The organism is Citrobacter sp. Cf136 (assembly GCF_030333815.1).
Taxonomy (GTDB): Bacteria; Pseudomonadota; Gammaproteobacteria; order Enterobacterales; family Enterobacteriaceae; genus Citrobacter; species Citrobacter freundii.
The window spans coordinates 572,150-802,835 of the sequence record NZ_JAOWFE010000032.1 but is presented as its reverse complement, the minus strand read 5'-3'; the positions used below and the strand labels follow the sequence as shown (position 1 = coordinate 802,835).

Genomic DNA, 230,686 nt, shown 5'->3' with positions numbered 1-230,686 from the left:
TATGCCCAACATCATGGGGAATTTAAGACAGGAGAATTAATTCTGTTACTAAATAAAGCGCAATTTTGAATTCCTTACATTCCTGGCTATTGCACAACTGAATTTATCGCTCTATTATTAGCTCAACAAACCACCCCAATATAAGTTTGAGATTACTACAATGAGCGAAGCACTTAAAATTCTGAACAACATCCGTACTCTTCGTGCGCAGGCAAGAGAATGCACTCTGGAAACGCTTGAGGAAATGCTGGAAAAATTAGAAGTTGTAGTTAGCGAGCGTCGCGAAGAAGAAAGCGCTGCTGCCGCTGAAGTTGAAGAACGCACTCGTAAACTGCAACAATATCGTGAAATGCTGATCGCTGACGGCATTGATCCGAACGAACTGCTGAATAGCATGGCTGCTGTTAAATCTGGCACCAAAGCTAAACGCGCTGCACGTCCGGCTAAATATAGCTATGTTGACGAAAACGGTGAAACTAAAACCTGGACTGGTCAGGGTCGTACACCGGCAGTAATCAAAAAAGCGATGGAAGAGCAAGGTAAACAACTGGACGATTTCCTGATCAAGGAATAATTCAGAAATACTTTGCTTAAAATCCCGCCATTGGCGGGATTTTTTTTACTGGTACTTCGCTCAGCCCTACCCGGATTAGGTATAAAAAAAACGGCGCTGTTAATACAGCACCGTTCTGACCAGATAATACCAGAAGGTTACTTCTTAATCCCCATCTCGTCTTCCAGCCAGGCTTTAAATTCAGCGCCGAGAGTGTTATGGCGAATACCATATTCGACGAACGCCTGCATATAGCCCAGTTTATTACCACAGTCATGGCTTTTGCCCTTCATGTGATAAGCTTCAACCGTCTCTTTTTCAATCAGCATATCGATTGCATCTGTCAGCTGAATTTCATCACCCGCTCCCGGAGGGGTTTTAGCCAGCAGAGGCCAGATATCGGCACTAAGAACGTAACGACCCACAACGGCCAGATTAGAAGGCGCTACATCAGCCTTTGGTTTTTCAACCACGCCAACCATCGGGACGCTTTCGCCCGGGGATAATTCAACGCCTTTACAATCAACAACACCATAAGCCGTAACATCTTCTACCGGTTCAACCATAATCTGGCTGCTACCTGTTTCATCAAAACGATGAATCATTTCGGCAAGGTTGTCGCGGGATAAATCAGATTCGTATTCGTCAAGAATTACGTCCGGCAGGATTACAGCAACCGGTTCATCGCCAACCACAGGGTGCGCGCACAATACTGCGTGTCCCAGACCTTTTGCCAGCCCCTGACGCACCTGCATAATAGTCACATGCGGTGGGCAAATAGATTGCACTTCTTCCAGAAGCTGACGTTTTACACGTTTTTCCAGCATTGCTTCAAGTTCAAAGCTGGTATCGAAGTGGTTTTCAATAGAATTTTTAGACGAGTGAGTTACAAGTACAATTTCAGTGATGCCCGCAGCAATACATTCGTTTACGACGTACTGAATTAATGGCTTATCAACCAACGGTAGCATCTCTTTCGGGATTGCTTTCGTAGCCGGTAACATCCTGGTTCCTAATCCCGCAACTGGGATAACGGCTTTTTTGACTTTTGAATTAAGGGCAGCCATTTAAAACTCTCCTGGACTGTTCATGTATTGAACGTGTTCATCATTCTGTATCGCATCCGAGTATATCAGTACAGCGACAAACTTCTGGTCTGAAAAGGACGCGCGTCGGTATAATTAAGATAAATACGAATAAATCTGGCGCTGATAGTAGCACTCACAGCACGGGGAGGGTGAACCAATTTCATTTGCACGCCTCTCAATTGTTCATTCCGCAGACAACATCAAGCGCAGGCGCCCTCCCGCCCCCCATATTTGGCATTGCCATGACTCACAATGTTGGCTCAACTGATTAAGATACGTATTACCTAAGGTACCCAGCGGAACGCCATTGCTGATTTGCACTTGGTGGGAACCTGTATTTAATGTCGCATTCAGCCCTGCAGATACCAGAATCAGATTTTTTAATCCGCTGTGGTAATACCCCACCAGCAAGGGAAACTGCCCTGGTAAATTGGCTTGCCGCAACAAATGATTTACCTGTTTCAATAACGTACCTAACTCCGGCAACCGCTGATTTTGTTGTGTCAGTTGCTCCTGCAGTAGACCATTAAATAGCGCCCGCAATAATAATGCAGCCAAAACACCATTATCCCCTGCCCGCGTCACATCAAGGCAATAGAATGCAAGGTCATGATCCGACAGCGGCGCAATATCCAGCACCAGCCCCGGTTGGTCGGCTACTACCAATTGTCGATAGTTAATGCGGCAGTGCGAAATCACTTGCGACACTGGAGGCTGTAATTCTTTTAGCAGCTTCGCGGCGGCGGCAGGATCGTCCACCATCGCATCCCAGTCGCGAAACAGCCGCTCTTCTTCTTCCACGCGTGAATTAAACATGTTGGGATAAAGACATGCAAAGACGGTTTCTCTCAAGCGATTAAGGTCTTTCACCGGCTTCAATAGGACATCATCCACCCCGAGTCGTAGCGCTTTGGCTATGTCGGACATGTTTTCCGTCGCAGAAATCACCAGTATCGGGGTCTGATCGCCACGATTGCGTAGATACTCAACCAGTTTGAGGCCGTTCATTCTTGGCATAGCCAGATCGCAAATCATCAGATCTGGCGTGAAGTGTCCAAGTAGTTCAAGTGCTTCAAGCCCGTCGCCAGCCACCGCCGTTGTCGCTCCCAAAGAGGAAAACCATGAGTCCATGAGTGAGCGAAATACCGGCTCATCCTCAACGATAAGAATCTGTTTTCCGACCAATGGCTGCGTCATATTCTCCCCCCTGACTGGCTTTAATAAATAGTGGCATGCTATTGCCACTCACGCCTGTCAGAATTTGCTTAAGTGTTGATAAAAAATGCGTTAGACGTTGGTTTTCACCAAGGGTAGAAGTTCATCCATTTTCTTCTCGACCGCCAACTGCCCGGCAGCAATTGCTGCACTGGCGCGGTGAAAATCCAGCGTGGATATTTGTGGACAAAACGGCTGAATCAGTATGTCTGGAGGGTCGCCGGCCATGCGGTTACGTTTCAGACGATTTTCCAGAACCTGAATAGACGTCGTCATGATCTCCATCGCCGTCGGTGCCGTGACCGCACGCCTGGCCGTAATGTTGCTCAATCGCTCTTTCAGGCGGGCATGCCATGAAAGCTCGTCAGCATCATTACCCGATTCGGCATCGCTATTGACGTTGAAGGAGAGTAAATCTTGTTGCATGAGATGAGCATCGTGTTGCAGGTCGACCGCGATAACAATATCGGCCCCCAACGCACGAGTCAGGGATACAGGGACGGGATTCACCACCGCGCCATCGACCAGCCAGTAACCATTATGCGCCACGGGAGACATCAGACCAGGAATGCTACAGGAGGCTCGGACAGCCAGATGCAAATCACCTTCGGTAAACCACAGCTCCCGCCCCGTACTCAGATTAGTAGCAACTGTTGCGAAACGGCGTGTGCATTGCTCAATTGCTTCTACCGGCATAACATTACGGTACTGATTGAATACCCGTTCACCGCGCAGTAAACCTCCCCTGCGCCACGAGAGATCCATCAGCCGTAAAACATCCCAATAGCTGAAAGAACATACCCACTTTTCAAGAGCAGGCAACTTATTGCAGGCGTAGGCAGCACCAACCAGCGAACCGATGGAGCACCCTGCCACGATATCAACATCGATGCCCATATGCTTAAGGGCTTTAATAACCCCAATATGCGACCAACCTCGCGCCGCGCCGGAACCTAGCGCCAGCCCAATTTTTATTTTTCTCATTATACGTACAAACTTCCCCTGGCTTGCAGACGTAGCAACATCGCTACCGCTCAGTTAACATAGTGCCACTCTGGCGTTTTTACGCCGTTTTTATATTCCAGGGAGTACTTTGTGTCTCAGCTTTGTCCCTGTGGTAGCGCTGTCGAGTATAGCCTATGTTGCTACCGTTATGTGTCCGGCGCGCAAGTAGCACCTACGCCGTCACACCTCATGCGTTCTCGTTACTGTGCTTTTGTGATGAAAGACGCAGATTATCTTATCAGGACCTGGCATCCAGATTGTCATGCGGCCTCGTTTCGCGACGACATTATCGCAGGATTTAATCATACTGAATGGCTTGGGCTGACCGTTTTTGAACAAGAGACGGCAGACACAGAAGATATCGGCTATGTCAGTTTCGTCGCACGGTTTTCTGAACAAGGTAAAACAGGTGCAATTATCGAGCGCTCTCGTTTTTTAAAAGAAAACGGTCAGTGGTACTATATAGACGGTACACGCCCTCAAATTGGACGAAACGATACCTGCCCTTGTGGCTCCGGTAAAAAATTTAAAAAGTGCTGCGGCTAATCAACGCCCGACAGTATCAATTTTGCAAACATTCTCAACAGGATCACCGCTGCAAATGCATTCATTACAAAGAAAAGTGCTGCGTACTATTTGCCCAGACCAAAAAGGTCTGATCGCACGCATTACGAATATCTGTTACAAGCATGAACTGAACATCGTGCAGAACAATGAGTTTGTGGACCACCGCACCGGACGCTTTTTTATGCGCACCGAACTGGAGGGCATTTTTAACGACGTCACGCTGCTTGCCGATCTGGACAGCGCCTTACCTGAAGGTTCAATTCGTGAATTAACCCCAGCAGGCCGCCGCCGCATCGTCATTTTGGTCACTAAGGAAGCGCATTGCCTGGGCGATCTGTTAATGAAGGCCAATTATGGCGGGCTGGATGTTGAAATCGCCGCGGTGATCGGCAATCACGAGACGTTGCGTCCTCTGGTTGAACGGTTTGATATTCCGTTTGAGCTGGTCAGCCATGAAGGTTTAACACGTGACGAACATGATCAGAACATGGCTGACGCTATCGACGCCCACCAGCCGGACTATGTCGTGTTGGCTAAATACATGCGCGTTCTGACCCCAACATTTGTTTCACGCTTCCCAAATAAAATTATCAATATTCACCATTCATTCCTGCCAGCATTCATTGGTGCTCGCCCGTACCATCAAGCTTATGAACGCGGCGTGAAAATCATCGGCGCGACGGCCCATTACGTAAATGATAACCTTGATGAAGGCCCAATCATTATGCAGGACGTGATCCATGTTGATCACACCTACACTGCCGAAGATATGATGCGCGCGGGTCGCGACGTTGAAAAAAATGTTTTAAGCCGTGCGCTGTATCAGGTTCTGGCTCAGCGCGTCTTTGTTTACGGTAACCGAACGATTATTCTGTAATCGATTGATAAGTTAATTGGTTACCTTTACATCTTTGCGTGTAAAAATCAGGCAACCAGTTCTTTTTTATCAACGGAATGCTTTACAGGGGCGCATCATTTGATATGATGCGCCCCGCTTCCAACGGAAGCAGGCCAGTAATTAGCATTACCCCGTGGTGGGGTTCCCGAGCGGCCAAAGGGAGCAGACTGTAAATCTGCCGTCATCGACTTCGAAGGTTCGAATCCTTCCCCCACCACCATTCATTCTTTTAGACTCACAAAATTAGTATACCCTTGGTGGGGTTCCCGAGCGGCCAAAGGGAGCAGACTGTAAATCTGCCGTCATCGACTTCGAAGGTTCGAATCCTTCCCCCACCACCATCACTTCATAAAGCACCAACACAAAATCAATCTGCAATGCCCTTTATTTGCCTGATGCGCTGTGCTTATCAGACCTACAAACTCGACACATGCCCACAAATTGCCTGATGCACTACGCAGGCCTACGGCGCTCGCTTAAACCTGCGTAGGCTGGATAAGGCGCTTGCGCCGCCATCCGGCAAACAGGCATAAAAAAACCCCGCCGAAGCAGGGTTTATCTTTCACAGAAATACGATTAGTGACGTGCACGAACAATCTGGTATTTGCGTGTCAGATATTCGACCGGGACGCTCCAGATGTGTACCAGACGCGAGAATGGGAACAACAGGAACAGCGTCATACCCAGCACAAGGTGCACACGGAAAATAAATGCGACGCCATCCAGATACTGAGACGCTCCGCCATGGAAGGTCACCACTGTCTGCGCCCAGTTCACCAGCTTCATCATCTCGCTGCCGTCCATATGCTGGGCGGAGAACGGAATGGTCAGCAGACCCAGCGCACACTGGATAACCAACAGAGAGAGGATCAGAATATCCGCTCCGGTGGTGGTGGCCCGCACTCGTGGGCTGAACAAACGACGTTTCAGCAGCAGTACACCGCCAATCAGACACATTACGCCGCTGGCGCCACCTGCGAACATCGCCATCTTTTGTTTCACTTCAAGCGGCAGCCACGCTTCATACATCCAGTGCGGCGTTAACATACCCAAGAAGTGCCCGGCAAAAATCCCCAGGATCCCGATGTGAAACAGGTTTGACGCCAGGTTCATCCCTTTGCGATCCAACATCTGACTGGAGGCCGCACGCCACGTATACTGCCCGTAGTCATAACGCAGCCAACTGCCGATCAGAAAGACAGAACCCGCGATGTACGGATAGATGTCAAAGAAGAACGTATTCAGGAAGTGCATTAGTGCTGTCCTCCGGTGGTGATATTCAGATACTGCGGCGCAACGGCCCCGGCAAAACGACGCTGGTGAGCGGAGATTTCCGACTCGCCACACCCCTGATCGGCGAAGAATTTTACCTGCTCTTCTTCCCAGACCGCATCCAGCGCTTGTGGGGTATCATCACGGGCTTCATCCGCAATTTTTTCAGCCACTTTATCGCTGTCGATAACGGTATTCGCCAGTTTTAACAGCAAATCGAACAGTACTGCATAACGGCTTCCACGCTGCTGCAAACGAGCGCTGAGCAAAGCCAGAATCGGCGCGATATCCTGCAAGCCACCTAGCGCTTCGCTTTTCGGCAGTTGCGCAAGATATTCCAGATACAACGGCAGATGATCGGGAAGTTCGCGGCTGTCGAGCTGCAAACCGTGCTGTTCATACTGTGCCATCAGGTCAACCATCGCCTGACCGCGATCGCGGGATTCACCGTGTACATGTTCAAACAGCAGCAGCGAGGTGGCACGGCCACGATCAAACAGTTCGCTGTAACTTGCCTGCACATCCAGCACGTCTTGCGCGATTAGATCGCGCAGGAAAACGCCCAGAGTCTGGGCATCCTCTTTATCCAGGTTCTCAGATGACGCGAGTGCATCGAAAAGCTCCTGCTGATGCTGCCACAGGGCAGCATCCGGGTACTCGAGCAAACGCGAAACAATGACGAGTTCAATCATTGGTGCGGCTCCGTTTTGCTGGTCACATCGACAGCGTCGATGCGGCGGCTGTTGAACAGATTGAATTTAGTATCAGAACCGTGGCAACCGTCACCGAAGGTAAAGCCACAACCGCTTTTCTCCGGGAACGCGTCACGCGCCAGTTCACGATGGCTGCTCGGTACCACGAAACGATCTTCGTAGTTCGCGATCGCCAGATAACGATACATTTCCTGTGCCTGCGCTTCGCTCAAGCCCACCTCTTCCAGCGCACGGGTATCGACTTTACCGTCAACGGTTTCCGTACGTTTGTAGTGACGCATTGCCAGCATACGTTTCAGCGCCAACAGCACCGGCTGAGTATCGCCTGCGGTCAGCAGGTTCGCCAGGTACTGAACCGGGATACGCAGACTGTCAACGTCCGGCAGAATACCGTTGCTGCCCAGCTCGCCCGCATCGGCGGCAGACTGAATCGGTGACAATGGCGGCACGTACCAAACCATCGGCAATGTGCGGTATTCCGGATGCAGAGGCAGCGCCAACTTCCAGTCCATCGCCATTTTATAAACCGGAGACTGCTGTGCGGCATCGATAACGCTCAGCGGAATACCATCTTTCAGCGCCTGTTCAATAACAGCCGGATCGTTCGGATCGAGGAACACGTCCAGTTGACGCTGGTACAGATCTTTCTCATGCTCGGTGCTTGCCGCGCTTTCAATCGCATCCGCGTCATACAGCAGTACGCCGAGGTAACGGATACGACCGACGCAGGTTTCGGAGCACACGGTCGGCTGACCGGCTTCGATACGTGGATAGCAGAAAATGCACTTCTCTGACTTACCGCTCTTCCAGTTGAAGTAGATTTTTTTATACGGGCAACCGGTGATGCACATACGCCAGCCGCGGCATTTGTCCTGATCGATCAGCACGATGCCATCTTCTTCACGCTTGTAAATGGCACCGCTCGGGCAAGTCGCCACGCACGCCGGATTAAGGCAGTGCTCGCACAGACGCGGCAAATACATCATGAAGGTGTTTTCGAACTGACCGTACATCGCCTTCTGCATGTTCTCGAAATTTTTGTCTTTCGCCAGCTTCTCGAACTCACCGCCGAGGTCATCTTCCCAGTTCGGACCTTTGGTGATTTTATCCATACGCTGACCGGTGATCAGCGAGCGCGGACGGGCAATCGGCTGTGCTTTGCTGTCTGCCGGGGTGTTGTGCAGAGTCTGGTAATCGAAGTCAAACGGTTCGTAGTAGTCATCAATACCTGGCAAATGCGGGTTAGCAAAAATTTTACCCAGCAGCAGCGCTTTGTTACCCATGCGCGGCACCAGTTTACCGTTGATCTTACGGATCCAACCGCCCTTCCATTTTTCCTGGTTTTCCCAATCAGTTGGGAAGCCAGTACCCGGTTTGGTTTCAACGTTGTTAAACCAGGCATACTCCGCACCTTCACGGCTGGTCCAGACGTTTTTACAGGTTACTGAACAGGTGTGGCAACCGATGCACTTATCGAGATTCAGCACCATGCCGACTTGTGAACGAATTTTCATTTTACGCTCTCCTGTACCTGGTCATTGCCTTCGCCATCCAACCAGTCAATGTTCTTCATCTTACGAACCACCACGAACTCATCACGGTTCGAACCTACGGTGCCGTAGTAGTTAAAGCCGTAGGCCAGGTGGGCATAACCACCAATCATGTGCGTCGGTTTCGGTGTGATACGGGTCACCGAGTTATGGATCCCGCCGCGCTGCTCGGTAATCTCCGACCCCGGAATATTCACAATACGTTCCTGGGCGTGGTACATCATGGTCATCCCGGCCGGGACACGTTGACTCACAACCGCACGGGCGGTAAGTGCCCCGTTACTGTTAAAGACTTCGATCCAGTCGTTATCCTCGATACCCAGATCTTTCGCATCCGCTTCGCTCATCCACACGATCGGACCGCCGCGGCCTAACGTCAGCATCAGCAGGTTATCGCTATAGGTGGAGTGGATACCCCACTTCTGGTGTGGCGTCAGGAAGTTGAGCGCTTTTTCAGGGTTACCATTTGATTTCTCGCCCATCACCTCTTTCACCGAACGAGTATCAATTGGTGGGCGGTAAACCAGCAGGCTTTCACCGAAGTCTCGCATCCACTGATGATCCTGATACAGCTGCTGGCGACCAGTCAGCGTACGCCATGGGATCAGCTCGTGAACGTTGGTGTAACCGGCGTTGTAAGAAACATGTTCATCTTCCAGTCCTGACCAGGTCGGGCTGGAGATAATTTTGCGCGGCTGCGCCTGAATATCGCGGAAGCGGATTTTCTCGTCTTCTTTATTCAGCGCCAGATGCGTATGGTCACGGCCGGTAAATTCACTCAGCGCAGCCCAGGCTTTCACCGCCACCTGACCGTTGGTTTCCGGTGCCAGGGTGAGGATCATCTCAGCGGCATCAATCGCCGTATTCAGCATCGGCTGGCCTTTTGCCGGGCCTTCAGCCTTGGTGTAGTTGAGCTTACGCAGCAGGTCCATTTCGCTCTGGGTGTTCCAGGCAATCCCTTTCCCGCCGTTCCCGACTTTATCCATCAGTGGGCCGATGGACGTGAAGCGTTCGTAGGTTGCCGGGTAATCACGCTCAACTGTCATGATGTGCGGCGCGGTAACGCCTGGAATCAGATCGCATTCGCCTTTCTTCCAGTCTTTAACATCCAACGGCTGCGCCAGTTCGGCGGCCGAGTCGTGCTGGATAGGCAGCGTCACTACGTCAGTTTCTTTGCCAAGGTGGCCCACGCAAACTTCAGAGAATTTCTTGGCGATAGCCTTGTAGATTTCCCAGTCGCTCTTCGATTCCCAGGCTGGATCAACGGCGGCAGACAACGGGTGAATAAACGGATGCATATCCGAGGTATTCATATCGTCTTTTTCATACCAGGTGGCGGTCGGCAGCACGATGTCGGAGTACAGACAGGTGCTCGACAGACGGAAGTCCAGGGTAACGACCAGATCCAGCTTGCCGTCCAGTCCGTTATCCTGCCATTCCACTTCTTCTGGCTTCACGCCCCCCTGTTTACCCAGATCCAGTCCCTGAATACCATGTTCAGTACCCAGCAGATACTTCAGCATGTACTCGTGGCCTTTACCGGAAGAGCCGAGCAGGTTAGAACGCCAGATAAACAGGTTACGCGGATGGTTTTTACCGTTCTCTGGTTGTTCGGCCGCAAAGCGAATAGAACCTTCCTTCAGAGATTTAACGGTGTAATCCACCGGTGTCATCCCGACTTTTTCTGCCTCACGCGCAATGTACAGCGGGTTAGTACCTAACTGCGGCGCAGATGGCAACCAGCCCATACGTTCAGCGCGAACGTTAAAGTCAATCAAATGACCACTGTAGCGGGATTTGTCTGCCATCGGGGACAGCAGTTCCTGTGCCGTAACCGTCTCATAGCGCCATTGGCTGGAGTGGTTATAGAAATAGGACGTACTGTTCATGTGACGCGCCGGACGCTGCCAGTCAAGGCCAAACGCCAGCGGCTGCCAACCGGTCTGCGGACGCAGTTTTTCCTGACCCACATAGTGGGCCCAACCGCCGCCGCTCTGGCCGACGCAACCACAGAACACCAACATGTTGATAAGCCCACGATAGTTCATATCGAGGTGATACCAGTGGTTCAGACCCGCGCCAACAATAATCATTGAGCGGCCGTGCGTTTTATCTGCGTTATCGGCAAATTCACGGGCAATACGCACGATCTGAGCGCGCGATACGCCAGTGATTTTCTCTGCCCATGCCGGGGTATACGCTTTGATATCGTCGTAGCTGGAGGCGCAGTTTTCATCGTTCAGACCGCGTTCCAGACCGTAGTTGGCCATGGTCAGATCGTAAACGGTAGTCACCAGCGCAGTAGAGCCATCTGCCAGTTGCAGGCGTTTTACCGGCAGTTTGTGCAGCAGAACATTTTCCAGTTCAACTTTGCTAAAGTGCTCGGTACCTTCGCCGCCAAAATACGGGAAGCCGACTTCAGCGATGTCGTCCTGGCTGCCTAACAGGCTGAGCTGCAGTTCGGTTTCGTTACCGGACGTGCCGTCGCGCTGCTCAAGGTTCCATTTACCTTTTTCACCCCAGCGGAAACCAATTGAACCGTTTGGCGCAACCATTTCGCCGTCGGTATTGATGGCAACGGTTTTCCACTCTGGATTATTTTCCTGACCCAGGGAGTCAACCAGATCGGCGGCACGCAGCATACGACCCGCCGCATAATACCCGTCACGCTCTTCGAGCATCACCAGCATCGGGAAGTCGGTGTAACGACGCACGTAGTCGGTGAAGTATTGGCTCGGGTTATCAAGGTGGAACTCGCGCAGCATGACGTGACCCATTGCCAGCGCCATTGCGGCATCGGTGCCCTGCTTCGGAGCCAGCCACAGATCGCAGAGTTTAGCGATTTCAGCGTAATCCGGGGTGATGGCGACCGTTTTAGTCCCTTTGTAGCGAACTTCCGTGAAGAAGTGCGCATCTGGGGTACGGGTCTGCGGAACGTTTGAACCCCAGGCGATAATGTAACTGGAGTTATACCAGTCGGCAGATTCCGGAACGTCAGTCTGCTCACCCCAGGTCTGCGGAGACGCAGGCGGCAAGTCACAGTACCAATCGTAGAAGCTCAGACAGGTGCCGCCAATCAGCGACAGATATCGTGCACCGGAGGCGTAGGAAACCATCGACATCGCAGGGATCGGTGAGAAGCCCGCCACGCGGTCAGGACCGTAGGTTTTAACGGTGTAAACGTTAGAAGCGGCAATCAGCTCATTCACTTCCTGCCAGGAAGAACGCACGAAACCACCACGACCACGCGCTTGTTTGAAGCTTTTTGCTTTATCGGCGTCTTCGATGATGGAGGCCCATGCGTCTACCGGATCGCTGTGCAGTCTTTTCGCTTCACGCCACATTTTCATCAGGCGTTTGCGCATCAGCGGGTATTTCAGACGGTTAGCGCTGTAGAGATACCAGGAATAGCTTGCACCACGAGGGCAACCACGAGGCTCGTGGTTTGGCAGGTCCGGACGGGTACGCGGATAATCGGTTTGCTGGGTTTCCCAGGTCACCAGACCATTTTTCACATAGATTTTCCAGCTGCATGAGCCAGTGCAGTTTACCCCGTGGGTTGAACGCACGATTTTGTCATGCTGCCAACGCTGGCGGTATCCGTCCTCCCAGTCCCTGTTGGTATTGAGAAGCTGGCCATGCCCATCGGCAAAGGTTTCGCCCTTCTGCTTGAAGTAGCGAAACCGGTCCAGGAATTTACTCATCGGTTTTCTCCTGTAGGAGCCTGACGGCTCTCTGATAAATCGACATTGCTTGATTGAGAGCGAAGGTAACGCTCTGAAAGGGCGTGAGAATTGATAACGATCAAGGCAGGCAGGGATGAAAAATGAGAGCTGGTTTTTACATACCCCCAAAGTGGGATACTGACAATTAACGTAATAAATTGAATTTAAAGGTTTTTTAATAATTCAATTATCATGCAAATGTTAAATTCTTTATAAGTGGGTATTAAGGGGTATCCCCCCTGCTTAGCATGTTGCGTTCGCCGTTCTCACAGACTGTTGTCATGCCACAATACAAAAGTATGTTGTAACTAATTACAGTAAAAAAAAAGCGCGGTCTAACACCGCGCAATGGATAATCAACTTACACTTCATCCTTCAAACTGCTTCGCGTTGGCTGCGCTCGTTCTCCCCAGTCACTTACTTCTGTTAGCTCCTGGGGATTTCTCACTTGCCGCCTTGATGCAGTTAGAATGATTTTGTGTATACCACTTTTTTACTTTTTAGAATGACGTCCGTATACCGCCCAGGTGATAACCACACAAGCGACATAGAAGATCAGAAATACTTTCATCGCACCGACCGGAGAACCGGTTAATGCCAGGGACGTGCCAAATGCTTTCGGGATAAAGAAGCCGCCGATCGCACCAATAGCAGAGATAAAGCCCAACGCTGCCGCCGTATCGGTTGCCGCCTCGCGCATCGCTTTCTCTTCTGAACCACCTTCAGCTTTCACTCTGTCCATCGTCAGTTTGCGAAAGATTACGGAGATCATCTGGAAGGTTGAACCACTCCCCAGTCCGGCCGTCAGGAACAACGCCAGGAACACAGCGAAGAAGGCAATGAAGTTGCCGCCGACACCGTTTGATGGCAGCGTCAGGAACAGTAAGGCACTGAAAATAGCCATCAGAATGAAGTTCACCAGCGTGACGCGGGTCCCGCCCAGACGGTCAGAGATTGCGCCGCCCGCAGAACGCGCCAGCGCACCAATGAACGGGCCAAAGAAGGCGTAATGCAGGATCTGCACCTCAGGGAACTGCGTTTTTGACAGCATCGCGAAACCGGCAGAGAAACCGATAAAGGAACCGAAGGTCGCCAGATACAGCAGGCTCATAATCCACAAATGCCCGCGTTTCAGCACCGGCAATTGCTCTTTCAGCGAGGCTTTGGAGGTTGCTAGTTCGTTCATACCGAACCATGCGGCCAGCGTGAAAATAGCGAGGAACGGCACCCAAATCCATGCGGCGTTTGCCAGATACAGCTGCGTACCATCCGGTTGTTCAACACCGTGGCTACCAAATGCGGCAAAGATTGACAATGAAACCACCAGCGGCGCGACCAACTGCATCACGCTGACGCCCATGTTGCCCAGGCCACCGTTCAGACCCAGCGCGCCGCCCTGTTTCTGTTTTGGAAAGAAAAAGCTGATGTTTGCCATACTGGACGCAAAGTTCGCACCAGCGAAGCCGCACAGCAGGGAGATAATAATAAAGGTACTAAACGGCGTGGAGGTATCCTGCACCGCAAAACCTAACCATACGCAAGGAATGATCAGGATGCCGGTGCTAAATGCCGTCCAGCGACGTCCACCAAACAGGGGGACCATAAAGGAGTACGGAACACGCAGCAGCGCGCCGGACACCGAAGGTAATGCCGTCAGCATGAACAGCTGTTCAGTGGTGAAATCAAATCCGACTTTCGGTAAGTTCACCGCCACGGCGCTAAATAACATCCACACGCAAAACGCCAGCAGCAAGCAAGGGACGGAAATCCACAGGTTACGGCTGGCGATTCGTTGACCACGCTGCTGCCAGAAGGCGGGATCTTCCGGTCGCCATTCGGTAATTACAGCTCCAGATGCCCTTTCCGGGGCAGATGAGTGACTCATAGACACCTCTGATACTTGTTTCGATGCCTGCAACATTAGGGTTTACAGCTGGAGGTAAGTTGATATAAATCAAAGGAAAAGGTGTCATTATTCATGCCTAAAATTTATTATTACCCTTAATGAGTACATAACTTCGGTAAAAAAGATGTGGTTTTTCACGCTTCTGTCGCCCCCTACTCCCCCTCGCCCAGGATCTCTCCCTCCACTGGCAATTAAGGGGTAGCCCGTTTGAGGTATGGGTATACTCCAGTGTATCGCCGAGAATAACGCCACTGCCTGCAGCAGAATCGTCATTCAATAAGGTTTTCTGTTCGACGAAAACCCGAAGGAACAAGTCACCATGTTTAAACGTTGTCTCTCCCCGCTTACGCTGGTCAACCAGGTGGCGCTGATTGTTTTATTGTCCACAGCCATCGGCGTGGCGGGTATGGCTGTCTCCGGCTGGCTGGTTCAGGGCGTTCAGGGTAGCGCCCATGCAATCAACAAAGCGGGATCGCTGCGCATGCAGAGTTATCGCCTGCTGGCAGCCGTACCGCTGGACGCTAGCGATCAACCGCTGCTGGATGAAATGGAGCAAACGGCGTTTAGCCCGGAGTTGACGCGTGCCGCAAAGCGAGATGGACAACAGGCGCAGTTAAAAGCATTACAGGATTACTGGCACACTGAACTTGCGCCGGGACTTGCGCATGCGCAAACGCCTGATGCGGTAGCGCAGGATGTGACGCGCTTTGTGGGCGGACTGGATAAATTGGTCACCGCCTTTGACCATACCACCGAATTACGCATTGAACGCGTCGTCCTGCTGCATCGCCTGATGGCCGTATTTATGGCATTGCTGCTGGTTTTCACCATTATCTGGCTGCGCGTGCGCCTGTTAGAGCCGTGGAAACAGCTGCTGTCGATGGCGCGAGCCGTCAGCCAGCGTGATTTTACCCAACGCGCGCATATCAGCGGTCGTAATGAGATGGCGGCTCTGGGCTCGGCGCTAAATAATATGTCGGAAGAACTGGCCGAAAGTTACGCTGTGCTGGAACAGCGAGTACAGGAGAAAACAGCGGGGCTGGAGCACAAAAATCAGATTCTTTCTTTTCTGTGGCAAGCTAACCGCCGCCTGCACTCTCAGGTGCCGTTGTGCGAACGCCTCTCTCCGGTACTGAATGGTCTGCAAAATTTGACCTTGCTGCATGATATTGAGCTCCGGGTTTACGACCTGGAAGATGAAGACAATCATCAGGAATTTACCTGTCAGTCAAATGCCAGCTGTGATGAGAAAGGTTGCCATCTGTGTCCTCGCGGAACGCTGCCCGCGATTGACGGCGGGATTACATTGAAATGGCGGCTGACCGATGCGCATACCCAGTACGGTATTCTACTCGCCACCTTGCCGAATGGACGCCATCTCAGCCACGATCAGCAGCAGCTGGTTGATACTCTGGTTGAGCAACTGACCGCAACGCTTGCGCTCGACAGGCATCAGGAGCGTCAACAGCAGTTGATTGTGATGGAAGAGCGTGCCACCATTGCGCGCGAACTTCATGATTCTATTGCACAATCGCTCTCTTGTATGAAGATGCAGGTTAGCTGTTTACAGATGCAGGGCGATGCGCTTTCAGATAACTGTCGCGAGTTGCTCAGCCAGATTCGTAACGAGCTAAATGCTTCATGGGCACAACTGCGAGAACTGTTAACCACCTTCCGTTTACAGCTCACGGAACCTGGATTACGACCGGCGCTGGAAGCCAGCTGTCAGGAGTACAGCGCCCGTTTTGGATTTACGGTTAAGCTGGATTATCAGCTACCGCCACGCCTGGTCCCTTCGCATCAGGCGATTCACCTGCTACAAATTGCGCGCGAAGCCCTGAGCAACGCACTTAAACACTCTCAGGCCAATGAAGTGGTCGTGACGGTGGTGCAAAATGGCAAGCAGGTCAAACTGACAGTGCAAGATAACGGCTGCGGCGTACCGGAAAACGCCGAACGCAGTAACCACTACGGCATGATAATAATGCGCGACCGCGCGCAGAGCTTGCGCGGCGATTGCCGCGTACGCCGTCGCGAGACGGGCGGTACTGAAGTTGCTGTCACTTTTATTCCCGAAACAAACTTCACAGAAGTCCAAGGAGATACCCATGAGTAATCTGGAACCGGCAACTATCCTGTTGATCGACGATCATCCGATGCTGAGAACCGGTGTAAAACAGCTTGTCAGCATGGCGCCCGATATTACCGTTGTCGGCGAAGCCAGCAATGGTGAGCAGGGTATCGAGCTGGCTGAATCCCTTGATCCCGATCTGATCCTGCTTGATCTCAACATGCCCGGCATGAACGGTCTGGAAACCCTCGATAAGCTGCGTGAAAAATCACTTTCGGGCCGTATCGTTGTGTTTAGCGTATCCAATCATGAAGAAGATGTGGTTACCGCACTGAAGCGTGGTGCCGACGGTTACCTGCTGAAAGATATGGAGCCGGAAGATTTACTGAAAGCATTGCAGCAGGCTGCCGCTGGTGAAATGGTGCTGAGCGAAGCCTTAACCCCGGTTCTGGCCGCCAGCCTGCGCGCCAATCGCGCAACATCCGACCGTGATGTTACTCAACTGACGCCGCGCGAACGCGATATTCTTAAACTCATCGCCCAGGGTCTGCCTAATAAGATGATCGCCCGCCGCCTCGACATCACCGAAAGCACAGTAAAAGTTCACGTGAAGCATATGCTGAAGAAAATGAAGCTCAAATCACGCGTTGAAGCCGCGGTATGGGTGCACCAGGAACGCATTTTCTGATAACGCGCTCATGCGTCATTGTTAACGAGGATCATTTTCCGAAACGGTAATAAACGGTTCGGTCAGTGATAGCGTGATCTCATTGGAAGAGACACGCTGGCCCTGCTCATCTTCTACCACCACAGACAATCGCCAGCGGTTTGTCGCACCTTCTCTGTTGTCCCACTTCGGCATAATAATCGTCCAACCCTGAGCGCTTCGGCTATTGCTGCCCGCCGTTAAGCTCAACGCCTGAGTATCACCCTGCCATGCCAGACGACGGATCCCATGCAAACTACGCACCTGCACCTTCAACGCCACCGTCTCACCAGGCTTGAGATCCCAGGGTGGCGTGGCCAAAAATACCGACAGTGTTTTACGCTGGCGATACTCCAGCGTCGGCAGATTGTTACGTTGTGGATCGTCATAACGACTGCCGCGCAGCGATCGGCTGTTTGCCACCTCGCTTACCATCAGCTGTTTTTTTAGCGGCACACCAAAACGATAATTTAGCGTTAATCCGAGGTTATTCTGACTGACGCCATTTTCACCCTGCTTATGCTGTGCTGCCACGGTGATCAGCGGCACCGGCGTATAGCTCAATCCCAGATTCACCGCCACAGGATTGTGGTACCCGATTCCGGAATGAAACAGATCCACCTGGTCACCAAAATACTGCTCCACGCTGACGCTGGTATTGAGATGTTGATAGAACGGCATGCGCATTTGCGCGGTCAGGTCGTATCCCCGGGCCATCCGTTGTTCTTGAGTTGCAAAACGATCCTGCCAGGAGGACAACGGTTGATAGTAATTAGCAGATAAACGGAGGTATTCACCCCACGCCTCTGCCCCCACGCCTCCCCGAGGCAGATTCTCATCCAGCAGGTTGTCATAAAAGGTGTTGTAACCCAGTAACCAACCGTCACGAACCCAGCGCTGCCCAATCCCCGCATTACTGACCAGGCCTCCGTCCTGTTGCGTCAGCCCCAACTGGCTCCAGGTGAGATAACGTTGATTGTCCTGCCACGGGATAAACCAACTTCCCCGACTCCCGGTAAAGCTGCCTTCGTTATCCACCTGCAACCCCACGCTGGCGTTTCCCCAGGGAGAGAGCCAGGATTCCAGTTGCTGATTCACCTGTTCGCTGACCCTGTCGCGCACCTGGCCAAACGCAAACTGCTTCGCCTGTTCACCTGTATCAAGCCCGTTATCGGTCATGCTGGCTTCACCAAACGCTTTGACCATTTCGGCAAAGTGCTTTTCGCCTGCCCGCGACTCCGGCGCCATACCAAGATCGGGCAAGCCATCACTATTGTTATCGAAAGGGTTTTCCGCCTGGTGAATAAATGACGATTGCGCGCTGGCAGTACCGCCTGCCAACGGCAAGAGTGCAAATACAGCGAGAGATAAATAAATAATACGGCTCAAATCGTTAGTGGTTTCTTATATCTATTAGCCACAGCGGCATACTTATCTTAAACCATAACGTCTTCAGTATTGATTTTCAGCCCTTCCTTCCTTTTTCGGCATTATCCTGGCATCTAGAAATAGGTGTAACATACGTGTCAGTTTTTAACGCTCACATGCAGCAAAAGGAGTAAAAATGCAAAAGATAGTGATCGTCGCGAACGGTGCAGCCTATGGAAGCGAATCGTTATTTAACAGCCTACGTCTGGCTATCGCCTTGCGCGAGCAGGAAGGGGATCTCGATCTGCGTTTGTTTTTAATGTCGGACGCGGTAACCGCGGGATTGCGTGGTCAAAAACCCGCGGAAGGATACAATATTCAGCAAATGCTGGAGATTCTGACGGCGCAAAATGTGCCGGTAAAACTGTGCAAAACCTGCACCGATGGCCGTGGAATCACCACGCTGCCGTTAATTGACGGAGTAGCCGTCGGCACGCTGGTTGAACTGGCTCAATGGACGCTGGCTGCAGATAAAGTGCTGACCTTCTGATACACCGCTTTCAGGCAAGCACACTGAAAGTGTCGATAATTTCCGGATTTAATCGTAGATGGGCGCGGTTTCGTTGAACGTTAGCACGCCCTTTCAATCCTTTTGAGGGATTTTGTCACTTTTGTTTAATCGTTATGCCATTTTTTGATCAAAATCAGCATCCCGTTGCTCCCCCTTTGGTGTTATGCAATGAGTGAAATGTGAACAACATCACGCAGCACTTTCGACAGAAAGTACGTTGTTTTCAAGAACGGGGTGAAAAATGGCATTAGTGAAGGCAAGTTTAAAGTTATTTGGTGGCGATACGGTGGTTGTGCGCTGTTCCGAGCGCTGTCACATCCATCTGATGAGCGAGAAAAATCACGTCAAAGACACGCAGTCCGACATCTTAAGCGTGCAGGATCGTGATAACGCATGGTTGACCGTGCCCTACACCGGCATCTGGAATGTGCTGATCGACAGCCACAGCCAGTCGCTAGAGCATTCAATAAGTTATATTGCAGCCTAAGCGTTAATTGCCCGAAAAGCGCCTGGCTTTCGGGCATTCAGTTCCCGGCTGGATTCAGGCAAACCCTGGCCGCATAACGCCTTCCGGCAGATTCTCTCCCAACAATCGTTTGACCGTGATCACCAGATCGTTAAGACAGTCATCCTGCATCCCCAACTTGACCAGCTCTTGTTCCAGCGAGAACAAATACTGGGCGTTGGTGCCTAAAGGTCCGCTCGCCGCAGCGATAAGCGGCGCAATCACCTGCGCGCGCGTGTCTGACTCAAACAGCGGGTGGCGAGGATCCATAATAAAGACCAGCGCGTTCACCGTCCGACCATCATCCAGCGCCAACTGGCACCAGGTGGGCAGATAGCATCCGGTGATCATTTCACGCTTCCACAGTAAAGAAAGCTCTTGTTCGAGCGATGCGTTAGGTAAGCGGTAGGCTACACCGGTAGTGCGTCCGCCCTCTTTCAAGGCCAACATGCGTCCTGGCTGACCCGCCGTTCCTCGCCCCGCCGTCAGGCGCAGGCAAAAAGCACGGTGCCAGCCAACTAACGTCCCGGTACAGGACTCATCAAACTCTAAGGCCGGATTCCACATCAACGATCCATAACCGAAGATCCACACCGGTCCATCATCGGGTCGGCAAGCAAGCGTGGCCGCCAGTGAGGCTGCCCGTTGTTCCGCTGACCAGAGTAGTGATTCTTCAATAGCACCAAATGCCGTCTTACAGTCGGCATTCAATAAAAAATCACGCGTTAACACCTTACACCTCCGCCACTGCTGCTTCCCTGCGACAACTTTTTTGACGCCTTCCGGGCTTTTTTACTGCTCATTTTGAAACCAATAGCTGGACAATAGGCAATTCGCCGCTAGCTTGCAAGGCAACAAAGCGTCAACGGCACTTTATATCCTCTCGCGTTGCTAAGCTCTGCACTATCATTTGTATCAGTAGTATCAGCAATTTTTGTTGACGTTAAAATCTAATGCTTTGTTATTTAAATACTCTATAAACAAGATATGCAATTTTATCCGCTTGGATGCAAAAATTGGTCCATGCCGTAAAATTACGTAAAACTAGATCGGAAATACCGAAAGATCTGTTATTTTTTACATTCTTTAATACTTTTATAATTATAAATACCTGCAGAGATGGAGAATTAGTTCAATGACACAAGTACATGAGGCGGTAAAAACCCGCCACAAGGAGACCTCTCTCGTCTTCCCGATTTTGGCGCTGGTAGTCCTGTTCTTCTGGGGGAGCAGTCAGTCACTACCAGTGGTCATCGGTATTAATGCGCTGGCCCTTATTGGTATATTAAGCAGCGCATTCAGCGTTGTCCGTCATGCGGATGTATTAGCACATCGACTTGGCGAACCCTACGGGTCACTGATCCTCAGCCTGTCCGTCGTTATTCTCGAAGTCAGCTTAATCTCCGCATTAATGGCGACCGGTGATGCTGCACCTACGCTCATGCGCGACACGTTGTACTCAATCATTATGATCGTCACCGGCGGTCTGGTCGGTTTTTCGTTACTATTGGGTGGCCGTAAATTTGCTACTCAGTATATGAATCTGTTTGGTATTAAACAGTATTTAATTGCCCTGTTCCCACTGGCCATTATTGTACTGGTGTTCCCAATGGCTTTACCGGGAGCGAATTTCACTACCGCCCAGGCGCTGCTGGTAGCATTAATTTCTGCAGCGATGTACGGCGTATTTTTACTGATTCAAACCAAAACGCACCAAAGCCTGTTCATTTACGAGCATGAAGATGAAGGCGACGATGACGACCCGCATCACGGCAAGCCATCAGCGCACAGCAATATGTGGCACGCCGCCTGGCTTATCATTCATCTGATCGCCGTTATTGCCGTAACCAAGATGAACGCCAGCCCACTGGAGACCTTGCTGACTGAACTGAATGCCCCAGTGGCCTTTACCGGTTTCCTGGTTGCGTTACTCATCCTCTCTCCTGAAGGGCTGGGCGCGCTGAAAGCGGTTCTGAGCAATCAGGTACAGCGGGCGATGAATTTGTTCTTCGGTTCAGTATTAGCCACTATTTCACTGACCGTACCAGTGGTGACGCTGATCGCATGGGCAACCGGGAATGATTTGGTGTTTGCGCTGGGCGCGCCAGAGATGATTGTGATGGTTTCTTCACTGGTACTGTGCCATATCTCTTTCTCCACCGGACGCACCAATGTGCTTAACGGTGCGGCACATCTGGCGCTGTTTATCGCCTATCTGATGACGATATTTGCCTGATGAAAAAAGCCGGACACCGACATAACTTGTCGGGTCCGGCTTCTTATTTCCTTTCGTATACCTGATAAGCGCAAGCTCTATCAGGCACACAAAAGGAATTAGTTCTCAGTATCCAGCTCGTCGAAGCTTTTCACCAGGTCATCAATCGCTTTAATCTGCGTCAGGAACTGTTCCAGTTTTGCCAGCGGCAGCGCGGATGGGCCATCGCATTTCGCATTGGCTGGATCCGGATGCGCTTCAATAAACAGACCCGCCAGACCTACCGCCATACCGGCGCGAGCCAGTTCGGTAACCTGCGCACGACGACCGCCGCTTGCTGCGCCAAACGGATCACGGCATTGCAGCGCATGGGTAACGTCAAAAATCACCGGTGAGTTGCCGGAGACTTTCTTCATCACGCTGAAGCCCAGCATGTCTACAACCAGGTTGTCATAACCAAAGTTCGCGCCACGGTCGCACAGAATAACCTTATCGTTACCACCTTCATGGAATTTATCCACGATATTGCCCATCTGGCCAGGGCTTACGAACTGCGGTTTCTTCACGTTGATAACGGCACCGGTTTTCGCCATCGCTTCCACCAGATCGGTCTGACGCGCGAGGAATGCCGGCAGCTGAATCACATCCACCACGTCAGCAACAGGCTGCGCCTGGCTGGCTTCGTGAACGTCGGTGATCACTTTTACGCCAAAAGTCTGCTTCAGTTCCTGGAAGATTTTCATCCCTTCTTCAAGGCCCGGTCCACGGTAAGAGTGGATGGAAGAACGGTTGGCTTTATCAAAGGAGGCTTTGAACACGTAAGGGATACCCAGCTTTTGAGTAACGGTTACGTAGTGCTCACAAATGCGCATCGCCAGATCGCGGGATTCCAGCACGTTCATTCCGCCAAACAGCACGAACGGCAGGTCATTTGCCACGTTGATGTCGCCAATGCTAACCACTTTTTGTTTCATAGGATCGCCTTAAACGGTAGGTAAAGTGTCATTAATCAATGCAATACAATTTGCTTGTGCGAAATAGTATTAATCTGCGCACGAATCATTTCGCTGATCGGGTCTTCCGGACACTGCTCAACGAAATAACTTAAATCGGTCAGCGCAACATGTTCACACTCGAGCTGCGCGTAGATTAATCCACGATCGCGTATTTCATACGGATCTTCAGGATTAAACTGTAATAGTGCTTCGCTGGCACGCAGCGCCAGCTCCATTTGCCGCTCTTCCATCAGCGATGATTTCAGCGTGTCGAGCAGCTTGCGGATTACTTCTGCATTATCCGCCTCATCCAGGTCTTCGTTAAACAGCTCCGCGACCGGGCTGATATTCCCCTTCAGCCACACTTCCAGCGTGTGCTCATTTAACGTTTCGCCATTGAACGGATTGATTAGCCACATTTCGCCATCGAGCGATTCAATACGCAGGATGAGTTGTGTCGGGAAAATCACCGGCACCAGCGGTAGCTCCAGTCGGTTGGCAATCCACAACAAGATAGCGCCCAGAGATACGGCGCTGCCCTGACGATTTTTCAGTACCTGGTCAAGCCATAATGCATCAGAAAGACGATAGACGCCGTGGGTATCCGTAAACCCCCATTCGCCGTAAAAAAGTGCCAGCAGTTTTTCCAGTTGCTCATCCTGAGACAGGAGCTGGCTAATTTCTTCTTGCGCCAGACTAACCAGACGTTCCAGTTCGTCATACACAGTTTGTGTTGGAAAATCCAGACGGATAGACTCCGACGCCAGGATCATCCCATCACACAATGGCGCTTTATTAAATTCGAAATCAGCTAACGACCTCATGCTTACCCCAGTAACGGTATTTTTGTGGTGGCGAGTTTAATGATGATGTACAGCACCACCAGTGCCAGCGGAAATGCGACTAATCGCGCCTGCTGACTGCGCGCCCGACGATAATCGAGCGCAATAAAACCCAAAACGATGTAAATGATAACCCCAAACAGCTTTTCAGTCAGCCATGTCCCGTGCTCAGTGAATGGCAGGATGTGCGCTTTAACCATTAACGCTATGCCGCTGAGTAATAAAACGGTATCGACAACCGGCGGCACGATGCGCGTCCAGCGCGCGCAGGCAAGGCGCGAGTCGGTGTAACGCCACCAAAAACGCAGCGTTAACAGACCAACAGAAAGCGCAATGCTGATGAGATGGACGTTGAGTAACACGCTGAAGGTACTCATGATGGGATGCGTCCAAGCGTAATTCGCTCGTTGCCGCCATAGTCGCGGCAGGTTTCAACCGCCTGGTAACCGGCATGAGTATAGGCGTCGCGGACTGCCTGTCCCTGCTGCCAGCCGTGCTCCAGCAACAGATATCCGCCGGGCGTTAACATTTGTCGAGACTGGTCAATGATATGCACGATATCCGCCATACCCTGCTCGCCCGCCACCAGTGCCGATAGCGGCTCAAAACGTACATCGCCAAGCGCCAGGTGCGGGTCCTGTTCGTCAATATACGGCGGATTGCTGACAATCATGTCAAACTGCTGCCCCTGCAAAGCACTGAACCAGTCGCTTTGCAGCACGCAAACATTGTCGATGGCCAGATGCTGTTTGTTGCGAGTTGCCAGCGCCACGGCATCGGGCATGCGGTCAACCGCGGTCACCGCACAATCCGGACGCTCAGTTGCCAGCGCCAGCGCGATGGCGCCCGTACCGGTTCCCAAATCGAGAATACGACACGCAGAGGCAGGCAGACGAGCCAGCGCCTGCTCAACAAGACACTCAGTATCCGGGCGTGGAATAAGCGTAGCCGGAGAGACAAACAGCGGCAGCGACCAGAACTCGCGCACGCCGGTCAGATGTGCCACCGGCTCACCCCGCTGACGGCGTTCCAGTAATGTATCGAGCCGTTGACGCTGCGCCTCGGTTAACACCGTTTCGCCGAACGCCAGAATAAAGGTGCGCCCCTTACCGGTGACAAACTCGAGTAAAATCTCGGCGTCACGTCGCGGGCTTTCGCTTTCCTGTAATTGGCTTATCGCTTCACGCAGCCAGTGCTGATAATCCATTAATCCTGCTCGGACAACGCCGCCAGTTGGTCGGCCTGGTATTCCTGGACAATCGGCTCAATCAGCATATCCAGTTTGCCTTCCATCGCTTCATCCAGACGGTAGAGTGTCAGGTTAATGCGGTGATCGGTCACACGACCCTGCGGGAAGTTATAGGTGCGGTTACGATCGCTGCGATCGCCGCTGCCCAACAGGTTACGACGTTCAGAGGCTTCTGCCTGTTGACGTCTTGCCACTTCGGCGGCACGAATTCGCGCCCCCAGCACCGACATCGCTTTGGCTTTGTTTTTATGCTGTGAACGTTCGTCCTGGCATTCCACCACGATACCGGTCGGTAAGTGGGTAATACGGATTGCGGAGTCGGTGGTGTTAACGTGCTGACCGCCCGCGCCTGATGAACGGAAGGTATCAATACGCAGATCGGCCGGGTTGATGTCCGGCAGTTCGGCATCCGGCAGTTCCGGCATGACAGCGACCGTACAGGCAGAAGTATGAATACGCCCCTGCGATTCCGTCGCAGGTACGCGCTGCACGCGATGGCCGCCGGACTCAAACTTCAGTCGCCCGTAAACGCCTTCGCCGCTAATCTTGGCAATGACTTCTTTAAACCCGCCATGTTCGCCTTCGCTGGCGCTCATGATCTCTACCCGCCAGCGACGCGATTCAGCGTAACGGCTGTACATGCGGAACAGATCGCCGGCAAACAGCGCCGCTTCATCACCACCGGTTCCCGCACGCACTTCGAGGAAGGCGTTACGTTCGTCATCGGGGTCTTTAGGTAACAGCAGGACCTGCAGATGCTGTTCCAGCTGCTCGCATTTCTCTTTTGCTTCGCGCAGTTCATCCTGCGCCATTTCACGCATTTCAGGATCGTCGAGCATCATCTGAGCCGTCTCGATATCTTCCTGAACCTGTTGCCAGTCCGTAAAACAGCGAGAGACATCGCTTAATTGCGCATATTCGCGCGACAGCGCACGAAAGCGATCCTGGTCTGCGATAGTACCCGCATCACCGAGCAGCGCCTGAACTTCTTCATGGCGTTCATGCAGGGCTTCCAGTTTGGCAACGATAGAAGGCTTCATAGGCGTAAATGCACCCTGTAAAAAATAAGATTGGTGTGCTGCTACTCCAGCCCGAGGCTGTCGCGCAGAATATTCAGGCGTTCACTATCCCCATCACGGGCGGCCTGTTGAAGTGATTTGGTTGGTGCATGGATCAGGCGGTTGGTCAGTTTCCAGGCCAAATCCTGCATAATGGCTTGCGCATCACCGCCCTGCTGAAGAGCGGCCAACGCTTTAGCGGTCAGTTCATCACGGATCTGTTCTGACTGACTGCGATACTCGCGGATAGTGTCGCTTGCGCCCTGGGCGCGTAGCCAGGCCATAAACTCGCTGGCTTCCTGCTCCACAATCGTTTCGGCTTCCACCGCCGCCGCTTTGCGCTGGGCCAGGTTATGCGAAATGATGCTTTGCAGGTCATCAACGCTGTACAGATAGGCGTTAGACAATTTACCCACTTCCGGCTCGACATCGCGCGGTACGGCGATATCCACCAGTAACATAGGCTGATTGCGACGGTTTTTAAGCGCGCGTTCCACCATTCCTTTACCGATAATCGGCAGCGGACTGGCAGTAGAACTGATAATGATATCGGCATCCTGCAAACGCGCGTCGATATCACTCAGTGAAATCACCTCGGCGCCGACTTCATCTGCCAGCACCTGCGCACGCTCGCGCGTACGGTTGGCGATGATCATCTTCTTCACTTTATGCTCGCGCAAGTGTCGCGCTACCAGTTCGATGGTTTCGCCCGCACCGACTAACAGCACGGTTACCGTTGAGAGCGATTCAAATATCTGCCGCGCCAGAGTACAGGCGGCAAACGCCACCGACACGGCGCTGGCACCGATGTCAGTTTCTGTACGTACACGTTTAGCAACAGAGAATGATTTCTGGAACATGCGCTCCAGCGCACTGGCGTTCTGGTGGCCTTTTTGCGAATCCGCAAATGCTTTTTTCACCTGCCCCAAAATTTGCGGTTCACCGAGCACCAGTGAATCCAGACCACTGGCAACGCGCATCAAATGACTGACGGCGTCGTTGTCCTGGTGCCAGTACAGGCTATTACGTAGGTCTTCTTCATTGAGGTTATGGTATTCGCACAGCCAGCGAATCAGCGCTTCTCGCAGGTTATCCTGCTCTTCCACGCTGAGGTAAATCTCTGTGCGGTTACACGTCGACAGCACTACCCCGCCCTGCACCATTGGCAGCGCTTGCAGGCTGTCCAGCGCCTGATCGAGCGTATCCGGCGAAAACGTTACGCGTTCTCGCAGCGATACAGGTGCCGTTTTATGGTTAATACCAAGCGCTAAAAGGGTCATGTGTGCGGGAATAGTACCAGCGTTGATAAGGTTAGACTGGGTGCATCATACAGGATGCGTGCGGTCAATAAAAGAGACTGACCCCTTTTGGAGTAATAGCTTAGTGCACAAATTTAAGCGATTTAAGATAACTTGAACGTAGACGATGTCAGATGGTGGCGCTAGCATTGAGAGTTATAACTGCAACGTATCTCAAGGATTTGTCATCATTATGACCCTGCCTGATTTTCGCCTGATTCGCCTGCTGCCCCTTGCGGCCCTGGTTCTTAGTGCCTGTACCCTCAACGCGCCGAAAGGTCCCGGCAAAAGCCCCGATTCCCCGCAGTGGCGCCAGCACCAGCAGGAAGTACGCGCCCTGAACCAATATCAGACGCGCGGTGCGTTTGCCTATATTTCCGATCAACAGAAAGTGTATGCCCGCTTTTTCTGGCAGCAAACCGGTCAGGATCGCTATCGTCTCCTGCTGACCAACCCACTGGGCAGCACTGAACTGGAACTCAATGCGCAGCCGGGTAACGTCGAACTGGTCGATAACAAAGGCAAGCACTACACTGCCGACGACGCTGAAGAGATGATCGGCAAACTGACTGGCATGCCTATCCCATTGAATAGCCTGCGCCAGTGGATCCTTGGTCTGCCGGGAGATGCCACCGATTACAAACTCGATGATCAATACCGTCTAAGTGAAGTGAATTACAGCAAAGACGGTAAAAACTGGAAAGTGGTCTATAGCGGCTACGACAGCAAAACCCAGCCAGCGATGCCGGCAAACATGGAGCTGTCGGACGGCTCCCAGCGTATTAAGCTGAAAATGGACAACTGGATTGTGAAATGATGACTCATTGGCCCTCTCCGGCAAAACTGAATCTGTTTTTATACATCACCGGGCAACGTGCGGACGGTTACCACTCGCTGCAAACGCTATTTCAGTTTCTTGATTATGGCGACACGATAGATATTGCGCTGCGTGGCGACGGCGAAATTCGCCTGTTAACCCCGGTGGAAGGCGTTGCGCACGAAGACAACCTGATCGTCCGTGCGGCACGTTTGCTGATGAAGGTAGCATCTGAAAGCAATCGCCTTCCCAAAGGGAGCGGTGCGGACATCAGTATCGACAAACGCCTGCCGATGGGCGGCGGCCTCGGCGGTGGTTCATCAAATGCGGCAACCGTTCTGGTGGCGCTTAACCATCTCTGGCAGTGTGGACTTTCGATTGATGAACTGGCGGCACTCGGTTTAACCCTAGGGGCGGATGTTCCCGTGTTCGTGCGCGGCCATGCGGCCTTTGCCGAAGGTGTTGGAGAAATTCTGACGCCGGTCGAGCCTGAAGAAAAGTGGTATCTGGTTGCTCACCCAGGAGTCAGCATTCCGACACCGGTGATTTTTAACGATCCCGACCTCCCGCGCAACACGCCAAAAAGGTCAATAAAAACGTTACTAAAATGTGAATTCGGCAATGATTGCGAGGTTATCGCAAGAAAACGTTTTCGCGAGGTTGATGCGGCGCTTTCCTGGCTGTTAGAATACGCGCCGTCGCGCCTGACTGGTACAGGGGCTTGTGTCTTTGCTGAATTTGACACTGAGTCTCGTGCTCGCCAGGTGCTTGAGCAAGCCCCGGAATGGCTCAAAGGCTTTGTGGCGAAAGGCGTCAACCTCTCCCCATTGCACAGAGCGTTACTCTAAATCCTTCTGGTTTCAGGAAGATGGCGAAATGACGAACCGCCAGGAGCATACAAAAGTATGTGACTGATGTGAGGAATTAATGCCAGCGAACATGAAACACGAAGGATAACGAGTAAGCCGGGCAAGCTGAGTTGCGGTGACAACGTCACCCTGTTCCAGACGTTGCATCGCGCTCTTTAATACACCGCATGGAGAGGATACTGCCTGGCCCGCACAGTTTTCGGCAGATTCTTTCCACCAATGGACGCATGCCTGAGGTTCTTCTCGTGCCTGATATGAAGCTTTTTGCTGGTAACGCCACCCCGGAACTAGCACAACGTATTGCCAACCGCCTGTACACTTCACTCGGCGACGCCGCTGTAGGTCGCTTTAGCGACGGCGAAGTCAGCGTACAAATTAATGAAAATGTACGCGGTGGTGATATTTTCATCATCCAGTCCACTTGTGCCCCTACTAACGACAACCTGATGGAATTGGTCGTTATGGTTGATGCGCTGCGCCGTGCTTCCGCAGGCCGTATCACCGCCGTTATTCCTTACTTCGGCTATGCACGTCAGGATCGTCGCGTACGTTCCGCTCGTGTACCGATTACCGCTAAAGTCGTCGCTGATTTCCTGTCCAGCGTTGGCGTTGACCGCGTCCTCACCGTTGACCTGCATGCTGAACAGATCCAGGGCTTCTTCGATGTACCGGTTGATAACGTATTTGGTAGCCCGATCCTGTTAGAAGACATGCTGCAGCTGAACCTGGACAACCCGATTGTGGTTTCTCCGGATATCGGTGGCGTCGTGCGTGCCCGCGCTATCGCTAAACTGCTGAACGATACCGATATGGCTATCATCGACAAACGTCGCCCGCGTGCGAACGTTTCTCAGGTGATGCACATTATTGGTGACGTTGCAGGTCGTGACTGCGTACTGGTTGATGACATGATCGATACCGGCGGTACGCTGTGCAAAGCAGCAGAAGCACTGAAAGAACGTGGTGCAAAACGCGTATTTGCTTACGCAACCCACCCGATCTTCTCAGGTAATGCGGCAAACAACCTGCGCAACTCAGTGATTGATGAAGTCGTTGTCTGTGACACCATTCCACTGACTGACGAAATCAAAGCACTGCCAAACGTGCGTACATTGACCCTGTCGGGTATGCTGGCCGAAGCGATTCGTCGTATCAGCAACGAAGAATCCATCTCTGCTATGTTCGAGCATTAATCGAGCCCGGCTCAAAAACCCGCTGCGGCGGGTTTTTTTATCTGTAATATTTATTTGTATGACTTTTGCCTCCTTCACCTGCCATTCAGTTGACAGATGATGCGCCCATGGATGAAACATTATTGTGAACAGATTATTTTCCTCACATGTGATGCCTTTCCGCGCCCTCATCGACGCTTGTTGGAAAGAAAAATATACTGCTTCCCGCTTCACCCGCGACCTGATCGCCGGGATAACGGTTGGGATCATTGCCATTCCACTGGCGATGGCGCTGGCAATAGGCAGTGGCGTTGCACCGCAGTACGGTCTGTATACCTCAGCCGTTGCTGGGATTGTTATCGCCCTTACCGGGGGCTCGCGCTTTAGCGTATCTGGCCCAACCGCCGCCTTCGTGGTGATTCTGTATCCGGTGTCGCAACAGTTTGGGCTGGCAGGCCTGCTGGTTGCCACGCTCATGTCCGGGATATTCCTGATCCTTTTCGGCCTCGCCCGCTTTGGTCGTTTGATCGAATATATTCCGGTGTCCGTGACGTTAGGTTTTACCTCAGGTATCGGTATCACCATCGGTACCATGCAGATTAAAGATTTTCTCGGCCTGCAAATGACCCACGTGCCAGAGCACTATTTGCAGAAGGTGGGCGCGCTATTTATGGCTTTGCCAACCATCAACGTGGGTGATGCCGCGATTGGCGTGGTGACACTGGGGATCCTGATTTTCTGGCCGCGTCTGGGTATCCGATTACCGGGCCACCTTCCCGCACTCCTGGCAGGCTGTGCGGTAATGGGTATCGTGAACCTCACCGGCGGCCATGTCGCCACCATCGGATCTCAGTTCCACTATATTCTGGCTGACGGCTCGCAGGGCAATGGTATCCCACAGTTGCTGCCGCAATTGGTATTACCGTGGAATATGCCAGAGTCAAATTTTACCCTGAGCTGGAGCTCGTTACAGGCGCTGTTACCGGCAGCATTCTCGATGGCAATGCTCGGGGCGATCGAATCTCTGCTGTGCGCCGTCGTACTCGATGGGATGACCGGCACCAAACACAAAGCTAACAGTGAGCTGATTGGTCAGGGACTGGGCAACATCGTCGCACCGTTCTTTGGCGGTATCACCGCCACGGCGGCAATTGCCCGTTCTGCGGCAAACGTCCGCGCGGGTGCAACATCGCCAATCTCAGCGGTTATCCATGCGATTCTGGTGATCCTAGCCCTGTTGGTGCTTGCACCGCTGCTTTCCTGGTTACCGCTTTCCGCCATGGCCGCCCTGCTGCTAATGGTGGCATGGAACATGAGTGAAGCGCATAAAGTGGTGGATTTGCTGCGTCATGCGCCGAAAGACGACATCATCGTTATGCTGATGTGTATGTCGCTGACGGTGCTGTTCGATATGGTTATCGCCATCAGCGTCGGTATCGTTCTTGCATCTCTACTGTTTATGCGTCGTATTGCGCGCATGACGCGTCTGGCGCCGGTCAACGTAGACGTACCGGACGATGTGCTGGTGTTGCGCGTCATTGGCCCGCTATTCTTTGCCGCGGCGGAAGGATTATTTACCGATCTCGAGTCGCGTATTGAAGGTAAACGCATCGTAGTCTTGAAGTGGGACGCGGTCCCGGTACTGGATGCCGGTGGTCTGGACGCTTTCCAGCGCTTTGTGAAAAAGCTGCCTGAAGGCTGCGAGCTGCGGGTATCTAACCTGGAATTTCAGCCGCTGCGCACCATGGCGCGCGCGGGTATTCAGCCGATCCCCGGTCGTCTGGCATTTTTCCCGAATAAAGACGCCGCTTTAGCGGATATTAAATAGCAAAAAGGCTCCCGTGAACGGGAGCCTTTTTATTGCCGGATAAGGTTCGCTTATCCGGCCTACAAAACCCAAACGTTGTGCCGACCCCGTAGGCCCGATAAACGCAGTGCCACCGGGCAATTACGCGCTTAAAATGCTCAATGCCGTTGCCTTCACGCTGGTCAGCAGGACTTTCACATCTTCCAGGCATACCGTCGGGTTCAGCAGCGTCAACTTCAGGCAGGTGATGCCATCCGCTTCTGTCACGCCGACGTTGGCGCTACCTGAAGCCAGCAGCACGTCGCCAATACGCTGGTTCAGCAGCGCAACGAACGCCATATCGTCGCTTTCAGGACGGAAGCGGAACAGCACGCTTGCCAGCTGTGGTTCCATCACCAGTTCAAGATGCGACTGGGTTTTGACAAACTCAGCAACATCACGCGCCAGCGTTACGCCATTATCAATGATTTCGGCATACTGCTTTTTGCCCAGCGCTTCGAGGCCCATCCACAGCTTCAGCGCATCGAAACGACGCGTGGTCTGCAGCGACTTCGATACCAGGTTTGGTACGCCAGCCTCTTCATCGAAATCAGAGTTCAGGTACGCCGCCTGGTAACGCATCAGCTCGTAGTGGCGTGCATCTTTTAACAGGAACGCACCGCAGCTGATGGTCTGGAAGAACTGTTTGTGGAAATCCAGCGTCACGGAATCTGCCAGCTCAAGGCCGTTGAGGAAGTGACGATACTGCTCAGAAAGCAGTAACGCCCCGCCCCATGCAGCATCCACGTGCATCCAGATCTGATGTTCTGCCGCCAGCGTCGCAATATCCGCTAACGGATCGATGGCGCCCGCATCTGTCGTGCCAGCCGTCGCGACAATGGCCATCACCTGCTCGCCGTTGGCTTTCGCCTGGGCCAGCTTGTCTTTCAGGTCAGCCAGATCCATGCGTGAAAACGCATCGGTCTTCACCTGGGTGACGGAGCGGTAACCCAGCCCCATTAACGCCATGTTCTTCTGCACGGAAAAGTGCGCGCTTTCAGAGCAGAACACTTTAATTTTGCTCAGATCACCGGTCAGACCATCTTGCTGAATGGAATGTCCCTTGCGAGCGAAGAAGGCATCGCGCGCCAGCATCAGGCCCATCAGGTTACTCTGGGTGCCGCCGCTGGTAAATACGCCCGCATCGCCTGCCGCGTAACCCACCTGCTCGCGAAGCCATTCGATCAGTTTGATCTCAATGATCGTGGCCGACGGGCTTTGGTCCCATGAGTCCATACTCTGGTTAGTGGCGTTGATCAGCACTTCCGCCGCCTGGCTAATCACCAGACTTGGGCAGTGCAGATGCGCCACGCACTGAGCATGGTGAACCAACAGGCTGTCTTTGAGAAAGTATTCAACCGCACGCTCAATAGCGGCCTGGTTGCCCAGGCCCTGAGACGTAAAATTCAGGTTGATACGTTCACGCAGTTGCTCAACGGTTTTGCCCTGATACATCTCAGGCTGCTTCAACCATTCAACGACCGCTTGCGTACTCTGCTCGATAGCGTCCTGATAGGCGGCGATGCTTTGCGCCGAGCCGGACAGAATCGGGTTTACGTCTGACATTCGATCCAACTCCGTTTAAACCGGCTTCACGCCAGCGCCCAGCAGGGCGTTTTCGAATTTATCGAGGAAAATTTCCAGCTCAGCGTTGGTGATCAGCAGAGACGGCAGCAGACGCAGCACGCAGCCGTTGCGGCCACCACGCTCCAGAATCAGCCCGTTTTCGAAGCATTTCTTCTGCAGCAACGCAGACAGCTCGCCATCAGCCGGGTAGCAACCCATATGATCCTGCGCTTCGTTCGGCTTCACGATTTCCAGGCCGATCATCAGGCCCAGACCACGCACCTGACCGATAACCGGGTAGCGTTTCTGCAGGTCAGTCAGTTTGCCTTTCAGCCACTCGCCCTGGGCGGCAACTTTATCGGCAATCTTGTCGTCTTTGAGGATCTTCAGCGTTGTCAGACCGGTCGCCATCGCCAGTTGGTTGCCGCGGAAGGTGCCAGTGTGGTGGCCCGGAGCCCACGCATCGAATTGCTTTTTAATGCCCAGTACCGCCAGTGGCAGACCGCCGCCAACCGCTTTGGACATCACGATGATATCAGGTTCAATACCGGCGTGTTCGAAGGCGAACAGTTTACCGGTACGTGCAAATCCAGCCTGAACTTCATCGATGATCAGCAGAATGCCGTGTTCCTGAGTCACTTTACGAATGCGTTGCAGCCATTCGACCGGAGCCGGATTCACGCCACCTTCGCCCTGCACCGCTTCGAGGATTACGGCAGCCGGTTTACGCACGCCGCTTTCAACGTCGTTGATCAGGTTTTCGAAGTAGTAGGTTAATGCTTTGACGCCAGCGTCGCCGCCGATACCCAGCGGGCAACGGTACTGATGTGGATATGGCATAAACTGCACTTCCGCCATCATATTGCTGACCGCTTCTTTCGGCGACAGGTTACCGGTCACGGACAGCGCGCCGTGTGTCATCCCGTGGTAGCCACCGGAGAAACTGATGATGCTGGAACGACCAGTAACTTTCTTCGCCAGCTTCAGCGCCGCTTCAACGGCATCTGCGCCGGACGGACCGGTGAACTGCAGGCAATATTCTTTGCCCTGGCCCGGTAATAAAGAAAGTAAATATGATGAGAATTCATCTTTTAACGGCGTGGTAAGGTCAAGCGTATGTAACGGTAAGCCGCTTGTGATGACACTTTGAATGCTCTGCAGCACTTCAGGATGGTTATGACCAAGCGCCAGGGTTCCGGCACCTGCCAGGCAATCAAGATATTGATTATTTTCTACATCAGTAATCCAGACGCCCTGCGCTTTAGCGATTGCTAATGGCAGTTTACGTGGATAGCTGCGGACATTAGATTCAAACTCAGCCTGTCTTGCTAAAAAGGTATCATTGCTCTGTGGTAATGAATTAGCACTTAAAGTATCAATACGGACTTTATCCGTCATCATATCACTCCTACAACCAGGTGTAGATTAACGCCTGATTGAATAAATGGTTATAAGGATTACCTGTAAAAAAGCGCGGCTAATATATGTTGTTTTAGCTTGGGACTCAATCATTTATTTTTAGACGTCTCAAATAAGCATTTTTTCCTTAAATTTCAGCGCATAACCTTCTTCAATCATTACTAAATCCTAAACAAATATAGCTATTAAATTAACAATACTGTAGCCAATTGCAGCGCTTACGATGTTATAAAAACCATGAGATTTTCATGTTTTTATTATTTTTTTACACGTTTTTACCATTAATAATGTAGGCGCTTTCTTGTTACGACATGATTTTTCACTTATTTGCCTATAAATCGAATAAAAAAGTCGATCCCTTAATATAAATCACTTAGTATGGCGCGCTTATTTGCAGGCTTTGTAAATAAAATTAATGCGCAGCACCCGGTAACGCGTACAGGCGACACTCGTTATCGACAACAGGTATACCCTGGGTTGTCAGCAGAAATGTTCGCGGGCGGACATTTCGTAAGGCGAACTTTGTTCCCTTATGCCGAGAATGAAAATTTTCTAGCCATACTTTTATGGCGCCCTGATATGAGATTGTTATGACTCGCATTTATCCACCATCCGTCGTTGCCAAATTTGGCGGCACCAGCGTCGCTGATTTTGATGCGATGAACCGAAGCGCCAGCATTGTCCTTGCTGATCAAGATGTCCGTTTAGTCGTTTTGTCTGCTTCAGCAGGCGTGACAAACTTACTGGTCGAGCTTTCTGAAGGTCTGGAAACGCATCAACAATTAGATAAGCTTGAGACTTTACGCGCCATCCAATACAACATTATTTCCCGCCTGAAGCAGCCTTCCGTTATCAGCACGGAAATCGATAATCTTCTCAACAACATACAGCGTCTTGCACAAACGGCGATGGTTTCACCGTCTGATGCGTTAAGCGATGAATTAGTCAGCCATGGCGAGCTGATGTCGTCACTACTGTTTACTGAAGTCTTACGTGAACGGCAGGCCGAGGCCGGGTGGTTTGACGCCCGCAGCGTGATGCGTACTAACGCGAACTTCGGCTGCGCCGAACCCGAGCTTGGCACACTGCACCACCAGGTGGAGACTCACCTGCGCCCTCGTCTTGAGCAAGCGATTATGGTGACTCAGGGATTTATCGGGCGAGATGCCGCAGGACACACCACAACGCTTGGACGCGGCGGTAGTGATTACACGGCTACGCTTCTCGGTGAGGCACTTCACGCCACACGCGTTGACATCTGGACCGACGTCGCAGGGATCTACACCACCGACCCACGCATTGCACCGCGGGCCAAACGAATCGACCATATCTCATTTTCCGAGGCCAGCGATATGGCCGCCTACGGTGCGAAGGTCCTCCACCCGGCTACGCTACTCCCGGCAATGCGTAAAAGCATTCCGGTCTTTGTTGGCTCAAGTAAGGATACTGCCGCCGGAGGTACGTTGGTGCACAACACCACCGATAATCCACCTCGCTATCGTGCGATCGCCGTGCGTCGTAAACAGACGCTGTTGAGGTTACACAGTCTGGAGAAGCAACCTTCCTGCTCTTTCCTGGCGCATTCCTTCGCCATTTTAGCTCGCCACGCGGTTACGGTGGATTTGGTTACAACCTCAGAGAATAGTATTGCGCTGGTGCTGGACGCCACTCATGCAACCTCAGGTGAAGACCATGTGCTGACCACCGCATTGTTTACCGCATTATCCTCCCACTGTCGTGTAGAAGTGGAAACCGGGCTGGCGTTGGTCACTTTGGTGGGGAATCAACTCACACAGGCTGCGGGAGTTTGCAAAGACGTTTTTGCCTGGCTTGAAGAGCATACGGTACGAATGATTTGCCATGGAGCATCGAACGACAACCTGTGCATCCTGTTACCGGCTGACGATGCAGACAGCGCGGTTAGAGCATTACATTACCGGTTATTCGAATAATTCTTCTCTTATTCTGTCGCATCCAGTTTAAGCAATGATCATGAACAAGCAGAGCCCTGGTTTTATAACCAAGGCTCTTCATTCTGACCCCCGCCCTTTCAACAGAGGGAGGATTTAGTTATGACGGTGATTGGTGTCACCACGACGACAGCGTTTGTCATAATGACGTACCCACCAGTAACGGTCACTGATTTGTTCATGTCCACCCACTCTGGCACCTGCTAACCAGAGAATACCGCCAACAAAAATACTGAGCACCGCACCATGTGCGAAAAACTGCGGCAGATTAAATTGCGGCAACTGGTTTAAAATTGAATAACCCACACCCACAACCATTACCACCAACCCTAAAGCCATGAGCACGTTACCGAGTAGCGAAGCGTTTTTGCGTTTCATGTGTCACCTCCGGAACTTTGGGTTGTTACAGGGAATACCCCTAATCCTTATGTGTAAAGTATAGACAACACTGCCGTTCGCAAGTGCGGGAGCGATCACAATTACAAACACTCACGCAACAAAACTTTACAAATAAGCCACTGAACATACTCATTTTCTAATAGTCCATTTGTGCAATTATTCAGCTTTTGGCGATAAGCACGCAGTTTTTTGTCAAGCGCACCGTCAGACAGTAAACTACACGTCGTTTATCGAAACACTCAGGACAAAACAAGTGGCGATTAAATTGATTGTCGGCCTGGCGAACCCCGGCGCAGAGTATGCGGCAACGCGACACAACGCAGGCGCATGGTATGTCGATCTACTGGCAGAGAGATTACGCGCCCCCCTGCGCGATGAGCCGAAATTCTTCGGTTACACCTCCCGAGTAACGCTTGAAGGTGAAGATGTCCGTCTGCTGGTACCGACCACATTTATGAATCTTAGCGGCAAGGCCGTCGGTGCGATGGCCAGTTTTTATCGTATCAACCCCGATGAAATTTTGGTCGCGCACGATGAATTAGACCTGCCTCCTGGCGTCGCCAAATTTAAGCTTGGCGGAGGTCATGGCGGACATAATGGCCTGAAAGACATCATTAGCAAATTAGGTAATAACCCCAACTTTCATCGTTTACGCGTTGGAATTGGCCATCCGGGCGATAAAAACAAAGTTGTCGGATTTGTTTTAGGCAAACCGCCTGTTTCAGAACAGAAGTTAATTGATGAAGCGATTGACGAAGCGGCACGTTGTACCGAGATTTTGTTCAAAGATGGCCTGACCAAAGCTACGAGCCGGTTACACACCTTTAAAGCGCAATAAGCAGTGATGTGCGGCATTTTTCTCGCGTGCTGTGTATAATAGGCAAAGTTATTTACATTTCTACAATCTGTTTTCCATAACAGGTTGAATATCAAAAGATTAAGGTGATTTAAACATGGGATTCAAATGCGGTATCGTCGGTTTGCCAAACGTAGGCAAATCCACCCTGTTCAACGCGCTCACAAAAGCGGGTATTGAAGCGGCAAACTTCCCGTTCTGTACTATCGAGCCGAACACGGGTGTTGTCCCGATGCCCGATCCGCGTCTGGATCAGCTGGCCGAAATCGTCAAACCACAGCGTATCCTGCCTACAACGATGGAATTCGTCGACATTGCCGGTCTGGTAAAAGGCGCGTCCAAAGGTGAAGGTCTGGGTAACCAGTTTCTGACGAACATCCGTGAAACCGAAGCTATCGGCCACGTGGTGCGTTGCTTTGAAAACGACAACATCATCCACGTTAATAACAAAGTGGATCCCGCTGACGACATCGAGGTTATCAATACCGAGCTGGCGTTGTCCGACCTCGACACCTGTGAGCGCGCTATCCATCGTGTGCAGAAGAAGGCAAAAGGCGGCGACAAAGACGCTAAAGCGGAACTGGCTGCGCTGGAAAAATGCCTGCCACAGCTGGAAAACGCCGGCATGCTGCGCGCGCTGAAAACGCTGACTGACGAAGACAAAGCGGCCATCAAATACCTGAGCTTCCTGACCCTGAAGCCAACCATGTATATCGCTAACGTCAACGAAGACGGTTTTGAGAACAACCCGTACCTCGACAAAGTGCGCGAAATCGCGGCTGCCGAAGGTTCTGTTGTGGTTGCCGTTTGTGCTGCCGTTGAAGCTGATATTGCAGAACTCGATGATGCTGACCGTGAAGAATTCATGGCTGAAATGGGTCTGGAAGAGCCGGGCCTGAACCGCGTTATCCGTGCTGGTTACGAATTGCTGAACCTGCAGACCTACTTCACCGCTGGCGTGAAAGAAGTCCGTGCATGGACCATTCCTGTCGGTGCCACGGCTCCGCAGGCAGCCGGTAAAATCCATACCGACTTCGAGAAAGGCTTTATCCGCGCACAAACCATCGCGTTTGAAGATTTCATCACCTATAAAGGTGAGCAAGGTGCGAAAGAAGCTGGGAAAATGCGTGCCGAAGGTAAGGACTATATCGTCAAAGATGGCGATATCATGAACTTCCTGTTCAACGTCTAAATAGAATTTGTTGTCTCATGAGGTTTCACTGAATCTCATAAGAATCGAAAAAATTTATAAAATCCACGCAATTGCGTGGATTTTTCATTTCATAAAGTCTCAACTTATCTCGTAACAACGCTGTCAAAAATGAGTACATGGATGAGTACAACATTCTTCCATCTTCATTTTAAGTGAGTGCAATAACGGTATAATAAATAAACAAGGCCCCGTTATGCTCACCGATACGCAATGCCACACTGCCAAGCCGAAAGAAAAACTATATCGACTCAATGATTTCAACGGTCTCTACCTCGAAGTGAAACCCAATGGCAAAAAGGCATGGCGCTATCGGTTTAAACTCAACGGTAAATCCAGCATGTTTGCGCTGGGTTAGTACCCGACAGTCAAACTTGCCGAAGCCCGCGAGAAATGCGAGCAAGCGCGTAAGCAAGTCGCAGATGGAGTTAGCCCAACACAGGCTCGTCAGTTAGATAAGATCCGCAAGGTCAATGACGCTTCTAACACCTTTGAGCTGATCGCCAAAGAGTATTCGATCTTGATAACGCCCTATGGACCATTCCGGCAGCGCGAATGAAGGCCCGCAGAGAACACGTTATTCCCCTACCTTTCCAAGCTGTCAAAATGCTCAGAACACTACAGGGATTAACCGGGCATCGGCAGCACCTTTTCCCTGGCAGAGATAATCCGCTAGGACCAATGACATCGCACTCGCTGCGCCAGCTACTTAAAAGCCTCGGATGGAGTGGCATTTATAGTCCCCATGCTACCCGAACTACAGGAAGTACGCGTTTAAACGAAATGGGCTATCGACCTGATGCTATTGAGGGCCAACTTGCGCACGCTGATACCAACAATGTTCGTCGCACATACAATCATGCAACTTATCTTGATGAGCGTAAAGTGATGATGCAGGAATGGCCTGATATGTTGGACAAACGGGTAGCAGGATCCGAGTAGAACTTAGTGCACTTAGTGAACCACGAGATAAACTCATTCCTCAGGGTCCACTTTGTGCCATAAGCGGAAGTTAACTACGGATAAAATTCAGCGCCTCACACCCAGAGCCGCTGCATAACGGCAATAAGCTACACTTGTTCATTATTTCCAAAACCGGAAAGCCTTCTGCTGCTTCAACGGTGTGTGTTTGACATCGCGCTGTTGGGGCATTTTGATCAACAACGAGCATGGCCCGCTAACGATGAAATTGATACTTGTTCGACACGCAGAAACAGAGTGGAATTTGGAAGGAATTATTCAGGGGCACAGCGATAGCTCCTTGACCTGTCGGGGTTTGCGTGAAACATCCGTCCTACTAGCAGCCTTTAGTGCAAGTGAGTATCAAATAGAGCGTGTTTACGCTTCTCCGCTTGGACGTGCCTGGCAAATGGGGCAAAGCCTGGCTGAACACTTTCGCTGTTCACTGACGGCTGAACCGGCCCTTAAAGAGCAGGCCTTTGGTCAGTTTGAAGGTATGCCGTTAGAACTACTCAGACAAAAACATCCGAACGATGCAAATGCATTATTCAGGCTTGATGCAGAGTATTGTCCACCTGGGGGGGAGTCACTGGCGCATGCTTCTCAGCGAGTTATGCGTTTTTTACAAAACCTGGAAGATACTTCATCACATCAACAAACAATATGTATTGTGTCTCACGGGCATGTCAGTCAGGGCACTCTGGCAATTCTTAAAGAAGGGACTGTCAATAGTTTCCCTCGCTATGCTCACCCCAATGCAAGTTATTCTGTTATCGACCTGATTAATGGAAAATGTATCGGCCTAAAGTGGGGGATTGCTACACATTTACGTCACCTGAATTAGTGGTCACCTTGCAATCATTGAACACCCATCCTGCCAGAGCCATCATTATTATTTAAGCACAATGTCAGCTCCTCGCTCACTGCGGACCTTCATCTCAGTTAGCTCGTCCACTGTGTGCCAAGAGCCGACGTTGCCAACATCTATCTGCATCAATCTGTGGGGAGCAGTTCAGAGTTATTATTGCATTTCAAAAGTTTCCCTGTGCTTTAAATAAAATTTGAATTTGATAAAATTTTGATATTATGCTATGAAAAAGAAATATTTACAGGTCTGGAGGTAATTTATATGAAGCCAAAAGAAATACTTTGCCAATGGGTTGACGCATTTAATAATGCAGATGCAGAAATGATTTCAGAATTATATGATGATAATGCAATAAACCATCAGGTAGCCAATGAGCCAGTTATTGGGAAAGAGGCTATAAAGAAAATGTTTGAACAAGATTTTTCAATTCCAGAAATGGTTTGTATCGTTGAAAACATTTTCGAAGATGGACAATGGGCAATTTTAGAGTGGCGTGCCCCATTAGGTTTGAGAGGTTGCGGTTTTTTTCAAATAGTAAATAATAAAATTATATTTCAAAGAGGCTATTGGGATAAGCTATCCTTCTTAAAACCGCACAATTTGCCTGTTGAACAAAATCCATACATACCTTTATGAATAGTTTGCAAAACTCTTAAGGTGTGTATTAAGGGAGGCATAATACCCCCTTAAAAAATCATATAAAGTCAATAGTGCATTAAAACACATCCTATTCTTTTAAAATCAATGTGTTAAATATTTTTAAGATATTATTCTAAATGCTTTTTATAGAAATTAATCACTGAGTTAGTATCCGCACCATTTTTATTAGTTCTATTGTTAATAGCAATTAGCACGGATAGCCAATTAAGCTGGACCGCAACTCCCGCAGGAAGAAAAGCGAAGTCGAATTATGGTTACAGCAACGCATTGCGGATTCACGTGAATGCTATTAAGCCCAGCATCGTCATAAAAGCCGTATCATTCATTAACTGTCCTTATCAAAATTATCTACCCATAGTCCAGACCCAAGACTTAGAGAATGCATGATATTGATAAAAATACATCCAGAAGTCACTACGTACCTTTTAAACATTAATTCTTAAGGCCTTCATGTTTGACAGTCACCTTTAGAATTTTTTCTCTTGCATCCCCTTAATAGTTAATTCAGCATAGCTTTAGTCGTCGACGGCAATTCTGAATTTAAAAATTTCTAATATTTTTATTAAGGAATATGCTATGAATGAAATGAAGCTGAATGAAATTGGTAAATTTGACCTGACAGAAGACACCGTAAAAATCTCTCTGCATCCCTCTTACCGAAACGGTTTGCAGGGTCTAGAAGGGTACAGTCATGTCAACATTTTATGGTGGAGTCATGACTGCAATAACGCCTTATCTCCTCTGAACATGGTTACATCAACGCCCTATTCGCCAGATGATATGGGGGTATTTGCCACACGGTCACCGGAACGTCCAAATCCTATCGCGCTAACAACAACAGAAATCTTACATGTTGATTTAGATAAAGGACTACTCGTGGTCTCATGGATTGACGCTAATGAGGGTAGCTCAGTAGTAGATATCAAACCCTATATACCTTGTTTAGATCGTGTAGAAATACCTAAAACGCCATCTTATCTGGCTAGCTGGCCAATTTCACTGGAGGACTCCGCTGAATTCGACTGGGCTTCAGTTTTCAGTCATTAAGCACATCATTGAAAGCCTGATCCTATAACCGCTGTAATAGTTTTAGTAACAAAGGGCGGATATTTTCCGCCCTTATCTACATGAAATTAATTCACTAAGGAGTCTTATACGTTGCAACTATTTCAGCCCGGACAAAGTGCAATCCTACGCCGGGCGAACAACGTTTCCGTAGACAGCTGGAATTCATATTCAGCAGTCTTCAGCCTCCTCGATTTAAGCAGCTTCATCGTAACGCCGGTGATCTGCCCTGCGTCCAGCCCTCTCTGAATTTCACCAGCGCTCAGCATGAGCTGCTGCTTCAAAATCGACAACAAGCTGACCTGAAATGAACGGGAAATCCTGACACTAACGCGGACCCGCTGGTGGGCAGTGATGCTTACCGGCCAGCGCTCCTGAACGGTAAAATCAGGCCGACCCGATAGTTCAGCGTTGTTCCGCTTCAGCATCGCGATATCACTGGCAAAGTGCTGTACCGTGGCGGCATCGTTTGTCATTAGCCGATGATAAAGCTGGCGGTCGATTTTGCTGACGTGCAGGCGCGAAAACAAGGAGATATTCCAGGTGTAATCACAGTGTGTGCATTTATAGATACTCCACACATCCAGCACTTTCTTTTGCGAATTAACCCGAAATGCACCTGACGGCGTGAAGTCCCGTTTAATGTTGCATGAAGGGCAGCGTTTCACGATGCGCTGGTACCCCACAGGCGTGACGGTCCATGTAACTTTCATAACGTACCTTTTTTAACCCATATAAAACCGGATCCGTACTGAACGGACCATGAGTATTTATGTGTGAAAAATATTTAATCGATATTTTTCAGCGGGTTAAGAAAAGATTTCCAACGTTACAATCCTGTAGATGATCAGCGAGATAAGTCGAGCCTATCAAAGCGGCGCTTATCGGGTAAATGAGCTCAATCAATATTCATGTTGGTTACAGCAGGGACTGTTGATTTGACCCGATAAAGGCTACTCAGTAAGTTTGTATGTTTAGCAGATAATCAAACGGCTGAAGGAACACATGACGACACAGCACGAGTGGTTTTATCAGGCCTGCGCAATGGCGATGTATGCACCTGATGCACATAATGACTACTGCAGCGGCCAAAGCGGTAATCTTAAACACTGGTAAAAGGCGATACAGGGTTTCCTGGATTGCGGGCAAAAATTCGGGCACAAAAGCAGGCAAAACGTTACCTGACGGAATGCCTACCCGGGAATTTCCAGGCTAAATGGTTATCAGCAGATGGCCCTTAACCGGATCAACCTGCATCTCGATTAAACTTTCTTTACAGGGAACTGTATTTCAGTCATCCACTCCGCGGAGTCTTGTTTGTTCCAGATGCCGTCGATGTAGCTTTCCCTTGGTGAATTTGTTAACAGGTAACCATTGTCTTCAACCCATTGCGTAAGATAGATGTACGCATTTCTTAATGAATCATATGGTCCCTTGTGTATTACAGTTACAGCTGTAATGGCAGGGATAACCTGGAAAATAATATCCCCTTCATTTTTACCCAAATCATCAACAGCTTCACAGAACTCGACATCTATGTTTTTCTCTTTGTACTCTTTATCATGATAAAGGGTGAAGCAATATGCCGGGGTCGCCAGAGTTAAATCTGGATTTGCCTTCACAACCTCTTGCCCTATAGGTGGAATTAATTTGATATATGAAGAAAAATCAGGAACAATGAAACGCTTGGAGTAAACAATACATTCCGGAATTTCCCTCAAAACAGCTTGATATTGCATAATTCTTTCCTTTTTTTTATGTTGCAGATAGTGGTTAATTCGGGAGAGCATATCGTCCATGTCTCGAATTTGTTTCTGTAATTCAAGGCGTCGCTGTTCAATTATGTGGCTGGAATGTTCATCCTGAGTCAGCGTAACTATTTCAGTTATTGTAAATCCAAGCTGACGTAAACTCGCAATCTGATGAAATTTCATTAACTGGTCAGAACTATAAAATCGATAACCATTCTCAGGATTAATATAGGCAGGAACAAGCAAACCGATTTCATTATAGTAATGAAGCGTTTTTATCGTCACACGACAGATCTTTGAAAACAGCCCTATTTGATACATACAACCATCTCCCTGAATGAGTATGTGGACCTTACAGTCTTACCTTACAGGAGAGTCAACAACAAACTGACGCATCTTATGTTGAGCCCTCATGACCACCAGTAACCTGTACCATGCCCATTCTCCAGACTCTATGATGCAGAAAGTGAATTACAGGGGGCTATCTGACAGCAATCCCTGCCTGAATGCATAAAGCAAAAGAGTAAACAGTACCTTTTTTGAACAAAAAAGATTGACATCACACCACCGAACTAGTTTACTGATACAAAATGTAAACAGACAGGTATCGAATTATGACATTCTCAATGATGACTTTGCATGGCTGGTGGCGCACTTCCCGTTAACGGGCAGTATCGTCACGTTTGCAATCCGCACACCGATACCCTGCCCGCCATGAGCGGGCTTTTTTTTGCCCAAATTTTGTCATACGCGAAAAGTCCATCGCGTATTAACGCAGCCAGGAAGCGCTGCGTATTCACTGATTTCACTTCACGTGCAGAGTCCAGACCGCAGACACTGCGCAGACATTAAGGAGCAAAAATGAGCACCATACTTAATCCACGCTTCGGCGAATACGGCGGAATGTACGTCCCGCAAATCCTCATGCCCGCTCTTCTTCAACTGGAAGAGGCCTTTGTTAACGCACAGAAAGATCCGGCATTTCAGGCCGAATTTACCGGACTGCTGAAAAACTACGCCGGGCGTCCAACAGCGTTGACTCTGTGCTGCAACCTCACCAGAGGAACCCGCACCACGTTATATCTCAAACGTGAAGATTTACTCCACGGCGGCGCGCACAAAACCAACCAGGTACTGGGCCAGGCGCTGCTGGCAAAGCGCATGGGGAAAACTGAAATCATTGCCGAAACCGGGGCCGGGCAGCACGGCGTCGCCTCGGCGCTCGCCAGCGCACTGCTTGGCCTGAAATGCCGCATTTATATGGGTGCAAAGGATATCGAGCGTCAGTCGCCAAACGTCTTCAGGATGCGCCTGATGGGGGCCGAGGTGATCCCGGTACACAGCGGTTCCGCGACCCTGAAAGATGCCTCCAACGAGGCCCTGCGCGACTGGTCCGGTAGCTATGAAAAGTCGCATTTCATGCTCGGAACAGCCGCGGGTCCACATCCCTTCCCGACCATTGTTCGTGAATTCCAGCGCATGATTGGAGAAGAGACCCGGGTGCAGATTCTGGAAAGAGAAGGCCGTCTGCCGGATGCGGTTATCGCCTGCGTGGGTGGGGGATCGAACGCAATTGGAATGTTTGCCGACTTTATTGATGAACCACGTGTCGGTCTGATCGGCGTGGAGCCTGCTGGTCACGGCATTGAAACCGGCGAGCATGGCGCACCACTAAAGCACGGTCGCACTGGCATCTATTTCGGTATGAAATCTCCGATGATGCAGACCGATGAGGGGCAAATCATTGAGTCCTGTTCCATTTCCGCCGGCCTGGACTTCCCCTCCGTAGGGCCACAGCATGCGTACCTTAACAGCATCGGACGTGCCGACTATGTCTCGGCGACCGATGATGAAGCCCTGGACGCCTTTAAAACCCTCAGCCGCGAAGAAGGTATCATTCCCGCCCTGGAGTCCTCTCATGCACTGGCGCATGCCCTGAGAATGATGCGTGAACATCCCGACAGGGAGCAGCTGCTGGTGGTCAACCTTTCTGGTCGAGGGGATAAGGACATTTTTACCGTACACGATATTCTGCAGGCACGAGGAGAAATCTGATGGAACGCTATAAAAATATGTTTACTGAGCTGAAAGCCCGCAGAGAAGGCGCTTTTGTTCCCTTCGTGATGTTAGGTGATCCCAATCCGTTGCAGTCACTCAGGATTATTGACGTTCTGATTGAATCGGGAGCTGACGCGCTGGAACTCGGGCTCCCTTTCTCCGATCCGCTGGCAGATGGCCCAACCATTCAGAACGCTGCACTGCGGGCTTTCGCTGCGGATGTCACGCCGACTACCTGTTTTGAGATGTTAGCCACTATTCGCCATAAGCATCCCGACATCCCCATTGGTTTACTGGTGTACGCCAATCTGGTTTTTAACCGGGGTATTGATGATTTTTATGCCAGGTGTGAACGTGCAGGCGTCGATTCGGTTCTGGTGGCGGATGTACCGATCGAGGAGTCAACGCCGTTTCGCGAGGCAGCGACAAACCATCACGTCGCGCCAATTTTTATCTGCCCGCCGAACGCCGACGATGAACTCATACATCAGATAGCAACCTATGGATGCGGATATACCTACCTGCTATCCCGCGCCGGGGTAACGGGTACCGAACAGGGAACATCAAAGCCGCTGCAACATTTGGTTGAAACACTGGCGAATCTTCAGGCCCCTCCGGCACTTCAGGGATTTGGTATTTCCACCCCCGCTCAGGTCGCGGATGCTATTCAGGCCGGTGCGATGGGCGCCATTTCAGGTTCTGCCATCGTCAAAATCATTGAGAAACATCGTGAGGATGATGTTGCGATGCTGAATGAACTGAAGGTGTTTGTTATGAGCATGAAGGCGGCAACGAGTCGGTTTTAAGACTAAGAGATTGCCTGTCTGTATCGACAGGCAATCTCATATGAGGACAGATGCCAGGCATTCTTATTTCAGAGCGTGTCTGTGCTGCCTGAACTTATCAAAGTAGTCTGCAAACATCCGGCCACCAGACTGCCTTTAACCTCAAACGATAAATGGCTGTAACACTGGCTCGAAAAAAGGCGCCGTCATTCGTTAAATGATAATCTGCGGATACTATTCCGTTTAATCAAGTTACTTACCCTGTCCGGGGTGTGATTGCATTGATGGCACACCAGAAGGAATTATCTCTCCAGCTCTCATCAATACCTGGCAATTAGCAGAACTGGATAGTTCTGCCTTGTTTATTATTCGAGCACATATTATTCGAATGGCATTATTTAAATAAACGCTAAACAACCATTTATTTAATATGGATATGCTGATTTTATCCGTTAACCTGTTCTGGCTAACAAACGAAAAGCTCTCCAGAGGAAACTGTCAACCCAGAAGGAAAACGGAGAGAAAATACCCCGGCCGTCGCTCTCTATCACGCACTCGGTTTTCAGGTTCGCCGACATCTGTGCAAATACCGGTGAAATCCACAGTCCCGTGTGGAAATGCCCTCAGGGGATATGGCATCCACGACTGTTGATGACTTCCTGCGTGCCGTCTGGTCTGTACCAGATGATAATCTTCCCTGGCTGGCCAGTCCCTTGCCGCTCCTGACTATTCCCTGCGATATCATCAGGGATAACGACCATGCATGGTGTGCTGTCGCTGAGTTCATGGGACAACCTCGGCTCCGCTGTCTGTTTGTGGAACCGGCGTATCGTTACCAGGGACGGGCTAAAACGATGCTGAAGAAAATCAATGCCAGATGGCCTGGCATAGGTACATCAGCCGCGATCCCAGAAACGCTGGCACCATTATTTACTGCGGCGGGTTATCAGGCTGAACTGTTATGCCAGTTTGAGATGGAGCTGACATTTTAAAATATCTTTATGCTACGTCCGGATGACAGGAGAACAATGATGATTTGCAAGTTTGAATGGATCAATGAGCCTGCCATATGGTGCTACGAAAATAATTCCCTGTCGGTAATCACAGATGACCATACTGATTTCTGGCGTCGTACCTGGTACGGGTTTGAGCGTTTTACGGGTCACATCTACGCCACTGACGTAAAAGATGATTTTACTTTTCAGGTCAGGATTCGCGCAGACTTCACCACACTCTATGACCAGGCCGGAATTATGATGCTCTCTGACGAACAACACTGGCTCAAAGCTGGCATCGAATTTAACGATGGAGCATCTGCAATCGGGAGTGTACTCACGCTGGGAAATTCCGACTGGGCTACAGGATTATTTCCTGGAGATCCGAAGGAATTCTGGCTGCGTCTGACCCGTAAGAAAGATGCGTTACGATTGCAGTACTCCTCAGATGGGCAGCACTGGCCATTACTTCGCTTATGTCATTTTCCCACTGGACCTGTAAGAACGGGCGTCATGTGTTGTACACCTCAGCGCCAGGGGTTGGAGGTGGAATTTCTTGATCTCAGACTGACTCCTGCGATGGATAAAGAACTGCACGATCTGAGTTGATTAAAACCATTTAATAATAAAAAACGGAGAACCCGTTTATGAAGACATTTTCGGCAAGCCTTAGCAGGTATGGCAGCGTTCTATTATTTCCGTTGGCGATGATTATTTATGATTTTTCAGCCTACCTGACAATAGATCTTATTCGGCCAGGCATCATTTGCATTATCAACGAGCTACGGGCAGATGTAACTCTGGCGCCAGTATCCGTCAGTATATATGGTCGGAGGTATGGCGCTGCAATGGCTGTTGGGACCCTGTCCGACCGTATTGGTCGTCGCCCCGTGCTGTTAACCGGCGCGCTGGTTTTTGCCCTTGCCTGCGTGAGCATGCTGTTTGTCACCTCGCGCGAACAGTACTTAGTCGCTCGCTTTATACATGGCACAAGCATCTGCTTTATCTCGACCGTAGGTTACGTCTCAATTCAGGAAACGTTTGGCGAAATGGATTCCATCCGGATCATGGCAGCGCTCACCTCGATTGTGCTGCTCGCGCCGGTTATCGGGCCGGTGGCCGGCGCGGCGTTGATGACGTTCATTCACTGGAAATGGCTGTTTGCCATCCTCGGTGCGTTCGGACTGGTAGCATGGTCCTTACTGCTATTCAAAATGCCGGAAACCATTATCTCTCAGGCACGGGGATTTAAGCCGGGTGAAGTATTATGCTATTTCATCGCGGCATTTCGCCATCCGGTGGTGCTGACCGGTTCACTGGCTGTCGCTTTTGGCAACCTGCCAAAAGGCACCGTTTCTGCCACGCTGAATATTATGGCGCTCGGCATAATTGCCCTTAGCATTGAAATAACCCGCTGGGTTTACTTCCATGCCGGCGGCAGGATTGCTTTCCACGGCGCGGCGCTGCTGGCCGGTATAGCCGTCATCATACTGGTTTCCCGACTGCTGAAACTGCGCAGGCAATATCAGGGTCAGCCTGTATCGTCTGCAAGTTATCAGGAGCAATAATGCAAAAGAGAGTCAGGAGGAGATATGTTTTCTTACGTGATGCTGGGAACTAACGATCTCCAGCGTGCCATAAGGTTCTACGATCCGTTGATGGAATTGCTCGGGCATCCAAAGGCGGGCCGGAATGAAGAAGGCGCATCCTGGGGAACGTTCAACAATAACCATACCACCGGATTGTGCGTGGGTACCCCTTTTGACAGGCAGCCTGCTGGAGTTGGGAATGGCACGATGGTGGCGCTGAATACCCGCTCGTTTGAACACATCCAGCAACTGTACGCACTGGCGCTCAATCTTGGCGGTACGGACGAAGGCGCACCAGGGCACAGGCCGCAATACGGGCAAGGATTCCATAGTGCATATGTCCGCGACCCGGACGGGAATAAGCTCGCATTTGTGTATTACGATTTTGGAGGCTAAGGGGGCCGCTTAACCGTGGCGATCACTATCGTGATAGCCCTATGCCGTCAGGCCCTTCGAGTTGACAGGGCCTGACAGCCTCCACATTCGACAAAGGGAGCAAGGAAAGTCCTGTCCCTGCCCCAATCTGCCCGTCATGGCTAAAAACATCGGGGACTAATACGTCGCCGGCTCAACCGGATGACTATCGCCCGGGATATGCGGAGATTTAACAAAAACGCCTTTCCACGGCACCTCACCTCTGTTCACCAGAAAATGCGCGTCACCGGGATCGCAGTGTAGAACATCCCCCGAGCCTAACGTGTGCGCCTCACCGTTCAGGTAAAGCGTCACTTCGCCAGCCAGGGTATAAAAAATTTCACAGGCTTCGATGTGACGATGGTTGGGAAAAGACTGGCCGGGCTGGAGCATGACCACACCCATGTCGCACACCGGACCGCGAATGAGGTATTTCGGGCCACTGTCACCAAAACGGTACTCATGCTGCGCTTCATTTGATTTAATCATCACCCTCTCCCGTTATAAACCAGGCGCTTTCCACAAAGAGGTCGTCAACCCGTGATCGACCAGACCTAGCTGCTCCTGATATACCGCCTGCCATTTCTCGCGCGATTCCTGATAAAGCTCGTGCTTCGCTCTGTCAGGTACATGCTCCCGTTCCCAGCGTACCAACCGTTCGCCGGTCTCAGCCATGGATGACCAGATCCCCGCTCCGACACCAGCTGCAATGGCGCAGCCCAGCGCCGTGGCTTCTTTGACCACCGGCACGTTGACCGTCAGCCCTGATACATCCGCCAGAATCTGGCTCCAGAGTTTGCCCTTCGAGCCTCCCCCGGCGAACACCAGTGAAGTCGGATGGATCCCGGTAAAATCGGCGATTTGCTGCAAATTGCAGGTCGACACAATGGCCGCATTCTCTTCCAGCGCACGAAACAGCGTGGCTTTATTGCATTTTTCCGGATCGATGGACAGGTTGATGAACGAAGGGGCGGCGTGATACCAGCTCTTGAAGCGCATCCGATCGGAGAAAATGGGCATGACGCCCCATGCGCCTGCCGGTACCCGGGAAGCCATCTCTTCCAGAAGCGTGTAGGTGTCTACGCCCAGACGCTCAGCAATCAGCTTTTCTTCAGCACAGAAAGCATCGCGGAACCAGCGCATTGTCAGACCGGTAAAGAAGCTGATGGATTCGGTTTGTACCATTCCCGGAATAACGTGCGGATTCACGCGCACGTTCATTTCAGGATCCACAATCGGCGCAGGTAAATTCACCACCTGCTGCCAGAATGTTCCCCCCAGCACGGCAGTTTGCGCAGGGCGTACAACCCCAAGACCGAGGCATCCCAACTGAACATCTCCGCCCCCCACCACCACCGGGGTACCCGCTCTCAGCCCGCACTGTTCGGCGGCCTGGACGGTCACTTTTCCCAACAGTGTCCCGGTCTCTTTGACCGGGGAGAGAATATCTGACCGTAGTCCGGCCATCTGCAACAATGATGGCTTCCAGTCGCGCGTTTTGAGATCTAACAGGCCCGTTGTTCCAGCATTGGAGGGATCCACCGCCAGCTCACCGCTGAGCATATATGCCATCCAGTCGCTGATCATCGTGACCGTCGAGGCGCGACGATAGATATCCGAACGATGATGCGCCAACCAGAGCAGACGCGGAATCGCGCTCAACGCCAGCGTCTGACCGGTACTACGATAAACCTCGCTTTCGAAGCTATAGTCGTGGATCTCCTTCAGTTCGCTAACTTCCCGTGCCGCTCTGGCATCCACGTTTGCGCAGGCCCAGACGGGCGTTCCCTCTGCGTCATAAACCACAATGCCTTCACGCATCGAACAGGCTGAGACGGCAGCGATCGCTTCCGGCGCAATCCCGGCGATATGCAGTGCCTGACGGATACATTCACAGACCAGTTGCCAGTTTTTTCCCAGATCAAACTCCATCGAGCCGGGAACATCCGGAACCGCAAGGTGCCGCCATTCCGATTGTCCCACCGCGATTTGTTTGCCTTCCAGGTCGAAAATCACGGCGCGGACGCTTCCGGTTCCGGCGTCCAGTGCCATCAGGTAATGCGCTGATTCAGAGAGGGTACAGAGTCGGGCCATCGTTTTTGTCCTCGGCTTATTTTATTTATCAGTTCGTCAATGCTTTCTCCACGGTACAAACGGAAATTCTGTTACTCCCTGCCGCACGCCTGCACGGCAGATACGCATTACTGCCCGCTGACAATGGCGGCGGCAGTTTCCTGGTCTGTGACCAATGCGTTGATATAACCCCCTTTCATTGCCGCAGCGATTGCTTCCGCTTTATTCACGCCCCCGGCGACGCCGATCACCGTCGGGATCGTCTTCAGGGTATTGAGGGTTAATCCAATAAGTTCATCGTGAATCTTCATATCCGGAATTACCTGCCCTTCGCTATCGAAGAAGTAGCCCAGAATGTCGCCCACGGCGCCTTTACGGCCAATCATCAGCTGTTCACCCTGAGTGATATAGCCTGAGCGAATAATGGTGGCCTCCTCTTTCTGGTTGATTGCGCCGATCCCAACAATCGCCGCATCGGCAGCCTGGGCAGCCAGCAGGACATCCTGAACGCTGTTTTCATTTTTTAAGGTCCGGGCAATCTCAGCTGAAGAGGCGCGAAGCGGAGCCGGAATAATACTGACCGGACAGGCCGCGTTGAGTTGCCCAATCCCGGTCATATAAGGTCCTACGCCGCCCGACAGCGTCACCAGGCGAATTTGCTGAGCAGAGATAAACCCGCTGAGCCGTTTTAAGGTATTCATGGTTGCCTCGCCGAAGCCCGCAGCCAGAATCTGCTGCGGCTGGAGTGACTCCATCAGCATATGCGCAGCGCCAATCCCCAGGCGTACGCACGCATCGGCTCCGGGGAACCCTGGAATGACCCGCACATTGTGCAGATCAAAGCGGCGACGTAATTCAGTTTCATATTCCAGACAGCCTTCAAAGCGAGAATTAATCTGGACGCGAATAATCCCGGACTGATGCCCCTTCTCCAGCAGCCGCGACACCTTAAGCCGCGTTAGTCCCAGCCTGTTGCTGATATCGCTTTGCGTCATACCATCGTGGTAATAGAACCACGCAATGCGTGCCACCAGCTCTTCTTCACACATCCCTTGCTCGGAAATCATCGGGTCATTAATAGTCATCATTCAGTCTTCACTTTGAACATATCTAATTTCTGAACACAATTGTTCATTTATCGGTCATTAATAACTGTGATTAAACCCACGTTTTAGTGGCTTCAGCTTGAACAAATTTAAATTACAAGATCATTTTAGCATAAAACGTGATCTATTCGTCGGATTTATGAGCAGTTAGGCCATAAGGTTATGAACAATTAGAATCGCTCAATACATTTGTTCAACCTGATTCTACCCAGGCCGAACGGAGGTAGCACATAAATGAGTCTCGAAAAGATCGCCCCCCTACTCAGCGCACAATCTATTTGCAAGCAGTATTCTGGCGTCAATGTACTGAAAGGTATCGACTTTGTCTTGCGTAAAGGCGAGGTCCATGCGCTGCTGGGAGGGAATGGTGCCGGGAAATCCACGCTGATGAAAATCATCGCTGGCATTACCCCAGCGGATAGCGGAAGCATTGAGATTGAAGGTTCTCGCTGTACAAAACTGACGCCGATTCTGGCGCATCAATTGGGGATCTACCTTGTGCCGCAGGAGCCGCTACTCTTCCCCAGCCTGACGGTAAAAGAGAATATTCTGTTTGGTTTGCCCATACACCAGAGCTCAATGCCCAAAATGAACGCGATGCTGAGCGCTCTCGGCTGTCAGTTTGATATTAACAGTCCCGCGGGTTTACTGGATGTCGCCGACCGACAAATGGTTGAAATCATGCGCGGCCTAATGCGCGATTCGCGAATTTTGATCCTCGATGAACCCACAGCCTCGCTCACTCCTGCGGAAACGGATCGCTTGTTCAGCCGTCTGCGTGAGTTGCTGAGCAGTGGTGTGGGGATCGTCTTTATCTCTCATAAACTGCCAGAAATACGCCAGATTGCGGATTACATTAGCGTGATGCGGGACGGAATCATTGCGCTATCCGGTAAAACCGCAGACCTGAGCACGGACGAGATTATCCAGGCCATCACGCCGGCTTCACGCTCAAATTCGCTCAGTGCGACGCAGAAACTGTGGCTGGAGCTGCCCGGTAACCGTCCGCAGCACGAGACGGGCGCACCGGTATTAAGCCTCGAAAATGTGACCGGAGAAGGATTCATGAACGTCAGTTTCGAGGTTCGTGCCGGGGAAATTTTAGGTCTGGCGGGTCTGGTTGGCGCCGGGCGCACCGAACTTGCCGAAACGCTTTACGGGCTACGACCTCTACGAGGCGGACGCGTCGTACTCGGCGGCAATGATATCTCCACGCTTTCCACACGCGAGCGTCTGCAACAAGGTCTGGTCTATTTGCCGGAAGATCGGCAATCGTCAGGGCTGAATCTGGATGCTTCGCTGGCATGGAATGTTTGCGCATTGACCCATAACCACAGCGGTTTCTGGGCTAATCCGGCAAAAGATAGCGCCACGCTCGAACGCTATCGTCGTGCGCTCAATATCAAACTGAACGATCCCGAACAGCCTGCTCGCACGCTCTCAGGCGGTAATCAACAAAAAATTCTGATCGCCAAATGTCTCGAGGCCTCACCCCAGGTGCTGATTGTGGATGAGCCGACGCGCGGTGTGGACGTTTCTGCCCGTAACGATATCTATCAGTTGCTCCGCAGTATCGCCGCTCAGAACGTTGCCGTCCTGTTCATCTCTTCCGATCTGGAGGAGATCGAGCAAATGGCCGATCGCGTTTACGTCATGCACCAGGGAGAAACGGGCAACGAGGCTCTACAGGGCGACGAGATTAATGTCGACACCATCATGCACGTCGCTTTCGGCGATCGCAGGTCAGGGACAACACCACTCTCCGGGGAGGCGACATGCTGAAATTTATCCAGAATAACCGCGAAGCAACCGCACTGCTGGCCGTGCTGCTGTTGTTTGTTCTACCCGGGATGCTCGACAGCCAGTATCTCAACGTGCAAACGCTAACGATGATTTTCAGCAGCGCCCAAATCCTCATCCTGCTCGCGATTGGCGCGACGCTGGTCATGTTGACTCGTAACATCGACGTGTCGGTTGGCTCAATCACCGGGATGTGCGCCGTGCTTCTGGGGCTGCTGCTGAACGCGGGATATCCCCTATCTGTTGCCTGCGTGGCGACGCTGCTGCTGGGGCTGCTGGCGGGATTTATCAATGGTGTGCTGGTCGCCTGGCTGAAGATCCCGGCAATTGTCGCCACGCTGGGCACGCTGGGCCTGTATCGCGGCGTCATGCTGTTGTGGACAGGCGGAAAATGGATTGAAGGTTTGCCGGCACAACTTAAGCAGCTCTCTGCCCCGGTTTTCCTCGGCATCTCCGCCATCGGCTGGCTGACCCTGCTGCTGATGCTGCTGATGGCCTGGCTGCTGGCAAAAACGGCATTTGGTCGCTGTTTTTATGCCACCGGGGATAATTTGCAGGGTGCGCGGCAACTGGGTGTGCGTACCGAAGCCATCCGTATTCTGGCCTTCTCGCTCAACGGCTGCATGGCGGCGCTGGCCGGGATCGTCTTTGCCTCGCAGATTGGTTTTATCCCGAATCAGACAGGAACCGGGCTGGAAATGAAAGCCATTGCCGCCTGCGTACTGGGTGGAATCAGCCTGCTGGGCGGTTCCGGGACCATCATTGGTGCCGTGCTCGGCGCCTATTTCCTGACGCAAATCGACAGCGTACTGGTCCTGCTGCGCATCCCAGCTTGGTGGAATGACTTTATTGCGGGCCTGGTTCTGCTGGCTGTGCTGGTTTTTGACGGCCGACTGCGTTGTGCGCTGGAGCGGAATATCCGCAGGCAAAAATATGCCCGTTTCACTCCGCCGTCCCCGCCGCGTCCGTCAGCACAAAGCACAGCGGATCCTGTGAATACCGCCAAAAAACGTGAGGTTGCATGATGACTCGTTTACATCGATACGGCTGGGAACTGGCGCTCGCCGCGCTACTGGTCATTGAGATTCTGGGGTTTGGCACCCTGAATCCGCGCCTGCTGGATCTGAACGTACTGCTGTTCAGCACCAGCGACTTTATTTGCATTGGTATTGTCGCTCTGCCCTTAACCATGGTCATCGTCAGCGGCGGAATTGATATCTCCTTTGGATCGACAATGGGGCTTTGCGCCATTGCGCTGGGCGTCATGTTCCAGGGCGGCGTACCGCTACCGCTGGCGATTATCCTGACGCTCGCGCTGGGAGCGGTATGCGGGCTGATCAACGCCGGGCTCATCATCTACACGGGCGTAAACCCTTTAGTCATTACCCTGGGGACGTTGTATCTGTTTGGCGGCAGCGCATTGTTGCTTTCAGGGATGGCCGGGGCGACCGGTTATGAGGGTATCGGCGGTTTCCCGCAAGGCTTCGTCGATTTTGCCAACCTTGATGTGCTGGGCTTACCCGTACCCCTGCTCTTCTTTCTCGTCAGCGTGCTTTTTTTCTGGTTGCTCATGCATCGAACCCACGCCGGACGAAATGTCTTCCTGATTGGGCAAAGCCCGCGCGTGGCGCTGTATAGCGCTATCCCGGTAAACCGGACGTTGTACGCACTGTATGCGATGACCGGCTTTGCCTCAGCGATCGCAGCCGTGCTGCTGGTTTCTTACTTCGGCTCGGCGCGTTCCGATCTGGGTGCCTCTTTCCTGATGCCCGCTATCACGGCGGTTGTTCTGGGCGGCGCCAATATCTACGGCGGGTCCGGGTCCATCCTCGGTACCGCTATCGCCGCGCTGTTAGTGGGCTATCTGCAGCAAGGGTTGCAGATGGCTGGCGTGCCTAACCAGGTATCCAGCGCCCTCTCCGGCGCATTACTTATTGTCGTTGTCGTAGGTCGTTCCATCAGCCTGCATCGTCAGCAAATCAAAGACTGGATGGCACGCCGTCGCGCGGTTCGGCAGGCCTGAAACCCATAGCCTTAAAGGAAAAGTACATGACTATTCAAAGCATTAATAAAATTGCTGTAATCAGTACCCTTAGCCTGGCGGCATTCACCCTCAACGCTTATGCCGCTGAGCGAATCGCATTTATCCCGAAACTGGTTGGCGTGGGATTTTTTACCAGTGGCGGTAACGGCGCCCTGGAAGCCGGCAAAGAACTGGGGGTCGATGTCACATATGACGGCCCAACGGAGCCCAGCGTATCTGGCCAGGTTCAGCTCATCAATAACTTCGTTAACCAGGGATTTAACGCCATTGTAGTTTCCGCCGTTTCACCGGATGGCTTATGCCCGGCGTTAAAACGCGCGATGCAACGCGGCGTGAAGGTATTGACCTGGGATTCGGACACCAAACCGGAATGCCGCTCGTACTACATCAATCAGGGCACTCCAGCCCAGTTAGGCGGCATGTTGGTCGATATGGCCGCAAATCAGGTCAAAAAAGAGAAAGCCAAAGTCGCCTTCTTCTACTCAAGTCCAACGGTGACCGATCAGAACCAGTGGGTGAAAGAAGCCAAAGACAAAATCGCCAAAGATCATCCGCAATGGGAAGTCGTCACCACGCAGTTTGGCTATAACGATGCCACGAAATCGCTGCAAACCGCAGAAGGCATCATTAAAGCGTATAGCGATCTTGACGTCATCATCGCGCCGGATGCCAACGCGCTCCCCGCCGCCGCTCAAGCCGCAGAAAACCTGAAAAACACCAACGTGGCGATTGTCGGATTCAGTACGCCAAACGTGATGCGTCCTTATGTTGAACGCGGCACGGTGAAAGAGTTTGGTCTCTGGGACGTGGTTCAGCAGGGCAAGATCTCCGTGTACGTGGCTGACGCGTTGCTGAAAAAAGGAGATATGAACACCGGCGACAAGCTGGACATTCCGGGCGTCGGCCAGGTTGAGGTCTCACCGAACAGCGTACAGGGCTACAGCTACGAGGCGAAGGGCAATGGCATTGTGCTGCTGCCGGAACGCGTGGTGTTCACCAAAGAGAATATCGATAAATACGATTTCTGATTTTCCTTCCGTAAACGTGGAGTAAAAAATGGCTGATTTAGATGACATCAAAGATGGTAAGGATTTCCATACCGATACGCCGCAACGCAATACCCCATACACGCTTAAGGGGTGCGGCGCACTTGACTGGGGGATGCAGTCCCGACTGTCGCGCATTTTTAATCCTGAGACAGGAAGAACGGTCATGCTCGCGTTTGACCACGGCTATTTTCAGGGGCCGACGACGGGGCTGGAGCGTATCGATATCAATATCGCCCCCCTGTTCCCGCTCGCCGATGTGCTGATGTGTACACGCGGTATCCTGCGTAGTGTCGTCCCCCCCGCCACTAACAAACCGGTGGTCCTGCGCGCCTCTGGCGCAAATTCGATTCTCACCGAGTTAAGCAACGAGGCGGTCGCGCTCTCGATGGATGATGCCGTTCGTCTCAACAGCTGCGCCGTCACGGCACAGGTGTATATCGGCAGCGAATACGAGCATCAGTCGATCAAAAATATCATCCAGTTGATCGATGCCGGCATCAAAGTCGGCATGCCGACAATGGCGGTGACCGGCGTGGGGAAAGATATGGTGCGCGATCAGCGCTACTTCTCACTTGCCACCCGTATCGCCGCAGAGATGGGGGCGCAGATCATCAAAACCTACTACGTCGATAAAGGCTTTGAGCGCATTGCCGCCGGGTGTCCGGTCCCAATTGTGATTGCAGGAGGGAAAAAACTACCTGAACGTGAAGCGCTTGAGATGTGCTGGCAGGCGATCGATCAGGGGGCATCCGGTGTCGATATGGGGCGCAACATCTTCCAGTCCGCTCACCCTGTCGCCATGATGAAGGCCGTTCACGCCGTGGTACATCGCAATGAAACGGCTGACCGCGCGTACGAACTCTATCTGAGCGAGAAAAACTAACAAAGTCATGGGCCTGCCTGGCGGGCCCATGCGTTTTTTAAGGAGAACGGTATGCATGTCACTCTGGTGGAAATTAACGTCCACGAAGATAAAATCGCCGAATTTATCGACGTATTTCGCCTGAATCACCTGGGCTCGGTACAGGAAGAAGGAAACCTACGTTTTGATGTCTTGCAGGATCCGGAGGTTGAGAGCCGCTTCTATATTTATGAAGCCTATAAAGATGAAGCAGCCGTTGCGTTCCATAAAACCACGCCCCACTACCTTACCTGCGTAGAAAAACTGGAATCGCTGATGAGCTGTCCGCGAAAAAAACGCGTCTTCAATGGATTGATGCCATAAGGAACTCAAAAAATGAACCGTCCCTTTGCCGGTTTGAATCGCACTGAGTGCGTATCGTTGATGAAACGCTACCCGTTAAGCATCGGCATTCTTGCCGGTCAGTGGCTCAAACTCGGGGAGTACCAGCAAAATCTTCGAACGCTTGAACAACCCGTTCTTCACCTGGATCTGATGGACGGGCATTTTTGTCCTCAGTTCACCGTCGGCCCCTGGGCTATCGCGCAATTGCCGCAGCAGATGATTAAGGATGTCCATCTTATGGTGGATAATCCCTGGCCTGTCGTGCAGGCTAGCGTAAAGGCAGGAGCACACTGCATCACATTGCAGGTGGAAAATACGCCTCATCTGCACCATATGCTCCATTGGTTGGGTGAACAAGAAGCAGAAGTCTCCGGCGGTACGATGCCGATTTTACGCGGGATTAGTCTGTGTCCGGCAACGCCGCTGGAACACATTCTGCCGGTCATTGAAGACGTTGAAATCGTTCAAATTCTGGCGGTAAACCCTGGCCACGGTAGTAAGCTCAGCAGGTCTGCATTACTGAGACGCATCGCCCAGGTGGTCGCATTACTCAATGCAGCGGGTAAGCGAGACTCCACTTTGCTGGCGGTTGATGGTTCGCTAAACCTGGAGGAGCTTCCGGAGATAATCACCAGCGGCGTTGATCGTGTGGTCTCCGGCAGCGCACTCTTCAGGAACGATGCGTTGGCGGACAATATCTCCCGCTGGCTCACTACGATCCATTCAGCTAAATAATGTTCAACGATAACCATACCCGCAGATTGTGCGCTGACAGGCCCTTTTAAGATCATCACGTCAATAACACGATAATGGCAGCGCACAATCCTTAGCACGAGAAAATAGCGCAATGAAAGGCATAAACCTTTCCCGCGTTTTATTCATCCTCATTATTTCAACATACTGACTGCTCTCCTCCGCCCGTAACTTTCACAAGCGTTGAGCGCTTTTATCCCACCGGGCTCACATTATTTTTTATTTATTCAGCTTTGCGTTATTTCACGTGAGCTCTTTCACAATTACCCGACCATTCTGCGCCTATAAAACGCTCAACGAGTGATTGTTTTACGTTCTACGGAGATAGCTATGTCATTTTCTGTGCAGGAAACGCTGTTCTCGCTTTTGCAGTACAACGCGATTTCAGGACACGAAAACACCGTTGCTGAAATCATGCTGCGTGAATTCAAGCGTCACGCGAAAGAAGTCTGGAGAGATCGATTAGGAAATGTCGCCGCCCGCTACGGCAGTGATAAGCCCGATGCGCTGCGGCTGATGTTTTTTGCGCATATGGATGAGGTCGGTTTTATGGTGCGCAAAATAGAGCCGTCTGGATTTTTGCGCTTTGAGCGCGTAGGCGGCCCTGCGCAGGTGACTATGTCTGGGTCCGTCGTCACCCTCGCCGGGGACAACGGGCCGGTCATGGGATGCATCGGCATTAAGTCATACCACTTTGCCAAAGGCGACGAACGCACGCAGTCACCTTCCGTCGACAAACTGTGGATTGATATCGGTGCCAAAGACAAAGAAGACGCCATACGGATGGGCATTCAGGTTGGGACGCCTATTACTCTGTATAACCCGCCCCAACTCCTGGCAAACGATCTGGTGTGCAGTAAAGCGCTTGACGATCGTCTGGGCTGTACTGCCCTGCTCGGCGTAGCCGATGCTATCCGTAGCGCAGAGCTTGAAATCGCCGTGTATCTGGTGGCGTCGGTACAGGAAGAATTTAATATCCGCGGCATTGTTCCCGTATTACGCCGTGTAAAACCCGATCTGGCGATTGGTATTGATATCACGCCATCGTGTGACACCCCTGACTTACACGATTATTCAGAGGTCAGGGTTAATCAGGGCGTGGGCATCACTTGTCTGAATTACCATGGTCGGGGAACGCTGGCGGGATTAATCACGCCCCCTCGCCTGATAAGGATGCTGGAACAGACGGCGCTTGAACACCATATTCCGGTGCAGCGTGAAGTGGCTCCCGGCGTGATAACAGAAACCGGTTATATCCAGGTTGAGCAGGATGGTATTCCCTGCGCCAGTCTTTCCATTCCTTGTCGCTATACCCATTCTCCAGCGGAGGTTGCCAGCCTGCGTGATTTGACTGACTGCATCCGCTTATTGACCGCTCTGGCAGGTATGCCAGCAGCGCATTTCCCCGTTGAGCCTGATTCAGGCGCTACACAAGAGGCACATCCATTATGAAAAAGATCCTTGTGGCATGCGGTACCGGCATGTCGACCTCGACCATGATTGCACACAAACTGCAAGAATTTCTGACTGAACAAGGCATTGCGGCCACCACCGCCCAGTGCTGTCTGAATGAGATCCCGCTGAACTGTAACGGCATGGACCTTATTGTGACCTCCATGCGAACCAACAGTGATTATGGCGTCCCTACGCTTAACGGCGCCGCCCTGCTCACAGGGATCAATGACGACGCGTTAAAACAACAAATCAAGGCTCTGTTAACCCAATAAAGGAGGCATTATGTTTGATTACATCCTGTCTCTCGGCGGTACCGTTTTTGTCCCCATCATCATGATCGTGATTGGCCTTATCTTCCGCATCCCCTGGCTGCAGGCGATTAAGGCAGGGGTAACGGTCGGGATTGGTTTTGTCGGCATGGGGCTGGTGATCGTCATGGCGATCGACAGCCTCAGTCCCCCTATCAAAGTGATGATTGAACGCTTTGGCCTGACCCTGCATGTCTTTGACGCGCCTCCGGGGTTGGGTATGCGACGGCCATCGGCGCCATGATTATCCCGGTTATTTTTCTGCTCAATGTCGCCATGCTGGTCACCCGTCTGACCAAAACGATGAACGTCGATATATATAATTACTGGCACTACGCCATTACGGGTACGGTGGTCCAGTTGATGACCGGCAGCCTGATTTACGGTGTGCTGGGGGCAATCTGCCATGCAGCGCTCTCGTTAAAGATGGCCGACTGGACGGCAAAACGAGTACAAAGCATCGTCGGGCTGGAAGGTATTTCGATACCGCAAGGCTACGGCTCCAGCTCGGTACCCTTGTTCGTTCTACTGGATGCTATCTATGAAAAAATCCCGTTCATGAAGGGACGCAATATTGATGCTCAGGAGATCCAGAAACGCTACGGGATGGTCGGCGATCCGGTGATTATCGGCGTAGTGCTCGGCCTGATTTTTGGCCTTGCGGCGGGCGAAGGTTTTAAAGGCTGCGCCAGTCTGATGATTACCGTTGCGGCAATCATGGTGCTGTTTCCGCGCATGATCCGCCTGATTGTCGAGGGCTTAATGCCTATCTCCGACGGCGCAAGAAAGTTCTTCCAGAAGTATTTCAAAGGGCGTGAAGTCTACATCGGTCTGGATACCGCAGTGACGCTGGGCCACCCAACCACCATTGCCGTTGGCCTACTACTGATTCCCATTATGTTAATTCTGGCCAGTATTTTACCGGGCAACAAAGTATTACCCCTCGCTGACCTTCCGGTCGCTCCGTTCTTTATCTGTATGGCGACGGTTATCCACCGTGGAGACCTGATCCGCACGCTGATAAGCGGGGTCATCGTGATGATTACCGTCCTGCTGATCGCCACCCAGTTCGCGCCTTATTTCACCGAAATGGCGCTTAAAGGCGGTTTCAGCTTTGCCGGTGAAAGTGCGCAAATCTCGGCATTGTCCGTGGGCAATATGTTCGGCTGGTCGATTTCCGAACTGATGTCGCTTGGCATTATTGGCGTTGTCGTGGCGGTAGGTATTGTCGGCAGTGTCGTCCTGTTCTTACGTAAACGTGAACTATCAGAATAAGGAGTACTTCAATGAGTTGGCTGAAAGAAGTTATTGGAACGGAAAAAGCCGTCATCGCTATGTGCCATATACGCGCATTGCCTGGCGACCCGGGTTTTGATCCGCAAAAGGGGATGAACTGGGTTATTGATAAAGCCGGGGACGATCTGATAGCGCTCCAAAATGGAGGAGTGGATGCCGTCATGTTCTCCAACGAGTTTAGCCTTCCCTATCTCACGAAGGTACGCCCGGAAACGACGGCGGCAATGGCGAGGATCATCGGGCAATTGATGAATGATATCCGCATTCCATTTGGCGTCAATGTGCTGTGGGATCCCGTCGCCTCATTCGACCTGGCGATGGCCACCGGCGCTAAATTTATCCGCGAAATATTCACCGGCGCCTACGCCAGCGATTTTGGCGTCTGGGACACAAACGTCGGTGAAACCATTCGTCATCAGCACCGCATTGGCGCAGGCGGGGTGAAAACGTTATTCAATATCGTCCCTGAAGCTGCCGTCTATCTGGGTAATCGCGATATCTGTTCCATTGCTAAATCAACGGTCTTTAACAACCATCCTGATGCGCTCTGCGTTTCTGGCCTGACCGCCGGGGCACGTACCGACAGCGCGCTATTGAAACGGGTCAAAGAAACGGTGCCTGATACGGTTGTGTTGGCTAACACAGGCGTCTGTCTGGAAAACGTTGAGGAACAGCTCAGCATTGCCGACGGCTGTGTAACAGCCACGACGTTTAAAAAGGACGGTGTTTTTGCCAATTTCGTTGACCAGGCGCGAGTCAGTCAGTTTATGGAGAAAGTACATCATATACGCCAATAAGATGGGGATAAGCAGAGCGCTTATCCCCGGCAGAAAGCAATAGCCCTTCTGCGATCCCTACCGCCTTCGCCAAAAGTATCGGTAGGGATCGCTGTCAGAGTAACCCGAATCGGCAAGGAGTCAACTACGGATGATTAACGATCTAAAATGGGTACAGGCACAACGTGAAGCCGCAGACTGGCAGCAGGCCATCGAGATCGCCACCCGCCCGCTGATCTCTTTTGGCGCTGCGCAGCCAGGCTACGTTAACGGTATCATCGAAAATACCCTTAACTGGGGGCCTTATTATCTCATCGCCCCGGGTATCGCATTACCCCACGCCCGGCCAGAACAAGGGGCAAACTTCAATCAGGTCAGCATAACGACGCTAAGCACGCCCGTTGCTTTTGGTCACGAGGAGTGCGATCCCGTCTGGCTGCTATTTTGCGTGAGCGCCACGGATGCCAACGCGCATATTCTGACGATTCAGCGCATCAGCCAGTTTATTGACTCCCCGCAACGGCTAGCGGCGGTGCGTGACGCAAGGACCGACGAGACATTGTTTGCGCTGGTATCAGGTTAACGGAGGTTCTCATGATTCTGCACCCTTCTCTCGCCTCAGCCAATCCTCTGCGCTATGGACATGAGCTGGCGGCATTAAACGATGTCGATATGGGGTCCGTGCATCTGGATATTGAAGACAGCAGCTTCATTCATAACATTACCTTTGGCATAAAAACGGTGCAGGCCGTCGCACGGCAAACGCACCATCCGCTGTCCTTCCATTTCATGGTTGCCCGGCCGCAACGCTGGTTTGACATGCTGTCGGAAATCAGACCCGCATGGATCTTCGTTCATGCAGAGACGCTGGAATATCCTTCAGAAACGTTAGCTGAAATTCGCCGAACCGGCGCACGAGCGGGGCTCGCGGTAAACCCGGCCACGCCGATTGACCCATACCGGTATCTGGCATTACAGCTGGATGCAGTGATGGTGATGACCAGCGAGCCAGATGGGCAAGATCAACGTTTTATTCCGTTCATGTGCGAAAAGATAAAAAAAGTACGTGAACTTTTCCCTCAAACAGAATGCTGGGCAGACGGCGGAATTACGCTCGCAGCAGCACAGCAGCTGGCGACTGCTGGAGCGCAACATATCGTCATTGGTCGCGCGCTGTTCTCTTCGTCTGACTATCGCACGACCTTAGCTCAATTCGCTGCCCTGTAAGAGGAGATTTCTTCCGATGAGCCAACAGAGACCTGACCGTATCAAACAGATGCTGCACTACCTGTGGCAACATCGTCACCTCTCCACACAGCAGGCCATGGAGCTCTTCGGCTATGCGGAGGCGACCGTCCGCCGTGATTTTCAATATATCGCCAGCCAGTATCCAGGCATGATCCGCGGCCACGGTTGCCTCGACTTCGACGACAGCACCGATGATAAAGAGTACGTTTTCGACGTGAAGCGCACGTTACAATCGGAGGCGAAAAAGGAAATAGCCGCCCTGGCCCGCAGCCTGATCAAAGAAGGCGACTGCTTTTTTCTCGACTCCGGCTCAACATGCCTCGAACTGGCAAAATGCCTGGCCGATGTGCGGGTGAAAGTCATTTGTAACGACATCAAAATCGCCAATGAACTGGGATGTTTTCCGCATGTTGAGAGCTATATCATTGGCGGTCTCATCCGACCAGGCTACTTTTCGGTAGGCGAAAGCCTTGCCCTGGAGATGATTAATGCTTTTTCAGTAGAACGCGCATTTATCTCCTGCGATGCACTCTCGCTGGAAACGGGGATCACCAATGCCACCATGTTCGAGGTCGGCGTGAAAACCCGGATTATTCAACGTTCGCGTGAAGTTATACTGCTGGCCGATCACTCAAAATTTGATGCCGTTGAGCCGCATGCGGTAGCAACATTGTCGTGTATTAAGACGATTATCAGCGACAGCGGATTATCAGAGGCCATTGCGCAGCGTTATCAGCGAGCCGGATGTCAGTTGTTTCTGCCTCACTCAATAAAGCGATCGGCAGGTTAGTTCGACACGGTAAAACTGAGCGCCAGGATGCATCATTCGGCCATTTCAGCCACACGAAATCGATAGTTTTATGGTGTATCGCAACGATGCTGAGTGGATGAAATATCAGGGGTTTAAGGGGCTAACAAAAGAGGACTATGAAGCAGCATTGCTGGGCGTTCTTACACTTGCTCAGGGCATTCAACTAGCCATCGTCAACAAGCGGACGCAGGTTTTGATGGGTGATATCTATTTACGTCAGCAATGCGATGTATTTTGGCTCGGCTATACCATCAGCCCCGCTTATGCTCGCGAGGGATATGCATTTGAAGTCATTACCGCCACCATCGGCTGGATAAAAGAGAACGGTTTTTCACTCATTAAAGCCGGTGTGAATCCGGAAAATAACCTTTCAATAAAATTACTTATCAAGACAGGCTTCAACTTTTCAGGCATCGAAGAGGGTGAGCATATTTATGTTATGGATTTAACAAAAGGTGAATAATCTCCCGAGGAGAAAAGCCGATTAGGCCATTTCTGGCGTACTTCAACATGCATTCGTCTGTGTCATCTGCCTTTTCCAGTAAATGGGTTGGCATTCAATTTCCAAAGTACATCACACTTTTTCGACTGAAACATATCCCTGCTAAAACTACGTGTTATCATTCACCTCGTAAATACCTTTCAACTCAACCCGAGGCTTTGATGCTGGAGAATGTAATCATCCGATAATCAGCTTACCGACCTTTTCAGGCCGGACTGATTATCAATGCGCCGAAATCGAATGCGGACACCGCGGTGTGTTTGCACGTTTTGCACATGATGATTAAACAGGTTCTTCAGTATGAATTTATCCCGTCAGGAACAACGTACCTTACACGTTCTCGCCAAAGGTGGTCGAATCGCGCACGTCCGCGATGCATCAGGCCGTATCACCGCCGTTGAATGCTACACCCGCGAAGGGCTACTACTCACCGACTGCACCCTCGCCACCTTCAAAAAACTCAAAACCAAAAAACTGATCAAATCCGTCAATGGTCAGCCCTATCGTATCAATACTACCGGGCTGAATAACGTTCGAGCGCAGTTTGATAACCGCTAAGGAGAGCATAATGGATATCAGTACCCTTATTTCTTCATCCCGACACATTCAACTGTCGGCGGAGGAGAGCAAAATCCCCTGGGACGAACCGGCCTTCAGCCAGCGCATGCTGGCGAACCATTTGTCGCAGGATCACGACTGGGCCAGCCGCAGGCAGGAGATCATTGAGCGGCAGGTGGAGTGGATCGCCAGCCAGCTATCCCCTGGCGCACATATTCTCGACCTCGGCTGCGGTCCCGGCTTTTATACCCACCGCTTAGCAGATCGCGGATTTCACTGCACCGGCGTGGATTTCTCACCGGCATCCGTGAGCTGGGCCCGTCAACAGGCGCAGAACGCCGGATTGAATATCGACTATGTTCAACAGGATGTCCGCGCATACTGGCCGGATAAATCGTTCGATTTCATCATGATGACATTCGGGGAACTGAATGTGTTTAGCACGGCAGATGCGCGCTCACTTGTCAGCCGCTGCGCGCTGTGGCTGGAGCCGGGTGGCAGGCTGCTCACTGAAGTCCATACTTTCGACGAAGTTAAACGTCAGGGAATGGCCGAAGCGAGCTGGCAACGCTGTCCGGACGGATTGTTTCTTGACGTCCCTCACCTGTTGCTGACGGAGCATGGCTGGGATGAGGAAGCACAGACCAGCTCAACGCAGTTCTGGGCCATAGAGCCAAACGGTCACACCACCCGTTTCGGCAGCCAGATGACGGCCTGGCGCGATGACGAGTACGTCAGCCTGCTCGACAATGCCGGATTTAACCTGCTTCCTCCTCCTGAAAGCCACGACTGGCCAGTCAGCAAGACATTTGAAGGAAAGCTGTTTGCTCTGCTGGCCGAAAAAGCAAAAGCCTCAGAGGAACTTCCTCTTAATACTCAACGCAATAAAAGGAATTCCACATTGGATATCCCACGTATTTTTACCATCAGCGAAAGCGAACACCGCATCCACAACCCGTTCACCGAAGAGAAGTACGCCACGCTGGGTCGCGTGCTGCGCATGAAGCCGGGCACCCGCATTCTGGACCTCGGCAGCGGCTCGGGTGAGATGCTCTGCACCTGGGCCCGGGATCATGGCATTACGGGGACTGGCATCGACATGAGTCAGCTGTTCAGCGAGCAGGCCAGACGACGCGCGGAAGAACTCGGCGTCAGCGACCGGGTTCACTTCATACATAATGACGCCGCTGGATATGTGGCAGAAGAAAAATGCGACGTGGCCGCCTGCGTTGGCGCGACATGGATTGCCGGTGGGTTTGCCGGGACGGTCGAACTGCTGGCGCAGAGCCTGAAACCGGGCGGGATCATGCTCATCGGTGAGCCCTACTGGCGTCAGCTTCCGGCAACGGACGAGATAGCCCAGGCCTGTGGCGTCAGCTCAACGACCGATTTCCTGACGCTGCCGGGGCTTATCGGCGCGTTCGACGATCTCGGCTATGACGTGGTGGAAATGGTACTGGCAGATCAGGAAGGCTGGGACCGGTATGAGGCCGCGAAATGGCTGACTATGCGCCGCTGGCTGGAGGCTAATCCTGACGACGACTTCGCCGCCGAAGTCAGGGCCGAGCTAAATATCTCGCCAAAACGTCACGTGACGTACGCACGGGAATACTTTGGCTGGGGCGTGTTCGCGCTCATAGCCAGGTAACAACAAGCCCCGGTATTTCTGACTGGAGATACCGGGGCTTCGCCTTTGCTTTGATCTGATGCATCACCTGCACAATACAGATTGTGTATGTTTATTAACCAGGATGTCACCATAAGGAGCATCATATGTCACAACATGAAAAGTTCTGTCAGGCTTGCGGAATGCCGATGTCTGCACCCGATGCACACAGTGCCAGCGATCAATATTGCGCGTACTGCTGTGACAGCAACGGCAATCTTAAACCCTGGGAAGAAGCGGTATCAGGCTTAGCCAACTTCCTTGATTCCTGGCAAAAAGTCGGCCCGGAAGAAGCACAGAAGCGTGCAAAACGTTATCTGACGGCAATGCCCGCCTGGGCTCATAAAGCAGACGAGTGAAGAACAAAGCCTGAGTAATTTAGGCAGACTATCTTCACTCCCCTGATTCCATAAAGGAGAGACGATGTTTTCTTACATTATGCCCGGCGACCTGCCACACGCAATCACGTTCTAAGATCCGCTAATGGATATGCTGGAGTAATAGCGTCACATAGTGAAGAACCAATTGGTATTGACCTACTGGAATAATTGACGAAATAAAGATGAAGGGGCATTTGCCCCTTCATCTTTATTTCAGTCGTTTACCTGCATCATCAACAACTTTTTCACCGTCTTCCTTGGTGAAAGCCGCTTTCTGAGCATCTGGAAGGACATCCAGAACCACCTCGGAAGGACGGCACAGTTTAGTACCCAACGGTGTCACCACAATCGGACGGTTAATCAGGATCGGATGCTGAAGCATAAAATCGATTAACTGATCGTCAGTAAACTTATCTTCCGCAAGCCCCAGTTCTTCATAAGTCTCGACGTTTTTGCGCAGCAGAGCCCGGACTGAAATGCCCATATCTGCAATCAGTTTGACCAGCTCATCGCGTGAAGGTGGATTTTCAAGATAAAGAATAACGTTCGGTTCAGTACCGCTGTTGCGGATCATCTCAAGCGTGTTACGCGACGTGCCGCAGGCAGGATTGTGATAAATGGTGATATTGCTCATATCAGTATCTCATTACAAAGTGAAAGAGAGACGTAGCGCCAGCGCTGCCAGCGTTACAAACAGCACGGGCAGAGTCATGACGATCCCGGTGCGGAAATAGTATCCCCAGGTGATGGTCATATTCTTCTGTGAAAGGACATGCAGCCAAAGCAGCGTTGCCAGGCTACCAATAGGTGTAATTTTAGGTCCCAGATCGCAGCCAATCACATTAGCGTAGATCATCGCTTCTTTGATAACGCCTGTTGCGGTGCTGCCATCAATAGAGAGAGCGCCAACCAGCACGGTAGGCATGTTGTTCATGATGGAAGACAGGAAAGCAGTCAAGAAGCCAGTACCCAGCGTCGCGGCCCAGAGTCCTTTATCCGCCAGTACATTCAGTACACCTGAAAGGTATTCGGTTAGCCCGGCGTTGCGCAGACCGTAGATCACCAGGTACATCCCCAGTGAGAAGATGACGATCTGCCAGGGTGCGCCACGCAGCACTTTACTGGTGTTAATGGCATGGCCTCGTTTCGCCACAGTAAACAGTATTACCGCCCCAACTGCAGCAATTGCGCTAACGGGGATCCTGAGTGGCTCGAGAACAAAGAACCCAACCAGCAGAAGAATCAACACTATCCAGCCGGTGCGGAACGTAGCAGGATCTTTTATTGCTTTTGTCGGTGTCTTAAGGAGAGCCAGATCGTAAGTCGGCGGGATATCTTTGTGGAAGAACAGATGCAGCATAACCAGCGTGGCAACAATGGCTGCAATATCAACCGGAACCATCACCGACGCATATTCGGTGAATCCCAGACCAAAGAAGTCCGCCGATACGATATTCACCAGGTTCGACACGATAAGCGGTAGGCTGGCCGTATCGGCAATAAACCCGGCAGCCATGACAAATGCCAGTGTCGTGCCTTTGCTAAACCCTAATGCCAGTAGCATGGCGATGACTATCGGCGTCAGAATAAGTGCCGCACCATCGTTGGCAAACAGTGCCGCCACCGCTGCGCCGAGCAGAACGATATACGTAAAGAGCAAACGTCCACGACCGTTACCCCAGCGGGAAACATGCAGCGCTGCCCATTCGAAAAAACCGGACTCATCAAGCAGCAGACTGATAATAATTACGGCAATAAAGGTCGCCGTCGCGTTCCAGACGATATTCCACACCACCGGAATATCGCCAACATGCACAACGCCAGATATCAGAGCCAGTACCGCACCCAGCGTCGCGCTCCAGCCGATGCCTAACCCCTTCGGCTGCCAGATAACCAGAACGATGGTCAGGACAAAAATAGCGCCTGCCAGTAACATAAAACCTCCTGACAGGGCGACTTTGTCGCCCTGTATATGCCAAAAATTAACTCATCAACTCTCTGAGCTTTTCAATACCGGCGGGCTCTGACGCCAGCACCGGAACAAGCGCTATACGCTCAGCGTGCTGATTCTTAACAGCCTCAATCTGAGGCCGTTCCTGCCGGGCGCGCTGGCAAAGCAACGGAGAACGCGTATCCGCAATGGAAAGGCTGTTATTGATAATCCAGCCCCACGGATGAATCCCCGCTCTTTCAAGGTCAGCCTGCAGGTTTGCCGCTTCCAGTACCGGTGTGGTTTCAGGGAGCGTAACCAGCAGAACTTTGGTTCTATCCGGATCCTGAAGCTGCATCATTGGGGTAGTAAAATGACCTTTATTCCCCATTTTTTTGGCAATCTCTCGGTGGTAAGCCCCGGTCGCATCCAGCAACAAAAGCGTGTGTCCCGTAGGGGCGGTATCCATAACAACAAACCGCTTACTCGCTTCACGAATCACGCGGGAAAAGGCCTGAAACACGGCAATTTCTTCAGTACAGGGAGAGCGTAAATCTTCTTCAAGTAGCCGTTTCCCTGCTTCGTCCAGATCTCTTCCCTTCGTCTCAAGGACATGCTGGCGATAGCGTTCGGTTTCATCATGTGGATTGATTCTACTGACCTGAAGATTTTTGAGGCTACCGTTCAGCGTTGTACTCAGGTGCGCAGCAGGATCAGAGGTCGTGAGATGCACGTCAAACCCTATGTCTGCCAGCCTGACGGCGATAGCCGCAGCCATCGTGGTTTTCCCTACACCGCCTTTACCCATCAGCATAATCAGGCCGTGTTCACTGCGAGCGATATCATTGACCAGGCCAGAAAGTGATAGGTTTTCAGACGTGTACTGGAAGTTCGTTGAAGGATACGGTAATACCTCAGAACGGGTATCCAGCAGTCCCTTCAATGCAGCCACTCCAACCATATTGACTGCCTGGAGCAATAAGGTATCTGTCGATAGCCCAGATAAACCGGCAGGAAGATTTGCCAGAGCTTCCTGCTCCCGTTGCCATATCGCAGCGGCCAGGGCGTCATGTTCAGCTTCTGCTTTGGGCAGCACACCATTAATCACCAGGTACTGGTTTTTCAGGCCAATTGCGGCGAGTTCTTCATGGGTGCGGGCGACTTCCTGCAGCGTAGATTTTTGCAGTCGTGCGACCAGAACCAGGCGGGTACGTTCAGGATTGGATAACGCTTCTACCGCATGAGCATACTGCTCTCGCTGCTTTTCCAGCCCGGCCATTGGGCCAAGACAGGAAGCTCCGTCCGGGTTACTCTCAATGAAGCTACTCCAGGCTCCGGGAAGCTGGAGCAGACGAATCGTGTGGCCCGTCGGCGCGGTATCAAAAATGATGTGATCGAAGCGGGTCAGCAGGGAAGCGTCTGTCAATAAGCCGGTGAACTCATCGAACGCCGCGATCTCAGTGGTACAGGCCCCCGAAAGCTGCTCGCTGATGCTGTTAACAACGTCATCAGGCAGAAGACCTTTGATAGGATCAACGATTCTGGCACGGTATTGCTGGGCGGCTTCCTGCGGGTCAATCTCCAGTGCAGAAAGTCCAGGAACTGCTGTCACAGGGCGAATGGTGTTACCGATAGCCTGATCGAATACCTGGCCGACATTGGAGGCCGGATCGGTACTGACCAGCAAAACCCGCTTACCCTGTTCGGCAAGGCGGACAGCCGTCGCGCAGGAAATGGACGTTTTTCCTACGCCTCCCTTGCCGGTAAAGAACAGGTAAGGTGGGATATTCTGTAAGAATTTCATATGTCCCCCTGACATATTCAGCAACAGGAAGTATTACCACCACAACAGCTGGTGGGAGCTAACCCTACCTTCTCCAGCGGAATACCGAACCAGCGAGCCAGCTCAGCGCGTTTTGGGTATCGCCCAGCCATCACCGTTTCACCGTCTAACAGCAGTAGCGGAAGCCCTTCTGCCCCAGATGCTTCGAGGAATGCTTTCGCTTTCTCATTGTGAACAAAGCTCATGGGCTGCTGCGCCAGGTTAAAACGTTCGATCTGGACCCCACGCCCTTTCAGCCACTGCACATCGGCAGAGAAATCAACCAGAACCTGATCGACATCTGAGCCACATATACCGGTACTGCAGCACATTGCCGGGTCAAACACCGTTAACGTTTTCATTCTGAATACCTCACATTTGAATAATCATATATGTTCAGGCAAATTTTTTAGATGCAAACAGCCTTACCGCTACCAGAGCAGTTTGCCGATGCCAGTTTACGGGCGATGGCCTGTACGTCGTCCTGTTGGCTTAGCCAGGCCTGCTCAATCACCTGAGCGGCCCAGGAAGGAATATGCGGGGATAAGCGGTAGTGAACCCATTTACCCTGCTTGCGATCCAGCAATAGGCCACTTTCCCGAAGCATTGCAAGATGGCGGGAGATTTTGGGCTGTGACTGTTCTAGCGCAGTGCAAAGGTCGCACACGCACAGCTCTCCCATCTCTCTGAGCAGCAGTACGATCCCTAGACGGGTTTCATCGGAGAGGTTTTTGAAGAGTTGTAAGGATGTTAGTGACATCTGGCCTCCTGTCCTATTGAAGTTAGGATACTCCCATAAGGTTCAAAATCAACATTCACATTCGAAAAAACATATGTGTTATTTAGAAGGATTTTTTTGCTAACGATCAATAATTACGGCTAACACACTAAAATCTAGTGAATTCAAGTGTTATACAGTTCCTAGAATACACACTTCATTGTTGGTTTAGCTGGCTTATGCGCTAAGGAATAGAATGTGATAAAAAAGATTAAAATCTCAGGTTACAGAATCTACAAGCAATTGATTTTAGAGCCAAATCCAAAGCTCAACCTGATAGTTGGGGGGAATGAGGTTGGAAAATCAACCCTAATGGAAGCAATAGCCTTAGCGCTAACAGGCAGAATCAACGGAAAAGGAGCTAATGATGAATTAAATCCGTATTGGTTTAATACAGAGCTAGTCGCTGATTTTGTTGAAAGAAGACAAAGAGGTGAAAACATTAGTCTACCTGAGATTAAAATTGAGCTCTTTTTTGATAATACGCCAGAATTACAAAATCTATGTGGAGCTATTAATAGCGACCATCCAACAAATGCATGCCCTGGTGTATTATTCCATGTACTGCCCAATAGTGAATATAATGAGGAGATAGAGCAATGGCTTATAAACCCTAGTAAAATTTTACCTGTGGAATTCTACCGAATAGAATGGCGATCTTTTGCTGATGAGAAGTTACTCAATAGACCTAGGCAATTAACGACTGCCATCATAGATTCCAAAACTGTTAGATCTTCCACATCAATAGATTATCATTTAAGGCAGATAATTAATGATCATCTCGATCCAATAGAAAGGGCAAAAATATCCTTATCATACAGGCAAGTTAAAGCATCTATGGCTGGAGGTGTACTTAGTGATATCAACGAAAGAATAAGTACATTAAATGCCTCATTACATGATAAAACCATCATTTTGGATATGGATCAAAGTAGTCGAACCTCTAGGGAGGGCGTTGTATCCCCCATGTAAATGAGGTCCCTTTTTCTATGTCTGGGCAAGGGCAACAAGCTGCCATCAAAATTTCTTTGTCTATGGGACGTCACGCTGAAAAGACAAAATTTGTGATGATAGAAGAACCAGAGAACCATCTTTCACATACCAGTTTATCAACACTACTTTCTCGAATCGAAAAGTTATCCAGTACTAGTCAGCAATTGTTCATTACAACGCATAGTACTTTCGTTTTAAATAGACTCGGGCTAGATTCATTAATTTTAATTGGCAATGAATCTGTAAGCAGAATCGATGGTCTATCTCCAGCTACTGTAGCTTACTTTCAGAAACTACCTGGTTACGACACACTCAGAATGGTCCTGGCAAAGAAAGTGGTATTGGTCGAAGGCCCATCTGACGAAATAATTTTCGAACGTTTTTTCAAAGACACATACCAATTACGACCTATGGAGGTCGGTATTGATGTTATAAGCATGAGGGGACTTTCACTATCAAAATGTTTGGAGTTATGTGCGGCTCTTGATAGGCCTGTAGCCTCTCTCCGAGATAACGATGGAGTTTCTCCAGAGGATCTTGCTCTTCCAGTCCAAGAGTGGCTGAAAAAAGACCGAAGAGAGCTATTTATTGGGAGTGTAGTTACTGGGACAACTTTAGAGCCACAACTTATCCACCACAATGGTGAAAAATTACTTCGCGAAGTATTAAACATAGAGGATAGAGCTGAACTTCTAACATGGATGAGCAGAGAAAAAACTGAGGGTGCTTTGAGAATTTCGGCTTCAAAAAAAGCACTGACACCACCTAAATACATGAGCGATGCGATAAGGTTTATTTATGAACAATGAGTTAATCTTGGCTGTAGCAGGTTCAAGAAAAACACAAGGAATCATTGATCATTGTGCGAGAATAGATGGTCAAAAAAGAGTATTAGTTTTAACATTTACTCAATTCAACCAAAATGAAATTCGCAATCGGTTATCTCGTTGTGCAGGAAACAACTCATATATTGAAGTGCTTGGGTGGTACACTTTTTTACTTCGACATTTTGCCAAACCGTTCCTCCCCTATAAATTCCCTGGACAAAGGATTTTGGGATTTAACTTTGATGGAAGGCCATACATGATGGCAAGGGGTATCAACAGATTTTTAGATAAAAACTACCATGCATACGCTTGTGAGCTAGCTCGACTAAGTGCAGAACTGATTACTGCAAGCCAAGGGGCATTAATTTTTAGACTTGAGTCTATTTATGATGAAATACTTATTGATGAAGTTCAGGATTTGAGCGGCTACGATTTAGACATATTAGATTCTTTGTTAGCAACAGCTATCAATTTGAAAATGGTTGGAGACATGCGGCAAGCTGTTCTATCAACCAATCCAAGAGGAAGTAAGCATAAAAAATATCAAAATACTAATATGCTTTCTTGGTTTTTGGAAAGAGAAGAGAAAGGAATAATAAAGATAATTGAACGTTTTACTACCTGGAGATGCCATCATTTAATATCTGATTACGCCGATACTATTTTTTCACCTGAATGGGGTTTTCCTAAAACAAAATCTGAAAACCACACTGTTACATATCATGATGGGGTTTTTCTTGTAATGAAGGAGCATGTTGAAGATTACATCAAAGCATTTAAACCACAATGCTTGAGAAACTCAAAAAGCAGCGGTAAGGTCTATAATTTCGATTTTATTAATTTCAAAGCATCTAAAGGTTCAACTTTTGAACGAATCCTAATAATTCCAACCTCAGGAATTGAGGCCTTTATTCAAAAAAATGAGTATCTTGAAAGTACAGCCGCCGCAACATTTTACGTTGCAGTTACAAGAGCTCAGCAAAGCGTTGCAATCGTTATAGGGAAACCAGGTCAATCAACCTTACCGATATGGAAACCATAAAATGGAAGTTTACTCATCATTTTCTAATGTTATAAACTTTAAACGTTCAAATATTTCTACCCAAGGAATATATAAGAGGTATGCTATTTTATTTGATAAAATAATATTCAACAGGTACAGATGTCCAATAGGAACCCATGATTTATTTACAAGTCTACCTGAATATATTTCAACTTTTGCAAGTGATGAAGAAGATCTCAAGCAGAAACTAAATTGATTCCGGTTGAGTCCAGTTGATAACAGGATATAAAATACGGGCCAGAAACCGCAGTATACGGGTTTTAAGTTGATTTCGGTAGACTTGGGGAGAGTTTGAAATGGTGCGATAATAGGAGTAGAACCTACGACCTTCGCCTTACGAAAGCAAGCAAACTCCAAAATGAGTACAAGACTGAGTATTCTTAAGACTAATTTTTAGATAAAACATAAATATCAATAAAATATAATTAAAGTCACTGTTCAACGTCTAAATAAAATTTGTTGTCTCATGAGATCTCAACACATCTCATAAGAATCACAAAAACCTATAAAATCCACGCCATTGCGTGGATTTTTTATTTCATAGCATCTCAGTGGTTCCCGCTGTTGTGCATCTGAAAGTTGGCACCAAACACGATGACCAAAAAGGCTGAGCTACTTTGGCAAAGCAGCAGTTGCCACGTGAACGTACTCATATTGAGGCGCGCGGAAGCCAGGGGCTGTCTACCCGCACGGTATCGCGGTGATCGAGCCCCTGGATAAGATGCAGTGCACTGAGACGGCCAATTTCATAATGCGGCAGCTGTACTGTGGATAGCGGCGGCAAAAACAGCTCGCCGGTGCCTACCATGTTGTCATAGCCTAGTACGGCAACATCCTGCGGAATGCGCAGCCCTCGCCCCAGCAAGACCTGGTAGATAACAAAAGCCACGCGGTCGTTACCGCATACCACCGCATCAAACATCGGACGCGTGCCACTCAGGTAATGCCCGGCAATCTCCGCCGCATCAATATGGTGACTCTCGCCAGCCGGAAGATAGTGGTGGAACATGGCATCAGGGTCGACGCCCGCTTCACGACAGGCGCGCTCCATTCCCGCCCGGCGGCGATCGGTGGCCACAATCCCTTTTGGCAGGTGGATGCACAGCAGCCGACGGTAGCCTGCGGCCAACAGCGCTTTCACGCCAAGGTATTGCCCTTGCTCATCATCAGGAATATAGGTGGGAAAAGGGCCACTGATGCTTTCGCAGTTCGCCAGCACGCAGCGATACTTATGCAGCTTTTCCGGCACGGGAACCTGACGCAGCCCCATCGCGGTGTAGATAATGCCGTCAGGGCGATGCGCCAACAGCAGATCAACCATTTTCTCTGGCTGGTCATTGCTGAACATATTCACCACAAAGCTATTCCAACCGTGCGCCCGCGCGGTCTCTTCGATAGAGAGCGTTATCTCCACGGAAAATGGCGTGGTCATGGTGTCCAGCGCTAACACCCCAATAGTGTTAGCCGTGGTTTTCGCGCCACGAATTTTTTTCGCGGAGAGATCGGAGACATACCCCAGCGCATCTACCGCTTCCATCACCTTTTTATAGGTTTCTGGCCGCAGTCGTTCGGGCTCGTTAATCGCTCGCGATACGGTCATTAACGAGACGTTAGCCCGTTGCGCCACATCCTTTAAAGATGCCATACCCTCTCCTTTGACGGCGTTCATCCTGCCGGGTCTGAAAATGCGATCTTGATAACACTCGCAAAATGTTAACGTTAACTTTTGTGATTAACATCGATATTACCATCAAATTCGCGAGAAAACCGAGAATGTTAACGTTATCTTTTGCTCAATTCACTTACAGGGACCAGCAAATGACGTCACTACTTTCCAAAGCCAACGAAGCCTTAAACCAGCAGAAAGACCTTGTAAACCCGCGCTGGTATCCGCGCTATCACCTCGCCCCTCCGGCGGGTTGGATGAATGACCCTAACGGCCTGTCCTGGTTTGATGGTTACTACCATGCGTTCTATCAGCACTATCCGTGGCAGCCGGTCTGGGGACCAATGCACTGGGGTCATGCGCGCAGCCGCGATATGGTGAACTGGGAACACTTACCCATCGCACTGGCACCAGAAGGGCCGGAAGATAAAGACGGCTGTTTTTCCGGTTCAGCGGTGGTTGACGGCAATAAACTGGCCCTGATCTACACCGGGCACAAATTCGACGGCGAAGCGAAAGAGGAAAACCTGTATCAGGTACAGTGCCTGGCTACCAGCACCGACGGGATTCACTTTGAACGCCAGGGCATGATTCTGAATACCCCGCGAGGCGTACACCATTTTCGCGATCCGAAAGTCTGGCAAGAGGGAGACAGCTGGTACATGGTGGTGGGTGCCCGGGTCGACGACGTCGGTGAAGTACAGCTCTATCGCTCGCAGGATCTGCAGCACTGGCAGTTTGCCAGTACGCTCGCCCAGGCCTATGACGGCATGGGCTACATGTGGGAGTGCCCGGACCTCTTCCCACTGAACGATAAGCTCGTCTTAATGTTCTCGCCGCAGGGCATCGCCGCGGACGGATACGATTACCGTAACCTGTTCCAGAGCGGCTATATGGTCGGCGAATGGCAGGATAACCATCAGTTCCACGTTACCCACCCCTTCCAGGAGATGGATCACGGGCATGATTTTTACGCCCCTCAGTCATTTATCACTCCGGACGGTCGCCGCGTGGTGATCGGCTGGCTGTCGATGTGGGAATCGCCGATGCCAGAACAGGCCGACGGCTGGGCGGGCATGCTTACTCTTCCCCGGGAAGTGACGCTCGATGCAGATCTGCGGCTGCGCATGAACCCGGTCAAAGAGCTGGAGGCATTACGCGGTCAGCTTCATGTCTGGCCGGTCAGTGACCTGAACAATCGCACCCTGATGGTAGAAGAACAGGCGCATGCTCTCGAGGTCGAACTGAGCCTCGATATCGCCCGCAGCCATGCTGAACAGTATGGCATCGCGCTGGGTGACGGGCTACGCGTCTTCGTCGATACCCAGGCACAGCGTCTGGTGCTGGAACGCCGCTATCCGCAACACGGCCTGTCGGGCTGCCGTAGCGTACCGCTGCCCGCCAATGATGTGCTGGACCTACGTCTATTTATCGATAGTTCGTCGGTAGAAGTCTTTGTTAATCACGGCGAGTACACCCTCAGCAGCCGTATTTATCCTGAACCGGACGATCGCCAACTGACCTTATTTAGCCAGAACGGACACGCCATTTTTAATAACGGGCATGCCTGGCCGCTCGCCGCCAATTAACCACCCGTCTCACTGCTTTGGGGAAAAATAATGACAATCTGGACGCTCGGAGATGCCGTGGTGGATTTGCTACCGCGCGACAATATGCAGTTTGAAGCCTGTGCGGGAGGTGCTCCCTTCAATGTGGCCATCGGCGTCGCCCGCCTCGGCCATGACAGCGGCTTTATCGGCCGCGTAGGCAATGACACTTTTGGCCGCTTTCTGCATCAGACGCTGGTAACAGCGCAGGTGGATACAGGAAGTCTGGAGTTTGATGCACAACAGCACACCAGTACCGTACTGGTTTCACTGGCTCCCAACGGTGAGCGGCAGTTTGAGTTTTTAGTTAATCCGTCTGCCGATCAATTTCTCAGCCCGGCGAGTCTGCCCGACTTTGGTGCCGATATTCTGCACTTCTGCTCGCTGGCGCTGGTTGCCCCTGAGTGCCGCGCCACCCTCACCCAGGCAATGGCCGCATTGCGACAGGCCGGCGGTACGCTGAGCTTTGACATCAATCTGCGTCCGCAGATGTGGAGCAACGAGATGCAGATGTTTGACCTTGTCAGCGAGTTTGCCCGGCAGAGCGACATTCTGAAGATGTCGGAAGAAGAGCTGCTGTGGCTAACACAAACTGACTGTCTTAGTAGCGCCTGCGAACGCCTGGCTGATTTTCCCGCACGCCTGAAAATCATCACCCGCGGCGCCGATGGCGCAATCGCTTTCTGGCAAAACCATAGGCTGACTTTAAGCGGCTATCACGTCGACAGCATCGATACCACCGGCGCCGGTGATGCCTTTATGGCCGGGCTGCTGGCGGCACTCGCCGGAGAAGGCTGGCCCACATCGACGTCAACGCTACTTCCGCTTATCGAGCAGGCCAGCGCTTGTGGTGCTCTGGCGACTACCCGGCGTGGCGCGCTAAGCGCGTTTCCCGACAGCCAACACCTGAGCAGCTTTATTCAGTCGCAACCGTCGCTACGGAGAACGATCACCCCGTAATAAAGCGCACTCGTTACGTCGTATCAGAAAGACCTTACAATGACCTGATCTGGATTGGAAAAATCATGAAGATAAATATGCCGTTCAGTAATGATAAATATCGATACTCATCCGGGTATCTGCTCTTTTTCTTTGCCGCCTGGTCGTTGTGGTGGTCTTTTTATGCAATATGGCTAAAAAATAAACTTGGCCTGTCCGGAACGGAGCTGGGAATGCTGTATGCCGTAAACCAGTTTTTCAGCATGCTGTTTATGCTGGGCTACGGTTTTCTGCAGGATAAGCTCGGTACCCGCAAACCCCTTATCTGGATGATGGGGACTGTCATCACGCTCAGCGGTCCGTTCCTGATTTATGTTTATGAACCGCTGCTGGTCTCCAACTTCAAGCTTGGCATGGTGCTAGGCGCCATTTTCTTTGGCCTTGGCTATCTCGCCGGTTGCGGTCTGGTGGAAAGCTTCGTCGAGAAAGTGAGCCGTAAATTCAACTTTGAATTCGGCACTGCTCGTTTCTGGGGATCGCTTGGCTACGCCGCAGGGACTTTTGTTGGCGGTATCTTCTTCAGCATCAACCCACACATTAACTTCTGGTGCGTGTCGGTCATGGGGGTGTTATTCCTGGTGATTAACGTGGTGTTCAAAACCGACGCACCGGCCCCGGCATCCACGGATACACGTTCGCCCGAGCCAGACGCGCTGACCCGAAAGGATTTTCTCACCATCTTTAAAGATTCGCAGTTCTGGTTTTTCGTTATCTTTGTCGTCGGCACCTGGTCGTTCTATAGCATCTACGATCAGCAGATGTTCCCGGTGTTTTACGCCAGCTTATTTGACGATCCCGAACTGGCACCACGCGTATACGGCTACCTCAACTCGGTACAAGTCTTTATGGAGGCCGTCGGTATGGCGCTGGTTCCGTTCCTGATTAACCGCATCGGGCCTAAATCCGCATTGCTGCTGGGTGGAACAATCATGACCTGTCGAATCCTGGGTTCAGCACTGTTCACCGATATATATATTATCTCCTTGATTAAAATGCTCCATGCGCTGGAGGTCCCACTGTTTGTTATTTCAGTGTTTAAATTCAGCGTAGCGAATTTTGATAAGCGCCTGTCGTCAACGATATATCTTATTGGCTTCAATATCGCCAGTTCCATTGGTATCATCGTGCTGTCACTGCCTGTCGGTAAGTTGTTTGATAAAGTGGGCTATCAGGAAATCTTCCTGATTATGGCGAGCATCGTGGTAATAACACTAATATTTGGCTACTTCTCGCTGAGTAAAAAGCATCATCAGCAGAAGGGTATCAATGAACTGGTGACAGAATAGCGAAGTTTTATTAATATCGCGACAGGGCCATTAGCCCTGTCGTACCCTTCAACAGTAAGTACGAACTGTCGATTTACTCAGGCATGTTCCAGCCAGTTGCGGAATATTTGCGCTCGCAGTATTCCCTGAAAATCAATCAGCCCAGAACAACCAAGCTTTTTGATCAGATTCTGCCTGGCCTGGTAAATCGTTTTTAAGTGTAGATTTAACAATGCGGATATCTCAAAAATAGTTCGACCTTCTCCTAACTGCGTTAAAATATATTTATCTCTCGCGGTTAATGAGATATTTGAATCCGATTGATTCTCGTGATTACCACCAGCACGAGTAATATCAATAATAAATTGTTTGATTGAAGCAACTCCGATATCTACTGGTAGTCTGTAAAGCGAAACATCATTAAGATACTGATACAAATGACCATCAATCAGCAATACCAGACGATGCGTTTTCAGATTGTAATTTTGCTTTTTTACCGCCTCAAAGTGATTCGCGGTAAAGAATACAAGTCGCGCCTTGTCATCTTCAAAAACGATATCTGCAAGAATATTCTTTAACCCTTGCCTGATAAAAATATCATCAATCCATAACTCTGCGTTTAGAGTATGTTCCTGAACGATGTTCATCATTATGGCCTCAATGAAAAATCATAATTGATTTAGAGGGGTGCTATGTATAGTCTTAATCCAAAAAATGCTTAGCATAAGGGCTTTCAGCATATAACAAGGGTACTGTACATATTTTGTTAATATGAAGACTTATTAAACATCGTCAGCTGTGTAGCGCAATACTATTTCCAGGGTTTTTCTGATAACATCTGCCTGAACAACGTCAACCGTTGACTCCAGAGAACCAATCAGGCTTAAAATGATGTTTTTATTATTAACATTATCACCTGCAAGAATTACATTTGTTACCGCCTGCCCCAATACCACAGACTCATCTGCTAATAGCTCACCTGCATTATGGAAGTAACTTGATAAAGCTTTATCCGTCATTACGTTGTGGACATTAATTTCATGGAGCATGGTAACCTCGCTTGTATAGTCTGGAAGATTATCTTTAATGTAATTTAGGGTTTTTGCTGGCACTGAATGCACTCTCATCTCTGGTTTTATCCGGTTTTCTGCTTATTTTCTCCGGATTAATGTTTGTAAAATCATTGATAACGCTGTCAATTAATTGCTTGCGTGTGCCATCTATTTCACTGGCCTGCATAAGTCGCAATTGCTTAATCACTGCAGCTAACGAAACGTCTCTATGCATTCGCAGAATTTCCAGCACAGCCAAACCTGTAATTTCATGTTTCAAGCGTTCACTATCAGTTTTCTTCATAACGCCTTCACTACTTACCCCTATCATATAAGGGGTTTATTTTATTCAAAGAGCAGGCCAATTAACGCATTGTAATGTTTTTGTTCTTTCTCCCCTGATGCTTTTTCAAGACGACACAGAAGCTTAGTGCAAAGTGATTTGCGGTTCAGATTACGTCCATCGTTGAGTATCTCAGTGACGATTTCTCCCAATGTTTCCTGTTGAGTTGGCAGATGCGCCTTCGCAAAGTAACGAGAAATCGCGCTTGCAGTATCAGTGCGAACGTTATGCTGCTGCATGTCATGCTCCTGTATCAAAATGCTGGTGAATATTAAGTTTTATAACAGTAGCAAAGTTGTACCAAAAATGTGTACAACAGAATTAATTTGTTTTTACCAAAATGTGCTAATTGATATAAATCAATTACATACAACTGTATCGATTGATGTGAACGTTAGGATCACTGTACAAACCACGCCGTAACATGGCTAAATTTCATCTTAATCAGACCGTTCAATTGTGAAGTTAAAGTTAGAATAATGTATTAAAATCAGGACATAACCTGGGTTGTCTGATACTGTCATATACCTTCCTCTCCCTTATTCCCGGACTGTCCATGCTCACGACCATTATTTACCGCAGCCATCTACGTGATGACGCCCCCCTCAAAGCGCTTGAGGATATGGTGACAGCCGCAAATATCAAAAACAGGCGATCTGATGTTACCGGAATCTTACTCTTTAACGGTCACCACTTTTTCCAACTGCTTGAAGGCCCTGAGGAGCAGGTAAAAGAGATTTATTGTTGTATTTGTAACGATCCACGGCACCACAATATCGTTGAGCTGATGTGTGATTACGCTCCTGCGAGAAGATTCGGAAAAGTGGGAATGGAGTTATTTGATCTACAAAAACATGAACGCAATGACGTTCTGCAAGCTGTGCTGAATAAGGGAACATCAAAATTTCAGCTCACCTATGATGACAGGGCGTTACAGTTTTTCCGCACATTTGTCCTTGCGACGGAAAAATCGAGCTATTTTGAAATACCAGCGCCAGATTGCTGGAGTTTTATTGCCGACAACTCTTGTACTCTCCTGGATGAAAACACACTCCCATCCGATATCGATTTCAGCTTTGCTTTTCAACCAATTATCGATCCTATGTCGCAACGCGTCATTGCCCTGGAAGCACTTATTCGTGGTAGAGACGGTGAAACGCCCGCAACTTATTTTGACAACTTAAATCCTGAGGAACTGTATACCGCGGATCTGCAGAGCAAAAAGACTGCTTTTGCAATGGCAAGCGCGCTGGGACTTAACGACAAAATGCTGTCAGTCAATCTGCTCCCCATGACCCTGGTAAACAAACCCAATGCAGTCAGCTTTCTTATAAACGAAATCGCTGCGCACGGGCTAGTGCCTGAACAAATCATTGTAGAGTTTACCGAAAGTGAAGTTATTTCTCGCTTTGATACGTTCGCGCAGGCCGTGAAGTCACTCAAGGCTGCGGGGATCTGTGTGGCGATAGACCATTTTGGGGCAGGTTTTGCCGGGCTTCAGCTTCTATCTCGTTTTCAACCCGACCGAATTAAGATAAGCCGCGAGCTGATCACGGATGTGCATAAAAGTGGACCGCGGCAGGCTATCATTCAGGCAATTATCAAATGCTGCGCGTCACTGGAAATTATGATTTCCGCAGTCGGCGTTGAAAAACCCGAAGAGTGGATGTGGCTTGAATCCGCGGGCATTGAAATCTTCCAGGGTAACCTTTTTGCACAAGCCTGCCTGAATGGTATTCCATCTGTTGCATGGCCAGAGAAAAATGATTTCTCAGCGTCAAAATAACTAACGCATTGTTATAAATCAACAATCACCACAACCGCCCTCATGCTGAACATAAAAAAACAGCATTTACTCCTTGCATGATAGTAAAGTAAATCTTAATTTTGCTAGAATCTTATATATGTTTTGTACAATTTGATGAATGTTGTACAAAGTAGCAGGAGCCGCATATCGGTGACGGAGAATCAGGAGTGTCCGGGGGAACTATGGCTTATTACAGCATTGGGGATGTCGCAGAACGTTGCGGTATAAATCCTGTCACCCTTCGGGCATGGCAACGACGTTACGGTTTACTCAAACCTCAACGCAGTGAAGGTGGCCACCGACTCTTTGATGAAGAAGATATTCAGCGTATTGAAGAAATAAAACGTTGGATTAGCAATGGCATACCTGTTGGCAAAGTTAAGGCATTGCTGGAAACCAGTACCCGTCAAGCTGACGACGACTGGAATCAATTACAAGAAGAGATGATGAGCATTCTTCGCATGGCGCATCCACCGAAGCTGCGAGCCAAAATTACCGCACTCGGTCGCGTTCATCCCGTAGATGCGCTGATTGATCACGTTTATCTTCCCGTACGTCAACGGCTGATACTTGACCATAATACATCCCGCATAATGAACAGCATGCTTGATGGCGCATTGATTGAATATGTTGCAACACTGCTGTCTGAAACGCGGCGCAAGTCAGGAAAGGATGCTCTGCTGATGGCCTGGGATGTTGAAGACAGAACCCGTCTGTGGCTCGAAGCCTGGCGTTTATCGCAATCTGGTTGGCATATTGCCGTTCTGGCTGAACCCATTGAATCGCCAAGACCTGAACTTTTCCCTGGGCAAACGCTTTTTGTCTGGACCGGTATCGCGCCAACCCGCAGACAAAATGAACTGCTACAACACTGGAATGAGCAAGGTTATAAGGTCATTTTCCACAGCCCGTAGCCATTACGTAATACGTGTAAGATAAATCATACAACTCTCATTTTTTGGGTGGTTATTTTGAGTACCATCCAAGGAATATGTTGCCCCCTATTCTCCTGACTTAACACCCGCTATAGCATAAAAACAAAACAACATACTCACCCGTTGGTATTATTTTTTTGTCGACGACATCACCTTTTTCCTAAGTAAAATTCATTAGATCAACTGGCGTACACCTAATACTTATTCTAGGGTTAAATTATGTCTTCTTGTGCCACATTATTGTTTTTCTAAAGTAATAAATGTGGTTATTTGAAAAAGGTAAAGGATATGGCTCTAGTCTTAGACAAACGCTTAATTCTTTGTTGCTGCGCCTTTTCCATTATCTCTGTGGCAAATGCAGCAACCGTTAACGGAACATTTCAGGTGCTGATGACGATTCAAAAGGCCTGTACCGTGACAGCGGGTTCGGCTTCAAATATCACACTTGGTCCGGTGAATACCACGGCGACAAACACCAGTGCAAGCAACACTATTTCAATTAATTGCTCAAAAACCACGCCCTATTTTATCGGCCTGGCGCCGTCGGCTGCCAATGGAGGGACGACGACGGGCTCGGGCGCTATGTCCTCTGTGGCTAACGCTGCCACCAATACCGATAAAGTGCCCTATCAGCTAAATCGCACGTCAGCAACAGGTCCGGTATGGGGAAATACCGCCACCGACACCGCACCTGGGAATGGCGTAGCAGCGACAGGGACCGGCCTGGTGCAAACTTTTACTGTTTATGCCACCGCACCGAGCGCCAACTTCACTCCTGACGACTATGCCGACACGGTAACGGTTAACGTTAACTACTAACTTCAGGAAGCTATATGAGAGTAAAACTGCCTGTTAAGCAGTGTGCCTGCGCATGCCTGCTAGGGATGGTTGCGAGCGCCAACCTTGCCACTGCCAGTGGGCTGCAAATAGCCCCGGTCACGTTAACGTTGCAAGCGACGCAAAATGCCGATGGTATCTGGTTGAGTAACGCGGGTGAAAATGTGCTCAATGCCCAGGTTCGGGTTTTTCGCTGGAGTCAAAGTGCTTATGACAACAAACTTTCCCCCTCTCAGGGGCTGGTGATAAGCCCGCCGATGTTGGCATTAGCCCCTGGAGAACGTCAGTTGATTCGAGTTATTCGCACAAGCCCTCCCTCGGCACATGCCGAAGACGCTTATCGTTTGTCGATAGATGAGTTACCTCCTGCAAAAGTAGAAAAAAATAAGCTTCAGTTTGTGCTGCATTATTCCGTTCCCGTTTTCATTCAACCAACATCAGCGGCACAAACGCAGGCAAAACTGCAATGGAAATTACAACAACTGGATGGCAAAAAATTTATTGAAGTCAGTAATCAGGGAAATGGGCATGCACAGTTATCTGCTGCAACATTTATAAGCCCTGACGGTACTAAAAAAGTCATTACACCCGGACTATTAGGCTACGTTTTACCAGGCTCAACAATGCGCTGGATAGTCTCCCCGTCGGCCAGTAATAATCATTATGGCGGGAAAATTGAAGTCACAATCAATGGCCAAAAAACAGTACAAGATCTGTAACAGATTCTGGCTTCTGGTGAAATATTGCTTTCTCAATGGAGTATTAATATCGGGAATGGTTTGCGCACAAACGCTGAATAATAACCAGAGTGAGAATGGTGTTATTAATAGCACCTCACAAATTACGGGAGTCGATTTGTATCTCGATGTCACCTTAAATGGGAATCCCGTTGGGCTGGTACATTTTGGCTACGATAATGGAAAGCTTTATGCGGGAGCTGATACCCTGAGTAAAATGGGCTTTCGCTTTGCTCCAGACGCCACTAACGCCGTCTGCCTGAATGATATCCCCCAGCTAACCATTGACTACAACGTTCAGTTGCAAACGCTCTCGCTTACTGCGCCACTTAGTTCACTCGATCTTGCCACCACGCAGCTTAACTCGCCTACCGAAACCGCGCCAACGGCGACAACATCACGCGGAGCGCTGCTCAATTATGATATCTATACCCAGCAGGGGGATGAGAGCGTAATAAATACCTTCAGTGAACTTCGCGCCTTCAATGCTGCCGGCGTGCTCAGCACCACCCAGTTGACGCAGTACTCCACCGAGGAATACGCCGATAACAGCTTTGAGCGCCTTGATACCAGCTGGCGTACCTCATTTCCTGATACGATGTTGGCGTTAACCGTTGGCGATACCCTGACAAGCTCACTCATCTGGTCCCGACCTACGCGTATTGGCGGCATTCAGATAGGCACCGATTTTGGTTTACAGCCCTATATGCCAACCACCCCGCTCCCTGCATATCTGGGATCCGCGACGTTGCCATCAAACGTTGAGCTGTACGTGGACGGTGTCAGGTACTACAACGGAGAAGTCCCCGCAGGTAGTTTTCAGATCAACACCATGCCTAACATCAGCGGCGCGGGAACGGGTCAGGTGATGATGACAGACGCGCTGGGGAGAACGAGCGTACAAAATTTCTCGTTCTACAACGATCAACAACTCCTGCGGGAAGGATTAACCGCCTGGTCGGCAGAATTGGGCACGGTACGCGAAAATTATGGTTATTCCTCTTTTGACTATGCCAGCGCACCGGTATTGAGCGCTACGTGGCGTCGCGGGTTTAGCAATACGCTGACCACCGGGGCTCACGCGGAAACCAGCGATGGACTGATTAACGCAGGCTTCAGTAACGACTGGATCCCGGGAACCCGCAGCGGCACATTTTCGACATCACTTGCCGCAAGTAGCGATTCAGGGCAGAACGGATTTCTGTATAGCTTTGGTTATCGTTGGTCCGGCGAACGGTTTAATTTCAGTACCAGTACCACGGCAACTTCTGGCGATTACCGCGATGTCGCCACCCATTATGGTGAGCCGCCCCCAACGCTTAACAGCAACACGGTCATTGGCTATTCGCTGGAATCTGCCGGAAATGTCAGCCTGAGTTACCTGCAGTTTCGTTATCCACACGAAAATGCGGTGCGCTACGCCAACGCCAGCTGGTTCAAATCCGTTACAGACAACATCTCACTGAATGCCGGATTCAACCAGAACATTGACGATAACCGCGATCGCAGTCTCTATCTGATGGTAACGATTACCACTGATAACAATCTGAGCGCCAGCAGCACGCTACAACGCACCAACGATGAAACCGGCTATCAGCTCAACGCCAGCAAGACGCCGCCTGCCGACGGCGGTTGGGGCTGGAATCTGGCCGCCAGTCAGCAGGCTTCCAGACAAAGTGGCCAGGGAGAAGTAGGATATCTGGGGCGTTATGGTAAAGCGTACGCGGGATTCAGCCGTTTACCAGATAACCATTACGGCTACGCAGGCGCAACCGGATCGCTGGTGACCATGGGAGGCGGCTTGTTTGCAGCAAGGGAAATCAACAATGGTTTTGCCGTCGTCTCAACTGACGGCGTGCCTGATGTTCCAGTCAAACTGCAAAATAACCTGATTGGTCGCAGCGATGACCAGGGACTACTGCTGGTCACACCGCTCAACAGTTATCAAAAAAACCTGATCAGTATTGACCCGATGGATCTCCCCACCAATATGCGGATCGCACGCGTTGAGACGAATGCCACGCCTGCCGATCGTTCCGGCACTTTGGTTAGTTTTGGCATCACCCCCGTACGTGCTGCGCAGGTTATCCTCGTCGACAATCAGGGTAAGCCAATTCCTGAAGGCAGCATGGCTTACGCCATCAACGGAAAAGGACAGTCGTCTGTCGTTGGTTTTGATGGGATGACCTGGTTCGACACCCTGGAACAGCACAACACGCTGCGCGTTGATACGGACACCGGTAGTTGTCGCGTGCAATTTGACTATCCCGTGTCAGCAAAGGGGATTATGCAAATAGGCCCACTGGTTTGTCGCCCACACTAACAGGAGTACGTTCATGAGGTTAAGACATCTGCTACTCATCGCTGCCGTACTTTTTTGTCCGGCTATTAGCCATGCGGTTACCTGTTCAGTGAGCAATGTTCAACCCATAAATTTAGGTTCGGTCAATCCACTGTCTGCAACAGGCGCAACGTCATCAATGACGTTCAGTTACACCTGCACCAAAGAGCTTGGTGACGCGCTGGCAGGGATCAATCTCTGTTTTAATATTGGCGCCTCGGCCGTCAGCGGCCAGGTGACACCGCGAAATATGTCATTAAGCGGAACGCCTGCCAGTACACTGGCATACCAGCTTTACCAGGATAGCGGGCGCACCAAAGTTTGGGGCAGCCAGTATCAGTCGGGAACCACTTTTCCCATGGTACAGCTTAACCTGCTGAATCTGACGCCAGTGACGGGTTCACTCACGGTATCGGCGCAGATCGTCACGCCACAAACCGCAGCCGTCCCCGGAAATTATCAGGATAGCTATACGACGGCAACAGCCCTTGTCACTCTCAATCCCGGATTGCTTTTCCCGCCAACAACCTGTGGCGATACGGTTGCCGCCAGGCTGCCTTTCACCGTATCGGCGACCGTAAGCAAACAGTGCAATATCACCTCTGCAACCGATATTAGCTTTGCGCCAGCCAGGGCGACCGGGCGTAACCTTACGGCTTCAAATACCGTGGGCGTAGCATGTTCCAATAACACGCCTTACACCATCGGGCTTCAGCCCTCCAACGGTAATACGGCAGGCAGCGGCGTGATGGCGGGCACGGGGTCAAATACGGATAAAGTCCCCTACCAGCTTAGTTCGACGCCAGGTCCTTCCGGTACGGTCTGGGGCAATACATCACTCAATACCGTCGCGGGCAACGGTACGGGAACAACAACTACCTACCCGGTTTACGCCACCGTCCCCAGCGCGAACTACACGCCAGACAACTATGCCGATACCGTTACCATCGCCGTAACCTACTGACCTCATCTTAACCGCAATAAAGCAAATACATTTTGTTATCAAATTATTTACTTTTAGAGGTGCGTCATAAATCTAACAAATTACGATTTTTATATATTATGCATATTAAATTACACACCCCGCAAAACAACCCAAATACAAGCAAAGACAAAGAATAATTATTCAATCGCAAGTTAAAGCCCATACTAATCATGGCGATAATTCGTGCTGGTCGGGCAGGCCCTTCTATGAAAAAAATGTTAAATTTAGGTTTATATGGTGAGATTCACTGTATACCACGGCCAAATTAAGAACATATTACTTTTATAACTAAGGTTTATCATGGATAAGTTATCTTACGCTTCAGATAGCAGCACATCTGCCTGGAATACCTACCTGCAACAAATCGAGCGTGTGGCCCCTTACCTGGGCGAACTTTCCCATTGGGTGGATACCCTGCGCCACCCAAAACGCGCGCTGATTGTCGATATCCCGGTGCAGATGGATGACGGCACTATCCGTCATTTTGAAGGGTATCGCGTGCAACATAACCTCTCCCGCGGGCCGGGCAAAGGCGGTGTGCGTTATCATCCTGATGTTGATCTTAATGAAGTGATGGCCCTGTCCGCATGGATGACCATCAAATGCGCGGCGTTGAACCTGCCGTACGGCGGTGCCAAAGGTGGAGTGCGCGTCGATCCGTTCTCGCTGTCTGAAGGCGAACTGGAGCGTTTAACGCGTCGTTATACCAGCGAAATCGGCATTATCATTGGGCCGCAGAAAGACATTCCTGCGCCGGATGTAGGTACTAACGGAAAAGTCATGGCCTGGATGATGGATACCTACTCCATGAACCACGGCACCACCGTGACCAGCGTGGTCACCGGTAAACCTATTCACCTTGGCGGTTCATTAGGTCGTGATAAAGCCACCGGTCGCGGCGTTTTCGTCAGCGGTCTGGAAGTCGCGCGCCGTGCCAACATCGAAGTTGAAGGTGCTCGCGTTGCAGTGCAAGGTTTTGGTAATGTCGGCAGCGAAGCAGCCCGACTGTTCGCGGCAGCTGGTGCACGCGTAGTCGCGATTCAGGATCACACCGCTACGCTGTTTAACTCCACAGGTATCGACATGACCGCGTTATCTGCCTGGCAGTTAGAGCACAAACAGATTGCCGGTTTCCCGGGCGCTGAAACCATCGCCAGCGAGGCCTTCTGGAGCCTGGATATGGATATTCTTATTCCGGCCGCGCTCGAGGGTCAGATCACCCGTCACCGTGCGGAAACCTTGACCTGTAAACTGGTACTTGAAGGCGCTAACGGCCCAACCTATCCGGATGCCGACGATGTGCTGGCAAGCCGTGGTATCGTGGTTGTGCCTGATGTGGTCTGTAACGCCGGCGGCGTAACCGTCAGCTATTTCGAATGGGTTCAGGATATGGCAAGCTTCTTCTGGAGTGAAGAAGAGATCAACAATCGCATGGACAAAATTATGACTGATGCGATGGTGCATGTTTGGGAAAAAGCAGCTGAGAAATCCTGCTCCCTGCGTACCGCAGCCTACATCGTTGCCTGCGAACGCATTCTGCTGGCACGAAAAGATCGCGGAATTTATCCGGGTTAACGCCGAAATCGACCATGCCTACAAACCACCTGTTCTGCAGGTGGTTTGTTTTCCATAAAAAATCGTTCAAAAACTTTCCGCACAAATACCGCCCGACCTCTCACTTTCGCTGTTTTATGCACCATGACGTTCCAATACGGAACATTATTATGCTGCTATGTTTCGTATTGAAACGCTCTTCACAGCAATTTTCTTTTGCATACCCGTGTGCAAAATTACCTTATCGGCAGCGAGCGGTCGCCGTAGCGTTGTACAAACCGATACCCTACATCAGATGCCTGCCCGAATTTGGCAGCCATCCAGGACTGTCTGCGGAGCATAAATAATGAAAAAATTGATCAACCGTGTTGAAGACGTACTGAATGAACAACTCGCCGGACTGGCGAAAGCGTATCCTTCCCTGGCACTGCATCAGGACCCAGTGTATGTCACCCGCGCAGATGCACCGGTGATGGGCAAAGTGGCGCTGCTTTCCGGCGGCGGCAGCGGGCACGAGCCTATGCATTGCGGCTACATTGGTCAGGGCATGCTCTCCGGTGCCTGCCCGGGTGAGATTTTTACCTCCCCCACGCCGGATAAAATGTTCGAATGCGCCATGCAAATTGATGGCGGCGAAGGCGTGCTGCTGATAATCAAAAATTATACCGGCGACATTCTTAATTTCGAAACCGCTACCGAGCTGCTGCACGAAAGCGGCGTCAAAGTCACCACCATGGTGGTGGATGACGATGTGGCGGTGAAAGACAGTTTGTATACCGCCGGACGTCGTGGTGTGGCTAATACCGTATTGATCGAAAAACTGGTCGGCGCGGCCGCCGAACGCGGTGACTCGCTGGAAGCCTGTGCGGCGCTGGGTCGTAAGCTGAATAACCAGGGCCACTCCATTGGCATAGCCATTGGCGCCTGTACCGTTCCTGCAGCCGGACAACCGTCGTTCACGTTACAGGATAACGAGATGGAGTTTGGCGTAGGTATCCACGGGGAACCGGGCATTGACCGCCGCACTTTCACCTCTCTCGATCAGACCGTTGATGAAATGTTCGATACCCTGCTGGAAAACGGTAACTACAGCCGTACGCTCCGCCACTGGGACAACGTCCAGGGCGCGTGGCATGAAGGTAAAGAAAGCAAGCGTGCGTTACAAAGTGGCGATCGGGTTATTGCGCTGGTCAATAATCTCGGTGCGACGCCGTTGTCTGAACTCTTCGGCGTGTATAACCGCCTCGAAAGCCGTTGCCAGGATGCAGGCATCGTCATTGAGCGCAACCTGATCGGTTCTTACTGTACCTCTCTGGATATGACCGGCTTCTCCATCACCCTGTTACAGGTGGATGACGAAACGCTGAACTTATGGGATGCACCGGTTCACACCCCTGCTCTCAACTGGGGTAAATAAGGAGATTCATGATGTCCCTCAACAGAACACAGATTGTTAATTGGCTCTATCGCTGCGGTGAGATATTCACCACTGAAAGTGATTTTCTCACCGGACTTGACCGGGAGATCGGCGATGCCGACCACGGTCTGAACATGCATCGTGGTTTCAGCAAAGTCGTTGAAAAGCTGCCGTCCATCGCGGACAAAGACATCGGCTTTATTTTGAAAAACACCGGTATGGTGCTGCTCTCAAGCGTCGGCGGGGCCAGTGGACCGCTGTTTGGCACGTTTTTTATCCGCGCCGCCCAAGTAACTCAGGCTCATCAAAGCCTGACGCTTGAAGAGCTGTATCAAATGATTCGTGATGGCGCAGAAGGTGTGATTAGCCGCGGTAAGGCTGAACCTGGCGATAAAACCATGTGCGATGTCTGGCTGCCGGTAGTGGAGTCCTTACGCCAGTCATGCGAACAGAAGCTGAGCGTCCAGGCGGCTCTGGAAGCGGCAAGCCAACAAGCGGAAGTCGCAGCGCAAAGCACCATCACCATGCAGGCTCGCAAAGGCCGCGCCAGCTATCTAGGTGAGCGCAGCATTGGGCATCAGGATCCCGGCGCAACGTCGGTCATGTTTATGATGCAAATGCTGGCTCAGGCGTCCAGAGAGTAAGGATAAAGCGATGGTAAACCTGGTTATTGTTTCTCACAGCGCCCAACTGGGCGAAGGCGTCGGCGTGCTGGCCCGGCAGATGTTAATGGGTGATGGTTGCAAAATCGCCATTGCCGCAGGCATTGACGATCCTGAGAATCCGATTGGCACCGATCCGATTAAGGTGATGGAAGCCATCGAGTCCGTGGCCGATACGGACCACGTGCTGGTGATGATGGATATCGGTAGTGCATTACTGAGTGCGGAAACCGCGCTGGAACTGCTCGACCCTAACATTGCCGCCAAAGTGCGTTTGTGCGCAGCACCACTGGTTGAAGGCACACTGGCCGCGACGGTTAGCGCCGCCGCAGGTGCTGATATCGATCGGGTCATCCGTGATGCCATGAACGCCCTCGACGCCAAATGTGAACAACTGGGTTTACCTTCGCCATCCGCAGCGAAACCCGCATCCGCTGAACTGTCTCCCGACGCTGATGCCCGTTCTGTTGCCATTGTGGTGAAAAACCCTAACGGCATCCACGTCCGCCCTGCTTCGCGGCTGGTTTCTGCGTTGTCTGGTTTTAACGCCGACATGTGGCTGGAGAAAAACGGCAAGTGTGTGGTCCCTGATAGCCTGAATCAAATAGCCCTGCTGCAGGTGCGCTGTAATGACACGCTACGCCTGATTGCTAAGGGCGAACAGGCAGAGGATGCGCTGGCCGCATTTAAACAGTTGGCGGCAGAGAATTTTGGTGAATCGCTCGAGCCCGCGCATACTGATAACAAGGCAACTCTGGCTCCCTCAAAAGTCACGGGGACGGCATTTTGTCACACGCCGTTCTCGCCAGAGGTAAACCCGCAGTCCGCCGCATCACTGCAGGCTGAGCAGCAGCGATTACAGACCGCCATCCAAAGTACGCTGAACGATCTGAGCGAACTCACCGCTCTTGCTGAAGAACGATATTCCGCAGATATCGCCGCCATCTTCTCCGGTCACCACACGCTGTTGGACGATCCTGAACTGTTTGAAATGGCCTGCGATGTAATGCGTGAAAAACAATGCAGTGCCGCCTGGGCCTGGCATCAGGTGCTGAGCGATCTCAGCCAGCAGTATTTACAGCTCGATGATCCTTATCTGCAGGCGCGATACATTGATATTGAAGATTTGCTGTCTCGTTCACTGCAACATTTGACGGGAGAGAGTGCACAAATTCCCGCGTTCTTGCGCCCCACTATCCTGGTCGCTGATGTCATTTATCCGTCTACGGTACTGCAACTCGATCCGAAGACCATCAAAGGTATCTGCCTGCGGGACGGCAGCGAAGCCTCTCATCCGGCGATTATCGCTCGTGAAATGGGTCTGTGCTGGATGTGTCAGCAAGGCGCTGCTCTCGATAGCATAAAGATGGGCGATACTCTGACCATTGACTGTGTCACACAGCGGATAACCCGCGCAAACTGATACCGAAGCACACCCTTTCCGACAAAGGGTGTGCTTCTTCCCTATTCGCGTCGGGAAATGTCTGTTTGTTCGCAAAATGGGGTGTCGATCACGCGCAACGGTCGATCCTGAACTAAGGTTTTCTCATGGTAAATGCCGCTACTTCGGCACACCGCTAAGGAGATTAACCGATGATAACGCCTGCAACTCGCCATCCAGGCCTGCTTTCTGTTGCAATAAAACTGACTCTCGCCAGTACCTTTTTTGCCCTTTCCTCTTTTGCCGTCAATGCAGAAGACGCGCCAGCCGCTACACCGCAGCCGCCAGATATCCTGCTTGGACCTCTGTTTAACGATGTACAAACGGCTAAACTGTTTCCAGACCAGAAAACCTTTGCTGACGCAGTTCCTAACAGCGATCCTCTCATGATCCTTGCCGATTACCGGATGCAGAAAAATCAGTCCGGATTCGACTTACGCCATTTTGTGGAGGTGAATTTCACCTTGCCGAAAGAAGGCGAGAAATACGTTCCCCCGGCCGGGCAATCATTACGCGAACATATTGACGGACTGTGGCCGGTCCTCACCCGCTCGACAACTGACGCTGAAAAATGGGACTCGCTACTGCCACTTCCAGAGCCGTATGTGGTGCCTGGCGGGCGTTTTCGCGAAATATATTATTGGGACAGCTATTTCACCATGCTGGGGCTTGCCGAAAGCAATCACTGGGATAAGGTCTCGGATATGGTGGCAAACTTCGCTTACGAGATTGATTCCTGGGGACACATTCCTAACGGCAACCGCACCTACTACCTGAGCCGTTCGCAACCGCCGTTCTTTGCCTTTATGGTTGAACTGCTGGCGCAGCACGACGGGAATGACGCGCTGAAAAAATACCTCCCGCAGATGCTCAAAGAGTACAGTTACTGGATGGAAGGCGTAGAAACACTCCAGCCCGGTCAGCAAAATAAGCGCGTGGTTAAACTGGATGACGGTACCATTTTGAACCGCTACTGGGATGACCGCGATACGCCGAGGCCAGAGTCCTGGGTAGAGGATATCGCCACCGCTAAAAGCAACCCAAATCGCCCTGCCACAGAAATCTACCGCGACCTGCGTTCAGCGGCTGCGTCCGGCTGGGATTTTAGCTCCCGCTGGATGGACAATCCTAATCAGTTGGGCACTCTGCGCACAACCAGCATCGTTCCGGTCGATCTCAATGCGTTGATGTACAAAATGGAAAAAATGATCGCCCTCGCCAGCAAGGCTGCCGGTGATGATGCCAAAGCGGCGCAGTACGATGGCTTCGCTAATGCCCGACAAAAAGGGATCGAAAAGTACCTGTGGAACGACAAAGAAGGCTGGTATGCCGACTACGATCTGAAAAGCCATAAAGTACGCAACCAGCTCACGGCCGCCGCCCTGTTCCCGCTGTATGTCAATGCGGCGGCAAAAGATCGCGCCGGTAAAGTCGCCATAGCCACCCAGGCACATCTGCTGCAACCGGGCGGCCTTGCTACCACGTCGGTGAAAAGCGGCCAGCAGTGGGATGCCCCCAACGGCTGGGCCCCGCTCCAGTGGGTCGCAGCATCCGGGTTACAGAATTACGGTCAGGATAACGTTGCGATGGATGTGACCTGGCGATTCCTTACCAATGTGCAGCACACCTACGATCGAGAGAAAAAGCTGGTTGAAAAATATGACGTGAGTACCACCGGCACCGGCGGTGGTGGCGGGGAATATCCATTGCAGGATGGTTTTGGCTGGACCAACGGCGTCACGCTAAAAATGCTTGACCTGATCTGCGCCAAAGAGAAGCCCTGTGACAGCGTACCCGCATCGCGGCCAACACCGACAAGTACACCACCAGCCGAGCCTAAAAAACAGACTCAACCGACGCCATAACATCATTACCTGAGCCGTTTTACTCCCCGAATCCGCGCTTCGTCGCGGATTTTTCTGTCATATTTTTCGCTATTTAAGCTGCCTCTATCCCCTCTAGCCCTTATGGGGTATCCGGTGTTTTCATCCGTGAGAATTTGATTCTGAACATGTTTTTATTCGCTGTATATGTAAATATATAGCGAATTTGTAACCTTCAGGATACTGATAATGGCACTGACAAGACGGATGTTTGCCCAACTCGTGGCATCTGCACTGCTGCTACGCCATCTTCCCGCATTGGCGCAAACGCCGCTAACCGTTGCCGTTGGAGGCTCGCCAGGGCCGAATATAACCCTACGCGTGGTCAGTGCTGGCGCGCCCGCTGACATGCTACTGCTGGCTGTCGCGCCAGAAAAAGTGGTGGGTTTTTCCTCCTTTGATTTCTCTCGCCAAACCGCCATCCCGTTTCACGATGATATTCGGAGTTTACCGAAACTGGGCAGGCTGGCGGGCCGCGCCAGCACGCTCTCGCTTGAAGCACTCCTGGCGCTTAAACCTGATCTGGTTATTGACTGCGGTAATGCCGATGAAACCTGGCTTTCTCAGGCCAGACAAGTGAGCGCACAAACTCACATTCCCTGGCTGCTGATTAACGGCGAACTGCGCCATACCCCAGAGCAGTTGCACGCAGCCGGTGAAGCATTGGGCGTCGTCTCGCGTACCGCAATGCAGGCCGCGCTGGCCCGTCGATTTATCGATAATGCAATAGCTTTCTCGCATACAGCTGCGGCGAATCTGCGTTTTTATGCCGCGCGCGGTGCCAGAGGACTGGAGACAGGTTTACAAGGTTCTCTGCATACCGAAGCGGCAGAACTGCTGGGGCTACACAATGTGGCGCACATCCCCGGACGACAGGGGCTCACACAGGTTTCAATGGAAAATCTACTCAGTTGGCAGCCCGATATTATTTTGGTGCAGGATACGATGACAGCGCAGCACCTACGAGAAGATCCGATCTGGCAAGGAGTCAACGCAGTTGCTGACCGGCGCATTCTGTTTCTCAGCGGCCTGCCGTTTGGCTGGTTGGATGCACCTCCTGGCATCAACCGCTTACTGGGATTACGCCGCCTGCACGCCTGGCTTGATCCGCAGGTTAACAAGAGCTTTAAAGCCGATATGCAGCGCTACAGCGAACTGTTCTGGCATACCACGCTAAGCGATGCACAGTATCAACGTCTGGTGGCAGTCTGATGAAAACATCTACTCTCGGTTTTCTGATGATTGCTACGGTGGTGCTTTGCGCGAGCGTCGCCGCTGTATCGGGCGCATACCGCCTGGATGCACAACAGGTTGTGAATCTTATTACAGGTACTGATGACGTCCCGATGCAGGACAAAATCGTCTTCTGGCAAATCCGCCTGCCGCGCATTCTGGCCGCATTGCTGCTTGGCGCGGCGCTGGCAAGCGCAGGAACCACCTATCAGGGTATGTTCCGCAACCCGCTAGTCTCGCCGGATATCCTCGGCGTGGCGGCGGGTGCCGGTTTAGGCGCCTGTACGGCAATACTTTTCGGATTACCGATCCTTTTCATTCAGATGTATGCGTTCACCGGCGGTTTATTCGTGGTCGCCGGTGTCTGGTTGATTACCCGGCGAGTTAAGCGTCACGACCCGGTGTTAACGCTGGTGCTGGTCGGGATTGCGCTGGGCACGGTATGCGGCGCGGGAATTTCACTCATCAAAACGCTGGCCGACCCGTATACCCAACTTCCCTCCATCACTTTCTGGCTGCTCGGCGGTTTATCAACGATTACGCTGCACGATCTGTGGTTCTCGGCACCGCTGATCTTGGCAGGACTGGTCCCGCTATTGCTGCTGCGCTGGCGCATGAACCTGCTTACCCTTTCGGATGATGAAGCACGATCGCTTGGCATCAACGTCGCCCGACTACGGCTGGGGCTGATCGTCTGCGCAACGTTAATCACCGCCTGCACCGTCGCCATCGCGGGCATCATCGGCTGGATTGGGCTGGTTGTGCCACATATCGGCCGACTCCTCAGTGGCAATAACCACCAGCAGCTACTGCCGGTTTCCATGGGGGTCGGCGCCATTTTGCTGCTGCTCACCGATACCCTCGCCCGTACGCTGAGCAGCACGGAAATTCCGCTGGGGATCCTGACTGCATTTATTGGCGCACCGTTCTTTTTGCTGCTTTTGCTACGGGGAAATCGCCCATGACGCTATTAATCGTGCGCCGGGCGTCGCTGGGATACCACAGTCAACAGCCCGTGCTACGCAATGTCTCATTTCAGGTTCCGCCCGGCTCCGTCTGTTGTCTGCTTGGTGCCAACGGTAGCGGAAAAACCACCCTGATGCGCACCATTCTCGGCGTTCTTTCGCCGCTTCACGGTGACATTCTTCTTGATGGCATCGCCATAAATCATCTCAACGATCGGCAACGCGCCGCCGCTATCGCCTGGGTTCCTCAGGCGCATGACGGCGCGTTTGCCTTCACTGCGCTGGACATGGTGATGATGGGGCTGGCCCCGCAACTGGCGGCATTTGCGGTTCCCGGGGCTAAAGAACACGACATTGCTCATCAACAACTGGCGATGCTGGGGATCTCTCACCTGGCGCCCCGGCGCTGGAACACTCTGAGCGGCGGAGAGCGGCAACTGGTATTGATTGCCCGCGCGCTGGCGCAACGTCCGCGCCTTTTGTTGCTGGATGAACCCGCTTCCAGCCTGGATTTTGGGCATCAGATCCGTCTGCTCGACACGCTGGTGACGCTGAAAAATTCGGGTATGGCCCTGCTGATGTCGACGCATCATCCGTTGCACGCCCGGGCAATCGCCGACAGCGTGGTACGCGTTGAACCGAACGGTGAAGTGTCGCAGGGGCTTCCTGAACACCAGCTCGCCACCGATCGCCTGGCTGCACTGTATCACGTTACACCGTCACAAATCGCCCATCACCTCTTTGGCTCACACAATTAAGGAATAAGAATGCTCATTGACGACATTGATTTTGCCGATCTTTACCGTAAACAGTTACAACTGGCGAACAGAACCGAGAAAAAGCCGGAGCACTGGGATAAACGTGCGGAAAAAATGGCGGAGAATTGCGCCTCATTAACCGACAGCTATTTGCTACAGCTGTTGGGGAAAATCGACCTGCAAGGAGCGGAGTCGCTGTTTGATATGGGCTGCGGTCCCGGTACGGTCTCGCTGGCGCTGGCTAAAAAGATACCAATAATTTACGGCGTAGATTACAGCCAGGGAATGCTGAGCGTTGCTGCCCGCCGCGCTGTGCAAATGAACGCCCGTCACGTACAGTGGGTGCAGCGGGCCTGGGAAGAACACTGGGATGATTTACCCCAGTGCGATATCGCCGTCGCCTCGCGCTCTACGCTGGTTGCCGATATGCGCCAGGCGATGACCAAACTGAATAATCAGGCCCGGCTGCGGGTTTACACCACCCATCTCGTCAGTTCATCTTTCGTTTCCCCCACCATTCAACGTGCGCTGGGCCGCGAGGTGATTGAGCTTCCCAACTATATCTATGCGCTTAATGTCCTGTATCAGATGGGGATCCACGCGCACGTTGATTTTATCCACGGCCCCAACTGTCAGCAGGACAACAGTACCTGGACGCGCTTTCTGGAAAACGTGCGCTGGAGTATGGGCGAACTAAGCGCCGACGAGGTCGAACGTCTGGAAACCTGGTATCAGCAGCAGGATCCACGCGCGATTGCCCCCGCCAGCCGTGACTGGGCGCTTATCTGGTGGGACAGTGTGCCGCGGGAGGCACTGCGATGATCTACTTTTCGCAGGCGCAATCCGACGCGCTGCTGCTGGAAGATATTCAGGGCGGCGATCTGACTACCCGCGCGTTGGGAATTGGCGCACAGCCCGGCGTTATGGAGTTTTACCATCGCCAGGGTGGGTGCGTTAGCGGCACCGCTGTTGCCAGACAAATGCTGACGTCATTGGGCATAACCGTCAGCGATATTATGGCCGATGGCGAACGAGCGAGCGCGGGACAGAGAATAATTTGTGCGCACGGAAATGCGGCGGCACTACATCAGGGCTGGAAAGCGGTACAAAACGTTCTGGAGTGGAGCTGCGGAGTTTCGGGCTATCTTGAGAGCATGTTGAGCCAACTGCGCCAAGGCTATCCTGATGGGCAGATTGCCTGCACCCGCAAAGCCATTCCCGGCACGCGTTCGTTGGCGACTCAGGCAATACTCGCCGCCGGGGGCATTATTCATCGCGGAGGATGCGCCGAAACGGTGCTGCTGTTCGCTAATCACCGCCGTTTTCTTACCAACCCAAACGACTGGACAAACGCGGTTGCGCGCTTACGCAGCCATGCGCCAGAAAAAAAGATCGTCGTCGAAGCGGATACGCCAGATGAAGCATTAGCCGCGCTACGCGCCGCGCCCGATGTTCTGCAACTCGACAAATTCACCCCTGAGCAGGCGACAGACATTGCCCGTCAGGCACCTTCACTGGCCCCTCATTGCACGCTGGCGCTGACTGGCGGCATTACCCTCGCCTCGCTGGCGAGTTATCTCGACTGTGGCATCAGGCTGTTTATCACTTCCGCACCTTATTACGCTCCACCTGCGGATATCAAAGTTAGCCTGAACCCGGACGCACGTGGCATATAACATTAAAAAATGGACTAACAATAATGAATTTCAACAAAAGTTGTCTTTACACAGCCCTGTCGTTTGCTTTCGCGCACAGTGCTTTTGCTGGGCAAGAAAGCGAAACCATGACCGTCTGGTCAAGCCCGGCCTCTGCGGCAACCACTACGGTTCTCGGCCAGGAAACGATCCAACAGTTGGATAAACAAAACGTGGCGCAGGCGCTAAGCGTCGTCCCCGGCGTGGTGCTGCAAAAGTCGGGCAACCGCAATGAGCAGCAGGTGAAAGTGCGCGGTTTTGACAGCCGTCAGGTTCCCGTCTTTTTTGACGGTGTGCCGGTGTACATCCCCTATGACGGCAACCTCGATTTAGGCCGTTTTCTGACATCCGATATCGCTTCAGTTGAAGTATCCAAAGGCTACTCATCTCTGCTACAAGGGCCTAACCAGATGGGCGGTGCCATTAATATCACCACCAAAAAGCCCACCAAACCTATTGAAGGCAGCATCGGTTATCGCCAGGGCTGGAGTCGTAGCAAAGACAACGCTCACGATATGCACGCTTCATTTGGCGCCAGTAACGATCTGGGTTACATCCAGCTCAGCGGCAGCCAGTTGAAGCAGGATTTCCTTGGCTTACCGCACGGCGTGGACAATCCGGTTGCGGGTAGTCACGGCAAGATTGCCAACTCGTCCGCCGATGATAAACGCGGCATCGTGAAGCTGGGCTTTACCCCTCGCGGCGATGATGAATATGTCCTGACCTATATTAATCAGGACGGTGAAAAAGATAACCCACCATATGCCGGAACCAGCAGTCAGAAATCACGCTACTGGCAATGGCCACAGTACGATAAAGAGAGCTATTACTATCAGGGCACCACCCATCTGGGCGATCGTTTCACTCTGAAAAGCCGTCTGTATCGCGATACCTTTGAAAATACGTTGATGATGTACAACTCGCTTGCCGATCTGAAAAACAAAAAAGGCAACTACAGTCATTATTCAGACTATAGCGATGGAGCTGGCCTGCAGCTCGCTGCGGATATGCGTGAAAACGACCTGCTCTCTTTCGCCGTAAACTGGAAGGATGATGTTCACCGCGAGAAAGCCGCACCGAATGCGGCTTACGACCGTTACGAAGACCGCACCTGGTCTGTTGCCAGTGAATATCAGTGGGCAGCGGCGGATAATGTCGATGTAGTGGCGGGAATAAGCTATGACTGGCGTGACAGTCTGGAAGGCATGAAGCACGAAAAAAATGGTAGCGTCACCCACTATGATGACAACAATCAGTCGGCCTTCAACTGGCAGATGATGACCAAATATCACTTCGAAAATGCAGACACATTAGCGCTGTCCTATTCTGACAGAACGCGTTTCCCTACGTTGAAAGAACGCTACACGACCTCAAAACCGGCCTATAACCAGGTGGCGCTGGTCAATCCGCAGCTTAAACCTGAACGAGCCCGCAGCGTGGATCTGACCTGGAATGGGTCACTTAGTCAGAACTGGGGATTCGAAGCCAGCGTGTATTACAACCGCATCAGCGACGCCATCCTTTCACACAATATTGATGCCGACACCATCCAGAATCAGAACAGTGGCCGGGTGGATTACACCGGTCTGGATGCAGGCGTTAAAGGTAAAGTCTTTGATATGCTGGATGTCGGTCTGAGCTACGGCCTTATTCATGCAGACGTCAAACGTAGCGACATCGGCAAGATTACCGACCTGCCAACGCAAACCCTGACTGCCTGGATGACGCTGAAGCCATGGGATCCGCTCAGTATTACGCTGTCAGAAGAGGCCCGTTCGTCGAGCTATAGCAATAGCGACGGCTCACAGAAAGCCGCTGGTTTCGCCATTACCCATTTACGCGCTGACTACGCCATCGGTCACGGATTCAGCGTTAACGCGTCGGTCAATAACCTGTTCGATACGCAGTACGTTTATAGTGAAGGATTTATTGAAGAAGGCCGTAATTACTGGGCGGGGATTGAGTATCAGTTCTGACTTAGCAATACAGAGAAACGGCCCCCGCGGGGGCCGTTCGATTAATCTCGCCGCACCAGTCGGAAGACACCCAGCACAACAATCGCGCCGACCACGGCCACCAGGAAGCTGTGGAGATTAAACCCGCTGACATCGCCGCCGATACCAAACATCGTTGCCAGCCATCCACCGACCACAGCACCGACAACACCGAGAATACAGGTCAGGATAAATCCACCGCCATCGCGCCCCGGCATAATCAGTTTGGCGATAACCCCCGCAATCAGACCAAAAATAATCCAGGCAATAATTCCCATTTTCAGGCCCTCTTTCCAGTGAACGCACGCGCAAGACATTCTTGCGCCAGCCTTTAAAGTATAGGCAAACCATCGCTATATGCTGTTTTCACGCAGACTTAATTCATTGGCGTTGGTAAAAAATTTCATCCATTTGTATTAAGTTCCGTTGATTGATGCCGATAATCCAACGACAAACCAGGCATCCGGGAGTCATTAGGTGTGAGTAACTACAATGAGCAGTTCCTGAAGCAAAATCCGTTAGCGGTGTTAGGTGTACTTCGGGACTTAAAATCGCAGCAGGTTCCACTGCGTATCTCCTGGTCGGGCGGCCAGTTCATCAGCAAAGTTCTGGCCGTCAGTCCGGACGAGCTGGTCATGGATTTTGGTAGCCAGGAATATGAAAACCAGGCCGTACAGCGGGCCAGTCAGATCTCGATTATCGCCGAAACGCAGGGAGCCAAAGTAGAATTCACCCTGCCACAGTTAAAAAAAGGTGAGTATCAGCAACTGCCAGCGTTTATTTCATCCTTGCCGCCTTCCCTGTGGTTTGTTCAGCGTCGGGAATATTTCCGCATCGGCGCTCCGCTGCATCCTCCCTATCGCTGCACGGCAAAAATGCCGGACAACAGCACGCTGTGCTTTCGCTTATTCGATTTGTCGCTTGGCGGTATGGGCGGGCTGTTAGAAACGGCAAAACCAGAAGGACTGGTAGAAGGTATACGCTTCGCGCAGGTTGAACTGAACATGGAACAATGGGGGGTGTATCACGTTGACGCCCAGCTTATTTCCATTAGCGAACGCAAAGTTATCGACAGTAAAAACGAAACCATTACCACTCCCCGCCTGAGCTTTCGTTTTCTCAACGTCGGCCCGGCGGTGGAGCGGAACTTACAGCGGATTATTTTTTCCCTTGAGCGCGAGGCCCGGGAAAAGTCGAACAAAGTGCGCGATTAACATCACCTGAATTACATTACATCCAGCGCTTGCTGAAGCTTCCAGATATAGCGCGGAGCCTGCGGCGCCGGATGATTGTCCGCAACATGTTCAATAAATTCATCCGGGCTGAGATCGTTGATCTTATTGATGGCTTTCTTCCTGTCGGAAGAGAACGTTCGCAGCAATGCTCCCGCTCCGTTAGCGTACGATACTACCAGCGCATACTGCATCACCTGCGGATCCTCGATCCCTGCCAGCGGCCCGGTCTCCAGAATACTCAGGTATGCGGCCCCCATGGAGATATTGCGTTCGGGGTTTTTCAACTCGCTGGTCGACGGCTCTCCGCTCCATCCCATGCGACGATAAACATCGCGGCCTGAAGTCGAGGCTTTTAACTGCATCAGACCAATCGCATTAGACTTACTGACCGCATTCGGATTACCGCCTGATTCAATGGCAATAATAGCGGTAATCAATTGTGGACTGACACCCCAGGCCGCACCGGCTTTTTCACTGATCGGCATCCATTGCATTGCGCGTTTAACCGGAACTTCAGCATTCCACGGCGGGTTTTTGTAATCATGTTTTGAACTACAGCCCGCAAGTAATACAACCAAAAAAGCAAACCATCTCAATTTCACGTCATCTATCCTTATAGCCGGAACCTGTCGCTGAGGTGACAACGACATACCTAAGCGGCATGATATACATTTGGTTTTAGTTGTAGCAAGGAAATGCCATGTCCCGGTTTCACTTAATTGCCCCGTCGGGCTACTGTATCAATCAGCAGGCTGCGTTACGTGGGCTTGCACGTCTTACTGAGGCCGGTCATCAGGTCGACAATTCAGCGGTCATTGCGCGCCACTGCCAGCGTTTTGCGGGTACTGAGGCAGAAAGGCTTGCTGATGTGAACTCGCTCGTTAATCTGAAAACCCCCGATACCATTGTGATGGCGGTACGTGGCGGCTATGGCGCGAGCCGTTTACTGGAAGATATTGACTGGCAAGGGCTGGCAGCCCGCCAGCAACTAGATCCGCTGCTGCTGTGCGGACACAGCGATTTTACGGCGATCCAGTGTGGTCTGCTGGCTCAAGGGAATGTGATTAGCTTCAGCGGCCCGATGCTGGCGGCCAACTTCGGTGCCGAGGAGATGAACGCATTCACCGAGCACCATTTCTGGCAAGCATTGCGTAATGCCCAATTCACCCTCGAATGGCAGGGTGACGGTCCGCAGTGCGCGACTGAAGGTACACTGTGGGGCGGAAATCTGGCGATGATCATTTCGCTGATGGGTACACCGTGGATGCCGGCCATCAAAAACGGCATTTTGGTGCTGGAAGACATTAACGAGCATCCATTCCGTGTCGAGCGCATGCTGCTGCAGCTGTACCACGCGGGAATACTGGCCCAGCAAAACGCCATTATCCTCGGCAGTTTTAGCGGCAGCGCGCCGAATGATTACGACGCTGGTTACAATCTTGATTCAGTTTGTGATTTTCTGCGCACCAGACTGTCCGTTCCGTTGATCGGCGGCCTCGATTTTGGCCATGAACAACGCACTGTCACCCTGCCGTTGGGAGCCAGAGCGGTGCTGAAAAACGATAAAAACAGCACTCAGCTCACCTTAAGTGGGCATCCGGTACTAAAATCGTAAAAAAAGCGGCTAATAGGGCTAAGTAAAACGCTGTTTCTGTCGTTATTATGGTAGGGTTTATTAATACGAAACAGCGTAATTCAGGAGTAACCGAACGTTGGATGCCGCAGCAATTATTAGCCTTTTTATTTTGGGTTCCGTTCTCGTCACCTGCAGTATCTTACTCAGTTCATTCTCATCACGTCTCGGTATCCCAATTCTGGTGATATTTCTCGCTATCGGTATGTTAGCGGGTGTGGATGGTATTGGCGGCATACCTTTCGATAACTATCCTTTCGCCTACATGGTGAGTAACCTGGCACTGGCGGTTATCCTACTCGACGGCGGCATGCGCACTCAGGCCAGCTCTTTTCGCGTTGCGTTAGGCCCGGCGCTATCGTTGGCGACGGTCGGTGTGCTGATTACTTCCGGACTCACTGGCATGATGGCCGCGTGGCTGTTTCATCTGGATCTTATCGAAGGGCTGCTGATTGGCGCGATTGTTGGTTCAACTGACGCCGCGGCGGTCTTTTCCCTGCTTGGCGGTAAGGGGCTTAACGAACGCGTTGGCTCTACGCTGGAAATTGAATCCGGTAGTAATGACCCGATGGCCGTGTTTTTGACCATCACACTCATCGCCATGATCCAAAATCACGAGACCGGCTTAAGCTGGATGTTCGCGGTGCACATTATCCAGCAGTTTGGCTTAGGAATCGTTATCGGTCTTGGCGGTGGATATATGCTCCAGCAGATGATTAACCGCATTTCTCTGCCTGCCGGACTGTATCCACTATTGGCGTTAAGCGGTGGGATCTTGATTTTTGCCCTGACCACTGCGCTGGAAGGCAGCGGTATTCTGGCGGTTTATCTGTGTGGTTTCCTGCTGGGGAATCGCCCCATCCGCAACCGATTTGGTATTCTGCAAAACTTCGACGGTCTGGCCTGGCTGGCGCAAATCGCCATGTTTCTGGTGCTTGGACTGCTGGTTACGCCGTCCGACCTGCTGCCTATCGCAATCCCTGCGCTGATTTTGTCTGCGTGGATGATATTCATTGCCCGCCCGCTTTCGGTCTTCGCCGGACTGCTGCCGTTTCGTGGCTTTAATCTGCGCGAGCGTATTTTCATCAGTTGGGTGGGTTTGCGCGGCGCGGTGCCGATCATCCTCGCCGTCTTCCCAATGATGGCGGGCCTGGAGAACGCGCGCCTGTTCTTTAACGTCGCCTTCTTCGTGGTACTGATCTCGTTGCTGTTTCAGGGAACGTCACTTTCATGGGCCGCGAAAAAAGCCAAGGTGGTGGTCCCTCCCGTCGGCTGGCCCGTTTCGCGCATTGGTCTCGATATTCACCCAGATAACCCGTGGGAGCAGTTTGTTTATCAGCTCAGCGCAGATAAGTGGTGTGTGGGTGCCGCGCTGCGCGACCTGCATATGCCGGAAGAAACGCGAATAGCCGCCCTGTTTCGTGACAACGTGCTGTTTCACCCCTCCGGCAGCACGCGTCTGCGCGAAGGCGACGTATTGTGTGTTATTGGTCGCGAGCGCGATCTCCCCGCTCTCGGCAAGCTATTCAGCCAGTCGCCACCGGTGTCGTTAGACCAGCGCTTCTTCGGTGATTTTATTCTGGAAGCCAGCGCGAAATATGCCGATGTGGCGCTGATTTATGGCCTGGATGATGGCACAGAGTATCGTGATAAGCAGCAAACGCTGGGTGAAATTGTCCAGCATCTGCTTGGTGCCGCGCCGGTCGTCGGTGACCAGGTGGAATTCGCTGGCATGATCTGGACGGTGGCCGAGAAGGAAGATAATGCAGTGCTGAAGGTCGGTGTTCGCGTTGCTGAAGACGAGGATGAGTAAAGAGGATGTTGTTTGCCGGGTGGCGGCAGCGCCTTACCCGGCCTGTAAAATGCACTGAATCTACAGGCCGGATCAGTGCAGCGCCATCAGGCAGCCCCGTAAATGTTACACCGTCACAACCGGTACGCGCAGCGCCAAAGAACACATTAACTCGTAGCCCACCGTTCCTGCTGAGGTAGCTACATCGTCAATTTTAATCTCTTTGCCCCACAGCTCTACCGGCGTCCCGATCCCTGCCTGCGGGCACGGTGTCAGATCTACCGCCAGCATATCCATTGAGACTGTCCCTACCGTCCCGGTACGTACACCGTCCACCAGCACAGGCGTTCCGCTTGGCGCATGGCGCGGATAACCGTCTGCATAGCCGGTAGCCACTATTCCGATGCGCTGCTCGCCGCTGGCGGTGTAACGGCCACCGTAACCCACCCGATCGCCAGCTTTCAGCGTTTGTATGCCGATTATCTCGCTGCTCAGAGTCATCACTGGCTTCAGGCCGGTGTTGGCGATGTCCCGCCATTGTCCCGAAGGCGACGCGCCATACAAAATAATGCCCGGACGAACCCAGTCATAATGCGCTTCAGGGTGCCACAGCGTGGCGGCCGAATTCGACAGTGACCGTCTGCACTCCAGTCCTTCTGTTGCCAGCGCAATACGCGCCATTGCTTCCTGGATACCTTCCGGGTGCTCTGCATCTGCAAAATGCGACATCAGCGTCATTTCGCCGACGTTGGGCATCGCCCGCAGCTGTTGCCAGACCGTTGGAACTCTTTCCGGTAAAAACCCAAGCCGGTTCATACCGCTGTTCACCTTCAGGTAAACATCGAGCGGTGCTTTGAGGCGGGCATTCTGCAATGCTTTTAGCTGCCAGTTACTGTGTACACAGGTGGTCAGTCGATAATTGTCATATACCGTCAGGTCTTCAGCGTGGAAAAAACCCTCCAGCATGAGTATCGGGCCTTTCCATCCGCGCTCGCGCAGGGTTATCGCCTCTTCAAGATTGAGCATGGCAAAACCATCGGTTGTGCCCAGCGCATTCCAGACGCGTTCAATGCCGTGTCCATATGCATTGGCTTTCACCACCGACCAGACGCGAGCGTCCGGCGCTGCCTGGCGGGTAATGGTCAGATTTTGTTTCAACGCCTGCAGGTCAATGCTGGCCAGTATCGGGCGGGTCATCTCACGTCCTTATCAGTTATGTGCGCCATGTAAATGTCGTGGACGAGAGGGGGTAAACCCCGGACTGTAACGCGCCACGCTCAGATCGTCATAAGGTATGGCTGGCGTACGGCCAGAAAGGATATCGCTCAGCAACTGACCGGAACCGCAGGCCATGGTCCAGCCCAGCGTGCCGTGGCCGGTATTGAGCAGCAGATTCTTAAAGCGGGTGCGCCCCACCACCGGCGTACCGTCCGGCGTCATCGGACGCAGTCCAGTCCAGAAGGTTGCCTGCTCCACATGACCGCCGCGCGGGAAGAGATCGCGTACGACCATTTCCAGCGTTTCACGACGAGGTTGTAGCAGCTCTGTATTAAAACCGACAATCTCCGCCATGCCGCCAACCCGAATACGATTGTCAAAGCGGGTAATAGCGATTTTGTAAGTTTCATCAAGGATAGTAGAAACCGGCGCACCGTCGTCTTGCGCTACCGGAATAGTCAACGAATAGCCTTTGAGCGGATAGACCGGGATATCAACGATCCCTTTCAGCATCGCCGTGGAATACGAACCAAACGCCATCACATAGGCATCGGCTTTGATAATCTCTTCGCCGCACTGGACGCCATAAATCTGCTCACCATCGCTCAGCAGCTTATCGACCGGGGTGTTAAAGCGAAACTTAACGCCCGCCTGCTCCGCCATCTGCGCCAGACGCTGGGTAAACAACTGGCAGTCGCCGGTTTCATCATTCGGTAAACGCAGACCGCCGGTCAGTTTGTGCGCCACTTCTGCCAGTGCCGGTTCGACTTCCGCCAGACGATTTGCTTCCAGGAGCTGATATGGCACGCCAGCGTCTTCGAGCACGGCGATGTCGCGAGTGGCGTTCTCATACTGTTGAGCGGTACGGAACAGTTGCAGGGTTCCGCCCTGACGTCCTTCATACTCAATACCGGTAGAGGCGCGCAGCGCTTTCAGACAATCACGGCTGTATTCCGCCAGTCGCACCATGCGTCCTTTATTTTCCATGTAGTGGCTGGTGTCGCAGTTGCGCAGCATCTGCCACATCCATTTCAACTGGAACTGGGTTCCGTCAAGACGAACGGCCAGCGGAGCGTGGCGCTGAAACATCCATTTGATTGCTTTAAGCGGTACGCCTGGTGCCGCCCATGGTGCCGCATAACCTGGAGATATTTGCCCCGCGTTCGCCGCACTGGTTTCCAGTGCCGGACCGGGCTCACGATCAATGACGGTGACATCGTGTCCAGCCTGACTTAAGTACCAGGCGCTGGTCACGCCAACGACACCACTTCCCAGTATGACAACTCGCATAGCCACTCCGTTAACAGTAAAAGAACAATCATCTAATTACATCTTGATAACTCAGTTGAAAATATTATTCAACATATGGCTTTTTTATGGTGACTTATCTCACATATAGCGGTGATGGCGGGGAACTCTCTGCTTTGGCATCTCCTGCTGTGCGTTATTTTTATCCAGCATAAAATTTTGCGACAATGCCGTTTTTCAACGCCTCGCTAACGAGAAATCGCAAAGAAAAAATTTCTGCCGCAGCACGTTTTTTAACACCATGATCTATGCTTGAAATGAGGTACTCCAGACAGAGAGTGCCGCCAACAATGAGGGTGCGCGAATGGCTACGATTGATTCCATGAACAAGGACAGCACACGGTTAAGCGATGGACCCGACTGGACGTTTGATCTGCTGGATGTCTATCTGGCAGAGATAGACCGCGTGGCGAAACTCTACAGACTGGATACCTACCCGCACCAAATCGAGGTGATCACCTCCGAACAGATGATGGACGCTTACTCCAGCGTCGGGATGCCGATCAACTATCCTCACTGGTCGTTTGGTAAAAAGTTTATTGAAACCGAGCGCTTGTATAAGCATGGTCAGCAGGGACTGGCCTATGAGATTGTTATCAACTCCAATCCGTGTATCGCGTATCTGATGGAGGAGAACACCATCACCATGCAGGCGCTGGTGATGGCGCATGCCTGCTACGGACACAACTCCTTCTTCAAAAACAACTACCTGTTTCGTAGCTGGACGGATGCCAGTTCCATCGTCGATTACCTAATCTTCGCACGAAACTATATAACCCAGTGTGAAGAACGCTACGGGGTGGATGAAGTCGAAAAGCTCCTCGACTCCTGCCATGCGCTGATGAACTACGGCGTTGACCGTTACAAACGCCCGCAAAAAATCTCCCTACAGGAAGAGAAAGCCCGGCAGAAAAGTCGTGAAGAGTATCTGCAAAGTCAGGTCAATATGTTGTGGCGCACGCTGCCGAAGAAAGAGGAAGAGAAAAGCGTGGCGGAAGCCCGGCGTTATCCCTCTGAGCCACAGGAAAACCTGCTGTATTTCATGGAGAAGAACGCCCCGCTGCTGGAGTCCTGGCAACGCGAAGTGCTACGCATTGTACGCAAGGTCAGCCAGTATTTTTATCCGCAGAAACAGACGCAGGTGATGAACGAGGGCTGGGCCACTTTCTGGCATTACACCATCCTGAACCACCTTTATGATGAAGGTAAAGTCACCGAACGGTTTATGCTGGAGTTTCTGCATAGCCATACCAATGTGGTATTTCAGCCACCCTACAACAGCCCGTGGTATAGCGGGATAAACCCTTATGCCCTGGGGTTTGCCATGTTCCAGGATATCAAACGTATTTGTCAGTCGCCGACCGAGGAGGACAAATACTGGTTCCCGGATATAGCGGGTTCCGACTGGCTGGAAACCCTGCATTTCGCGATGCGCGATTTCAAAGATGAGAGTTTTATCAGCCAGTTCCTGTCACCGAAGGTAATGCGCGATTTCCGCCTGTTCACCGTGCTGGACGACGATCGTCACAACTATCTGGAGATTTCTGCGATTCATAACGAGGAAGGATATCGTGAGATCCGCAACAGGTTGTCGTCGCAATACAACCTGAGCAACCTGGAGCCGAATATTCAAATCTGGAATGTCGATCTGCGTGGCGACCGTTCGCTCACCTTGCGCTATATTCCGCATAACCGCGCACCGTTGGATAAAGGACGCAAAGAAGTGCTCAAGCATGTACACCGGCTTTGGGGTTTTGATGTGATGCTGGAGCAGCAGAATGAAGATGGCAGCGTGGAGCTGTTGGAGCGTTGTCCGCCAAGGATGAACGGTCTGTAAATCTTATTGCCGGAGGCGGTGTAAACACCTTATCCGGCCTACGAAGTGCATGCATTCCAGGCCGGATAAGACGCTTTGGCGTCGCCATCCGGCTTTGAGCGATTAACGGCCCTGAATCGCCAAATCGCCCGGCAGATTCTTCTGCATACGATGCCAAATCTCGCCACTGTCGTGACCGTAGCGGCGCACCGTTTCATACACCTGCTCATGAGCACCCTGCTCGCAGAGTTCTGACAGCTTGTGGTAGAAGCTCAGCGCCAGCGCGCGCGCTTCCGGGTTGGCAAAATAATGGCGGCCAATGCGGGTATATAATCCTTTCATACCGTTGAGGATCAAACCGTAAATCGGATTGCCGGAGGCAAAGGCCAGACCGCGGAAAATGTTATAGTCCAGATCGGCAAATGCGTCAGCGTGGTCAGCCACCTGATTTGCCGTCGCCAGAACCTCCTGTGCTTTATCAGGATGCTGGCGAAACGCAGTACGAACAAAGATCGTCGAAATATTGGTACGCACAGACAGCAGATTATCAATCAGCTGCGGAACACTCTCGTGATCGAGGCGCGCCAGCGTTTCAAGAATATTCAGCCCGGAAGTTTCCCAGAAGTTATTTACCTTCGTCGGTTTGCCGTGTTGAATGGTCAACCAGCCATCTCGCGCCAGACGCTGCAATACTTCGCGTAGCGTGGTACGTGTCACCCCAATAAGTTCGGAGAGTTCACGTTCAGCGGGCAAAATAGTGCCAGGTGGGAAGCGGTTATTCCAGATACTTTCAATGATGTACTCTTCCGCGAACCCAGCCGGGCTTTGCGCCTTAATGACCATAGTAAAAATTCCATTACACAGCAAAACATAGTTACACACATCATACCAGATGGGTATCTTAGCTGATAGCTGACGCAATGAAGAAAAAGTGGATCAAGGCTTCATTTTCCAAATAACGCTACAGTACAGCCAACCTTGCCAGTCTTGTGAATAGCTTGCCTGTACTCCCTCCTCCCGCTAAGCTTTGCGGTCAAACATAAAAATATGATTTCATTTTTAAAGGTAGGGAAATCACCATGGAGCTATCATGGGGCCGCGCGATGTGGCGCAATTTTTTAGGTCAATCACCAGACTGGTACAAACTTGCACTGCTTGTCTTCTTAGTCGTTAACCCGATTATTTTTTTCATCAACCCTTTTATCGCCGGCTGGTTGCTGGTGGCCGAGTTCATTTTCACGCTGGCGATGGCGTTAAAATGCTACCCACTGCTGCCTGGCGGGCTGTTGGCTATCGAAGCTGTCATTATTGGTATGACCAGCGCAACGCATGTTCGTGAAGAGGTTGCCGCAAACCTTGAGGTGTTATTGCTGCTGATGTTTATGGTGGCAGGCATCTACTTTATGAAGCAGCTGCTACTGTTTATTTTCACGCGTCTGCTACTCACTATTCGCTCCAAAACGCTGCTGTCGCTGGCATTTTGTGTTGCGGCCGCTTTCCTCTCGGCGTTCCTTGATGCGCTGACCGTCGTGGCCGTGGTAATCAGCGTTGCGGTCGGTTTTTATGGCATCTACCATCGCGTTGCCTCTTCCCGCGCGGAAGACAACAACATGCTCGATGACAGCCATATCGATCAGCACAATAAGGTCGTTCTTGAGCAGTTCCGTGGTTTTCTGCGTAGCCTGATGATGCACGCGGGTGTCGGTACGGCGTTAGGCGGCGTGATGACCATGGTGGGCGAGCCACAAAACCTGATTATCGCCAAAGCGGCTGGCTGGCATTTTGGCGACTTCTTCCTGCGCATGTCGCCGGTTACCGTCCCGGTACTAATTTGCGGCCTGTTAACCTGTGTACTGGTCGAGAAATTGCGCTGGTTTGGCTATGGCGAAACGCTGCCGGAGACCGTCCGTGATGTCCTGCAACAGTTTGACGATCAGAGCCGCCAGCAACGTACCCGCCAGGACAAAATCAAACTGATTGTCCAGGCGATTATTGGCGTCTGGCTGGTAGTTGCGTTGGCCCTGCATCTGGCTGAAGTAGGATTGATCGGTTTGTCAGTCATCATTCTGGCAACCTCCTTGACGGGAGTCACCGACGAACATGCGATAGGTAAAGCCTTTACCGAGTCGCTGCCCTTCACCGCCCTGCTGACCGTGTTCTTCTCTGTTGTTGCGGTGATTATCGATCAACAGCTCTTTTCGCCGATCATTCAGTTTGTATTGCAATCCTCCGAACATGCCCAACTGACGCTGTTCTATCTCTTCAATGGCCTGCTGTCTTCTATTTCTGATAACGTATTTGTCGGCACCATTTACATTAACGAGGCCAAAGCCGCGCTGGAACAGGGGACCATCAGCCTCAATCAGTATGAGCTGTTAGCGGTGGCGATCAATACCGGGACCAACCTGCCTTCAGTGGCAACTCCGAACGGCCAGGCTGCATTCCTGTTCCTGCTGACCTCTGCACTGGCGCCGTTAATTCGCCTCTCGTATGGTCGCATGGTGTGGATGGCTCTGCCTTATACTCTCGTCCTGACGCTCGTCGGTCTGCTTTGCGTCGAGTTCACGCTTGTCCCGGTGACCGAGTGGATGACCCAAACGGGCTGGTTAGCTACACTTTCATAACAATTAACCGGGCAAATCACTGCCCGGTTTGACTTTTTGCATGATAATTATCCGATTACGCAAATTTTCAATTCCCGCTAGTGGCGCATAAAGTGAATTGGTTTAAACTGCGGTCTCTACGCATGTTGCAGGGAAATGATTATGTTGCGATTTTTAAACCAGTGCTCCCGAGGTCGTGGGGCATGGTTATTGTTGGCGTTAACCGCCTTTGCGCTGGAGCTCGTTGCGCTGTGGTTCCAGCACGTCATGCTGCTAAAACCTTGCGTGTTGTGTATTTACGAACGTAGCGCATTATTTGGCGTGATGGGTGCAGGGCTGGTGGGTGCTATTGCACCAAAAACACCGCTGCGCTATGTGGCGATGATAATCTGGATTTACAGTGCCTGGCGCGGACTTCAGTTAGCATATGAGCACACCATGATTCAGCTGCACCCGTCCCCGTTTATGACCTGTGATTTTGCCGCACGCTTCCCAAGCTGGCTGCCACTGGACAAATGGCTGCCGCAGGTGTTTTTAGCGTCCGGTGACTGTGCTGAGCGCCAGTGGTCTTTTTTAACCCTGGAAATGCCGCAGTGGCTGTTGGGGATCTTCGCCGCCTACCTGGTAGTCGCCGTGCTGGTGGTGATAGCACAGCCGTTCAAACCGAAAAAACGTGACCTCTTCGGTCGCTAACAGAGACGCTCCTTCGGGAGCGTTTTTTTTGGCTTAAATTCATTGCCTGCTGGCATCTATAAGATGTATATTAAATACATCTTATAGATGCCACACCAAGGAGATGTCTTATGTCCCATTTACGCATCCCGGCAAACTGGAAAGTTAAACGCTCTACTCCCTTCTTTACCAAAGACAATGTCCCCGCAGCACTTCTTTCTCACCATAACACTGCAGCAGGCGTTTTTGGCCAGCTTTGTGTGATGGAAGGTACGGTAACGTATTACGGTTTTGCCAATGAAGACGCAAAAGAGCCTGAAGTAAAAGTGGTAATTAATGCCGGTCAGTTCGCGACCAGCCCGCCGCAGTACTGGCATCGCGTTGAATTAAGCGACGACGCCCAATTCAACATCAATTTCTGGGTTGAAGATGACAACCATGGAGATGAGATGTATCAGGCGAAAAAGTCTTAAGCCCTTACGCCTGCTAATCGATGGGCGGCTTAGTCCGCCCATGAAGGTTTGTTCAAAATATGGTCCTGCCAGTCACGCACTTCCGATTCTTTCACCGCAATATGACGTACTGAAATACGCTCGCCGTGCATTGCCGCTTTGGACCCCGTCAGCAGTGGATGCCACTCCGGCAGCCCTTTACCTTCCGCTAACAGACGATAAGCACAGGTCATCGGCAGCCATTCAAAGGTAGGCAGATTATCGCGCGTCAGTTTGATACAGTCAGGCTCGTATTCGAATCGGCGTTCGTAATTACGGCATTGACAGGTTTTGATATTGAGCTGCTTACACGCGACGTTGGTAAAATAAATTTCGTCGGTGTCTTCATCCATCAGCTTATGCAGGCAGCATTGACCACACCCATCACATAATGACTCCCACTCGGCATCGGTCATTTCATCCAGGGTTTTACTTTGCCAGAAAGGTATGTCGCTCATCAGGGTATCCGCTATTGCAATAAAGCTGCACCTTATAACCAGTCTGGCACGCTGATGCAAGTTTTGCCGCCCGAAAAGGCGGCAAGAAGAGATTACAGCACGCGTGTCGTCAGCGTTTGACCATGAAAACTGATGACCAGCTCATCACCGCTGTTTAACGGCCCAACACCTGCTGGCGTCCCCGTCAACACAACATCGCCCGCTTTGAGGGTAAAGAAACGACTCATATAGGCAATCAAAGGAACGATTTGATGGATCATATCCGCCGTGGAGCCGTGCTGGCGTGTTTCACCGTTGACCGTTAACCCCAGCATCGTATCCTGCGGATCGCCGTTAAACTCGGCCACCGGAATAAAACCCGACAGCGGACAAGAGTTATCAAAACCCTTCGCTTTTTCCCACGGCTGCCCCGCTTTCTTCATTTTGCCCTGAATATCACGCAAGGTCAGATCCAACGCGACGCCATAGCCCGCGATGGCTTTGCGCACATGTTCTTCCGTCGCCTGACGTAGGGTCGCGCCAATCAGTACCGCCAGCTCAACTTCATGATGAACTGAACCCATATCAGATGGGATCACCAGCGGCTGGCGCAAATCGCACAGCGCAGTTTCCGGTTTGATAAACAACACCGGCTCTTCCGGAGGGGTTCCGCCCATCTCTTTAATATGGTTGGCATAGTTACTCCCCACGCAAACCACCTTACTCACCGGATAATCCAGCAGAGCACCATGCCAGTTATGATGTTGATACATTATTTTCCCCTAACGTAGTTATCGATTTCAGGTACTGCATCGATGGGGCGTGCTGCTGCCGGATGCAGTTTAACGTTTAGCGTCTGGTGTATTTTGTTTCGCCGCAGCCAGATGCTGTTTAAGTAAATCTTCTGGCGGTGGTGGTATTTGTAAATAATAGCCCTGCTCGGTGAGTGCCTGTTTTACTTTTTCCAGATCGGCATTAACGAGCTTTTTACGGCCATCAAGCGGCAACATCATTGCCAGCGTCGGCTGACCAAATCCTTTCATCAGTTCTTCAGGAACTCGCGAGAAATCGTCTTTTTTTTCGACATATAAATAGGTCTGGTCACGTTTACTGCTTCGGTAGATCACACAAAACATATCTTTTACTCTGAATTCACGGAATGGTGGCTTGCCTCAATATAATACTGACTATAACATGCCTTATAGTCTTCGGAATATCACCCCGCGCTGGGGATGATAAATAGCAAATTGAGTAAGGCCAGGATGTCAAACACGCCAATCGAGCTTAAAGGCAGTAGCTTCACCTTATCAGTGGTTCACTTACATGAAGCAGAACCCGAGGTTATTCGTCAGGCGTTGGAAGACAAAATCGCGCAGGCACCTGCTTTTTTAAAACATGCTCCCGTCGTGGTTAACGTGAGTGGTCTTGAAAGCCCGGTAAACTGGTCAGCGTTGCAGAAAGTTGTCGCGTCTACTGGATTGCGCATTATCGGCGTTAGCGGATGCAAAGACGCCAGACTCAAGGCTGAAATCGACGAAATGGGTCTTCCTTTACTGACTGAAGGTAAAGAAAAAGCTATTCGTCCTGCGCCCGTTGAGGCCCCGGCTCACGTCGCTCCGCCGCAAAACGTTACTCCCATCACAAAAACACGATTAATAAATGTGCCGGTTCGTTCCGGTCAGCGCATTTATGCACCACAATGTGATCTGATTGTTACAAGCCACGTCAGTGCAGGCGCAGAGCTTATCGCTGATGGCAATATTCATGTTTATGGAATGATGAGAGGCCGTGCGTTGGCAGGCGCTAGCGGTGATCGGGAAGCGCAAATTTTTTGTACCCATCTGACGGCAGAACTGGTGTCTATCGCAGGTGTTTATTGGCTGAGTGATAAAATCCCAGCAGAATTTTATGGCAAAGCGGCACGTCTGCAATTAGCAGAGAACGCTTTGACAGTTCAACCGTTGAATTGATCCCTTTTTAACAAGGAATTTCTATGGCACGCATTATTGTTGTTACTTCGGGTAAAGGGGGGGTTGGCAAAACCACCTCCAGCGCGGCCATCGCTACAGGTTTGGCCCAGAAGGGAAAGAAAACTGTCGTTATTGATTTTGATATCGGCCTGCGTAACCTTGATCTGATTATGGGTTGTGAACGCCGCGTCGTTTATGACTTCGTCAACGTTATTCAGGGCGATGCGTCGTTAAATCAGGCGTTAATCAAAGATAAGCGTACCGAAAATCTCTTTATTCTTCCGGCCTCACAGACTCGCGATAAAGACGCGCTGACGCGTGAAGGCGTCGCGAAAGTTCTGGACGATCTGAAAACGATGGAATTCGACTTCATTGTCTGCGACTCTCCGGCGGGTATTGAAACCGGTGCGCTGATGGCCCTGTATTTTGCCGATGAAGCGATAATCACCACTAACCCGGAAGTTTCCTCTGTACGTGACTCTGACCGTATTCTGGGTATTCTGGCGTCGAAATCTCGTCGTGCGGAAAACGGTGAAGATCCGATTAAAGAGCATTTGTTGCTGACGCGCTACAACCCTGGCCGCGTAAATAAAGGTGACATGCTGAGCATGGAAGACGTACTGGAAATTCTGCGAATCAAGCTGGTTGGCGTGATTCCTGAAGATCAGTCAGTCCTGCGCGCGTCTAACCAGGGTGAGCCGGTTATTCTCGACATCAATGCTGATGCCGGTAAAGCCTATGCTGATACCGTAGACCGTCTGTTGGGAGAAGAACGTCCTTTCCGCTTCATTGAAGAAGAGAAGAAAGGTTTCCTCAAACGCCTGTTCGGAGGATAAGTTATGGCATTACTGGATTTTTTTCTCTCGCGGAAAAAGAGCACAGCGAACATCGCTAAAGAGCGACTGCAGATTATTGTTGCGGAACGCCGTCGTAGTGACGCCGAGCCACATTATTTACCGCAGTTGAGGAAAGATATTCTCGAGGTTATCTGCAAGTATGTACAAATTGATCCTGAAATGGTGACCGTACAGCTTGAGCAAAAAGACGGCGATATTTCTATCCTCGAACTTAACGTGACATTACCTGAAGCCGAAGAATCTAAATAACGGCTTTGCTCAGAGAGTCATCGTTACAAAAAAGGCAGATTATTCTGCCTTTTTTATTTTCTGTTTCTTGCCAACCTGTTGCATTTTTATTCCAAAGTAAACTTTGGATAGTTTTCGGTAAAATAGCGGCGCAAATACTCGACCGTAATACGGATTTTTGCCGACGTCGCCAGCCGGGAAACATACACCGCCCAAATATTTGCTGGTTGATAATACTCGGGCAATATGTGTATCAAGTTTCCGCTGGCAATGTTGTCGCAAACGTCCCACCATGACCGCAGGGCTATTCCCTGCCCATCAAGGCACCACTGATGTACCACTTCGCCATGATTAGACGACAGAGGCCCCGTAACTTTAATCGAATGCGCGCCCTCTTTATTGCGCATTTGCCAGATACCAAACGGATGGTCGCGCTCTTTGATGACCAGACAAGGAAGAGTGGCAAGATCGTTGAGTTGCTTCGGCGTCCCATGCTGCGTCAAAAATTCCGGCGAGGCGCACAAAATACGGTAGTTAGTCGCCAGCTTGCGGGCAATCAGGTTCGGCGCGATATCATCCCCGATACGAATATCAAGATCGATGCCATCATTCACCATATCCACCAGACGATCTTCAACATCGAACCTCAGTTCTAACTGCGGGTACTCTTTTGCCAGCGCAGACAGCGCCGGAGCCACCACCCGGCGGCCAAAACCAAAGCTACTAATTATACGCAGCATCCCCCGCGGAACCTGCCTGGCATCAGAAAGCTCGTCCATCATTTGATCGACATCCTGTAGTATCCGCTGCGCCCATTCGTAGATCCGCTCCCCCTCTTCCGTGATTGTTACGCGCCGCGTTGTTCGATGCAGCAGCACTACATTCAGCGTTTGCTCCAGCAGGGCAACGCGCTTACTGATAAAAGCCGGTGATACGCCCAGTTCCTCGGCAACGGCGGCAAATCCTGCACGACGGGCAACCAGCATAAAGACGCGTAAATCATTTAGCAGCGGCAGATTATTCATGATCTGTGTTTTATGTTTCACCAGTTAGGGGGATTAACTATTAATCAGTCAATTATAGGATAAGGAGAAAGTCAATTTTGATGGCGCACAAGTGAGAGCTGCTATGAAGAAAACCTGGCGTATCGCCGCTATCCCCGGAGATGGCATTGGTAAAGAAGTCCTGCCTGAGGGCATTCATGTGTTGCAGGCAGCCGCCGAGCGTTGGGGGTTGTCGCTCAGCTTTGAGCTAATGGAATGGGCCAGCTGCGAATACTACGCCCATCACGGCAAGATGATGCCCGATGACTGGCATGAGCAGTTGCAATCCTTCGATGCTATCTATTTTGGCGCGGTTGGCTGGCCGGACACCGTGCCTGACCACATCTCATTATGGGGTTCGCTGCTTAAGTTTCGCCGCGAATTCGACCAGTACGTCAACCTGCGACCGGTGCGCCTGTTTCCGGGAGTTCCTTGCCCACTGGTTGGCAAGCAGCCTGGCGACATTGATTTCTACGTCGTACGCGAAAACACCGAGGGAGAATACTCTGCCCTCGGCGGACGCGTGAGCGAAGGTACTGAACACGAGATGGTGATCCAGGAGTCGGTCTTCACCCGCCGTGGCGTCGACCGAATTTTGCGTTTTGCCTTTGAACTGGCACAAAGTCGACCACGCAAAACGTTGACTTCGGCGACCAAATCCAATGGGCTGGCCATCAGCATGCCCTACTGGGATGAACGCGTCGAAGCGATGGCGTCACACTATCCTGAGATCCGCTGGGATAAACAGCATATTGATATTCTGTGCGCCCGCTTTGTCATGCAGCCTGAGCGATTTGACGTCGTGGTTGCTTCCAACCTGTTTGGTGACATCCTCTCCGATCTCGGTCCAGCCTGTACCGGAACGATTGGCATTGCGCCTTCTGCCAACTTAAATCCGGAACGCACCTTCCCGTCCCTGTTCGAGCCGGTACACGGTTCGGCCCCGGATATCTACGGTCAGAATATCGCCAACCCTATAGCGACTATCTGGGCTGGAGCCATGATGCTCGACTTCCTTGGCAACGGTGATGCCAACTATAAAGCAGCCCACGGCGGTATTCTGGCGGCAATTGAGCAGGTCATTGCCAGCGGCCCGAAAACGCCAGATATGAAAGGCTTCGCCACCACCCAACAGGTAGGTGAAGCCATTCGTCAGGCACTGTGTCGCTAACGCGAATCCGATTAAAAACGGGAGCCCAGCTCCCGTTTTTTTTAGGTTTTCTACTGTGGGTATTCCTGCAGCAGCGCGTTGAGTCGTTCTGCCATCAACTCGCCACGCCAACCGGAAATCAGCTCCGGTAGAGTCTGCTGTGACTTTAATTTCCAGTGCCAGTTGAGTAGCTGGTTGATTTGACGGCGTGAAGCCAGCAGCTCGACGCTAAGATTATGCTCAGTACTCACCTCGGCAACCAGCGTCTTAATGGCTTTGAACGCCTTGCGATAGCCTGGCATATCCATCAAATTCAGCAGCGGCTGCGGCAGCGACTCTTCCGGTAATGCCTGTGCCTTTTCTACCAGGGAGATCAGCGTCTTGCCGTGGAAGCGAATTTCGCTCCCGGAAAGTCCCAGACTATCCAGCTCGCCCAGACTGCCCGGCATATAACGAGCGACCGACCACAGGTGTTCTTCACGCACCACAAAGTTCACCGCCAGATCGCGCTCACGTGCTTTACGCAGTCGCCAGTCGGCAAGCAGTTGCAGGCAGGCCAACTGACGGGTACGCAGCTGCCAGGCGTTGGTGATGTCGCGCCATGCGTCTTCAGGCGCCAGAACCTCCTGGCGACGCTGCTGCATTAAGCGACATTCGTCCAGTGCGGCTGGCAGCCAGCCGCTGGCTTCAGTTTCGACCATCAGTTTTGTGGTGATCGGTAATAGATACCAGACATCAGCCGCCGCGTACTCACACTGACGCTCGGTCAGCGGTCTGGCCAGCCAGTCAGTACGCGACTCGCTTTTGTCGAGCGCCACGCCCGTAAACTCTTCCACCATCGCGGCAAAGCCCCACGACAGCGGACGACCGCAAAAAGCAGCCAGAATTTGTGTATCAATCAACGGCTGCGGCAGTTCGCCAAAAGTGTTGAGAAATACTTCCAGATCTTCGCTACCTGCATGTAGGAATTTGGTGATGGCAGTATCACGCAGAATATCACGCAGCGGCGACCAGTCGGTGATCCCCTGCGGATCAATCAGAGCAACGTGTTTGCCATCAAACAGCTGGATCAGCCCCAACTGCGGATAATAGGTACGCGTGCGAACAAATTCTGTATCCAGGGCTATCGCCGGAAATTCACGGACGGCTTCGCACAGCGTGGCCAACGCGTCGTCCGTGGTGATCATTTGATAATTCAAATCGTGCTCTCTTAGGTTTGCGCCAAAAAAAACGCCGGATTACCCGGCGTTTTCTGCTGGCTGACTTAACGCTCAGCCTTTATTGTCCACTTTGGCGCGCGCTTCGTCACGTAATTCTCGTCGCAAAATTTTACCGACGTTAGATTTCGGCAACTCATCGCGAAACTCCACCAGCTTCGGTACTTTATAGCCCGTCAGGTGACGACGACAGAAAGTGACCAGCGCTTCATCGGTTAACGAGGCGTCTTTCTTCACCACGAAAATTTTCACCGCTTCACCGCTGCTGCCGGACGGAACACCAACCGCAGCCACTTCCTGCACGCCAGGATGTTGCATAACCACGTCTTCAATTTCGTTCGGATAGACGTTAAAGCCGGACACGAGGATCATGTCCTTCTTACGATCGACAATACGCAGGAAACCTTCATCATCCATCACTGCAATATCGCCGGTGTGCAGCCAGCCGTCTTTGACGATTTCGTCAGTGGCGTCTGGTCGCTGCCAGTAGCCCAGCATCACCTGCGGGCCTTTCACGCAGAGCTCCCCCGGTTCTCCCGGCGGCACTTCGTTGTCGTCGTCGTCCACCAGCTTGACCTCGGTGGAAGGCACCGGTAACCCGATACTGCCGCTGTGGTAGTCGATATCGTGAGGATTGACGCTTACCAACGGCGCGCACTCCGTCAGGCCGTAGCCTTCCAGCAGATACTGACCTGTCAGCTTCACCCAACGTTCAGCTACCGCCTGTTGAACCGGCATTCCGCCGCCTGCCGAGAGGTGGAGTGAAGAGAAATCCAGTTGCTGGAACTCTTTGTTATTCAGCAGCGCGTTAAACAACGTATTGACACCGGTCATCGCGGTAAATGGATACTTCGCCAGCTCTTTTACCAGCCCCGGAATATCACGCGGGTTAGTAATCAGCAGGTTTTGACCACCTAGCTCAATAAACAGCAGGCAGTTCATCGTTAGCGCAAAAATGTGATACAGCGGTAGGGCCGTTACCACCAGTTCTTTACCCGGATGCAGCAACGGGCCATAGGTGGCATTAACCTGCTCCAGGTTAGCCAGCATGTTGCGGTGTGTAAGCATCGCGCCTTTCGCCACGCCGGTTGTCCCGCCAGTATATTGCAGGAACGCCAAATCTTCCGACACGACTTCGGGCTTCACATACTGCATGCGATAACCGTTTTGCAGCGCACTGCGAAACGAGATGGCATCCGGCAGGTGATATTTCGGCACCAGACGCTTGATATACTTGACGACGAAGTTAACCAGCGTCCCTTTGGCGGTGGACAGCTGATCGCCCATACGCGTCAGGATCACGTGTTGCACAGACGTTTTGTCGACTACTTTTTCCAGCGTGTGGGCAAAGTTAGATACGATGACAATTGCCGACGCGCCGCTATCGTTGAGCTGATGTTCCAGCTCGCGAGGCGTGTACAGCGGGTTCACGTTCACGACAATCATGCCGGCACGTAAAATCCCAAACAGTGCGACCGGATATTGCAGCAAATTCGGCATCATCAGCGCGACGCGATCGCCCTTTTTCAGCCCGAGCCCCTGTTGCAAATAAGCGGCAAACGCACGGCTACGCTCTTCAAGCTTGCGGAAGGTCATCACCTCCCCCATGTTTACAAACGCGGGCTGATCGGCATACCGTCTTACTGAGTGTTCAAAGAGTTCCACCAGGGATTGATAACGGTCAGGATTGATCTCCGCAGGAACACCAGCGGGATAACGGTTAAGCCAAACCTTTTTCAATACATCACCTCTAAAATGCGTATTCGTCGTCATCACAACCCCAGGCAATAAACAAACTGTTAACATAATATTAACTCAGCGTACCAGTTTGTTTATTACACAACGACAAGGTTGCGAAGCACGTCACTATTTATTTTTCTTATATCCACGTTAATGCAGAAACAGCGGACGGGCCGCTGTTTCTTTTACCAATAAAACAAAGAGTTACTCTGTCACTATGGTCTGAACCTGTGCCGGGCCGGGATTGTACCAGCCCCATCCACCATAGCCACCGTAAGGCCAGCCACGCGCACCGTAGAACCAGGGGTCGATAGGCTGAGGCGGCATGACAATCTGCTGAGTAATATGCCAGCGTTTATAACCGGTTACCTGCATCAGCATGAATTTATACGGCGTATTACCTATTTTTCCGTCCACCGTACCGCTAATCGGGCCGACGACGGTGACCAGTTGCCCGCGAAAGTCCACCGGGTCGAGGAAGCCATTTACATCAGCATATATACGCCCGCGAGAGGCTTCACCCAGCACTGGACGCGCACCGCTATCGAGCGGAACGGTGGCAATTTCCAGACGGGATTTTCCCTGCTGGTTCTGAATGTCCACCACTTTGCCACCAAAACGCGCTTCCTGTCCGACATACAGCTGCGGCGCATTCATCACCCGCACCAGATCCTGCTGCGGCATCGGGCTCGAACCTTTAATCGCATCCGGGATGGTGACGCAGCCGCTAAGCATTAACGCCAAGGCCCCCGCCAACACACCTTTCAATAACTGCTTTTGCACCGCCATATTGCGACTCCCTTTTCTTAGCTTCTGCCCCGGCCTGTTCACAATGCAGTGCACCGACGTCTATGAAAATTAACCGGGGATGTACTACTAAGATTCATTCTTTACCGGGAAGTTTCTTCCACGCCACGGTGTTACGTAAATAAACCGGTTCCGCGTGTTCGACCGCTACGGTCTTACCCGCAGCCAGCATTTGCGCGGCGACAGGCAGCATATCTTCAGCCGCAGGAAGCAGCACGTCACCATCGCTGAGCGTCAGACCGCTGTCTTTACCAAGCTCAGGCCAGGCTGGCCAGCCCGTCCCAACAGTTACCCACTCGCCAGAAAGCTGCAGTAAACGCTCATGTACCTGCTCGGGGGTTAACACCGCTTCGGTTTCTTCACCGTGCCAGTTGCCGTTGTCATCACGCTGGTATTCGGCCCAGTAGACTTCGCCCATTCGCGCATCAATCGCCGCCAGTACACGAGTCGCGCCCGACTTACGCCAGGCGCCCTGCGCCATGGTCGCCAGGGTGGAGACGCCGATCATCGGTAAGTTTGCGCCTAACGCCAGCCCCTGAGCAATGCCAATACCGATACGCACGCCGGTGAAACTGCCGGGACCGCGACCAAACGCCAGGGCGTCGATATCGGTTAACGTGAGATCGCCAGCGGCCAGGATTTCCTGAACCATCGGTAAAATTCGTTGGGTGTGTTCTCGTGGGCAAAGCTCAAAGTGAGCCTTGATAGTACCGTCATTCCACAGGGCAACAGAGCACGCCTCTGTGGCGGTATCGATAGCCAGAATTCGCATGGGTGTTTGTGATCAGATCAATAAATTTGGCGCGCATCTTACCACACTCCGTAACAAATTACTCAGTCGTTGGTATGGCAAGAAAGCGAACCGCGCGAGCGATGTCACGCGTCCGCGGCGCAGGAGGAAGACTCGCCAGGAAGGTGGCGCCGTATGGCCGCATAACCAGACGATTGTCGCAAATCACCAGCACGCCGCGATCGTCGGCATCACGTATCAGACGCCCTACCCCCTGCTTCAGGGTGATTACCGCATCCGGCAACTGGACGTCTTCAAACGGATCGCCGCCGCGCAGTCGACAATCCTCCATTCGGGCTTTTAACAGCGGGTCGTCCGGCGAGGTAAACGGCAGTTTGTCGATTATCACCAGCGACAGCGTATCACCGCGCACGTCCACGCCTTCCCAGAAGCTGCTGGTGGCAACCAGTAGCGCATTACCTGCGCTGACAAACTGCTGTAACAGTTGCCCTTTACTGGTTTCGCCCTGCAGCAGAACGGGAAGCGTCATGGTGGCGCGGAATTGTTCCGCCAGATCGCGCATCATCGCGTGCGAAGTGCACAGCATAAAGCAGCGACCGTTGTTCGCTTCAATAATAGGTCGCAGCATGGATGCTAACTGGCGTGCAGCCCCCGGCTGGTTGGTTTGCGGGAGATTACGCGGCACGCATAGCAGCGCCTGGCGCGTGTAATCAAATGGACTCGGCAATAACATCGACTCGGCATCTTCAATCCCCAACCTCGCGGTGAAATGATGAAGGTCATCGTTTACCGACAACGTCGCGGAAGTAAAAATCCAGCAGCCCGGCTTTTGTTCCATCACTTCTTTGAATTTATCCGCCACAGTGAGCGGCGTCAGCGCGAGAGTGAAATGGCGGGAGGTGCATTCATACCAGTAGCTGAAGCCTGGCTGGTTGATCTCTTTCAGACGCTTCAGGCGCGCACGGTAAAGTGTGGCGCGTTCAAACGCGGCATCCAGCAACGCCGAACGCCCAAGAGACAGCTTCGCCACGTCATAACATAGCTCCAGCGTGTCATCGAGCAGCAAAAACGCGCGCTGTACGCGCTGGTCGGCCAGCAGTTCCCGCAGGTTTCCGCGATAGCCCGGCTCACCAAGTTGCAAGCGGAAGTCCTGAGCGCTTTGTGCAAGGCGATCGGCGCACTTTTGCAACTGCTGAGTGTCTTTCAACTCGGTGCGATAGGCAATGGTGATGTCTTTCGCCAGGTCTAACAGCTGGCGACTGGAGAGCGATTGACCAAAGTACTGGCTGGCGATATCCGGTAGCTGATGCGCTTCATCGAAGATCATTACATCAGCTTCCGGGATCAGTTCGCCAAACCCGCTCTCTTTTACCACCATATCAGCGAGAAACAGATGATGGTTAACCACGACGACATCCGCATCCATCGCTTTTTTACGCGCTTTCACGACAAAACACTCTTTATATAGCGGGCAGTCGCTGCCCAGACAGTTGTCATTAGTGCTGGTGACCAACGGCCAGGCCTGAGAGTCTTCCGCCACGCTGACGCAGGTGCTGATGTCCCCATCAAGGGTTTGATTTGACCAGGAGCGCAGCAGGATAACGTCGCTTAACGTTTGTACCGGCAAGTCACCACCCGCCAGCGCCTGCTGTTCGAGACGCTCAAGGCACAGATAGTTTGAACGCCCTTTCAGCAGCGCCAGTTTACCGGTGAACTTTAGTGCCTTAGCGACGGTCGGGAGATCGCGGCTGTATAGCTGATCCTGCAACGCCTTCGAGCCCGTGGAGACAATGACCTTCTTTCCGGCACGCAGCGCTGGGGCAAGATAAGCATAGGTTTTACCCGTCCCGGTTCCGGCTTCTACCACCAACGGTTGTGATTTTTCGATGGCATGACTGACGGCGATGGCCATCTGCCGCTGTGGTTCTCGCGGTTTAAAACCCGGTATTGCTTTAGCCAACTGACCGTCTGCTGCAAAATCGTCCGTCACACTGCCCCCTGTTCATTTGAACAGGGATTATGTCAGGCCAGCAGCTCTTTCGCCAGTTGAAGAGGTGACGTGGGCACAACATTATGGCAGTCTTGGCGCAACCCAAAGCCATTTGAAAACACGTAAATGAGGAATGATTTATGACGATTGTGCGCATTGATGCCGAAGCGCGTTGGTCCGACGTGGTTATCCACAACAACACGCTGTATTACACTGGCGTGCCGGAAAATCTGGATGCAGACGCTTTTGAGCAAACGGCAAATACGCTGGCGCAAATTGATGCGGTGCTGGAAAAACAAGGCAGCAACAAGTCACGTATTCTTGATGCCACCCTGTTTTTGGCAGACAAAAACGATTTTGCCGCCATGAACAAAGCCTGGGACGCGTGGGTTGTTGCGGGTCACGCGCCGGTACGTTGTACCGTTCAGGCCGGGTTGATGAACCCGAAATACAAAGTTGAGATTAAGATTATCGCTGCAGTTTAAGCGGCGTTATTCGTCTTCATCTTCAAAACGCGCCACGATCCGCTCGCCGGTATGACTGGCGCGTAACTCTTCAGCAACAAGAGCAATGGCTTGTCCGCTGCTCATCCCCTGCGACATCAGCTCCTGAATACGCTCTACCGCTTTTTGCTGCTGCTCATGACTGAGTGAAGGTAAACCTGCAAACATTGTTAACTCCTGCTAAATTGTCTGCGCTAATTATTTCATGCTACCGGGCAGTTAGCCAGTAGAGTAGCAACGAGTCAGGACTGATGAAGACGTTATCTCCCGCAGTAATCACATTACCCTGGCGTCAGGACGCCGCTGAACGCTATTTTTCGACATTAAGCCATCTGCCCTGGGCGATGCTGCTGCATTCGGGTCAAGCCGAACATCCGCATAACCGCTTTGATATTCTGGTGGCGGATCCCGTCACCACGCTTGTTACGCGAGCTACAGAGACCGTAGTGCAGGACGGGCACGCAACCTCGCGCTCGCTTGATGATCCCATGACGGTATTACATTCCGCACTAATCGCACACAAGATTCACCCCGAATATCACCCAGACCTGCCGTTTCAGGGCGGTGCGTTAGGTCTGTTTGGCTACGATCTTGGCCGACGCTTCGAATCTCTGCCCACTATTGCAGAGCGTGATATTACGCTACCGGATATGGCCGTTGGCATTTACGACTGGGCACTGATTGTCGATCACCAGTTGCAGACCGTATCGCTGCTCAGCCATACCGATGTCGAGGCTCGCCTGAAATGGCTCGACGCGCAACAACCGCCAACGCGTGAGCCGTTTACATTAACTTCGGCGTGGCAGTCTAATATGAGCCGTGCTCAGTACGGCGAAAAATTCCGCCAGGTGCAGCATTATCTGCACAGCGGAGACTGTTACCAGGTCAATCTTGCCCAGCGTTTTCAGGCGCATTACCAGGGCGATGAGTGGCAGGCATTTGTCACTCTCAATCACGCCAACCGCGCTCCGTTTAGTGCATTTATTCGTCTTGAGGAAGGTGCAATCCTCAGCCTTTCGCCGGAACGATTTATTCTGCTGGAAAACCAGCACATCCAGACGCGTCCGATTAAAGGCACGCTACCGAGGCTTGAAGATACCGATGCCGATCGTGAGCAGGCCCGGCGACTGGCGAATTCGCCGAAGGATCGTGCGGAAAACCTAATGATCGTCGATTTGATGCGTAATGATATTGGCCGCGTTGCCGTACCGGGTTCGGTACAGGTTCCGGAGCTGTTTATCGTCGAACCGTTCCCTGCCGTTCATCATTTGGTCAGTACCATTACCGCACGTCTGCCAGAGTCATTATACGCCACCGATCTGTTACGCGCCGCCTTCCCCGGCGGCTCCATTACCGGCGCGCCGAAAGTGCGGGCGATGGAAATTATCGACGAACTTGAGCCGCAAAGACGCAACGCCTGGTGCGGCAGCATTGGTTATCTGAGCTTTTGCGGCAATATGGATACCAGCATTACCATTCGCACGCTGACAGCCACAAACGGACAAATTTATTGCTCCGCAGGCGGTGGTATTGTTGCAGACAGTCAGGAAGACGCTGAATATCAGGAAACATTTGATAAAGTGAATCGCATTTTGCACCAACTGGAGAATTGACACGTGGAATACAGCAGCCTGACGCTTGATGATTTTTTATCGCGCTTTCAACTCCTGCGCCCGCAGGTCAATCATGCCGCGTTAAACCAGCGCCAGGCCGCCGTACTGATCCCCGTCGTGCGTCGCCCACAGCCGGGGTTGCTGTTAACCCAGCGTTCCGTTCACCTGCGCAAGCACGCCGGACAGGTCGCATTCCCCGGTGGGGCGGTGGATAGCAGTGATGCCTCATTAATTGCCGCCGCCCTTCGCGAAGCACAGGAGGAGGTGGCGATCCCACCTTCATGCGTAGAAGTGATTGGCGTTCTGCCGCCTGTCGACAGCGTGACCGGTTTCCAGGTCACCCCAGTGGTAGGCATTATCCCGCCTAATCTGCCGTATCGCGCCAGTGAAGATGAAGTTTCCGCAGTGTTCGAAATGCCGCTGGCCCAGGCCCTGCATTTAGGTCGTTACCACCCGTTGGATATTTACCGTCGTGGCGATTCACATCGCGTATGGCTTTCCTGGTATGAGCAATATTTCGTCTGGGGAATGACTGCCGGAATAATTCGTGAGCTGGCGCTGCAAATTGGCGTCAAGCCCTGACTATACTTATCTTTACGCACACAATAGACAACTTGAAACTCAGGTCACAACATTAGTAAAACCGCGGTTATCTATTAGTTTAATTCATGTGAATAGTTAAGCCGATCGCCGCGTTCCCTCTTACACTATGCGCAGTTATAACATCGTTACTGGAAAGCCCAGTCGCCCTGTAGGAGTATTATCGTGATTAGTCTATTCGACATGTTTAAGGTGGGGATTGGTCCCTCATCTTCCCATACCGTAGGGCCTATGAAGGCGGGTAAACAGTTCGTCGATGACCTGGTCGAAAAAGGATTACTGGACAGCGTTACTCGTGTCGCCGTCGACGTGTATGGTTCACTGTCGCTCACGGGTAAAGGTCACCACACCGATATCGCCATTATTATGGGTCTGGCGGGCAATGAGCCTGCTACCGTGGATATTGATAGCATCCCCGGATTTATCCGCGACGTAGAAACGCGTGGACGCCTGCTGCTTGCGCAGGGTCAGCACGAAGTGGATTTCCCGCAGAATGACGGGATGCGTTTTCACAACGGCAACCTGCCGCTGCATGAAAACGGAATGCAGATCCATGCGTACAATGGCGAAACCGTCATTTATAGCAAAACCTACTACTCAATCGGCGGTGGATTCATCGTTGATGAAGAACATTTTGGTCAGGATGCCTCGGGCGAGGTCAGCGTGCCTTATCCGTTCAAATCCGCTACTGAAATGCTGGAATATTGCAACAGCACCGGCCTGTCTCTCTCTGGCATGGCAATGCAGAACGAACTTGCGCTGCACAGTAAAAAAGAGATTGAAGAGTATTTTGGCCACGTTTGGCAAACCATGCAGGCATGTATCGATCGTGGCATGAACACCGAAGGTGTGTTGCCGGGTCCGCTGCGCGTTCCTCGCCGAGCTTCAGCCCTGCGTCGTATGCTGGTTTCCAGCGATAAGCTGTCTAACGATCCAATGAACGTGATCGACTGGGTGAACATGTTTGCGTTGGCCGTTAACGAAGAAAACGCCGCGGGCGGTCGCGTAGTGACAGCGCCAACCAACGGTGCCTGCGGTATCGTGCCTGCGGTACTGGCCTATTACGATCATTTCATCGAGTCCGTTAGCCCGGATATCTATACCCGCTATTTCCTGGCGGCCGGTGCGATTGGCGCGTTGTACAAAATGAACGCCTCTATCTCTGGTGCAGAAGTAGGTTGTCAGGGTGAAGTGGGCGTAGCCTGCTCCATGGCTGCCGCGGGTCTGGCTGAACTGTTAGGCGCAAGCCCGGAGCAGGTGTGTGTTGCTGCTGAAATTGGCATGGAACATAACCTCGGGTTAACCTGCGATCCGGTTGCCGGTCAGGTACAGGTTCCGTGCATTGAGCGTAACGCAATTGCTTCAGTGAAGGCGATCAACGCTGCGCGTATGGCAATGCGCCGTACCAGCGCGCCGCGCGTCTCGCTGGATAAAGTCATTGAGACTATGTACGAAACGGGTAAAGACATGAACGCCAAATACCGCGAAACGTCACGCGGTGGCCTGGCGATCAAAGTTCAATGTGACTAATACTTAATTTTCGCCCATCTGCAACGGATGGGCGAATTTACCCCCTCTCCCTCGTCTACTGTAATTTTCCCCACTACACTTGCTCTGTTGCTGTTGGCTTCTGTGACCAACGGCTTATCGGGCGGCCCGCATGCAAACAGCACAACGGATCATTAAAAATTATCGCCGGAATCGCTTAATCGTCTGCACAGTATGTGCACTACTGACGCTCATCCTCACATTAACTGTCCGATTTATTTCGGAGCGTAATTTAAATCACCGAAATATCGTCACCTTTGCCAACCATGCTGTAGAAGAACTGGATGACGTGCTTTTACCCTTGCAGACCGGACGGGACGTATTGCTGCCGTTGATTGGCCTCCCCTGCTCAGTGGCGCGTTTACCCTTAAGCAAACATGCCGCAAGGTTGCAAACGGTGCGTTCTATTAGTCTGATTCAAAGCGGGATCCTCTATTGCTCCAGCATTTTTGGTTATCGTAATGTTCCCATTAGTCAACTGCAGCCCGAATTACCCAGCAAGGAACCGCAACTGCTGCTGTCTACCGACCATTCGTTGATTAAAGGCAGTCCGATTCTGACTCAGTGGTATCCGTCTTCTGCCGATGGTGAAGATGGCGTACTGGAAATCGTCAATATTGACTTATTGTCGTCTATGTTGCTTGAACCCCAGCCGCCGCAGATCACCGATGCCAGCTTAACCGTTGGTAATCGGCATCTACTGTATGATCAAGGTGTTGTCGATACTCTGCCTAAGCTAAATGATGAAAAACGCTACCAGCTTTCATCTCAACATTTTCCGTTTACCATTAGCGTCACCGGCCCTGGTCCCAGTGAGTTGGCGGTAAAACACCTGCCAACACAGCTGCCGCTGGCGGTGATCCTAAGTTTATTAGTGGGTTATCTGGCATGGCTGGCTACCGCCAGCAGAATGAGTTTCTCATGGGAGATTAATCTGGCCCTTGCTGCTCGGGAATTCGAACTATTTTGCCAGCCGCTGCTTAATGCGCAAACCCAGCAATGCATGGGCGTGGAAATCCTTTTACGCTGGAATAACCCACGCCAGGGTTGGATCTCTCCGGAAGTGTTTATTCCCATCGCTGAGGAGCACAACCTGATTGTACCGCTTACCCGCCATGTCATCGCAGAAACCATTCAGCAACGACACGTTTTCCCGATGAGCAGCCAGTTTCATATTGGGATTAATGTCGCCGCCAGCCATTTTCGTAATGGCACGTTGCTAAAAGATCTTAATCAGTACTGGTTCAGCCAGCACCCAATCCAGCAATTGGTTATCGAACTGACCGAACGCGATGCGTTACTGGATGTGGATTATCGGGTCGTACGCGAATTAAATCGGCTTGGCGTAAAACTGGCGATTGATGATTTCGGTACCGGCAATAGCTCGCTCTCCTGGCTGGAAAAGCTCCGCCCGGATGTGCTGAAGATCGATAAATCATTTACTTCGGCAATAGGAACAGACGCCGTGAACTCAACCGTCACAGACATCATTATCGCTTTGGGGAAAAAATTGAATATCGAACTGGTGGCGGAAGGCGTTGAAACACAGGGGCAAGCTCAGCATTTGCGCCGACACGGCGTACATTTATTGCAAGGTTTTCTGTATGCCAAGCCAATGCCGCTGCGCGATTTTCCAAAATGGCTGGCGGGCAGCACGCCGCCGCCCACCCGGCATAACGGGAGACACAGTATGCCCGTCATGCCGTTTCGCTAAACCCGGTTACTCGTCTTCGTCGTGAGCGGGTTGTTCTTTAACAATGCGAACTAAATCCACACGATAGTCATTCGCTTCGACAATCGTAATGCTCAGCGGTGCGACCTCGATAACATCACCTACACGAGGAATATGGCCGTTAGCCGCAATGACTAAACCTGCCACCGTAGCGATGTCTTCGTCTTCATTCACTAACGTATCCACGTCCAGCGCCTGTTGCAACGCATGCAGATCGGTACCGCCTTTGACCAACCAACCGCCTGCATCAGCTATAATTTCAGGCGTTTCATCGGCATCAGGGAATTCACCGGCGATGGCTTCTAATACATCCAGCGGCGTGACCAGACCCTGTACTACACCAAACTCGTTTGTGACGATAACGAAGCTACCGCGGGCACGACGCAGAACGCCTAACAGATTGATCGGGTCCAGCGTTTCCGGAACAACAATAGCCGGAGAAGCAGAGGCAATCGCCGCCACATCCACACCGTCTTCCAGCGCCACCAGCAGCTCTTTAGCACGCACGATACCGATGATTTCATCCAGTTCACCCCGACATACCGGGAACAGGCTATGAGGTGACGAAAGCAACTGCTCGCGAATTTCCTCCACGCTCAGGTCTGCATCAACCCAGCTAATCTCCCCACGAGGCGTCATAATGCCGCGTAATGAACGCGACGCCAAAGAGAGGACGCCGTTGATCATATAGCGTTCTTCTTCTACAAATGCGCCTTCCGGGACGGGAACCGGTACCGGATTGTCGGATTCCATCTGCACGCTGGCCTGACGTTTACCGCCCATCAGACGGAGAATCGCATCGGCAGTACGCGCACGCAATGGCAGCGTCGACTGGTGACGAATAAAGTTACGACGGGCAATCTGGTTAAACAGCTCAATGATGATTGAGAAACCAATCGCCGCATACAGATAGCCTTTCGGAATGTGGAAGCCAAACCCTTCGGCAACCAGACTCAGACCAATCATCAACAGGAAGCTCAGACACAGCACCACCACCGTCGGGTGTTGGTTCACAAATCGGGTCAACGGCTTAGAGGCCAACAGCATCACGGCCATGGCAATCACTACTGCCGCCATCATCACTGGCAGATGGTTGACCATACCGACCGCCGTAATCACAGCATCCAGCGAGAACACTGCATCGAGGATGACAATCTGCGTTACGACAACCCAAAAGCTCGCATACCCTTTCGTCTGCCCGGTATCATGTTCACGGTTTTCCAGCCGCTCATGCAGCTCTGTCGTAGCCTTGAACAAGAGGAAGATACCCCCCAGCAGCATAATCAGATCGCGCCCCGAGAACGCATAGTCCATTACCGTGAACAGCGGCTTTGTCAGCGTCACCATCCACGAAATCACGGACAACAGGCCCAGACGCATAATCAGTGCCAGTGACAAACCGATTAAACGCGCTTTATCTCGCTGTTTCGGCGGCAGCTTATCAGCCAGGATCGCAATGAAGACCAGGTTATCAATACCCAGAACAATTTCAAGAACGACAAGCGTGAGCAAACCCACCCAAATCTGCGGGTCCATTAATAATTCCATGACAAGCTCCTGCTTAAGGAATGACCAAACTGCGCGCTGAGGATCTCAGGCGTTAAAGCGATATGCAGAGAAAATTTGTGGCAAAAAGTGCCAATCTGACAGGCTTGATACGGCCTGAAGGTGAAATGACGTCGGTGACGATCCATATGGTGGGCTACTGCCCTATACTCCTGAGTAATTAAACAGATGCTAAACATAACAGAGAGAAGCGGTTTTTAGCAAAGATTTACCTTCCTTTGCAATAAGTTGTTTCGGAGATATTTTACCCTTCGAAATTTCTTTTAATCGGAAGTTAAATTACGGATCTTCATCACATAAAATATTTTTTTCGATATCTAAAATAATTCACGAAAATCATAGGTTTTTCTTTGTAACCCTTATCTGAATCGATTCGATTGCGGACGACGATTCAAATACATCTTCACGTTGATGTGTTAACGATAATAAAGGAGGTAGCAAGTGACCATTGCTATTGTAATAGGCACACATGGTTGGGCTGCAGAGCAGTTACTTAAGACGGCAGAAATGCTGTTAGGCGAGCAGGAAAATGTCGGCTGGATAGATTTCGTTCCAGGCGAAAATGCCGAAACGCTGATCGAAAAGTACAACGCTCAGTTGGCAAAACTCGATACCAGTAAAGGCGTGCTGTTTCTCGTTGACACATGGGGAGGCAGCCCGTTTAACGCTGCAAGCCGCATTGTCGTCGATAAAGAGCATTACGAAGTTATCGCCGGTGTGAACATTCCCATGCTGGTTGAAACCTTCATGGCGCGTGATGACAACCCGAGCTTTGATGAATTAGTGGCACTGGCCGTTGAAACTGGTAGCGAAGGCGTGAAAGCGCTGAAAGCCAAACCGGTTGAGAAAGCCGCTCCTGCCCCAGTAGCAGCACCCAAAGCAGCAGCTCCCGCCAAACCGATGGGTCCGAACGATTATATGCAGATCGGCCTGGCGCGTATTGATGACCGTTTAATCCATGGTCAGGTGGCAACTCGCTGGACCAAAGAAACCAACGTAACACGCATTATCGTCGTCAGTGATGAAGTTGCCGCCGATACCGTGCGTAAAACGCTGCTGACTCAGGTAGCACCTCCGGGTGTGACGGCGCATGTGGTTGATGTCGCGAAAATGATCCGCGTCTACAACAACCCTAAATATGCAGGTGAGCGTGTGATGCTGTTGTTCACCAACCCAACCGACGTAGAACGTATCGTTGAAGGTGGTGTGAAAATTACCTCCGTAAACATTGGCGGTATGGCTTTCCGTCAGGGTAAAACGCAGGTAAACAACGCAATTTCTGTCGATGACAAAGACATCGAAGCCTTCAAGAAACTCAACGAACGCGGTATTGAGCTTGAGGCACGTAAGGTTTCTACCGATCAGAAACTGAAAATGATGGATTTGATTGCCAAGGTGAAATAATTCCCTGGCATTTACTTAGTTTTCACACTTAAGTCTGTATAGCAATAGGAGAAGTACAATGGAGATTACCACTCTTCAGATTGTGCTGGTGTTCATCGTCGCATGTATCGCGGGTATGGAGTCGGTACTCGATGAATTTCAGTTCCACCGTCCGTTGGTGGCCTGTACGCTGATTGGTGCCGTTCTCGGGGACATGAAAACCGGTATTATCATCGGTGGTACCCTGGAAATGATCGCCCTGGGCTGGATGAACATCGGTGCTGCGGTTGCACCAGATGCCGCACTGGCCTCAATTATCTCTACCGTTCTGGTTATCGCAGGTCACCAAAGCATTGGTGCCGGTATCGCGCTGGCTATCCCACTGGCAGCCGCAGGCCAGGTACTGACCATTATCGTTCGTACTATCACCGTAGCATTCCAGCACGCAGCGGATAAGGCGGCCGAAAACGGTAACCTGACGGCACTCTCCTGGCTGCATGTATCCTCTCTGTTCCTGCAGGCTATGCGTATCGCTATCCCAGCGGTAATCGTAGCGATTTCTGTTGGTACCAGTGAAGTTCAGAGCATGCTTAACGCCATTCCGGAAGTCGTGACCGGCGGTCTGAACATTGCAGGCGGTATGATCGTGGTGGTTGGTTATGCGATGGTCATCAACATGATGCGCGCAGGCTACCTGATGCCATTCTTCTACCTCGGCTTCGTCACCGCGGCATTTACTAACTTCAACCTGGTTGCTCTGGGTGTGATTGGCGCAGTAATGGCGATCCTCTACATTCAGCTGAGCCCGAAATATAACCGCGTAGCCGGTGCACCTGCTGCGGCGGCTGGCAATAACGATCTCGATAACGAACTGGACTAGCAGGTGAGCGAAATGGTTGATATGACTAAAACTACCACCGAGAAAAAACTCACTCCGAGTGACATTCGTGGCGTGTTCATTCGTTCTAACCTGTTTCAGGGTTCATGGAACTTCGAACGTATGCAGGCGCTGGGTTTCTGTTTCTCCATGGTGCCGGCTATCCGCCGCTTGTACCCGGAAAACAACGACGCACGTAAGCAAGCGATTAAGCGTCACCTGGAATTCTTTAACACCCATCCGTACGTAGCGGCTCCAGTACTGGGCGTTACGCTGGCGATGGAAGAACAGCGTGCAAACGGCGCAGAGATTGACGATGGTGCCATCAACGGTATCAAAGTTGGTCTGATGGGTCCGCTGGCAGGCGTCGGCGACCCGATCTTCTGGGGTACCGTTCGCCCAGTATTCGCCGCGCTCGGCGCAGGTATCGCGATGAGCGGCAGCCTGCTGGGGCCATTGCTGTTCTTCGTTCTGTTTAACCTGGTTCGTCTGGCAACCCGTTATTACGGTGTGGCATATGGCTACCGTAAAGGTGTCGATATCGTTAAAGATATGGGCGGCGGCTTCCTGCAGAAACTGACTGAGGGGGCGTCAATCCTCGGCCTGTTTGTCATGGGGGCATTGGTTAACAAGTGGACGCACGTAAACATTCCACTGGTGGTTTCTACTATCACCGGTCAGGATGGTCAGACTCGTGTTACCACTGTGCAGACTATCCTTGACCAGCTGATGCCGGGTCTGGTTCCTCTGCTGCTGACATTCGCCTGTATGTGGCTGCTGCGTAAGAAAGTGAACCCGCTGTGGATCATCGTTGGCTTCTTCGTCATCGGTATCGCGGGCTACGCTGTCGGACTGCTCGGCCTGTAAAACTGTTGTACATCACCGGGGGCTTGCCCCCGGTTTTTCTATTTAGAGGGTTGAGGATTCATGACTATCACGGACCTGGTGCTGGTTCTATTTATCTTTTCGCTGCTGGCGTATGCCATTTACGATCAGTTCATCATGCCCCGCCGTAATGGCCCTACTCTGCTTACTGTCGCCCTGCTTCCCCGCAGCAGAGTCGACAGCGTTATCTTCCTTGGCCTGGTAGCTATTCTTATCTACAACAACATCACCAGCCACGGCGCGCAATTTACCACATGGTTATTATGTGCACTGGTATTGATGGGTTTGTATCTGTTCTGGATCCGTACGCCAAAAATCATCTTCAAGCGGAAAGGCTTTTTCTTCGCCAACGTCTGGATTGAATATAACCGCATTAAAGAGATGAATTTATCTGAAGACGGTGTATTGGTGATGCAATTAGAACATCGAAGATTGTTGATTCGTGTACGAAATATAGACGATCTTGAGAGAATATATAAACTATTAATTTCAAATCAATAGCTTACAAATATAGCCTGAACTATGTTTTTATATATCAGTGTAAAAACAAACATAGCCAAGGCTATATTTCACTGTCCTCAATGTTATTTATTTTAACGTTTTATTTATAAATAAATCTAAATGAAAATCGTTTTCAAGTAGAAGTCAAATATTATTTCTGCGTTTCTTGTTTTATATTCTCAAAATATGTTAAGGTTGCGCCCGTCGTTGGGGAGTAGCCGATTTCCAGACTCCGGAAATGTACGTGTCAACATACTCGTTGAAAAACGTGGCGCGTACGGACTGAACTTACAGGTTCAGTCAGGCGAGACCATAGGCACATCAACTGCAATGCATATTTGAATGGCGCTGTATTTACAGTGATTCCAGCCTGTATGCATGGTTACTGGGGGCAGTGATGTGTTTTATGGATACCCCGGTCAGGACGCTGTTATGAATCTCACCGCTACCGTTCTTCTCGCTTTCGGCATGTCGATGGATGCTTTCGCCGCATCAATTGGCAAAGGCGCCACCCTGCATAAACCCAAATTTTCTGAAGCATTGCGCACCGGACTGATATTCGGCGCAGTTGAAACGCTTACGCCACTGATTGGCTGGGGCATGGGGATGCTGGCCAGCAAATTCGTGCTGGAGTGGAACCATTGGATCGCCTTCATTCTGCTGATCTTTTTAGGCGGGCGAATGATAATCGAAGGTTTTCGCGACAACGGCGATGAAGAGGAAGAACCGCAGCGCCGCCACGGTTTCTGGCTGCTGGTTACCACCGCCATTGCCACCAGTCTCGACGCAATGGCCGTCGGGGTGGGTCTGGCTTTCCTGCAGGTCAACATTATTGCCACAGCGCTGGCCATCGGCTGCGCCACATTGATTATGTCCACGCTCGGCATGATGATTGGTCGTTTCATTGGCCCAATGCTGGGCAAACGAGCTGAAATTTTGGGTGGGGTGGTGCTGATTGGTATCGGTGCCCAGATCCTCTGGGCACACTTCCACGGTTAATTCAGACGCTGCCAGACATGAATACTAAAGTCGGTCTGGCAGTCAAACGTCGTTTTCCCCGCTAACGTTTCCCACACTTCCGGCTTTGCCCGCCAGGCGAACGGCGTCATTTGCAGTAACGCAACGGCCTCGCTGCCCTGAAGCTGCATCTGATATCCCAGCGCAATGCTCTGTTGCAGAACAAAACCGTCCAGTTGCTCAGTATGGGGCGCATGTAAACGCACCTCATCATAAATCAGCCCTTTCAGTTCCATTAAATGGCGCGGTCCCGGCGTGGCGGTGATCACCCATCCACCCGGTTTAACCACGCGAGCCAGTTCTTGCGCTTTACAGGGCGCATAGATCCGGATGATGGCATCCATTGATTCGTCTGCGAACGGCAGACGATGACTGGAGGCAACGCAAAAGATCACCTGCGGATAGCGTCTGGCTGCGGCTTTAATTGCCACTTTGGATACGTCAAGACCAAAGGTTGTACAGCCCGCCAGCGCGTCGGCAAACGCATGGGTATAATACCCTTCCCCACAGCCAATATCCAGGATCGCTGCATCTTCTGAATTCGACTTTTCTTTAAGCACATTCACAATCGCATCACGCAACGGTTGATAGTGCCCAGCATCAAGAAATGCCCGTCTGGCTTGCATCATTTCAGCGCTATCACCCGGATCGCGCGACCGCTTATGCTGAACCGGCAGTAAGTTGACATACCCTTCTTTCGCCACGTCAAACTGGTGCCGCCCGGGGCAGACAAAACTGTTATTCGCTTGAGTAAGAGGCTGGTGGCAAAGAGGACAGGAAAACGACATGACAACTCCGGCAGGTGACTTAAGGGCGCAAGTGTAACGCGAATTGCGCCCTGGGAAAATAACTTACAGCGACGGCGAGGATACGTTGCTGCCGTGCATCACCAGCAGATGATCAGAGTCGGCAGGCATACCATCCGGTTTAACGTTCTCCAGACGCAGGACATCACCCATTATCTGGCTGAAGACAGGCGCAGAGACAGCCCCACCATAATAAGCACCGTTTTGTGGATTATTGATGACGACCACCAGTGCAAATTTCGGGTCGCTCGCTGGCGCAACGCCTGCCGTGTAGGCCACGTATTTATCGACATACTTACCGTCATCACCAATTTTCTTTGCCGTTCCTGTTTTAACCGCCACGCGATAATCTCTGACCGCGGCTTTAGTTCCCCCACCACCGGGTAACGCGACGCTTTCCATCATATGTTCGACCTGGTGAACCAGCGCCTCCGGCATCACTCTGGTACCGATTACCGGCGGGTCAATACGGGTAATCGAAAGGGGTCGATAGATACCAAAACTACCAATGGTTGCATATACGTGCGCCAACTGCAGCGGCGTTACCATTAATCCATAGCCGAATGCAAAGGTCGCGCGATCCAAATCGCTCCAGTAGCGGCGTTGAGGCATTAAACCGCTACTTTCACCGGTTAATCCCAGTCCGGTTGGATCGCCAAAACCAAAGCTCTTATAGGTATCCAGCAACTTTTGAACAGGCATAGCCAGTGAAAGGTGCGACACGCCGGTATCGCTCGATTTCTGCAAAATTCCGGTCAACGACAGCTCCGGGTAAAATCCGACGTCGCGAATGCGATGTCCATCAAGGTAAAAAGGATGGGTATCAATCACGCTGTCCGGTTGTACTATCCCCTGCTGGAGCGCAGTCATGATCACCAGCGGTTTAACGGTTGAACCGGGTTCAAACGTATCGCTTATTGCACGGTTACGAAAATCATCCAGTACCGCGCCGTCACGGTTATTGGGATTGAAGTCAGGAAAACTCGCCATGGACAGTATTTCACCGGTAGCAATGTTTACCAGCACTGCGGCTCCTGATTCCGCTTTATTCCACGTAACGGCATTGTCCAACGCATCTTCAGTGACCGTCTGCAGGCGCTCATCGATGCTGAGCTGTAATTGGTGTGCAGGAACAGGCGTAACTTCGGTGATATTTTCGATTACATGGCCAAATTTGTCTTTACGTACCAGACGGGAGCCAGGTTTACCCATCAACTGGTTATTAAAGCTTTTTTCCAGCCCTTCAATGCCTTGTCCATCAATGTTGGTAAAACCTATGAGATTCGCCGCTACGTGGCCTGCAGGATAGAACCGGCGGGATTCCTCGCGCAGGTTAATGCCCGGGAGATTAAGATCATCGACCCACTCAGCCTGCTGAGGGGAAATTTGTCGTGCCAGGTAAATAAAACGTCCGCCAGGATTACTGTTAACGCGTTCCGCCAGCGTACTCAGTGACAGATGCAGAGCCCTTGCCAGAGCCTGCCACCGTTCGTTATAACCCACGCCTCCCTTGCTGATGATGGTCTTAGGATCGGCCCATACCGCGTTAACCGGAACACTTACCGCCAGCGGTCGCCCTTCTCTGTCGGTAATCATCCCGCGCGGCGAGGCAATAGTTACCTCACGTAATGAACGCATGTCTTCCTGTTTCACCAGACTCGTCGGCGTGACAATTTGCAGCCATGCAACCCGACCCAGCAGCAATCCCAGACTCAATAATATTGCCACACAAAGCAGGGCAAAACGTACGGGAGTAAAATTGCGCGCGTCGCCGTCGTTTTTCTTTTTCACCTGAACTCCAGCAAGATAGTTTTTCAGGTGTCTGATTTAACGAGAAATGTCGTAAGAAAGCGGGGAAAACTATGCTACGAACATCACGCCTTTGCAACAAAGCGCTAATGGGAAGGCATTTAGAAATATTTAGACGTATTTTGAATTAAAAAGCCCCGCATAGGCGAGGCTTTATATCTGAGATGGTTGCGCATATGCGCTTCAAATCAGTGGTGTCGATCAGATAGCTGTTACGTTAACAGCAGCCGGACCTTTCTGGCCGTCCTGAATTTCGAACTCAACGTTCTGGCCTTCAGCCAGAGTTTTGAAGCCGTTACCCTGGATAGCGGAGAAGTGTACGAACACGTCTTTGCTGCCATCAGCCGGAGTAATGAAACCAAAACCTTTAGACTCGTTGAACCACTTAACTTGACCTTTAATCTTTGCCATTTGCAAAATTCCTTAGAGTATTTTCTTCGCCCGCAGGCATAACATAGATAAAACTGAGACATTACTGCTTGAGGCACTAATATAAGGTTCGGCAGAGAAGCGGTATTCAACGTCAACGTGTTTACTCAGGACTTCTTTACTGAAAATGCCACACATAAACAGAACTGTACCTCGTTTAACCCAAAACGTGTTATCACATACAACGTTAATAATGGCAAGCCATTTTTAAACGTGTCTCGATCGGTCGCACAAATCCTGTCGTTCATCAAACAGCAACTGCACAGTTATGCGCCACACCGAGTAGTGTTATATTCCCGCCGCTCGCCCCATCCCCCGCCAGGCTTGCACCATAGCCGGGACATTTCTACCATAGCTCAATAGCTTCGGTTGTTCCAGATTAGCTGTTACAGGGTGTGCTGAATATCATTTTTTATGCTTAGTAATGCATAAAATGTCACAAGCGTAAAAATGAGATCTGCCTTCTGCTTTTGCACCAAAATAATGAAAGAATGATGACAATGCACAAAAAAAGTAAGAGAAACGTTTCGCTGTTAATAAAACGATCACTATCACAAAAATGACATAATCATATTTTTATCGTATGGGAAATTATATTTATATCAGACCGGGGATAAGATATTAATTGGCTGGAGCATCTGAAAATACTGAGTTAACACGAGAATCAGAGTGCTAATTACACGACATGTGCAGAAGAAAATAATCTGGCATGTTGGCGACAGGATGAAACATCTGAGAACGTAAGCAACAGATCCTCACCCTGTCATACCGTTTTTACCGCTCAGCTACCAGGCGGATGATGTCATCATCTTCGTCTTTCGCTGTGACCACAGCAGGCTCTGCCGCTTTTTCAGGTTCGTTAGCTTCGCAAAGGCGACGGAGCAATGCGTTCTGTCTTTTTTGCTGATCTAACAATGCTTCAAGCAGCTCAATCTGCTCATTAGTACGCGAACTTGCCCTATTGACGAAAAACCACAGTACAAGCCCGACAACCAGAATCACCACCGATACAGCCAAAGACGCCAAACTCAACGCGCCAGAATTCAAAACTTCGTTCATTTCACCACCTCAATGTAGACAGCGTAGTTTACCACTGCCGCACAAGAAGGTAATCAACTGTGGCAAAAATGCGCTTACCAGGGAATAAATTTATTAATGGCACAAATACCGCTGAAAAATTGTACATCCTGATCGCACATGATGTTGAACACTTGCGCCCACATCAGTATGCATACCAGCACGACAACTATCAGCACTACCCAGCGAATTTTTTTCACTCCAGCTCCACTCTTCGAATCAACATCTTATGCCTATAAATTATCATGCGTTACCTAAACCCAGCGTTAACTGTATCGGCATTCAATCTTTTTAGGAATGATTCACTTGTTTCATCCCATGTACAGGCTAATCTAATAATAACGAGAAAAGATAAGAGGTTGTAATGCGTCTGATAATCCGCGCTATTGTGTTGTTAGCTCTGGTTTGGATCGGTTTATTACTGAGCGGCTACGGAATTTTGATTGGAAGTAAGGAGAATGCAGCAGGCCTGGGCTTGCAATGCCAATATCTGACCGCCCGCGGAACCAGCACTGCGCAATACGTCCACACAGACAGCGGTATCATTGGCCTGTCGGATTGCCCCTTGTTAAGAAAAAGCACGGTCATTATTGATAACGGTTAATATAGCAGCAATACATCCGCTACGTTATTTGCACCAACTAACGTTATGACTGTTCATAAAAAACCCCAGATACAAAAATACCTGGGGTTTTTACCTTGACGCTATTTCATCAGATTAGAACGGATAGTCGTTATAACCCATTTGTTCTGAAATTTTACGCGCAGCCGTATGCAGCATCGCCACATACTCGTGCAAACGTTCTTCTGAGAAACGCAGTGTCGGGAATGAAATACTCAAGCCTGCAATCACTACACCGAAACGGTCAAACACCGGTACACCGATGCAGCGCAGACCTTCTTCCTGTTCTTCGTTATCTTCACCGTAGCCCTGCTCGCGTACTTTATCCAGCAATACCAGCAGCTCATCAGTATTGGTAATAGTACGGTCGGTGCTGCGCTTGTACTCAATACCATCCAGAATCTGCTTCACTTCATCGCGGTCACGCCATGCCAGCAGAACTTTACCGATAGCCGTGCTGTATAGCGGATTACGGCGACCTACGCGAGAATACATGCGCAGATTGTACATAGAGTCGATTTTATGGATGTAGACGATGCTGTCTTCATCCAGTGCACCAAGGTGCACTGTCTCTTTGGTCAGGCGCGAAAGTTCGCGCATCTGAATATCAGCGCTACGGATAAGATCGACGTTTTGTAACGCGCGAGCACCCAGCTCGAATAGTTTCAGGGTCAGTGAGTATTTCTCAGACTCCCCTTCTTGTGCCACATAACCCAGCGTTTTCATGGTCTGCAAAAAGCGATAAACGGTGCTCTTTGACATCATGACGCGTTGCGACAACTCGGTAATACCAATTTCGCGCTCTTCACCCAGCGCCTGCAGAATGCCAAAAACCTTCAGCACGGAAGATACAGAATCGGGTTGTTTATCCAGATCTGCGATTGCCATTTATCACCCCTTTCGAGTGTTTTATAAAAATCAGAACCGGTTTTTATTATAATTTCACGTATCAGCCCTCGCAATCGCTCTTTGCTTACTTAGTTACAAATCTGCGACCTAACGCCTGAATATCAATGCTAAAATTATTATTCTCATCATAAATTCCAACAGTATTGACTTCCTATGGAAAAAACTCAGACCGATGGTCTGCCATTGCCCCAGCGATATGGCGCAATTTTAACCATTGTTATTGGCATCTCTATGGCAGTACTCGACGGCGCAATAGCAAACGTTGCCCTCCCCACTATCGCCACCGATCTTCAGGCCTCACCCGCCAGCTCAATCTGGATTGTGAACGCCTACCAAATTGCGATCGTTGTTTCGCTGTTATCGCTCTCTTTTTTAGGTGATATGTTTGGCTACCGACGCATTTATAAGTGTGGTCTGGTCGTGTTTCTGTTGGCATCTCTATTTTGTGCCTTGTCAAACTCGCTGCATATGCTGACGTTAGCGCGCGTGGCTCAGGGGTTTGGCGGCGCGGCGCTGATGAGCGTTAATACGGCATTGATCCGACTCATTTATCCTCAGCGCCAGCTTGGCCGCGGGATGGGTATTAACTCCTTTATCGTGGCTGTATCCTCGGCAGCGGGTCCGACTATTGCGGCGGCAATTCTTTCTATTGCCTCGTGGAAATGGCTATTTCTGATTAACGTTCCATTGGGGATCATCGCCCTGCTGCTGGCTATGCGTTTTTTGCCACCCAATTCATCACGTAGCAATAAACCGCGCTTTGATCTGCCCAGCGCAATAATGAACGCCTTAACATTCGGTTTGTTGATCACGGCACTCAGCGGATTTGCACAGGGACAGTCACTAAAACTGATTGGTGCTGAACTTGTGGGGCTTCTCGTGGTAGGTTTTTTCTTTATCCGCCGCCAGCTCGCATTGCCAGTACCGTTATTACCGGTTGATCTACTACGCATTCCGCTGTTTTCACTCTCTATTTGCACCTCAATCTGTTCATTCAGCGCACAAATGCTGGCGATGGTTTCCCTGCCCTTTTTTATGCAAACGGTTCTCGGACGCAGCGAAGTTGAAACGGGCCTGCTGCTGACGCCGTGGCCGCTGGCAACCATGGTGATGGCCCCACTGGCGGGATATTTGATTGAACGTGTTCATGCAGGTCTGCTTGGCGCGCTGGGCATGGCAGTAATGGCGTGTGGGCTGTTTTCGCTGGTGTTACTGCCCGCATCACCTTCCGATTTTAATATCATCTGGCCAATGATTTTGTGTGGTGCGGGTTTTGGCTTGTTCCAGTCACCGAATAATCACACCATCATCACCTCCGCGCCGCGAGATCGTAGCGGAGGCGCGAGCGGTATGCTCGGAACGGCGCGCTTACTGGGTCAAAGTACCGGGGCCGCACTGGTTGCGCTGATGCTAAATCAGTTTGGTGACAGCGGAACGCACATCTCGCTGATAACAGCGGGCATTCTGGCTTCGCTGGCCGCAATCGTGAGTGGCTTACGTATTACACAACCGCGGGTTCAGTCATAAAAAAAGCGCGTCTGTCGACGCGCTTTTTGTTGTTGTCTGCTGCAGATTATTTCAGGTACTCACCGCTGCGCAGCGCTTCAATACGTTTGTCCAACGGGGGGTGAGTCATAAACAGCTCACTCAACGATTTGGATTTACCATTGATGCAGAACGCCATCATACTGGTCGCTTCCTGCGGCTCATAGCTGGTTTTCAGGCGCTGCAGCGCGGCGATCATTTTTTCACGACCCACCAGTTTTGCAGAACCGGCATCCGCATGGAATTCACGATGACGTGAGAACCACATGGTAATGATGCTCGCCAGAATACCAAACACCAGTTCCAGCACAGTCGCCACCGCAAAGTAGATCAACGGGTTACCGTTGCTACCCTCACCCTCATCACGATTCCCGCCCATAAAGCCAGCGGCAATTTGCGCCAGAATACGTGAGATAAAGATAACGAAGGTGTTTACTACCCCCTGAATGAGCGTCATGGTCACCATATCGCCATTGGCAATGTGGCTGATCTCATGCGCGATAACCGCTTCGGCTTCATCCGGGCTCATGTTTTGCAACAGGCCAGTACTTACAGCCACCAGCGAGGCATCCCGGCGGGCACCAGTCGCAAACGCGTTAATATCTGGCGCGTGGTAGATTGCAACCTGTGGCATAGCGATCCCGGCCTGGCGGGCCTGATTCGCAACTGTATTCATCAGCCAGCGTTCTCTTTCATTGCGAGGCTGTTCGATCACTTCCCCGCCAACGGACTTTAACGCCATCCATTTGGACATCAGCAGCGAAATGAAGGAACCACCAAAACCAAACAGCAGTGCCATGATCAACAAGCCTTGAACGCTGCTTGACTGGATCCCTGTCAGGCTCAATACCAGCCCGAAAACGACCATCACAGCCAGGTTCGTCAGCAGGAAGAGCGCGATTCGCATCATAATTTTCTTTTAACCTCAATTTAACAAAACGCACTATGCGATTACCCATATCGTATGGGTCTTATGACTATTTTCAAGCATCCATAGGTGCTAAGTCACCAGAAAGACACAACTTTACATTTTATCGTATCAGGCTGACGTCTTCATGCACTTGTTAAAAAAACAGGCACAATTTCTTGTGCCTGTTCGAGGTTATTGACTGGTTGCGGGCTGTTCCGCTGGCTTCTCTTTCTCAAGATGCGCCAGGTCGAGCGCGATTTTTACCGTTTCATCCAGGTACGGATCCGGCTCCTGGTAATCCTTCGGCAGATCATCCAGTTTCTTCAATGGCGACTTGCCTTCACGTTTAAACCGATCGTTGATACGCGCCAGACGCATTGCGTCATCTTCGTTATTCTCTTTTTCACGCTGAGCGTAATTCAGAGAAGCGATGTTGCGTTTATCCTTCATCGCATTGAAACGCGCAATGTCCTTCATGATGTACTGGAATTCAGGATCTTTGGCAATACGTGCATTGTGCTCTTTCAGCAATTCAGGTCCGAACGGCGTCAGATTATCTGACTTAGTGTAGGTCGCAGCATCAATGCTGTCCCACGGCAGTGCGTTATCTTCAAACTTTTCGCCGGTTTCAGTTTCTTCATTACCTGTCGGCATGATGATATCCGGCGTAACGCCCTTACGCTGCGTGCTGCCACCGTTTACGCGGTAGAATTTCTGTATCGTATACTGAACAGAGCCCAGCGCAGGCCATTCCGGTCGTAGCATCTGATCGTAAATACGGTTCAGGGAGCGATACTGCTGGACGGTGCCTTTCCCAAAGGTCGGTTCACCAACGATCAACGCTCGGCCATAATCCTGCATTGCCGCCGCGAAAATCTCTGATGCTGAGGCACTGAAGCGATCGACCAATACCACCAGCGGGCCTTTGTAGTACACAACGCCGTCGGTATCGCTGTCTTCACGCACTTTACCGTTATTATCACGAACCTGAACCACCGGGCCGGAAGGAATGAACAGACCGGAAAGCGAAACCGCTTCAGTCAGTGCACCACCACCGTTGGTACGCAGATCGATGATAATACTGCTGACATTTTGTTTTTCCAGTTTCTGCAGTTGGACTTTGACATCATCAGTCAGACCTACATAGAAGCCAGGAATATCCAGTACGCCAACTTTTTCTTTACCAACGGTTTTCACGGACATTTTCACGGCGCGGTCTTCGAGACGAATACGTTCACGCGTTAGCGTCACGGTGCGCGTCTTGGTACCTTTACCGGCAGGCAGAATTTCAAGGCGTACCTTGCTGCCTTTAGGTCCTTTGATCAGTGCCACGACGTCATCCAGACGCCAGCCAATCACATCGACCATGCCCTTGCCCGTCTGCCCGACGCCGACAATACGATCGCCAACGCTGATCGACTTGCTCTTGGCTGCCGGACCACCTGCCACCATGGAGTTAATGACGGTGTAGTCATCATCCATTTGCAGAACCGCGCCAATACCTTCCAAAGACAAGCTCATTTCAGTATTGAACTGCTCGGTATTGCGCGGAGATAGATAGTTAGTATGCGGGTCGATTTCACGGGCGAACGCTGTCATCGCCAGTGAGAACACATCTTCGCTGTTGGTCTGCGCCAGACGGCGAATCGCAAATTTGTAGCGGCGCGTCAGCGTTTCGCGAATTTCCGCATCGGTTTTACCGGTCAGCTTCAGGCTGAGTTCGTCAAATTTAACCTTACCGTCCCACAGTGCATTTAGCTCTGCTTCGCTCTTCGGCCACGGCGCTTTGCTTCGGTCGAGGTTAAACGTGTCGTTACCGGTAAAATCCATCGGACGTGCCAGTACGCTTAATGCGTACTGATAACGTTCAAATCGGCGTTTTTGCGCCAGATTATAGAGATCGTAAAAGACATCCAGCTTGCCGGTGCGTAGTTCATCGCCGAGGACCGTTTTCTTTTTTGCATACTGTTCGATATCGCTCGCCAACAGCACATTGTGGCTGTAGTCGAGCAAATTCAAATAGCGGTCAAAAATTTTTGCCGAAAACGCCTGATCCAGATCGAACTGGCGATAGTGTGATCGCGTAAAACGCGACGTCACACGTTCGCTTACCGTCGCATGCTGGGTTTCTTCCTTTAAAACGGGGATTTGATCGGCACGCGTGATGTCTTCCACAGCAAGTGCCTGGCCTGCTAATGCAAGCAGACCAGCTAACGCAGTAAGCCTAAAAAAAGTGTTCATGCCAGGCCTGGCCTCCGTTTCAGAACACCAGGTGTTCTGCGCGTACAATCAAAGACATACCCGAATTCAGCTGTACACGGACGCCATCTTTGGTGATTTCTAATACGGTGGCATCCATCGCATTATTTCCTGCTTTCACCTTCAGAGACTGCCCTACCGTCAGTACTGAAATATCAGATACCGGGGTATGCTGTTCTTCGCGAGGAGCACGCGGTGCTTTTGCTGCTGGTTTTTCAGCGCGAGGTTTACGCTCTGCACCTTCTTTACGACGCGGTGCAGGACGCGGCTTACGCTCGCGACGCGGTGCGCCTTCTTTTTCACCGGCAGCAGCTGCCGCTTCGCGTTTTTTCGCCTGTTGCTCTGCGCGTTGCGCCTGAACACGGGCTTTAGCTTCTTCCAGCTGTTTGCGCGCATGTTCAACATGTTGTTCATCCAGCTCACCACAAGGGTTGCCGTCGAGATCAACACGCGTTGCGCCCAATTTAACGCCGTACAGATAGCGCCAGCTTGAAGTATAGAGACGTAAGGCAGAACGGAGCTGAGTCTTGCTGAGGTTCATTTCGCCCTCAACACGCTCTACCAGATCCTGAAAAATGCCAATTTTCAGTGGGCGCGCTTCGCCTTCCGCACTAAAACACTGCGGGAAGCGTTCGGCCAGAAACGCGATGACTTCTTTACTACTATTCAACTTAGGTTGATTTTCCATGAAATTTCCTGATTACAACGGACGTAGCCAACAAGCGCAGGCATGAACAGGCGACATTATAATGACGTCATCAGTAATTGCTACGTTATCCGTTGATTATCCTGCGACGTGCGCAAAGAATTTTTTGTAATCCGTCGTTGCAAGCACGGTTTCAAGCTGTGCCACCAGTGTACGCAGACCTTGTTCATCTTCCTCAGTAAAGCGGCCAAACGCCGTGCTATCGATATCCAGCACGCCGATTATCTGATTTTCGACGGTGATTGGCAGGACGATTTCAGCGTTGCTGGCGGCATCACAAGCAATGTGCCCATCAAAAGCATGTACGTCCTCAATACGCTGAACCTGGTTCTGCGCCACTGCTGTACCGCACACACCACGCCCTACCGGGATCCGCACGCAGGCAATTTTGCCCTGGAAGGGACCAAGCACCAGCGTATCGTCCTCAAGCAGGTAAAAACCGGCCCAGTTCACTTCTGCAAGACGCTCGTACAACAATGCGCTGGTATTCGCCAGCGTTGCCAGAAAACTGGTTTCACCTGCCATCAATGCCTGAAAATCACGGTTCAGATCCGTGTATAGCTCTATTTTGTTCATTATGTAATCACTTAGTTGTCTTACTTAAAACTGCAGCCTACTAAAATAAACATTAAATGCGTTAATGCTCAAGATCATTCCCGTCATGAGTTAAGATAACATTACTTCAACAATTTGATTCGCGATACATGGCCTTAACGACACCACGCATCACGCCAACTAAAAAAATAGCCATCAGGTCCATCGGTGAGGCACTACCTCGTGCACATTATCATCGCTGCCCTGAATGTGACCTGATATTTAGCTTGCCTAAAATGCGTTCGCACCAAAGTGCCTTTTGCCCACGCTGCCAGGCAAAAATTCGCGACGGACGCGACTGGTCATTAACGCGACTGGCGGCAATGGCTTTCACCATGTTGCTGCTGATGCCCTTTGCCTGGGGAGAGCCACTCCTGCACATCTATTTATTAGGCGTGCGCATTGATGCCAATGTTATGCAAGGCATCTGGCAAATGACCCGACAAGGTGACCCCCTCACTGCTTCTTTCGTGCTTTTTTGCGTCGCTGGCGCGCCGCTAATTCTCGTGACCTCAATTGCTTATCTGTGGTTTGGCAATATTCTTGGGATGAACCTGCGCCCGGTGCTGCTGATGCTGGAAAGGCTCAAAGAGTGGGTGATGCTCGATATCTATCTTGTGGGCATTGGCGTCGCGTCAATCAAAGTTCAGGACTATGCATTTTTGCAACCCGGTGTGGGGCTGTTTGCTTTTATTGCGCTGGTGATCCTCAGTATTTTGACGCTGTCGCACCTCAACGTAGAGCAGCTTTGGGACCGATTTTACCCGCAAAGACCAGCCCGTCGCCCTGATGAAAAGCTCCGCGTCTGCCTCGGTTGTCACTTTACAGGTTATCCGGACGCTCGGGGTCGCTGCCCTCGTTGCCATATCCCGCTGCGCTGGCGCAGGAATCAAAGTATCCAAAAGTGTTGGGCGGCGCTACTGGCCTCGATTGTCCTGCTTTTGCCTGCTAATCTGCTGCCCATCTCGGTAATTTATGTCAACGGTGGTAGGCAGGAAGACACTATCCTGTCAGGCATAATGTCTTTGGCAAACAGCAACGTCGGCGTGGCGGCGATCGTTTTTATCGCCAGTATTCTGGTGCCATTCACCAAAGTGATTGTGATGTTTACGTTGCTCATCAGCATCCATTTTAACTGCGAGCAAGGATTGCGTACCCGCATAAAACTGCTGCGTATGGTGACCTGGATTGGCCGCTGGTCGATGCTGGATCTCTTTGTTATCGCTTTAACCATGTCGCTGATTAATCGCGATCAGATACTTGCTTTTACTATGGGACCGGCTGCGTTTTATTTCGGCGCGGCGGTAATATTGACTATTCTTGCTGTGGAATGGCTGGACAGCCGCTTACTTTGGGATGCACATGAGTCAGGAAACGCCCGCTTCGCAGACTGAAGCGCAGATTAAAACAAAACGCCGTATCTCTCCGTTCTGGCTGCTGCCGTTCATTGCACTGATGATCGCAGGATGGCTTATCTGGGGAAGCTATGAAGATCGCGGCAATACCGTAACCATTGACTTCATGTCCGCGGACGGCATTGTACCAGGACGCACGCCCGTTCGTTATCAGGGCGTTGAAGTGGGCACGGTGCAGGATATCAACCTCAGCAAAGATCTGCGTAAAATTGAAGTCCGCGTCAGCATCAAATCGAGCATGAAAGATGCACTGCGCAAAGATACCCAGTTCTGGCTGGTCACGCCGAAAGCGTCGCTGGCCGGAGTTTCGGGTCTGGATGCGTTGGTTGGTGGTAACTATATCGGCATGATGCCCGGAACCGGCGAGGAAGAAGATCATTTCGTTGCCCTCGACACGCAGCCCAAATACCGTCTGGATAATGGCGATTTGATGCTGCATCTGCGGGCGCCTGACCTCGGTTCGCTCAATAGCGGTTCGCTGGTTTATTTCCGTAAGATTCCGGTGGGCCGGGTGTATGACTACACTATCAACCCCAACAATCAGGGCGTAACTATCGACGTGCTGATTGAACGTCGGTTTACCAATCTGGTGAAAAAAGGCAGCCGCTTCTGGAACGTCTCCGGTGTGAATGCGGATGTCAGTCTCAGCGGCGCGAAGATCAAACTGGAGAGTCTGGCCGCGCTGGTCAATGGCGCCATTGCTTTTGATTCGCCTGAAGACTCAAAACCCGCCGCAGCCGACGACACGTTTGGTTTATATCAGGATCTCGCGCACAGCCAGCGCGGGGTGATCGTCAAGCTTGACTTACCCAGCGGGGACGGACTCAAAGCTGGCTCAACCTCGCTGATGTATCAAGGATTGGAAGTCGGTCAACTGACCAAACTGGATTTAAATCCAGGCGGTAAAGTCACCGGCGAAATGACCGTCGATCCCAGCGTCGTAACGCTGCTGCGCGACAACACGCGGATTGAATTACACAGCCCTAAATTATCGTTAAACGATGCCAATCTCAGCTCACTGCTGACGGGTAAAACGTTTGAACTGGTCCCCGGCGAAGGCGAGCCGCGTAGCCAGTTTGTGGTTATCCCCGCAGAGAAGTCGTTGTTACACGATCCAGGGGTCATGACATTTACGCTCACCGCACCGGAAAGTTACGGTATTGATGCTGGCCAGCCGCTGATTCTCCACGGCGTACAGGTCGGTCAGGTGATTGAGCGCACGCTTTCCAGCAAAGGCGTTTCATTTACCGTTGCCATCGAACCGCAGCATCGTGACCTGGTGCAAGGTGACAGTAAGTTCGTGGTCAACAGCCGCGTGGACGTCAAAGTCGGACTTGATGGCGTGGAGTTCCTTGGCGCCAGCGCCAGCGAGTGGCTCAGCGGCGGCATTCGTATTTTGCCCGGTACGAAGGGGGAAATGAAAAAAAGCTACCCGCTTTATGCCAACCTGGAAAAAGCGATTGAAAACAGCCTGAGCGATCTGCCAACCACCACGGTCAGCCTGAGCGCCGAAACGCTGCCTGATGTGCAGGCCGGCTCGGTGGTTCTATACCGCAAATTCGAGGTCGGTGAAGTGATCAGCGTTCGTCCTCGCGCCGATGCGTTTGATATCGATCTGCATATTAAACCGGAATATCGCAACCTGTTGACCAGCAACAGCGTGTTCTGGGCCGAAGGCGGAGCAAAAGTTCAGCTTAACGGCAGCGGATTAACCGTACAGGCATCTCCCCTTTCGCGCGCGCTCAAAGGGGCAATTAGCTTCGATAATTTAAGCGGTGCCAGCGCCAGCCAACGCAAAGGCGACAAGCGCATTCTGTATGCTTCGGAAACCGCCGCGCGTGCGGTAGGCGGCCAGATAACGCTGCATGCGTTCGATGCCGGTAAACTCGCTGCTGGCATGCCGATTCGCTACCTGGGAATCGATATCGGCCAGATTCAGACGCTTGAGCTGATCACCGCCCGTAACGAAGTGCAGGCAAAAGCAGTTCTGTACCCGGAATACGTGCAGACCTTCGCGCGAAGCGGTACCCGTTTCTCCGTAATCACCCCGCAAATTTCGGCAGCTGGCGTGGAGCATCTGGATACAATCCTGCAGCCGTACATCAACGTTGAACCCGGACGCGGTAATCCGCGACGTGATTTTGAGCTGCAGGAAGCCACCATTACCGACTCTCGTTACCTCGATGGTCTGAGTATTGTGGTGGAAGCACCGGAAGCAGGTTCGCTGAATATCGGAACCCCGGTTTTGTTCAGAGGTATTGAAGTGGGGACCGTCACCGGGCTGACGCTGGGCTCGCTTTCCGATCGTGTGATGGTTGCCATGCGCATTAGCCAGCGCTATCAGCATCTGGTGCGCAACAACTCCGTGTTCTGGCTGGCATCCGGCTACAATCTTGACTTCGGCCTGACCGGCGGTGTCGTGAAGACCGGTACCTTCAATCAGTTCATCCGCGGCGGCATCGCCTTCGCGACTCCACCAGGCACACCGCTGGCTCCTAAAGCACAGGCAGGTAAACACTTCCTGTTGCTCGAAAGCGAACCGAAAGAGTGGCGTGAATGGGGAACCGCCCTGCCACGATAATCTCTCCAGTTGCTCCGGCGTACTCGCGCCGGAGCACTTATGCTACACTGCGCACCTGTTTTTTTGCCGGTGGTACCAAGTGGCTTATTTTCCCGATGCCTTTCTGACCCAAATGCGTGAAGCAATGCCTTCCACGCTCTCATTCGATGATTTTCTCGCTGCCTGTCAGCGCCCGTTGCGCCGCAGCATTCGCGTCAATACGCTGAAAATCTCCGTTGCCGATTTCCTCACACTGACAGCACCTTACAACTGGTCTCTCACTCCGGTTCCCTGGTGTGCTGAAGGTTTCTGGATCGAACGCGATGAAGAAGAGTCAGTGCCGCTCGGTAGCACAGCAGAACATTTAAGCGGCCTGTTTTATATTCAGGAAGCCAGCTCAATGCTGCCAGTCGCTGCGCTGTTTGCCGAAGGCAATACCCCGGAACGCGTAATGGATGTCGCGGCAGCCCCTGGCTCCAAAACCACGCAAATTGCCGCAAAAATGAATAATCGAGGCGCCATTCTGGCGAATGAATTTTCTGCCAGTCGCGTCAAAGTTCTGCATGCCAATATCAGCCGTTGCGGGATAGCCAACGTCGCCCTGACCCATTTTGACGGCCGGGTTTTTGGCGCTGCGTTGCCGGAATCATTTGATGCCATATTGCTCGACGCCCCGTGTTCCGGGGAAGGCGTAGTGCGTAAAGACCCCGATGCGCTAAAAAACTGGTCGCCAGTAAGTAATCTGGAAATTGCCGCGACTCAGCGCGAACTGCTCGACAGCGCCTTTCACGCTCTGCGCCCCGGCGGCACGTTGGTTTACTCCACCTGTACACTTAACCGTGAAGAAAATGAAAACGTCATGCAGTGGTTGATTGAAACCTACCCGGACGCCGTCGAGTTTTTACCACTCGGCGATTTATTTCCACAGGCCGAACGCGCTCTGACGCCGGAAGGATTCCTGCATGTGTTTCCGCAAATTTACGATTGCGAAGGTTTCTTCGTTGCGCGTTTGCGCAAAACAGCCGCCATCCCTCCACTACCTGCGCCGACATATAAAGTCGGTAACTTCCCGTTTAGCCCGCTGAAAGGACGCGAGTCCGCGCTTGTCGCGCAAGCCGCGAGCGCTTGTGGACTGCAGTGGGAAGATAATTTACGTCTGTGGCAGCGCGATAAAGAGATTTGGCTATTCCCAACAGAAATTGAGCCACTGATCGGCAAAGTCCGCTTTTCCCGACTCGGCGTCAAATTAGCTGAAACGCACAATAAAGGCTACCGCTGGCAGCATGAAGCCGTCATCGCGCTCGCCAACCCAAATCACAGCCATGCGTTTGAACTGACGCTTGCCGAAGCTGAAGAGTGGTACCGCGGCCGGGATGTCTACCCACAAGCCACACCGACGAGTGACGACGTACTGGTTACATTCCAGCATCAGCCTATCGGTCTGGCAAAACGTATTGGATCGCGACTGAAGAATAGCTACCCACGCGATCTTGTCCGGGATGGCAAACTCTTTACGGGATAACGCACGTTTTTACTGGCGCTTTTGCTAACGTTGACTACGCTGAAAAATGGACGACCTAACTGGTCGTACCACAATTAGCAAATTAACGGAGAGCACGATGATGAAAACCAGTGTGCGCATTGGCGCTTTTGAAATCGACGACGCCGAGTTACATGGCGAATCGCCGGGGGACCGAACGTTAACCATTCCGTGTAAATCCGACCCGGATTTATGTATGCAACTGGATGCCTGGGATGCCGATACCAGCGTCCCGGCCCTGTTGAACGGAGAACATTCAGTACTATTTCGCGAACACTACGATCGTAAGTCAGATGCCTGGATCATGCGCCTTGCCTGATTCAAAAAGAACCCGTCGCCAGACGGGTTATTTCCTGGTTAATTTCCCTCATCTATCAACATCTTCTACACTACAGCTATGGCTTTACCATTTGAGGATGGAATGTTCACGCTGGTTCTTTTTGTGTGCTACCTGGATGGCGGTTGTGAAGATATCGTGGTTGATGTCTACAAAACTGAGCAGCAGTGCCTGATATCGATGGACGATCAACGTATTCGTAACGGAGGGTGTTTACCCGCGGATGACTACATTGATAGTTTCTGGCACCCGGCCCAGGAATACAGCGATTTTTGATTATTGCAGTTGTACCAGCGTTAACTCGCCGCCAAATACAGCACCGGTATCAATATAATGCAGATTCTCGCGATCCAGCCGATGGAGCAACGGCGTGTGGCCAAACCAAAAGTGATCCGCGCCGCGAATCCCACAACCGTTGTTCATTAGCCTCGAACGATCCCACAGCACACGCTGTAAATCGATCTTTTTTAGCCACAGATAATCATCATCCGGGTAATCGGCATGAGCAATAACGTGTATGCCGTTTTGACAATGCAGCTCCAGAATCCAGGGTAATTGCCAACACTCTTCAAGAGCGAATTTCGCTGCCGGTTGCTCCGCCTGCGCATACCACGAGCCACCATTCATAAACCACATGAATTGATCTCCCGTCACCAGCGCGTCCAGCGCCATCTGCTCATGATTCCCCCTGACCGCGACTATCCAGCGTTTACGCATTAATTTCAGGCAACGCAAACTGTCTGGTCCACGGTCAATAACATCCCCCACTGAAACCAGCAGATCCTGCCAAGGATCAAAACGGTACTGGCGCAGTTTAGCCATCAGTATCGAGAAGCAGCCGTGGATATCCCCAACCACCCAGACGTGACGCCACTGCGTACCGTCGATTCGTTGATAGATATTGTCAGGTCGTCCCATGTCGCCTCCAGAGTACAAGGGTACCTGATTATAATTTTAGCAATGATGGTAAAAAAGCCTGGACGATCGTGGGCAGGAGTATGGTATGGTTTATGGAGAATGCAGCATGCGATAAGCCGTGTTTTGCCCTGGATGGCATCGCATTCGCCACATAAAAAGAGACCGAATACGATTCCTGTTTACAAATCAAAACGTAATAACCTATAAACTTCAATATGTTAACACCAAAAAACCACTAAAAAACACCTCCTGATACTTACTAATGCACCCATTCAAGATCAATCAGTTGCTATTGGTTTCGTGGCGTCGTCGGGAAAAATTCGGGATCGCATTGTTCCAGCATCTACATATTTTTAAGAATTCATCAATTCACAAAACCATCATTCCAATTTACCTTACAAGCTCCTTTTTAAATCATTACCGGTGCGCACCACTTTTTCTTCCTGCCCTATACTTTCAGTCTGACATATGGCTGGAGGTTTCTATGTGTGGATGTTTTTTACAGTCAATGACGCGTGAAGATTATCTTGCCCTGCTCGCTGATGAATCAGAACGCGACATTTCACTCAATCTCGAACCAACTAGTCAACTATATTCGGCACGAGATATTAAAGTTCAGCTGTTAAATTTATATGGTACACGGCTACACGTATCTTATATAAAATTAAACAATAAAAACAATGCAATACATATTAAACCCCATTAATATCATTTACTAACTTTGTCAATTTATCTATAGATAGTGGCTGTGAGTAATACCATCCTTGGACACCGCACTCAGGGAACATTTCAGTTAAATATTTCACCTGAGTTGATGTCTCGACACCTTCGAAAACGACTTTGTTAGTTATATCTTTAAAAATCTCCACCAATCCTGATACGATATTATTATTTACAGAGGGTTCACCAATAGAATCTGTAATTGACTTATCAATTTTAATTTCATCTATTTGTAAATTTGATAGCCAGTTTAAATTTGAATGACCAGTCCCGAAATCATCAATAGCTATTGATATACCTTTATTATTAAATAAAGAAATAACCTTTTGGAGGGAATTTATTTCCGCGCTCTGCCTTTCTGTTAACTCCATCATTATCATACCAGGTTTTATATTTGATTCATCAATCATCTGAAACACTTTTTCTTGAAATGATTCCGACAGAAGGTCTTGAGAACTAACATTAATGCTTATAAAAATATCAAATTCCTCAGAAAGAGACATGGTTTGCTTTACTACCATTCGAAATACAAAATCACTTATTCCCTGGATTAAACCATGCTTCTCTGCAATAGGGATAAAAATATCAGGAGGAATGCTACCAATATCATGATCATCCCATCTAATTAGTGCTTCCACACCAATAATTTTTCCGGTTTTTATTTTATAAATAGGTTGATACACAAGATATAATGATTCGCTTCTTATCGCATTTTTTAATCTTGAAACTAATGATTGCTTACGTGCAACTCTTTGATTATAAAAACCACCCAGAAGAACACCGGTCACAATAGATGTAAAGGAAATCAACAACATCGTTAACCAACTATCGAAACTCATCCACGGAAATTTAACTCCCCCCATGACACAGATATTATTATTTTTATTACAGCTTTGCGTGGTAATAAGTCCTAGTTGGTAGGATTTATCATGCTGAGCCTCTTCAAGAAGATCGACCTGCTCACCAAGTTTGAACAAATGAAGCGAATGATCTCTGTCACCTACAATTGCAGAAAACCCCTTCTCTTCATGGTCTGTAACAAATCTATTAAATGCAAATGGTGAAATCGTTATGGCTAATTTTTGATTGCTTAGCAAATCAGCTTTTACATTATTTTCCAGTAACACACCAAAAAACCAAGTTACATTGTCCTTTTCAACTTTTCTATCATAGATATTGAGAAGCAATGGTGCTGGCAACACTCCCCATAAAGCACTACATATGACTGCACCATTTGAAATAAATGATATATCTTTTATAAGAGCATAGGGCCATAAGGCCACTCTTAGAGCATGAAGTTGTAGTTCACTACAAGGACTATAAGCATTAAATATTTCATAACTATCATTTATTTTATCAATCTGTTGAATGAGACTAACGCTTCTATTCAAAACTCGTTCTGTATATGATGCAATCCTCTCCTTGTATATATAATACATTGAAATCTCAGACAATGAGAAAAAAATAAAAAATGAAAACATGATTGATATCATATAAGGCTTAATTCGTTTTAAATTGTGGTTATTCTTCACGCCGACCTCTTTATATGCCTGACCCTATGTAACAACATACATTCTACTATCTGTCGTGAATCAAATACATACAGTTAAAACAGATTATCGGCTAAAACAAATATTTCTTTATGTTTTTTATTAGAAAAGAACGTTATAAAATAACGCAAAACCACATCCAAGTTAGATTTGTGTTTGCATTTTAGCCAAATAAGTGGCACTTCATCTTGTATTCATAGGTCTAATGTAAAGGATGTAATTCTAAGGGAAATAAGTGTGAAACCGCGCCTTTTCCCGATACTGGTACTTGGGTAAAACCGATGATGACGCTGCCGGCGATCAACACTGACGCCAGCAAGCATGAGAAGGAACAGATAAGCCGTACTGTTCAGGAAATGTTTGAAGAGGCTGATGTGTGGCTGATGAGCGAATGATGAACGTGTATAACTTGATTTTTCTGTGGGGATGACAGGTCCCCACCCATCACCATCCCTCCGATCTTACCTTTGGACTCAAAGCATTTCTTATTGTCAATAAGAGCAAGAATCTACCCAAAGATAGGGTTCTTGAACGTAAAAAGGACATCATACTACTGTATTGACTCAGGTTTTCGATGGTCCTATACCAAAACCAAATCATAGACATCATGAATGATATTGTATTTTTTATGCTTCCTGTTTATCAAACTATACGTATAATCAGTCATAACCTTCACTTACGTAAGGGTATGCGATCATATGACGCGGTCGTAAAAATTCACTCCACCAAGGATTGGAGCTAAAGTTTAACTATGTTTACTTATTGGTTCTTAAGTCTGAAAAAAAAAGTTTCTCCAGTATCCGCATCTATTTTCTTCAATTCATCTCAAGCAAGTAGAAAAAAGAAAAACACAATACTCATTAAAGCTGGTGTAGAAACGAATGGAAGTTTCACTATTAGACCACCGTTTTTCTTTGAAAAAGGTAATGTTAAGATAGGAAACAACTCTTACATAAACTCAGGATGCGTAATTTTAGATCATGCGCAGGTAGTGATCGGTGAAAGTACCTTCATTGGGCCACGTGTTACGCTCACAACTGTTGCTCACCCAATTTCCCCCAAAGAAAGATGCGACGGGTTACTAATGCATTCCATACACATCGAAAATAATGTTTGGATCGGTGCAGGAGCAGTTATTTTACCAGGCGTAACTATTGGTGCGGGTAGCATAGTAGCAGCAAACAGTGTTGTTAATTGTGATATTCCACCTAATTCACTTTATGCCGGAGCACCAGCTGTATTCAAAAAAACATTAGAATAATTTATATAATGTCAGGCATGGGCGGCCAGTTAATATCTGGTGCAGATTCTGCCTGGATACGATTAATCAATACACGATATTTTTTCCATTTAATCAAAAGAGCCGCTTCACTTTCTGTTGCAATATCAAGGTCAACAGCATCCTGAAGCGGTGATATTTTAGATGTGGCTAATCTAAGAAGTTCATCCTTTTGTTGAGCTGCCTGTAACACCTGAGCTGCTCTTTTTGCATCTTCATCATGTACCCATGACTTACCATCCCATTTAACATACTCGCCATCAGGAGCTGAAGAAACGGTGTTATCAGGTAATGCTCCCAATGTCTCAACATTAACCAACTGACCAGTTCGGGTGTCATAAACGCTTTCCCCTCGATGGTCTTCAACAAGAGACCACTTGCCGGACTCAGAGTTAAATACAGCAACAAATCCATCGGGTGCTGAAGGTGGTGCTATATCAGTACTGTATGCAGGCAAACCAGTGTTCGCCGGGATATATCCATCACCTTTACCAATAAATTCATTAGTAGAAGATGACAGGTTATAAATAGTAATAGTGCGATTGGTGTTAGTCATTTTAAAAGTCATTATGCAAGTCTCACAATATAGTTAAATGCGGTATTTTTTACGGTGTTTTCAGCATGACCTGACGGCGAAACTGTCACACCGTGGCTGTGCGCGCCAATATATACAGAGTGGGCATGTGCCCCAATGCCAACAATATGGCTATGCGCACCTATATAAACGTTGTGTGCATGAGCACCATTGGTGGATGTGGTTTGCGTGACAGCACCCATATTTTGATTACCGGCTGGATATCCCCAACCTGCTTGCCATGCCATGAATGTATAATTGTGCGCGTGAGCACCCTGGACATCAGTTGTTTTTGTTCCGTAATCAAAGCCTGTTGTTTCTTTATTTCCGTAATCAAATCCTGTTGTGTCCCTATTCCCTAGGTCGGTGCTTGCGACCGTGGCACCGTGGTCGTGTGACTTAATACCGTCAAGTTCTTGCGACAATACTGTGCGACCATCCGGCTTACCCTTTATCGTCTGCCCTCTCATATCAGGGATAACGCCTGATGGATAAGCTACAGCAAGTAATGGGTAAGCAGACTTATCAAACGGCTGTCCCTGCATAATCGCATGGTTAGCAGGTGGTGTGTCTGAAGGCCAGGGAATTGGTGCACCTACAGGGTAAGAGTCAGGAGAAGGATTATTTGGTGAATAAACTCTCTTCCCATTATCGAAAACATTTCCAAAGTTACAATTCCCATTTGGCAAAATAGATGCTGGATTTGATATCCACATACCTTTTTCATCATAAAAATGAATATCAAATCTGCCACGATAATAACCATATCCGCAAGCCAGTATTCCGCTATCATCATTGCTGTATATTAAGTGGTTAGCGTCATTTCTGGATTGCAATAATGAAAAGGAAATTTGTCCCTGTAAATTACCTCCTGCTACTGGCAGCGCTCCGGCTGCCAGTTTTATCGTTTCTACTAAACCAAGATATGTGAGAATTTCATTTATTGAGCTTTTAGCAATCAAAGCCCGTCCTGTCGTCGTCAGGTCCGTCAACATCAACGTATTTTTACTGCTAAAAAAAGGCAATTTACTTCCGGATGTAGACAGCCCGGACAGCGACGTCAGTATTTCATTTAGCGGCTGTTTACCCGCTAACGCATTGAGCATCGTGGTTGCAAAGTTAGGATCATTTCCTAATGCATCAGCTAACTCAGCAAGGGTGTCCAGGGCTTCAGGTGATGAGCCAACTAACGCAGCGACCGCAGCCTGAACGTATTCGGTATTCGCAATCTGTTTGTTGCTGACACTTAATGGCGGCGTGGGGGTGGTTGGCGTTCCCACCAGTTCAGGACTGTCCAGCGGGGCTTTTAGGTTCGTCAGGTCTTTGACTTTTTTAACGGCTTTCGGTGTCGCTGCAAGGGCTTCACTGTCGCTGTCGTCATTGCTGCTTAACTGCACAAGCCCTTTCTGCGTTGTGCTGGCGTCTCCCAGCTTCAGACCTTCAGCAATATCCCGCGCTTCATCACGGTATCCCTGTGAGGCTGCTGCTGCACTTTCAGCGCCAGCCATCGCGGCTTCTGCGCGCTGAGTATCATCGGCTACAGCAGCTTTCAGTTGCGCCGAAATCTTGCTGGCAGCTTTCTCTGCAGCGTCTGTCGCCGCTGTTTCAGCAGCTTTTACTGCCTCGTTCCGGGAAGTAAGCGTCTCATCTCTGGCCTGTTGCGCACGGGTGGCACTCTCAGCGGCTGCATTTTTCTGGTTCTCAGCCGTTTCAGCTGACTGTCGGGCTGATGCATCACTGGAAGATGCCGATTCTGCACTGGCTGATGCCGCAGTCTCTGATTTAGCGGCCTTGTCGCTGGATTCCCTGGCATGCTGTTCACTCAGGGCCGCAGCTGCAGCACTATAATTACCCTGCTCTGCAGCCTGCGTGGCCGTGAGAGCGCTTTCACGTGCTGAGGTTTCAGATGTGGCTGCATTGCCGGCATGCTCACCCGCAGTTTGTGCTGACGCAGCTGCACTTCCGGCACTTCCCGCAGCAGACTGCGCCGAAACTCCCGCTTCCTCCTGCACTTTCTGTGCCGTCTCAGCGGCGGTTTTTGCCACTCCGGCTTGTTCCGTCGCCATCTGTGCTGACTTTGCCGCACTGTCCGCATCCGCAGCACTGGCCAGAACATCCTGCGCTGTCTGTCGGGCATTATCTGCAGCAGACCGGGCAGACACATCAGCAGCATCTGCAGAGAGTGCCGCCTGGCGCTGTGACTCTGCCGCTGCCGTTGCAGACAATGCCGCTGAATCCTTACTTTGTTCCGCTGACTGTGCTGCGTTTTCCGCACGCTCCCGATCCTTCTCTGCCTCCTGGCACAGCGCTGCCGTGCGGTTGACCATTTCCTCAAAACGTTTCATCACCTCCGGACGCAGGTCCGCATCCTTTGGTGCATCGAGAAACGCATTCAGGGTATCCGGCGCATCGGTCGGGACCACGTAAATATCACCGGCCACGGAGGGAGGAAAACCTTCCCGCAGCAGTGACACACTGTAATAACCCGGTTCAGCCTCAATGCTGTAATGGCCATTCGCATCCGTAACAGAGGATGAGGTCACCTCAACCACAACGGTCGGGCTGGTTTTCCTGGCACTCAGCTGAATGGTGCAGTCCTGTACGGGTTTTCCCGCACCATCTCTGAGAATGCCTGATATAAGTACCGGCATAGTACCTCCATAAAAAAACCGCCCGGAGGCGGTTTCTGTTATTAGCTTATTGTTATCCCGGCTGATGACTTTTTCGTCACAATAACCAGCAGGTCACTGATTCTGGAATATGGCCAGCCGCTGCCGTTGCCGCGAGTACTGACGCTGAAACTCAGCGTCATCCTTCCGCTCCCGGCAGGCATATCCAGTGTTCGCGAAAAAACGGCCGGTACACCTATGCTTGTCTGGTTGTATATCTCCACCCCGTTTTTCCTGACAATCAGCGTACAGGCATCCCATACGTCGTTACTGGTCTGGCTGTCATACGCTGCGCCCTGAAAGGTAATCGCTGGAATGGAAACCTGTCGGTCAAAAGACTGATCATCGTCAATCACGACCGTCAGCGTACCGTTGGCGTATCGTTTTTCACCGGTATTGGATATTACGAAGTAAGGAAACTCCCTGCCCGCAGCCTTAACAATGTCCCCAAGAATACGCTCGGCCCGGAGCGTCCCCTTGATGGTACAGTTTTCCTCAATCGTCACATTGTTGAGAGCGCCAGAGTTCGCGCTGATATGTCCGCTGATATCCGCATTACGGGCAGTCAGCCTGCCGTCAGGCGTCAGCGTAAAGGTCGGCGGGTTTCCGCCGCTGGTGATGCTCGGCGCTGTCAGATATTTGAGGAATACCTCGTTCATAAATATCTGATCACCCTGCATCACGAAGGCGGGAGTTTCATTGCCATTCGCCGGATTGATAAACGCGATACGGTCAGCGGCTACCAGAAACTGGCTCACCTTTCCCTCTTCCGTGTCTTCCATACTCAGGCCCAGACCAGCCACATAGTGCTTCCCGTCTTCGGTCTGTTCTATCTTCACGCCCCACATGGCATTCCATTTGCCGTTCGCGTCCTGCCATTCTTTCGAAAACTCATCCAGCCGGCTGGCGTTGTCTTCCGTCAGCTCCACCTTCTCCAGCAGTTCTTTCCCCAGGTGGCTTTCGGTGATTTCCCCTTTGAAGAAATCCAGGTAGCCCGCCGCATCATTGCTGGCCTGGCCTTTAGCCTCCACGAACGCCGATTTCCCGACCTGGTTCACAGCCCGGATATAGAAGTAATAATCCTTGCCGGGTTTGATACCGCTGCTGGCCGCAATCCAGTACAGCGCCGTGCCGAGATAACGCGCATCGGTTTCCACCTGGCGGATATCGGCAATCTGCGTATCCGTAAACCAGAACTCATACTGCACCGTAGGGTCGTATACCGCCTGGCGCGGGGTGGCGGTTATCTGGAAATAGCCGGGGGTCAGCTCAACATAAGACGGTACAGCCGGCGCGGCGATGCTGAAATCCGTGCTGGCGGGGTCGCCCTGCTGGCCCTGGCTGTTCACTGCCCGGACCGTCAGGGTGTAACGCCCCGGCGTCAGGTTGCGGAAGGTGTGCTCCGTTTCGCTCAGGGTCAGGCTGCTGGTCAGGCGGTCGCTGTTATCTTCCGCTTTCACCGTCAGACGCAGAGAGAAGTTAACGCCTTTCACCACGCGCGGCGTATCCCAGCGCGCCCGCGCCTGATACTGCCCGTCCTCTGCCAGAATCTCCGTGGTGAGATGCTGCACGGCGGGCGGTGTGTTCGTGATGCTGGTTCCGGGCAACGGATCAAACTTCGCCCCGTTGTCCACGATGCTCTCTTTCTCCGGAACATGCTGCACGGCGGTGATGGCATACGTCCCGTCATCGTTCTCCCGTATAGCCACGCAGCGAAACAGGCGCTGGCGCAGGGTCGGCAGTTTCAGCCCCCACACGCTGTACGCCGCCACCCCCTCGGGCAACTGGCTGACGGTCACACGGTCCGGGACGGGGTGCGCGGTGATCGAGACGGTAACAGGCTGGCCATCGCTGCCCACCAGGTTCAGCACCACATTGCCGCCTGCGGGTATCTCCACCTGACGGTCCAGCGTAAGCGTCCGGGACAGGCTGTCGACCGACAGGACGCGTCCGCCCACGGTCACGCCGGCATAATCACTGTCGCAGACCTCGATGATATCGCCGGGTACATGTCGCAGCCCCTCAGGTTTCCCTGCCATTGGTGCGAATACGGAACCATCAGGACGGGTCAGGCTGTCCACCCATACTGAGATATCAAATTTAGCCCGGAGAGAAGATAATCGGTCCGCCATTTGCCTGGCTGGAGTGAAAACCTTCTTGGCCTGCGCCATTGTCGTCGCACCACAATAGACTTCCGCACTGTTTTCACCATCAGCGCAAAACATGTAAGTGCCAATCCCGGCCGCAAAAAAGGATTTCCCATTTTTCCTAGCTACCCTGATATATGCTTCGCGAAATCGCCGCTTTTTATCCTTTTTCGTCACCCAGCCAAAAATTGAACAGAAAATAAAACTTTGCCACGGTTCCAGTATCAATTTTTGCCCAGCTAAATCCCCGCTAGAATGGGGTAACAACTGAACGAATCTGCATGCACGTTCAGCTAAGTCTCTGTTGAATTGATAGGGGTAGTTCTTATCCAGTGATTTTTTCAGGTCATCAAAATGGCGCTGACATGCCAGTTTGATATATCGACATGCGAGGATTTTCCCGCTTAGTACATCGCGTGCATAAGCGTTCGCCAGATTGACGCTCGGGTATGCCGCCATATACTCCACCCATAAAAAAAGGGACTAAAGACCCAATTAAAATTCGTCGAATTCGTTTCCTGGGTTGGTGTTATCTCCTGGCTGCTTTTTCCTGATGCGGCTGTTGGGGTCCAGTTTCAACACAACACTGAGACGAATAAGTTCGCTGATATATTTGCTCCTGGCCTTTACCGCCGCACCCAGTTTTTGTCCACCTGCAGCAGTGTCGTCGCCAAGACCATCGCTTTTAATTTCCTGATTCGCGTCGTACAGAAGCTGCACTGTATTGCAGTATTCCATCAGTAAATAACAATCTTCCATCTCGAACGTACCCCTGTTGATCAGGATTTTGCACGTCCGTCGCCAGGCATCAACAGCCATTTCACCAAGAAGCTCATCAGGCGGGGAAACGGCTCTTGTAAGAGAACTAACCTGCGTTCCTGTGTTATTCGACTTACGACCGCCACCTGGTGCTCTCACTCCCGAACCCATGTCGAAACACCTCTAAATATGCTCAAAAAAAATTTCTTATTTCTCACGCGCAAAAATCTACCGGGAGCGGCAGTCCTGAAGCGCGAAAGGGGTCAGGGATTTGATCCCCCCTCCCCCTTGAAGATGACAGCAAGAAAGCATGCAAAAGCAGATACTGGTCATTCATCAGGATGTTCAGCATAGTGTCTTCAGTTAATCTCAATAAATAAACGATGGAGTCTAAGAAATGGATAAAACTAGAAAATATGATAGAGCCTTACAACTTGAGATCCTCAACGCTCTTATAGATTGTGCTCCCAACTCTTTAAACAAGGCACAGGAGCGAGACCTCATTGAGAAGTTTGATAACTATGATCACTTTGTGGCGTGCATGCTATATCTTGAAATGCATAGTCTTGTTTCTACACCCTTCGTACGCAGCGAAACCATGGCTGGCGTTGATTTTATTTTCAACGCCCCATACTGCAACATTACAGAGAAAGGAATTGATTTTCTTCTTGATGATGGCGGCTTAAGTGCGATCCTTAAGGTTCAAACCGTTCGGTTACACAATGACACGATTGTTGCCCTTGAGGATATAATCCGTGTCGCAAATATATCTGAAGATCAGAAGAAGGGATTGATTTCAAAACTCCGAGAGCTTCCGGGAGACGCCATAAAACATTTGACCCTACAGTTACTGACTCAGGGGGTTCTGAATCTGCCGAACGCACTTCGACTAATTCAAACAACCCTCCAGTAGGGCTAAACTCGTCAGAGGGGCGAATTAACTCAAATTTGCCCCATCCCAGTGTTTTACTTAAAAACACCCAAAATTCCTTCCGGGTATCTGCATGAATGTAGAAACTGTTCTTATGCATTACAGCAGTGAATATTATCATCGAATACGTTCTCTTGCTGTCTTCGCTCTGTGGCATTCCCAACACAACGACTCAAGATTGGAATCGTCATCAGTACCGCCATGAGCTTTTGGGATTATGTGGTCAACGCTGGTCGCTTTCTTCGCTATCTTCTGCCGGCGATGGTTCTGACACAGGAATTGATCACGCTGTAGGATACGCTCCCGTATGATTTCCCAGGACCGCCCATAACCACGTTCTTGTCTGCTCTTTCCTGCCTGATAACTCCGCCAGCCGTCACCAGCATGCTGCTGTCGGTGTTGGTCACAATATCCGCTGACATCATTGGTGATTGCCGCACACCCTTTGTGTCGGCATGGGCGTTTAGCGCGTGCTGGCATCGGTATAATCCTGTTTATTAGATACAAATTTTTTAGTATGAGGAAAGAAAACGGAAACGGTCGTTAGCTGAATTTTTTCATAAATAGAAAGAGCCTCTGCGATTGTCGCCCGTTACAGCCGAGCTCGCCAGAAGGCCCCGTTAAAAGGAAGGCAGAAAATCTATGCATAGAAGCGAAGGCTTTGACAACGTTCTTAATTTTATGACAGAAATAAAAAAGCATTACCTTGAAAGGTAATGCTTTTTCACTCAAATTGAGTCTTATAACTATTAAATTAATGTAATTTTAATATCATAGCTTTCAAGCCCAGTCATTTTTTCACGGGCAGTAAACTGGATGTCGGAAACTTCTTTTCCTGTCTTTTTTTTGAGTTCAATAATTTTTTTCGTAATGAATTCAGAAATATCCGCTTCAGTTTTTCTTTTTAAATCTTCAACGTTCATTGTTTACCTCTCTTGATCTCTAACATATCCACGCCAGGCATGTTACATTCCCCATGGAGCACTTTTAAAAGCGCTGACATGCTTAAAAGGTAGAATGGAAAGACCCAATAATCAAGAGGTTGCAGTACAATCCTCATACAATAATAGCTCACAAACCACACAAACCGCTGAACTGAAATCTGGGTCGATAACGAAACCATCAGATATCATTTCAAAAGCTTCGATGCTGCTTCGAGAATCTCTTCGGAACTGACATCACGATCGGAGGCTACATAAACTATTTTATGGTCTCCTGTCAGAGATGGAAATCCCGCAGACATCACGGGTAGATGAGCTTTTTCCCCATTAGGAAACTCACGCATTATCGTTGTAATACCCTTCATTACGGATACAACTACTGCTGGTTCGGAGTTAAAAAAAACAATTACTTTTTTCATAATTATACCGTGATGGTTCTTACATAAATGAACGGTTAAGCATACAAAAAAGGCTCCATAAGGAGCCTGAAATTTATTTTCTAAAATCTAACGAAGTCTGACTAGAACGAATGTATAGTGCAACATTATCAAATGTTATCATTGTTGATTTGCAAAAAATACATTTTGCTCCGAAAGGATTTTTTTCAGTAACATCAAAGCTTGACGTTCTGTACTGAGATCCGTGACAACACGGGCATCTGAAGTGAATATTGTTAGTAATAACAGTACCCTTATACAGCCACGACATTAACTGCTGAGGGGCCTTTAGGTCCCTGTTCAACACTAAATTCTACTTCCTGATTCTCATTCAGTGTCTTGAAATCATTGCTCTGGATAGCAGAGAAGTGTACAAACACATCTTTACTGCCATCTTTAGGGGTGATAAACCCAAAACCTTTTTCAGGATTGAACCATTTAACTAAACCAGTCATTTTATTAGACATAATAATTACCTTAATTGAGTGAGCCCTTGGGCAGAATGGTCCGAAAAAAATTATCAGAGAGAAAAGCTAACAAGGAAATCTCAACAGGAACAAGAAATAAAATTATTACAGTGACTGCTTCAGATAAATTCGTAACAAACCAGAGATTCATTAACGCATGATTAACCAAACATAGCAAGGTTTAGTTTTGTAAGTAAATCACCCATGATTTTGAACATAAAAATTATTTTAAATGGCTAAAATTGAAAATTATGCCATGCTGCTTAAGACCTTTATCTATCACCCTAAGTTGTCAGGGATTTTTGACTCACGGATGAGTCGTATTTCATTCATTGGACAATTCAAATGTAGTACCTATAAAAAGTACTAACCTCTTAATTTTTCGCTTTATTCAGCATATTTCTATGCGGTCCACTATTAGTATTCCTTATGGCCCCATAAATGCTTTCACAAGTCAATCCGGCATTGAAGCGGTCGTCAGCAATCTCAGCATAATATTTAGCTTCTGCTGCAATACTTCCGAGCATGTCGGCAAGCATTGTGGCGTCGGCTCCGGCTGTTTTGCTTCTGGCGGAAGCGGCAATATTTGCGGTGTGCTTTGCGGCGTCCAGGTGGATGGCAAGTTTGGTTGCTTCGTTGCGCAACTGGCTAACAGTAACAGACAGACTAGCAGCAGTAGCAGCTGCTTTAGCGGCTTGTGCTTGTGCATCTTTAACGGCCTCATCACGGGCAATAATTCGCCCCTGTTCAATAATGCGGGCGACAATTTGGACATTAGCTTCCTGAGAGGATTCAGCGCTGTCGCGTTCCGCCCATTTCTTCTGCCAGCCACGGTCGCTCCAGACGCTTCCGGCAAGAAACGCACCGGCCACCAGCAGCAACACAGCAAATATTTTATTCACTGGTCTATCCCCCAGCACGTCAGCGCACTTTCTTGATCCCGTCGCTCTACCTGACCGTAACAGCCATTTTTCTGACCTTTTGTCAGGCGACAATCGCGTCCGCCGTCTTTAATCCACCAGCGGATCGCTTCACAGGCTCCTTTTCGGTCGCCAGCATTGATCCGTTTGTAGAAAGTGGAAGGGAAGCATTTTCCGGGACCGATGTTATAAGGGCAGAAAGAAGCGATACCCGCTTTCTGAGGTTCACTCAGCGGGACTTGGATATTTTTCTCTACCCACGCCAGCGCCTTGTCGCGTTCTATGGCGTTCACCTGGGCGCATTTCTCAGCAGACAGTTTCATGCTCTGAACTACTGGCTTACCGTCAACCATCGTGGCGCCACGGCAAATGGTCCACACTCCGCCGCCGTCGCGATATGCCGTCAGGCTGTTACCCTCTTTCTCATCCAGAAACTGATCGAGAATCACGGGTGCGGAAGCCCCCGCAAGAATCAGACCAACGACCGCTGCGCTCAGTTTATTCTTCAGCTTTGGTGGCATTGCCATTAAGCCGATCCTCCCTTTCCTTTTTCCTGTAATACCAGTTCACTGCACAGGTGATAACAGTGCATGCAATACCGACAATAATTGCCCAGTCGCTCAGGCTTAACCCTGCAATTCTGTCGGCCAACATCCAGGACACCTCTTTTGCTGTTTTAGCTGTTTCGGCATATGCCTTCGCTGATACACCGCAGCCGGTCAGCGTGGTTCCTGTTCCATATGAAAGTCTGCTGTAAATGGTGCTCATTCTGGTCATAGCCCTACCTCCGATTTTTCGGATGGCGTTGTGTGTAATTAAAGGGTCAGGCTTCACGGGCTGGATTTATCAACAAAGCACGTAGTGAGTGATACCCGTGAGCCTGAAATGAAAAAGGCTGCCAGTTGGCAGCCTCGAAGTGAGTTAAGTTGTTTACATTGGCGGAGAGAGAGGACCTTCTAACACCTCTGCTTCACCGTTATGGCAAATGTCATCACCCCTTGTCAGATGCCAGACACCTGTGATTGTTTTACCCGATTCCAGATCATCAACAGTGTCATTCGTGTAGTACGCTACCTGTACAACACCGACATGCTGAATCCAGTAATACCCTTCTTTCATACATTCCTCCGCGATACTCAGCAGATAGTATAGAGCGGAACAGATAATGCAGCGTTGCCAGAAGCCACAACTCAATGTTTGCTGTCCGTGGTGCTCATTCTGGTCATAGCCCTACCTCCGATTTCTTCGGATGGCGCTGTGTGTGATGAAAGGCTCAGGCTTCACGGGCTGGATTTATCTACAAAGCACGTAGCGGATGTTTCCCGTAAGTCTGCAACTAGTGAATATGTCTGAAATATCAGAGTGTTTATTAAAACAACTCGATAAGTGTGGTAAAATCTGGATATATTCCTTTAATTTACTTTGTACCAATGATTACTAAACCCTGCCCCTTTTGCGGGAAACTGATCACCTTACATGCCCTGATGTGCCCACATTGCCAAACCGTAAACCCGTTCGTGAAGGCAGTTAAAAGAGAGAGATTTAAAAACGTTTGCCTCACCGCTATAGCGATCACCTTGGCAGGGGTTGTTATCTGGTTCTCTTTTTGAACATAAATTTATGTCGTTTGCACAAAATCCGACCTGCTTACCTTTCATGCAAAACAAAGTCGGCTGGGACGAACAGGAGGGGAGAGTAAAAAATCCGTTCAAATAACCAGTTCAAAAACAACATTGTTCCTGAGAGGAGAGTTCTCATCAGCAGGTTCTTTGCGAAACTGTTTTCTTAGTGCTATTCCCGCAAACACTGTCTTCTCGGTGCCTCATCACAATCAATCTATACTCGTTATCTTACTAATGGCTATATCAATTCAGTCACCGATATTTTTTATCAGCCCACATCTTTTCATAAAAATAAGATTTTCTGGGCAAATTAAGGTAAAGTTGAAGTCCATCCATCAAGGAAAAGCCTATGTCAGAACGTAAAGACTCTAAATCACGCCGTAACTATCTTGTCAAATGCACCTGCCCAAACTGTACCCAGCAATCTGAACACAGTTTTTCAAGAGTACAAAAAGGTTCCCTTTTAATCTGTCCTCATTGCAATAAAGTATTCCAGACGAATCAAAAAGAAGCAGCCTGAATCTGTTTGAGATACTGTTTCTCGCACAGAATCACTTCATCTGTATTTTAAGATTAATTAAGCTACAGATAATAAAAAACCCGCTGGCTGCGGGTTTAGTATTTTCATATTAAATGAATAGTAATTATTGTGATATCTGGGAAAACCATCCCCTTGCGTACTTTATCGTGTAAAGCAAGCAGTCAGTCTCTGAACGTTAGACTTTTCGTGCAGTGAACCAACACTTAACGACAATGGTCAGTATACTTTCTCATTCAAGATTGAGATGAAATATGCTCACCGTTGCCTTTAATGCCGGATCAGTAACATTTTAACTCTACTGATCCAACAATACATCCATTACTTCTGTCAGTATGTCTACTCAGGCTTTAGCCGTCATCGATATTGCATACAGACAAAAAAGGATTTTACTCTGTGATAGCTACGTTGCCAGCAACCGGACCTTTGGCACCATTCTCAATGGAGAATGAGACTTTTTGACCTTCGAACAAGGTGCGGAAATTATCGCTCTGGATAGCAGAGAAATGTACAAACACATCTTTACTACCATCAGCAGGAGAGATAAAACCGAATCCCTTATCAGCATTAAACCATTTTACTAAACCAGTCATTTTATTTGACATTTTTATTCCTTAATTTGGCCTTCCGGCGAACATGGTTTTATTACAGAAACTACTTAGCGCTTAGTGGAGAGACTCAAAGAAGGGATAAATATACAACACCTGAAATGAGAACTGCTTTAGTAAACTACTTTGTATTTTGTCTGTTCTTCAAACCGACGCAATCATTAACGCATGGGCGTATGTAATAATCAATGTTTATTTTAGCCGTCCAGATCTCACGATGGCCGAAAAGTATTTCTGGCATTATCTACAGGCATGTGTATAGTGCACCTCGTTATTAGCTTTAAGGAATTTTTTTGTCTCGTAAAATGACAGGAATTGTCACAGCCTTTGACTGCAAAAGCGGTAAAGGTCTAATCACCCCCTCCGATGGTCGCATAGATGTTCAGCTTCACATTTCAGCTCTAAATCTCCGTGACTCAGAAGTACTCCTTCCCGGATTGCGCGTTGAGTTTTGTCGAATAAATGGTCTACGAGGCCCATCTGCAGCGAACGTGTATCTCTCATGACTTGTAGCTCACCCTGACTTCTGGAATCATAAAAGAGAATTTAAAAACAGGGAGAGTTTCATATGTATCCGAAAATCTATCTAAACGACTGGCTAACAGGTCTTAAGAGCTCATGCTGCACGCTGATAGTGACTATACTCCTTTTCATCTAACCTGTTAGGTTGCCGCGTCCTGCTGGCCTCGGCTTGAAAACAGGGGCCAGGAATCATGGTATCATCTGGAAAATACTGCAAAATCAAGCTGATGTTGCAACAAGTTGCGGAGCGAAATAACAATAGTTAACAGACTAAATAGCTTTTTGGAATTCCACAACCTTTTTTGCTTTATATGTGTCTGTATTTTTTTTCGTGCATTCTATATCCATCTCCAGAGTTACATCCACCATCGCCAGGCAGCCTTCAATAAACCCCTCAGCAGCCTGCAGTCGCTTTAATACTTGCGTATGGGAAATTCCCAACTTTGTCCCCATAACACGAACGGGAATACAATGGATGTAATACCATTCAAGCATCACACATAAAAGAGGATCATGTTTCTTAAGCCTGGCCATAGCGCCATTAATAATTAACCCATCGTTATCACTGCAAGACAATCTGGTTTTGCATGCCTGGGGCAACAGCCCCTTGAATCCTGCTGCTACTGGAGAATAGTTCACTCCTGAACTATCGCTTGCCACCCAACCGCCCCATCGTTTTAAAGTCATCTGAATATCTCGCATGTTATCTCCCCTATTCATGCCAGTACGCCGATTGCCAGCGCACGATCTATAACCCGAAAAATAAGCAACAACTGGTCACCATATTTCGCTTCAAATGCCACAGAATCAGCATGCAACTCATCGTGATGTTCTCTGCACAGTGGTATAACAAACAAGTCGTGCGCCTTTGTTCCCATCCCCCCCTGTCCATGGCCAATCAGGTGATGCGGATCATCTGCCGGTCGCCTATAGCTTTCGCAGGGTTGAGTTTTAATCCATGCCAGATATCTGGGAGCCGTCCAGCGATTACCTCTCGCCAGCTCTGCAGGTTGTTCGCTGTAGTGGTCACGCAAATGGTCATCACAATGTCCACACAGGAGAACCGATCCGGGTTCATGACGCATAGTGGTTAACTCGTGATAATGGTAATCGCTGTGTGGCCACTGGCAGCAATTACCGCCATAACACAGAAGCCAGTAATCAAGACCACTCAAACCACCAGCAGCCTTTATAACCTTTTCATCCAGGAAGAACGGCCTCAGGGACCCGTCACTGGCAAGCGGCTGGCGAACGTCAGGAACACGGCCAGCAGGCAACCGTTCCATGACTGCCGGCTGGCTTTCCACCAGTACACACTCACAACTGAATAATGACATGAGCTCGCTGCCCGGCTTGAGCAGCACAACTCCAAGCTCACGCGCAACCACCGGCTTCAGCAGCGCCCTCATTCTGCTATCTCCCCGATAACTATTTGTCCCTTTTCTCCCCATAATTTTGTGACGCGTGAATCCCAGATGTGAGCGTCATCTTCGTAAAGGGCATCCATCAGCGCTTTCATCATGTTGTCGAAATCAGGTTTAGCCTGGTGTGGTTTACCGTTTAACTCAGCCCGTTTCTTTTTGTTCCAGCTCGCAGGCATCGGAAGAATGAAGGTGACATGCGAACCGCTTTCCGGCAGCTCAACACCCTGCAGACGAACTTCATCACAGAAAGCCCGGTAACGCAGAACCTCGGGGCGTTTTTTCCATTTGTCAGCGCGCGTCATTCTGGGCTTGCCCATTGGGGTGATATCGTAGACTTTCACATTCACCTCCAGATCCGTTGTTGCCAGGTTCTGTCCTGACGCGGAGGCTTAGATGTTTCTGGCAAGAACGCACTAATCGTCCAGTGAATGAAGTCATTATCCAGACTGCGCTCGGTCTTAATCTGCTTTGCGCGATAGCGGGCTTCCAGCTCGTCGGCTTGCTCGGTTGTGCATTCGTGATGGTGGAACCAGGAATATTTCATCGCCATCACCCCGCAAAACTCATGAGCTGCGCTGCGGCGTTTTCCGCTTCACGCTGAGTCTTGAATGCCCGGGACAATACCCAGCGCCACAGAACATCGAGCGCGGCTTTGTACAACTGCTGGAATTCAGTCTCTTCCATGTTGGCGAAAGCAATGCTGCGGGGGTGTTTACGAAGGGTTCCGTCAGGCAGTTGAATGGCGTCGTAGTGGCCAGCCTCGACAATTACCCAGGCTCGGTATGCATCAAAAGATTTGCAGGCGCTGATACTTCCTGCACGCCTGTCAGCGATTCGATCGAGGTATTGCTCAGCTGCATCAAGAAGCGCACCTTCGTTTCCACCAAATGCCGCGAGATATTTAGCGTACCCGGTCACCAATTTTCGTTCATTGGAGGAGATCGCCCCGCCAGTAGGTTCCCAGTATTCAAACCCGAGATTCAGGAGCGCAAAGAAACGGCGATGGAAAGCGGGATTCCTCACCTGACGAAATTCGGCTACCAGTACGGCACCGAGTTTGATTTTTGATTGCAGAATATCGCTGGTCTCGGGAGTGGCCGGGATCAGGATTCCTGAAGATTGCTTGATGAGTTGTAGTTCGTGCGCCATGGTTTCTCTCCGTGGCGCAGTAGGTTACGGTTGTTCAGACCGTTGATTTCATATTATCAGAAGGCGGAGTTACCCGGTAGCCGAGACGGCGGATAAATTGCACAAAACCATTGGGAGTAAAGACTTCTTCATCATCGAGCAAAGGTCGCATTGATACCATTCCATTAACGCGATATATCAGATGCCTGCCAGATGAAGGAAAGCTAAACATAACACAACCATCAGAACGTCTGACAAGGTCGTACCAATGATCATCTGATGCCTGCAATGCTGAATTACTCACTTTTTATTCTCCCTTCAATCGACACAGACGCGGTTAAAAGTTGTCGGCAACAGCATCAAAGGGATACACATTTTCGGTATTCTGTTATCTGCGCGCCGGCTAACCCAAGTTCAGTAAAACCAGTCGTCGGCGCTTTCCCATGTTTCCTGCAGGATTTCCTCCACCTTCGTTTTATCGCCCTTATCGCCACCGAAAACAGTCAGGCTATCGCCGCCAGCCCTGCGGATAACCAGAGAACAATTTTCATATTGATTCTGAAGTCGTTTAAGCAACTCTTTCTCAAGTGCAGGTATGGCGCGGCGCGGCAGGTCTTTTGATTTGTTGATGGTAAGTTCTATCTTCATAATTCCCTCTACATCAATATACTGTACATTTATACAGTAAACCTATTAAACCTCATATTCAAGTGGTTAATAGCACTTTTTGCCAAAGCCATATCTTTGTATACACTAAGTTTTTCCGAGCATTCGGAATTTACTAAATCGGAGAGGAAAAACTGTGTAGGCAAGAAAAAACCCGCCGAAGCGGGTTAGAAGTGCGGGTGCGTTGAGGATACCAAACTAAAAGAGTGGCGGGGATCGCTTCCGTCTTGCTCTCTTACTCAACTTCGTAGGTTAAATCAATGCAGCTTGTCATTTTTAGCGAGCGAATCTACAAAGCTTACCTGAGACACATCTTCTTGCTGTCTTTTCTTCCCCAGTACATCAACACTACTGAGGTCTTTTTCTGCGGGCTTATTTAGTTTTGCCAACTGGTTCCTGAGGGATTTCATTTCGATTTTCAGGGTGGATATTTCATTGGTCATTTTTCCACCAGCCCCTTCCCACTCTTTAACGAGATTCCGGCGGGCTTTCTCGTAGTCATCCTGCAGCAGACGCTTCAGGTCATGGATTTTTAACTGAACAACGATATTAGCAGCGCAAAAAACATATACGCTTAAGGCTAAAAAAGAAAAAATCAGTACGGCGATGTCGTTAATCGGCATGAACCCTTCAAAGGAAACACCAACCTTTACGGTGAAAGCGTGGCTCGAGCGCTACGAAGTAATTCTTGAACGAAGAGAATTGAAGCCAAACACGATGAAGGTCAGGCGCAACCAGATCGCCACTATCAGCGATGAATTCGGACGTATGCCGCTATCGGCGGTCAGCACGAAGGACATATCTACTTTCCTTGAGAGTTACATAATCTGTGATAAGAAGAGCATGGCCTCAGGACTACGTTCGGTATTATTGGATATTTTCAGGGAAGCGATTGTCGAGGGGCATATTGAAAGGAACCCGGCAGAGCCGACAAGAACGCCGACACCCAAAGTGAAGCGTGAACGTTTACTGCTCGAGCATTTTATTGTTATCCGCGCGGCAGCTGCTTCACACTCTGAATGGTTGCCTAACGCTTGCGATCTTGCTTTGGTTACAGGACAGCGCCGCGAGGACATTTCTCTGTTTCGGTTTAGCGATATAAAAGATGGCAGGCTATTTGTTACGCAGGAGAAGACGGGCCACAAGCTGTCGATTCCACTCGATTTAAGATTGGAAGTTGCTGGCCTGGAATTGGGAGAGGTGATTGAGCGATGCCGAATCAATAATCCATCAGATTTTATGCTTTTCTCGCCAGTCAGACGCGGTGGCAGAAAGCCGGGGCCACTGACCCCTGATGGATTGACCCAGGCATTTTCGAATGTAAGGGATGCGACGACGATAAAATTTGGGCCGAACCCTCCTACTTACCATGAGATCAGAAGTCTGGCCGGCAGACTGTATGAAAAAGAACGCGGGGAGGAATTCTCGCAACGTTTACTCGGGCATAAAAATTTGACAATGACCAAAAAATACCTGGACGCACGTGGTGCAGAATATGTTATGGTTTAGACAGGATATGGAAATTTCGAGTAATTTTCGTGGAATTTCGTGAGGACACCGAAAAAAACCATGAAAAACAAATACATAAAAAGAGACCGAATACGATTCCTGTATTCGGTCCAGGGAAATGGCTCTTGGGAGAGAGCCGTGCGCTAAAAGTTGGCATTAATGCAGGCTAAGTTACCCTGCCATTTAAGAATAGATGACAGCGCCAGGTTTTCCAGTCCGCGACTAAAGTGGCCGGAAAAAAAGGACGTTTGTTACGCATCCAAACGCAAAAACCGCAAGTTCTCGTGTGAGATCCTTGCGGTTTTTTATTGGAAATCAGAGCGCTACATCTGACAATTAGCAGAGTTTTTCTGCACGCTCCACAAACGGTGCCAGGCTCATTTTTTCGCCCGGTTTCGCCGGATCATCAATCTGGATAATCTCGATCGGCTTTGCCGTGGTTTTTCCGCTCTCCATCTGCTGTCTGGCAACATCATTCAACGGGTATTGCACCAGCGTACTGGGATTGATGACATACAGCGCGTTACCCGGGCGGCAGGTCAGCATCACCTCTTCCCGATTAAACGCCCACTTATCTTTGCCAACCTCAAAACGGCTGACGGTAATGACCTGCGGCGCAGCCAGCGCGGCTCCGGAGCTTGCCAGGAGTAATAAAGAGATAATGATTTTTTTCATGCGTTTCGCCAGTCCATCAATCAGAAAGGTTCAAGGGTTGCGAACAGGCTGACAATTGCCAGCACAACGGCTCCTATACCCCATTCCAGCTTGGTCATCCAAATAAAATAGAGAGTCATGCCGCGGTTATCCTGCCGCATGCGTGGTACCAGAACATACCGATTCACCAGCGCAATCGCCACCATTAGCATGACCAGAGCACCTTTTAACAAAAGTAGTCGCCCGTAAGCCATGTGCCAGGGAACAGAAAAACCGACAATAAACAGCGCATTCATAATACCGGTAAGTAAAACACCGATAACAAAAAGATGCCCATAGCGTGAGAAGCGCATCATGGTACAAATGGCAGGTTCCCGCCAGCGACCTTGCGCCATTCGCATACAGTAAAGTACGGGTAGCAGGCCACCGAACCAGGCGGCGGCGCATATCAGATGCAAGGCATGGTTAACCTGCTGGATTGCCCCAGTAATACCACTATGCAGCGTCGCATGCCCGACGCCAGCCAGCAAAATAAACTGCGCAATCGTCAGCATTAACAGCCGTCGCGGCATGCTACGCGGTACGATAATAACCACCACCAGAGTGACCAGCGCGAGGATAATCTGCCATAACCAGACGCCGCCAAACTGCGTTTGCAACACCGCGCCCCATACATCTGTAGAGATAACATCCCGCCAGCCTGAGCCCATTAACCCACCCTGGATCGCCAACATCAGCGTCGCGCTGATAAAGCTCCACGTTGCGGCATGCCGTTGCAGACGCAAAAAACGACGCATCATTAAACGACGAACCGAAACGGGAGCAAGCCATGCGCCGTAAAGCGCACAGCCAAACACCAGCATCAACGTGGTAAAATGGATAAACCGTAATGCAACCCAGGTAAATGCCAGCATCGGTTATTTCACGCTAAAGGTATATTGCCCCTTCGTCTTGTGACCATCCACGGAAACAACGTGCCAGTCGACCGTATATTTTCCAGCTTCAAGTGTTTGATCAAGCGGAACAATCAGCTGTGTTTTGTCCTGCTCACTGCGTGACGCCTTACCCGTTTTGATCTGTTCTTTGTTTGGACCTGTTAGCTTTGCGCCGCTGAATCCCGGCTCTACGCCTTCAGAAAAATTCAGCGTCAACGCCTGAGGAGATGCCGCAACCTCGGCATTAGCCGCCGGGCTTTGTTTTGTGAGGTGGGCATGCGCCAGGGCGGCGGGCGTTGCCAGCACGCTGGCGAGTACGATGAGAGCGCTGCGAAGCATAGATGCAGATGAAGCCATTTCAACTATTCCTTTTTGTTATGTCTAATCTATAGAGAATAACCTTCTACAATGATCGAGTCGAGAATCATCATTTCGGTCTTGCCATTAATGCACACTCTTAGTAACTTTGCGCGCCGAAAGACAGAGAAAAGGAGAAGCCCATGAACATCAATCTGGCCAAACTTGAGCAAGCGGAAATGGATAAGGTCAATGTTGACCTGGCCGCTGCGGGTGTAGCGTTTAAGGAGCGATACAACATGCCGGTTGTTGCCGAAGTTGTTGAGCGTGAACAGCCCGAACATTTACGCGACTGGTTTCGCGAAAGACTCATCGCGCACCGACTGGCATCCGTTTCCCTTTCACGTTTACCTTACGAGCCTAAAGTTAAATAAAACTTATACTACGTTACGATTCCTTACATGATGGCTGCTACAGTATAAGTATATTCTTAATCTATACTTTCAGGATGATTGTAGACACTATGGAAAGGAAATCATTATGTCACACTGGAAAATCGCAGCAGCGCAGTACGAACCTCTTCACACCTCAGTTACCGAGCATGTCGCACATCACCTGCAATTCATTCAGGCAGCCGCCCAATGCCAATGTGAATTGCTGGTCTTTCCTTCCCTCTCCTTGTTAGGTTGTGTTGATGAACATGACGCGCTTCCTGCCCCACCCGATGAAGCGCTGTTAGAACCTCTCGCCCATGCCGCCGTGACTTATCGTATGACAATCATTGCGGGACTACCGGTGGAACATAACAACCGGTTCGTAAAAGGCATCGCGCTCTTTTCTCCCTGGATGACCTCGCCCTTAACGTTTCATCAAAGTCACGGAGCCTGTATCGCCAGACAGCAAAATGCCATTAGCGTAGTGGATAGCCAACCGGAAGGAATCGATATCGACCCGGCTTACTCCCTGTTCACGAGCAGTCAGTCCATTAGCGAACCCGAATTGCTCTCCTCCACATCTCGTCTACAGAGTTTCTCGCATAAGTTTGCCATAGCTGTATTAATGGCCAATGCGCGTGGCAGCAGCGCGTTATGGGATGAGCGAGGCCGATTGATTGTTCGCGCAGACAGCGGTTCTTTGCTGTTAACCGGTCAACGCACGCCACGGGGTTGGCAAGGTGATATCATTCCATTACGCTAGTCGTTTTGGGTCAGGAGCATGGCATGTTGCGCATAATAGATACAGAAACCTGTGGTCTACAGGGAGGCATTGTTGAAATTGCTTCTGTCGATGTGGTTGACGGAAAAATAGTCAACCCAATGAGCCACCTGGTACGCCCTGACCGCCCCATCAGCCCACAGGCGATGGCTATCCATCGCATTACTGAAGCAATGGTGGCCGATAAGCCGTGGATTGAAGACATCATCCCGCAGTATTACGGCAGCGAGTGGTACGTGGCCCACAATGCCAGCTTTGACCGCCGCGTATTACCCGATATGCCCGGAGAGTGGATTTGCACCATGAAGCTCTCCCGTCGTTTGTGGCCGGGGATCAAATACAGCAACATGGCGCTGTATAAATCGCGCAAGCTGAGCGTACAGACGCCAGCGGGTCTCCACCATCACCGCGCCCTGTACGACTGCTACATCACTGCTGCACTCCTGATCGACATCATGCAGACGTCAGGCTGGACAGCCGATCAAATGGTCGATATTACCGGCCGTCCCGCGTTACTCACTACTTTCACTTTTGGTAAGTACCGCGGAAAACCGGTATCAGAAGTGGCTGAACGCGATCCGGGCTATCTGCGCTGGTTATTTAATAACCTTGATAATATGAGCCCGGAACTGCGATTAACGCTAAAACACTATTTGGATCACGCCTGAGCAGGCAGTGTTCCCTGCGCCAGTCCAATCAAAAAAGCGTACTCAAGAGCCACACCTTCGTAAGATTTAAAACGCCCGGATTTACCGCCGTGTCCGGAATCCATATCCGTGCAAAGTAGCAGCAAACGATCGTCCGTTTTCAGCTCACGCAGTTTTGCCACCCATTTTGCTGGTTCCCAGTATTGCACCTGGGAATCGTGTAATCCCGTCGTGACCAGCAGATGCGGATACGCCTGCGCGGTTACATTGTCATACGGGCTGTAGCTTTTCATATAGGTGTAATACTCTTCGTCCTGCGGATTACCCCACTCTTCAAACTCACCGGTCGTCAGGGGAATTGATTCATCGAGCATTGTGGTTACCACATCGACAAACGGCACCTGAGCAATAACACCATGGAAGCGTTCCGGGCGCTCATTAATGGCGACGCCCATTAACATGCCCCCGGCGCTTCCTCCCATGCCATAACATAACTCAGGCGCGCCATAGCCCATTTTTAGCAGCGCATCACAGACGTCGAGGTAATCATTAAAGGTATTTTTCTTGCGCAGAAACTTACCGTCCTCGTACCACTGTTGTCCTAATTCACCACCGCCACGCACATGGGCAATGGCGTAAACAAAGCCGCGATCCAGTAAGCTTAAACGGCTGCTGCTGAAATCGGCATCCATGCTGGCGCCATATGACCCATAGCCATAAACCAGTAACGGATTTTTTCCTTTCAGGAAATACTTTTGATGATAAACCAGCGAAACCGGAACCTCAGTGCCATCACGTGCCGTTATCCATACGTGTTCGCTACGGTAATTCGCCGCATCAAATCCGGGGACCTCCGTCTGCTTAAGCACACGACGTTCACCGGTGTCCATATCCAGTTCAAACAATGTGTCCGGGGTGGTCATGGAGGAATAGCCATAGCGCAGGCGCGATGTCTCCGGCTCTGGATTATAGGCAAGCCAGGTCACATATGCCGGATCGTCAAAGGCGATCCCGACCACTTCGCGCGTTTTACGATTAATCTGCCGCAGGCTGGTTAAGCCCCGCTGACGCTCTTCTACCACCAGCCAGTCGGTGAATAACGTAAAGCCCTCCAGCATCACGTTGTCACGCGGAGGGATCAGCGTCTCCCAGGCTTGTTCATCACGAACACGGGTACGGTACAGGCCGAAATTTTTCCCCTGACGGTTGGAGCGCAGATAAAAATTGTGCTGATAGTGATCGAGACTGTATTCGTGGTCTTTGCGTCGCGCTAAAAAGACCAACGGTTCGGCATCTGCCAGTTCTGCATCAAGCAACAAAACTTCACTGGTGGTCGCACTGGCAATGTGGATAACCACATAATGCAATGATGTGGTTTTATGCAGACTGACATAAAACATGTCATCGGCTTCTTCATACACCAGCTCATCCAGTGACGATGGCGAGCCGACTGTATGTCGCCAGACCTGATACGGCAATAACGTCGTTTCGTGCTTGCGCACGTAATAGAAAGTCTGAGAATCATTCGCCCATACCAAATCCGCTTCGACGTTTTCCAGCACTTCCGGATACCAGTTGCCGCTTTGCAGGTTGCGAAAACGCACGCCATATTGCCGGCGAGAGAGATAATCTTCGGCCAGTGCCATGATGGTGTTATCCGGTGATATCGCCAGTCCTCCCAGCGTATAAAACTCGCTGTGTGCCGCGCGCTGGTTCCCATCCAATAGAGTATCCCAATCATCCCACTCTTCACTGAAGGCAGACTGACGCTGATAAATGGCATATTCGCACCCCGGTTCATAAATATGCCGGTAGCGATAACCATTCTTCACATAGGGGGCAGAAGCATCCTGAGGTGGGATGCGGTCGATAATCTCTTTCAGGACGCGATCCTGCAAAGCCTGCTGCGAGGCCATAATCTGACGGCCATACGCATTTTCTTGTTGCAGATAATCCAGCACTTCTGGCTGCGAGCGAGTGTCATCTCGCAACCAGTAATAATTATCAACACGAGTATCGCCATGCTGCGTCATGGCGTGGGGAATACGAGAAGCTTTTGGTAGCATGTCATTGTTCTTTTGCTTAAACATCCTATAAGGGTGGCAAAAGACAGCAATGATGCAAGCGAAACATGCGCCTTAGCGGTAAGTAATTAACCCGGTAACGCCTGTTTTTGTTCCTTGAGATCCTGTTCAATGCCTTCACGAACATCCTGCGGGATCTTCAACACATCGCCCAGCGCATTGAGATAACTACGCTCCATAAAGTGGTCGATATCAATCGCCGCGCAACTGAGGAAGTAAATTTCTAGCGCTTCTTCTTCGTTACGGATCCCATGCGCCAGACGCTGAGGGTCTAACGGTTGTTCGATGGCGCGTTCAATCAGAATGCGGCCCTGCTCTTCCACGCCCGCTTCACGGAGCTGCTGCTCAATAGCGCTACGTTCTTTGGCATCAATATGGCCATCGCTTTTCGCCGCAAAAACCAGCGCCAGAATCAGGCGTTCGGTTCGCTCATCCAGCGGTGAGCTTTCTGCACCAAACTGCGGCTCATCCTGATGCGCTGCGCGAACTTTATCCTTGTACTTGTTCCATAACACAGTCCCGGCAACCGCGCCGCCGCCCACCAGAAGCGCGCTGGTGCCGTATTTACTCAGTAATTTACGAGAAGATTTGTTGGCAACCAGTAATCCTGCCAGACCGCCTAACGCGCCAGGAACCAGAAGTTTACTCAGCCCTTGCTCGCCAGAAGATGACGCGGAGGAACCTTTTTGCCCAAGAAGAGATTGTAGTTGATTTAGCCAGTTAGCCATTTTGCCCCTCAAGTACAGACGAATAATCATCAAAGCGTACCCGAGGGGATGTCAGGAAGTGTTCAGGTCATCAAAAGATGTGCAAATACCTCCGTTACTGCGGCTGATACTCCGCTGTTCCGGCTTTGCAGTCGACTTTTACCTGATAGTGAATATCCGCACTTTTACCGCGAACCGTCAGGGGAACTGACCATTTCCCGTCTTTGCCCGTAATATCGGGCGTGTTTACCCAGGCGACAGGATCGGCTTGCCCGACGCGCTTTTGATCGTCAGCCCAGCGCGCAATGCGATTTTGTTGATAATCACGTTTCACGCTCGCCGCAATACCGTTAGCGTCCAGTCCCTCACACTTGGGGAACTGGACGTTTTTGCTTTCCATATTTGCCGCAAATACAGATACGCTGGCAGACAGCAGCAGCAGGCTCAATAACGTTCTTTTTTTATACATTCTTTTCTCCTTAATCTCCCCTTCGTCATTCAGATTGCCTCTAGCAACGTGAAGTAACGTCAGGGATTGCACAATGATTCAGGGAAAAGCATGGTACAAAACGTCAGGAGCGCAAGTCGTTTCAGGCAGCCTGAGTATCATCCCCAGCGTGCGCATCGTTTTCGACAGCCTGCGGCGAAGGAAGCTTGCCATTTTTCAGAATGGCGCTCAGCACATCTTTTTGCTCAGCCAGCCACAGGGAAAGCGCTTCGCGCTGCTCGTCTTCAAGCGCTACCGGCGATTGCTCCAGCCATGTGTCGAGCAGATCTGCTGTATCCAGCATTTTGTCATACGCATCGGCTTCCTTTTTGCTGGTAAACGACATTTTTTCCTCACCTTCCCGAATGACTACGTATTTAACTTCAACCGCCATTTTGCAGCCTCTTAAATCACCTGTATTTATGTACAGTATATTCTTTTTAAACCCTAAAATCAACCTGGTAATAAAGACAGACGCAAACGTTTTCGTATATACTGCGCCCAGATAAAACAGGGGATTAATTTATGACGTTATTAGGCACAGCGCTGCGTCCAGCAGCAACGCGAGTGATGTTATTAGGTTCGGGAGAACTGGGTAAAGAAGTGGCAATTGAATGTCAACGCCTGGGTGTGGAAGTCATTGCCGTGGATCGTTACCCCGACGCGCCAGCCATGCACGTTGCCCATCGCTCATACGTTATCAACATGCTGGATGGCGAAGCATTACGCCAGCTCGTCGAGCGTGAAAAACCACATTATATCGTGCCGGAAATTGAGGCGATCGCCACGGATATGCTGGTAAAACTGGAGCAGGAAGGCCAGCGTGTTGTGCCATGTGCAAGAGCAACGCAACTGACCATGAACCGGGAAGGAATCCGTCGCCTCGCCGCCGAAGAATTGTCTCTACCGACCTCTTCTTACCGCTTTGCTGACAGTGAAGTCCGCTTTCGCGAAGCCGTCGCTGAAATCGGCTACCCCTGCATCGTGAAACCGGTAATGAGTTCATCCGGTAAAGGACAAAGCTTTATCCGTTCAGCCGATCAGCTCGCTGCAGCCTGGGACTATGCTCAACAGGGCGGTCGGGCTGGTGCCGGACGCGTTATCGTCGAAGGCGTAGTGAATTTTGATTTTGAAATCACCCTGCTAACCGTTAGCGCCGTTGATGGCGTGCATTTCTGCGCGCCGGTTGGACATCGACAGGAAGATGGCGATTATCGCGAGTCCTGGCAGCCGCAGCAGATGAGTGAACTGGCGCTGGCGCGCGCGCAGGAGATTGCCCGCAAGGTGGTGCTGGCGCTGGGTGGTCACGGACTGTTTGGCGTGGAGCTGTTTGTCTGCGGTGATGAGGTGATTTTCAGCGAAGTCTCCCCTCGCCCTCACGACACGGGTATGGTGACCTTAATTTCGCAGGATCTGTCTGAGTTTGCCCTGCACGTACGTGCATTTCTCGGTCTGCCCGTTGGCGAAATCCGCCAGTATGGGCCTTCTGCTTCCGCTGTTATTCTGCCGCAACTTACCAGTCAGAATATCACGTTTGATAACGTGCAGGCCGCTGTAGGTGCGGGTATGCAAGTTAGGTTCTTCGGCAAACCGGACATCGACGGGAGCCGTCGTCTGGGCGTTGTGCTGGCCACAGCACAGAGCATTGAAGATGCGGTGATACGCGCGAAAGACGCGGCCGCACAGGTGAAAGTTACTGGATAAAAAAACGGGCCGAATGGCCCGTTACAGATTCCCATGCCCGGTAGTGATTACCGGGCATTTTGCGCAATTATTGCTTCGCGCCTTCAACAGCCTCACGAGCCAGTTTGGTAATACGATCGTAATCACCCGCTTCCAGCGCATCCGCCGGAACCAGCCAGGAACCACCGATGCACAGCACGCTTTTCAGTGCCAGGTAGTCGCGGTAATTCGCTGGAGAGATCCCACCGGTTGGGCAGAAACGGACCTGTGAGAACGGACCCGCAATCGCCTGCAGCGCTTTAGTACCGCCATTTGCTTCAGCAGGGAAGAATTTGAACTCTTTCAAACCGTAGTCCATACCCAGCATCAGTTCAGATACGGTGCTGATACCAGGGATCAACGGAATAGTGCCTTCAGTTGCGGCTTTCAGCAACGGCTCGGTCAGACCCGGACTGATAGCAAACTGTGCACCGGCTTCGGTAACTTCAGCCAGCTGTTGTGGATTCAGTACAGTACCTGCACCAACGATAGCGTCCGGAACTTCTTTTGCGATCGCGCGAATGGCATCCATCGCACATGCGGTACGTAGGGTCACTTCCAGAACGCGCACGCCGCCTGCAACCAGCGCTTTTGCCATCGGCACTGCGTGTTCCAGTTTATTAACCACGATAACCGGTACAACCGGGCCAGTGGTCAGGATTGCTTCTGCACTTGTCTTCCAGTTTTTCATCAGAGTTTTCTCTCGCCTGATTACAAAATAAGTCTTAAAAAGTGATACAGGTTGCGCCCTGTTCCGCACCGGACAGCTTTTCACGCAACGCGCTGAACATTTCACGGCCTGTGCCCACGCGCGATGCGCTGAGGTCAGGAATATGAGGCTGACGAGAAGCAAGTTCCTCTTCATCAACCAGCAGCGTCAATTCACCTGTCTGTCCATTCACACGAATGATGTCGCCATCGCGTACTTTTGCCAGCAGCCCGCCATCATAGGCTTCTGGGGTTACATGGATTGCTGAAGGCACTTTACCTGAAGCACCTGAAAGTCGTCCATCGGTAACTAACGCAATTTTGAAACAACGGTCCAATAATACACCAAGTGGCGGCATGAGTTTATGTAATTCTGGCATTCCGTTTGCTTTTGGTCCCTGATGGCGCACAACTACTACGCAATCACGATCGAGCAGTCCCGCATCGAAGGCAGGCAATACATCATGCTGACTTTCGAAAACAACCGCGGGCGCTTCAATCACCTGATTTTCTACCGGTACCGCCGACGTTTTCATCACTGCGCGGCCGAGGTTTCCACTCAGCACTTTGGTGCCGCCGTGGTGGGAGAAAGGCTGGTCAAAGGTGGCTATCACGTTGCTGTCCAGCGACTTCGCCGCACCTTCACGCCAGTCCAGCTCACCCTCGTTGAGCCAGGGTTCCATGGTGTAGCGCGATAAACCAAACCCGGCAACGGTGTTCACATCTTCATGCAGCAGACCCGCGTTAAGCAGTTCACGCATTAACACCGGCACGCCACCCGCCGCCTGGAAGTGGTTAATGTCTGCCGGACCATTCGGGTACAGACGCGCCATCAGCGGCACGATATCGGACAGATCGGAGAAGTCGTCCCAGTTAATCAGAATACCGGCCGCGCGCGCCATCGCGACCAGGTGCATTGTATGGTTAGTGGAGCCCCCGGTCGCCAGCAGCGCGACAATACCGTTGACCACTACTTTTTCATCGATCATTTTACCGATCGGCATCCATTCATTGCCGTTGCCGGTCAGACGCGTTACCTGACGAGCCGCAGCGGCGGTCAACGCTTCGCGCAGCGGCGCATCCGGGTGCACGAATGAGGATCCTGGCAGTTGCATCCCCATAAACTCCACTACCATCTGGTTGGTGTTTGCCGTGCCATAGAACGTACAGGTACCCGGTGCGTGATAAGACGCAGCTTCGGATTCAAGCAGCGCCATACGATCGACTTTACCTTCAGCATACAGCTGACGGATACGCACTTTTTCTTTGTTCGCCAGACCACTCGCCATCGGGCCGGAGGGAATAAAGATCGAAGGCAGATGACCAAATGACAGTGCCGCCATCACCAGACCCGGGACAATTTTGTCGCACACGCCAAGGAATAACGCGCCGTCGAACATATTGTGTGAGAGGCCCACAGCAGCCGACATAGCAATCACTTCGCGACTCAGCAGCGAAAGCTCCATCCCATCCTGTCCCTGGGTCACACCGTCGCACATCGCAGGAACACCGCCAGCGACCTGGCCTACCGCATTGGCTTCATGCAGCGCTTTACGAATGATGTCCGGGTAATGTTCGTACGGCTGATGCGCGGAAAGCATGTCGTTATAGGAGGTAATGATCGCGATATTGTTACGCAGCATGCTTTTCAGCGAAGCCTTGTCATCCGGCTGGCAGGCAGCAAAACCATGCGCCAGGTTACCGCACGCCAGTTGTGAACGATGAACGGTAGTCGATTTCGCTTGTTCAATACGGGCAAGGTAGGCGGAACGTGTGTCGCGAGAACGTTCGACGATACGTTTTGTTACGCGTAACAAATTCGGATTCATAGAGGCTCCTAAAATTTATCTGTCAGAGCGTTGGAAAAACAATGTGTTTCAGTTGGGTTAAAAACAGCTGAATCGCTTGTTAGCCGTAGCTCAGGGGCAAAATCGTTTCAGGCAGTGTAATAAAAAAAGCCCCGCGGGTGAATCCACGCGAGGCTTAAAAGTGCAAAAATTATTCTACAATCTGTGTTAGATCATGTTACCGGTAAAATAACACCTATGGGCTAGATGATATTTTACTCGAATTCGTTCCAGGAACGACCATCACGGGTAATCATGGCCACAGAGGCAACCGGTCCCCAAGTACCGGCCTGATAAGGCTTCGGCGCGTCGTTGTCCATTGCCCAGGCTTCGGTAATAGAGTCGACCCACTTCCATGCTTCTTCAACTTCATCTCGACGCACAAACAGCGCCTGAATGCCGCGCATCGTTTCAAGCAGCAGACGCTCATAAGCGTCGGCCAGATGTGTTTGGTTGAAGGTTTCGGAGTAGCTCAGATCAAGTTTGGTAATTTGCAGGTTATGCTTGTGATCCAGACCCGGTACTTTGTTCAGTACCTGGATATCGACACCTTCATCAGGCTGCAAACGGATGGTCAGCTTGTTCTGTGGCAGGTCCTGCCAGGATTCTCTGAACAGGTTCAGCTCAGGCGTTTTGAAGTAAACCACGACTTCAGAGCACTTGGTCGGTAAACGTTTACCGGTACGCAGGTAGAATGGAACACCCGCCCAGCGCCAGTTATCGATATCCACACGGATTGCCACAAACGTTTCCGTGTTGCTGCTCTTGTTGGCACCTTCTTCTTCCAGGTATCCCGGAACTTTTTTGCCCTGGGCAAAACCGGCGGTGTACTGACCGCGAACCGTTTTTTCTCGCACGTTCGAACGATCGATGCGACGCAGTGATTTCAGTACCTTCACTTTTTCATCACGGATGCTGTCAGCGCTCAGATCGGACGGTGGAGACATCGCGATCATGCATAGGATTTGCAGCAGGTGGTTCTGGATCATGTCGCGCATCTGACCGGCCTGGTCGAAGTAGCCCCAACGCCCTTCAATGCCCACTTCTTCCGCCACGGTAATTTCTACGTGATCGATAGTGCGGTTATCCCAGTTGTTCACAAACAGGGAGTTGGCAAAACGCAGTGCCAACAGGTTCAGTACCGTCTCTTTGCCGAGATAGTGGTCGATGCGGTAAACCTGGCACTCTTCGAAATACTCGCCGACCTGATCGTTGATTTCGCGCGATGTTGCCAGTGACGTTCCTAACGGTTTTTCCATCACCACGCGGGCAGGCTTAGCATTCAGCTTTGCTTCACCCAAGCCTTTGCAGATTGCGCCAAAAGTGCTTGGTGGCATCGCGAAATAGTTAATAGTGGTACGTGATTTCTGATCCAGCATTTCACCCAGACGGCTAAATGCGGCGGTATCATTGACGTCCAGATTACAAAACTCCAGACGACCGCTGAGGGTCTCCCATAAACCTTCATCGATTTTTTCTTTCATGAAGGTTTCGAGCGCTTCGCGCACAACCTTGGTATAAGCTGCTTTGTCCCAGTCGGCACGCCCAACCCCAATGATACGGGTTTCCGGGTTAATCTGGCCGGCCTTTTCCAGTTGATACAGGGAAGGCAGCAATTTCCGTCGCGCCAGGTCGCCCTTCGCACCGAAAATGACCAGGTCACATGCCTGGGCTGTTTGCGTTACCGCCATGTCATTCTCCTCAATTAAGTGCCTGGTGCTTTTGCCAGACACTGGTTGTAATTTTATTACAGTGCACTGTACTGCTTTTACGTGAATCCGGAAACCGTAAACGCTTATCCAGCCGTGCTGTTACCGCGAACAGCCGCTTTATTGGCGTATAACCCATCAAAATGGATAAAAAAGTCGTATTTTCCGTACCCATGACGAAGTATGAAAATCCGACTCCGATCATGTAATGAAAAAAAACAACAACTATTCTGTCCATTTTGCCCCGTTGCTGCATTAGCAGGGGTAATATCTATACACTAAATTGTGTATCGGTTTCCCCGTATCGCTGAAATCGTTTTTGCCCATGACCCATGAGTCTACCTACATCATGAATATGCTGGAAAAAATCCAGTTAAAACTGGAACATTTGAGCAAGTCAGAGCGTAAAGTCGCCGACATTATTCTTGCCTCTCCCGAGCGGGCAATCCATTCAAGCATCGCCGCACTTGCTGTAGAAGCGAATGTCAGCGAGCCAACGGTGAACCGTTTTTGTCGCAGCATGGACACCCGCGGCTTTCCTGATTTTAAACTGCATCTGGCGCAAAGTCTGGCAAATGGCACCCCTTATGTTAATCGCAATGTGGATGAGGATGACAGCGTAGAATCTTACACGGGGAAAATCTTCGAGTCAGCGATGGCAAGCCTCGACCACGTTCGCCAGTCGCTGGATAACGCGGCGGTAAACCGGGCGGTAGATTTATTAACCCAGGCGAAGAAAATTGCCTTCTTTGGTTTAGGTTCTTCCGCCGCGGTAGCGCATGACGCGATGAATAAATTTTTCCGCTTTAACGTGCCGGTAATTTATTCCGACGATATTGTTCTGCAACGCATGAGTTGTATGAATTGTAGCGACGACGACGTCATTGTGCTTATTTCTCATACCGGAAGAACCAAAAGTCTGGTTGAACTGGCGCAGTTAGCGCGGGAAAACGATGCCATGGTTATCGCCCTCACCTCTCCCGGTACGCCACTGGCGCGGGAAGCCACGCTGGCAATTACCCTCGATGTACCGGAAGATACTGACATTTATATGCCCATGGTCTCTCGACTTGCTCAACTGACCGTGATAGATGTGCTGGCTACAGGATTTACTTTGCGCCGAGGGGCAAAATTTAGAGATAACTTGAAGCGTGTCAAGGAAGCGCTCAAGGAATCGCGTTTTGATAAAGAATTACTCATCAAGAGTGATGACCGCTAAAAGCAATAACAATGTTCTACCCTTTTATCATCCGGGTTGTTCATTTACCGTTAATGTTTGAGAACGGCCGGATCAATGTTCACGCAACACCAAGTTGTTTCAGTCAACGGAGTATTACATGTCCAGAAGGCTTCGCAGAACCAAAATCGTTACCACGTTAGGCCCGGCAACTGACCGCGATAACAACCTTGAGAAGATTATCGCCGCGGGTGCGAACGTCGTACGTATGAACTTTTCCCACGGCTCTCCAGAAGATCACAAACTGCGGGCGGATAAAGTCCGTGAAATTGCCGCAAAACTGGGACGTCATGTAGCTATTTTGGGTGACCTGCAGGGACCTAAAATCCGCGTATCCACCTTTAAAGAAGGTAAAGTATTCCTTAACGTTGGCGACAAGTTCCTGTTAGACGCCAACCTCGGCAAAGGCGAAGGCGACAAAGAAAAAGTCGGTATTGATTATAAAGGGCTGCCTGCTGACGTCGTGCCTGGCGATATCCTGCTGCTCGACGATGGTCGCGTACAGCTTAAGGTGCTGGAAGTTCAGGGCATGAAAGTCTTCACCGAAGTCACCGTCGGTGGCCCGCTATCCAATAACAAAGGCATAAACAAACTGGGCGGCGGTCTCTCTGCTGAAGCCCTGACCGAAAAAGACAAAGCCGACATCATTACCGCAGCACAAATCAGCGTTGACTATCTGGCTGTCTCCTTCCCGCGCTGCGGCGAAGATCTGAATTATGCCCGCCGTCTGGCGCGCGATGCCGGTTGCGATGCGAAAATTGTCGCCAAAGTAGAACGTGCAGAAGCCGTCTGCGACCAGAATGCGATGGATGACATCATCCTGGCTTCTGACGTAGTGATGGTAGCCCGTGGTGACCTGGGTGTTGAAATCGGTGACCCTGAGCTGGTAGGTATTCAGAAAGCGTTGATTCGTCGCGCGCGCCAGCTGAACCGTGCGGTCATCACCGCTACGCAGATGATGGAGTCGATGATTACCAACCCAATGCCGACTCGTGCGGAAGTGATGGATGTGGCTAACGCCGTCCTCGACGGCACCGATGCCGTGATGCTCTCTGCAGAAACAGCAGCAGGTCAGTACCCGGCGGAAACCGTCGCGGCAATGGCGCGCGTCTGTCTCGGCGCTGAAAAGATCCCGAGCATCAACGTCTCTAAACACCGCCTTGACGTGCAGTTTGATAACGTTGAAGAAGCGATTGCGATGTCAGCGATGTACGCTGCTAACCACCTGAAAGGGGTCACCGCTATCATCGCAATGACGGAGTCCGGTCGCACTGCGCTGATGACTTCTCGTATCAGTTCCGGCCTGCCGATTTTCGCGATGTCTCGTCATGAGCGTACGCTGAATCTGACCTCCCTGTACCGCGGTGTCACCCCGGTTCACTTCGACAGCGAAACTGACGGCGTCGTTGCCGCCAATGAAGCGGTGAACCTGCTGCGCGATAAAGGCTACCTGGTTTCTGGTGACCTGGTGATCGTGACCCAGGGCGATGTGATGAGCACCATTGGCTCAACCAACACCACGCGTATTCTGACCGTAGAATAAGTCGCTTAAATGTAAAAAAGCCTCTCGTTTGAGAGGCTTTTTTTTATTTCTTCGGATAGAGATCTTTGCGCTTATAGGGCTCAATCTCGCCGGGTTTACGCGTCTTAAGCAGTTTCAGAATCCAGGTGTATTGTTCGACATGAGGCGTGACAAAAATCTCCACCTCTTCGTTCATCCGTCTGGCAATGGTGTGGTCATCCTCCGTCAGGATGTCATCCATCGGTGGACGAACATGGATCGTCAGGCGGTGCGTTCTCCCATCGTATACGGGGAACAGCGGTACCACGCGCGCGTGGCAGACTTTCATCAGACGTCCAATCGCCGGTAACGTTGCTTTATAGGTAGCAAAAAAATCAACAAACTCGCTGTGTTCAGGTCCATGGTCCTGATCCGGCAGATAGTATCCCCAATATCCCTGACGGACAGACTGAATAAACGGTTTGATGCCATCATTACGCGCATGCAAACGACCACCAAAGCGACGGCGTACCGTGTTCCAGACGTAATCGAATACCGGGTTCCCCTGATTGTGGAACATCGCAGCCATTTTCTGTCCCTGGGACGCCATCAGCATCGCCGGGATATCTACCCCCCAGCCATGTGGAACGAGAAAAATAACTTTTTCATCGTTGCGCCGCATCTCTTCGATGATTTCCAGGCCCTGCCAGTCAACCCGACTCTGAATTTTCTCCGGGCCACGTATTGCTAATTCAGCCATCATGACCATCGCCTGAGGCGCAGTTGCATACATATCATCAACAATGGCTTCACGCTCAGCTTCGCTACGTTCAGGAAAGCAGAGGGATAAATTGATCAATGCTCTGCGACGGGAGCTTTTTCCCAGTCTTCCGGCAAGCCGTCCGAGTTTTGCCAGAATAGGATCACGAAATGCTGCCGGCGTTAACGCAATACCAGCTATCGCCGCCACCCCCAGCCAGGCGCCCCAGTAGCGCGGATGGCGAAATGATTTGTGAAACTCAGGGATATACTCAATATTCTTTTTTTTCGTTTCCATGCTCTTCCAGTGTCTGGTGCCGCGAAAAGTAAATCTGCTGATAGTGTAGCGGCGCACCGTGCGCCGTACAAAATAAAAAAGCCGGCACGCATAGCGTACCGGCTTTGTCAGTGTACTAATTAATCAAAACGTAGCTGAGGCATAACCTCTTTCACCTGCGCCAGGTAATCGGTGCGATCCGAGCCGGTCAGACCCTCTGTACGCGGCAGTTTCGCCGTCAAAGGGTTCACGGCCTGCTGGTTAACCCATACTTCATAGTGCAGATGCGGCCCCGTTGAACGCCCGGTGTTACCTGACAGCGCGATACGATCGCCACGTTTAACTTTTTGACCTGGTTTCACCAACAGCTTACGCAGGTGCATATAACGCGTGGTGTAGGTGCGACCATGACGAACCGCAACATAGTATCCGGCAGCGCCGCTACGCTTCGCTACAACCACTTCACCATCGCCCACCGACAGTACCGGCGTCCCCTGCGGCATCGCAAAGTCGACACCTTTGTGCGGCGCTACGCGTCCAGTCACCGGATTCAGGCGACGCGGGTTAAAGTTCGAGGAAATACGGAACTGTTTCGCCGTCGGGAAACGCATGAAGCCTTTCGCCAGCCCGGTACCATTACGGTCATAGAACTTACCGTCTGCAGCACGGATGGCATAATAGTCTTTGCCTTCAGAACGTAAACGCACGCCCAGCAGTTGGCTTTGCTCGCGCTTGCCGTCCAGCATTTCGCGAGACATCAGCACCGAGAACTCATCGCCTTTTTTCAGTTTGCGGAAATCCATCTGCCACTGCATGGCCTTAATCACTGCGCTGATTTCAGAGCTGGTCAGCCCGGCATCTTTGGCGCTGGCGACGAAGCTTCCGCCCACCGTGCCTTTGATACGACTGTTAACCCAATCGCCCTGCTGCATTTCGCTGCTCATTTTGAAACCCGTCGCAGTGCGATCGTAAGTACGGGTTTCACGGCGGGATACTTCCCAGGTCAGACGCTGCAGGTCACCTTCCGCGCTTAAGGTCCATGAAAGCTGCTGACCAATTTTCAGATTACGCAGCTCTTTATCGGAAGCAGCGAGTTGACTGATATCGCCCATATCGATGCCGTACTGATTCAGAATACTGCTCAGCGTATCGCCAGTGGAGACGACATACTCATGCACACCAGCTTCACCAGACGTTTTGTCATCCAGTTCATCCTGCGGAATGGCTTCGTCTTCCTGTGCAGCCTGATCAATAGGTTCGCTTGCCTCAGGCAACAGTGAACGAATCTCGCTTTTTTCCAGCTCGATAGTTTTAACGATGGGTGCAGAATCGGGATGGTAAACATAAGGCCGCCAGACGGCGACGGCCAATGTCAGTACGGTAAGCGACCCCAGCATAACGCGATGGGGTCGCGGCAGATTATTAAATGCCAGAGCGACAGAGCGGGCTATCTGTTGCACGTATTCACTTCCTCATTAATCTCCTTTCAGGCAGCTCGCATACTGGTTGGCTAATTGGTTCAAAAACGCTGAATAGCTTGTTTTACCCAGTTTGATATTCGTACCGAGCGGATCCAACGTTCCCATTCGAACGGATGTCCCTCTCGCGACGGCTTCAACGACCGCTGGCCTGAACTGTGGCTCAGCAAAAACGCAGGTTGCTTTTTGCTCAACCAACTGTGTTCTTATTTCATGTAAACGCTGCGCACCAGGTTGAATCTCAGGGTTCACGGTAAAGTGACCAAGCGGTGTTAGTCCGTAGTGTTTTTCGTAGTAGCCATAGGCGTCATGAAAAACGAAATAACCTTTTCCCTTGAGCGGTGCGAGCTCGTTACCTACCTGCTTATCGGTTGCGGCTAATTGTGCCTCAAAATCCTTCAGGTTGGCGTCAAGTTTGGCTCGACTTTGCGGCATAAGTTCCACTAATTTTTCATGGATTGCAACCGCTGAGGCCCGCGCTATCTCTGGAGAAAGCCAAAGATGCATGTTGTAATCGCCGTGATGGTGATGCTCGTCACTTTTTTCACTGCCAGCATCATTGTGTCCATGATCGTCATCGTCGTCGTCAGCACCTTTTATGAGTAACGGTTTCACGTCATTGAGCTGCGCAATCGTTACCTGTTTCGCGTTAGGAATATTCTTGACTGACTTTTCCATAAACGCTTCCATCTCAGGTCCAATCCAAACGACTAAGTCCGCGCCCTGTAAGCGTTTTACGTCTGATGGACGCAGTGAATAGTCATGTTCTGAAGCCCCGTCTGGCAGCAAAACCTCAGTGTCTGTTACCCCGTCCGCAATGGCCGAAGCAATAAATCCCAGCGGCTTGAGCGAGGCCACCACAGCAGCATTTGCTGCCTGTGTTGCACTACCCCAAAGAGCAGCGGATAATGCTGCGAAAAGAAGCGTATTTTTATGTAACATAATGCGACCAATCATCGTAATGAATGTAAGAAATGTGATATTATAACATTCTATAACTTCTGCAAGACTAAAATTGATATGACGACTTTGGTTTCACTGGAAAATGTCTCGGTCTCTTATGGTCAACGCCGCGTCCTGTCTGACGTATCGCTTGAACTTCGACCCGGTAAAATTTTAACGCTTCTCGGCCCGAATGGTGCCGGGAAGTCTACGCTGGTGCGCGTTGTATTAGGACTGGTAGCGGCTGATGAGGGAGTTATCAAGCGTAATGGCCAATTGCGGATTGGCTATGTACCGCAAAAACTGTACCTCGATACTACGCTTCCGCTGACGGTAAGTCGGTTTATGCGCTTACGTCCCGGCACCAAAAAAGAGGATATCCTTCCGGCACTGAAGCGCGTTCAGGCCGGACATCTGATGAATGCGCCGATGCAAAAGCTCTCTGGCGGGGAAACGCAACGCGTCCTGTTAGCCCGTGCTTTATTGAATAAACCTCAGCTACTGGTGCTCGATGAGCCGACCCAGGGCGTAGATGTCAATGGGCAGGTCGCACTGTACGACCTTATCGACCAGTTGCGACGTGAACTGGATTGCGCCGTACTGATGGTTTCCCATGACCTGCATCTGGTGATGGCCAAAACCGATGAAGTACTGTGCTTGAACCATCATATTTGCTGTTCCGGTGCACCGGAAGTGGTTTCCATGCACCCGGAATTCATCTCAATGTTCGGGCAACGCGGCGCCGAACAACTCGGAATTTACCGTCATAATCACAATCACCGCCACGATTTACAGGGTCGTATCGTCTTACGCCGGGGAAATGGTCACTCATGATTGAATTGTTATTACCCGGTTGGTTAGCCGGGATCATGCTGGCCTGTGCTGCTGGCCCACTCGGCTCGTTTGTGGTCTGGCGTCGAATGTCTTATTTCGGTGATACGCTGGCCCACGCTTCGCTGCTGGGAGTCGCCTTTGGCCTGCTGCTGGATGTAAACCCTTTCTATGCGGTTATCGCCGTCACTTTGTTGCTGGCTGGCGGTCTGGTATGGCTTGAAAAGCGCCCTCACCTTGCGATCGATACCTTACTGGGCATTATGGCGCATAGTGCATTGTCGCTGGGGCTGGTTGTCGTCAGCCTGATGTCCAACATCCGTGTGGATCTGATGGCTTACCTGTTTGGTGATTTGCTCGCCGTGACGCCTGAAGATCTTATCTCCATCGCCATCGGCGTGGTTATTGTTCTGGCGATTCTGTTCTGGCAGTGGCGTAACCTGCTATCGATGACCATCAGTCCGGATCTGGCATTTGTCGATGGCGTGAAGCTGCAACGCGTGAAGCTGCTGCTGATGCTGGTTACGGCGTTAACGATTGGCGTGGCGATGAAGTTTGTCGGGGCGTTGATTATCACCTCGCTGCTTATTATCCCTGCGGCAACCGCCCGTCGCTTTGCCCGTACGCCGGAGCAGATGGCAGGAGTTGCCGTTGGTGTGGGAATGATAGCGGTTACAGGTGGGCTGACCTTCTCGGCCTTCTATGACACCCCGGCAGGTCCCTCCGTGGTGCTGTGTGCCGCGCTGCTGTTTATTTTCAGCATGATGAAAAAGCAAGCGAGCTAAGCATGCGTTGCCCGGTGGCGCTGCGCTTACCGGGCCTACAAAATCGCCCAGGCCTTATAAGCGTAGCGACATCATGCATTAAGGCATCTGTGGCGGCGTAATGCCAAAATGGTTCCAGGCGCGCACAGTTGCCATACGTCCACGCGGCGTACGCTGCAGAAAACCTTGCTGAATCAGATATGGCTCAAGCACGTCCTCAATGGTTTCACGCTCTTCCCCGATCGCCGCTGCCAGGTTATCCAGTCCGACCGGTCCGCCAAAGAATTTGTCGATAACCGCCAGCAGCAACTTACGGTCCATATAATCAAACCCTTCCGCATCCACATTGAGCATATCCAGCGCCTGAGCGGCGATATCTGCTGAAATCGTGCCGTCATGCTTCACTTCGGCGAAATCACGTACCCGGCGTAATAAGCGGTTGGCGATACGCGGCGTACCGCGAGCGCGGCGTGCCACTTCCAGCGCGCCTTCATCGCTCATTTCCAGGCCCATAAAACGCGCACTGCGTCCTACAATGTGCTGCAGATCAGCCACCTGATAGAATTCCAGGCGCTGCACAATACCAAAACGGTCACGCAACGGAGACGTTAACGACCCGGCGCGCGTCGTCGCCCCGATTAGCGTAAACGGTGGCAGATCGATCTTGATCGAACGTGCAGCCGGCCCTTCACCAATCATGATATCCAGCTGATAATCTTCCATCGCCGGATACAGCACCTCTTCCACCACCGGTGAAAGACGATGGATTTCATCGATAAACAGCACATCGTGGGGTTCAAGGTTGGTAAGCATTGCCGCCAGGTCACCCGCTTTTTCCAGTACCGGACCGGACGTGGTACGCAGATTAACGCCCATTTCATTGGCGACAATATTGGCAAGCGTGGTTTTACCAAGACCTGGAGGACCGAAAATCAGCAGGTGATCGAGAGCGTCACCACGCAGCTTCGCCGCCTGGATAAAAATCTCCATTTGCGAACGGACCTGAGGCTGGCCAATATACTCTTCCAGCAATTTAGGGCGGATCGCACGATCCACCAGGTCTTCAGGGGTCGTGCTGACAGCCGAAATCAGGCGATCTGCTTCAATCATCCTTTACCTCACAATGCCGCGCGAAGCGCTTCACGAATCAGGGTTTCACTGCTGGCATCAGGGCGGGCAATTTTGCTCACCATGCGGCTGGCTTCTTGTGGTTTATAGCCCAACGCCACCAGCGCAGCAACCGCTTCCTGCTCGGCGTCGTCCGATGTCGGACTGGCCGGAGAGGTCAGAACCAGATCCGCCGCCGGGGTAAAGAGGTCACCATGCAGACCTTTAAAGCGGTCTTTCATTTCAACAATCAAACGCTCTGCGGTTTTCTTACCAATGCCCGGTAATTTCACTAACGCGCCAAGCTCTTCGCGCTCAACGGCATTAACAAACTGCTGCGCAGACATTCCGGAGAGGATCGCCAGCGCCAGCTTCGGCCCCACGCCATTGGTTTTGATTAACTCTTTAAACAGCGTGCGCTCTTGCTTGTTGTTAAAGCCATACAGCAGTTGAGCGTCTTCACGCACAACAAAATGGGTGAAGATAATCGCTTCCTGCCCGGCTTCCGGCAACTCGTAGAAACAGGTCATCGGCATATGCACTTCATAGCCTACACCACCCGTTTCCAGAAGGACCAGCGGGGGTTGTTTTTCAATAATGATGCCTCTGAGTCTGCCTATCACGTGACGCTCCTGCGTTAAGGGCTAAAAGGTAATGCGCTATCATAAAAAAAGGCTGGATAGATATCCAGCCTCATTTGTCACTAACGTAATCGCCCTCGCGCCAAATTCAGCCTCGACTCGCTCATTTGCATGGCATTCTGACTGACATGGCAGTGGGTAATAGCAATCGCCAGCGCATCCGCGGCATCCGCTTGCGGATTCGCCGGGAGTTTTAGCAGCGTGCGCACCATATGCTGGACCTGGCTTTTTTCCGCACTACCGATCCCCACCACGGTCTGTTTTACCTGCCGGGCCGCGTATTCAAAGACCGGTAGATCCTGATTGGTCGCCGCAACGATTGCCACGCCACGTGCCTGTCCAAGCTTTAGCGCCGAGTCAGCGTTCTTCGCCATAAAGACCTGCTCAATGGCAAAATAGTCCGGCTGGAACTGGGTGATGATTTCCGTCACGCCCGCGTAAATTAACTTCAGGCGTGACGGGAGATCGTCGACTTTGGTGCGGATACAACCGCTGCCGAGGTAGGTCAGCTGTCTTCCGACCTGACGAATAACGCCATAACCGGTGATGCGCGACCCCGGGTCAATGCCGAGAATGATAGACATCACGCACCTCCTGTCAGGTTGCGGTACAGCCACCTCATTCTAAGGTAGCTGCAACCTCATCAGAGATCTCGCCGTTATGGTAAACTTCCTGCACGTCGTCGCAGTCTTCCAGCATATCGATCAGACGCAACAACTTCGGCGCTGTTTCTGCATCCATATCTGCTTTGGTGGATGGAATCATAGACACTTCAGCCGCGTCCGCTTTCAGGCCCGCCGCTTCCAGCGCGTCACGCACTTTACCCATCTCTTCCCACGCGGTGTAAACGTCAATTGCGCCGTCGTCGAAGGTCACCACGTCTTCAGCACCTGCTTCCAGCGCCGCTTCCATGATGGCGTCTTCGTCGCCTTGTTCAAAGGAGATCACGCCTTTTTTGCTGAACAGGTAAGCCACGGAACCGTCGGTACCGAGGTTGCCGCCCGTTTTCGTGAACGCGTGACGCACTTCCGCAACAGTACGGTTACGGTTGTCAGACAGACATTCAATCATAACGGCTGTACCGCCAGGACCATAACCTTCATAGATGATGGTTTCCATGTTGGAATCTTCATCACCACCCACACCGCGCGCGATTGCACGGTTCAGGGTGTCACGGGTCATGTTGTTGGCCAGCGCTTTATCAACCGCTGCACGAAGACGCGGGTTAGCGTCCGGATCGCCGCCGCCGAGTTTTGCCGCCGTCACCAGCTCACGAATTATTTTGGTGAAAATTTTACCGCGTTTAGCATCCTGCGCTGCTTTACGGTGTCTGGTGTTGGCCCATTTACTATGACCTGCCATAAATAATATCTCCAAAAAGCGCGCCTTTTCAGGCGACGTTAATTACAAACTCTTCAATCGCCTGCCGGTTACTCCACGACTTGGTTAATTGGGCGGCTTCAACCGCATTAACCCAACGATAGGTCAGATGTTCGGTGAACACGATCTCTCGTTCTGAGGGAAGTGCCAGGCAAAACCAGGATTCAGTATTTCGTTCAATTCCCGGTGCATAGCGATGACGTAAATGGCTAAAAATCTCAAACTCCACCGTGCGCTGACAGTCAATTAAGGTCAGTTGCTCAGATGCAACATCAATGGCGACCTCTTCCTTTACTTCGCGCATAGCGGCTTGCGACGCGGTTTCACCCTCTTCAAGGCTGCCGGTGACCGACTGCCAGAAATCAGGATCGTCGCGTCGCTGTAACATCAGCACTCTCCCGGTGTCCTTTGCATAAATCACGACTAACACCGAGACAGGCTGTTTGTATCTCATATCAGTTATTCTCGGCCTTCTTAACAACCTGAATGCTCAGTTCCGCCAGCGCAGCTTCGTTGGCAAAGCTCGGCGCTTCAGTCATCAGACACGCTGCAGCAGTGGTTTTCGGGAAAGCAATAACGTCACGAATATTGTCAGTACCGGTCAGCAGCATAGTCAGACGGTCCAGACCAAACGCCAGGCCCGCATGCGGTGGTGTACCATATTTTAGCGCATCCAGCAGGAAGCCGAATTTCTCACGCTGCTCTTGCTCGTTAATGCCCAGAATACCGAATACGGTCTGCTGCATGTCGCCGTTGTGAATACGCACGGAACCGCCGCCCACTTCGTAGCCGTTGATTACCATATCGTATGCGTTAGCAACCGCGTCTTCCGGCGCAGCTTTCAGCTCAGCAGCCGTCATATCTTTCGGCGCGGTGAACGGGTGGTGCATTGCGGTCAGTCCGCCTTCACCATCGTCTTCAAACATTGGGAAGTCGATAACCCACAGCGGAGCCCATTTGGCTTCGTCGGTAATATTCAGGTCTTTACCCAGTTTCAGACGCAGCGCGCCCATCGCGTCGGCAACCACTTTCTTGTTGTCGGCACCGAAGAAAATCATGTCGCCGTCTTGCGCACCGGTACGCGCCAGAATCGCTTCCACGATTTCTGCGTTCAGGAACTTAGCAACCGGGCTGGTGATACCTTCCAGACCTTTCGCACGCTCGGTGACTTTGATGTAAGCCAGACCTTTCGCGCCGTAAATCTTAATAAAGTTACCGTAATCGTCAATTTGCTTACGGCTCAGTGCGGCACCGCCCGGTACACGCAGAGCAGCTACGCGGCCTTTCGCATCGTTTGCCGGACCAGAGAACACTGCGAACTCAACGTCTTTCACCAGATCGGCAACGTCAACCAGCTCCATCGGGTTACGCAGGTCTGGTTTATCGGAACCGTAACGACGCTCAGCTTCGGCAAAGGTCATGATCGGGAAATCACCCAGATCCACCCCTTTAACTTCCAGCCACAGATTACGCACCAGCGCTTCCATCACTTCACGCACCTGCGGTGCGGTCATGAAGGAAGTCTCAACGTCGATCTGGGTAAATTCAGGCTGACGGTCAGCACGTAAATCTTCATCACGGAAGCATTTTACGATCTGATAGTAGCGGTCAAAGCCAGACATCATCAGCAGCTGTTTAAACAACTGAGGTGATTGCGGCAGCGCGTAGAATTTACCTTTATGTACGCGAGAAGGTACCAGGTAATCGCGCGCGCCTTCCGGCGTCGCTTTGGTCAGCATCGGTGTTTCGATGTCGAGGAAGCCGTGGTCGTCCATAAAACGACGCACCAGACTGGTAATTTTGGCACGCGTTTTCAGGCGCTGCGCCATTTCAGGGCGACGCAGATCTAAATAGCGATACTTCAGTCGCGCTTCTTCGGTGTTGACGTGGTTAGAGTCCAACGGCAGCGAGTCTGAACGGTTGATGATGGTCAGATCGGAGGCCAGCACTTCAATTTCGCCCGTCGCCATCTCGGCGTTGACGTTTTTCGCGTCACGCGCACGCACGGTGCCCGTAACCTGGATGCAGAACTCATTACGCAGTTCGGAGGCCAGCTTTAACGCGTCCGCACGGTCCGGATCGAAAAATACCTGCACGATACCTTCGCGGTCGCGCATATCGATAAAGATCAGGCTACCAAGATCACGACGACGGTTGACCCAACCACACAGAGTCACCTGCTGCCCCTCGTGGGACAGACGTAGCTGTCCGCAATATTCTGTACGCATGAGATATCCCTTAACTTTGCCGCAGGCGGATTGTCACCTGTCTCGCAGATGACGAAGTCGCAGCTTTAGCTGAATGTCACAACTGAATGAAAAAAGGCGGCTATTATACTGGAAATTCTGCCGCACGATAAGTCCGGTACTGACTGTACGCCTGTTTCCTGGACGGGCATTGCGTAATCTCACAAAAAATAACAAAAATTGTCGCCCCTTTCACACTGATTCGCGCTTAAGGTGTAACGGAATTCTATTTTTTACTGGAGTGAACATGCTGGAACTGAACGCAAAAACAACTGCCCTTGTCGTGATTGACTTACAGGAAGGGATCCTGCCTTTCGCTGGCGGACCTCATACGGCACACGCTGTGGTTGCCCGCGCCGCGCAGTTGGCGGAAAAATTCCGTACCCACGGTTCCCCGGTGGTAATGGTGCGCGTCGGGTGGTCTGACGATTACGCCGAAGCGCTAAAACAACCAGTAGATGCTCAGACTCCAGCAAAAGCGTTGCCCGAAAACTGGTGGGATTACCCGGCTGCTCTGGGTAAATGCACCAGCGACCTCGAAGTAACCAAACGCCAGTGGGGCGCATTCTACGGCACCGATCTGGAATTACAGCTGCGTCGCCGGGGTATCGATACCATCGTCCTGTGCGGCATCTCTACGAACATTGGCGTTGAGTCGACGGCGCGAAATGCGTGGGAGCTGGGTTTCAGTCTTATCATTGCAGAGGATGCCTGTAGTGCCGCCAGTGCTGAGCAACACCTGTGCAGCATGACTCACATTTTCCCCCGCATTGCGCGCGTTCGCAGCGTGGAGGAGATTTTGCAAGCGCTATGATCTATATCGGTTTACCCCAGTGGTCGCATCCAAAATGGGTGCGTCTGGGGATCACAAGCCTTGAAGAGTATGCCCGCCACTTTAACTGCGTGGAGGGCAATACCACGCTGTATGCGCTGCCTAAAGCCGATATTGTTGCCCGCTGGCAGGCACAGACCACCGATACGTTTCGATTTTGTTTTAAGTTTCCGGCGACCATTTCGCATAAGGCTGCGCTGCGCAATTGTGATGACCTGGTACAAGAATTTTTTACGCGCATGTCGCCGCTGGAATCGCGCATTGGACAATACTGGCTGCAATTACCCGCGACTTTTAGCCCACGCGACCTGCCTGCCCTGTGGCAGTTTCTCGATGCGCTCCCCAAATGTTTTACCTACGGTGTGGAAGTTCGCCATCCAGACTTCTTTGCCAAAGGCGAAGCCGAACAGCTATTTAATCGCGGGTTACACGAGCGTGGAGTAAACCGGGTGATTCTGGACAGCCGCCCGGTACATGCCGCAATCCCACATACCGAAGCGATACGTGACGCCCAGCGTAAGAAACCGAAGGTTCCGGTGCATGCGGTGGTGACGGCAAACCATCCGATGGTACGCTTTATCGGTAGCGATGATATGGCACAAAACAGCGCGCTTTTTGCCGTCTGGCTGACCAAGCTGTCGCTATGGCATCACACCACGACGCCGTATCTGTTTTTGCATACGCCGGACATCGCGCAGGCCCCGCAGCTTGTTGATACGCTATGGGCAGATTTACGCAATGCTCTGCCAGAGATCGGATCAGCGCCGTCTATTCCACAGCAATCTTCTCTTTTCTGAAAATGCCACCTATCATAGTCAATGCCAGCAGCCATTTTAAAAGGGAGTTTGTATGGTAAGCGCGCTTTATGCCGTATTGGGTGCGTTATTGTTAATAAAGTTCTCCTTTGACGTTGTTCGCCTGCGCATGCAATATCGCGTTGCCTATGGCGATGGAGGTTTTAGCGAACTGCAAAGCGCTATCCGCATTCACGGTAACGCGGTGGAATATATTCCCGTCGCGTTAGTGCTGCTGTTATTTATGGAAATGAACGGCGCAGAGACGTGGATGGTGCATCTTTGCGGGCTGATGTTGATTGCCGGACGACTGATGCATTATTACGGATTCCACCACCGGCTTTTCCGCTGGCGCCGTTCAGGCATGAGCGCAACCTGGTGTTCGCTGTTGCTAATGGTGCTGGCGAATCTTTGGTATATGCCCTGGGAGTTGGTTTTCTCCCTGCATTAGCGCACAATACGCCACTTTATTTTTCCCGGATTTTTACGTTATGTCTCACCGCGACACGCTTTTTTCTGCGCCTATCGCCAGTCTGGGTGACTGGACCTTTGATGAACGGGTAGCTGAAGTCTTCCCGGATATGATCCAGCGTTCCGTTCCTGGCTATTCCAATATTATTTCTATGATTGGCATGCTGGCCGAACGTTTCGTACAACCCAACACGCAGGTCTACGATCTGGGCTGTTCTCTGGGCGCGGCGACGCTCTCGGTGCGTCGCAATATTCATCACGAGAATTGCAAAATTATTGCTGTCGATAACTCCCCGGCGATGGTTGAGCGCTGCCGTCGTCACATCGACGCTTATAAAGCACCGACTCCGGTTGAGGTTGTCGAAGGCGATATTCGCAACATTACTATCGAAAATGCTTCGATGGTGGTGCTGAATTTTACCCTGCAATTCCTTGAGCCACCTGAGCGCCAGGCGTTGTTGGATAAGATTTATCAGGGGCTGAATCCCGGTGGCGCGCTGGTGCTATCTGAAAAATTCAGCTTCGAAGACGCGAACGTAGGCGAGTTGCTGTTCAACATGCACCACGACTTCAAACGAGCCAATGGCTATAGCGAACTGGAAATCAGCCAGAAGCGCAGCATGCTGGAAAACGTGATGCTGACCGACTCGGTCGAAACGCACAAAGCGCGACTGCATCAGGCCGGCTTTGAGCACAGTGAGTTGTGGTTCCAGTGCTTCAACTTTGGCTCTCTGGTGGCGTTGAAGGCTGAGGTTAGCGCATGATCGATTTTGGTAACTTTTATCAGTTGATTGCCAAAAATCATCTGTCCCATTGGCTGGAAACACTTCCGGCGCAAATCGCTGCCTGGCAGCGCGATCAGCACGGTCTTTTTAAACAATGGTCAAACGCCGTCGAGTTTCTGCCCGAGCTAACGCCGCATCGTCTGGACTTACTGCACAGCGTTACCGCAGAAAGCAAAGAGCCGCTAAGCGAAGGTCAGCTTAAACGTATCGACACCCTGATGCGTAACCTGATGCCATGGCGTAAAGGACCTTACTCGCTGTACGGCATCAATATCGATACCGAATGGCGTTCCGACTGGAAGTGGGATCGTGTCCTGCCGCACTTGTCTGATCTCACCGGACGTACCATTCTTGATGTCGGTTGCGGCAGTGGCTATCACATGTGGCGCATGATTGGCGCGGGCGCACATCTGGCGGTCGGTATCGATCCGACCCAACTGTTCCTGTGCCAGTTTGAGGCGGTGCGTAAACTGCTGGGCAATGACCAGCGCGCGCATCTGCTGCCGCTGGGTATTGAACAGCTTCCGGCGCTCAACGCCTTTGATACCGTATTCTCCATGGGCGTGCTTTATCACCGCCGCTCGCCGCTGGAACACCTGTGGCAGTTAAAGGATCAGTTGGTTAAAGATGGCGAACTGGTACTGGAAACGCTGGTCGTCGAAGGCGATGAAAATACCGTGCTGGTGCCGGGCGATCGCTACGCCCAGATGCGTAACGTTTACTTTATCCCGTCTGCACTGGCGCTAAAAAACTGGCTGGAAAAATGCGGGTTTGTTGATGTGCGCATTGCCGACGTATGTGTGACCACTACCGAAGAACAGCGCCGCACCGAATGGATGATTACCGAATCGCTGGCCGACTTCCTTGACCCGAACGACCACAGTAAGACGGTGGAAGGCTACCCCGCCCCACTGCGTGCGGTATTGATTGCGCGTAAACCGTAGTCATTTTTGCCAAATGACTATTACGTATAGCACCATTTCTCCAAAATAGTTCGGTTTGCAACAAGGCGGCGACGCAGCAAATCCCTGGGAGCGTAGATAACTACGTGACCGGGGTGAGCGAGGAAAGCCAACACAGTTGCAGACCGAAATATGCAGGAGAAGGAGAAAAAAAGGCCCCTGTTGAAATTGCAGGGGCCTGGTACGAGCAAGCATCATATTGGGCGACATGATGCAACGGTAAAATCAGCTGGCCTGATGGTGTGCAATGATTGCTTTCATTTCAGCAACCGCCGCCCCGTTTACCGCATAGCGAGAATACTCATCCGCCTGCGCATCCGAAGACATCGACAACCCCGAATTGCGATAACGCATTGGTGAAGCCAGCCATACTCCGGCAGAACTGTGGACTTCCTGCACCCCAGCATCAAGGAACAGGGACAAATTCGAGGCGCGAACCCCCGCTCCGGCCATAATGATTGGAGCACCAGGCTGCGTAATAAGTTCCATTATTTTTGTTAAACCTTGCGCCGCATCTGATTTTTGCCCGGAGGTGAGTACTCTGGCGATGCCCAAATCAGCTAATTTTTTAAGCGTATTGAGTGGGTTAGCACACATATCAAAGGCACGATGAAAAGTGACTTGCAGTGAACCGGCGGCGATCATTATTTTCTCCATGCGCGGCATATCGACATCGCCATCCGCATCTAAAATGCCGGTCACCAGCCCTGAGAACCCCAGTTCTCTGACCATCGCTATATCATCCAGCATTGCAGCGAACTCACCTTCGGTGTAACAAAAGTCGCCTCCACGTGGACGAATAATGGGATTGACGGGAATCGAAATGTGCTGGCGAACAGAACGCAAGACGCCCAGTGAAGGCGTTAAGCCCCCTTCTTTGGGTGCCGAGCAAAGCTCAATACGATCCGCGCCGTTTTGCTGCGCCGTGCGCGAGCACTCCATGCTGTAACAGCAGATTTCCAGTATAGTCATGCTCACTCCTGACGTTCGCTTGCCACAATGGTTTCAATCGACCACGGGTGGAATTTTATCGTCACGCTACCATCGCTAACCGCCAGCGTCGGATTCGGTAAACGTTCACGTTCTCCTTTTGGCGAGCTGGTTTTCACAAATATACCAGGTTGACTCAGACCGTGATCGGAAAGCAGCGCCAGCGCTCGCGCATTCAGCGTTTGTGCCTCACCCGGCAGAACAATTTCAATATGTTCCCAGCCTTCATGTGGGTAACGTTTTTCGCCCGGCCACGGCAGTTCGACGATGGAAAATTGCCAATGTTGCACACAAACCGGCTCATGCAGTTTAAAAAGACAAATAGGTCTGCCGTTAATGATGTTTTCTGACAACAATTCACCGCACTGTTCAAACCCGCGACGCCAGCGTTCTGCAGTGGTATTTTGATGGCAACGCAAGGAAATGTGATCGGCTTCCAGGCCTGTGATATCCAGCCCAAGACGGGTAGAAAGTTCCGTTAATGCCTGCGTGAAATGCGGTAAATCTGCAGAAATATCCTGTAGTTCTGCAACGGTTTGCCAGTTCGCCATATTAAAAGCTCATATCCATGTTCAAAGTCGCTAATTTACTCTGTTGCGCTGCGCCATCCAACCGCTGTTTTCTCCGAACACATCATGGATAAATTTATGCCATTGCATGGTTTATATTTCAGGCTACTGGCGGTACACACAATGCTGACGGCAACGGGCATTTGCAGTATACTCCCGCCCTTAATTCTTAAACTGGTGCGGTGAATTTTAGGCCGCTTCATAAATGTAAGGTATTCCGGTGAATATTCAGGCTCTTCTCTCAGAAAAAGTCAGTCAGGCCATGATTGCTGCAGGCGCGCCTGCAGATTGCGAACCACAGGTTCGTCAGTCAGCAAAAGTACAGTTCGGCGACTATCAAGCTAACGGCATGATGGCTGTCGCTAAAAAACTGGGTATGGCGCCGCGACAACTGGCTGAGCAGGTGCTGACTCATCTGGATCTCAACGGGATTGCCAGCAAAGTTGAAATTGCAGGCCCGGGCTTTATCAACATTTTTCTCGACCCAGCATTTCTGGCGCAGCACGTTCAGCAGGCGCTGGCTTCCGATCGTCTGGGCGTCACCCAACCGACTAAACAAACCGTCGTGGTTGACTACTCCGCGCCTAACGTAGCGAAAGAGATGCACGTTGGTCACCTGCGTTCCACCATCATCGGTGACGCGGCGGTGCGTACGCTGGAATTCCTCGGTCACAAGGTTATCCGCGCCAACCACGTCGGTGACTGGGGTACTCAGTTCGGTATGCTCATCGCATGGCTTGAAAAACAGCAGCAGGAAAATGCCGGAGAGATGGCGCTGGCTGACCTGGAAGGTTTCTACCGTGACGCAAAAAAACATTACGACGAAGATGAAGCCTTCGCTGAACGCGCCCGTAGTTATGTCGTGAAGCTGCAAGGCGGCGACGAATACTTCCGTGAGATGTGGCGTAAACTGGTCGACATTACCATGTCGCAGAACCAGTTAACCTACGATCGCCTCAACGTTACCCTGACCCGTGACGACGTCATGGGCGAGAGCCTGTACAACCCGATGCTGCCTGGCATCGTGGCCGATCTCAAAGCCAAAGGCCTGGCTGTTGAAAGCGAAGGCGCTACCGTCGTATTCCTTGATGAGTATAAAAACAAGGAAGGCGAACCGATGGGCGTTATCATTCAGAAGAAAGATGGCGGCTATCTCTACACCACAACCGACATCGCCTGTGCCAAGTATCGTTACGAAACCCTGCATGCCGATCGCGTACTGTATTACATCGACTCTCGTCAGCATCAGCACTTAATGCAGGCCTGGACCATCGTACGTAAAGCTGGTTATGTGCCGGATTCGGTACCGCTGGAACACCACATGTTCGGTATGATGCTGGGCAAAGACGGTAAACCGTTCAAAACCCGCGCGGGCGGCACGGTTAAACTGGCCGATCTGCTGGATGAAGCGCTGGAGCGCGCACGTCGTCTGGTCGCGGAGAAGAACCCGGACATGCCTGCCGATGAGCTGGAAAAGCTGGCAAATGCGGTCGGTATCGGTGCAGTGAAATACGCGGATCTGTCCAAAAACCGTACCACCGACTACATCTTCGACTGGGACAACATGCTGGCGTTCGAAGGCAATACCGCGCCGTACATGCAGTATGCTTACACCCGCGTACTGTCCGTATTCCGTAAAGCGGATATCGACGAAAGCGCGCTGGCAAATGCGCAGGTGATTATCAACGAAGATCGCGAGGCTCAGCTGGCTGCGCGTCTGCTGCAGTTTGAAGAAACGCTGACCGTTGTTGCACGTGAAGGTACACCGCACGTGATGTGTGCTTACCTGTACGACGTTGCCGGTCTGTTCTCTGGCTTCTACGAGCACTGCCCTATCCTCAGCGCTGAAAACGAAGAGATTCGTAACAGCCGGCTGAAACTAGCACAGCTGACGGCGAAAACCCTGAAGCTGGGTCTGGATACACTGGGTATCGAAACCGTAGAACGTATGTAATTACCTCAAGTAATGTGAAAGCCCGCGCTATGTCGCGGGCTTTTTTATTTTCCCTGACCCGTTCTCATGGCAGCGCAATCAGGCCTACGAGAAGCGGCGACGTTCACTGTAATTTGTAACAGCCCACAAGGAATGACACATTTCCCTAGAGATATGGAACATTTTTTGCCTGTCATCCCGTTTAAGCCTCCGTATCATTAGGCGGCGAATTAATCGGGTACGGGTCAATGACATTCAGAGATTTTGAGGCGGAAGAAAAACTCTTTCAGCGGCGTGTGTTGGTGGCCTTTGGCCTGGTGGTCATCTGTTTTGGCATCCTGATTTACAATCTGTATAACTTACAAATCTGTCAGCACCAGTATTACACCACCCGGTCGAATGCAAACGACATCAAAATGCTACCCGTCGCCCCCACACGTGGCATGATTTACGATCGCAACGGCATCCCGCTGGTGCGCAACGTCACCTGGTACGATATTTCCGTTACGCCTTATAAAATCAGCGATATGAATGCGTTGATCCAGCAGCTCACGCCCATCGTTGACCTCACTCCTGATGATATTGATCAGTTTCGCCATGAGCTAAAAGCCAGCAGCCGCTATCGTCCGGTCGTGCTAAAAAATGCACTTACCGATGTGGAAATCGCCCGTTTCTCGGTAAATCAGTTTCATTTTAGCGGCGTAAACATCAATAGCTACGAAGACCGCCAGTATCCCTATGGCGCGGCGCTGGCACATGTCCTTGGCTATGTTTCAAAAATCAATGACAACGACCTGAAAGCACTGGATCAAAAGGGTCAGGCAGAGAACTACGCCGCCGATCACAATATCGGTAAGCAAGGTATTGAGCGCTATTACGAAAATGAACTGCATGGAAAGACCGGTTATCAGGAGGTGGAAGTAGATAACCACGGACGCATCGTACGCCTGATCAAAGATGTGCCGCCCGTTGCCGGTAAAGATATCCATCTGACGCTGGATTTACATTTACAGCAATATATTGAGAGCTTGTTGGCTGGCCAGCGTGCCGCCGTTTTGGTTGAAGATCCACACGACGGTTCTGTACTGGCGATGGTCTCAAACCCCAGCTATGACCCGAATCCGTTTGTCAAAGGCATTAGCTATCAGGACTATAACAAGCTACTCCAGGATAAAGACCTGCCATTAATCAACCGCGTCACACAGGGATTGTACCCCCCCGCTTCAACGGTCAAACCGTATATGGCGATGTCAGCATTACTAAACGGTGTGATCACGCCGCAGACCAGTTTCTTCGGTGCTCCTACCTGGACGCTACCCGGCACCGAGCGACATTACCGTGACTGGAAAAAAACGGGCCACGGTATGTTGGATGTCACCAAAGCGATAGAAGAGTCTGCCGATACGTTCTTCTATCAGGTGGCGTATATGATGGGGATCGACCGGATTAACAGCATGCTCAGCCAGTTTGGTTACGGTAAACCGACCGGCATCGATCTTGATGAGGAGTATAACGGCCTGCTCCCGAGCCGTGAATGGAAGCAAAAAGTGCATAAAAAAGCCTGGTATCAGGGGGATACTATCTCAGTTGGCATCGGCCAGGGCTACTGGATTGCCACTCCTATCCAGATGGTCAAAGCCATGGTCGCACTGATTAACAACGGCAAGGTTATCGTCCCTCACCTGCTACTCGATGAAGAAAATGGCAAAACCTTCACGCCGTATCAAGCTCCAGAAGCACCGTCACAAATCGCCTCAGCCTCGTCACCCTACTGGGGACTGGTGCGTCAGGCGATGTTCGGCATGGCGAATGAACCAAATGGTACAGGTTATAAGTTCTTTCACACCGCACCTTACGGCATTGCGGCGAAAAGCGGCACCTCGCAGGTCTTTAGCCTGAAAGAAAATCAGACCTACAATGCGAAGATGATCCCTGTCCGCTTGCGCGACCACGTGTTCTATACCGCATTTGCGCCCTATAAGAACCCGAAGGTCGCGGTGGCGTTAATTCTGGAAAACGGCGGCAGCGATGGTGTCACCGCCGCGCCGGTTATGCGTCAAATCATGGATCATCTCTTTGCCCCGCAGGACAACACGGTACACACAGTGACGACTCAACCATCGGGTCCGATAGCGGTAGCGCCATCGAATACCGATATCAAAAATACTTACGCAAGTATTCGGTAAGACACAGCATCGCCATCGCTTGTCCGTAAGGCATAGAAGTCCGAGGGATGTTGCGGTAGAAATCGAGATTGTGTCCCATCCCGGTACCAAACGAGGTGTGCAGCAGTTCACCTTCCGGTGAAATATGCTGCACAATGCCACGAATGGCTTTTTCGGCCACCAGCGTATACTCTTGCCCAACATAGCGTTTACGTACAGCTTTGAGGATCCCATAAGCAAATCCGGCAGTTGCCGATGCTTCCAGATACGACTGCGGGTCGTCCAGCAAGGTATGCCACAACCCACTTTCATCCTGGCATTTCGCCAGCGCCGCGATTTGTGCGTTCAGGACCTGTACCAGATAGCGGTGAACGGCATTGTTTTCTGGTAAATCAAGTAATTCGAGGAAGTCCGGGATCACGATAGTTAGCCAACTGTTGCCACGCGCCCAGCGGGCATTGGCAAAGTTATGATTTCCTTCATAGCTCCAGCCGTGGAACCACAGCCCCGTGTCTTTATCCATCAGGTTTTGCACGTGCAGCAGGAACTGATACGTTGCCTCTTCGATGTAGTCAGGGCGATTGAGTAACTTGCCAATCTTCGCCAGCGGTAAAACCGTCATCATCAGCGTGTCATCCCACATCTGCTGGTGGTTTTCTTCCGCCAGCGTGATGTGTTGCATACCGCCGAACTCAGTACGCGGCATCTCATGCATTGCCCACTCAGCCCAGCTGTCGAGCCACGGTAGATACGCCGGATTACGCGTCTCTTCATAGCGATACGCCAACGTTAAAAATGGCGCCATGGTGTTAACGTTTTTGGTGGTTGCACCTTCAGCAAAGCGATCGGCAAACCAGCTATCGATGATATCGCGCATCGTTTCATCACCGGTTTGCAGATAGTACTGATACATCCCGTACAAGCCGACGCCGTGGGTCCACTCCCATCCCGCCCAGCCTTTGGTATCAATTACGCGTCCATCGTCCAGACGCAGCAAGAACTCACCAGTTTCGTCATGAATATTGACCAGGTTATGCGTCACCTTTTTGATCAGCGCTTTTAATTCATCCCTGGCAATAAAATGTTCTGGCTGGCGCAACAACGGGCTATGTTTAACCGGGTAAACAATCATTTACTTAACCTCTGTCAATGTCGGATTCAATGCTGTGACCTGCCCCTGTTGCGGCGCAGCAGCTGTATTTGGGAGGCCCCGCAATCCTCGCTTTGACAATGGGCATCCTTATAAGGGCACAGTAAAAGCAAACAGGAAGTGAAACCTTTCTATTTCTGCCAGAAGGGTTCGTGGAATGGCAACAATACAAAGAGTCCGGCAACGTACGTCACTTATTTTATAAAACTGCGTTTCTATTTAATTGAATGAGAGACTGGAATGTTGAAACAACCAGCAGTTTCAACTGCTGGTCTGAATGACGGAGGGTGTTAACGGTAGTTCACAATCACCTGATTGCTCTGAATGCGTAACGCGGGGATCAGGCGACCACCGCCGGGGACTTCCCAGACAAAATGCATCGGTTCAATGGCCGGAACATTATTGAACCCGTTGGTGGTCCCACTTTGCCCATCCAGCTCGACACAACGGGACTGAGAACATAAACGCACCCGCAGACCTGCGGGCGTGGGGCCATTCAGCTCATAGCGCCAGGCTACCAGCGTCATTAAGCCTGAGACCGGCTGGCCAGGAACCAAAGGCTCAGACGAGGCTGACTGGCCACGGTGATTTAAGGTGATCCCCATACCGCTTGCCTGCCAGGCCCCTTCTCCGGCGGCCTGCGCCACCAGAGGAAAAAACAACAACCACAGTAACTTGCGCATTATTTACCTCCAATGGTCGCTGTCATGCGGATATGGCGGTTATCGGAAAGCTCCATGTTCGATAACACCACCAACTGCGGGATGCTGCGACGTAAAAACCGCGCCAGCAGCGGACGCAACGCGTGATTAACCAGCAAGACCGGCGGCGCGCCCAACATTTCCTGCCGGGACAGCGCTTCCTGTGTTTGGGCCAGCAGGCGGTCTGCAAGCCCAGGCTCCAGGCCACCCCCCCCCTGCAGCGCTTGCAGCAGCAAACGCTCGAGCGGAGTATCAAGACCGATAACCTGAACCTCTTCATTACCCGGGAACCACTGCTGAGTGATGGCGCGTCCCAACGCAACACGGACGACCGCGGTAAGCTCATGCGGATCGTTTTGCAGCGGCGCATGTTCCGCCAGCGTTTCAAGAATGGTGCGCATATCACGAATCGGTACTTTCTCGTCCAGTAAGTTCTGCAGCACTTTATGCAGCGTGGTGAGCGTCACAACGCCCGGCACCAGATCTTCCGTCAGCTTTGGCATTTCCTGCGACACTCGATCCAGTAACTGCTGCGCTTCCTGACGGCCAAACAGCTCAGCGGCGAACTGGCCAATCAGGTGATTTAGATGCGTAGCAACAACAGTACTGGCTTCAACCACCGTAAAACCCTGAATCTGCGCCTGTTCTTTCAATGCGCTTTCAATCCAGATAGCGTCCAGTCCGAAAGCCGGATCGACCGTTTTCTCGCCCGGCAGCGACCCGGCAGCAGTACCCGGGTTAATGGCTAGCCAGCGTCCCGGATAGGCGTCACCGCTGCCAATTTCTACCCCTTTCATCAAAATTCGATAGCGGGCCGGCTGCAGATCCATATTGTCACGGATGTGTACCACCGGCGGCAGGAAGCCCATATCCTGAGCAAATTTCTTACGAATACTGCGAATTCGCCCCAGTAACTCGCCATCCTGCTGAAAGTCCACCATTGGGATCAGGCGATAACCTACCTCCATTCCCAGCGAATCTTCCAACTGCACGTCGTTCCACGTGGCTTCCACCACGGAGTTGTTTTCCGGCATTTTCACCGGCTGCGGTTCATCTGGCGCTTTTTGCTCACGACCGCGCATCCACCAGGCCAGGCCCAGCAATGCGGCAGTAAACATCAGAAACACCAGGTTCGGCATGCCCGGAACCAGGCCCAAAAGTCCAAGTACCGCCGCACTGAGCAACATGACACTAGGATTGCTGAACAGTTGGGTCACCATCTGTTCGCCTACGTCCTGGTCGGTACTCACGCGGGTCACGATAACGCCCGCCGCGGTAGAGATAACCAGCGCAGGAATTTGTGCCACCAGCCCGTCACCGATGGTCAGCAGGGTATAACTTTCCGCAGCGCTGCCCATGCTCATACCATGCTGCAACACCCCAACTAACAGACCGCCGACTACGTTGATCACCATGATCAAAATACCGGCAATGGCGTCTCCACGGACGAATTTACTCGCACCGTCCATTGAGCCGTAAAAATCCGCTTCCTGGGTCACTTCCGAGCGTCGTTTTTTAGCTTCATCTTCGCCAATCAGACCGGCATTCAAATCCGCATCAATCGCCATCTGCTTGCCGGGCATACCATCCAGCACGAAGCGCGCGCCAACCTCGGCGATACGCCCTGCACCTTTGGTGATTACCATAAAGTTAATGATGACGAGAATCACGAAGACCACGATGCCGATCGCAAAGTTACCGCCCACCAGGAAGTGACCAAAAGCTTCAACCACCTTCCCCGCCGCCGCCGCGCCGGTGTGTCCTTCCATCAAAATGATACGGGTCGACGCGACGTTCAGCGCCAGGCGTAATAATGTGGTAAACAGCAAAATCGTCGGGAATGCGGCAAATTCCAGCGTACGCTGGGTGAACATCGCCACCAGCAGCACCATGATCGACAGCGCAATGTTAAATGTGAACAGCAAATCGAGGACGAAAGCCGGCAGCGGCAGCACCATCATCGACAGGATCAGCAGGATGAGGATCGGTCCGGCAAGGATTTGCCATTGCGTGGATTTCAGGTTGCTGGGCAGACGCAGCATCGCGACCAGATTAGCCATCAGTATTCTTCTCGTTCATGAAATCCAGTGCTTCAGGCACCGGAAGGTTTTCAGGTTGTGGTGGACGTTTGCCGCCAGCCAGACGCCAGCGTTTTAGCTGCCATACCCATGCCAGCACTTCGGCAACGGCGGCATATAATTGACCCGGTATTTGCTGACCAATTTCAGCATGGCGATAGAGCGCACGCGCCAGTGGCGGCGCTTCTAACGTAGGGACACGGTGCTCTGCGCCAATTTCACGAATGCGCAGCGCAACCAGCCCGGCCCCCTTAGCGACAACTTTCGGCGCACTCATTTTGTTCTCGTCATACTTCAACGCCACTGAGTAGTGCGTAGGGTTAGTGACAATAACGTCTGCTTTTGGTACATCCGCCATCATGCGACGCTGAGCGGCCGCGCGCTGCATTTGGCGAATTTTGCCCTTAACGTGCGGGTCACCTTCGCTTTGCTTAAATTCGTCACGGATATCCTGGCGCGACATGCGCAGCTTTTTCAGATGGCTGTAGATCTGGAAAAAAACGTCGAATCCCACCATCGGAATGACGCCAAGCGCCACCAACAACGCGCACATGCCGACTAAATCCAGGGCGTTGCCCATCGCCGTAATAGGAGATTCCGCCATCAGCCGCATCATCTCTGGCCACTTGTGCCAGAGATAAAACCCGGCCACGCTGCCCACTAACGTCGACTTCAGTATCGCTTTGAGCAGTTCTGCGCCGGTTTGCGCGGAAAACATGCGTTTTATGCCCGGCAACGGATTCAGCTTAGAGAATTTGGGTTGCAGGGATTTACCGCTGAAAATCAAGCCGCCAAGCATCACCGGGGAGATTAATGCCACCAGAACGACGCCGGTAATCAACGGCAACAGCGCAATCATCGCGTCTTTAATCAGCAGGATGATTTGGCTGAGGATCAGGTTTGGATCGTTGACCATACTGTGGTCAAAACGTAATCCGGCCGACAGCATACCGGCCAGCCGACGGGCAAGCGACTCCCCGCCAATCCAGATAATACACACGCCCACCAGCAAAATAAGTAGTGAGGTTAGCTCTTTGGATCGGGGGATCTGCCCTTCTTCCCGCGCTTTTTCAAGTCGGTGGGGGGTGGGGGCTTCTGTTTTGTCGTCGTCGCTTTCTTCTGCCACGCATCAGACCCTGGATAGAGATATAGGCGAGAATGATGCCAGAACAGCTATCCAGCAATGGGAAGAGTAAGCGGTAAAAAAGACGGGATTTATGGCTTTAAGCAGAATTGCGCGTAAGCCGGATGAGAGGCCTACGCCTCACATCCGGCAAATACTCATCAGAACCCGAGGCTATCCAGCAGGTCGTCAACCTGATCCTGGCTTGCCACTACGCCAGCTTTCGAGGCGTCAACCTGCGGGCCGTTCAGCAAGCTTTCGTTTTCACGTTTAGGACGAGCGCCCTGTTCCGGTATGTTTTCCAACAGAACCATCAACAGCTGACGTTCAATTTCCTGGATAACATCCATCATGCGCTTGATGACCTGTCCGGTGAGATCCTGGAAATCCTGCGCCATCATGATGTCCAGCAACTGGGCATTAGTAAAGCTGGTATGTCCGGGCACATCACCAAGGAACTGACGGGTATCGGTGACCAGTTCACGAGCGTCTGACAGTTCGATCGGATTTTCGAACCATTCATCCCAGCGTTTGGTCAGGTCTTTGGCCCCTTTTTCCATCGCGTCCTGGTGCGGCTGCGAAGCTTCTACGCTGTTCAGCGCGCGCTCTGCCGCCTGAGCGGTCATCTGTACAACGTAATCGAGACGATCGCGGGCATCGGGAATTGCTTCTGCCGCTTCGGCAATAGCCTGATCCAGCCCCAGTTCACGCAGGCTGTCGCGCAGCATTCGGGTCAAACTGCCGATGCGCGCGATGATGTCCCCTGCAGAGTGCTCGTCAGCAGGTTTAATTTGTGGTTGCATCATCATCACACCCTCACATGCCCAGTTTCTCAAAGATTTTATTCAGTTTTTCTTCCAGCGTCGCCGCCGTGAACGGTTTCACGACATAGCCACTGGCGCCTGCCTGTGCCGCTGCAATGATGTTCTCTTTTTTCGCTTCTGCCGTGACCATCAGCACCGGCAGAGAAGCCATCCCACCATCTGCACGGATGGTTTTCAGCAGTTCCAGTCCATCCATGTTCGGCATGTTCCAGTCAGAAATAACAAAACCGAATCCCCCTGCCTGCAGCTTGTTCAGCGCATCCACGCCATCTTCAGCCTCTTCAACATTGTTGAATCCCAGCTCTTTAAGCAGGTTACGCACGATGCGACGCATGGTGGAAAAGTCATCCACAACCAAAAACTTAAGCTCTTTATCCGCCATAAAAATAAACTCCTGATTCAAATACGTATTGCCTGTCCGGCACTAATTTTCACCAGCATTTGCTGGCTCACCTGGCTAAGATCGACCACTTCGCTTACGCCACCCATATTGATGGCCTCGCGCGGCATGCCGAACACCACACAACTTGCTTCGTTTTGCGCAATGGTCCAGGCACCCGCCTGGTTCATCGCTAGCATTCCGGCTGCGCCATCGTTGCCCATACCGGTCAGGATCACCCCAACGGCATTACGCCCCGCATGTTTCGCCACCGAATGAAACAGCACATCCACTGAGGGCCGGTGCCGGTTAACCGGCGGACCGTCATGAATTTTGATTTGATAGTTCGCGCCGCTGCGCGCCAGCTCCATATGCTTGTCGCCAGGCGCGATATACGCATGCCCAGGGAGAACGCGCTCTCCGTCCTCTGCCTCTTTCACGGTAATCTGACACAGTTTGTTCAGACGTTCGGCGAACGATCGGGTAAATCCTGGCGGCATATGCTGGGTAATAAGAATACCGGGACTTGAAAGCGGCAATGGCTGGAGTACATGGCGAATTGCCTCTGTTCCTCCGGTTGAGGCGCCGATGACCAGCAGTTTTTCTGAACTGAGTAATGGCCCCGATTTCAAGGTCGTCGGTGCCGCCAAGGGTTTGTGGGCGGCCAGTTTTGCCCGCGATGCGGTGCGGATTTTCTCCGCAATCATCTCGCTATACGCCAGCATGCCTTCGCGGATCCCCAACTGAGGCTTGGTGACAAAGTCAATCGCCCCCAGTTCCAGGGCCCGCAGCGTGACCTCAGAACCTTTACCGGTCAGTGAAGAAACCATAACCACCGGCATCGGACGCAGGCGCATCAACTTCTCAAGGAAATCGAGGCCGTCCATGCGCGGCATTTCCACGTCCAGCGTCAGGACGTCGGGATTGTATTTTTTGATTAAATCCCGGGCGACCAACGGATCCGGCGCCGTCGCCACCATTTCCATATCACTGTGGCTGTTAATAATTTCGGTCATGATTTGACGCATCAATGCAGAATCATCTACCGACAACACCCTGATTTTACTCATGCTTTATCCTTACCTGGCGCATGCGCATACACGGTCTGTCCACGCAGGCTAAACTCGCGCACAAGGTTGCTAAAGTTTTCTGAATGACCTGCAAACAGCAGTCCGTCAGGTTTAAGAAGTGGAACAAAACGGTGCAAAATGTCCTGCTGCGTCGTTTTATCGAAATAGATCATCACGTTACGGCAAAATATGGCATCAAAAGGGCCTGGCACGTTGTACTGCTTATCCAGTAAATTGACGCTGGAAAATTCAACATGACCTGCCAGTTCCTGCCGAACGCGTACCAGCCCTTCATGCGGACCGGTACCGCGCATGAAATAACGCTGCAACTGCTGGGGTGACAGCGTCTTTAGCTCATCGAGGCGGTAAATGCCGTTTCTGGCCTTTTCCAGCACTTCGGTATCAATGTCGCTGGCAAAAACACGCCAGCGGCCCGGTGCCATACCTAAGGTATCGGCAAGCGTAATCGCAATGCTGTAGGGTTCTTCTCCGGTTGACGCTGCCGCGCTCCAGACGCGGTATTCACCGCTGCGCCGACGAGCATGATCTGACAGCACCGGAAAATGATGCCCTTCGCGAAAAAACGCGGTCAGGTTGGTAGTCAGGGAGTTAATAAAAGCCTGCCACTCAGCACTGTTCTGGTTAGCTTCCAGCATGCTGAGATAGCGACCAAAGTCATCCAGCCCCAGAGTACGCAAACGGCGGACCAGGCGGTTATAAACCATGTCCCGCTTATGGTCGGCCAGTACGATCCCCGCACGCTGGTAGATTAATTGACATATCCGACGAAAATGCGCGTCAGACAGCGCGAGGCGCTGTGTCATCTGTAACAATAATGACGTTTGCCCGGTGGGCAGAGATGATGTCATAGCGCCTTCTCAATCACATTCAGGATACAACGGGCGCAACCTGCGGCTGCGCCAACTCTTGTTTTGCTACGGTTTGCTCTTCAAGCTTGAAAAATGCGACACAGGCGGAAAGATTATCGGCCTGCGTGGCGAGTTGTCCGGTGGCGGATGCGGCTTCTTCCACCAGCCCGGCGTTTTGCTGCGTCACTGAGTCCATCTGGCTGACGGCCTGCGCCACCTGCTCAATGCCTCTGCGCTGTTCATCGGATGCCGAAGCAATCTCGCCCATGATGTCGTTAACCCGGGTCACCGAACTGACAATTTCCGTCATCGTGCGCGACGCCATATCCACCAGTTGCGAGCCCTGATGCACCCGGGTGACTGACTCCTCAATGAGCCCCTTAATTTCTTTCGCCGCCTGCGCGCTACGGCTTGCCAGATTACGCACTTCACCAGCGACGACGGCAAAACCACGCCCTTGCTCCCCTGCCCTGGCGGCCTCGACCGCGGCATTCAACGCCAGGATATTGGTCTGGAAGGCAATGCTGTCAATCACGCCGATGATGTCGCCGATTTTCTGCGAGCTGGCAGAAATCTCATGCATGGTGCTGGCAACCCGGGACGTCTGCTCGCCACCTTTATGCGCTGTGTCTGCCGCACTTTTGGCGATCCCTGACGCCTGGCGCGCGTTATCAGCGTTCTGGCCGACAGTGGCGGTAAGTTGTTCCATGCTGGCTGCCGTTTGTGCCAGCGCGGCCGCCTGCTGTTCGGTTCGCGAAGATAAATCGTTATTGCCCATCGCGATTTCTGAAATACCGCTATGCATGGCTGAGCTGCCCTGACGAACGTCATTTACTGTTTCGCGTAATGCCTTTTGCATCTTCTGCAGGCTGGCAAAAATGGCCGAGATCTCATTGCGCCCATAAACCGCTACTGGCCGTGCCAGATTCCCCGCGGCAATACTGTCGAAATGGCTGCCAATAATCGCCAGCGGCTGAACAATCATCTTGCGTGACCAGAACAGCGCACCGCTGGTGAGCAGTGCTGCCAGGACCACCATGGTGGCGAAAATCACCCCCGACATATGGTAATTGCGCTGACTCTGCTCTCCTGCCGTTTGCAACACGCGGTCGATGTTGCTCTGCCACGCATTCACATTCGCATCAAAAGCATCTTGAGCCGCCTGCACCGGCGCGGTCAGAAAATCTGACAACTGATTGTTTTCAAGCCAGGTGGCCTGATGCGCGAGATCGCTGTGCCACTGGTTGAAACTTTTCTCCGTCGCGCTAAACAGCGCCTTGCCTTGTTCCGTCGAATCCGACGTCGCCATAAAGCGTTTAAACATCAATTCAGACTGCGCCAGGCTGTCGCGCGCAAGGGTCATCAGGGTTTTGATGTCCTCTGGCGGATAGCTCAGGGCGGTCAGCGTCCCTGCCTTATTAAGGGCCGTACTGGCCTGTAATAACACAGCGCGGGTTTGGGCCAGCGCAGCGCGTTGCTGATTACTCCGTTCGACCTGATTCAGGTTCTGAAAACCGTCCCGAAATGCCCAGAAGGACAAGCCATTACTGCCAATCTGCAAAACACCGCAGAGGATTAAAATCAAAAACAGCGTGGTCGAAATTCGAATACGATTAAACATCAACGCTCCCATCAGGCGGCACTGGCCGCGGTTTAACTGTCAGTCAAAATGTTTCCCAATTCGTATCTTGTTCAATGCTCTGGCGCGGATAGGAGGCGCTCGGCGCTGCAGGTAATCGTGTGTCGCGTGGTTTTGTCGAGGCCGGACGTGACGCAAGGCGGAAAGTCGATACCGACTGCGTCAGGCGACTGGCCTGTTCTTCAAGAGCGGCCGCTGCGGCAGCCGACTCCTGTACCAAAGAGGCGTTCTGCTGCGTAACGCGATCCATTTCAGAGACCGCGAGCGCAACCTGATCAATCCCCCGGCTTTGCTCGTCGGAGGCCGAGGCAATCTCACCCATGATATCGGTCACCCGCGTCACGGCATTGACGATGTCGTTCATCGTTTCCCCAGCGCTTTCTACCAGTACAGAACCGGTATCAACCCGGGAAACGGAATCTTCAATCAACGCTTTAATCTCTTTCGCCGCCTGCGCACTGCGGCTTGCCAGATTACGCACTTCGCCCGCCACCACGGCAAAACCGCGGCCTTGCTCACCGGCGCGTGCAGCTTCAACCGCCGCGTTCAGTGCGAGAATGTTGGTCTGAAAGGCAATGCCATCGATGACGCTAATGATGTCGGCAATTTTCTTCGAGCTATCGGCAATTTCGTGCATGGTGTTCACCACGCTATCAACCACTTTGCCGCCATGCTGCGCGGTGTCCGAGGCGCTTTTCGCCAGTTGCGAGGCCTGACGCGCGTTGTCCGCGTTTTGCTTCACGGTTGCGGTCAGCTGTTCCATGCTGGCTGCGGTTTCCTCCAGCGCTGACGCCTGCTGTTCCGTACGAGATGAGAGATCCGTGTTTCCGCTGGCAATTTCGCTGGTACCAGAATAAATCGCATCAGAGCCTTCACGCACCAGAGTGACGGTTTCCGTCAGCGAGCGCTGCATATGATCAACCGTACTGGCCAGCTCGCCGATTTCGTTACGACCACTAACGGCGAGAGTTGCGGTCAGGTTACCGCTGGCGATTTCCCGAATATGGGCAATAACACGGGACAGAGGATTAAGCAGGGTATGACGGATGCCGTACCAGACCACCACCAGAATCAGCACCAGCACCACGGCCAGCACGCCAAGCTGCCATTGGGCGAAATGGTAATCCCGCGCGCTTTGATCAAATGCCTGAACGTAAAGCTTTTCGCTAACGCTGGCGTACTTGCCCAGCGCCTCGCCGAGCGCGTTTTGCATTCCCTGCGTAGGCTGCGCAAAGTAGGCATCCATATTGCCGCTTTCCAGAAACTGAACCAGTTCTGCCAAGGCCGCATGGTACTGCTGATATTTTTCCTCAATGTTGCCGCTGGCTTCTGCCATTTCCGGCAACGGTGTGATGTTTTTAAATTTTGCGTAATGCGTTTCAGCCTGCGCCAGCGATGCTTTCGCATTCTTCAGCAGATCGTTTTTGGCGCTGCTTTGCTGGTTAGACGCATCCATCATCATGCGCGCAGAAGAACGGCTTAAATTGATTCGTGTTTGCAGCATCAGATCCCATGTTGAGGTGAGTTCACTTTGCTGCTGTCGAAGATCGTTAGAAATAACAAAACTTTGCTGATTCTGCTGCAATGAAGAAAACAACAGACCACCGGAAACAAGCTGTAGCAGTGCGAAAACCCCCAGCACCATCATCAGCATTGTGACAACGCGGATACGGTTAAACATAAGGCACCTTCCTGAAAACGAGTTATCAACGTTATCGGCAGTGGCTGAGATAACTTTACGTTTGCAAAAAGGAAATCCTGAAGGGATGTGAAGCCTGGCGAGGGGAAGGTAAAACTGGTGTGCAGCAACTACAAATTATTCACATAAAAACACCATAATTATCATGCAAATAACATTCATACTCATCGGTGAGCACGGCCAGATTGGCTGAAATACACTTTTTTGTGTGATTGAGATCACACATACGCATCGTAAATACCACAACAAAATGGATAAAAAATTAAAAAAAGTTGTATCCGTTTACGCTTTAATCCAATTTATGTGATGAATACTTCGTTACCACTTAATAAGTATAAAAAATGAGTAACCGATCAATAAATGTTAAATCCTTACTGAGGGCTTTTTAGTGGCAAATGCAAACAAACTCACGTTGTTTATCGTGATCTTCATGCTGGCGGGGATCCTGTCGGGTGCGGTGATCCACTCTTATGCCTCCCCCGGCGTTGTGACCGCCTGGGCCGATAATATTACGCTTCTCACCGACATCTTTTTACGTCTGATTAAGATGGTGATTGCGCCTTTAGTATTCAGCACCCTGACCGTTGGTATTATGCGCCTGGGGGAAACATCCACCATCGGTCGCGTGGGCGGCAAAGCGATGATCTGGTTTATCAGCTCTTCTGTATTGTCTATTCTGGTCGGTCTGTTTGTGGTTTCCCTTGAGCAACCCGGGAGCGGGTTAAACCTTGCGATCCCGCTGGAAGCCACCGACACCGGTCTGGCCGTAGGCGGCATGAGCCTGAAAGGTTTTCTGACACATACCATTCCAACCAGCATAGCCGGGGCAATGGCTAACAATGAGATCCTGCAAATCGTGGTGTTCTCAATGTTCTTCGGTATTGGTGGAGCATCGCTCGGAGAAAAATTTAACGCTCCGCTGGTTGCCGCGCTGGATGTGGTTTCCCACATTATGCTGAAGGTGACCGGCTACGTGATGTACGTCGCGCCGCTGGCAATTTTTGCCGCCATCTCTTCCGTAATCTCTACCCAGGGTCTGGGGATCCTGCTTAACTATGCATCGTTTATCGGCGGCTACTATGTGGCGATTTTGCTGACCTGCCTGGTTCTGTTGGCGGTGGGTTATGTCATGCTGAAAAAAGAGGTATTT

At 51.1% G+C, this 230,686-nt stretch carries 230 protein-coding genes, 2 tRNA genes, 6 pseudogenes and 1 other annotated feature (1 of these 239 only partly in view); of the genes and pseudogenes, 120 read left to right on the top strand and 118 right to left on the bottom strand.

What is annotated here, in order from left to right:
* Positions 1-160 precede the first annotated feature (160 nt).
* Positions 161-574: a histone-like nucleoid-structuring protein H-NS gene (gene hns / locus OGV98_RS08245; RefSeq protein WP_003020723.1), complete on the top strand. Its 414-nt coding sequence runs from the start codon at positions 161-163 to the stop codon at positions 572-574.
* 137 nt (positions 575-711) lie between these two features.
* On the opposite strand, the gene galU is transcribed toward hns, so the two are convergent.
* The 3 genes from galU to rssA all read right to left on the bottom strand — a co-directional run bounded on the left by galU (position 712) and on the right by rssA (position 3,840).
* Positions 712-1,620 carry a UTP--glucose-1-phosphate uridylyltransferase GalU gene (galU, locus tag OGV98_RS08240; RefSeq protein ID WP_003020727.1) on the bottom strand — a complete coding sequence of 303 codons (909 nt, stop codon included), beginning with the start codon at positions 1,618-1,620 and terminating at the stop codon, positions 712-714.
* Between the two features lie 204 nt (positions 1,621-1,824).
* Positions 1,825-2,838 (bottom strand): two-component system response regulator RssB, encoded by a 1,014-nt coding sequence (gene rssB, locus OGV98_RS08235; RefSeq protein ID WP_003841305.1) that lies wholly within the window; start codon positions 2,836-2,838, stop codon positions 1,825-1,827.
* 90 nt (positions 2,839-2,928) lie between these two features.
* Positions 2,929-3,840 carry a patatin-like phospholipase RssA gene (rssA, locus tag OGV98_RS08230; protein WP_003020732.1) on the bottom strand — a complete coding sequence of 304 codons (912 nt, stop codon included), beginning with the start codon at positions 3,838-3,840 and terminating at the stop codon, positions 2,929-2,931.
* A gap of 111 nt (positions 3,841-3,951) precedes the next feature.
* Here rssA and OGV98_RS08225 point away from each other — a divergent pair, with 111 nt between their 5' ends.
* The 4 genes from OGV98_RS08225 to OGV98_RS08210 all read left to right on the top strand — a co-directional run bounded on the left by OGV98_RS08225 (position 3,952) and on the right by OGV98_RS08210 (position 5,667).
* Positions 3,952-4,407, top strand: coding sequence for a YchJ family protein (locus tag OGV98_RS08225; protein ID WP_003841307.1), 456 nt, complete (start codon positions 3,952-3,954; stop codon positions 4,405-4,407).
* Positions 4,408-4,462: 55 nt separating this feature from the next.
* Positions 4,463-5,305: a formyltetrahydrofolate deformylase gene (gene purU, locus OGV98_RS08220; protein ID WP_048217494.1), complete on the top strand. Its 843-nt coding sequence runs from the start codon at positions 4,463-4,465 to the stop codon at positions 5,303-5,305.
* Between the two features lie 156 nt (positions 5,306-5,461).
* A tRNA-Tyr gene (locus OGV98_RS08215) sits at positions 5,462-5,546 on the top strand.
* A 36-nt stretch (positions 5,547-5,582) separates the two neighbouring features.
* Positions 5,583-5,667 (top strand) — tRNA-Tyr (locus OGV98_RS08210).
* A gap of 235 nt (positions 5,668-5,902) precedes the next feature.
* On the opposite strand, the gene narI is transcribed toward OGV98_RS08210, so the two are convergent.
* The 5 genes from narI to OGV98_RS08185 form a co-directional block, all read right to left on the bottom strand.
* Positions 5,903-6,580, bottom strand: a complete 678-nt coding sequence (gene narI / locus OGV98_RS08205) for a respiratory nitrate reductase subunit gamma (protein ID WP_003020743.1) — start codon at positions 6,578-6,580, stop codon at positions 5,903-5,905.
* Positions 6,580-7,290, bottom strand: a complete 711-nt coding sequence (gene narJ, locus OGV98_RS08200; protein ID WP_003020745.1) for a nitrate reductase molybdenum cofactor assembly chaperone — start codon at positions 7,288-7,290, stop codon at positions 6,580-6,582. The genes narI and narJ overlap by 1 nt, the downstream gene beginning before the upstream one ends.
* Positions 7,287-8,825 carry a nitrate reductase subunit beta gene (narH, locus tag OGV98_RS08195; protein WP_003020747.1) on the bottom strand — a complete coding sequence of 513 codons (1,539 nt, stop codon included), beginning with the start codon at positions 8,823-8,825 and terminating at the stop codon, positions 7,287-7,289. The genes narJ and narH overlap by 4 nt, the downstream gene beginning before the upstream one ends.
* A complete protein-coding gene (locus OGV98_RS08190; protein WP_016150348.1) occupies positions 8,822-12,565 on the bottom strand; it encodes a nitrate reductase subunit alpha in 3,744 nt (1,247 codons plus the stop codon). The genes narH and OGV98_RS08190 overlap by 4 nt, the downstream gene beginning before the upstream one ends.
* Positions 12,566-13,079: 514 nt before the next feature.
* A complete protein-coding gene (locus OGV98_RS08185) occupies positions 13,080-14,471 on the bottom strand; it encodes a NarK family nitrate/nitrite MFS transporter (RefSeq protein ID WP_003020752.1) in 1,392 nt (463 codons plus the stop codon).
* Positions 14,472-14,811: 340 nt separating this feature from the next.
* On the opposite strand from OGV98_RS08185, the gene narX reads away from it, so the two are divergent.
* Positions 14,812-16,608, top strand: coding sequence for a nitrate/nitrite two-component system sensor histidine kinase NarX (gene narX / locus OGV98_RS08180; RefSeq protein ID WP_003020754.1), 1,797 nt, complete (start codon positions 14,812-14,814; stop codon positions 16,606-16,608).
* Positions 16,601-17,251, top strand: a complete 651-nt coding sequence (gene narL / locus OGV98_RS08175) for a two-component system response regulator NarL (RefSeq protein ID WP_003020756.1) — start codon at positions 16,601-16,603, stop codon at positions 17,249-17,251. Before narX ends, narL begins: the two co-directional genes overlap by 8 nt.
* Positions 17,252-17,272: 21 nt before the next feature.
* On the opposite strand, the gene OGV98_RS08170 is transcribed toward narL, so the two are convergent.
* Positions 17,273-18,658, bottom strand: coding sequence for a YchO/YchP family invasin (locus tag OGV98_RS08170; protein WP_202581273.1), 1,386 nt, complete (start codon positions 18,656-18,658; stop codon positions 17,273-17,275).
* A 175-nt stretch (positions 18,659-18,833) separates the two neighbouring features.
* On the opposite strand from OGV98_RS08170, the gene OGV98_RS08165 reads away from it, so the two are divergent.
* Both OGV98_RS08165 and OGV98_RS08160 read left to right on the top strand, forming a co-directional pair.
* Entirely contained in the window at positions 18,834-19,187 is a 354-nt protein-coding gene (locus OGV98_RS08165; protein ID WP_003020761.1) for a DsrE/DsrF/TusD sulfur relay family protein, read from the top strand.
* A gap of 262 nt (positions 19,188-19,449) precedes the next feature.
* Positions 19,450-19,695, top strand: a complete 246-nt coding sequence (locus tag OGV98_RS08160) for a DUF1883 domain-containing protein (RefSeq protein WP_003020763.1) — start codon at positions 19,450-19,452, stop codon at positions 19,693-19,695.
* Positions 19,696-19,749: 54 nt separating this feature from the next.
* Here OGV98_RS08160 and OGV98_RS08155 read toward each other — a convergent pair whose 3' ends face one another.
* Positions 19,750-20,445 carry a gamma-glutamylcyclotransferase gene (locus tag OGV98_RS08155; RefSeq protein ID WP_003020766.1) on the bottom strand — a complete coding sequence of 232 codons (696 nt, stop codon included), beginning with the start codon at positions 20,443-20,445 and terminating at the stop codon, positions 19,750-19,752.
* A gap of 403 nt (positions 20,446-20,848) precedes the next feature.
* Between OGV98_RS08155 and chaA the strand changes: the two genes are divergently transcribed.
* Positions 20,849-21,949, top strand: a complete 1,101-nt coding sequence (gene chaA / locus OGV98_RS08150; RefSeq protein ID WP_003020769.1) for a sodium-potassium/proton antiporter ChaA — start codon at positions 20,849-20,851, stop codon at positions 21,947-21,949.
* Between the two features lie 98 nt (positions 21,950-22,047).
* Here chaA and kdsA read toward each other — a convergent pair whose 3' ends face one another.
* From kdsA to hemA, 6 genes are read right to left on the bottom strand one after another with little or no spacing between them, the layout of a single operon-like run.
* Positions 22,048-22,902 (bottom strand): 3-deoxy-8-phosphooctulonate synthase, encoded by an 855-nt coding sequence (gene kdsA, locus OGV98_RS08145; protein WP_003020772.1) that lies wholly within the window; start codon positions 22,900-22,902, stop codon positions 22,048-22,050.
* 35 nt (positions 22,903-22,937) lie between these two features.
* On the bottom strand, positions 22,938-23,747 hold the full coding sequence (sirB1, locus tag OGV98_RS08140; RefSeq protein WP_003020775.1) for an invasion regulator SirB1: 810 nt from the start codon (positions 23,745-23,747) through the stop codon (positions 22,938-22,940).
* Positions 23,748-23,749: 2 nt separating this feature from the next.
* On the bottom strand, positions 23,750-24,142 hold the full coding sequence (gene sirB2, locus OGV98_RS08135) for an invasion regulator SirB2 (protein WP_003020779.1): 393 nt from the start codon (positions 24,140-24,142) through the stop codon (positions 23,750-23,752).
* Positions 24,139-24,972 (bottom strand): peptide chain release factor N(5)-glutamine methyltransferase, encoded by an 834-nt coding sequence (gene prmC / locus OGV98_RS08130; protein WP_048232145.1) that lies wholly within the window; start codon positions 24,970-24,972, stop codon positions 24,139-24,141. The genes sirB2 and prmC overlap by 4 nt, the downstream gene beginning before the upstream one ends.
* Positions 24,972-26,054, bottom strand: a complete 1,083-nt coding sequence (gene prfA, locus OGV98_RS08125; protein WP_003020786.1) for a peptide chain release factor 1 — start codon at positions 26,052-26,054, stop codon at positions 24,972-24,974. The genes prmC and prfA overlap by 1 nt, the downstream gene beginning before the upstream one ends.
* 41 nt (positions 26,055-26,095) lie before the next feature.
* Positions 26,096-27,352: a glutamyl-tRNA reductase gene (hemA, locus tag OGV98_RS08120; protein ID WP_003020789.1), complete on the bottom strand. Its 1,257-nt coding sequence runs from the start codon at positions 27,350-27,352 to the stop codon at positions 26,096-26,098.
* A 211-nt stretch (positions 27,353-27,563) separates the two neighbouring features.
* Here hemA and lolB point away from each other — a divergent pair, with 211 nt between their 5' ends.
* The 4 genes from lolB (at position 27,564) to dauA (ending at position 32,056) form a co-directional block, all read left to right on the top strand.
* Positions 27,564-28,187: a lipoprotein insertase outer membrane protein LolB gene (lolB, locus tag OGV98_RS08115; RefSeq protein WP_032935449.1), complete on the top strand. Its 624-nt coding sequence runs from the start codon at positions 27,564-27,566 to the stop codon at positions 28,185-28,187.
* Entirely contained in the window at positions 28,184-29,035 is an 852-nt protein-coding gene (gene ispE, locus OGV98_RS08110; RefSeq protein WP_032935447.1) for a 4-(cytidine 5'-diphospho)-2-C-methyl-D-erythritol kinase, read from the top strand. The genes lolB and ispE overlap by 4 nt, the downstream gene beginning before the upstream one ends.
* A gap of 266 nt (positions 29,036-29,301) precedes the next feature.
* Positions 29,302-30,249: a ribose-phosphate diphosphokinase gene (prs, locus tag OGV98_RS08105; RefSeq protein ID WP_001518537.1), complete on the top strand. Its 948-nt coding sequence runs from the start codon at positions 29,302-29,304 to the stop codon at positions 30,247-30,249.
* Positions 30,250-30,373: 124 nt separating this feature from the next.
* Complete coding sequence (gene dauA, locus OGV98_RS08100; protein WP_003020797.1) at positions 30,374-32,056, top strand: C4-dicarboxylic acid transporter DauA; 1,683 nt, start codon at positions 30,374-30,376, stop codon at positions 32,054-32,056.
* Between the two features lie 120 nt (positions 32,057-32,176).
* On the opposite strand, the gene OGV98_RS08095 is transcribed toward dauA, so the two are convergent.
* Together OGV98_RS08095 and OGV98_RS08090 are read right to left on the bottom strand one after the other, a co-directional pair.
* Entirely contained in the window at positions 32,177-33,640 is a 1,464-nt protein-coding gene (locus OGV98_RS08095) for a pyridoxal phosphate-dependent decarboxylase family protein (protein ID WP_134215451.1), read from the bottom strand.
* Positions 33,641-33,655: 15 nt separating this feature from the next.
* Positions 33,656-35,041, bottom strand: coding sequence for a diaminobutyrate--2-oxoglutarate transaminase (locus OGV98_RS08090; RefSeq protein ID WP_032935444.1), 1,386 nt, complete (start codon positions 35,039-35,041; stop codon positions 33,656-33,658).
* Positions 35,042-35,649: 608 nt separating this feature from the next.
* Between OGV98_RS08090 and lysC the strand changes: the two genes are divergently transcribed.
* A complete protein-coding gene (gene lysC, locus OGV98_RS08085) occupies positions 35,650-37,011 on the top strand; it encodes a lysine-sensitive aspartokinase 3 (protein WP_202581272.1) in 1,362 nt (453 codons plus the stop codon).
* 114 nt (positions 37,012-37,125) lie between these two features.
* Here the strand turns inward: lysC and ychH are convergent, their stop codons facing one another.
* Positions 37,126-37,407 (bottom strand): stress-induced protein YchH, encoded by a 282-nt coding sequence (gene ychH / locus OGV98_RS08080; RefSeq protein WP_003020810.1) that lies wholly within the window; start codon positions 37,405-37,407, stop codon positions 37,126-37,128.
* Positions 37,408-37,681: 274 nt separating this feature from the next.
* Between ychH and pth the strand changes: the two genes are divergently transcribed.
* The 7 genes and pseudogenes from pth (at position 37,682) to OGV98_RS08045 (ending at position 43,029) form a co-directional block, all read left to right on the top strand.
* Positions 37,682-38,266 carry an aminoacyl-tRNA hydrolase gene (pth, locus tag OGV98_RS08075; protein WP_003020814.1) on the top strand — a complete coding sequence of 195 codons (585 nt, stop codon included), beginning with the start codon at positions 37,682-37,684 and terminating at the stop codon, positions 38,264-38,266.
* Between the two features lie 115 nt (positions 38,267-38,381).
* A complete protein-coding gene (ychF, locus tag OGV98_RS08070) occupies positions 38,382-39,476 on the top strand; it encodes a redox-regulated ATPase YchF (protein ID WP_003020818.1) in 1,095 nt (364 codons plus the stop codon).
* Between the two features lie 214 nt (positions 39,477-39,690).
* A pseudogene (locus OGV98_RS08065) lies at positions 39,691-40,436 on the top strand (tyrosine-type recombinase/integrase).
* Between the two features lie 241 nt (positions 40,437-40,677).
* Positions 40,678-41,298, top strand: a complete 621-nt coding sequence (locus OGV98_RS08060) for a histidine phosphatase family protein (protein ID WP_042313085.1) — start codon at positions 40,678-40,680, stop codon at positions 41,296-41,298.
* A gap of 285 nt (positions 41,299-41,583) precedes the next feature.
* Positions 41,584-41,958: a nuclear transport factor 2 family protein gene (locus tag OGV98_RS08055; RefSeq protein WP_202581271.1), complete on the top strand. Its 375-nt coding sequence runs from the start codon at positions 41,584-41,586 to the stop codon at positions 41,956-41,958.
* 224 nt (positions 41,959-42,182) lie between these two features.
* Positions 42,183-42,275, top strand: a pseudogene (locus tag OGV98_RS08050) (helix-turn-helix transcriptional regulator); the annotation flags it as partial.
* Between the two features lie 283 nt (positions 42,276-42,558).
* Positions 42,559-43,029 (top strand): TrmO family methyltransferase domain-containing protein, encoded by a 471-nt coding sequence (locus OGV98_RS08045; protein WP_202581270.1) that lies wholly within the window; start codon positions 42,559-42,561, stop codon positions 43,027-43,029.
* A 122-nt stretch (positions 43,030-43,151) separates the two neighbouring features.
* Here the strand turns inward: OGV98_RS08045 and OGV98_RS08040 are convergent, their stop codons facing one another.
* Together OGV98_RS08040 and OGV98_RS08035 are read right to left on the bottom strand one after the other, a co-directional pair.
* Entirely contained in the window at positions 43,152-43,760 is a 609-nt protein-coding gene (locus OGV98_RS08040; protein ID WP_202581269.1) for a DUF1062 domain-containing protein, read from the bottom strand.
* A 549-nt stretch (positions 43,761-44,309) separates the two neighbouring features.
* A complete protein-coding gene (locus OGV98_RS08035) occupies positions 44,310-45,119 on the bottom strand; it encodes a MerR family transcriptional regulator (RefSeq protein ID WP_202581268.1) in 810 nt (269 codons plus the stop codon).
* Positions 45,120-45,436: 317 nt separating this feature from the next.
* Positions 45,437-45,530: a sequence feature (Trp leader region), on the top strand.
* A gap of 129 nt (positions 45,531-45,659) precedes the next feature.
* Between OGV98_RS08035 and trpB the strand changes: the two genes are divergently transcribed.
* The 6 genes from trpB (at position 45,660) to OGV98_RS08005 (ending at position 50,621) form a co-directional block, all read left to right on the top strand.
* Positions 45,660-46,853 (top strand): tryptophan synthase subunit beta, encoded by a 1,194-nt coding sequence (gene trpB / locus OGV98_RS08030; protein WP_202581267.1) that lies wholly within the window; start codon positions 45,660-45,662, stop codon positions 46,851-46,853.
* On the top strand, positions 46,853-47,662 hold the full coding sequence (gene trpA / locus OGV98_RS08025; RefSeq protein WP_202581266.1) for a tryptophan synthase subunit alpha: 810 nt from the start codon (positions 46,853-46,855) through the stop codon (positions 47,660-47,662). The genes trpB and trpA overlap by 1 nt, the downstream gene beginning before the upstream one ends.
* Before the next feature lie 611 nt (positions 47,663-48,273).
* Positions 48,274-48,633 carry a GNAT family protein gene (locus tag OGV98_RS08020; protein WP_237665919.1) on the top strand — a complete coding sequence of 120 codons (360 nt, stop codon included), beginning with the start codon at positions 48,274-48,276 and terminating at the stop codon, positions 48,631-48,633.
* A 39-nt stretch (positions 48,634-48,672) separates the two neighbouring features.
* Positions 48,673-49,245 carry a DUF1349 domain-containing protein gene (locus OGV98_RS08015; protein WP_057101897.1) on the top strand — a complete coding sequence of 191 codons (573 nt, stop codon included), beginning with the start codon at positions 48,673-48,675 and terminating at the stop codon, positions 49,243-49,245.
* Positions 49,246-49,283: 38 nt separating this feature from the next.
* Positions 49,284-50,204 carry an MFS transporter gene (locus tag OGV98_RS08010; RefSeq protein WP_313890211.1) on the top strand — a complete coding sequence of 307 codons (921 nt, stop codon included), beginning with the start codon at positions 49,284-49,286 and terminating at the stop codon, positions 50,202-50,204.
* Positions 50,205-50,228: 24 nt separating this feature from the next.
* Positions 50,229-50,621 (top strand): VOC family protein, encoded by a 393-nt coding sequence (locus tag OGV98_RS08005; RefSeq protein WP_044710974.1) that lies wholly within the window; start codon positions 50,229-50,231, stop codon positions 50,619-50,621.
* Positions 50,622-50,777: 156 nt separating this feature from the next.
* On the opposite strand, the gene OGV98_RS08000 is transcribed toward OGV98_RS08005, so the two are convergent.
* The 3 genes from OGV98_RS08000 to lsrR form a co-directional block, all read right to left on the bottom strand.
* Positions 50,778-51,128 carry a cupin domain-containing protein gene (locus OGV98_RS08000; protein WP_044710975.1) on the bottom strand — a complete coding sequence of 117 codons (351 nt, stop codon included), beginning with the start codon at positions 51,126-51,128 and terminating at the stop codon, positions 50,778-50,780.
* Positions 51,129-51,140: 12 nt separating this feature from the next.
* The gene (lsrK, locus tag OGV98_RS07995; RefSeq protein WP_044710976.1) at positions 51,141-52,733 is read right to left on the bottom strand and encodes an autoinducer-2 kinase; all 1,593 of its coding nucleotides are present in this window, start codon (positions 52,731-52,733) and stop codon (positions 51,141-51,143) included.
* 107 nt (positions 52,734-52,840) lie between these two features.
* Positions 52,841-53,797, bottom strand: a complete 957-nt coding sequence (lsrR, locus tag OGV98_RS07990) for a transcriptional regulator LsrR (RefSeq protein WP_044711502.1) — start codon at positions 53,795-53,797, stop codon at positions 52,841-52,843.
* Positions 53,798-54,052: 255 nt separating this feature from the next.
* Here lsrR and lsrA point away from each other — a divergent pair, with 255 nt between their 5' ends.
* The 18 genes and pseudogenes from lsrA (at position 54,053) to OGV98_RS07900 (ending at position 69,689) form a co-directional block, all read left to right on the top strand.
* Positions 54,053-55,600 carry an autoinducer 2 ABC transporter ATP-binding protein LsrA gene (gene lsrA / locus OGV98_RS07985; protein ID WP_202581265.1) on the top strand — a complete coding sequence of 516 codons (1,548 nt, stop codon included), beginning with the start codon at positions 54,053-54,055 and terminating at the stop codon, positions 55,598-55,600.
* Positions 55,594-56,643, top strand: coding sequence for an autoinducer 2 ABC transporter permease LsrC (gene lsrC / locus OGV98_RS07980; RefSeq protein WP_202581264.1), 1,050 nt, complete (start codon positions 55,594-55,596; stop codon positions 56,641-56,643). Before lsrA ends, lsrC begins: the two co-directional genes overlap by 7 nt.
* Positions 56,643-57,641, top strand: a complete 999-nt coding sequence (lsrD, locus tag OGV98_RS07975) for an autoinducer 2 ABC transporter permease LsrD (RefSeq protein ID WP_044710981.1) — start codon at positions 56,643-56,645, stop codon at positions 57,639-57,641. Before lsrC ends, lsrD begins: the two co-directional genes overlap by 1 nt.
* A gap of 26 nt (positions 57,642-57,667) precedes the next feature.
* Positions 57,668-58,690 carry an autoinducer 2 ABC transporter substrate-binding protein LsrB gene (gene lsrB / locus OGV98_RS07970; protein ID WP_057101898.1) on the top strand — a complete coding sequence of 341 codons (1,023 nt, stop codon included), beginning with the start codon at positions 57,668-57,670 and terminating at the stop codon, positions 58,688-58,690.
* Positions 58,691-58,718: 28 nt separating this feature from the next.
* The gene (lsrF, locus tag OGV98_RS07965) at positions 58,719-59,594 is read left to right on the top strand and encodes a 3-hydroxy-5-phosphonooxypentane-2,4-dione thiolase (protein ID WP_286551206.1); all 876 of its coding nucleotides are present in this window, start codon (positions 58,719-58,721) and stop codon (positions 59,592-59,594) included.
* 51 nt (positions 59,595-59,645) lie between these two features.
* Positions 59,646-59,936, top strand: coding sequence for a (4S)-4-hydroxy-5-phosphonooxypentane-2,3-dione isomerase (gene lsrG / locus OGV98_RS07960; protein WP_044710987.1), 291 nt, complete (start codon positions 59,646-59,648; stop codon positions 59,934-59,936).
* A gap of 12 nt (positions 59,937-59,948) precedes the next feature.
* Positions 59,949-60,692, top strand: coding sequence for a beta/alpha barrel domain-containing protein (locus OGV98_RS07955; RefSeq protein WP_057101899.1), 744 nt, complete (start codon positions 59,949-59,951; stop codon positions 60,690-60,692).
* Positions 60,693-61,040: 348 nt separating this feature from the next.
* Positions 61,041-62,162 carry a M42 family metallopeptidase gene (locus OGV98_RS07950; RefSeq protein WP_044710991.1) on the top strand — a complete coding sequence of 374 codons (1,122 nt, stop codon included), beginning with the start codon at positions 61,041-61,043 and terminating at the stop codon, positions 62,160-62,162.
* Positions 62,159-62,437, top strand: a complete 279-nt coding sequence (gene sgcB / locus OGV98_RS07945) for a PTS sugar transporter subunit IIB SgcB (protein WP_044710992.1) — start codon at positions 62,159-62,161, stop codon at positions 62,435-62,437. The genes OGV98_RS07950 and sgcB overlap by 4 nt, the downstream gene beginning before the upstream one ends.
* Before the next feature lie 10 nt (positions 62,438-62,447).
* Positions 62,448-63,748: pseudogene (gene sgcC / locus OGV98_RS07940) on the top strand (PTS sugar transporter subunit IIC SgcC).
* Between the two features lie 11 nt (positions 63,749-63,759).
* Positions 63,760-64,566 carry a BtpA family protein SgcQ gene (sgcQ, locus tag OGV98_RS07935; RefSeq protein ID WP_044710995.1) on the top strand — a complete coding sequence of 269 codons (807 nt, stop codon included), beginning with the start codon at positions 63,760-63,762 and terminating at the stop codon, positions 64,564-64,566.
* 130 nt (positions 64,567-64,696) lie between these two features.
* Complete coding sequence (gene sgcA / locus OGV98_RS07930) at positions 64,697-65,128, top strand: SgcA family PTS sugar transporter subunit IIA (RefSeq protein WP_202581262.1); 432 nt, start codon at positions 64,697-64,699, stop codon at positions 65,126-65,128.
* An 11-nt stretch (positions 65,129-65,139) separates the two neighbouring features.
* Positions 65,140-65,772 carry a ribulose-phosphate 3 epimerase family protein gene (locus OGV98_RS07925; protein WP_044710998.1) on the top strand — a complete coding sequence of 211 codons (633 nt, stop codon included), beginning with the start codon at positions 65,140-65,142 and terminating at the stop codon, positions 65,770-65,772.
* A gap of 16 nt (positions 65,773-65,788) precedes the next feature.
* Positions 65,789-66,583 (top strand): DeoR/GlpR family DNA-binding transcription regulator, encoded by a 795-nt coding sequence (locus OGV98_RS07920; RefSeq protein WP_044710999.1) that lies wholly within the window; start codon positions 65,789-65,791, stop codon positions 66,581-66,583.
* A 31-nt stretch (positions 66,584-66,614) separates the two neighbouring features.
* Positions 66,615-67,067 (top strand): GNAT family N-acetyltransferase, encoded by a 453-nt coding sequence (locus tag OGV98_RS07915; RefSeq protein ID WP_072058110.1) that lies wholly within the window; start codon positions 66,615-66,617, stop codon positions 67,065-67,067.
* 339 nt (positions 67,068-67,406) lie between these two features.
* Positions 67,407-67,664, top strand: a complete 258-nt coding sequence (locus OGV98_RS07910) for a YjhX family toxin (RefSeq protein ID WP_049002237.1) — start codon at positions 67,407-67,409, stop codon at positions 67,662-67,664.
* 10 nt (positions 67,665-67,674) lie between these two features.
* The gene (locus tag OGV98_RS07905; RefSeq protein ID WP_161959408.1) at positions 67,675-69,312 is read left to right on the top strand and encodes a class I SAM-dependent methyltransferase; all 1,638 of its coding nucleotides are present in this window, start codon (positions 67,675-67,677) and stop codon (positions 69,310-69,312) included.
* 125 nt (positions 69,313-69,437) lie between these two features.
* Entirely contained in the window at positions 69,438-69,689 is a 252-nt protein-coding gene (locus tag OGV98_RS07900) for a zinc ribbon domain-containing protein (RefSeq protein WP_044711005.1), read from the top strand.
* 229 nt (positions 69,690-69,918) lie between these two features.
* Here OGV98_RS07900 and arsC read toward each other — a convergent pair whose 3' ends face one another.
* Genes arsC through arsR form a run of 5 tightly spaced genes read right to left on the bottom strand, consistent with a single transcriptional unit; the run spans position 69,919 to position 74,222 of the window.
* On the bottom strand, positions 69,919-70,344 hold the full coding sequence (arsC, locus tag OGV98_RS07895; protein WP_054528760.1) for a glutaredoxin-dependent arsenate reductase: 426 nt from the start codon (positions 70,342-70,344) through the stop codon (positions 69,919-69,921).
* Between the two features lie 12 nt (positions 70,345-70,356).
* Positions 70,357-71,646, bottom strand: a complete 1,290-nt coding sequence (gene arsB / locus OGV98_RS07890; protein WP_202581261.1) for an arsenite efflux transporter membrane subunit ArsB — start codon at positions 71,644-71,646, stop codon at positions 70,357-70,359.
* Between the two features lie 46 nt (positions 71,647-71,692).
* Positions 71,693-73,444, bottom strand: a complete 1,752-nt coding sequence (arsA, locus tag OGV98_RS07885; protein WP_202581260.1) for an arsenite efflux transporter ATPase subunit ArsA — start codon at positions 73,442-73,444, stop codon at positions 71,693-71,695.
* A 17-nt stretch (positions 73,445-73,461) separates the two neighbouring features.
* Entirely contained in the window at positions 73,462-73,824 is a 363-nt protein-coding gene (gene arsD, locus OGV98_RS07880; protein ID WP_003841020.1) for an arsenite efflux transporter metallochaperone ArsD, read from the bottom strand.
* A gap of 47 nt (positions 73,825-73,871) precedes the next feature.
* Complete coding sequence (gene arsR / locus OGV98_RS07875) at positions 73,872-74,222, bottom strand: As(III)-sensing metalloregulatory transcriptional repressor ArsR (RefSeq protein ID WP_000060257.1); 351 nt, start codon at positions 74,220-74,222, stop codon at positions 73,872-73,874.
* Between the two features lie 216 nt (positions 74,223-74,438).
* On the opposite strand from arsR, the gene OGV98_RS07870 reads away from it, so the two are divergent.
* The 3 genes from OGV98_RS07870 to OGV98_RS07860 are packed head-to-tail and all read left to right on the top strand — an operon-like array spanning position 74,439 to position 77,102.
* Entirely contained in the window at positions 74,439-75,212 is a 774-nt protein-coding gene (locus OGV98_RS07870; RefSeq protein ID WP_286551201.1) for an AAA family ATPase, read from the top strand.
* Between the two features lie 17 nt (positions 75,213-75,229).
* A complete protein-coding gene (locus OGV98_RS07865) occupies positions 75,230-76,042 on the top strand; it encodes an ATP-dependent nuclease (protein WP_202581258.1) in 813 nt (270 codons plus the stop codon).
* Positions 76,032-77,102 (top strand): UvrD-helicase domain-containing protein, encoded by a 1,071-nt coding sequence (locus tag OGV98_RS07860; protein ID WP_279279211.1) that lies wholly within the window; start codon positions 76,032-76,034, stop codon positions 77,100-77,102. Before OGV98_RS07865 ends, OGV98_RS07860 begins: the two co-directional genes overlap by 11 nt.
* Positions 77,103-77,772: 670 nt before the next feature.
* On the opposite strand, the gene OGV98_RS07855 is transcribed toward OGV98_RS07860, so the two are convergent.
* Complete coding sequence (locus OGV98_RS07855) at positions 77,773-78,768, bottom strand: LacI family DNA-binding transcriptional regulator (RefSeq protein ID WP_003020837.1); 996 nt, start codon at positions 78,766-78,768, stop codon at positions 77,773-77,775.
* Between the two features lie 173 nt (positions 78,769-78,941).
* Between OGV98_RS07855 and OGV98_RS07850 the strand changes: the two genes are divergently transcribed.
* From OGV98_RS07850 to OGV98_RS07840, 3 genes are all read left to right on the top strand, one after another.
* Positions 78,942-80,378, top strand: a complete 1,437-nt coding sequence (locus OGV98_RS07850; protein ID WP_202581256.1) for a glycoside hydrolase family 32 protein — start codon at positions 78,942-78,944, stop codon at positions 80,376-80,378.
* A 30-nt stretch (positions 80,379-80,408) separates the two neighbouring features.
* Positions 80,409-81,356, top strand: a complete 948-nt coding sequence (locus tag OGV98_RS07845; protein ID WP_044711018.1) for a PfkB family carbohydrate kinase — start codon at positions 80,409-80,411, stop codon at positions 81,354-81,356.
* 65 nt (positions 81,357-81,421) lie between these two features.
* Positions 81,422-82,681, top strand: a complete 1,260-nt coding sequence (locus OGV98_RS07840) for an MFS transporter (RefSeq protein WP_016150363.1) — start codon at positions 81,422-81,424, stop codon at positions 82,679-82,681.
* A 77-nt stretch (positions 82,682-82,758) separates the two neighbouring features.
* Here OGV98_RS07840 and OGV98_RS07835 read toward each other — a convergent pair whose 3' ends face one another.
* The 4 genes from OGV98_RS07835 to ycgZ form a co-directional block, all read right to left on the bottom strand.
* A complete protein-coding gene (locus OGV98_RS07835) occupies positions 82,759-83,310 on the bottom strand; it encodes a LuxR C-terminal-related transcriptional regulator (RefSeq protein WP_003841344.1) in 552 nt (183 codons plus the stop codon).
* Between the two features lie 132 nt (positions 83,311-83,442).
* Complete coding sequence (locus OGV98_RS07830; protein WP_003020849.1) at positions 83,443-83,709, bottom strand: biofilm development regulator YmgB/AriR family protein; 267 nt, start codon at positions 83,707-83,709, stop codon at positions 83,443-83,445.
* A 34-nt stretch (positions 83,710-83,743) separates the two neighbouring features.
* On the bottom strand, positions 83,744-84,016 hold the full coding sequence (locus tag OGV98_RS07825) for a hypothetical protein (protein WP_003844030.1): 273 nt from the start codon (positions 84,014-84,016) through the stop codon (positions 83,744-83,746).
* Between the two features lie 41 nt (positions 84,017-84,057).
* A complete protein-coding gene (gene ycgZ / locus OGV98_RS07820; RefSeq protein ID WP_121571806.1) occupies positions 84,058-84,294 on the bottom strand; it encodes a regulatory protein YcgZ in 237 nt (78 codons plus the stop codon).
* A gap of 317 nt (positions 84,295-84,611) precedes the next feature.
* Here ycgZ and OGV98_RS07815 point away from each other — a divergent pair, with 317 nt between their 5' ends.
* The 17 genes from OGV98_RS07815 to OGV98_RS07735 all read left to right on the top strand — a co-directional run bounded on the left by OGV98_RS07815 (position 84,612) and on the right by OGV98_RS07735 (position 105,280).
* Positions 84,612-85,841, top strand: coding sequence for a diguanylate phosphodiesterase (locus OGV98_RS07815; protein ID WP_003020858.1), 1,230 nt, complete (start codon positions 84,612-84,614; stop codon positions 85,839-85,841).
* A 203-nt stretch (positions 85,842-86,044) separates the two neighbouring features.
* On the top strand, positions 86,045-86,776 hold the full coding sequence (locus OGV98_RS07810) for a MerR family transcriptional regulator (RefSeq protein ID WP_003020862.1): 732 nt from the start codon (positions 86,045-86,047) through the stop codon (positions 86,774-86,776).
* A 309-nt stretch (positions 86,777-87,085) separates the two neighbouring features.
* Positions 87,086-87,616, top strand: a complete 531-nt coding sequence (locus OGV98_RS07805) for a Csu type fimbrial protein (RefSeq protein WP_003020867.1) — start codon at positions 87,086-87,088, stop codon at positions 87,614-87,616.
* Between the two features lie 14 nt (positions 87,617-87,630).
* The gene (locus OGV98_RS07800) at positions 87,631-88,353 is read left to right on the top strand and encodes a fimbrial biogenesis chaperone (protein ID WP_003020869.1); all 723 of its coding nucleotides are present in this window, start codon (positions 87,631-87,633) and stop codon (positions 88,351-88,353) included.
* A gap of 55 nt (positions 88,354-88,408) precedes the next feature.
* Positions 88,409-90,694 (top strand): fimbria/pilus outer membrane usher protein, encoded by a 2,286-nt coding sequence (locus tag OGV98_RS07795; protein WP_202581254.1) that lies wholly within the window; start codon positions 88,409-88,411, stop codon positions 90,692-90,694.
* A 13-nt stretch (positions 90,695-90,707) separates the two neighbouring features.
* Positions 90,708-91,676, top strand: coding sequence for a Csu type fimbrial protein (locus OGV98_RS07790; protein ID WP_057101917.1), 969 nt, complete (start codon positions 90,708-90,710; stop codon positions 91,674-91,676).
* A gap of 321 nt (positions 91,677-91,997) precedes the next feature.
* A complete protein-coding gene (locus OGV98_RS07785; RefSeq protein WP_003841543.1) occupies positions 91,998-93,272 on the top strand; it encodes a Glu/Leu/Phe/Val family dehydrogenase in 1,275 nt (424 codons plus the stop codon).
* A gap of 325 nt (positions 93,273-93,597) precedes the next feature.
* Positions 93,598-94,668 (top strand): dihydroxyacetone kinase subunit DhaK, encoded by a 1,071-nt coding sequence (gene dhaK, locus OGV98_RS07780; protein WP_003020880.1) that lies wholly within the window; start codon positions 93,598-93,600, stop codon positions 94,666-94,668.
* An 11-nt stretch (positions 94,669-94,679) separates the two neighbouring features.
* On the top strand, positions 94,680-95,312 hold the full coding sequence (dhaL, locus tag OGV98_RS07775) for a dihydroxyacetone kinase subunit DhaL (RefSeq protein ID WP_003020881.1): 633 nt from the start codon (positions 94,680-94,682) through the stop codon (positions 95,310-95,312).
* A gap of 10 nt (positions 95,313-95,322) precedes the next feature.
* Positions 95,323-96,753 (top strand): dihydroxyacetone kinase phosphoryl donor subunit DhaM, encoded by a 1,431-nt coding sequence (dhaM, locus tag OGV98_RS07770; RefSeq protein ID WP_193339330.1) that lies wholly within the window; start codon positions 95,323-95,325, stop codon positions 96,751-96,753.
* 170 nt (positions 96,754-96,923) lie between these two features.
* Positions 96,924-98,636 carry an alpha,alpha-trehalase gene (locus tag OGV98_RS07765; RefSeq protein ID WP_088902195.1) on the top strand — a complete coding sequence of 571 codons (1,713 nt, stop codon included), beginning with the start codon at positions 96,924-96,926 and terminating at the stop codon, positions 98,634-98,636.
* Between the two features lie 207 nt (positions 98,637-98,843).
* On the top strand, positions 98,844-99,866 hold the full coding sequence (locus OGV98_RS07760; protein ID WP_181640948.1) for an ABC transporter substrate-binding protein: 1,023 nt from the start codon (positions 98,844-98,846) through the stop codon (positions 99,864-99,866).
* Positions 99,867-99,892: 26 nt separating this feature from the next.
* Positions 99,893-100,852, top strand: coding sequence for a FecCD family ABC transporter permease (locus OGV98_RS07755; protein WP_376740918.1), 960 nt, complete (start codon positions 99,893-99,895; stop codon positions 100,850-100,852).
* Entirely contained in the window at positions 100,849-101,610 is a 762-nt protein-coding gene (locus OGV98_RS07750; protein WP_044700223.1) for an ABC transporter ATP-binding protein, read from the top strand. The genes OGV98_RS07755 and OGV98_RS07750 overlap by 4 nt, the downstream gene beginning before the upstream one ends.
* Positions 101,611-101,619: 9 nt before the next feature.
* Positions 101,620-102,432, top strand: coding sequence for a class I SAM-dependent methyltransferase (locus OGV98_RS07745; RefSeq protein WP_202581253.1), 813 nt, complete (start codon positions 101,620-101,622; stop codon positions 102,430-102,432).
* Positions 102,429-103,286, top strand: coding sequence for a ModD protein (gene modD / locus OGV98_RS07740; RefSeq protein WP_286551186.1), 858 nt, complete (start codon positions 102,429-102,431; stop codon positions 103,284-103,286). The genes OGV98_RS07745 and modD overlap by 4 nt, the downstream gene beginning before the upstream one ends.
* 23 nt (positions 103,287-103,309) lie before the next feature.
* Positions 103,310-105,280: a TonB-dependent receptor plug domain-containing protein gene (locus tag OGV98_RS07735; RefSeq protein ID WP_210943404.1), complete on the top strand. Its 1,971-nt coding sequence runs from the start codon at positions 103,310-103,312 to the stop codon at positions 105,278-105,280.
* A gap of 41 nt (positions 105,281-105,321) precedes the next feature.
* On the opposite strand, the gene OGV98_RS07730 is transcribed toward OGV98_RS07735, so the two are convergent.
* Complete coding sequence (locus OGV98_RS07730) at positions 105,322-105,576, bottom strand: GlsB/YeaQ/YmgE family stress response membrane protein (RefSeq protein ID WP_003020908.1); 255 nt, start codon at positions 105,574-105,576, stop codon at positions 105,322-105,324.
* A 201-nt stretch (positions 105,577-105,777) separates the two neighbouring features.
* Here OGV98_RS07730 and ycgR point away from each other — a divergent pair, with 201 nt between their 5' ends.
* The gene (ycgR, locus tag OGV98_RS07725) at positions 105,778-106,512 is read left to right on the top strand and encodes a flagellar brake protein YcgR (RefSeq protein WP_003020911.1); all 735 of its coding nucleotides are present in this window, start codon (positions 105,778-105,780) and stop codon (positions 106,510-106,512) included.
* Positions 106,513-106,523: 11 nt separating this feature from the next.
* Here ycgR and emtA read toward each other — a convergent pair whose 3' ends face one another.
* On the bottom strand, positions 106,524-107,135 hold the full coding sequence (gene emtA / locus OGV98_RS07720; protein WP_003020914.1) for a membrane-bound lytic murein transglycosylase EmtA: 612 nt from the start codon (positions 107,133-107,135) through the stop codon (positions 106,524-106,526).
* 98 nt (positions 107,136-107,233) lie between these two features.
* Between emtA and ldcA the strand changes: the two genes are divergently transcribed.
* Positions 107,234-108,148, top strand: a complete 915-nt coding sequence (gene ldcA, locus OGV98_RS07715) for a muramoyltetrapeptide carboxypeptidase (protein WP_202581251.1) — start codon at positions 107,234-107,236, stop codon at positions 108,146-108,148.
* Between the two features lie 97 nt (positions 108,149-108,245).
* On the top strand, positions 108,246-109,979 hold the full coding sequence (locus OGV98_RS07710) for a potassium/proton antiporter (RefSeq protein WP_049016299.1): 1,734 nt from the start codon (positions 108,246-108,248) through the stop codon (positions 109,977-109,979).
* A 105-nt stretch (positions 109,980-110,084) separates the two neighbouring features.
* Here OGV98_RS07710 and dadX read toward each other — a convergent pair whose 3' ends face one another.
* Together dadX and OGV98_RS07700 are read right to left on the bottom strand one after the other, a co-directional pair.
* On the bottom strand, positions 110,085-111,155 hold the full coding sequence (dadX, locus tag OGV98_RS07705; protein WP_003020922.1) for a catabolic alanine racemase DadX: 1,071 nt from the start codon (positions 111,153-111,155) through the stop codon (positions 110,085-110,087).
* 12 nt (positions 111,156-111,167) lie between these two features.
* On the bottom strand, positions 111,168-112,466 hold the full coding sequence (locus OGV98_RS07700; RefSeq protein WP_003841565.1) for a D-amino acid dehydrogenase: 1,299 nt from the start codon (positions 112,464-112,466) through the stop codon (positions 111,168-111,170).
* A 322-nt stretch (positions 112,467-112,788) separates the two neighbouring features.
* On the opposite strand from OGV98_RS07700, the gene OGV98_RS07695 reads away from it, so the two are divergent.
* Positions 112,789-114,321 carry a SpoVR family protein gene (locus OGV98_RS07695; RefSeq protein ID WP_003844058.1) on the top strand — a complete coding sequence of 511 codons (1,533 nt, stop codon included), beginning with the start codon at positions 112,789-112,791 and terminating at the stop codon, positions 114,319-114,321.
* Between the two features lie 102 nt (positions 114,322-114,423).
* Here the strand turns inward: OGV98_RS07695 and fadR are convergent, their stop codons facing one another.
* Complete coding sequence (gene fadR / locus OGV98_RS07690; protein ID WP_003020931.1) at positions 114,424-115,143, bottom strand: fatty acid metabolism transcriptional regulator FadR; 720 nt, start codon at positions 115,141-115,143, stop codon at positions 114,424-114,426.
* A gap of 236 nt (positions 115,144-115,379) precedes the next feature.
* Here fadR and nhaB point away from each other — a divergent pair, with 236 nt between their 5' ends.
* The 3 genes from nhaB to OGV98_RS07675 all read left to right on the top strand — a co-directional run bounded on the left by nhaB (position 115,380) and on the right by OGV98_RS07675 (position 118,048).
* Positions 115,380-116,924, top strand: a complete 1,545-nt coding sequence (gene nhaB / locus OGV98_RS07685; RefSeq protein ID WP_003020934.1) for a Na(+)/H(+) antiporter NhaB — start codon at positions 115,380-115,382, stop codon at positions 116,922-116,924.
* Positions 116,925-117,065: 141 nt separating this feature from the next.
* Positions 117,066-117,596 carry a disulfide bond formation protein DsbB gene (dsbB, locus tag OGV98_RS07680; RefSeq protein WP_003844060.1) on the top strand — a complete coding sequence of 177 codons (531 nt, stop codon included), beginning with the start codon at positions 117,066-117,068 and terminating at the stop codon, positions 117,594-117,596.
* Between the two features lie 110 nt (positions 117,597-117,706).
* On the top strand, positions 117,707-118,048 hold the full coding sequence (locus OGV98_RS07675; protein WP_003020940.1) for a TehB family protein: 342 nt from the start codon (positions 117,707-117,709) through the stop codon (positions 118,046-118,048).
* Between the two features lie 29 nt (positions 118,049-118,077).
* Here OGV98_RS07675 and ycgN read toward each other — a convergent pair whose 3' ends face one another.
* From ycgN to OGV98_RS07660, 3 genes are all read right to left on the bottom strand, one after another.
* Positions 118,078-118,524 carry a cysteine cluster protein YcgN gene (gene ycgN, locus OGV98_RS07670; protein WP_003020944.1) on the bottom strand — a complete coding sequence of 149 codons (447 nt, stop codon included), beginning with the start codon at positions 118,522-118,524 and terminating at the stop codon, positions 118,078-118,080.
* Positions 118,525-118,616: 92 nt separating this feature from the next.
* Positions 118,617-119,276, bottom strand: a complete 660-nt coding sequence (locus OGV98_RS07665; protein WP_202581203.1) for a fumarylacetoacetate hydrolase family protein — start codon at positions 119,274-119,276, stop codon at positions 118,617-118,619.
* Between the two features lie 69 nt (positions 119,277-119,345).
* Complete coding sequence (locus tag OGV98_RS07660; protein WP_003020949.1) at positions 119,346-119,639, bottom strand: YcgL domain-containing protein; 294 nt, start codon at positions 119,637-119,639, stop codon at positions 119,346-119,348.
* A gap of 126 nt (positions 119,640-119,765) precedes the next feature.
* Here OGV98_RS07660 and minC point away from each other — a divergent pair, with 126 nt between their 5' ends.
* Genes minC through minE form a run of 3 tightly spaced genes read left to right on the top strand, consistent with a single transcriptional unit; the run spans position 119,766 to position 121,579 of the window.
* On the top strand, positions 119,766-120,473 hold the full coding sequence (gene minC / locus OGV98_RS07655) for a septum site-determining protein MinC (RefSeq protein ID WP_003844062.1): 708 nt from the start codon (positions 119,766-119,768) through the stop codon (positions 120,471-120,473).
* Between the two features lie 23 nt (positions 120,474-120,496).
* Positions 120,497-121,309: a septum site-determining protein MinD gene (gene minD, locus OGV98_RS07650; protein WP_003020956.1), complete on the top strand. Its 813-nt coding sequence runs from the start codon at positions 120,497-120,499 to the stop codon at positions 121,307-121,309.
* 3 nt (positions 121,310-121,312) lie between these two features.
* Positions 121,313-121,579 carry a cell division topological specificity factor MinE gene (gene minE / locus OGV98_RS07645; protein ID WP_001185666.1) on the top strand — a complete coding sequence of 89 codons (267 nt, stop codon included), beginning with the start codon at positions 121,313-121,315 and terminating at the stop codon, positions 121,577-121,579.
* Positions 121,580-121,665: 86 nt separating this feature from the next.
* Here the strand turns inward: minE and OGV98_RS07640 are convergent, their stop codons facing one another.
* Positions 121,666-122,583 carry a LysR family transcriptional regulator gene (locus tag OGV98_RS07640; protein WP_286551181.1) on the bottom strand — a complete coding sequence of 306 codons (918 nt, stop codon included), beginning with the start codon at positions 122,581-122,583 and terminating at the stop codon, positions 121,666-121,668.
* Between the two features lie 103 nt (positions 122,584-122,686).
* On the opposite strand from OGV98_RS07640, the gene OGV98_RS07635 reads away from it, so the two are divergent.
* Positions 122,687-123,772 carry a tartrate dehydrogenase gene (locus tag OGV98_RS07635; RefSeq protein ID WP_202581202.1) on the top strand — a complete coding sequence of 362 codons (1,086 nt, stop codon included), beginning with the start codon at positions 122,687-122,689 and terminating at the stop codon, positions 123,770-123,772.
* Positions 123,773-123,822: 50 nt separating this feature from the next.
* On the opposite strand, the gene rnd is transcribed toward OGV98_RS07635, so the two are convergent.
* The 5 genes from rnd to yoaA form a co-directional block, all read right to left on the bottom strand.
* Entirely contained in the window at positions 123,823-124,938 is a 1,116-nt protein-coding gene (gene rnd, locus OGV98_RS07630; protein WP_016150383.1) for a ribonuclease D, read from the bottom strand.
* 84 nt (positions 124,939-125,022) lie between these two features.
* Complete coding sequence (gene fadD, locus OGV98_RS07625; RefSeq protein WP_003020970.1) at positions 125,023-126,708, bottom strand: long-chain-fatty-acid--CoA ligase FadD; 1,686 nt, start codon at positions 126,706-126,708, stop codon at positions 125,023-125,025.
* 204 nt (positions 126,709-126,912) lie between these two features.
* Entirely contained in the window at positions 126,913-127,497 is a 585-nt protein-coding gene (locus OGV98_RS07620; RefSeq protein ID WP_003020975.1) for a Slp family lipoprotein, read from the bottom strand.
* A gap of 94 nt (positions 127,498-127,591) precedes the next feature.
* A complete protein-coding gene (tsaB, locus tag OGV98_RS07615) occupies positions 127,592-128,287 on the bottom strand; it encodes a tRNA (adenosine(37)-N6)-threonylcarbamoyltransferase complex dimerization subunit type 1 TsaB (RefSeq protein WP_049002324.1) in 696 nt (231 codons plus the stop codon).
* A 58-nt stretch (positions 128,288-128,345) separates the two neighbouring features.
* The gene (yoaA, locus tag OGV98_RS07610) at positions 128,346-130,256 is read right to left on the bottom strand and encodes a DNA repair helicase YoaA (RefSeq protein ID WP_003020980.1); all 1,911 of its coding nucleotides are present in this window, start codon (positions 130,254-130,256) and stop codon (positions 128,346-128,348) included.
* A gap of 140 nt (positions 130,257-130,396) precedes the next feature.
* Here yoaA and OGV98_RS07605 point away from each other — a divergent pair, with 140 nt between their 5' ends.
* Positions 130,397-130,741 carry a RidA family protein gene (locus OGV98_RS07605; protein ID WP_003020984.1) on the top strand — a complete coding sequence of 115 codons (345 nt, stop codon included), beginning with the start codon at positions 130,397-130,399 and terminating at the stop codon, positions 130,739-130,741.
* A 6-nt stretch (positions 130,742-130,747) separates the two neighbouring features.
* On the opposite strand, the gene OGV98_RS07600 is transcribed toward OGV98_RS07605, so the two are convergent.
* A complete protein-coding gene (locus OGV98_RS07600; protein WP_003020986.1) occupies positions 130,748-130,927 on the bottom strand; it encodes a YoaH family protein in 180 nt (59 codons plus the stop codon).
* 83 nt (positions 130,928-131,010) lie between these two features.
* Between OGV98_RS07600 and pabB the strand changes: the two genes are divergently transcribed.
* From pabB to pdeD, 4 genes are all read left to right on the top strand, one after another.
* Positions 131,011-132,372, top strand: a complete 1,362-nt coding sequence (pabB, locus tag OGV98_RS07595) for an aminodeoxychorismate synthase component 1 (protein WP_202581201.1) — start codon at positions 131,011-131,013, stop codon at positions 132,370-132,372.
* A 3-nt stretch (positions 132,373-132,375) separates the two neighbouring features.
* A complete protein-coding gene (locus tag OGV98_RS07590) occupies positions 132,376-132,954 on the top strand; it encodes a CoA pyrophosphatase (protein WP_003020991.1) in 579 nt (192 codons plus the stop codon).
* Positions 132,955-133,137: 183 nt separating this feature from the next.
* Complete coding sequence (gene sdaA, locus OGV98_RS07585; RefSeq protein ID WP_003020994.1) at positions 133,138-134,502, top strand: L-serine ammonia-lyase; 1,365 nt, start codon at positions 133,138-133,140, stop codon at positions 134,500-134,502.
* A 130-nt stretch (positions 134,503-134,632) separates the two neighbouring features.
* Positions 134,633-136,234, top strand: a complete 1,602-nt coding sequence (gene pdeD / locus OGV98_RS07580; RefSeq protein WP_130714589.1) for a cyclic di-3',5'-guanosine monophosphate phosphodiesterase PdeD — start codon at positions 134,633-134,635, stop codon at positions 136,232-136,234.
* A 6-nt stretch (positions 136,235-136,240) separates the two neighbouring features.
* On the opposite strand, the gene yoaE is transcribed toward pdeD, so the two are convergent.
* The gene (gene yoaE, locus OGV98_RS07575; protein WP_003844070.1) at positions 136,241-137,800 is read right to left on the bottom strand and encodes a CNNM family cation transport protein YoaE; all 1,560 of its coding nucleotides are present in this window, start codon (positions 137,798-137,800) and stop codon (positions 136,241-136,243) included.
* On the bottom strand, positions 137,788-137,946 hold the full coding sequence (locus OGV98_RS23610; protein ID WP_370766360.1) for a protein YoaL: 159 nt from the start codon (positions 137,944-137,946) through the stop codon (positions 137,788-137,790). Before OGV98_RS23610 ends, yoaE begins: the two co-directional genes overlap by 13 nt.
* Before the next feature lie 313 nt (positions 137,947-138,259).
* Here OGV98_RS23610 and manX point away from each other — a divergent pair, with 313 nt between their 5' ends.
* The 5 genes from manX to mntP all read left to right on the top strand — a co-directional run bounded on the left by manX (position 138,260) and on the right by mntP (position 142,463).
* A complete protein-coding gene (gene manX, locus OGV98_RS07570; RefSeq protein ID WP_003841624.1) occupies positions 138,260-139,222 on the top strand; it encodes a PTS mannose transporter subunit IIAB in 963 nt (320 codons plus the stop codon).
* Between the two features lie 58 nt (positions 139,223-139,280).
* A complete protein-coding gene (locus tag OGV98_RS07565; protein ID WP_003021004.1) occupies positions 139,281-140,081 on the top strand; it encodes a PTS mannose/fructose/sorbose transporter subunit IIC in 801 nt (266 codons plus the stop codon).
* A gap of 12 nt (positions 140,082-140,093) precedes the next feature.
* Positions 140,094-140,945, top strand: coding sequence for a PTS mannose transporter subunit IID (locus OGV98_RS07560; RefSeq protein WP_008322630.1), 852 nt, complete (start codon positions 140,094-140,096; stop codon positions 140,943-140,945).
* Positions 140,946-141,005: 60 nt separating this feature from the next.
* Positions 141,006-141,464: a DUF986 family protein gene (locus OGV98_RS07555; RefSeq protein ID WP_061549410.1), complete on the top strand. Its 459-nt coding sequence runs from the start codon at positions 141,006-141,008 to the stop codon at positions 141,462-141,464.
* 432 nt (positions 141,465-141,896) lie between these two features.
* Positions 141,897-142,463, top strand: a complete 567-nt coding sequence (mntP, locus tag OGV98_RS07550; protein WP_003021013.1) for a manganese efflux pump MntP — start codon at positions 141,897-141,899, stop codon at positions 142,461-142,463.
* On the opposite strand, the gene rlmA is transcribed toward mntP, so the two are convergent.
* From rlmA to mgrB, 6 genes are all read right to left on the bottom strand, one after another.
* Positions 142,460-143,269 carry a 23S rRNA (guanine(745)-N(1))-methyltransferase gene (gene rlmA, locus OGV98_RS07545; protein ID WP_003841628.1) on the bottom strand — a complete coding sequence of 270 codons (810 nt, stop codon included), beginning with the start codon at positions 143,267-143,269 and terminating at the stop codon, positions 142,460-142,462. The two genes, mntP and rlmA, sit on opposite strands and share 4 nt — an antisense overlap.
* A gap of 63 nt (positions 143,270-143,332) precedes the next feature.
* Positions 143,333-145,078 carry a peptidoglycan DD-transpeptidase FtsI2/PBP3(PARA) gene (gene ftsI2 / locus OGV98_RS07540; protein WP_003841630.1) on the bottom strand — a complete coding sequence of 582 codons (1,746 nt, stop codon included), beginning with the start codon at positions 145,076-145,078 and terminating at the stop codon, positions 143,333-143,335.
* Between the two features lie 219 nt (positions 145,079-145,297).
* Complete coding sequence (gene cspE / locus OGV98_RS07535; RefSeq protein ID WP_001062678.1) at positions 145,298-145,507, bottom strand: transcription antiterminator/RNA stability regulator CspE; 210 nt, start codon at positions 145,505-145,507, stop codon at positions 145,298-145,300.
* Between the two features lie 12 nt (positions 145,508-145,519).
* Positions 145,520-145,663: a DUF2627 domain-containing protein gene (locus OGV98_RS07530; RefSeq protein WP_003034983.1), complete on the bottom strand. Its 144-nt coding sequence runs from the start codon at positions 145,661-145,663 to the stop codon at positions 145,520-145,522.
* A 636-nt stretch (positions 145,664-146,299) separates the two neighbouring features.
* Positions 146,300-146,584, bottom strand: coding sequence for a YebO family protein (locus tag OGV98_RS07525; RefSeq protein WP_003841991.1), 285 nt, complete (start codon positions 146,582-146,584; stop codon positions 146,300-146,302).
* A gap of 74 nt (positions 146,585-146,658) precedes the next feature.
* Positions 146,659-146,802 (bottom strand): PhoP/PhoQ regulatory lipoprotein MgrB, encoded by a 144-nt coding sequence (mgrB, locus tag OGV98_RS07520; RefSeq protein WP_003034977.1) that lies wholly within the window; start codon positions 146,800-146,802, stop codon positions 146,659-146,661.
* Positions 146,803-146,966: 164 nt separating this feature from the next.
* Between mgrB and OGV98_RS07515 the strand changes: the two genes are divergently transcribed.
* The gene (locus tag OGV98_RS07515) at positions 146,967-147,206 is read left to right on the top strand and encodes a YobH family protein (protein ID WP_003841988.1); all 240 of its coding nucleotides are present in this window, start codon (positions 146,967-146,969) and stop codon (positions 147,204-147,206) included.
* A gap of 114 nt (positions 147,207-147,320) precedes the next feature.
* On the opposite strand, the gene kdgR is transcribed toward OGV98_RS07515, so the two are convergent.
* Positions 147,321-148,112, bottom strand: a complete 792-nt coding sequence (gene kdgR, locus OGV98_RS07510) for a DNA-binding transcriptional regulator KdgR (protein ID WP_003833778.1) — start codon at positions 148,110-148,112, stop codon at positions 147,321-147,323.
* 174 nt (positions 148,113-148,286) lie between these two features.
* On the opposite strand from kdgR, the gene OGV98_RS07505 reads away from it, so the two are divergent.
* Complete coding sequence (locus OGV98_RS07505) at positions 148,287-149,660, top strand: MFS transporter (protein WP_202581200.1); 1,374 nt, start codon at positions 148,287-148,289, stop codon at positions 149,658-149,660.
* 46 nt (positions 149,661-149,706) lie between these two features.
* On the opposite strand, the gene htpX is transcribed toward OGV98_RS07505, so the two are convergent.
* The 4 genes from htpX to msrC form a co-directional block, all read right to left on the bottom strand.
* Positions 149,707-150,588, bottom strand: coding sequence for a protease HtpX (htpX, locus tag OGV98_RS07500; protein WP_003034964.1), 882 nt, complete (start codon positions 150,586-150,588; stop codon positions 149,707-149,709).
* 192 nt (positions 150,589-150,780) lie between these two features.
* Positions 150,781-152,829 (bottom strand): carboxy terminal-processing peptidase, encoded by a 2,049-nt coding sequence (gene prc, locus OGV98_RS07495; RefSeq protein ID WP_202581199.1) that lies wholly within the window; start codon positions 152,827-152,829, stop codon positions 150,781-150,783.
* A 19-nt stretch (positions 152,830-152,848) separates the two neighbouring features.
* Positions 152,849-153,535 (bottom strand): RNA chaperone ProQ, encoded by a 687-nt coding sequence (gene proQ / locus OGV98_RS07490; protein ID WP_003034957.1) that lies wholly within the window; start codon positions 153,533-153,535, stop codon positions 152,849-152,851.
* 96 nt (positions 153,536-153,631) lie between these two features.
* On the bottom strand, positions 153,632-154,129 hold the full coding sequence (gene msrC, locus OGV98_RS07485; RefSeq protein ID WP_003034953.1) for a free L-methionine (R)-S-oxide reductase MsrC: 498 nt from the start codon (positions 154,127-154,129) through the stop codon (positions 153,632-153,634).
* Positions 154,130-154,257: 128 nt separating this feature from the next.
* Between msrC and yebS the strand changes: the two genes are divergently transcribed.
* The 5 genes from yebS (at position 154,258) to OGV98_RS07460 (ending at position 160,275) form a co-directional block, all read left to right on the top strand.
* Positions 154,258-155,541 carry a membrane integrity lipid transport subunit YebS gene (yebS, locus tag OGV98_RS07480; RefSeq protein ID WP_003841983.1) on the top strand — a complete coding sequence of 428 codons (1,284 nt, stop codon included), beginning with the start codon at positions 154,258-154,260 and terminating at the stop codon, positions 155,539-155,541.
* Positions 155,510-158,143 carry a PqiB family protein gene (locus OGV98_RS07475; protein ID WP_016150396.1) on the top strand — a complete coding sequence of 878 codons (2,634 nt, stop codon included), beginning with the start codon at positions 155,510-155,512 and terminating at the stop codon, positions 158,141-158,143. The genes yebS and OGV98_RS07475 overlap by 32 nt, the downstream gene beginning before the upstream one ends.
* A gap of 79 nt (positions 158,144-158,222) precedes the next feature.
* Positions 158,223-159,644, top strand: a complete 1,422-nt coding sequence (gene rsmF, locus OGV98_RS07470; protein WP_286551176.1) for a 16S rRNA (cytosine(1407)-C(5))-methyltransferase RsmF — start codon at positions 158,223-158,225, stop codon at positions 159,642-159,644.
* Positions 159,645-159,744: 100 nt separating this feature from the next.
* Entirely contained in the window at positions 159,745-159,981 is a 237-nt protein-coding gene (locus OGV98_RS07465) for a YebV family protein (protein ID WP_029139506.1), read from the top strand.
* Positions 159,982-160,083: 102 nt separating this feature from the next.
* The gene (locus OGV98_RS07460; RefSeq protein WP_003034941.1) at positions 160,084-160,275 is read left to right on the top strand and encodes a YdfD/YebW family protein; all 192 of its coding nucleotides are present in this window, start codon (positions 160,084-160,086) and stop codon (positions 160,273-160,275) included.
* On the opposite strand, the gene pphA is transcribed toward OGV98_RS07460, so the two are convergent.
* Entirely contained in the window at positions 160,276-160,917 is a 642-nt protein-coding gene (gene pphA / locus OGV98_RS07455) for a protein-serine/threonine phosphatase (protein WP_202581198.1), read from the bottom strand.
* 692 nt (positions 160,918-161,609) lie between these two features.
* Complete coding sequence (locus OGV98_RS07450) at positions 161,610-163,169, bottom strand: EAL domain-containing protein (RefSeq protein ID WP_003841974.1); 1,560 nt, start codon at positions 163,167-163,169, stop codon at positions 161,610-161,612.
* Between the two features lie 269 nt (positions 163,170-163,438).
* On the opposite strand from OGV98_RS07450, the pseudogene OGV98_RS07445 reads away from it, so the two are divergent.
* Together OGV98_RS07445 and OGV98_RS07440 are read left to right on the top strand one after the other, a co-directional pair.
* Positions 163,439-163,582 (top strand): annotated as a pseudogene (locus OGV98_RS07445) (DinI-like family protein); the annotation flags it as partial.
* Between the two features lie 356 nt (positions 163,583-163,938).
* Positions 163,939-164,448 (top strand): sugar O-acetyltransferase, encoded by a 510-nt coding sequence (locus tag OGV98_RS07440; RefSeq protein ID WP_081031315.1) that lies wholly within the window; start codon positions 163,939-163,941, stop codon positions 164,446-164,448.
* Between the two features lies 1 nt (position 164,449).
* Here the strand turns inward: OGV98_RS07440 and OGV98_RS07435 are convergent, their stop codons facing one another.
* From OGV98_RS07435 to OGV98_RS07415, 5 genes and pseudogenes are all read right to left on the bottom strand, one after another.
* Positions 164,450-165,034 carry a tail fiber assembly protein gene (locus OGV98_RS07435; protein WP_057101934.1) on the bottom strand — a complete coding sequence of 195 codons (585 nt, stop codon included), beginning with the start codon at positions 165,032-165,034 and terminating at the stop codon, positions 164,450-164,452.
* On the bottom strand, positions 165,034-167,691 hold the full coding sequence (locus tag OGV98_RS07430) for a prophage tail fiber N-terminal domain-containing protein (protein ID WP_138828606.1): 2,658 nt from the start codon (positions 167,689-167,691) through the stop codon (positions 165,034-165,036). The genes OGV98_RS07435 and OGV98_RS07430 overlap by 1 nt, the downstream gene beginning before the upstream one ends.
* 41 nt (positions 167,692-167,732) lie before the next feature.
* Positions 167,733-169,733: pseudogene (locus tag OGV98_RS07425) on the bottom strand (phage tail tip domain-containing protein); the annotation flags it as partial.
* A 99-nt stretch (positions 169,734-169,832) separates the two neighbouring features.
* Positions 169,833-170,315 (bottom strand): annotated as a pseudogene (locus tag OGV98_RS07420) (terminase large subunit domain-containing protein); the annotation flags it as partial.
* A 36-nt stretch (positions 170,316-170,351) separates the two neighbouring features.
* The gene (locus OGV98_RS07415) at positions 170,352-170,786 is read right to left on the bottom strand and encodes a P27 family phage terminase small subunit (protein WP_032941333.1); all 435 of its coding nucleotides are present in this window, start codon (positions 170,784-170,786) and stop codon (positions 170,352-170,354) included.
* Positions 170,787-171,012: 226 nt separating this feature from the next.
* On the opposite strand from OGV98_RS07415, the gene OGV98_RS07410 reads away from it, so the two are divergent.
* Positions 171,013-171,528, top strand: a complete 516-nt coding sequence (locus tag OGV98_RS07410; protein WP_003841965.1) for a hypothetical protein — start codon at positions 171,013-171,015, stop codon at positions 171,526-171,528.
* Positions 171,529-171,663: 135 nt separating this feature from the next.
* Here OGV98_RS07410 and OGV98_RS07405 read toward each other — a convergent pair whose 3' ends face one another.
* From OGV98_RS07405 to OGV98_RS07365, 9 genes are all read right to left on the bottom strand, one after another.
* Positions 171,664-172,026 (bottom strand): HNH endonuclease, encoded by a 363-nt coding sequence (locus OGV98_RS07405; RefSeq protein WP_003841963.1) that lies wholly within the window; start codon positions 172,024-172,026, stop codon positions 171,664-171,666.
* Between the two features lie 269 nt (positions 172,027-172,295).
* On the bottom strand, positions 172,296-172,469 hold the full coding sequence (locus tag OGV98_RS07400; protein WP_003841960.1) for a GnsA/GnsB family addiction module toxin: 174 nt from the start codon (positions 172,467-172,469) through the stop codon (positions 172,296-172,298).
* A gap of 206 nt (positions 172,470-172,675) precedes the next feature.
* Positions 172,676-172,906 (bottom strand): hypothetical protein, encoded by a 231-nt coding sequence (locus OGV98_RS07395; protein WP_032941334.1) that lies wholly within the window; start codon positions 172,904-172,906, stop codon positions 172,676-172,678.
* A 73-nt stretch (positions 172,907-172,979) separates the two neighbouring features.
* The gene (gene ymcF / locus OGV98_RS07390) at positions 172,980-173,168 is read right to left on the bottom strand and encodes a cold shock small protein YmcF (RefSeq protein WP_072144007.1); all 189 of its coding nucleotides are present in this window, start codon (positions 173,166-173,168) and stop codon (positions 172,980-172,982) included.
* Positions 173,169-173,178: 10 nt separating this feature from the next.
* Positions 173,179-173,391, bottom strand: coding sequence for a cold shock protein CspG (cspG, locus tag OGV98_RS07385; RefSeq protein WP_003841958.1), 213 nt, complete (start codon positions 173,389-173,391; stop codon positions 173,179-173,181).
* Between the two features lie 374 nt (positions 173,392-173,765).
* Complete coding sequence (locus OGV98_RS07380; RefSeq protein ID WP_003841956.1) at positions 173,766-174,293, bottom strand: DUF2514 domain-containing protein; 528 nt, start codon at positions 174,291-174,293, stop codon at positions 173,766-173,768.
* Positions 174,290-174,838 (bottom strand): lysozyme, encoded by a 549-nt coding sequence (locus OGV98_RS07375; protein ID WP_032941335.1) that lies wholly within the window; start codon positions 174,836-174,838, stop codon positions 174,290-174,292. Before OGV98_RS07375 ends, OGV98_RS07380 begins: the two co-directional genes overlap by 4 nt.
* Positions 174,810-175,088, bottom strand: coding sequence for a phage holin (locus OGV98_RS07370; RefSeq protein WP_003841952.1), 279 nt, complete (start codon positions 175,086-175,088; stop codon positions 174,810-174,812). The genes OGV98_RS07375 and OGV98_RS07370 overlap by 29 nt, the downstream gene beginning before the upstream one ends.
* 153 nt (positions 175,089-175,241) lie before the next feature.
* Positions 175,242-175,430 carry a hypothetical protein gene (locus tag OGV98_RS07365; RefSeq protein ID WP_003841950.1) on the bottom strand — a complete coding sequence of 63 codons (189 nt, stop codon included), beginning with the start codon at positions 175,428-175,430 and terminating at the stop codon, positions 175,242-175,244.
* An 852-nt stretch (positions 175,431-176,282) separates the two neighbouring features.
* Here OGV98_RS07365 and OGV98_RS07360 point away from each other — a divergent pair.
* Positions 176,283-176,453, top strand: a complete 171-nt coding sequence (locus OGV98_RS07360) for a YnfU family zinc-binding protein (RefSeq protein ID WP_162835200.1) — start codon at positions 176,283-176,285, stop codon at positions 176,451-176,453.
* 407 nt (positions 176,454-176,860) lie between these two features.
* On the opposite strand, the gene cspE (OGV98_RS07355) is transcribed toward OGV98_RS07360, so the two are convergent.
* Positions 176,861-177,076: a transcription antiterminator/RNA stability regulator CspE gene (cspE, locus tag OGV98_RS07355; protein ID WP_003841948.1), complete on the bottom strand. Its 216-nt coding sequence runs from the start codon at positions 177,074-177,076 to the stop codon at positions 176,861-176,863.
* A gap of 296 nt (positions 177,077-177,372) precedes the next feature.
* On the opposite strand from cspE (OGV98_RS07355), the gene cspF reads away from it, so the two are divergent.
* Positions 177,373-177,585 (top strand): cold shock-like protein CspF, encoded by a 213-nt coding sequence (cspF, locus tag OGV98_RS07350; RefSeq protein WP_003841946.1) that lies wholly within the window; start codon positions 177,373-177,375, stop codon positions 177,583-177,585.
* A gap of 62 nt (positions 177,586-177,647) precedes the next feature.
* A complete protein-coding gene (locus OGV98_RS23605; RefSeq protein WP_420022586.1) occupies positions 177,648-177,737 on the top strand; it encodes a hypothetical protein in 90 nt (29 codons plus the stop codon).
* A 134-nt stretch (positions 177,738-177,871) separates the two neighbouring features.
* Here OGV98_RS23605 and OGV98_RS07345 read toward each other — a convergent pair whose 3' ends face one another.
* The 8 genes from OGV98_RS07345 to OGV98_RS07310 all read right to left on the bottom strand — a co-directional run bounded on the left by OGV98_RS07345 (position 177,872) and on the right by OGV98_RS07310 (position 181,442).
* Complete coding sequence (locus OGV98_RS07345; protein ID WP_042270662.1) at positions 177,872-178,303, bottom strand: antiterminator Q family protein; 432 nt, start codon at positions 178,301-178,303, stop codon at positions 177,872-177,874.
* A gap of 14 nt (positions 178,304-178,317) precedes the next feature.
* Positions 178,318-179,010: a DUF968 domain-containing protein gene (locus OGV98_RS07340; RefSeq protein WP_057101938.1), complete on the bottom strand. Its 693-nt coding sequence runs from the start codon at positions 179,008-179,010 to the stop codon at positions 178,318-178,320.
* Complete coding sequence (locus OGV98_RS07335) at positions 179,007-179,366, bottom strand: RusA family crossover junction endodeoxyribonuclease (RefSeq protein WP_057101939.1); 360 nt, start codon at positions 179,364-179,366, stop codon at positions 179,007-179,009. The genes OGV98_RS07340 and OGV98_RS07335 overlap by 4 nt, the downstream gene beginning before the upstream one ends.
* A gap of 2 nt (positions 179,367-179,368) precedes the next feature.
* The gene (locus OGV98_RS07330; RefSeq protein WP_003841940.1) at positions 179,369-179,575 is read right to left on the bottom strand and encodes a hypothetical protein; all 207 of its coding nucleotides are present in this window, start codon (positions 179,573-179,575) and stop codon (positions 179,369-179,371) included.
* Positions 179,575-180,174, bottom strand: a complete 600-nt coding sequence (locus OGV98_RS07325; RefSeq protein WP_003841938.1) for a DUF1367 family protein — start codon at positions 180,172-180,174, stop codon at positions 179,575-179,577. Before OGV98_RS07325 ends, OGV98_RS07330 begins: the two co-directional genes overlap by 1 nt.
* 34 nt (positions 180,175-180,208) lie before the next feature.
* Entirely contained in the window at positions 180,209-180,457 is a 249-nt protein-coding gene (locus tag OGV98_RS07320) for a hypothetical protein (protein WP_071524344.1), read from the bottom strand.
* Positions 180,458-180,567: 110 nt separating this feature from the next.
* A complete protein-coding gene (locus tag OGV98_RS07315) occupies positions 180,568-180,801 on the bottom strand; it encodes a DinI-like family protein (protein WP_003841935.1) in 234 nt (77 codons plus the stop codon).
* 275 nt (positions 180,802-181,076) lie between these two features.
* Positions 181,077-181,442, bottom strand: coding sequence for a hypothetical protein (locus OGV98_RS07310; protein ID WP_123977203.1), 366 nt, complete (start codon positions 181,440-181,442; stop codon positions 181,077-181,079).
* Between OGV98_RS07310 and OGV98_RS07305 the strand changes: the two genes are divergently transcribed.
* Complete coding sequence (locus OGV98_RS07305) at positions 181,426-182,328, top strand: tyrosine-type recombinase/integrase (RefSeq protein ID WP_286551150.1); 903 nt, start codon at positions 181,426-181,428, stop codon at positions 182,326-182,328. The two genes, OGV98_RS07310 and OGV98_RS07305, sit on opposite strands and share 17 nt — an antisense overlap.
* Positions 182,329-182,664: 336 nt before the next feature.
* Here OGV98_RS07305 and OGV98_RS07300 read toward each other — a convergent pair whose 3' ends face one another.
* From OGV98_RS07300 to yobA, 3 genes are read right to left on the bottom strand one after another with little or no spacing between them, the layout of a single operon-like run.
* Entirely contained in the window at positions 182,665-183,003 is a 339-nt protein-coding gene (locus OGV98_RS07300) for a YebY family protein (protein WP_003034934.1), read from the bottom strand.
* A gap of 20 nt (positions 183,004-183,023) precedes the next feature.
* Positions 183,024-183,896, bottom strand: a complete 873-nt coding sequence (copD, locus tag OGV98_RS07295; RefSeq protein WP_049002332.1) for a copper homeostasis membrane protein CopD — start codon at positions 183,894-183,896, stop codon at positions 183,024-183,026.
* Positions 183,897-183,899: 3 nt separating this feature from the next.
* A complete protein-coding gene (gene yobA, locus OGV98_RS07290) occupies positions 183,900-184,274 on the bottom strand; it encodes a CopC domain-containing protein YobA (protein ID WP_003034928.1) in 375 nt (124 codons plus the stop codon).
* Positions 184,275-184,417: 143 nt separating this feature from the next.
* On the opposite strand from yobA, the gene OGV98_RS07285 reads away from it, so the two are divergent.
* The 3 genes from OGV98_RS07285 (at position 184,418) to exoX (ending at position 186,097) form a co-directional block, all read left to right on the top strand.
* Positions 184,418-184,648, top strand: a complete 231-nt coding sequence (locus OGV98_RS07285; protein WP_003034925.1) for a DNA polymerase III subunit theta — start codon at positions 184,418-184,420, stop codon at positions 184,646-184,648.
* 106 nt (positions 184,649-184,754) lie between these two features.
* Complete coding sequence (locus OGV98_RS07280) at positions 184,755-185,411, top strand: carbon-nitrogen hydrolase family protein (protein ID WP_003841657.1); 657 nt, start codon at positions 184,755-184,757, stop codon at positions 185,409-185,411.
* Positions 185,412-185,434: 23 nt separating this feature from the next.
* Positions 185,435-186,097: an exodeoxyribonuclease X gene (exoX, locus tag OGV98_RS07275; protein ID WP_003841659.1), complete on the top strand. Its 663-nt coding sequence runs from the start codon at positions 185,435-185,437 to the stop codon at positions 186,095-186,097.
* On the opposite strand, the gene ptrB is transcribed toward exoX, so the two are convergent.
* The 4 genes from ptrB to yebG form a co-directional block, all read right to left on the bottom strand.
* Positions 186,088-188,142: an oligopeptidase B gene (gene ptrB / locus OGV98_RS07270; protein WP_202581197.1), complete on the bottom strand. Its 2,055-nt coding sequence runs from the start codon at positions 188,140-188,142 to the stop codon at positions 186,088-186,090. The genes exoX and ptrB overlap by 10 nt on opposite strands.
* Positions 188,143-188,228: 86 nt before the next feature.
* Entirely contained in the window at positions 188,229-188,888 is a 660-nt protein-coding gene (locus tag OGV98_RS07265; protein WP_138828611.1) for a tellurite resistance TerB family protein, read from the bottom strand.
* Between the two features lie 94 nt (positions 188,889-188,982).
* Positions 188,983-189,336: a protein YebF gene (gene yebF, locus OGV98_RS07260; RefSeq protein WP_003034909.1), complete on the bottom strand. Its 354-nt coding sequence runs from the start codon at positions 189,334-189,336 to the stop codon at positions 188,983-188,985.
* Between the two features lie 121 nt (positions 189,337-189,457).
* Positions 189,458-189,748, bottom strand: coding sequence for a DNA damage-inducible protein YebG (yebG, locus tag OGV98_RS07255; protein ID WP_003034906.1), 291 nt, complete (start codon positions 189,746-189,748; stop codon positions 189,458-189,460).
* Between the two features lie 131 nt (positions 189,749-189,879).
* On the opposite strand from yebG, the gene purT reads away from it, so the two are divergent.
* A complete protein-coding gene (gene purT / locus OGV98_RS07250; protein WP_044700298.1) occupies positions 189,880-191,058 on the top strand; it encodes a formate-dependent phosphoribosylglycinamide formyltransferase in 1,179 nt (392 codons plus the stop codon).
* A 67-nt stretch (positions 191,059-191,125) separates the two neighbouring features.
* On the opposite strand, the gene kdgA is transcribed toward purT, so the two are convergent.
* The 3 genes from kdgA to zwf form a co-directional block, all read right to left on the bottom strand.
* Entirely contained in the window at positions 191,126-191,767 is a 642-nt protein-coding gene (gene kdgA / locus OGV98_RS07245) for a bifunctional 4-hydroxy-2-oxoglutarate aldolase/2-dehydro-3-deoxy-phosphogluconate aldolase (protein WP_003034901.1), read from the bottom strand.
* A 34-nt stretch (positions 191,768-191,801) separates the two neighbouring features.
* Entirely contained in the window at positions 191,802-193,613 is a 1,812-nt protein-coding gene (edd, locus tag OGV98_RS07240; protein ID WP_202581196.1) for a phosphogluconate dehydratase, read from the bottom strand.
* Between the two features lie 233 nt (positions 193,614-193,846).
* On the bottom strand, positions 193,847-195,322 hold the full coding sequence (zwf, locus tag OGV98_RS07235; protein ID WP_003034896.1) for a glucose-6-phosphate dehydrogenase: 1,476 nt from the start codon (positions 195,320-195,322) through the stop codon (positions 193,847-193,849).
* A gap of 367 nt (positions 195,323-195,689) precedes the next feature.
* Between zwf and OGV98_RS07230 the strand changes: the two genes are divergently transcribed.
* The gene (locus tag OGV98_RS07230; protein ID WP_003034893.1) at positions 195,690-196,559 is read left to right on the top strand and encodes a MurR/RpiR family transcriptional regulator; all 870 of its coding nucleotides are present in this window, start codon (positions 195,690-195,692) and stop codon (positions 196,557-196,559) included.
* 118 nt (positions 196,560-196,677) lie between these two features.
* On the top strand, positions 196,678-198,120 hold the full coding sequence (gene pyk / locus OGV98_RS07225; RefSeq protein ID WP_003034890.1) for a pyruvate kinase: 1,443 nt from the start codon (positions 196,678-196,680) through the stop codon (positions 198,118-198,120).
* Between the two features lie 43 nt (positions 198,121-198,163).
* Here the strand turns inward: pyk and lpxM are convergent, their stop codons facing one another.
* From lpxM to znuA, 3 genes are all read right to left on the bottom strand, one after another.
* On the bottom strand, positions 198,164-199,135 hold the full coding sequence (gene lpxM / locus OGV98_RS07220; protein WP_061548922.1) for a lauroyl-Kdo(2)-lipid IV(A) myristoyltransferase: 972 nt from the start codon (positions 199,133-199,135) through the stop codon (positions 198,164-198,166).
* 119 nt (positions 199,136-199,254) lie between these two features.
* Complete coding sequence (gene mepM, locus OGV98_RS07215) at positions 199,255-200,574, bottom strand: murein DD-endopeptidase MepM (RefSeq protein ID WP_003034883.1); 1,320 nt, start codon at positions 200,572-200,574, stop codon at positions 199,255-199,257.
* Positions 200,575-200,589: 15 nt separating this feature from the next.
* The gene (gene znuA / locus OGV98_RS07210; RefSeq protein ID WP_049002353.1) at positions 200,590-201,534 is read right to left on the bottom strand and encodes a zinc ABC transporter substrate-binding protein ZnuA; all 945 of its coding nucleotides are present in this window, start codon (positions 201,532-201,534) and stop codon (positions 200,590-200,592) included.
* Between the two features lie 78 nt (positions 201,535-201,612).
* Between znuA and znuC the strand changes: the two genes are divergently transcribed.
* Both znuC and znuB read left to right on the top strand, forming a co-directional pair.
* Positions 201,613-202,368: a zinc ABC transporter ATP-binding protein ZnuC gene (znuC, locus tag OGV98_RS07205; protein WP_003034877.1), complete on the top strand. Its 756-nt coding sequence runs from the start codon at positions 201,613-201,615 to the stop codon at positions 202,366-202,368.
* Complete coding sequence (gene znuB, locus OGV98_RS07200) at positions 202,365-203,150, top strand: zinc ABC transporter permease subunit ZnuB (RefSeq protein ID WP_003034874.1); 786 nt, start codon at positions 202,365-202,367, stop codon at positions 203,148-203,150. Before znuC ends, znuB begins: the two co-directional genes overlap by 4 nt.
* A gap of 78 nt (positions 203,151-203,228) precedes the next feature.
* On the opposite strand, the gene ruvB is transcribed toward znuB, so the two are convergent.
* The 6 genes from ruvB to aspS all read right to left on the bottom strand — a co-directional run bounded on the left by ruvB (position 203,229) and on the right by aspS (position 208,485).
* Positions 203,229-204,239: a Holliday junction branch migration DNA helicase RuvB gene (ruvB, locus tag OGV98_RS07195; RefSeq protein ID WP_003034872.1), complete on the bottom strand. Its 1,011-nt coding sequence runs from the start codon at positions 204,237-204,239 to the stop codon at positions 203,229-203,231.
* A gap of 8 nt (positions 204,240-204,247) precedes the next feature.
* Positions 204,248-204,859 carry a Holliday junction branch migration protein RuvA gene (ruvA, locus tag OGV98_RS07190; protein ID WP_003844153.1) on the bottom strand — a complete coding sequence of 204 codons (612 nt, stop codon included), beginning with the start codon at positions 204,857-204,859 and terminating at the stop codon, positions 204,248-204,250.
* A gap of 80 nt (positions 204,860-204,939) precedes the next feature.
* On the bottom strand, positions 204,940-205,461 hold the full coding sequence (gene ruvC / locus OGV98_RS07185) for a crossover junction endodeoxyribonuclease RuvC (protein WP_003034867.1): 522 nt from the start codon (positions 205,459-205,461) through the stop codon (positions 204,940-204,942).
* Between the two features lie 34 nt (positions 205,462-205,495).
* Positions 205,496-206,239, bottom strand: a complete 744-nt coding sequence (locus OGV98_RS07180) for a YebC/PmpR family DNA-binding transcriptional regulator (RefSeq protein WP_003034865.1) — start codon at positions 206,237-206,239, stop codon at positions 205,496-205,498.
* A gap of 28 nt (positions 206,240-206,267) precedes the next feature.
* The gene (nudB, locus tag OGV98_RS07175) at positions 206,268-206,711 is read right to left on the bottom strand and encodes a dihydroneopterin triphosphate diphosphatase (RefSeq protein ID WP_003844155.1); all 444 of its coding nucleotides are present in this window, start codon (positions 206,709-206,711) and stop codon (positions 206,268-206,270) included.
* A 1-nt stretch (position 206,712) separates the two neighbouring features.
* Entirely contained in the window at positions 206,713-208,485 is a 1,773-nt protein-coding gene (gene aspS / locus OGV98_RS07170; protein WP_003034862.1) for an aspartate--tRNA ligase, read from the bottom strand.
* Positions 208,486-208,750: 265 nt separating this feature from the next.
* Between aspS and OGV98_RS07165 the strand changes: the two genes are divergently transcribed.
* Genes OGV98_RS07165 through cmoB form a run of 5 tightly spaced genes read left to right on the top strand, consistent with a single transcriptional unit; the run spans position 208,751 to position 212,329 of the window.
* On the top strand, positions 208,751-209,317 hold the full coding sequence (locus tag OGV98_RS07165) for a hydrolase (RefSeq protein ID WP_202581194.1): 567 nt from the start codon (positions 208,751-208,753) through the stop codon (positions 209,315-209,317).
* Positions 209,314-210,132 (top strand): DUF72 domain-containing protein, encoded by an 819-nt coding sequence (locus OGV98_RS07160; protein ID WP_202581193.1) that lies wholly within the window; start codon positions 209,314-209,316, stop codon positions 210,130-210,132. The genes OGV98_RS07165 and OGV98_RS07160 overlap by 4 nt, the downstream gene beginning before the upstream one ends.
* A 52-nt stretch (positions 210,133-210,184) precedes the next feature.
* On the top strand, positions 210,185-210,580 hold the full coding sequence (locus OGV98_RS07155) for an MAPEG family protein (protein WP_003034689.1): 396 nt from the start codon (positions 210,185-210,187) through the stop codon (positions 210,578-210,580).
* A gap of 40 nt (positions 210,581-210,620) precedes the next feature.
* Positions 210,621-211,364 carry a carboxy-S-adenosyl-L-methionine synthase CmoA gene (cmoA, locus tag OGV98_RS07150; protein ID WP_003034686.1) on the top strand — a complete coding sequence of 248 codons (744 nt, stop codon included), beginning with the start codon at positions 210,621-210,623 and terminating at the stop codon, positions 211,362-211,364.
* Positions 211,361-212,329, top strand: a complete 969-nt coding sequence (cmoB, locus tag OGV98_RS07145) for a tRNA 5-methoxyuridine(34)/uridine 5-oxyacetic acid(34) synthase CmoB (protein ID WP_003844163.1) — start codon at positions 211,361-211,363, stop codon at positions 212,327-212,329. Before cmoA ends, cmoB begins: the two co-directional genes overlap by 4 nt.
* A gap of 243 nt (positions 212,330-212,572) precedes the next feature.
* Here the strand turns inward: cmoB and cutC are convergent, their stop codons facing one another.
* Together cutC and OGV98_RS07135 are read right to left on the bottom strand one after the other, a co-directional pair.
* Positions 212,573-213,319: a copper homeostasis protein CutC gene (gene cutC / locus OGV98_RS07140; RefSeq protein WP_200017591.1), complete on the bottom strand. Its 747-nt coding sequence runs from the start codon at positions 213,317-213,319 to the stop codon at positions 212,573-212,575.
* A 2-nt stretch (positions 213,320-213,321) separates the two neighbouring features.
* Entirely contained in the window at positions 213,322-213,888 is a 567-nt protein-coding gene (locus OGV98_RS07135) for a VOC family protein (protein WP_003034677.1), read from the bottom strand.
* Between the two features lie 238 nt (positions 213,889-214,126).
* On the opposite strand from OGV98_RS07135, the gene argS reads away from it, so the two are divergent.
* Positions 214,127-215,860 carry an arginine--tRNA ligase gene (argS, locus tag OGV98_RS07130; RefSeq protein ID WP_003034673.1) on the top strand — a complete coding sequence of 578 codons (1,734 nt, stop codon included), beginning with the start codon at positions 214,127-214,129 and terminating at the stop codon, positions 215,858-215,860.
* A gap of 227 nt (positions 215,861-216,087) precedes the next feature.
* Positions 216,088-218,025 (top strand): peptidoglycan DD-transpeptidase MrdA2, encoded by a 1,938-nt coding sequence (gene mrdA2 / locus OGV98_RS07125; protein WP_193339175.1) that lies wholly within the window; start codon positions 216,088-216,090, stop codon positions 218,023-218,025.
* Here mrdA2 and bglB read toward each other — a convergent pair.
* The 10 genes from bglB to tar all read right to left on the bottom strand — a co-directional run bounded on the left by bglB (position 217,997) and on the right by tar (position 229,518).
* The gene (gene bglB, locus OGV98_RS07120; protein ID WP_044711087.1) at positions 217,997-219,136 is read right to left on the bottom strand and encodes a beta-galactosidase BglB; all 1,140 of its coding nucleotides are present in this window, start codon (positions 219,134-219,136) and stop codon (positions 217,997-217,999) included. The two genes, mrdA2 and bglB, sit on opposite strands and share 29 nt — an antisense overlap.
* A 308-nt stretch (positions 219,137-219,444) precedes the next feature.
* Entirely contained in the window at positions 219,445-219,837 is a 393-nt protein-coding gene (gene flhE / locus OGV98_RS07115; RefSeq protein WP_016150530.1) for a flagellar protein FlhE, read from the bottom strand.
* On the bottom strand, positions 219,837-221,915 hold the full coding sequence (flhA, locus tag OGV98_RS07110) for a flagellar biosynthesis protein FlhA (protein WP_003034666.1): 2,079 nt from the start codon (positions 221,913-221,915) through the stop codon (positions 219,837-219,839). Before flhA ends, flhE begins: the two co-directional genes overlap by 1 nt.
* Positions 221,908-223,059, bottom strand: a complete 1,152-nt coding sequence (flhB, locus tag OGV98_RS07105; RefSeq protein ID WP_286551142.1) for a flagellar biosynthesis protein FlhB — start codon at positions 223,057-223,059, stop codon at positions 221,908-221,910. Before flhB ends, flhA begins: the two co-directional genes overlap by 8 nt.
* A gap of 158 nt (positions 223,060-223,217) precedes the next feature.
* On the bottom strand, positions 223,218-223,862 hold the full coding sequence (cheZ, locus tag OGV98_RS07100; RefSeq protein ID WP_003034659.1) for a protein phosphatase CheZ: 645 nt from the start codon (positions 223,860-223,862) through the stop codon (positions 223,218-223,220).
* A 10-nt stretch (positions 223,863-223,872) separates the two neighbouring features.
* On the bottom strand, positions 223,873-224,262 hold the full coding sequence (gene cheY / locus OGV98_RS07095) for a chemotaxis response regulator CheY (protein ID WP_003034656.1): 390 nt from the start codon (positions 224,260-224,262) through the stop codon (positions 223,873-223,875).
* 17 nt (positions 224,263-224,279) lie between these two features.
* Positions 224,280-225,329 carry a protein-glutamate methylesterase/protein-glutamine glutaminase gene (locus tag OGV98_RS07090; RefSeq protein ID WP_003839158.1) on the bottom strand — a complete coding sequence of 350 codons (1,050 nt, stop codon included), beginning with the start codon at positions 225,327-225,329 and terminating at the stop codon, positions 224,280-224,282.
* Entirely contained in the window at positions 225,326-226,198 is an 873-nt protein-coding gene (cheR, locus tag OGV98_RS07085; RefSeq protein ID WP_003034649.1) for a protein-glutamate O-methyltransferase CheR, read from the bottom strand. Before cheR ends, OGV98_RS07090 begins: the two co-directional genes overlap by 4 nt.
* Before the next feature lie 19 nt (positions 226,199-226,217).
* Entirely contained in the window at positions 226,218-227,819 is a 1,602-nt protein-coding gene (gene tap, locus OGV98_RS07080; protein WP_057101305.1) for a methyl-accepting chemotaxis protein IV, read from the bottom strand.
* Positions 227,820-227,862: 43 nt separating this feature from the next.
* Positions 227,863-229,518 (bottom strand): methyl-accepting chemotaxis protein II, encoded by a 1,656-nt coding sequence (gene tar / locus OGV98_RS07075; RefSeq protein WP_032936849.1) that lies wholly within the window; start codon positions 229,516-229,518, stop codon positions 227,863-227,865.
* A gap of 406 nt (positions 229,519-229,924) precedes the next feature.
* Here tar and OGV98_RS07070 point away from each other — a divergent pair, with 406 nt between their 5' ends.
* Positions 229,925-230,686, top strand: partial view of a dicarboxylate/amino acid:cation symporter gene (locus tag OGV98_RS07070; RefSeq protein WP_049002348.1) — the 5' portion only. 498 nt of this gene lie beyond the right edge of the window; the window shows 762 of its 1,260 coding nt (coding positions 1-762); it begins with the start codon at positions 229,925-229,927; its stop codon lies beyond the right edge, outside the window.

Coding starts and splice junctions, on each gene's coding strand:
- hns (WP_003020723.1), top strand. CDS start 161: ATGAGCGAAGCACTTAAAATTCTGAACAACATCCGTACTCTTCGTGCG.
- galU (WP_003020727.1), bottom strand. CDS start 1,620: ATGGCTGCCCTTAATTCAAAAGTCAAAAAAGCCGTTATCCCAGTTGCG.
- rssB (WP_003841305.1), bottom strand. CDS start 2,838: ATGACGCAGCCATTGGTCGGAAAACAGATTCTTATCGTTGAGGATGAG.
- rssA (WP_003020732.1), bottom strand. CDS start 3,840: ATGAGAAAAATAAAAATTGGGCTGGCGCTAGGTTCCGGCGCGGCGCGA.
- purU (WP_048217494.1), top strand. CDS start 4,463: ATGCATTCATTACAAAGAAAAGTGCTGCGTACTATTTGCCCAGACCAA.
- narI (WP_003020743.1), bottom strand. CDS start 6,580: ATGCACTTCCTGAATACGTTCTTCTTTGACATCTATCCGTACATCGCG.
- narJ (WP_003020745.1), bottom strand. CDS start 7,290: ATGATTGAACTCGTCATTGTTTCGCGTTTGCTCGAGTACCCGGATGCT.
- narH (WP_003020747.1), bottom strand. CDS start 8,825: ATGAAAATTCGTTCACAAGTCGGCATGGTGCTGAATCTCGATAAGTGC.
- OGV98_RS08190 (WP_016150348.1), bottom strand. CDS start 12,565: ATGAGTAAATTCCTGGACCGGTTTCGCTACTTCAAGCAGAAGGGCGAA.
- OGV98_RS08185 (WP_003020752.1), bottom strand. CDS start 14,471: ATGAGTCACTCATCTGCCCCGGAAAGGGCATCTGGAGCTGTAATTACC.
- narX (WP_003020754.1), top strand. CDS start 14,812: ATGTTTAAACGTTGTCTCTCCCCGCTTACGCTGGTCAACCAGGTGGCG.
- narL (WP_003020756.1), top strand. CDS start 16,601: ATGAGTAATCTGGAACCGGCAACTATCCTGTTGATCGACGATCATCCG.
- OGV98_RS08165 (WP_003020761.1), top strand. CDS start 18,834: ATGCAAAAGATAGTGATCGTCGCGAACGGTGCAGCCTATGGAAGCGAA.
- OGV98_RS08160 (WP_003020763.1), top strand. CDS start 19,450: ATGGCATTAGTGAAGGCAAGTTTAAAGTTATTTGGTGGCGATACGGTG.
- chaA (WP_003020769.1), top strand. CDS start 20,849: ATGACACAAGTACATGAGGCGGTAAAAACCCGCCACAAGGAGACCTCT.
- kdsA (WP_003020772.1), bottom strand. CDS start 22,902: ATGAAACAAAAAGTGGTTAGCATTGGCGACATCAACGTGGCAAATGAC.
- sirB1 (WP_003020775.1), bottom strand. CDS start 23,747: ATGAGGTCGTTAGCTGATTTCGAATTTAATAAAGCGCCATTGTGTGAT.
- sirB2 (WP_003020779.1), bottom strand. CDS start 24,142: ATGAGTACCTTCAGCGTGTTACTCAACGTCCATCTCATCAGCATTGCG.
- prmC (WP_048232145.1), bottom strand. CDS start 24,972: ATGGATTATCAGCACTGGCTGCGTGAAGCGATAAGCCAATTACAGGAA.
- prfA (WP_003020786.1), bottom strand. CDS start 26,054: ATGAAGCCTTCTATCGTTGCCAAACTGGAAGCCCTGCATGAACGCCAT.
- hemA (WP_003020789.1), bottom strand. CDS start 27,352: ATGACCCTTTTAGCGCTTGGTATTAACCATAAAACGGCACCTGTATCG.
- lolB (WP_032935449.1), top strand. CDS start 27,564: ATGACCCTGCCTGATTTTCGCCTGATTCGCCTGCTGCCCCTTGCGGCC.
- ispE (WP_032935447.1), top strand. CDS start 28,184: ATGATGACTCATTGGCCCTCTCCGGCAAAACTGAATCTGTTTTTATAC.
- OGV98_RS08095 (WP_134215451.1), bottom strand. CDS start 33,640: ATGTCAGACGTAAACCCGATTCTGTCCGGCTCGGCGCAAAGCATCGCC.
- OGV98_RS08090 (WP_032935444.1), bottom strand. CDS start 35,041: ATGATGACGGATAAAGTCCGTATTGATACTTTAAGTGCTAATTCATTA.
- lysC (WP_202581272.1), top strand. CDS start 35,650: ATGACTCGCATTTATCCACCATCCGTCGTTGCCAAATTTGGCGGCACC.
- ychH (WP_003020810.1), bottom strand. CDS start 37,407: ATGAAACGCAAAAACGCTTCGCTACTCGGTAACGTGCTCATGGCTTTA.
- ychF (WP_003020818.1), top strand. CDS start 38,382: ATGGGATTCAAATGCGGTATCGTCGGTTTGCCAAACGTAGGCAAATCC.
- OGV98_RS08060 (WP_042313085.1), top strand. CDS start 40,678: ATGAAATTGATACTTGTTCGACACGCAGAAACAGAGTGGAATTTGGAA.
- OGV98_RS08055 (WP_202581271.1), top strand. CDS start 41,584: ATGAAGCCAAAAGAAATACTTTGCCAATGGGTTGACGCATTTAATAAT.
- OGV98_RS08045 (WP_202581270.1), top strand. CDS start 42,559: ATGAATGAAATGAAGCTGAATGAAATTGGTAAATTTGACCTGACAGAA.
- OGV98_RS08040 (WP_202581269.1), bottom strand. CDS start 43,760: ATGAAAGTTACATGGACCGTCACGCCTGTGGGGTACCAGCGCATCGTG.
- OGV98_RS08035 (WP_202581268.1), bottom strand. CDS start 45,119: ATGTATCAAATAGGGCTGTTTTCAAAGATCTGTCGTGTGACGATAAAA.
- trpB (WP_202581267.1), top strand. CDS start 45,660: ATGAGCACCATACTTAATCCACGCTTCGGCGAATACGGCGGAATGTAC.
- trpA (WP_202581266.1), top strand. CDS start 46,853: ATGGAACGCTATAAAAATATGTTTACTGAGCTGAAAGCCCGCAGAGAA.
- OGV98_RS08020 (WP_237665919.1), top strand. CDS start 48,274: ATGGCATCCACGACTGTTGATGACTTCCTGCGTGCCGTCTGGTCTGTA.
- OGV98_RS08015 (WP_057101897.1), top strand. CDS start 48,673: ATGATTTGCAAGTTTGAATGGATCAATGAGCCTGCCATATGGTGCTAC.
- OGV98_RS08010 (WP_313890211.1), top strand. CDS start 49,284: ATGAAGACATTTTCGGCAAGCCTTAGCAGGTATGGCAGCGTTCTATTA.
- OGV98_RS08005 (WP_044710974.1), top strand. CDS start 50,229: ATGTTTTCTTACGTGATGCTGGGAACTAACGATCTCCAGCGTGCCATA.
- OGV98_RS08000 (WP_044710975.1), bottom strand. CDS start 51,128: ATGATTAAATCAAATGAAGCGCAGCATGAGTACCGTTTTGGTGACAGT.
- lsrK (WP_044710976.1), bottom strand. CDS start 52,733: ATGGCCCGACTCTGTACCCTCTCTGAATCAGCGCATTACCTGATGGCA.
- lsrR (WP_044711502.1), bottom strand. CDS start 53,797: ATGACTATTAATGACCCGATGATTTCCGAGCAAGGGATGTGTGAAGAA.
- lsrA (WP_202581265.1), top strand. CDS start 54,053: ATGAGTCTCGAAAAGATCGCCCCCCTACTCAGCGCACAATCTATTTGC.
- lsrC (WP_202581264.1), top strand. CDS start 55,594: ATGCTGAAATTTATCCAGAATAACCGCGAAGCAACCGCACTGCTGGCC.
- lsrD (WP_044710981.1), top strand. CDS start 56,643: ATGACTCGTTTACATCGATACGGCTGGGAACTGGCGCTCGCCGCGCTA.
- lsrB (WP_057101898.1), top strand. CDS start 57,668: ATGACTATTCAAAGCATTAATAAAATTGCTGTAATCAGTACCCTTAGC.
- lsrF (WP_286551206.1), top strand. CDS start 58,719: ATGGCTGATTTAGATGACATCAAAGATGGTAAGGATTTCCATACCGAT.
- lsrG (WP_044710987.1), top strand. CDS start 59,646: ATGCATGTCACTCTGGTGGAAATTAACGTCCACGAAGATAAAATCGCC.
- OGV98_RS07955 (WP_057101899.1), top strand. CDS start 59,949: ATGAACCGTCCCTTTGCCGGTTTGAATCGCACTGAGTGCGTATCGTTG.
- OGV98_RS07950 (WP_044710991.1), top strand. CDS start 61,041: ATGTCATTTTCTGTGCAGGAAACGCTGTTCTCGCTTTTGCAGTACAAC.
- sgcB (WP_044710992.1), top strand. CDS start 62,159: ATGAAAAAGATCCTTGTGGCATGCGGTACCGGCATGTCGACCTCGACC.
- sgcQ (WP_044710995.1), top strand. CDS start 63,760: ATGAGTTGGCTGAAAGAAGTTATTGGAACGGAAAAAGCCGTCATCGCT.
- sgcA (WP_202581262.1), top strand. CDS start 64,697: ATGATTAACGATCTAAAATGGGTACAGGCACAACGTGAAGCCGCAGAC.
- OGV98_RS07925 (WP_044710998.1), top strand. CDS start 65,140: ATGATTCTGCACCCTTCTCTCGCCTCAGCCAATCCTCTGCGCTATGGA.
- OGV98_RS07920 (WP_044710999.1), top strand. CDS start 65,789: ATGAGCCAACAGAGACCTGACCGTATCAAACAGATGCTGCACTACCTG.
- OGV98_RS07910 (WP_049002237.1), top strand. CDS start 67,407: ATGAATTTATCCCGTCAGGAACAACGTACCTTACACGTTCTCGCCAAA.
- OGV98_RS07905 (WP_161959408.1), top strand. CDS start 67,675: ATGGATATCAGTACCCTTATTTCTTCATCCCGACACATTCAACTGTCG.
- OGV98_RS07900 (WP_044711005.1), top strand. CDS start 69,438: ATGTCACAACATGAAAAGTTCTGTCAGGCTTGCGGAATGCCGATGTCT.
- arsC (WP_054528760.1), bottom strand. CDS start 70,344: ATGAGCAATATCACCATTTATCACAATCCTGCCTGCGGCACGTCGCGT.
- arsB (WP_202581261.1), bottom strand. CDS start 71,646: ATGTTACTGGCAGGCGCTATTTTTGTCCTGACCATCGTTCTGGTTATC.
- arsA (WP_202581260.1), bottom strand. CDS start 73,444: ATGAAATTCTTACAGAATATCCCACCTTACCTGTTCTTTACCGGCAAG.
- arsD (WP_003841020.1), bottom strand. CDS start 73,824: ATGAAAACGTTAACGGTGTTTGACCCGGCAATGTGCTGCAGTACCGGT.
- arsR (WP_000060257.1), bottom strand. CDS start 74,222: ATGTCACTAACATCCTTACAACTCTTCAAAAACCTCTCCGATGAAACC.
- OGV98_RS07865 (WP_202581258.1), top strand. CDS start 75,230: ATGTCTGGGCAAGGGCAACAAGCTGCCATCAAAATTTCTTTGTCTATG.
- OGV98_RS07860 (WP_279279211.1), top strand. CDS start 76,032: ATGAACAATGAGTTAATCTTGGCTGTAGCAGGTTCAAGAAAAACACAA.
- OGV98_RS07855 (WP_003020837.1), bottom strand. CDS start 78,768: ATGGCATCTTTAAAGGATGTGGCGCAACGGGCTAACGTCTCGTTAATG.
- OGV98_RS07850 (WP_202581256.1), top strand. CDS start 78,942: ATGACGTCACTACTTTCCAAAGCCAACGAAGCCTTAAACCAGCAGAAA.
- OGV98_RS07845 (WP_044711018.1), top strand. CDS start 80,409: ATGACAATCTGGACGCTCGGAGATGCCGTGGTGGATTTGCTACCGCGC.
- OGV98_RS07840 (WP_016150363.1), top strand. CDS start 81,422: ATGAAGATAAATATGCCGTTCAGTAATGATAAATATCGATACTCATCC.
- OGV98_RS07835 (WP_003841344.1), bottom strand. CDS start 83,310: ATGATGAACATCGTTCAGGAACATACTCTAAACGCAGAGTTATGGATT.
- OGV98_RS07830 (WP_003020849.1), bottom strand. CDS start 83,709: ATGCTCCATGAAATTAATGTCCACAACGTAATGACGGATAAAGCTTTA.
- OGV98_RS07825 (WP_003844030.1), bottom strand. CDS start 84,016: ATGAAGAAAACTGATAGTGAACGCTTGAAACATGAAATTACAGGTTTG.
- ycgZ (WP_121571806.1), bottom strand. CDS start 84,294: ATGCAGCAGCATAACGTTCGCACTGATACTGCAAGCGCGATTTCTCGT.
- OGV98_RS07815 (WP_003020858.1), top strand. CDS start 84,612: ATGCTCACGACCATTATTTACCGCAGCCATCTACGTGATGACGCCCCC.
- OGV98_RS07810 (WP_003020862.1), top strand. CDS start 86,045: ATGGCTTATTACAGCATTGGGGATGTCGCAGAACGTTGCGGTATAAAT.
- OGV98_RS07805 (WP_003020867.1), top strand. CDS start 87,086: ATGGCTCTAGTCTTAGACAAACGCTTAATTCTTTGTTGCTGCGCCTTT.
- OGV98_RS07800 (WP_003020869.1), top strand. CDS start 87,631: ATGAGAGTAAAACTGCCTGTTAAGCAGTGTGCCTGCGCATGCCTGCTA.
- OGV98_RS07795 (WP_202581254.1), top strand. CDS start 88,409: ATGGTTTGCGCACAAACGCTGAATAATAACCAGAGTGAGAATGGTGTT.
- OGV98_RS07790 (WP_057101917.1), top strand. CDS start 90,708: ATGAGGTTAAGACATCTGCTACTCATCGCTGCCGTACTTTTTTGTCCG.
- OGV98_RS07785 (WP_003841543.1), top strand. CDS start 91,998: ATGGATAAGTTATCTTACGCTTCAGATAGCAGCACATCTGCCTGGAAT.
- dhaK (WP_003020880.1), top strand. CDS start 93,598: ATGAAAAAATTGATCAACCGTGTTGAAGACGTACTGAATGAACAACTC.
- dhaL (WP_003020881.1), top strand. CDS start 94,680: ATGTCCCTCAACAGAACACAGATTGTTAATTGGCTCTATCGCTGCGGT.
- dhaM (WP_193339330.1), top strand. CDS start 95,323: ATGGTAAACCTGGTTATTGTTTCTCACAGCGCCCAACTGGGCGAAGGC.
- OGV98_RS07765 (WP_088902195.1), top strand. CDS start 96,924: ATGATAACGCCTGCAACTCGCCATCCAGGCCTGCTTTCTGTTGCAATA.
- OGV98_RS07760 (WP_181640948.1), top strand. CDS start 98,844: ATGGCACTGACAAGACGGATGTTTGCCCAACTCGTGGCATCTGCACTG.
- OGV98_RS07755 (WP_376740918.1), top strand. CDS start 99,893: ATGATTGCTACGGTGGTGCTTTGCGCGAGCGTCGCCGCTGTATCGGGC.
- OGV98_RS07750 (WP_044700223.1), top strand. CDS start 100,849: ATGACGCTATTAATCGTGCGCCGGGCGTCGCTGGGATACCACAGTCAA.
- OGV98_RS07745 (WP_202581253.1), top strand. CDS start 101,620: ATGCTCATTGACGACATTGATTTTGCCGATCTTTACCGTAAACAGTTA.
- modD (WP_286551186.1), top strand. CDS start 102,429: ATGATCTACTTTTCGCAGGCGCAATCCGACGCGCTGCTGCTGGAAGAT.
- OGV98_RS07735 (WP_210943404.1), top strand. CDS start 103,310: ATGAATTTCAACAAAAGTTGTCTTTACACAGCCCTGTCGTTTGCTTTC.
- OGV98_RS07730 (WP_003020908.1), bottom strand. CDS start 105,576: ATGGGAATTATTGCCTGGATTATTTTTGGTCTGATTGCGGGGGTTATC.
- ldcA (WP_202581251.1), top strand. CDS start 107,234: ATGTCCCGGTTTCACTTAATTGCCCCGTCGGGCTACTGTATCAATCAG.
- dadX (WP_003020922.1), bottom strand. CDS start 111,155: ATGACCCGCCCGATACTGGCCAGCATTGACCTGCAGGCGTTGAAACAA.
- OGV98_RS07700 (WP_003841565.1), bottom strand. CDS start 112,466: ATGCGAGTTGTCATACTGGGAAGTGGTGTCGTTGGCGTGACCAGCGCC.
- OGV98_RS07695 (WP_003844058.1), top strand. CDS start 112,789: ATGGCTACGATTGATTCCATGAACAAGGACAGCACACGGTTAAGCGAT.
- fadR (WP_003020931.1), bottom strand. CDS start 115,143: ATGGTCATTAAGGCGCAAAGCCCGGCTGGGTTCGCGGAAGAGTACATC.
- nhaB (WP_003020934.1), top strand. CDS start 115,380: ATGGAGCTATCATGGGGCCGCGCGATGTGGCGCAATTTTTTAGGTCAA.
- dsbB (WP_003844060.1), top strand. CDS start 117,066: ATGTTGCGATTTTTAAACCAGTGCTCCCGAGGTCGTGGGGCATGGTTA.
- OGV98_RS07675 (WP_003020940.1), top strand. CDS start 117,707: ATGTCCCATTTACGCATCCCGGCAAACTGGAAAGTTAAACGCTCTACT.
- ycgN (WP_003020944.1), bottom strand. CDS start 118,524: ATGAGCGACATACCTTTCTGGCAAAGTAAAACCCTGGATGAAATGACC.
- OGV98_RS07665 (WP_202581203.1), bottom strand. CDS start 119,276: ATGTATCAACATCATAACTGGCATGGTGCTCTGCTGGATTATCCGGTG.
- OGV98_RS07660 (WP_003020949.1), bottom strand. CDS start 119,639: ATGTTTTGTGTGATCTACCGAAGCAGTAAACGTGACCAGACCTATTTA.
- minC (WP_003844062.1), top strand. CDS start 119,766: ATGTCAAACACGCCAATCGAGCTTAAAGGCAGTAGCTTCACCTTATCA.
- minD (WP_003020956.1), top strand. CDS start 120,497: ATGGCACGCATTATTGTTGTTACTTCGGGTAAAGGGGGGGTTGGCAAA.
- minE (WP_001185666.1), top strand. CDS start 121,313: ATGGCATTACTGGATTTTTTTCTCTCGCGGAAAAAGAGCACAGCGAAC.
- OGV98_RS07640 (WP_286551181.1), bottom strand. CDS start 122,583: ATGAATAATCTGCCGCTGCTAAATGATTTACGCGTCTTTATGCTGGTT.
- OGV98_RS07635 (WP_202581202.1), top strand. CDS start 122,687: ATGAAGAAAACCTGGCGTATCGCCGCTATCCCCGGAGATGGCATTGGT.
- rnd (WP_016150383.1), bottom strand. CDS start 124,938: ATGATCACCACGGACGACGCGTTGGCCACGCTGTGCGAAGCCGTCCGT.
- OGV98_RS07620 (WP_003020975.1), bottom strand. CDS start 127,497: ATGGCGGTGCAAAAGCAGTTATTGAAAGGTGTGTTGGCGGGGGCCTTG.
- tsaB (WP_049002324.1), bottom strand. CDS start 128,287: ATGCGAATTCTGGCTATCGATACCGCCACAGAGGCGTGCTCTGTTGCC.
- OGV98_RS07605 (WP_003020984.1), top strand. CDS start 130,397: ATGACGATTGTGCGCATTGATGCCGAAGCGCGTTGGTCCGACGTGGTT.
- OGV98_RS07600 (WP_003020986.1), bottom strand. CDS start 130,927: ATGTTTGCAGGTTTACCTTCACTCAGTCATGAGCAGCAGCAAAAAGCG.
- pabB (WP_202581201.1), top strand. CDS start 131,011: ATGAAGACGTTATCTCCCGCAGTAATCACATTACCCTGGCGTCAGGAC.
- pdeD (WP_130714589.1), top strand. CDS start 134,633: ATGCAAACAGCACAACGGATCATTAAAAATTATCGCCGGAATCGCTTA.
- yoaE (WP_003844070.1), bottom strand. CDS start 137,800: ATGGAATTATTAATGGACCCGCAGATTTGGGTGGGTTTGCTCACGCTT.
- OGV98_RS23610 (WP_370766360.1), bottom strand. CDS start 137,946: ATGGATCGTCACCGACGTCATTTCACCTTCAGGCCGTATCAAGCCTGT.
- OGV98_RS07565 (WP_003021004.1), top strand. CDS start 139,281: ATGGAGATTACCACTCTTCAGATTGTGCTGGTGTTCATCGTCGCATGT.
- OGV98_RS07560 (WP_008322630.1), top strand. CDS start 140,094: ATGGTTGATATGACTAAAACTACCACCGAGAAAAAACTCACTCCGAGT.
- OGV98_RS07555 (WP_061549410.1), top strand. CDS start 141,006: ATGACTATCACGGACCTGGTGCTGGTTCTATTTATCTTTTCGCTGCTG.
- mntP (WP_003021013.1), top strand. CDS start 141,897: ATGAATCTCACCGCTACCGTTCTTCTCGCTTTCGGCATGTCGATGGAT.
- rlmA (WP_003841628.1), bottom strand. CDS start 143,269: ATGTCGTTTTCCTGTCCTCTTTGCCACCAGCCTCTTACTCAAGCGAAT.
- cspE (WP_001062678.1), bottom strand. CDS start 145,507: ATGGCAAAGATTAAAGGTCAAGTTAAGTGGTTCAACGAGTCTAAAGGT.
- OGV98_RS07530 (WP_003034983.1), bottom strand. CDS start 145,663: ATGTGTGGCATTTTCAGTAAAGAAGTCCTGAGTAAACACGTTGACGTT.
- OGV98_RS07525 (WP_003841991.1), bottom strand. CDS start 146,584: ATGAACGAAGTTTTGAATTCTGGCGCGTTGAGTTTGGCGTCTTTGGCT.
- OGV98_RS07515 (WP_003841988.1), top strand. CDS start 146,967: ATGCGTCTGATAATCCGCGCTATTGTGTTGTTAGCTCTGGTTTGGATC.
- kdgR (WP_003833778.1), bottom strand. CDS start 148,112: ATGGCAATCGCAGATCTGGATAAACAACCCGATTCTGTATCTTCCGTG.
- OGV98_RS07505 (WP_202581200.1), top strand. CDS start 148,287: ATGGAAAAAACTCAGACCGATGGTCTGCCATTGCCCCAGCGATATGGC.
- htpX (WP_003034964.1), bottom strand. CDS start 150,588: ATGATGCGAATCGCGCTCTTCCTGCTGACGAACCTGGCTGTGATGGTC.
- prc (WP_202581199.1), bottom strand. CDS start 152,829: ATGAACACTTTTTTTAGGCTTACTGCGTTAGCTGGTCTGCTTGCATTA.
- proQ (WP_003034957.1), bottom strand. CDS start 153,535: ATGGAAAATCAACCTAAGTTGAATAGTAGTAAAGAAGTCATCGCGTTT.
- msrC (WP_003034953.1), bottom strand. CDS start 154,129: ATGAACAAAATAGAGCTATACACGGATCTGAACCGTGATTTTCAGGCA.
- yebS (WP_003841983.1), top strand. CDS start 154,258: ATGGCCTTAACGACACCACGCATCACGCCAACTAAAAAAATAGCCATC.
- OGV98_RS07475 (WP_016150396.1), top strand. CDS start 155,510: ATGAGTCAGGAAACGCCCGCTTCGCAGACTGAAGCGCAGATTAAAACA.
- OGV98_RS07465 (WP_029139506.1), top strand. CDS start 159,745: ATGAAAACCAGTGTGCGCATTGGCGCTTTTGAAATCGACGACGCCGAG.
- OGV98_RS07460 (WP_003034941.1), top strand. CDS start 160,084: ATGTTCACGCTGGTTCTTTTTGTGTGCTACCTGGATGGCGGTTGTGAA.
- pphA (WP_202581198.1), bottom strand. CDS start 160,917: ATGGGACGACCTGACAATATCTATCAACGAATCGACGGTACGCAGTGG.
- OGV98_RS07440 (WP_081031315.1), top strand. CDS start 163,939: ATGTTTACTTATTGGTTCTTAAGTCTGAAAAAAAAAGTTTCTCCAGTA.
- OGV98_RS07435 (WP_057101934.1), bottom strand. CDS start 165,034: ATGACTTTTAAAATGACTAACACCAATCGCACTATTACTATTTATAAC.
- OGV98_RS07430 (WP_138828606.1), bottom strand. CDS start 167,691: ATGCCGGTACTTATATCAGGCATTCTCAGAGATGGTGCGGGAAAACCC.
- OGV98_RS07415 (WP_032941333.1), bottom strand. CDS start 170,786: ATGGGTTCGGGAGTGAGAGCACCAGGTGGCGGTCGTAAGTCGAATAAC.
- OGV98_RS07410 (WP_003841965.1), top strand. CDS start 171,013: ATGGATAAAACTAGAAAATATGATAGAGCCTTACAACTTGAGATCCTC.
- OGV98_RS07405 (WP_003841963.1), bottom strand. CDS start 172,026: ATGCCAGCACGCGCTAAACGCCCATGCCGACACAAAGGGTGTGCGGCA.
- OGV98_RS07400 (WP_003841960.1), bottom strand. CDS start 172,469: ATGAACGTTGAAGATTTAAAAAGAAAAACTGAAGCGGATATTTCTGAA.
- OGV98_RS07395 (WP_032941334.1), bottom strand. CDS start 172,906: ATGAAAAAAGTAATTGTTTTTTTTAACTCCGAACCAGCAGTAGTTGTA.
- cspG (WP_003841958.1), bottom strand. CDS start 173,391: ATGTCTAATAAAATGACTGGTTTAGTTAAATGGTTCAATCCTGAAAAA.
- OGV98_RS07375 (WP_032941335.1), bottom strand. CDS start 174,838: ATGGCAATGCCACCAAAGCTGAAGAATAAACTGAGCGCAGCGGTCGTT.
- OGV98_RS07370 (WP_003841952.1), bottom strand. CDS start 175,088: ATGACCAGAATGAGCACCATTTACAGCAGACTTTCATATGGAACAGGA.
- OGV98_RS07365 (WP_003841950.1), bottom strand. CDS start 175,430: ATGAAAGAAGGGTATTACTGGATTCAGCATGTCGGTGTTGTACAGGTA.
- OGV98_RS07360 (WP_162835200.1), top strand. CDS start 176,283: ATGTCAGAACGTAAAGACTCTAAATCACGCCGTAACTATCTTGTCAAA.
- cspE (WP_003841948.1), bottom strand. CDS start 177,076: ATGTCAAATAAAATGACTGGTTTAGTAAAATGGTTTAATGCTGATAAG.
- OGV98_RS23605 (WP_420022586.1), top strand. CDS start 177,648: ATGTATCCGAAAATCTATCTAAACGACTGGCTAACAGGTCTTAAGAGC.
- OGV98_RS07345 (WP_042270662.1), bottom strand. CDS start 178,303: ATGCGAGATATTCAGATGACTTTAAAACGATGGGGCGGTTGGGTGGCA.
- OGV98_RS07340 (WP_057101938.1), bottom strand. CDS start 179,010: ATGAGGGCGCTGCTGAAGCCGGTGGTTGCGCGTGAGCTTGGAGTTGTG.
- OGV98_RS07330 (WP_003841940.1), bottom strand. CDS start 179,575: ATGGCGATGAAATATTCCTGGTTCCACCATCACGAATGCACAACCGAG.
- OGV98_RS07325 (WP_003841938.1), bottom strand. CDS start 180,174: ATGGCGCACGAACTACAACTCATCAAGCAATCTTCAGGAATCCTGATC.
- OGV98_RS07315 (WP_003841935.1), bottom strand. CDS start 180,801: ATGAAGATAGAACTTACCATCAACAAATCAAAAGACCTGCCGCGCCGC.
- OGV98_RS07305 (WP_286551150.1), top strand. CDS start 181,426: ATGTCGTTAATCGGCATGAACCCTTCAAAGGAAACACCAACCTTTACG.
- OGV98_RS07310 (WP_123977203.1), bottom strand. CDS start 181,442: ATGCCGATTAACGACATCGCCGTACTGATTTTTTCTTTTTTAGCCTTA.
- OGV98_RS07300 (WP_003034934.1), bottom strand. CDS start 183,003: ATGAAAAAAATCATTATCTCTTTATTACTCCTGGCAAGCTCCGGAGCC.
- copD (WP_049002332.1), bottom strand. CDS start 183,896: ATGCTGGCATTTACCTGGGTTGCATTACGGTTTATCCATTTTACCACG.
- yobA (WP_003034928.1), bottom strand. CDS start 184,274: ATGGCTTCATCTGCATCTATGCTTCGCAGCGCTCTCATCGTACTCGCC.
- OGV98_RS07285 (WP_003034925.1), top strand. CDS start 184,418: ATGAACATCAATCTGGCCAAACTTGAGCAAGCGGAAATGGATAAGGTC.
- OGV98_RS07280 (WP_003841657.1), top strand. CDS start 184,755: ATGTCACACTGGAAAATCGCAGCAGCGCAGTACGAACCTCTTCACACC.
- exoX (WP_003841659.1), top strand. CDS start 185,435: ATGTTGCGCATAATAGATACAGAAACCTGTGGTCTACAGGGAGGCATT.
- ptrB (WP_202581197.1), bottom strand. CDS start 188,142: ATGCTACCAAAAGCTTCTCGTATTCCCCACGCCATGACGCAGCATGGC.
- OGV98_RS07265 (WP_138828611.1), bottom strand. CDS start 188,888: ATGGCTAACTGGCTAAATCAACTACAATCTCTTCTTGGGCAAAAAGGT.
- yebF (WP_003034909.1), bottom strand. CDS start 189,336: ATGTATAAAAAAAGAACGTTATTGAGCCTGCTGCTGCTGTCTGCCAGC.
- yebG (WP_003034906.1), bottom strand. CDS start 189,748: ATGGCGGTTGAAGTTAAATACGTAGTCATTCGGGAAGGTGAGGAAAAA.
- purT (WP_044700298.1), top strand. CDS start 189,880: ATGACGTTATTAGGCACAGCGCTGCGTCCAGCAGCAACGCGAGTGATG.
- kdgA (WP_003034901.1), bottom strand. CDS start 191,767: ATGAAAAACTGGAAGACAAGTGCAGAAGCAATCCTGACCACTGGCCCG.
- edd (WP_202581196.1), bottom strand. CDS start 193,613: ATGAATCCGAATTTGTTACGCGTAACAAAACGTATCGTCGAACGTTCT.
- zwf (WP_003034896.1), bottom strand. CDS start 195,322: ATGGCGGTAACGCAAACAGCCCAGGCATGTGACCTGGTCATTTTCGGT.
- OGV98_RS07230 (WP_003034893.1), top strand. CDS start 195,690: ATGAATATGCTGGAAAAAATCCAGTTAAAACTGGAACATTTGAGCAAG.
- pyk (WP_003034890.1), top strand. CDS start 196,678: ATGTCCAGAAGGCTTCGCAGAACCAAAATCGTTACCACGTTAGGCCCG.
- lpxM (WP_061548922.1), bottom strand. CDS start 199,135: ATGGAAACGAAAAAAAAGAATATTGAGTATATCCCTGAGTTTCACAAA.
- znuA (WP_049002353.1), bottom strand. CDS start 201,534: ATGTTACATAAAAATACGCTTCTTTTCGCAGCATTATCCGCTGCTCTT.
- znuC (WP_003034877.1), top strand. CDS start 201,613: ATGACGACTTTGGTTTCACTGGAAAATGTCTCGGTCTCTTATGGTCAA.
- znuB (WP_003034874.1), top strand. CDS start 202,365: ATGATTGAATTGTTATTACCCGGTTGGTTAGCCGGGATCATGCTGGCC.
- ruvB (WP_003034872.1), bottom strand. CDS start 204,239: ATGATTGAAGCAGATCGCCTGATTTCGGCTGTCAGCACGACCCCTGAA.
- ruvC (WP_003034867.1), bottom strand. CDS start 205,461: ATGTCTATCATTCTCGGCATTGACCCGGGGTCGCGCATCACCGGTTAT.
- OGV98_RS07180 (WP_003034865.1), bottom strand. CDS start 206,239: ATGGCAGGTCATAGTAAATGGGCCAACACCAGACACCGTAAAGCAGCG.
- nudB (WP_003844155.1), bottom strand. CDS start 206,711: ATGAGATACAAACAGCCTGTCTCGGTGTTAGTCGTGATTTATGCAAAG.
- aspS (WP_003034862.1), bottom strand. CDS start 208,485: ATGCGTACAGAATATTGCGGACAGCTACGTCTGTCCCACGAGGGGCAG.
- OGV98_RS07165 (WP_202581194.1), top strand. CDS start 208,751: ATGCTGGAACTGAACGCAAAAACAACTGCCCTTGTCGTGATTGACTTA.
- OGV98_RS07160 (WP_202581193.1), top strand. CDS start 209,314: ATGATCTATATCGGTTTACCCCAGTGGTCGCATCCAAAATGGGTGCGT.
- OGV98_RS07155 (WP_003034689.1), top strand. CDS start 210,185: ATGGTAAGCGCGCTTTATGCCGTATTGGGTGCGTTATTGTTAATAAAG.
- cmoA (WP_003034686.1), top strand. CDS start 210,621: ATGTCTCACCGCGACACGCTTTTTTCTGCGCCTATCGCCAGTCTGGGT.
- cmoB (WP_003844163.1), top strand. CDS start 211,361: ATGATCGATTTTGGTAACTTTTATCAGTTGATTGCCAAAAATCATCTG.
- cutC (WP_200017591.1), bottom strand. CDS start 213,319: ATGACTATACTGGAAATCTGCTGTTACAGCATGGAGTGCTCGCGCACG.
- OGV98_RS07135 (WP_003034677.1), bottom strand. CDS start 213,888: ATGGCGAACTGGCAAACCGTTGCAGAACTACAGGATATTTCTGCAGAT.
- mrdA2 (WP_193339175.1), top strand. CDS start 216,088: ATGACATTCAGAGATTTTGAGGCGGAAGAAAAACTCTTTCAGCGGCGT.
- bglB (WP_044711087.1), bottom strand. CDS start 219,136: ATGATTGTTTACCCGGTTAAACATAGCCCGTTGTTGCGCCAGCCAGAA.
- flhE (WP_016150530.1), bottom strand. CDS start 219,837: ATGCGCAAGTTACTGTGGTTGTTGTTTTTTCCTCTGGTGGCGCAGGCC.
- flhA (WP_003034666.1), bottom strand. CDS start 221,915: ATGGCTAATCTGGTCGCGATGCTGCGTCTGCCCAGCAACCTGAAATCC.
- cheZ (WP_003034659.1), bottom strand. CDS start 223,862: ATGATGCAACCACAAATTAAACCTGCTGACGAGCACTCTGCAGGGGAC.
- cheY (WP_003034656.1), bottom strand. CDS start 224,262: ATGGCGGATAAAGAGCTTAAGTTTTTGGTTGTGGATGACTTTTCCACC.
- OGV98_RS07090 (WP_003839158.1), bottom strand. CDS start 225,329: ATGAGTAAAATCAGGGTGTTGTCGGTAGATGATTCTGCATTGATGCGT.
- cheR (WP_003034649.1), bottom strand. CDS start 226,198: ATGACATCATCTCTGCCCACCGGGCAAACGTCATTATTGTTACAGATG.
- tap (WP_057101305.1), bottom strand. CDS start 227,819: ATGTTTAATCGTATTCGAATTTCGACCACGCTGTTTTTGATTTTAATC.
- tar (WP_032936849.1), bottom strand. CDS start 229,518: ATGTTTAACCGTATCCGCGTTGTCACAATGCTGATGATGGTGCTGGGG.